The 230,686-nt window shown below is 65.8% G+C and carries 182 protein-coding genes, 5 tRNA genes, 6 rRNA genes and 2 pseudogenes (2 of these 195 cut by a window edge); 78 read left to right on the plus strand and 117 right to left on the minus strand.

Annotated elements, in window-relative coordinates:
- From AC4AMJ_RS13425 to AC4AMJ_RS13435, 3 genes are all read right to left on the minus strand, one after another.
- Positions 1-425: the beginning of a PE-PPE domain-containing protein gene (locus AC4AMJ_RS13425; protein ID WP_489894234.1), read on the minus strand. The gene continues 511 nt to the left of window position 1, outside the view; 425 of the gene's 936 nt are visible here — the first part of the coding sequence; the start codon lies at positions 423-425; its stop codon lies off the left edge, out of view.
- Positions 426-514: 89 nt separating this feature from the next.
- On the minus strand, positions 515-1,333 hold the full coding sequence (locus AC4AMJ_RS13430) for an Fpg/Nei family DNA glycosylase (protein WP_489918267.1): 819 nt from the start codon (positions 1,331-1,333) through the stop codon (positions 515-517).
- A 30-nt stretch (positions 1,334-1,363) separates the two neighbouring features.
- Entirely contained in the window at positions 1,364-1,837 is a 474-nt protein-coding gene (locus AC4AMJ_RS13435; RefSeq protein WP_489894231.1) for a ribose-5-phosphate isomerase, read from the minus strand.
- Positions 1,838-1,859: 22 nt separating this feature from the next.
- Between AC4AMJ_RS13435 and AC4AMJ_RS13440 the strand changes: the two genes are divergently transcribed.
- Entirely contained in the window at positions 1,860-2,888 is a 1,029-nt protein-coding gene (locus AC4AMJ_RS13440; RefSeq protein WP_489894230.1) for a M48 family metallopeptidase, read from the plus strand.
- A gap of 43 nt (positions 2,889-2,931) precedes the next feature.
- Here the strand turns inward: AC4AMJ_RS13440 and AC4AMJ_RS13445 are convergent, their stop codons facing one another.
- Positions 2,932-3,567: a mycothiol-dependent nitroreductase Rv2466c family protein gene (locus tag AC4AMJ_RS13445; RefSeq protein WP_489894228.1), complete on the minus strand. Its 636-nt coding sequence runs from the start codon at positions 3,565-3,567 to the stop codon at positions 2,932-2,934.
- Between the two features lie 133 nt (positions 3,568-3,700).
- On the opposite strand from AC4AMJ_RS13445, the gene pepN reads away from it, so the two are divergent.
- Positions 3,701-6,286, plus strand: a complete 2,586-nt coding sequence (pepN, locus tag AC4AMJ_RS13450) for an aminopeptidase N (RefSeq protein ID WP_489918268.1) — start codon at positions 3,701-3,703, stop codon at positions 6,284-6,286.
- Between the two features lie 16 nt (positions 6,287-6,302).
- Here the strand turns inward: pepN and AC4AMJ_RS13455 are convergent, their stop codons facing one another.
- Complete coding sequence (locus AC4AMJ_RS13455) at positions 6,303-6,998, minus strand: response regulator (protein ID WP_489918269.1); 696 nt, start codon at positions 6,996-6,998, stop codon at positions 6,303-6,305.
- Positions 6,995-8,635: a sensor histidine kinase gene (locus AC4AMJ_RS13460; protein WP_489894225.1), complete on the minus strand. Its 1,641-nt coding sequence runs from the start codon at positions 8,633-8,635 to the stop codon at positions 6,995-6,997. Before AC4AMJ_RS13460 ends, AC4AMJ_RS13455 begins: the two co-directional genes overlap by 4 nt.
- A 131-nt stretch (positions 8,636-8,766) precedes the next feature.
- Between AC4AMJ_RS13460 and AC4AMJ_RS13465 the strand changes: the two genes are divergently transcribed.
- The gene (locus tag AC4AMJ_RS13465) at positions 8,767-10,182 is read left to right on the plus strand and encodes a cation:dicarboxylate symporter family transporter (RefSeq protein WP_489918270.1); all 1,416 of its coding nucleotides are present in this window, start codon (positions 8,767-8,769) and stop codon (positions 10,180-10,182) included.
- A 72-nt stretch (positions 10,183-10,254) separates the two neighbouring features.
- Here AC4AMJ_RS13465 and AC4AMJ_RS13470 read toward each other — a convergent pair whose 3' ends face one another.
- From AC4AMJ_RS13470 to AC4AMJ_RS13480, 3 genes are all read right to left on the minus strand, one after another.
- On the minus strand, positions 10,255-10,752 hold the full coding sequence (locus tag AC4AMJ_RS13470; RefSeq protein ID WP_489894223.1) for a DUF5130 family protein: 498 nt from the start codon (positions 10,750-10,752) through the stop codon (positions 10,255-10,257).
- Positions 10,739-10,987, minus strand: a complete 249-nt coding sequence (gene ctaJ / locus AC4AMJ_RS13475; protein ID WP_489894222.1) for an aa3-type cytochrome oxidase subunit CtaJ — start codon at positions 10,985-10,987, stop codon at positions 10,739-10,741. Before ctaJ ends, AC4AMJ_RS13470 begins: the two co-directional genes overlap by 14 nt.
- A gap of 136 nt (positions 10,988-11,123) precedes the next feature.
- Positions 11,124-11,783: an HNH endonuclease gene (locus tag AC4AMJ_RS13480; RefSeq protein ID WP_489894221.1), complete on the minus strand. Its 660-nt coding sequence runs from the start codon at positions 11,781-11,783 to the stop codon at positions 11,124-11,126.
- Positions 11,784-11,950: 167 nt separating this feature from the next.
- Between AC4AMJ_RS13480 and AC4AMJ_RS13485 the strand changes: the two genes are divergently transcribed.
- Positions 11,951-12,382: a globin gene (locus AC4AMJ_RS13485; protein WP_489894220.1), complete on the plus strand. Its 432-nt coding sequence runs from the start codon at positions 11,951-11,953 to the stop codon at positions 12,380-12,382.
- Positions 12,383-13,235: 853 nt separating this feature from the next.
- Positions 13,236-14,855: a glycoside hydrolase family 13 protein gene (locus AC4AMJ_RS13490; protein ID WP_489918426.1), complete on the plus strand. Its 1,620-nt coding sequence runs from the start codon at positions 13,236-13,238 to the stop codon at positions 14,853-14,855.
- 207 nt (positions 14,856-15,062) lie between these two features.
- On the opposite strand, the gene AC4AMJ_RS13495 is transcribed toward AC4AMJ_RS13490, so the two are convergent.
- The 11 genes from AC4AMJ_RS13495 to ettA all read right to left on the minus strand — a co-directional run bounded on the left by AC4AMJ_RS13495 (position 15,063) and on the right by ettA (position 31,481).
- On the minus strand, positions 15,063-15,710 hold the full coding sequence (locus AC4AMJ_RS13495) for a SipW-dependent-type signal peptide-containing protein (protein ID WP_489894219.1): 648 nt from the start codon (positions 15,708-15,710) through the stop codon (positions 15,063-15,065).
- 283 nt (positions 15,711-15,993) lie between these two features.
- Entirely contained in the window at positions 15,994-17,583 is a 1,590-nt protein-coding gene (locus AC4AMJ_RS13500) for a hypothetical protein (protein ID WP_489918271.1), read from the minus strand.
- Positions 17,584-17,670: 87 nt separating this feature from the next.
- A complete protein-coding gene (locus AC4AMJ_RS13505; RefSeq protein ID WP_489918272.1) occupies positions 17,671-18,228 on the minus strand; it encodes a signal peptidase I in 558 nt (185 codons plus the stop codon).
- Positions 18,229-18,443: 215 nt separating this feature from the next.
- Complete coding sequence (locus AC4AMJ_RS13510) at positions 18,444-19,319, minus strand: hypothetical protein (RefSeq protein ID WP_489918273.1); 876 nt, start codon at positions 19,317-19,319, stop codon at positions 18,444-18,446.
- On the minus strand, positions 19,301-20,185 hold the full coding sequence (locus tag AC4AMJ_RS13515) for a cutinase family protein (RefSeq protein ID WP_489918274.1): 885 nt from the start codon (positions 20,183-20,185) through the stop codon (positions 19,301-19,303). Before AC4AMJ_RS13515 ends, AC4AMJ_RS13510 begins: the two co-directional genes overlap by 19 nt.
- 160 nt (positions 20,186-20,345) lie before the next feature.
- Positions 20,346-20,981, minus strand: a complete 636-nt coding sequence (locus AC4AMJ_RS13520; protein WP_489918275.1) for a SipW-dependent-type signal peptide-containing protein — start codon at positions 20,979-20,981, stop codon at positions 20,346-20,348.
- 293 nt (positions 20,982-21,274) lie between these two features.
- Positions 21,275-21,970 (minus strand): DUF8010 domain-containing protein, encoded by a 696-nt coding sequence (locus AC4AMJ_RS13525; RefSeq protein ID WP_489918276.1) that lies wholly within the window; start codon positions 21,968-21,970, stop codon positions 21,275-21,277.
- Positions 21,967-22,428, minus strand: coding sequence for an acyl-CoA thioesterase (locus AC4AMJ_RS13530; protein WP_489918277.1), 462 nt, complete (start codon positions 22,426-22,428; stop codon positions 21,967-21,969). The genes AC4AMJ_RS13525 and AC4AMJ_RS13530 overlap by 4 nt, the downstream gene beginning before the upstream one ends.
- A gap of 89 nt (positions 22,429-22,517) precedes the next feature.
- Entirely contained in the window at positions 22,518-24,746 is a 2,229-nt protein-coding gene (locus tag AC4AMJ_RS13535; protein ID WP_489900664.1) for a molybdopterin-dependent oxidoreductase, read from the minus strand.
- A gap of 81 nt (positions 24,747-24,827) precedes the next feature.
- Entirely contained in the window at positions 24,828-29,657 is a 4,830-nt protein-coding gene (locus AC4AMJ_RS13540; RefSeq protein ID WP_489918278.1) for an NAD-glutamate dehydrogenase, read from the minus strand.
- A gap of 150 nt (positions 29,658-29,807) precedes the next feature.
- Positions 29,808-31,481, minus strand: a complete 1,674-nt coding sequence (gene ettA, locus AC4AMJ_RS13545; RefSeq protein WP_489918279.1) for an energy-dependent translational throttle protein EttA — start codon at positions 31,479-31,481, stop codon at positions 29,808-29,810.
- A 295-nt stretch (positions 31,482-31,776) separates the two neighbouring features.
- Here ettA and AC4AMJ_RS13550 point away from each other — a divergent pair, with 295 nt between their 5' ends.
- Positions 31,777-32,274 (plus strand): three-helix bundle dimerization domain-containing protein, encoded by a 498-nt coding sequence (locus AC4AMJ_RS13550; protein ID WP_489918280.1) that lies wholly within the window; start codon positions 31,777-31,779, stop codon positions 32,272-32,274.
- A 46-nt stretch (positions 32,275-32,320) separates the two neighbouring features.
- Here AC4AMJ_RS13550 and AC4AMJ_RS13555 read toward each other — a convergent pair whose 3' ends face one another.
- Both AC4AMJ_RS13555 and AC4AMJ_RS13560 read right to left on the minus strand, forming a co-directional pair.
- A complete protein-coding gene (locus AC4AMJ_RS13555) occupies positions 32,321-32,749 on the minus strand; it encodes a single-stranded DNA-binding protein (RefSeq protein ID WP_489900660.1) in 429 nt (142 codons plus the stop codon).
- A 122-nt stretch (positions 32,750-32,871) separates the two neighbouring features.
- Entirely contained in the window at positions 32,872-34,899 is a 2,028-nt protein-coding gene (locus tag AC4AMJ_RS13560) for a bifunctional copper resistance protein CopD/cytochrome c oxidase assembly protein (protein WP_489918281.1), read from the minus strand.
- A 160-nt stretch (positions 34,900-35,059) separates the two neighbouring features.
- Here AC4AMJ_RS13560 and AC4AMJ_RS13565 point away from each other — a divergent pair.
- Positions 35,060-35,132, plus strand: a tRNA-Arg gene (locus AC4AMJ_RS13565).
- Positions 35,133-35,600: 468 nt separating this feature from the next.
- Here AC4AMJ_RS13565 and AC4AMJ_RS13570 read toward each other — a convergent pair.
- The 3 genes from AC4AMJ_RS13570 to AC4AMJ_RS13580 form a co-directional block, all read right to left on the minus strand.
- A complete protein-coding gene (locus AC4AMJ_RS13570) occupies positions 35,601-36,758 on the minus strand; it encodes a type I restriction enzyme HsdR N-terminal domain-containing protein (RefSeq protein ID WP_489900658.1) in 1,158 nt (385 codons plus the stop codon).
- Positions 36,759-37,489: 731 nt separating this feature from the next.
- Positions 37,490-38,200, minus strand: coding sequence for an Ltp family lipoprotein (locus AC4AMJ_RS13575; protein WP_489918282.1), 711 nt, complete (start codon positions 38,198-38,200; stop codon positions 37,490-37,492).
- A 424-nt stretch (positions 38,201-38,624) separates the two neighbouring features.
- Positions 38,625-39,260, minus strand: a complete 636-nt coding sequence (locus AC4AMJ_RS13580) for a PadR family transcriptional regulator (RefSeq protein WP_489918283.1) — start codon at positions 39,258-39,260, stop codon at positions 38,625-38,627.
- Positions 39,261-39,349: 89 nt separating this feature from the next.
- Here AC4AMJ_RS13580 and AC4AMJ_RS13585 point away from each other — a divergent pair, with 89 nt between their 5' ends.
- The 3 genes from AC4AMJ_RS13585 to AC4AMJ_RS13595 are packed head-to-tail and all read left to right on the plus strand — an operon-like array spanning position 39,350 to position 41,167.
- Positions 39,350-40,141: an alpha/beta fold hydrolase gene (locus AC4AMJ_RS13585; RefSeq protein ID WP_489918284.1), complete on the plus strand. Its 792-nt coding sequence runs from the start codon at positions 39,350-39,352 to the stop codon at positions 40,139-40,141.
- Positions 40,126-40,917, plus strand: a complete 792-nt coding sequence (locus tag AC4AMJ_RS13590; RefSeq protein WP_489918285.1) for a PIG-L deacetylase family protein — start codon at positions 40,126-40,128, stop codon at positions 40,915-40,917. Before AC4AMJ_RS13585 ends, AC4AMJ_RS13590 begins: the two co-directional genes overlap by 16 nt.
- A 37-nt stretch (positions 40,918-40,954) precedes the next feature.
- Positions 40,955-41,167, plus strand: coding sequence for a hypothetical protein (locus tag AC4AMJ_RS13595; protein WP_489918286.1), 213 nt, complete (start codon positions 40,955-40,957; stop codon positions 41,165-41,167).
- Positions 41,168-41,397: 230 nt separating this feature from the next.
- Here AC4AMJ_RS13595 and AC4AMJ_RS13600 read toward each other — a convergent pair whose 3' ends face one another.
- A complete protein-coding gene (locus AC4AMJ_RS13600) occupies positions 41,398-42,702 on the minus strand; it encodes a uracil-xanthine permease family protein (RefSeq protein ID WP_489918287.1) in 1,305 nt (434 codons plus the stop codon).
- A 149-nt stretch (positions 42,703-42,851) separates the two neighbouring features.
- Between AC4AMJ_RS13600 and AC4AMJ_RS13605 the strand changes: the two genes are divergently transcribed.
- The 4 genes from AC4AMJ_RS13605 (at position 42,852) to AC4AMJ_RS13620 (ending at position 46,812) form a co-directional block, all read left to right on the plus strand.
- Positions 42,852-43,376: an RrF2 family transcriptional regulator gene (locus AC4AMJ_RS13605; RefSeq protein ID WP_489918288.1), complete on the plus strand. Its 525-nt coding sequence runs from the start codon at positions 42,852-42,854 to the stop codon at positions 43,374-43,376.
- A 28-nt stretch (positions 43,377-43,404) separates the two neighbouring features.
- Positions 43,405-44,589: a globin domain-containing protein gene (locus AC4AMJ_RS13610; protein WP_489900650.1), complete on the plus strand. Its 1,185-nt coding sequence runs from the start codon at positions 43,405-43,407 to the stop codon at positions 44,587-44,589.
- Between the two features lie 321 nt (positions 44,590-44,910).
- Complete coding sequence (locus tag AC4AMJ_RS13615; protein ID WP_489900648.1) at positions 44,911-45,042, plus strand: hypothetical protein; 132 nt, start codon at positions 44,911-44,913, stop codon at positions 45,040-45,042.
- Between the two features lie 96 nt (positions 45,043-45,138).
- Entirely contained in the window at positions 45,139-46,812 is a 1,674-nt protein-coding gene (locus AC4AMJ_RS13620; protein WP_489918289.1) for an ABC transporter ATP-binding protein, read from the plus strand.
- Positions 46,813-47,106: 294 nt separating this feature from the next.
- Here the strand turns inward: AC4AMJ_RS13620 and ltrA are convergent, their stop codons facing one another.
- Entirely contained in the window at positions 47,107-48,345 is a 1,239-nt protein-coding gene (ltrA, locus tag AC4AMJ_RS13625; protein ID WP_489918290.1) for a group II intron reverse transcriptase/maturase, read from the minus strand.
- A gap of 846 nt (positions 48,346-49,191) precedes the next feature.
- Between ltrA and AC4AMJ_RS13630 the strand changes: the two genes are divergently transcribed.
- From AC4AMJ_RS13630 to cmrA, 3 genes are read left to right on the plus strand one after another with little or no spacing between them, the layout of a single operon-like run.
- A complete protein-coding gene (locus AC4AMJ_RS13630) occupies positions 49,192-49,737 on the plus strand; it encodes a PadR family transcriptional regulator (protein WP_489900646.1) in 546 nt (181 codons plus the stop codon).
- Positions 49,738-49,777: 40 nt separating this feature from the next.
- Positions 49,778-51,841, plus strand: coding sequence for an FAD-dependent oxidoreductase (locus AC4AMJ_RS13635; protein ID WP_489918291.1), 2,064 nt, complete (start codon positions 49,778-49,780; stop codon positions 51,839-51,841).
- Between the two features lie 59 nt (positions 51,842-51,900).
- Complete coding sequence (gene cmrA / locus AC4AMJ_RS13640; protein WP_489900644.1) at positions 51,901-52,722, plus strand: mycolate reductase; 822 nt, start codon at positions 51,901-51,903, stop codon at positions 52,720-52,722.
- 54 nt (positions 52,723-52,776) lie between these two features.
- Here the strand turns inward: cmrA and AC4AMJ_RS13645 are convergent, their stop codons facing one another.
- Positions 52,777-54,330, minus strand: coding sequence for a helicase HerA-like domain-containing protein (locus AC4AMJ_RS13645; protein WP_489918292.1), 1,554 nt, complete (start codon positions 54,328-54,330; stop codon positions 52,777-52,779).
- A 97-nt stretch (positions 54,331-54,427) separates the two neighbouring features.
- On the opposite strand from AC4AMJ_RS13645, the gene orn reads away from it, so the two are divergent.
- The 10 genes from orn to AC4AMJ_RS13695 all read left to right on the plus strand — a co-directional run bounded on the left by orn (position 54,428) and on the right by AC4AMJ_RS13695 (position 63,086).
- Positions 54,428-55,027, plus strand: coding sequence for an oligoribonuclease (gene orn, locus AC4AMJ_RS13650; protein ID WP_489900642.1), 600 nt, complete (start codon positions 54,428-54,430; stop codon positions 55,025-55,027).
- A gap of 103 nt (positions 55,028-55,130) precedes the next feature.
- A tRNA-His gene (locus AC4AMJ_RS13655) sits at positions 55,131-55,203 on the plus strand.
- A gap of 125 nt (positions 55,204-55,328) precedes the next feature.
- Entirely contained in the window at positions 55,329-55,886 is a 558-nt protein-coding gene (locus tag AC4AMJ_RS13660; RefSeq protein WP_489900641.1) for a TetR/AcrR family transcriptional regulator, read from the plus strand.
- Positions 55,883-56,599: an ABC transporter ATP-binding protein gene (locus AC4AMJ_RS13665; RefSeq protein WP_489900640.1), complete on the plus strand. Its 717-nt coding sequence runs from the start codon at positions 55,883-55,885 to the stop codon at positions 56,597-56,599. The genes AC4AMJ_RS13660 and AC4AMJ_RS13665 overlap by 4 nt, the downstream gene beginning before the upstream one ends.
- Positions 56,596-57,348: an ABC transporter permease gene (locus tag AC4AMJ_RS13670; protein ID WP_489918293.1), complete on the plus strand. Its 753-nt coding sequence runs from the start codon at positions 56,596-56,598 to the stop codon at positions 57,346-57,348. Before AC4AMJ_RS13665 ends, AC4AMJ_RS13670 begins: the two co-directional genes overlap by 4 nt.
- 160 nt (positions 57,349-57,508) lie before the next feature.
- On the plus strand, positions 57,509-57,760 hold the full coding sequence (locus AC4AMJ_RS13675) for a hypothetical protein (protein WP_489900638.1): 252 nt from the start codon (positions 57,509-57,511) through the stop codon (positions 57,758-57,760).
- A gap of 199 nt (positions 57,761-57,959) precedes the next feature.
- Positions 57,960-59,435 carry a flavin monoamine oxidase family protein gene (locus tag AC4AMJ_RS13680; RefSeq protein WP_489900637.1) on the plus strand — a complete coding sequence of 492 codons (1,476 nt, stop codon included), beginning with the start codon at positions 57,960-57,962 and terminating at the stop codon, positions 59,433-59,435.
- A 45-nt stretch (positions 59,436-59,480) separates the two neighbouring features.
- The gene (locus AC4AMJ_RS13685) at positions 59,481-60,095 is read left to right on the plus strand and encodes a TetR/AcrR family transcriptional regulator (RefSeq protein ID WP_489900636.1); all 615 of its coding nucleotides are present in this window, start codon (positions 59,481-59,483) and stop codon (positions 60,093-60,095) included.
- A 51-nt stretch (positions 60,096-60,146) separates the two neighbouring features.
- A complete protein-coding gene (locus AC4AMJ_RS13690; protein ID WP_489918294.1) occupies positions 60,147-62,204 on the plus strand; it encodes a neutral/alkaline ceramidase in 2,058 nt (685 codons plus the stop codon).
- Positions 62,205-62,474: 270 nt separating this feature from the next.
- Positions 62,475-63,086 carry a DUF8020 domain-containing protein gene (locus AC4AMJ_RS13695; protein ID WP_489918295.1) on the plus strand — a complete coding sequence of 204 codons (612 nt, stop codon included), beginning with the start codon at positions 62,475-62,477 and terminating at the stop codon, positions 63,084-63,086.
- 27 nt (positions 63,087-63,113) lie between these two features.
- On the opposite strand, the gene AC4AMJ_RS13700 is transcribed toward AC4AMJ_RS13695, so the two are convergent.
- The 6 genes from AC4AMJ_RS13700 to AC4AMJ_RS13725 all read right to left on the minus strand — a co-directional run bounded on the left by AC4AMJ_RS13700 (position 63,114) and on the right by AC4AMJ_RS13725 (position 68,977).
- Complete coding sequence (locus tag AC4AMJ_RS13700) at positions 63,114-64,568, minus strand: glycoside hydrolase family 183 protein (protein ID WP_489900829.1); 1,455 nt, start codon at positions 64,566-64,568, stop codon at positions 63,114-63,116.
- Positions 64,569-64,746: 178 nt separating this feature from the next.
- Positions 64,747-65,889 carry an acyl-CoA dehydrogenase family protein gene (locus AC4AMJ_RS13705; RefSeq protein WP_489900632.1) on the minus strand — a complete coding sequence of 381 codons (1,143 nt, stop codon included), beginning with the start codon at positions 65,887-65,889 and terminating at the stop codon, positions 64,747-64,749.
- A 76-nt stretch (positions 65,890-65,965) separates the two neighbouring features.
- Entirely contained in the window at positions 65,966-67,186 is a 1,221-nt protein-coding gene (locus AC4AMJ_RS13710) for a L,D-transpeptidase (RefSeq protein WP_489900631.1), read from the minus strand.
- Between the two features lie 196 nt (positions 67,187-67,382).
- Positions 67,383-67,458: transfer RNA gene (locus tag AC4AMJ_RS13715), tRNA-Lys, on the minus strand.
- 83 nt (positions 67,459-67,541) lie between these two features.
- The gene (locus AC4AMJ_RS13720) at positions 67,542-68,660 is read right to left on the minus strand and encodes a L,D-transpeptidase (RefSeq protein ID WP_489918427.1); all 1,119 of its coding nucleotides are present in this window, start codon (positions 68,658-68,660) and stop codon (positions 67,542-67,544) included.
- A 95-nt stretch (positions 68,661-68,755) separates the two neighbouring features.
- Positions 68,756-68,977, minus strand: coding sequence for a DUF3618 domain-containing protein (locus tag AC4AMJ_RS13725; RefSeq protein ID WP_489900828.1), 222 nt, complete (start codon positions 68,975-68,977; stop codon positions 68,756-68,758).
- A gap of 233 nt (positions 68,978-69,210) precedes the next feature.
- Between AC4AMJ_RS13725 and bcp the strand changes: the two genes are divergently transcribed.
- Together bcp and AC4AMJ_RS13735 are read left to right on the plus strand one after the other, a co-directional pair.
- A complete protein-coding gene (gene bcp / locus AC4AMJ_RS13730; RefSeq protein WP_489918296.1) occupies positions 69,211-69,684 on the plus strand; it encodes a thioredoxin-dependent thiol peroxidase in 474 nt (157 codons plus the stop codon).
- A gap of 24 nt (positions 69,685-69,708) precedes the next feature.
- Positions 69,709-70,344: a TetR/AcrR family transcriptional regulator gene (locus tag AC4AMJ_RS13735; RefSeq protein ID WP_489918297.1), complete on the plus strand. Its 636-nt coding sequence runs from the start codon at positions 69,709-69,711 to the stop codon at positions 70,342-70,344.
- Positions 70,345-70,443: 99 nt separating this feature from the next.
- Here AC4AMJ_RS13735 and acpS read toward each other — a convergent pair whose 3' ends face one another.
- Entirely contained in the window at positions 70,444-70,836 is a 393-nt protein-coding gene (acpS, locus tag AC4AMJ_RS13740) for a holo-ACP synthase AcpS (protein WP_489900627.1), read from the minus strand.
- Between the two features lie 17 nt (positions 70,837-70,853).
- The gene (locus tag AC4AMJ_RS13745; protein ID WP_489918298.1) at positions 70,854-80,087 is read right to left on the minus strand and encodes a fatty acid synthase subunit beta domain-containing protein; all 9,234 of its coding nucleotides are present in this window, start codon (positions 80,085-80,087) and stop codon (positions 70,854-70,856) included.
- Between the two features lie 516 nt (positions 80,088-80,603).
- Here AC4AMJ_RS13745 and AC4AMJ_RS13750 point away from each other — a divergent pair.
- Both AC4AMJ_RS13750 and AC4AMJ_RS13755 read left to right on the plus strand, forming a co-directional pair.
- Positions 80,604-81,032: an HIT family protein gene (locus AC4AMJ_RS13750; RefSeq protein ID WP_489900625.1), complete on the plus strand. Its 429-nt coding sequence runs from the start codon at positions 80,604-80,606 to the stop codon at positions 81,030-81,032.
- Entirely contained in the window at positions 81,029-81,814 is a 786-nt protein-coding gene (locus AC4AMJ_RS13755) for an SIR2 family NAD-dependent protein deacylase (RefSeq protein WP_489900624.1), read from the plus strand. The genes AC4AMJ_RS13750 and AC4AMJ_RS13755 overlap by 4 nt, the downstream gene beginning before the upstream one ends.
- 17 nt (positions 81,815-81,831) lie before the next feature.
- On the opposite strand, the pseudogene AC4AMJ_RS13760 reads toward AC4AMJ_RS13755, so the two are convergent.
- The 3 genes and pseudogenes from AC4AMJ_RS13760 to AC4AMJ_RS13770 form a co-directional block, all read right to left on the minus strand.
- Positions 81,832-85,999: pseudogene (locus AC4AMJ_RS13760) on the minus strand (AAA domain-containing protein).
- 107 nt (positions 86,000-86,106) lie between these two features.
- Entirely contained in the window at positions 86,107-86,439 is a 333-nt protein-coding gene (locus AC4AMJ_RS13765; RefSeq protein ID WP_489900621.1) for a rhodanese-like domain-containing protein, read from the minus strand.
- A 205-nt stretch (positions 86,440-86,644) separates the two neighbouring features.
- Positions 86,645-88,426 carry a DEAD/DEAH box helicase gene (locus AC4AMJ_RS13770; RefSeq protein WP_489918299.1) on the minus strand — a complete coding sequence of 594 codons (1,782 nt, stop codon included), beginning with the start codon at positions 88,424-88,426 and terminating at the stop codon, positions 86,645-86,647.
- Positions 88,427-88,659: 233 nt separating this feature from the next.
- On the opposite strand from AC4AMJ_RS13770, the gene AC4AMJ_RS13775 reads away from it, so the two are divergent.
- Together AC4AMJ_RS13775 and opgC are read left to right on the plus strand one after the other, a co-directional pair.
- The gene (locus AC4AMJ_RS13775; RefSeq protein ID WP_489900619.1) at positions 88,660-90,444 is read left to right on the plus strand and encodes an AMP-dependent synthetase/ligase; all 1,785 of its coding nucleotides are present in this window, start codon (positions 88,660-88,662) and stop codon (positions 90,442-90,444) included.
- A 137-nt stretch (positions 90,445-90,581) separates the two neighbouring features.
- Positions 90,582-91,775, plus strand: coding sequence for an OpgC domain-containing protein (gene opgC, locus AC4AMJ_RS13780; protein WP_489918300.1), 1,194 nt, complete (start codon positions 90,582-90,584; stop codon positions 91,773-91,775).
- Here opgC and AC4AMJ_RS13785 read toward each other — a convergent pair.
- Together AC4AMJ_RS13785 and AC4AMJ_RS13790 are read right to left on the minus strand one after the other, a co-directional pair.
- Positions 91,760-93,274 (minus strand): DUF7782 domain-containing protein, encoded by a 1,515-nt coding sequence (locus AC4AMJ_RS13785; protein WP_489918301.1) that lies wholly within the window; start codon positions 93,272-93,274, stop codon positions 91,760-91,762. The two genes, opgC and AC4AMJ_RS13785, sit on opposite strands and share 16 nt — an antisense overlap.
- A complete protein-coding gene (locus AC4AMJ_RS13790; RefSeq protein WP_489900615.1) occupies positions 93,271-93,474 on the minus strand; it encodes a hypothetical protein in 204 nt (67 codons plus the stop codon). Before AC4AMJ_RS13790 ends, AC4AMJ_RS13785 begins: the two co-directional genes overlap by 4 nt.
- Before the next feature lie 105 nt (positions 93,475-93,579).
- Between AC4AMJ_RS13790 and AC4AMJ_RS13795 the strand changes: the two genes are divergently transcribed.
- The 3 genes from AC4AMJ_RS13795 to AC4AMJ_RS13805 are packed head-to-tail and all read left to right on the plus strand — an operon-like array spanning position 93,580 to position 94,931.
- Entirely contained in the window at positions 93,580-94,080 is a 501-nt protein-coding gene (locus AC4AMJ_RS13795; protein ID WP_489900614.1) for a MarR family winged helix-turn-helix transcriptional regulator, read from the plus strand.
- Positions 94,077-94,499: an organic hydroperoxide resistance protein gene (locus AC4AMJ_RS13800; RefSeq protein WP_489918302.1), complete on the plus strand. Its 423-nt coding sequence runs from the start codon at positions 94,077-94,079 to the stop codon at positions 94,497-94,499. The genes AC4AMJ_RS13795 and AC4AMJ_RS13800 overlap by 4 nt, the downstream gene beginning before the upstream one ends.
- 21 nt (positions 94,500-94,520) lie before the next feature.
- Positions 94,521-94,931: a DoxX family protein gene (locus AC4AMJ_RS13805; RefSeq protein WP_489900612.1), complete on the plus strand. Its 411-nt coding sequence runs from the start codon at positions 94,521-94,523 to the stop codon at positions 94,929-94,931.
- Between the two features lie 33 nt (positions 94,932-94,964).
- Here the strand turns inward: AC4AMJ_RS13805 and AC4AMJ_RS13810 are convergent, their stop codons facing one another.
- Positions 94,965-96,020, minus strand: coding sequence for a LacI family DNA-binding transcriptional regulator (locus AC4AMJ_RS13810; protein ID WP_489918303.1), 1,056 nt, complete (start codon positions 96,018-96,020; stop codon positions 94,965-94,967).
- 124 nt (positions 96,021-96,144) lie between these two features.
- Here AC4AMJ_RS13810 and AC4AMJ_RS13815 point away from each other — a divergent pair, with 124 nt between their 5' ends.
- From AC4AMJ_RS13815 to AC4AMJ_RS13830, 4 genes are all read left to right on the plus strand, one after another.
- Positions 96,145-97,158, plus strand: coding sequence for a Gfo/Idh/MocA family protein (locus AC4AMJ_RS13815; RefSeq protein WP_489918304.1), 1,014 nt, complete (start codon positions 96,145-96,147; stop codon positions 97,156-97,158).
- Positions 97,159-97,177: 19 nt separating this feature from the next.
- Entirely contained in the window at positions 97,178-98,083 is a 906-nt protein-coding gene (locus AC4AMJ_RS13820; RefSeq protein ID WP_489918305.1) for a sugar phosphate isomerase/epimerase family protein, read from the plus strand.
- 353 nt (positions 98,084-98,436) lie between these two features.
- The gene (locus AC4AMJ_RS13825) at positions 98,437-99,312 is read left to right on the plus strand and encodes a sugar phosphate isomerase/epimerase family protein (RefSeq protein WP_489918306.1); all 876 of its coding nucleotides are present in this window, start codon (positions 98,437-98,439) and stop codon (positions 99,310-99,312) included.
- 1 nt (position 99,313) lies between these two features.
- A complete protein-coding gene (locus AC4AMJ_RS13830; RefSeq protein WP_489900608.1) occupies positions 99,314-100,339 on the plus strand; it encodes a Gfo/Idh/MocA family protein in 1,026 nt (341 codons plus the stop codon).
- Between the two features lie 956 nt (positions 100,340-101,295).
- Here the strand turns inward: AC4AMJ_RS13830 and AC4AMJ_RS13835 are convergent.
- Positions 101,296-102,291: a LacI family DNA-binding transcriptional regulator gene (locus tag AC4AMJ_RS13835; RefSeq protein ID WP_489900826.1), complete on the minus strand. Its 996-nt coding sequence runs from the start codon at positions 102,289-102,291 to the stop codon at positions 101,296-101,298.
- A 173-nt stretch (positions 102,292-102,464) separates the two neighbouring features.
- Between AC4AMJ_RS13835 and AC4AMJ_RS13840 the strand changes: the two genes are divergently transcribed.
- The 10 genes from AC4AMJ_RS13840 to AC4AMJ_RS13885 all read left to right on the plus strand — a co-directional run bounded on the left by AC4AMJ_RS13840 (position 102,465) and on the right by AC4AMJ_RS13885 (position 113,907).
- Positions 102,465-103,880, plus strand: a complete 1,416-nt coding sequence (locus AC4AMJ_RS13840; protein WP_489918307.1) for a sugar porter family MFS transporter — start codon at positions 102,465-102,467, stop codon at positions 103,878-103,880.
- A 105-nt stretch (positions 103,881-103,985) separates the two neighbouring features.
- Positions 103,986-104,813, plus strand: coding sequence for a FadR/GntR family transcriptional regulator (locus AC4AMJ_RS13845; RefSeq protein WP_489918308.1), 828 nt, complete (start codon positions 103,986-103,988; stop codon positions 104,811-104,813).
- A 151-nt stretch (positions 104,814-104,964) separates the two neighbouring features.
- Positions 104,965-105,483 carry a flavin reductase family protein gene (locus AC4AMJ_RS13850; protein ID WP_489918309.1) on the plus strand — a complete coding sequence of 173 codons (519 nt, stop codon included), beginning with the start codon at positions 104,965-104,967 and terminating at the stop codon, positions 105,481-105,483.
- 66 nt (positions 105,484-105,549) lie between these two features.
- Positions 105,550-106,755 (plus strand): acyl-CoA dehydrogenase family protein, encoded by a 1,206-nt coding sequence (locus AC4AMJ_RS13855; protein WP_489918310.1) that lies wholly within the window; start codon positions 105,550-105,552, stop codon positions 106,753-106,755.
- Positions 106,756-106,788: 33 nt separating this feature from the next.
- Complete coding sequence (locus AC4AMJ_RS13860; protein WP_489900602.1) at positions 106,789-107,670, plus strand: fumarylacetoacetate hydrolase family protein; 882 nt, start codon at positions 106,789-106,791, stop codon at positions 107,668-107,670.
- On the plus strand, positions 107,667-108,590 hold the full coding sequence (locus tag AC4AMJ_RS13865) for a VOC family protein (protein ID WP_489900601.1): 924 nt from the start codon (positions 107,667-107,669) through the stop codon (positions 108,588-108,590). Before AC4AMJ_RS13860 ends, AC4AMJ_RS13865 begins: the two co-directional genes overlap by 4 nt.
- A gap of 306 nt (positions 108,591-108,896) precedes the next feature.
- Positions 108,897-110,894: an acetoacetate--CoA ligase gene (locus tag AC4AMJ_RS13870; RefSeq protein WP_489918311.1), complete on the plus strand. Its 1,998-nt coding sequence runs from the start codon at positions 108,897-108,899 to the stop codon at positions 110,892-110,894.
- A complete protein-coding gene (locus tag AC4AMJ_RS13875) occupies positions 110,887-111,843 on the plus strand; it encodes an amidohydrolase family protein (protein ID WP_489900599.1) in 957 nt (318 codons plus the stop codon). Before AC4AMJ_RS13870 ends, AC4AMJ_RS13875 begins: the two co-directional genes overlap by 8 nt.
- Positions 111,840-113,303 carry an amidohydrolase family protein gene (locus tag AC4AMJ_RS13880; protein WP_489918312.1) on the plus strand — a complete coding sequence of 488 codons (1,464 nt, stop codon included), beginning with the start codon at positions 111,840-111,842 and terminating at the stop codon, positions 113,301-113,303. The genes AC4AMJ_RS13875 and AC4AMJ_RS13880 overlap by 4 nt, the downstream gene beginning before the upstream one ends.
- A 25-nt stretch (positions 113,304-113,328) precedes the next feature.
- Positions 113,329-113,907, plus strand: coding sequence for a nuclear transport factor 2 family protein (locus tag AC4AMJ_RS13885; protein WP_489918313.1), 579 nt, complete (start codon positions 113,329-113,331; stop codon positions 113,905-113,907).
- On the opposite strand, the gene AC4AMJ_RS13890 is transcribed toward AC4AMJ_RS13885, so the two are convergent.
- Both AC4AMJ_RS13890 and AC4AMJ_RS13895 read right to left on the minus strand, forming a co-directional pair.
- A complete protein-coding gene (locus AC4AMJ_RS13890) occupies positions 113,904-114,593 on the minus strand; it encodes a helix-turn-helix domain-containing protein (protein ID WP_489918314.1) in 690 nt (229 codons plus the stop codon). The genes AC4AMJ_RS13885 and AC4AMJ_RS13890 overlap by 4 nt on opposite strands.
- The gene (locus tag AC4AMJ_RS13895) at positions 114,590-116,086 is read right to left on the minus strand and encodes an APC family permease (RefSeq protein WP_489918315.1); all 1,497 of its coding nucleotides are present in this window, start codon (positions 116,084-116,086) and stop codon (positions 114,590-114,592) included. The genes AC4AMJ_RS13890 and AC4AMJ_RS13895 overlap by 4 nt, the downstream gene beginning before the upstream one ends.
- Positions 116,087-116,302: 216 nt before the next feature.
- Here AC4AMJ_RS13895 and AC4AMJ_RS13900 point away from each other — a divergent pair, with 216 nt between their 5' ends.
- The 4 genes from AC4AMJ_RS13900 to AC4AMJ_RS13915 all read left to right on the plus strand — a co-directional run bounded on the left by AC4AMJ_RS13900 (position 116,303) and on the right by AC4AMJ_RS13915 (position 120,876).
- Positions 116,303-117,769, plus strand: coding sequence for an APC family permease (locus AC4AMJ_RS13900; protein WP_489900594.1), 1,467 nt, complete (start codon positions 116,303-116,305; stop codon positions 117,767-117,769).
- Positions 117,770-117,806: 37 nt separating this feature from the next.
- Entirely contained in the window at positions 117,807-119,741 is a 1,935-nt protein-coding gene (locus tag AC4AMJ_RS13905) for a primary-amine oxidase (protein ID WP_489918316.1), read from the plus strand.
- On the plus strand, positions 119,731-120,210 hold the full coding sequence (locus tag AC4AMJ_RS13910) for a hypothetical protein (protein WP_489900592.1): 480 nt from the start codon (positions 119,731-119,733) through the stop codon (positions 120,208-120,210). The genes AC4AMJ_RS13905 and AC4AMJ_RS13910 overlap by 11 nt, the downstream gene beginning before the upstream one ends.
- A gap of 66 nt (positions 120,211-120,276) precedes the next feature.
- Positions 120,277-120,876: a thymidine kinase gene (locus AC4AMJ_RS13915; RefSeq protein ID WP_489918317.1), complete on the plus strand. Its 600-nt coding sequence runs from the start codon at positions 120,277-120,279 to the stop codon at positions 120,874-120,876.
- A gap of 23 nt (positions 120,877-120,899) precedes the next feature.
- Here AC4AMJ_RS13915 and AC4AMJ_RS13920 read toward each other — a convergent pair.
- Positions 120,900-120,984 (minus strand) — tRNA-Leu (locus AC4AMJ_RS13920).
- A gap of 78 nt (positions 120,985-121,062) precedes the next feature.
- On the opposite strand from AC4AMJ_RS13920, the gene AC4AMJ_RS13925 reads away from it, so the two are divergent.
- The 3 genes from AC4AMJ_RS13925 (at position 121,063) to AC4AMJ_RS13935 (ending at position 123,326) form a co-directional block, all read left to right on the plus strand.
- Positions 121,063-121,500, plus strand: coding sequence for a transcriptional regulator (locus AC4AMJ_RS13925; RefSeq protein WP_489918318.1), 438 nt, complete (start codon positions 121,063-121,065; stop codon positions 121,498-121,500).
- Entirely contained in the window at positions 121,497-121,841 is a 345-nt protein-coding gene (locus tag AC4AMJ_RS13930; protein ID WP_489900589.1) for a DUF3817 domain-containing protein, read from the plus strand. Before AC4AMJ_RS13925 ends, AC4AMJ_RS13930 begins: the two co-directional genes overlap by 4 nt.
- 339 nt (positions 121,842-122,180) lie before the next feature.
- Positions 122,181-123,326, plus strand: coding sequence for a glycosyltransferase (locus AC4AMJ_RS13935; RefSeq protein WP_489918319.1), 1,146 nt, complete (start codon positions 122,181-122,183; stop codon positions 123,324-123,326).
- On the opposite strand, the gene rdgB is transcribed toward AC4AMJ_RS13935, so the two are convergent.
- From rdgB to clpS, 11 genes are all read right to left on the minus strand, one after another.
- Entirely contained in the window at positions 123,303-123,920 is a 618-nt protein-coding gene (gene rdgB, locus AC4AMJ_RS13940; protein WP_489918320.1) for an RdgB/HAM1 family non-canonical purine NTP pyrophosphatase, read from the minus strand. The genes AC4AMJ_RS13935 and rdgB overlap by 24 nt on opposite strands.
- The gene (gene rph / locus AC4AMJ_RS13945; RefSeq protein ID WP_489900586.1) at positions 123,920-124,675 is read right to left on the minus strand and encodes a ribonuclease PH; all 756 of its coding nucleotides are present in this window, start codon (positions 124,673-124,675) and stop codon (positions 123,920-123,922) included. The genes rdgB and rph overlap by 1 nt, the downstream gene beginning before the upstream one ends.
- 366 nt (positions 124,676-125,041) lie before the next feature.
- Positions 125,042-125,809: a cyclic nucleotide-degrading phosphodiesterase gene (locus AC4AMJ_RS13950; RefSeq protein WP_489900585.1), complete on the minus strand. Its 768-nt coding sequence runs from the start codon at positions 125,807-125,809 to the stop codon at positions 125,042-125,044.
- Between the two features lie 89 nt (positions 125,810-125,898).
- Positions 125,899-126,699, minus strand: a complete 801-nt coding sequence (gene murI, locus AC4AMJ_RS13955; protein WP_489918428.1) for a glutamate racemase — start codon at positions 126,697-126,699, stop codon at positions 125,899-125,901.
- On the minus strand, positions 126,696-127,337 hold the full coding sequence (locus AC4AMJ_RS13960; RefSeq protein ID WP_489900584.1) for a rhomboid family intramembrane serine protease: 642 nt from the start codon (positions 127,335-127,337) through the stop codon (positions 126,696-126,698). Before AC4AMJ_RS13960 ends, murI begins: the two co-directional genes overlap by 4 nt.
- A 135-nt stretch (positions 127,338-127,472) precedes the next feature.
- The gene (locus tag AC4AMJ_RS13965) at positions 127,473-128,459 is read right to left on the minus strand and encodes a PLP-dependent cysteine synthase family protein (protein ID WP_489900583.1); all 987 of its coding nucleotides are present in this window, start codon (positions 128,457-128,459) and stop codon (positions 127,473-127,475) included.
- 6 nt (positions 128,460-128,465) lie between these two features.
- Positions 128,466-128,738 carry a MoaD/ThiS family protein gene (locus AC4AMJ_RS13970; RefSeq protein ID WP_489900582.1) on the minus strand — a complete coding sequence of 91 codons (273 nt, stop codon included), beginning with the start codon at positions 128,736-128,738 and terminating at the stop codon, positions 128,466-128,468.
- Between the two features lie 3 nt (positions 128,739-128,741).
- Positions 128,742-129,149, minus strand: coding sequence for a M67 family metallopeptidase (locus AC4AMJ_RS13975; RefSeq protein ID WP_489900581.1), 408 nt, complete (start codon positions 129,147-129,149; stop codon positions 128,742-128,744).
- A 51-nt stretch (positions 129,150-129,200) separates the two neighbouring features.
- A complete protein-coding gene (locus AC4AMJ_RS13980; RefSeq protein ID WP_489900580.1) occupies positions 129,201-130,361 on the minus strand; it encodes a P1 family peptidase in 1,161 nt (386 codons plus the stop codon).
- Entirely contained in the window at positions 130,358-130,933 is a 576-nt protein-coding gene (gene aosR / locus AC4AMJ_RS13985) for an oxidative stress transcriptional regulator AosR (protein ID WP_489900579.1), read from the minus strand. Before aosR ends, AC4AMJ_RS13980 begins: the two co-directional genes overlap by 4 nt.
- Before the next feature lie 19 nt (positions 130,934-130,952).
- Positions 130,953-131,285, minus strand: a complete 333-nt coding sequence (clpS, locus tag AC4AMJ_RS13990) for an ATP-dependent Clp protease adapter ClpS (RefSeq protein WP_489900578.1) — start codon at positions 131,283-131,285, stop codon at positions 130,953-130,955.
- Between the two features lie 20 nt (positions 131,286-131,305).
- Here clpS and AC4AMJ_RS13995 point away from each other — a divergent pair, with 20 nt between their 5' ends.
- The 5 genes from AC4AMJ_RS13995 to glgB all read left to right on the plus strand — a co-directional run bounded on the left by AC4AMJ_RS13995 (position 131,306) and on the right by glgB (position 139,704).
- Positions 131,306-132,610 (plus strand): nicotinate phosphoribosyltransferase, encoded by a 1,305-nt coding sequence (locus tag AC4AMJ_RS13995; protein ID WP_489918321.1) that lies wholly within the window; start codon positions 131,306-131,308, stop codon positions 132,608-132,610.
- 19 nt (positions 132,611-132,629) lie between these two features.
- Positions 132,630-133,229: an isochorismatase family protein gene (locus AC4AMJ_RS14000; protein ID WP_489900576.1), complete on the plus strand. Its 600-nt coding sequence runs from the start codon at positions 132,630-132,632 to the stop codon at positions 133,227-133,229.
- A gap of 40 nt (positions 133,230-133,269) precedes the next feature.
- Positions 133,270-135,396, plus strand: a complete 2,127-nt coding sequence (locus tag AC4AMJ_RS14005) for an ATP-dependent DNA helicase (RefSeq protein ID WP_489918322.1) — start codon at positions 133,270-133,272, stop codon at positions 135,394-135,396.
- Positions 135,397-135,473: 77 nt separating this feature from the next.
- Positions 135,474-137,474: a maltotransferase domain-containing protein gene (locus AC4AMJ_RS14010; protein ID WP_489918323.1), complete on the plus strand. Its 2,001-nt coding sequence runs from the start codon at positions 135,474-135,476 to the stop codon at positions 137,472-137,474.
- Entirely contained in the window at positions 137,434-139,704 is a 2,271-nt protein-coding gene (glgB, locus tag AC4AMJ_RS14015; protein ID WP_489900824.1) for a 1,4-alpha-glucan branching protein GlgB, read from the plus strand. The genes AC4AMJ_RS14010 and glgB overlap by 41 nt, the downstream gene beginning before the upstream one ends.
- A gap of 434 nt (positions 139,705-140,138) precedes the next feature.
- Here the strand turns inward: glgB and AC4AMJ_RS14020 are convergent, their stop codons facing one another.
- The 5 genes from AC4AMJ_RS14020 to AC4AMJ_RS14040 all read right to left on the minus strand — a co-directional run bounded on the left by AC4AMJ_RS14020 (position 140,139) and on the right by AC4AMJ_RS14040 (position 144,360).
- The gene (locus AC4AMJ_RS14020; RefSeq protein ID WP_489918324.1) at positions 140,139-141,122 is read right to left on the minus strand and encodes a tetratricopeptide repeat protein; all 984 of its coding nucleotides are present in this window, start codon (positions 141,120-141,122) and stop codon (positions 140,139-140,141) included.
- Positions 141,123-141,163: 41 nt separating this feature from the next.
- On the minus strand, positions 141,164-142,273 hold the full coding sequence (locus AC4AMJ_RS14025; RefSeq protein WP_489918429.1) for an MFS transporter: 1,110 nt from the start codon (positions 142,271-142,273) through the stop codon (positions 141,164-141,166).
- A gap of 104 nt (positions 142,274-142,377) precedes the next feature.
- Positions 142,378-142,683 (minus strand): thiamine-binding protein, encoded by a 306-nt coding sequence (locus AC4AMJ_RS14030; protein WP_489900572.1) that lies wholly within the window; start codon positions 142,681-142,683, stop codon positions 142,378-142,380.
- A gap of 13 nt (positions 142,684-142,696) precedes the next feature.
- A complete protein-coding gene (locus AC4AMJ_RS14035) occupies positions 142,697-143,056 on the minus strand; it encodes a DUF3817 domain-containing protein (RefSeq protein WP_489900571.1) in 360 nt (119 codons plus the stop codon).
- Between the two features lie 71 nt (positions 143,057-143,127).
- Entirely contained in the window at positions 143,128-144,360 is a 1,233-nt protein-coding gene (locus AC4AMJ_RS14040) for an acetyl-CoA C-acetyltransferase (RefSeq protein WP_489918325.1), read from the minus strand.
- 80 nt (positions 144,361-144,440) lie between these two features.
- Here AC4AMJ_RS14040 and mce point away from each other — a divergent pair, with 80 nt between their 5' ends.
- The 3 genes from mce to AC4AMJ_RS14055 all read left to right on the plus strand — a co-directional run bounded on the left by mce (position 144,441) and on the right by AC4AMJ_RS14055 (position 146,486).
- Positions 144,441-144,938: a methylmalonyl-CoA epimerase gene (mce, locus tag AC4AMJ_RS14045; protein ID WP_489918326.1), complete on the plus strand. Its 498-nt coding sequence runs from the start codon at positions 144,441-144,443 to the stop codon at positions 144,936-144,938.
- Between the two features lie 28 nt (positions 144,939-144,966).
- Positions 144,967-145,998 carry a hypothetical protein gene (locus AC4AMJ_RS14050; RefSeq protein ID WP_489918327.1) on the plus strand — a complete coding sequence of 344 codons (1,032 nt, stop codon included), beginning with the start codon at positions 144,967-144,969 and terminating at the stop codon, positions 145,996-145,998.
- 68 nt (positions 145,999-146,066) lie between these two features.
- Positions 146,067-146,486 (plus strand): nitroreductase/quinone reductase family protein, encoded by a 420-nt coding sequence (locus tag AC4AMJ_RS14055; RefSeq protein WP_489900567.1) that lies wholly within the window; start codon positions 146,067-146,069, stop codon positions 146,484-146,486.
- A gap of 19 nt (positions 146,487-146,505) precedes the next feature.
- Here AC4AMJ_RS14055 and nucS read toward each other — a convergent pair whose 3' ends face one another.
- Genes nucS through AC4AMJ_RS14070 form a run of 3 tightly spaced genes read right to left on the minus strand, consistent with a single transcriptional unit; the run spans position 146,506 to position 149,952 of the window.
- Positions 146,506-147,189 (minus strand): endonuclease NucS, encoded by a 684-nt coding sequence (nucS, locus tag AC4AMJ_RS14060; RefSeq protein WP_489918328.1) that lies wholly within the window; start codon positions 147,187-147,189, stop codon positions 146,506-146,508.
- Positions 147,190-147,237: 48 nt separating this feature from the next.
- On the minus strand, positions 147,238-148,692 hold the full coding sequence (gene glsA / locus AC4AMJ_RS14065; protein ID WP_489918329.1) for a glutaminase A: 1,455 nt from the start codon (positions 148,690-148,692) through the stop codon (positions 147,238-147,240).
- Between the two features lie 9 nt (positions 148,693-148,701).
- On the minus strand, positions 148,702-149,952 hold the full coding sequence (locus AC4AMJ_RS14070; RefSeq protein ID WP_489918330.1) for a helix-turn-helix domain-containing protein: 1,251 nt from the start codon (positions 149,950-149,952) through the stop codon (positions 148,702-148,704).
- 190 nt (positions 149,953-150,142) lie between these two features.
- Here AC4AMJ_RS14070 and AC4AMJ_RS14075 point away from each other — a divergent pair, with 190 nt between their 5' ends.
- On the plus strand, positions 150,143-151,990 hold the full coding sequence (locus AC4AMJ_RS14075; RefSeq protein WP_489900563.1) for an NAD(P)/FAD-dependent oxidoreductase: 1,848 nt from the start codon (positions 150,143-150,145) through the stop codon (positions 151,988-151,990).
- 78 nt (positions 151,991-152,068) lie between these two features.
- On the opposite strand, the gene AC4AMJ_RS14080 is transcribed toward AC4AMJ_RS14075, so the two are convergent.
- On the minus strand, positions 152,069-153,106 hold the full coding sequence (locus tag AC4AMJ_RS14080; protein ID WP_489900562.1) for an aliphatic amidase: 1,038 nt from the start codon (positions 153,104-153,106) through the stop codon (positions 152,069-152,071).
- A gap of 181 nt (positions 153,107-153,287) precedes the next feature.
- On the opposite strand from AC4AMJ_RS14080, the gene AC4AMJ_RS14085 reads away from it, so the two are divergent.
- On the plus strand, positions 153,288-154,361 hold the full coding sequence (locus tag AC4AMJ_RS14085; RefSeq protein WP_489900561.1) for an AAA family ATPase: 1,074 nt from the start codon (positions 153,288-153,290) through the stop codon (positions 154,359-154,361).
- Entirely contained in the window at positions 154,354-154,776 is a 423-nt protein-coding gene (locus tag AC4AMJ_RS14090; RefSeq protein WP_489900560.1) for a MarR family winged helix-turn-helix transcriptional regulator, read from the plus strand. Before AC4AMJ_RS14085 ends, AC4AMJ_RS14090 begins: the two co-directional genes overlap by 8 nt.
- Positions 154,777-155,338: 562 nt before the next feature.
- Here AC4AMJ_RS14090 and AC4AMJ_RS14095 read toward each other — a convergent pair.
- Positions 155,339-155,809: pseudogene (locus tag AC4AMJ_RS14095) on the minus strand (hypothetical protein); the annotation flags it as partial.
- A 195-nt stretch (positions 155,810-156,004) separates the two neighbouring features.
- On the opposite strand from AC4AMJ_RS14095, the gene AC4AMJ_RS14100 reads away from it, so the two are divergent.
- The 3 genes from AC4AMJ_RS14100 to AC4AMJ_RS14110 all read left to right on the plus strand — a co-directional run bounded on the left by AC4AMJ_RS14100 (position 156,005) and on the right by AC4AMJ_RS14110 (position 158,999).
- Positions 156,005-156,865, plus strand: a complete 861-nt coding sequence (locus tag AC4AMJ_RS14100; protein WP_489918331.1) for an alpha/beta fold hydrolase — start codon at positions 156,005-156,007, stop codon at positions 156,863-156,865.
- 24 nt (positions 156,866-156,889) lie between these two features.
- A complete protein-coding gene (locus AC4AMJ_RS14105) occupies positions 156,890-157,987 on the plus strand; it encodes a substrate-binding domain-containing protein (protein WP_489918332.1) in 1,098 nt (365 codons plus the stop codon).
- Between the two features lie 148 nt (positions 157,988-158,135).
- A complete protein-coding gene (locus tag AC4AMJ_RS14110) occupies positions 158,136-158,999 on the plus strand; it encodes a universal stress protein (protein WP_489918333.1) in 864 nt (287 codons plus the stop codon).
- Between the two features lie 32 nt (positions 159,000-159,031).
- Here the strand turns inward: AC4AMJ_RS14110 and mdlC are convergent, their stop codons facing one another.
- The 7 genes from mdlC to AC4AMJ_RS14145 form a co-directional block, all read right to left on the minus strand.
- Positions 159,032-160,651 carry a benzoylformate decarboxylase gene (gene mdlC, locus AC4AMJ_RS14115; RefSeq protein WP_489918334.1) on the minus strand — a complete coding sequence of 540 codons (1,620 nt, stop codon included), beginning with the start codon at positions 160,649-160,651 and terminating at the stop codon, positions 159,032-159,034.
- A gap of 260 nt (positions 160,652-160,911) precedes the next feature.
- Positions 160,912-161,028 (minus strand): 5S ribosomal RNA (gene rrf, locus AC4AMJ_RS14120).
- Between the two features lie 168 nt (positions 161,029-161,196).
- Positions 161,197-164,331: ribosomal RNA gene (locus AC4AMJ_RS14125) — 23S ribosomal RNA — on the minus strand.
- A gap of 453 nt (positions 164,332-164,784) precedes the next feature.
- Positions 164,785-166,305, minus strand: a 16S ribosomal RNA gene (locus AC4AMJ_RS14130).
- Together the 16S, 23S and 5S rRNA genes form the textbook arrangement of a ribosomal RNA operon.
- Positions 166,306-170,437: 4,132 nt before the next feature.
- A 5S ribosomal RNA gene (rrf, locus tag AC4AMJ_RS14135) occupies positions 170,438-170,554 on the minus strand.
- A 168-nt stretch (positions 170,555-170,722) separates the two neighbouring features.
- Positions 170,723-173,857 (minus strand): 23S ribosomal RNA (locus tag AC4AMJ_RS14140).
- A gap of 455 nt (positions 173,858-174,312) precedes the next feature.
- A 16S ribosomal RNA gene (locus AC4AMJ_RS14145) occupies positions 174,313-175,833 on the minus strand.
- 720 nt (positions 175,834-176,553) lie between these two features.
- Here AC4AMJ_RS14145 and mftM point away from each other — a divergent pair.
- Positions 176,554-177,381, plus strand: coding sequence for a mycofactocin oligosaccharide methyltransferase MftM (mftM, locus tag AC4AMJ_RS14150; protein ID WP_489900553.1), 828 nt, complete (start codon positions 176,554-176,556; stop codon positions 177,379-177,381).
- Positions 177,382-177,448: 67 nt separating this feature from the next.
- Here mftM and AC4AMJ_RS14155 read toward each other — a convergent pair whose 3' ends face one another.
- The 35 genes from AC4AMJ_RS14155 to argS form a co-directional block, all read right to left on the minus strand.
- On the minus strand, positions 177,449-178,102 hold the full coding sequence (locus AC4AMJ_RS14155; protein ID WP_489918335.1) for a MadR family response regulator transcription factor: 654 nt from the start codon (positions 178,100-178,102) through the stop codon (positions 177,449-177,451).
- On the minus strand, positions 178,099-179,550 hold the full coding sequence (locus tag AC4AMJ_RS14160; RefSeq protein WP_489900551.1) for a MadS family sensor histidine kinase: 1,452 nt from the start codon (positions 179,548-179,550) through the stop codon (positions 178,099-178,101). The genes AC4AMJ_RS14155 and AC4AMJ_RS14160 overlap by 4 nt, the downstream gene beginning before the upstream one ends.
- Positions 179,550-180,710, minus strand: coding sequence for an iron-containing alcohol dehydrogenase (locus AC4AMJ_RS14165; RefSeq protein WP_489900821.1), 1,161 nt, complete (start codon positions 180,708-180,710; stop codon positions 179,550-179,552). Before AC4AMJ_RS14165 ends, AC4AMJ_RS14160 begins: the two co-directional genes overlap by 1 nt.
- A gap of 121 nt (positions 180,711-180,831) precedes the next feature.
- Positions 180,832-182,355: a VWA domain-containing protein gene (locus AC4AMJ_RS14170; RefSeq protein WP_489918430.1), complete on the minus strand. Its 1,524-nt coding sequence runs from the start codon at positions 182,353-182,355 to the stop codon at positions 180,832-180,834.
- A gap of 10 nt (positions 182,356-182,365) precedes the next feature.
- Positions 182,366-183,625 carry an AAA family ATPase gene (locus tag AC4AMJ_RS14175; protein ID WP_489918336.1) on the minus strand — a complete coding sequence of 420 codons (1,260 nt, stop codon included), beginning with the start codon at positions 183,623-183,625 and terminating at the stop codon, positions 182,366-182,368.
- A 124-nt stretch (positions 183,626-183,749) separates the two neighbouring features.
- On the minus strand, positions 183,750-185,042 hold the full coding sequence (gene mdo / locus AC4AMJ_RS14180; RefSeq protein ID WP_489900548.1) for an NDMA-dependent methanol dehydrogenase: 1,293 nt from the start codon (positions 185,040-185,042) through the stop codon (positions 183,750-183,752).
- A 124-nt stretch (positions 185,043-185,166) separates the two neighbouring features.
- On the minus strand, positions 185,167-185,961 hold the full coding sequence (locus AC4AMJ_RS14185; protein ID WP_489900547.1) for an energy-coupling factor ABC transporter ATP-binding protein: 795 nt from the start codon (positions 185,959-185,961) through the stop codon (positions 185,167-185,169).
- Positions 185,962-185,984: 23 nt separating this feature from the next.
- Positions 185,985-186,761 (minus strand): cobalt ECF transporter T component CbiQ, encoded by a 777-nt coding sequence (gene cbiQ / locus AC4AMJ_RS14190; RefSeq protein ID WP_489918337.1) that lies wholly within the window; start codon positions 186,759-186,761, stop codon positions 185,985-185,987.
- Positions 186,762-186,763: 2 nt separating this feature from the next.
- Positions 186,764-187,159 (minus strand): PDGLE domain-containing protein, encoded by a 396-nt coding sequence (locus AC4AMJ_RS14195; protein WP_489900545.1) that lies wholly within the window; start codon positions 187,157-187,159, stop codon positions 186,764-186,766.
- The gene (locus AC4AMJ_RS14200) at positions 187,156-187,881 is read right to left on the minus strand and encodes an energy-coupling factor ABC transporter permease (RefSeq protein ID WP_489900544.1); all 726 of its coding nucleotides are present in this window, start codon (positions 187,879-187,881) and stop codon (positions 187,156-187,158) included. Before AC4AMJ_RS14200 ends, AC4AMJ_RS14195 begins: the two co-directional genes overlap by 4 nt.
- 91 nt (positions 187,882-187,972) lie before the next feature.
- Entirely contained in the window at positions 187,973-188,311 is a 339-nt protein-coding gene (locus AC4AMJ_RS14205; protein ID WP_489918338.1) for an ArsR/SmtB family transcription factor, read from the minus strand.
- Positions 188,312-188,315: 4 nt separating this feature from the next.
- Positions 188,316-189,572, minus strand: a complete 1,257-nt coding sequence (gene murA / locus AC4AMJ_RS14210; RefSeq protein WP_489918339.1) for a UDP-N-acetylglucosamine 1-carboxyvinyltransferase — start codon at positions 189,570-189,572, stop codon at positions 188,316-188,318.
- 9 nt (positions 189,573-189,581) lie between these two features.
- Positions 189,582-190,229, minus strand: a complete 648-nt coding sequence (locus tag AC4AMJ_RS14215; protein ID WP_489918340.1) for a cob(I)yrinic acid a,c-diamide adenosyltransferase — start codon at positions 190,227-190,229, stop codon at positions 189,582-189,584.
- Positions 190,230-190,279: 50 nt separating this feature from the next.
- The gene (locus tag AC4AMJ_RS14220; protein ID WP_489918431.1) at positions 190,280-190,696 is read right to left on the minus strand and encodes a DUF2550 domain-containing protein; all 417 of its coding nucleotides are present in this window, start codon (positions 190,694-190,696) and stop codon (positions 190,280-190,282) included.
- A 278-nt stretch (positions 190,697-190,974) separates the two neighbouring features.
- Complete coding sequence (locus AC4AMJ_RS14225) at positions 190,975-191,355, minus strand: F0F1 ATP synthase subunit epsilon (RefSeq protein ID WP_489900540.1); 381 nt, start codon at positions 191,353-191,355, stop codon at positions 190,975-190,977.
- Between the two features lie 9 nt (positions 191,356-191,364).
- Positions 191,365-192,813 carry a F0F1 ATP synthase subunit beta gene (atpD, locus tag AC4AMJ_RS14230; RefSeq protein WP_489900538.1) on the minus strand — a complete coding sequence of 483 codons (1,449 nt, stop codon included), beginning with the start codon at positions 192,811-192,813 and terminating at the stop codon, positions 191,365-191,367.
- A gap of 48 nt (positions 192,814-192,861) precedes the next feature.
- Positions 192,862-193,794 (minus strand): F0F1 ATP synthase subunit gamma, encoded by a 933-nt coding sequence (locus tag AC4AMJ_RS14235; RefSeq protein ID WP_489900537.1) that lies wholly within the window; start codon positions 193,792-193,794, stop codon positions 192,862-192,864.
- Between the two features lie 42 nt (positions 193,795-193,836).
- Positions 193,837-195,468, minus strand: coding sequence for a F0F1 ATP synthase subunit alpha (gene atpA, locus AC4AMJ_RS14240; protein ID WP_489900536.1), 1,632 nt, complete (start codon positions 195,466-195,468; stop codon positions 193,837-193,839).
- Between the two features lie 70 nt (positions 195,469-195,538).
- On the minus strand, positions 195,539-196,885 hold the full coding sequence (locus AC4AMJ_RS14245; RefSeq protein ID WP_489918341.1) for a F0F1 ATP synthase subunit B/delta: 1,347 nt from the start codon (positions 196,883-196,885) through the stop codon (positions 195,539-195,541).
- A gap of 4 nt (positions 196,886-196,889) precedes the next feature.
- Positions 196,890-197,375, minus strand: a complete 486-nt coding sequence (locus tag AC4AMJ_RS14250; RefSeq protein WP_489918342.1) for a F0F1 ATP synthase subunit B — start codon at positions 197,373-197,375, stop codon at positions 196,890-196,892.
- 49 nt (positions 197,376-197,424) lie between these two features.
- The gene (locus AC4AMJ_RS14255) at positions 197,425-197,682 is read right to left on the minus strand and encodes a F0F1 ATP synthase subunit C (RefSeq protein ID WP_419220807.1); all 258 of its coding nucleotides are present in this window, start codon (positions 197,680-197,682) and stop codon (positions 197,425-197,427) included.
- An 85-nt stretch (positions 197,683-197,767) separates the two neighbouring features.
- Positions 197,768-198,523, minus strand: a complete 756-nt coding sequence (gene atpB / locus AC4AMJ_RS14260) for a F0F1 ATP synthase subunit A (protein ID WP_489918343.1) — start codon at positions 198,521-198,523, stop codon at positions 197,768-197,770.
- A complete protein-coding gene (locus AC4AMJ_RS14265; RefSeq protein ID WP_489900530.1) occupies positions 198,520-198,933 on the minus strand; it encodes an ATP synthase subunit I in 414 nt (137 codons plus the stop codon). Before AC4AMJ_RS14265 ends, atpB begins: the two co-directional genes overlap by 4 nt.
- A 320-nt stretch (positions 198,934-199,253) precedes the next feature.
- On the minus strand, positions 199,254-200,495 hold the full coding sequence (locus AC4AMJ_RS14270) for a glycosyltransferase family 4 protein (RefSeq protein WP_489900819.1): 1,242 nt from the start codon (positions 200,493-200,495) through the stop codon (positions 199,254-199,256).
- A 46-nt stretch (positions 200,496-200,541) separates the two neighbouring features.
- Positions 200,542-201,759 (minus strand): serine hydroxymethyltransferase, encoded by a 1,218-nt coding sequence (glyA, locus tag AC4AMJ_RS14275; protein ID WP_489918344.1) that lies wholly within the window; start codon positions 201,757-201,759, stop codon positions 200,542-200,544.
- Between the two features lie 3 nt (positions 201,760-201,762).
- A complete protein-coding gene (locus AC4AMJ_RS14280; protein WP_489900527.1) occupies positions 201,763-202,419 on the minus strand; it encodes an L-threonylcarbamoyladenylate synthase in 657 nt (218 codons plus the stop codon).
- Positions 202,416-203,357, minus strand: a complete 942-nt coding sequence (prmC, locus tag AC4AMJ_RS14285) for a peptide chain release factor N(5)-glutamine methyltransferase (RefSeq protein WP_489918345.1) — start codon at positions 203,355-203,357, stop codon at positions 202,416-202,418. The genes AC4AMJ_RS14280 and prmC overlap by 4 nt, the downstream gene beginning before the upstream one ends.
- A 4-nt stretch (positions 203,358-203,361) precedes the next feature.
- Positions 203,362-204,438, minus strand: a complete 1,077-nt coding sequence (gene prfA / locus AC4AMJ_RS14290; protein WP_489900525.1) for a peptide chain release factor 1 — start codon at positions 204,436-204,438, stop codon at positions 203,362-203,364.
- 110 nt (positions 204,439-204,548) lie between these two features.
- The gene (gene rpmE / locus AC4AMJ_RS14295; protein WP_489900524.1) at positions 204,549-204,779 is read right to left on the minus strand and encodes a 50S ribosomal protein L31; all 231 of its coding nucleotides are present in this window, start codon (positions 204,777-204,779) and stop codon (positions 204,549-204,551) included.
- A gap of 222 nt (positions 204,780-205,001) precedes the next feature.
- Positions 205,002-207,017: a transcription termination factor Rho gene (gene rho, locus AC4AMJ_RS14300; protein ID WP_489918346.1), complete on the minus strand. Its 2,016-nt coding sequence runs from the start codon at positions 207,015-207,017 to the stop codon at positions 205,002-205,004.
- Positions 207,018-207,397: 380 nt separating this feature from the next.
- The gene (thrB, locus tag AC4AMJ_RS14305) at positions 207,398-208,432 is read right to left on the minus strand and encodes a homoserine kinase (protein ID WP_489918347.1); all 1,035 of its coding nucleotides are present in this window, start codon (positions 208,430-208,432) and stop codon (positions 207,398-207,400) included.
- On the minus strand, positions 208,413-209,492 hold the full coding sequence (thrC, locus tag AC4AMJ_RS14310) for a threonine synthase (protein WP_489900521.1): 1,080 nt from the start codon (positions 209,490-209,492) through the stop codon (positions 208,413-208,415). Before thrC ends, thrB begins: the two co-directional genes overlap by 20 nt.
- Positions 209,485-210,795, minus strand: coding sequence for a homoserine dehydrogenase (locus AC4AMJ_RS14315; protein WP_489900520.1), 1,311 nt, complete (start codon positions 210,793-210,795; stop codon positions 209,485-209,487). Before AC4AMJ_RS14315 ends, thrC begins: the two co-directional genes overlap by 8 nt.
- The gene (gene lysA / locus AC4AMJ_RS14320; protein WP_489900519.1) at positions 210,792-212,213 is read right to left on the minus strand and encodes a diaminopimelate decarboxylase; all 1,422 of its coding nucleotides are present in this window, start codon (positions 212,211-212,213) and stop codon (positions 210,792-210,794) included. The genes AC4AMJ_RS14315 and lysA overlap by 4 nt, the downstream gene beginning before the upstream one ends.
- Positions 212,210-213,862 (minus strand): arginine--tRNA ligase, encoded by a 1,653-nt coding sequence (gene argS / locus AC4AMJ_RS14325; protein WP_489900518.1) that lies wholly within the window; start codon positions 213,860-213,862, stop codon positions 212,210-212,212. Before argS ends, lysA begins: the two co-directional genes overlap by 4 nt.
- Before the next feature lie 150 nt (positions 213,863-214,012).
- On the opposite strand from argS, the gene AC4AMJ_RS14330 reads away from it, so the two are divergent.
- The 3 genes from AC4AMJ_RS14330 to AC4AMJ_RS14340 are packed head-to-tail and all read left to right on the plus strand — an operon-like array spanning position 214,013 to position 216,265.
- Positions 214,013-214,858, plus strand: a complete 846-nt coding sequence (locus AC4AMJ_RS14330) for a thioredoxin-like domain-containing protein (protein WP_489900517.1) — start codon at positions 214,013-214,015, stop codon at positions 214,856-214,858.
- Between the two features lie 11 nt (positions 214,859-214,869).
- Positions 214,870-215,817: a DUF305 domain-containing protein gene (locus AC4AMJ_RS14335; protein WP_489900516.1), complete on the plus strand. Its 948-nt coding sequence runs from the start codon at positions 214,870-214,872 to the stop codon at positions 215,815-215,817.
- Between the two features lie 37 nt (positions 215,818-215,854).
- The gene (locus AC4AMJ_RS14340) at positions 215,855-216,265 is read left to right on the plus strand and encodes a YchJ family protein (RefSeq protein ID WP_489900515.1); all 411 of its coding nucleotides are present in this window, start codon (positions 215,855-215,857) and stop codon (positions 216,263-216,265) included.
- 6 nt (positions 216,266-216,271) lie between these two features.
- Here the strand turns inward: AC4AMJ_RS14340 and AC4AMJ_RS14345 are convergent, their stop codons facing one another.
- The 8 genes from AC4AMJ_RS14345 to AC4AMJ_RS14380 form a co-directional block, all read right to left on the minus strand.
- Positions 216,272-216,895, minus strand: a complete 624-nt coding sequence (locus tag AC4AMJ_RS14345) for a DUF2461 domain-containing protein (RefSeq protein ID WP_489900514.1) — start codon at positions 216,893-216,895, stop codon at positions 216,272-216,274.
- Positions 216,896-216,952: 57 nt separating this feature from the next.
- The gene (locus AC4AMJ_RS14350) at positions 216,953-217,531 is read right to left on the minus strand and encodes a hypothetical protein (protein WP_489900818.1); all 579 of its coding nucleotides are present in this window, start codon (positions 217,529-217,531) and stop codon (positions 216,953-216,955) included.
- A gap of 163 nt (positions 217,532-217,694) precedes the next feature.
- The gene (locus AC4AMJ_RS14355) at positions 217,695-218,570 is read right to left on the minus strand and encodes a class II glutamine amidotransferase (protein ID WP_489918348.1); all 876 of its coding nucleotides are present in this window, start codon (positions 218,568-218,570) and stop codon (positions 217,695-217,697) included.
- Positions 218,571-218,816: 246 nt separating this feature from the next.
- Positions 218,817-218,889, minus strand: a tRNA-Arg gene (locus tag AC4AMJ_RS14360).
- Positions 218,890-218,966: 77 nt separating this feature from the next.
- Positions 218,967-221,576 carry an AAA family ATPase gene (locus tag AC4AMJ_RS14365; protein WP_489918349.1) on the minus strand — a complete coding sequence of 870 codons (2,610 nt, stop codon included), beginning with the start codon at positions 221,574-221,576 and terminating at the stop codon, positions 218,967-218,969.
- A gap of 11 nt (positions 221,577-221,587) precedes the next feature.
- Complete coding sequence (locus AC4AMJ_RS14370; protein WP_489912923.1) at positions 221,588-222,808, minus strand: metallophosphoesterase family protein; 1,221 nt, start codon at positions 222,806-222,808, stop codon at positions 221,588-221,590.
- A gap of 132 nt (positions 222,809-222,940) precedes the next feature.
- The gene (locus AC4AMJ_RS14375; RefSeq protein WP_489912925.1) at positions 222,941-224,464 is read right to left on the minus strand and encodes an MFS transporter; all 1,524 of its coding nucleotides are present in this window, start codon (positions 224,462-224,464) and stop codon (positions 222,941-222,943) included.
- Positions 224,461-225,099 (minus strand): PadR family transcriptional regulator, encoded by a 639-nt coding sequence (locus AC4AMJ_RS14380; RefSeq protein WP_489918432.1) that lies wholly within the window; start codon positions 225,097-225,099, stop codon positions 224,461-224,463. The genes AC4AMJ_RS14375 and AC4AMJ_RS14380 overlap by 4 nt, the downstream gene beginning before the upstream one ends.
- 102 nt (positions 225,100-225,201) lie before the next feature.
- On the opposite strand from AC4AMJ_RS14380, the gene AC4AMJ_RS14385 reads away from it, so the two are divergent.
- The 3 genes in view from AC4AMJ_RS14385 to AC4AMJ_RS14395 are tightly spaced (each overlapping or abutting the next) and all read left to right on the plus strand, a layout consistent with a single transcriptional unit that may run on beyond the window.
- Entirely contained in the window at positions 225,202-226,269 is a 1,068-nt protein-coding gene (locus AC4AMJ_RS14385) for a glutathione S-transferase family protein (protein WP_489912927.1), read from the plus strand.
- Positions 226,262-227,017 (plus strand): hypothetical protein, encoded by a 756-nt coding sequence (locus AC4AMJ_RS14390; RefSeq protein ID WP_489912929.1) that lies wholly within the window; start codon positions 226,262-226,264, stop codon positions 227,015-227,017. The genes AC4AMJ_RS14385 and AC4AMJ_RS14390 overlap by 8 nt, the downstream gene beginning before the upstream one ends.
- Positions 227,014-230,686, plus strand: the 5' portion of a protein-coding gene (locus tag AC4AMJ_RS14395; RefSeq protein ID WP_489912931.1) for an ABC transporter ATP-binding protein. Its footprint extends 176 nt past the window's final position; 3,673 of the gene's 3,849 nt are visible here — the first part of the coding sequence; it begins with the start codon at positions 227,014-227,016; its stop codon lies off the right edge, out of view. The genes AC4AMJ_RS14390 and AC4AMJ_RS14395 overlap by 4 nt, the downstream gene beginning before the upstream one ends.

Below are 230,686 nucleotides of genomic sequence, written 5' to 3' on the forward strand. Positions count from 1 at the left end.
CCCGGTACGGCCCCCGGGGGCTGATGCGGATCGGCGACGAAACCTGCCGCGAGCACTCGGTCGACCACGGGGTCGCCTACGGCGTGCAATTCATGCAACGCCGTTCGGATCACCACCGCACCTTGCGAATAGCCGATCAACGCCACCGGACCGGCCGTCTGCGACAGGGCATTCCGGACGGCGTCGACGCCGATGTCCAGACTCTCGCGGTAGCTCATCCCATCGATGCGCGGTGCCGGTCCATAGCTGGCGGGGTATCCGACCCAGCGGCAATCGAAGCGCTCGTCCAAGTGCACGGTGACGGCGCGTAGCAGCCCGGTGACCTCGGTCCGCCGGTCACCCGGGTATGACTCCCCCGTCCCGCCGACGACGACCAACGAGACGCGTGGATGGTCGACGGATCGGATCTCTGCACTCTCGGTCATGTCCCCATGGTGGTCGGACCGTGTGTGAATTGCAGGTCATCCGGCTGAGTGTTGCCTGTGATCGACCTGTGACCCCGGTCACTTCGGGGTCAATGCTGACATCCCGGACACCAGTACAGGTTTCGCCCCTCCATGTCGGCGATGTGCACAGTGGTCCCGCAGATGCGGCACGGTTCGCTCGCGCGTCGGTAGACATACGTCCGGGGACGATCCGGGGCATAGGAGGCCGCGCCGTGGTCATCTCCGGGTCGGACGACGTGGATGCGGCCCCGGCGGACGCCGACCCGCATGAGTGCGCGCAAGTCGTCCCAGATCTCCTCGACCGACTCGGAGGGCAACGACCGACCCTCCCGGTACGGATCTATTCGCGCGCGGAACAGGACCTCGGCGCGGTAGACGTTGCCGATCCCGGCGATCACCCGTTGATCCATCAGCAGTGCGCCGATGGGCCGGCGCGAACGCCTGATCGCCGCGAACGCGCGGGTGGGTTGCGCGTCCGGGCGCAGTGGGTCGGGGCCCAGCCGCGCGACGAGTTCGTCGAGGTCGGCAGGCGTGTACAACTCGCATGCCGTCGGCCCACGCAGATCGGTGCCGATGTCCGGGCCCTCGATCCGGAGCCGGACCTGCCCGACCGGCTGCTCCATGGGCGAGGGCGACTCGCTGAAGGCGCCATAGAGACCGAGGTGGACGTGGATCATCTGGCGACCGCTCCGGCCCGTGCTGTCCGGACTCCGGAAATGTTGGATCAGGTGTTTGCCCCAGGCCTCGGCCTTCGCGAACACCATGCCGTCGACCGCGGCGGCGCCGTCGGCGAACCGTCCTTGCGGACTCGTGACGTGCACCGACTGCCCCGCGAACACGCGTTGTTGCCGGCGCGCCAACCGGTGCAGGGTGTGACCTTCGGGCATGACCGACCGCGGACCCTACGTCGATCTGGGTCAGTTGTCGGGGACGGGTGGCGCCTCGCCGGTGCGCTCGTACTCGGCGAGGATGTCGATACGGCGCTGGTGGCGTGCTTCGTCCGACCACGGTGTCGAGATGAAGGCATCCACGATGGCCAGAGCCTCCTCGGGGGTGTGCATCCGTCCGCCGATACCGATGAGCTGCGCGTTGTTGTGCTGACGCGCCAACTGCGCGGTCTCGACACTCCACGCGAGTGCGCACCGGGCACCGGGCACCTTGTTGGCCGCGATCTGCTCGCCGTTTCCACTGCCACCCAAGACGATTCCCAGACTTCCGGGGTCGGCGACGGTCCGGCGGGCGGCTTCGATGCAGAAGGCGGGATAGTCGTCGAGCGCGTCATACACATGCGCACCGCAATCGACGACCTCGTGGCCCGAGGCCTTCACATGGTCAGCGATGGTGTTCTTCAATTCGAATCCGGCATGGTCGGCACCGAGGTAGACACGCATGGCGCCACTATAGATTGGTCGTGTGGACGCTCAATCGCCGATACCCAATGTTCCCGGGGTCGCCGACGCCCTGTCCGGCACCGGCGACCATCATCCGCCGCGGTCCGACGCGCCCCCGCCGGATGCGTTCTGGCTGCCGCCCGCGCAGTACGCGGTACGTCCACGTCTGCACCCGTGGGAGATCCCGATGCTCGTACTGGTCGTGGCGGTCACGCTGCTCGGGTACCTGGCGATCGTCCTCCTGGTGGTCCTGGGCGAGTTCAGCGACTACTTCCTCGCCCTGCTGGCCGCGCCGCTGATCCTGCTGTTCATCCGAGGGCTGACCTATGCGCGTCCCAGGGTGAACGGCGTGCAGATGACACCTACCCAGTTCGCCGAGGGATACCGGATGGTGGTGGAGGCCGCCGCACGGTACGGGCTCGAGTACGTCCCGGACGCCTACGTCATCCTCGGCAACGGGATGGTCAACGCTTTCGCGTCGGGGCATGGTTTTCGCCGCTATGTCGTCGTCTATTCGGACCTGTTCGAAGTCGGGGGGCGCGCCCGCGACCCCGCGGCACTGGAGTTCGTGATCGGCCACGAGGTCGGCCATATCGCGGCCGGACATGTCTCCTATTGGCGACAACTGGCCACCGTCGTCGGGATGAACATCCCGTTCATCGGCGCAGCACTCTCACGGGCGCAGGAGTACACGGCCGACAACTACGGCTACTACACCCGACCCAATGGGATCCCCGGTGTGATCGGTGTGCTGTCGGCGGGCAAGTACATGCTCTCGGCCGTCGACTTCGATCAATTCGCCGACCGCGCCACCCACGAGCACGGTTTCTTCACGTGGGCCGTCAACGCGCTCGCCTCCCATCCCGTGCTGACCTGGCGGGCGGCGGCACTGCGGGACCGCACCCGCGCCGGCGCGATGCTGTTCCGTCCTCGCACGATCGTGCGAGGGGTGGGCAGCGGCAACGTGGTCGCCGTCACCCCTCCCCCGCACCCGGCGGCAGTTGCTCCGGGGTCGCTACCGAACGGCCTGGAGATGCCGCCGAAGCTCTGAGCAGCCCGCGCCACTGCGACGCGGCCTGGACGCACGTGTCCGCTCAGTCGAACTCCGGCGCCTCATCGCGCGTGCGCTTGAGCTCGAAGAAGTGCGGGTAGGACGCGAGCGCAACCGCTCCGTCCCACACCGTGCCCGCCGTCTCACCGCGCGGAATGCGCGAGAGCACCGGCCCGAAGAAGGCGACGCCGTTGACGTGGATGGTCGGCGTGCCGACGTCGTCGCCGACCTTGTCCATGCCCTCGTGATGGCTGGCACGGATCCAGTCGTCGCGCTCCTCGGAGTTGGCGGCGTCTGCCAGCGTCGCGTCGAGTCCGAGCTCGGCCAGTGACTCGGTGATGACCTGTCCCAGGTCCGTGATGCCCTTGTTGTGAATGCGGGTCCCCATCGCGGTGTAGATGGGCGCGAGGATCTCGTCACCGTGCTCGGCGACCGCGGCCGCGATCACTCGGACCGGCCCCCATGCGTCCTTGAGCTTCTCCCGGTAGGCGTCCGGAATGTCCTTGCCCTCGTTGAGCACGGCAAGGCTCATCAGGTGGAAGTTCACGTCGATCTGACGAACCTGCTCGGCCTCGAGGATCCATCGGGAGGTGATCCAGCACCAAGGGCACAACGGGTCGTACCAGAAATCGACCCGATCCCGTTGCTGCTGATCGCCTGCCTGCGCTTCTGCTGCCATCGACCTGACCTTTCGGCTGATTGTCACGCGTTCGTTCTTCAACTACAACGAGATTCCCGCGCCGTCATTCCCGTTAAGCTGGCGAGGACGTGTCCTCAGTGACCCACGATTCGAAAGGCGGACTGAACCGACCGTGACTGCTCCCAATCTGACCCGCGACCAAGCCAAGGAACGCGCAGCAACCGTCGACGTCGGCAATTACGCGATCGAACTCGACCTCACCGACGGCCACGGGGCACCGGGCGCCGGCACGTTCCGTTCGGTGACGACGGTGAGGTTCACCGCCACTGCCGGCGCTGACACGTTCATCGATCTGGTCGCACCGACGCTGATCTCGGCGACCCTGAACGGCACCGACCTCGACGTGTCCGGTTTCGACGAATCCGTGGGTCTCCCCCTCACCGGATTGGCGGCGGAGAACACGTTGACCGTGGTCGCCGACTGCGCGTACTCGAACACCGGCGAGGGCCTGCACCGCTTCGTGGACCCCACCGACGATTCCGTCTACCTGTACTCACAGTTCGAGACCGCCGACGCCAAACGCATGTTCGCATGCTTCGACCAGCCCGATCTGAAGGCCACCTACACGCTGACCGTGACGGCGCCCGAGGATTGGAAGGTGATCTCCAATGCCGCGGTGGTGAACACGGTCGCGGCCGAGCCGGGAGTTCACCGATTCCGTGAGACGCCATTGATGAGCACCTACCTCGTGGCACTCATCGCCGGCCCGTACGCCGAGTGGACCGACCTCTACACCGACGATCACGGGAACATCCCGCTGGGCATCTACTGCCGCGCATCTCTGGCCGAGCACATGGACGCCGAGCGGTTGTTCACCGAGACCAAACAGGGATTCGAGTTCTATCACAAGAACTTCGGGGTCCCCTACGCCTTCGGGAAGTATGACCAGCTCTTCGTACCGGAGTTCAACGCGGGCGCGATGGAGAACGCCGGCGCCGTCACGTTCCTCGAGGACTACGTGTTCCGCTCCCGAGTCACCAAGGCGCTCTACGAGCGTCGCGCCGAGACCGTACTGCACGAGATGGCACACATGTGGTTCGGCGACCTGGTCACCATGCAGTGGTGGGATGACCTGTGGCTCAACGAGTCCTTCGCCACCTTCGCCTCCGTGCTGTGCCAGTCCGAGGCCACCGAGTACACCAGTGCGTGGACCACCTTCGCCAACGTCGAGAAGTCGTGGGCATACCGGCAGGACCAGCTGCCCTCGACCCACCCCGTGGCGGCCGACATCCCCGACATCGCCGCGGTCGAGGTCAACTTCGACGGCATCACCTACGCGAAGGGCGCCTCGGTACTCAAGCAACTGGTCGCCTACGTCGGCCTCGAAGACTTCCTGGCGGGCCTGCGCGACTACTTCGAAGCCCATAAGTTCGGTAACGCGTCCTTCTCCGACCTTCTCGCGGCGCTGGAGAAGTCATCGGGACGGGACCTGTCGGACTGGGGTAGCCAGTGGCTGAAGACCACCGGCATCAACGTGATGCGACCCGACTTCGAGCTCGATGCCGACGGCAAGTTCACCCGCTTCACCGTCGTCCAGGACGGCGCCGCCCCCGGCGCCGGTGAGACGCGCGTGCATCGCCTCCGCGTCGGCATCTATGACGACGACGGATCGGGAGCGTTGCAGCGCACGCACAGCGCCGAACTCGATGTCGAAGGTGAGCGGACCGAGGTTGCCGAACTGGTCGGTGTCGGGCGCGGTGCGCTGATCCTGCTCAACGACGACGATCTCACGTACGCGTCCGTGCGCCTCGATCCGGAGTCCTTGTCCACCGCCACTTCTCGAGTCGGCGACATCACCGACTCCATGCCGCGCACACTGGTGTGGTCGGCGGCGTGGGAGATGACCCGACAGGCCGAGATGGCGGCCCGCGACTTCGCCGAGCTCGTGCAGCGAGGGATCGCGAGCGAGACCGAGATCGGTGTGGTGCAGCGTGTCCTGATGCAGGCGGCGAGCGCCATCGAGGCCTATGCCGACCCGGACTGGGTGAGCTCGACAGGCCGGTCGGCCTTCAGCGCCCGACTTCTCGAGTTGGCCCGGGCATCCGAGCCCGGCTCGGATCACCAGCTCGCATTCGTGAACACCCTGCTCGCCGGCAAGCTCAACGACGACCAGGTGTCGGTGGTCCAAGGATTGCTCGACGAGGACGATCCCGCCACCCATGGACTCGCCGGTCTCGTCGTGGACACCGACATGCGCTGGAAGCTGGTGCGGGCGTTGGCATCTGCGGGAGCGATCGACACCGATCCGGCGAGCACCCCGGTGATCGACGCCGAGGCAGCCCGTGACAACACCGCGGCCGGCGCTCGTCAGGCAGCCGCCGCCAGGTCGTCGCGACCACTTCCCGAGGCGAAGGCCGAGGCGTGGCGGCAGGCCACCGAGGACGACTCGCTCTCGAACATCTACACCCGCACGATGATCGAGGGATTCTCCCGACCGGGCCAGTCGGATCTGCTGGGCGAGTATGTGGCGAAGTACTTCGCGGCAGTGCCCGACATCTGGGCTCGCCGCTCGAGCGAGGTTGCGCAAACCGTGGTCGTGGGCCTGTACCCGCATTGGGCGATCAACGACGAGGGGCTCGCGGCCGCAGACGAATTCCTCGCCGGTGATCATCCACCGGCGCTGAAGCGACTGATCTCGGAGGGCCGCGACACCGTGGCGCGGTCGTTGCGGGCACGGGAGTTCGACGCCCAGCAGTGATCGGCTCGGCCCCAGGTCAGTGGTCTCGCCAGCGATACCGGACCTGGGGCCGACCCGCCTTCCCGTATTCGGTGATCCGATCAACCGCGCCGTCATCGGCAAGTCGCTCCAGATATCGCCATGCCGTCACCCGGGAGCTGCCGATGGCGCCGGCGACCTGCGATGCCGTCAGCCCGCCGGCACTGTCGCGCACGGCGCGACCAACGGCGTCCTCGGTCTCGGGGGCAGCACCCTTCTTGGCGGTCCGTCGCGAATCTGCAGTGCGGAGCTCGGCGAGTGCGTGATCCACCTCGCGCTGGCTCACGGCATCCTCGCCGGCCGTCAACGCGTCCCGATAGCTGACGTACTGGCGGATCTTCTCGGCGAAGGCGGCAAAGGTGAAGGGCTTCAACAGGTACAGCAGAACCCCGTGTGACATGGCATTACGCACCGTTCCCAGGTCGCGGCGTGCGGTGATCGCGATGATGTCGGGGATCGGCCGCAATCCACCGAGTGCCGACGCGAGGTCGACACCGTCGGCGTCGGGGAGCCCGAGGTCGAGCAGGACCAGATCGACCGGCGTTCCCGACCCGGCGGCGGTCCTGGCGCTGCGAAGCGCTTCCTGCGCCGTCGACACTGCCGCGATGATGTCGAATCCACCTATGCGGTGCAGGAATTCGCGGTGTGCCTCGGTGATCACCGGATCATCTTCGACAATCATCACCCGGATCATCGATCGGTCTCCTTCCCCGGCGCAGCCGTTGGGTCATGGGCCGTGACTTCCGGCCCGACATGCGGCGTGCCATCTTCGGCGATGTCTGGTTCCCCGATCGCCGCGGTCACGACCGATCCGTAGGTGTTCTCCGCTGTGAATGTGCCGTCGTGCTTGGCCATCACCTGCGCGACCAGCGCGAGACCGAGCCCCCGCCCGGCGGCGTCGCCACCGGATTTCGTGGTGTAACCACGTTCTCTCGCCCGGCGGAACTCCTCCGGATCCATGCCGGGTCCGCTGTCCGCGACGACGATCCGGACCGCGGTCGCCGAGCCCGCAACAGTCACCTCGACCCACGGGTCCTCCGGATCGCAGGCGTCGAGTGCGTTGTCGATCAAATTGCCCGCCACCGTGAGCAATTCACCCACCGGCAGTAGCCGGGTGACCTCGTCCTCGGCCAGATGCGAGTCCTCGGTGAGGGTGAAGGAGATCCCGCGCTCCGACGCCTGAGCCGACTTTCCGAGCAGCAGGGCGGACAGCGCCGGTTCGTGCACGGACTCGGTCATCTGGTCGATGAGCTGTTGGGACAGTTGAAGTTCGGTCGTCGCCAGCCGCGCCGCCTCGTCGCTGCGGCCCATCTCGATCATCGACACGATGGTGTGCAGACGGTTCGCCGACTCGTGGGCCTGTGAGCGCAACGCCTCGGCGAACCGTCTGGTCGAATCCAACTCACCGACGGCCTCCGACAACTCGGTCCGGTCACGAATCGTCACCACCGCGGAGGACCGATCCCCCTCGACCGGCGATCGACTCACCATCAGGATGCGACCACCTTGGGCGTAGGCCACGTCGACCAATGGTTCCTCACCCGAGGTGAGGAACGCCGGCAGGTCGACGGTATCCACGGCGTCGGCCGCATCGACGAGCAGGCGCCGCGCCTCGTCGTTGACCAGCACCGCCTGGCCCTTCTCGGTGACGACCAGACCCTCGCGGACTGCGTGCAGCACCGCGTCGTGGTGTTCGTACATCAGTCGGAGATCCTCGGGTGCCAGGCCTCCGGTCTGCCGCAGCAGACGGCGTCTGATGAACCACAAGCCCACCCCCGCGGTGATCAGCGCGGCGAGTGCGATCCCGATGATCAGCGGGAGCTGTTCCACCCAACTCTGGGTCAGTGTGTCAAGGGTGATGCCTGCCGCGACGAGTCCGACGATCCGTCCGTCGGGTGCACGTACCGGTGCGATGGTGCGGATGGAGGGACCGAGCGTGCCGGTGTAGGTCTCCGTGTACACCGAGCCGCTGCGGGCCTGTCGGACTGATCCGATGTAGTCCCTGCCGATGAGCGCCGGATTTGTGTGGGTGTAACGGGTGCGGTCGGGAGCCATGATCGTGATGAACGCGACTCCCGCGGCCCGACGCACCTGTTCGGTCATCGGCTGCAGCACCGATGTCGGGTTGTCGGACATCAACGCCGCCGCTGTCGAGGGCGCATCGGCCACAGTCACCGCGACCGCCGTGACCTGCCGTCGAGCGGTGCGCTCGGCGTCCAGCCGTGCGTCCACCACGGCGAGCACGCTTCCAGACATGACGATCACCACGACCAGGACCAGCAGCCACGCGACAGCCTCGCCGGCCAGGGTTCGAGGCCTCACGCTGGGCATCTGACCCTCACTTCTCGACTAGTGGTGAACGAAACGAACTCAAACGTGATCCGCATCACCGGTTCGTCCCACAATCCTTACACCGACCGGTGTCCACTGGTCCAAGCGACTCGATGAGGAGAGGGCTTTTCATGAACATGAGACCACGCAGGGCACAGCCTGCCGACCCGGCGGTGCCCACCGGCGACGTTGCGGCCACCCCGAAGAAGCGCGACCGCACCCATTGGCTCTACATCGCCGTCATCGTCGCCGTCGTCGCCGGAGTCGTGGTCGGCCTGGTCGCACCCGGGATCGGCAAGGACCTGGGCGTGCTCGGCACCATGTTCGTCAGCTTGATCAAGATGATGATCGCGCCGGTCATCTTCTGCACGATCGTGCTGGGCATCGGATCCGTTCGCAAAGCGGCCACGGTCGGCAAGGTCGGCGGGCTCGCCTTCGTGTACTTCCTCGCGATGTCGACCATCGCTCTCGCGATCGGCCTCGTGGTCGGCAACGTGATCAAGCCCGGCGAAGGCCTGAACATCGATGCGACGCTCGGCAAGGGTGCGGAACTCGCCGAGAAGGCCCATGAATCCGGTGGAACGATGGCATTCGTCGAGGGCATCATCCCGACCTCGATGTTGTCGGCGCTCACCGAGGGCAACGTCCTGCAGGCCCTGTTCGTGGCGCTCCTGGTGGGCTTCGCCATCCAGGCCATGGGCCGCACCGGAGAGCCGGTCCTCACAGCGGTCTCGTATTTCCAGAAACTCGTCTTCAAGGTGCTGTCGATGATCCTGTGGGTGGCACCCATCGGCGCATTCGGCGCGATCGCGAACGTCGTCGGCCAAACCGGATGGGCCGCCGTCCAGCAGCTCCTGATCCTGATGCTGGCGTTCTATCTGACCTGCGTGGTGTTCGTGTTCGGGGTGCTGGGCACACTGCTGCGCGCGGTGGCCGGGGTGTCGATCTTCCGTCTCGTCCGCTACCTCGCTCGCGAGTACCTGCTGATCTTCGCGACATCGTCGTCGGAGTCGGCGCTGCCACGACTGATCGCGAAGATGGAGCATCTCGGCGTCGAGAAGACGACCGTCGGCGTGGTCGTCCCGACCGGATACTCCTTCAACCTCGACGGCACCGCTATCTACCTGACGATGGCGTCGATCTTCATCGCCGACGCGATGGGTGACCCGCTGTCGATCGGTGAGCAGATCGGCCTGCTCGCATTCATGATCATCGCGTCCAAGGGAGCTGCCGGTGTCAGCGGTGCAGGTCTGGCCACGCTGGCCGGTGGTTTGCAGGCTCACCGCCCGGAGATGCTCGACGGCGTCGGTCTGATCGTCGGGATCGACAGGTTCATGTCCGAGGCCCGCGCGGTCACCAACTTCTCCGGAAACGCGGTGGCCACCCTGCTCGTCGGCTCGTGGACCGGCACCGTGGACCGCGACCGCGTCGACAACGTACTCGCCGGCCGGGCCCCGTTCAACGAATCGGACATGGTGGACGACGATCCTGTCGGTCGTCTGCCCGGCGAGACCCGCCGAGAGGAACCGGTGCTCGCCGCACAATGAGTCGGCCATCGAAAAGACGACGCCGGCTGCTACCCACGGGTAGCAGCCGGCGTCGGACGTATGACTGGTCGGTCAGGAAGCAGCGGCCGCAGTCGACATGACCCGCAGCGCGGCGATGAGACCATCGATGAGATCGCCCTGACGGAAGCTGGTCACCGCGGCCGTCACACCGAGTTGTGCCACCCGGTCGTTCACCCGGTCGGCGACCTTGACGCCCGACACCACGACAACGTCGTGTGTGTTCGGGGACACCGCGATCAGAGCGCCGTGAGCCGGCTCCGGTGCGCGCAACAGGATCGCGCGGGCGTCGGCCATCGCGTCCGACCCGAGTTCGCCGATGTACACCGAGAAGCGCACATACGCTTTCTCGCTCGCGTCCTTCAGTGCGTTGTCGAGGCCGATGAGTTCCTCGCGAGTGAAGGGCGGGGTCGTCGGCGCCTGCCCCGGGAACCGGGTCGCCGAGACTCGTCCGCTGTTGGTGACAACCGTCCCGACCGGGAGCGCACTCGATGCCGCCGACGTGACGGCGACGTCGCCGTGCTGCCCTGGAACCACCTCACCACTTGCCACTTGCCGAGCCTCCATCCACGTCGGTCGCTTCCGCATGATGCGCCAACGCCATCGGTTCGATGTCGGTGGCACTGAACAGCAGCGGCTTGTGCTCCCACTGCTGATCGAGGGTGTAGTTCTGCACCTTCGGATACTTGAGTCCGAACGAGAACGCCATTGCGACGACGCATGCCACGACGGCGATGATGCAGATGATCGTGACAGGCACTCCGATGGGGACGATCAGGTCTTCCATGTCACCCTTTCGATCGGTCGGTGCTGGGCCCGCCCGCGGTCGCGGTGCAGGTCGTGTGATCAATCTAGCCCACGATTGCGGACCGGGAGCAGCGACCCCTACGGTGCGTCGTAGACCGGTCGGGCAACCGAATTCCTCAGGCCGCACCCTCGCCGATGTACTGCGACCACACCGGATCGATCTCCTTGACGGTGGCCAGTAGTCGCCAGTGGCGCCCCTTCGGCGGCGTCGGGTTGATGCGCAGGGTCCAGCCCAATTCGCTGAGCAGATGGTCGGCCTTGCGGTGGTTGCAGCTCGCACAGCATGCGACGCAGTTCTCCCATGTGTGCGACCCTCCGCGGCTCCGTGGCACCACATGGTCGATCGTCGTCGCCTTGCCCGCGCAATACCCGCAGCGGAAACGGTCCCGGTGCATCAGGGCGGCGCGCGTCATCGGGATCACGGCGCGGTAGGGAACCTTCACGAAGTTTCGCAACCGGATCACCGACGGAATCGGCACGGAGAGGTCGGCGGAATGAACGGCCAGGCCGGTGTCGTCGGCATGGACCACATCGGCCCGCTCGCGCAGCACGAGCACGATCGCACGCCGCAACGAGACCGCGGTCAGTGGTTCGTATGTGGCGTTGAGCAGGAGCACCCGTCTGCGTCCCCAGAGCGATCCCGAGTGGGCCGGACCCAGCGTGCTCACGGTGTCCGAGTGGGGGCCCGCGCGGCCCCCAGGAACGGTGGTCAGCGCGTGGACACGCTGACGGGCACCGTCGGCCGATGCCGCCTTCCCTGCGCCCCTACTCGTCATACGCGTCTCCCGCCTGCAACCGACGAGGTCAAGTTGACCATGGAACACCAACGATTGCACGACAATTCTGCGTGTCAACGCAGGTCGGCAACGTGAACACCCGATGACGGTCGTGTCACCGGCGCCACGGTGTTGAGGACCACCGCGCTCGTCAGGACAATGGGGGCGTGAGCACAGACATCCCCGGCGGCATCTCATCAAGCGTTCCCGCGACGCAGCGCACCTTCTACGACGAGGTCGGCGGGGCGGATACGTTTCACAAGCTCACCGCCCGGTTCTACGAAGAGGTCGCCGCCGACGAGGTCCTCCGCCCCCTCTACCCGGAGGAAGATCTCGGCCCGGCCGAGCGACGACTCCGGATGTTCCTCGAACAGTATTGGGGCGGCCCCCGCACCTATTCGGACGAGCGAGGTCATCCGCGGCTCCGCATGCGGCACCACCCGTTCCGCATCGGCCCCATCGAGCGCGATGCCTGGCTGCGGTGTATGCACACCGCGATCGCGTCGATCGACGCGCAGACCCTCGACGACCCACACCGTCGGGCACTTGTCGACTACATGGAGATGGCCGCGAACTCGATGATGAACTCGCCCATCTGACACGCCACCCGCGTCGCCGCGACGCGCCGACCCGACCTGTAGTTCTCACCGAAAACACAGGTAAGGCACAATGACGACGGTGAGCGACGAGACATCGAACGTTGTCCCCGCCGAGCCGGATCCCGACGGCGCCCACGAGGCATCGGCCGCCGATGCCGGCGACAACGAGAGCATTCCGTCGTCCGAGGGCGAGACCACGGACAACGGTGCGAGCGAGGCCGGTGAGACCTCTGAGGTGTCAGGCGCTGCTGAGACGACCGATTCTGCTGAGACGACTGATTCTGCTGATACTCCTGACACAGACGAGGCGCCGGCCGATGAGATCGGCGACGAAGAAGTCGGGGACGAAGAAGTCGGGGACGAAGAAGTCGGGGCAGATGACCGCGCTTCGGGTACGGACGGCGATGTCGAGGATGTCGACAGTTCTGACGATCTCGATGACGGCGACACCGTGGATGTCAGCGACTCCGCCGCCGAAGAACATGACACCGCTGACGACGATGCAGCAGGTTCGCCGACCGGTACCGAGGGCGATGGCGACAGCGCGCTCGCGGCGACCGACGAGTCGGCAGACGGTGGCGACGAGGACGGCGACCGCGATGAAGCCCCAGTCGAGGAAGCCCCGGCCGACGAAGCCCCAGTCGACGAAGCAGTAGCCGACGAAGCAGTCGAAGAGGCAACAGACGAAGAGGCAACAGACGAGCAGGCAGGCGAGGCAGACGAGTCATCGGCCGACGAGGTTGTAGCCGACGAGCATGTAGCCGACGGGGCCGAGTCTGACGAGGAGGCCGAGTCCGACCAGGCCGAGTCCGACGGGGCCGAGGAGACTGCCGACAATTCCGTCGGAGCGCCTGTGCCTGCATCCACGGCCACCCAGCTCGATCCCAACGACACCAGTTGGTGGAAATCGGCGATCTTCTATCAGATCTACCCGCGATCGTTCTCCGACCTGAACGGCGACGGCATCGGCGACCTCGCCGGGGTCATCGACAAGCTCGGGTATCTCGAACTCCTCGGTGTGGATGCCATCTGGTTGAGCCCGATCATGCGCTCCCCCATGGCCGATCACGGCTACGACGTCTCTGATCCACGGGACATCGATCCGATCTTCGGCGACATCGAACTGTTCGACCAACTGATCGCCGACGCGCACGACCGCGACATCCGGGTCACGATGGACCTGGTCCCCAACCACACCAGCGACCAGCACGCCTGGTTCGTCGAGGCACTGGCCGCCGAGCCCGGCAGCCCGGAGCGTGCCCGCTACATCTTCCGCGACGGCCTCGGGGAGAACGGCGACGCGCCGCCCAACAATTGGCAGAGCGTGTTCGGCGGGCCCGCGTGGACGCGGGTCCCGACCGCGGACGGGACTCCGGGCCAGTGGTACCTGCACATCTTCGCTGCCGAGCAGCCCGATCTGAACTGGGAGAACCCCGAGGTCTTCGAAGATCTCGAGAAGACTCTCCGATTCTGGCTCGACCGCGGCGTGGACGGGTTCCGGATCGACGTCGCCCACGGGATGGCCAAGCCCACGGATCTGCCCGACATGGACCTCGAGACGGTCGGCCTGCTGGAGAACAAGGACGATGACCCGCGGTTCAACAACTACGCGGTGCACGACATCCATCGCAAGATCCGCAAGGTCCTCGACGAATATCCCGGCGCCGCGAACGTCGGCGAGATCTGGGTCGACGACAACGAGCGATTCGCCGAGTACCTGCGGCCCGACGAGTTGCACCTCGGCTTCAACTTCCGGTTGGCGAAGGCGTCGTTCGACCCTGAGTCGATCCGCGGCGCCATCGAGAACTCACTGGAAGCCGTCCTGTCTGTGAACGGCACACCCACATGGACATTGTCGAACCATGATGTCGACCGCGAGGTCACCCGATACGGGCAATTGTCCGAAGACGTTGTCGACGTCGATCTGGGGATCTTGCGGGCGCGGGCAATGCTCCTCGTCGAACTTGCGCTGCCGGGCACGGTCTTCATCTACAACGGCGCGGAATTGGGGTTGCCGAACGCCGACCTGCCCGACGAGGCGCTGCAGGACCCGGTCTGGGAGCGGTCCGGCCACGCCGAGCGCGGACGCGACGCATGCCGGGTTCCCTTGCCGTGGGAGGGATTCGAGCCGCCATTCGGGTTCAGCACCGCCCCGGACACCTGGCTGCCGATTCCCGATTCCTGGACGCGGTTCACCGTGGAGGCACAGCTCGAGGACGTCGGTTCGACCTTGTCGCTGTACCGTCAGGCGCTCGAGATGCGATACGAGCGTGAAGAATTCGCGGGCGACACGGTCGAATGGTATGGCGCTCCGGAGGGCTGCCTGGCGTTTCGGCGGTCCGAGGGACACCTCACCTGCGCCCTGAACACCAGTGATGTGCCGGTCCCGCTGCCGCCCGGCGAGGTCCTGCTGAGCAGCTATCCGCTCATCGACGGGCAGCTGGCGCCGAATTCGGCCGCCTGGCTGGTCTGACCCGCTTTTCGGCAGGAGCCATCGCGCCCGCCGGCTTTCCTCCGTCGGTTCCCTATTCGTTCGCGCGCTATTTCGCACGGACGAACACGAAACCGACGGAAGAATACCGGCGCCGATCTTCTCAGTGCTTCCAGGGTCAGGTGTGCAGTCGGGGCGCGCACCGTCTTCGCGGTGCGCGCCCCGAGTGATGTCGCGGTCCAGAGCCGATTACGGAGTCTGGTTGTCGACGCTGAGGGCATCGATCTCCCAGGATGCGTTGACCTCCTTGGCCAGCTTCGAGGGCTGAGTGCCGTCGGGCAACTCCACGGTGAACTTCAAGTACTTCGTGGTGCCCGCGGGAAGCGTGACGGTATTGGAATGATTGCCGGATGACAACGCGGAGTCGAGCAGGATGATGGTTCCGGCGCCACCCTTCTGGCTGCCCAGATCCTCGATCTCGACAAACAGGTTGTCGGCCAGAGTGTTCGGCAGCGGGCTGACCACGGGAGCCTTCACGGTGATCTCGGAATCCATGTTGCCATCGGTCTCCTTCAGACCGACCACAGCGGACACCTTGTCACCGGGCATCAGGTTTCCGGGATCGACCTGATCGAGATTGAACTGCATGGAGCCGGCGTCGCCCTGCTCGACGAAGTCGTCCCAGGTGGTGCCCCCGTCGAACGAGGCCTCCACGTTCCACGAGTTGTCGCCGGTGCCGAACATCGAATTGCCCCACACCGAGTCGTTCCACGCCGCCAGAGTGATCACGGCACCGACACCGAGCACCGCGCCCGACGCGAGGAGTGCCTTGCGCCGGCGCCGCTTGGTGGCGCGCTGGGCCGCGGCAGTGGTGGTCGGATCGTTGTTCGTGCTCATTTCAACTTTCTCTTTCTCGTGGATTGGTCAGTATTTCATCTTCTTACTCATTAATCGTGCATCTCCCCGCAGAGAATAGTTAGGGACCAAAGACCCAACTACGATTTACGTTCATTGTGTTCAGAGCAGGATTCCTTCTCGCGCGATTTCAGGGAAAAATCCCGGCGATTTCGGACTGCAGAAATGAACCCGAATGAATGAATCAAAACGGAGTCGTTTTCGGAGTTGAACAAGAGGGCGGCGAGCAGGTGTGCTCGCCGCCCCTCCGGTTGTGATCGGGCTGCTATGACGTCGACGGTTTCGTATCGGTCTCCGTTTCGGTTTCTGTGTCCGCCTCCGGCTCCTCGACGTCCGGCTCGTCGGGTTCCGGGTCGGGAGTGCCGGGGTCCGGGCCGTCCGGGTCGCCCGGCTGATCGGGCACCTGTGGCGTCTCCGGGTTGGTCACCGGCGGCGGATTGGGTGTTGTCGGGGCGGGCAGCGCGAAGGTGAACCCCGAGGTGCCCGCGGGCTGCCAAGCGGCAGAGCCCGTATCGGGCTGGGTGGTGAACGTGACCCAGCCGGTACTCGAGGTCCCGGGTTGCACGCTGGCCGGCAGGACAGGCCCGCGGGTGGTCGCCACCGTTTGGACCGGACTCGGAGTCCCGCCGACGAGTTGACGGAAGCTGTCGGCGGCCAGAGTCGACAACCGGCTCTCGCCATCATGGTCGGTGGTGTCCACCGTCATCCGCACAGCCACGGTAACCGGATCACCCGGTGCCGGCGTGCTCGCATCGACCTCGTGAATGGTCGCTCTGCCGAGTTTGGTTCCGTCGGTGGCGATCACGTCGAACGGCACGTTCAGTGCGACGTCGACAGGCGCCTGCGGACCCGGCGCCTTCGCTTCCGCTTCGGCTGCCTGAGCGTCTGAGAGTTTCTCATCCGCGATGTCGGGTTCGACGACGGCTCCCTCGGAGTCAGCTGCTTCGGGATCGGTTTCCCGGGTATCGGCCTCCTCGACGTCACCTTCCGAAGAGTCCTCGTCATCGAGTGCCTCGATCGTGAACTCGTCGGGCTCCTCGGCGTCCGGCTCGTCACTCAGACTCGACGGAGCGGAGGTGACCGCGGAGCCGAAGGCGGGCATGGGCACGTCGATACCGCATTCGGCGCGGACGAGTTCGATGTCCATCGTCCACTTCTCGAAACCGAGAATGTCTGTTTCGGTGGCGACCAGGCGTAGTGCGGAGCCGGCCGATTGCGATGTGGTGGTCACCGTGGTGATCAGTTCGCCGCGCACGCGGCGCTGCCCGAGCATCGGGTCGAGGAAGTTCAGGTCGATCGGCGTCGACGAGTTCGCGGACGGGATCGCGATGGTGTGGTCCGCGACCTCCACGGTGCCACCGCGAGCCGCGATGGCCAACGGACGGCTCCCGTCGAGCGGGCACCATGCACTTGTCATCAGCGTACCGGTGGTTTTCACCCGTGGACCCAACGACAGGTTGGTCAGTTTCAGAGCAAGATCTTTGATCTCCGCCTTGGCGATCGTGTTATCCGCAGATCCTGTCGGGTCGTGACTGGCGGTCACGTTGCCGGATACCTTCAGGCTGTTGATGCCGATGACCGCGGTTGTCGAGTCGTCTTGCCAGCCGGTGATGGTGCTGCCCGGGTTCTCGTGGGTGTGCTCGGCGTAAGCCGCAGAGACGGCACGGCCGTTGATGGATCCGTGCGCGGCGACCGCTCGGGTGTAGCCCTCGGTGTACTCGCCGCGTCCGAATTGTGTACCGCCCCAGACTGCTGATTGCCATGCGGCGAGCACGCCACCGGCCTGGGAGGCGAACAGCGCGGCAGCGAGCGCGGCCAGCGCACCGATGAGAACGGTCAACTTACGGTGGGTCATGACGGGCCTCCCGGCAGGGAGTATCTCGATTCGTTTGAGAAGGAACAGGATTGGAACAGCAGTAGAAATACGGGTCGAACGCGATGCTCAGTTGAGTCGTCGTGGCCAGAATGACCACAGCACCAACAGTGCTGCTGCCAGGGTGATCCCGCCGAGCACAAACGGATTCGACAACCACACGATCTGGCGCGCCAGCCCCGGCACACTCCAGATCACCTTGCGCACACTGGTCACGCGATACATGCCGGGATCGGGAATCGGGTTGTCATCACCCTTCATCGCGATCAACACTTCCTGACCGGTCTGCGGATGTACCTCGATCACGCGGTGGGTCACCGGCTTCTCACCCGGCCGATCGACCGTGACCACATCGCCCACCTTGATGTCGGGGGCAGCGATCTCGTGCACTATCGCGATAGATCCCTGCGGAATCGTGGGCGACATCGACCCCGTCTTGAACATGATGATCGAATAACTCCCGACGAACGCCATGATCGTCAAACCGATGCACAGCACACCGAACACCGCCAGCACGTTCAACACCACGCTCTCGATCACCGACCCCACCGTGCGCCGCGGCCGCGCCGGCACCGCATCGTCGGGTCGGGTATTCGTGTTCGGGAGAAGGGGTTCGGTGGTGGTCATTTCCTTGGCTTTTCTCTGAGTATTCGAATCATTATCGTCGTGAACCAAAAAGCGTTCTTACCAGCTAGTAAGTTACTCTCCATGAACGGCGAACTGAAGGCATTTCGCAGCCAAACACGGTTTCGTTCATAATGTTCACCGGATCATCTGAATTGCATCTCGTAGGGCATTCGAAAACATCGCTCACCCCTTCTCGCCGGCCCCCGAGAAGAGAGCTACCGGCGCGCCGAGAGGGGCGAGCTCGCGGAATCACGGAGGTCCTGCGTCGGCCTCGTCGATGCTGCTGGACAGCCACGCTCCCAGCCAGTCACGGCGTCGTGCCCCTGGTCGTCGACGACGAGTGAGTCATAGCTCGCGTGGCTCTGGTCGGTGTAGAAGGTTGCGGCGCTGATGGCATCTCGGATCAGGGTGGCCGGATCGGAGATTGCGCAGTCCGTGACAATACGGGTCAATTCCGCCGCCATACCGGCGAGGTCGCTACCGATGCTCGTCACTGCGCCATCGGGTACATGGGTACCGCTCACGAATTCGGAGGCCAGGATGGCCGCTTCGCTGCCGATCTCGGCAAGGCGGGCCAACAGGTCCGCATGTGCCGCCGGACCGACGGCGGCCGGAGGGCTTGCTGGTGGCGGAACAGCAGGTGTTGGTCGGGGCTCAGAATCGGAGGAATCCGATCTCCTGGCCTGACGAGCCGTCTGTGCATTCTGGGTCGCCGCGGCCGTTGCCCCTGGGCTCTGCGCCGGCTCGCCGGGTGCCGATGGCGACGGGTCGCCGGGTGCGCCATCGGCGGGTATCGAGTCGGTGGACGTGGCGGTCTGCGAAGTCGCTGCCGGGTCCGCGGGGTTGATCAGTGTCCAGGCCAGCTCCTGGACGTCACCGGCGAGGGTCGCGGCCCGGACGATGTCGAGGCGGGCCAGCATGGCGGTGAGCAGTGAGGCGACCTTGGTGAAGCCTGTCTCGTCCGGGATCAGAGCCAGCACCTTGGAGACCGTCGCGTAGTCGACGCGCGCGGCGAGCTCGACCAAGGGATGCAGCCGATTGTTGAGGTCGCCGGCGATGACGTGTGCCGCGGTCAGATCGCCGACGGCCACCGTCTCCGTGGTAGGCGGTTGAGCGCATCGATGATCGCGGGGAGGTCGACCGGCGTCAGCACACTCACGGCGTCCTCCGCTTCGGCCACAGCCACCGCCGCCTCCTCATCGGACGAACCCAACAGCGTGCCGATCTTGCCGATGAGAGGGTTGCGGGCCTTGTCGACCGAGCAATACAGGTCCTCGGGGTCGCAGATCGTGTCGACGCGGCCGGACAGCGCGCCCATGCCCTCGGGACGGGGATCTGCGATACCGGTGCCCGCACGGCGCGGCCCCACGACCGTTTCACCAGCAGTGCCGGCCCGCGGGTCGGCGAGCAACCCGACCGCGAGGACCTTGTCGGCCGGGATCGGGCCCTCCCCGTTGCCGATGGCCGAGGCCAGATCGCCTGCGGCATCCGCACCCTGGCTGTAGCCGCTGATGGTGAAGTCGGCGTCGGGATGGGCAGCGGCGTAGTCACGCAACACCGCCGACGCACTGGCAACGGCGGACGCCTTGCTCGCGGCATAGCTCTGCCCGTTGTAGAAGGCGCGTGCCACGTACGGCAGGAACTCGATCACAGCGGAATCGCCGTGGTCACGCTTGATGCGTTGTGCGACCGGCGCCAGCATCCCGGTGGCCATGTGCGGATCAGCCGACTGATCGGTCTCCCACGTACCAGGGATGAACAGGTTGAACGTTGTTGCCGGCGCAGGGGCAACCGGTTGCGCGCCGGCCTTGCCGGGCACCTGCAGGGCCACGAGTGTGGCGCTCAGTGATGCGGCGAGGATCGCGGCTGCCGCGGCGCGCCGACGGCGGCTGCGCCGGGTGGCTCGGTTGGCGGTGGTGGACGGTGTGATGTCAGGTGGTGGATAGATGCATGTCATCGGGAACTGCCCGGTCAGAGGTGGGTGGGTACGGGTGGGCTCGGGGTTGAGATACCCGGTCGTCGAAGCCGTTTGTGCACGGCGCGTCATGGCCGTGGGCACGGACCGGGCCGCGCATCCCCCGCGATGCGCGGCCCGGTCCGTCCGCCATGGAAATCGACTACTTGTCCAGGCTCTCGGCCGTGATCTGCCATGCTGCGTCGACGGTCTTGGCCAACTTCGACGGCTGCGTCCCGTTCGGCAGCGTCACGGTGAACCTCAGGAACGTCTCGCCCCCCTTGGGCAGGGTGATCTCGGCGGAATCCTGACCGCCCGCGAGTGAGGTCTCGGCGAGTATGGGTCTCCCGTTACCGCTCTGCAGCACGCCCAGATCCTCGATCTTGACCGTCAATGCCTGGGCGAGCGTGTTGGCATTGACCTTCGGGGCCCTGACGATGATCTTGGAGTCCATGTTGCGCTCGGTCTCTCGCAGACCCACGATCTCGGTGACCGAGTCGCCAGGCATCAACGCAGCCGGGTCAGCCTGCGAATCCAGGTTGAACTGCATGGTGCCGGAATCGTCTTCTGTGACGAACTCGGCCCAGGTACCGCCGCGGTCGAAGGAGGCCTCGACGTTCCACGAGTTCTCGCCGGTGCCGAACATCGCGTTGCCCCACACCGAGTCGTTCCACGCCGCCAGAGTGATCACGGCACCGACGCCGAGCACCGCCCCTGACGCAAGTAACGCCTTGCGGCGACGCCGCTTGGTGGCGCGCTCGGCCGCAGCAGTGGTGGTCGGATCGTCGTTCGTGGTCATTTCTTCTTTCCGCTTCGTTGAGGAATTGATGAGTTGTTCTTTCTTGCTCACTCATCGTGCATCGCTCAGCGCAGAATGATTAGGGACCAAAGACCTATTTTACGAATTACGTTCATTGTGTTCAGAAATACGTGGGAATGCTGAACACAAAGAACAAAAGCCACCCGCAATTCATCCGTCGCATCTTAGCTCGTCCTCACATTTTCTCGCGCGGACGAACGCAGAACCGACGGACGAACGGGCTGGGCCGCCGACGTGTCGCCGGGTGGGCGTGGACGCGAGGACGCCGTGCGTCAGAGGGGAGTCATCGCGAGGCGTTCGCGACGCTGGAACACCGAGCCGAAGCGGGCGTCGATCCGAATCCACGCTCCGGACAGACGGATTCGAACCGGCTCGGATGCATCGATGAGCTCGATCGACGATGTCTCGGTCACCTCACGACCGTCTGCATCGCGGATGAAGCCCATCGCGGTCAGGGCAAAGAGGGACCGCATCGACACCGCCGCACGCTGTTTCCCGTCCGCCGACGTCACGTCGAGCACGTCCTGATCGAGCAATCCGGTGGCGGGTCCGTGCGCGCTGCCCTCATCCCGGGCGAGTTGAGCTCCGCCCCTGGACAACTCGACGACGCTGCGCGCCGGGACATCGTCCAGCTGGGTGAATCCGGTCGTTGCCGGCAGGGCCCCGCGCCACGCACTGTCGAGACCGAACCCCGGATCCACCGCGGAGCCGGCCGTGGCCGACGATAGCGACATCCGCAATGTGGCTGCGTCACAGACGATGTCGGACGGCCGCATCTGTCCGAAGACCGATCGGCTCGCGAGCACGTCGAACCCGGTGTTGACCCACAGGCCGATCAGACCGTCCGGCCGCGCGGAGACACGGACCACCGCGGTGTCGTCGAGTCGCAGCGCCCGGCCCAGAAACGCCATCGTATCGGTCCGGTCACCCGGCCCGGCGAGCGTGATGTGGCGTTCGGGCGCGGTCACCGGCCCACCGTGGGGTCGCGCCGGAAGGAGGCGAGATAGTCCCTCTCCTCGGTGGTCAACCGGCGCAGACGCTGTGCATCGACGTCGAAGGCGACCAGCTGGGTGGTCGCGGTCACCGCAGGCTTTCCGGCCGGGTCGTCGCCGTCCCGGCGCACCTCGTATCCGACGGTGAAGTCCACCGCGCGCAGCTGCTCCACGTACATGGTCACCACGATCGGACCTTCGTCGTGACGCACCTGCTCCCGATACTTCACGTGCAGGTCGGCCACCACGCAGCCGACTCGCAACGCCGCGGTCGGACGCTCGTCGTAGAACAGCCACGGAATACGCGCCTCTTCGATCAGGGTCACCATCCGCGCATGGTTGATGTGCGCGAACACGTCCATGTCGGACCATCGGACGGGAACCTTGACGACGTAGCCGGCCTCGGTTCTCGTTCCCTCGTCCTCGTAGAGCACGCGTGCTCCTTCCCTGTCGTCCATGCGGCCACGACACGATGCCGCGGGTCCAACCCTACGCAAGGGCGCCGCACGGATCGTGATGCCGATCAGCCGGGAACGACCTCCACCGGTAGCCCGTTGAGGACCACGGTTCCCGACAGCGGGTCCATTCGCGAGCCGTCGTTGAGCTGGTTGACATTTGCTCCTGGCTCGGTCGCTGCGACACTCAGCCGGGTGCCCTCGAGGTCGTGCCCCCACCCGTGCGGCAATGAGGCCACGCCCGGACGGATGTCGGTGCTGATCTCGACCGGCACCTTCAGTTCCCCGCCTGGTCCCCGGACGATCGCGATGTCGTCGAGCCCGAGCCGAGCGGCGTCATCCGGATGCACATGGAGCGTGCATCTGTTGTTGCCGCCGGTCAGCCCGGGGAGATTGTGCATCCAACTGTTGTTCGACCGCAGGTTGCGCCGACCGATGAGGACCAACCCGTCGACCGTCCGGTCGAGATCGGCGCGCAGCCTGGCCACATCGCCCACAAGGTCGTCGGCAGCGAGTTCGATCTTCCCGGATTCGGTGCGCAGCACGCCGGGGAGTCGGGGCCGCATGGGCCCGAGGTCCACACCGTGTGGCGATTCCTTCACCGTGGCGAGAGTGAGCCCGTCGGGACGTTCTCCGAACGCATCTCCGTAGGCCCCGAGTCGCAGCATCATGTCCAGGCGCCGTTCGTAACCCGGGGCGTCGGGCAGCATCGCGACCATCGAGTCGATGTCGCGACCGGCGACCGGCGAGTGCGGATCGGACGCCTCTTTCGACAGGGTCATGCCGATGACCTGCTCGTCCACCAATGCAGGGTCGGCGTCGATGCCGAACCCGCCGAGACCGAGCACGAGCCGGCAGAGAATCTCCGATTCGTCCGGGCGGCCATCGGTGGCCGGCGACACCGGGGGCGAATAGCGTGCGGTGGCCCTGATCGCCAGATTGTTGAGCACGAAGTCGAAGTGTGGGGCCTGTGACGGCGGCGGCGGCGGCAGGATCACGTCCGCGTGACGGGTGGTCTCGTTCAGGTACGGGTCGATGCACAGCACGAAGTCCGCACCCTCGAGGGCACGCGAGAGACGCTCACCGTCCGGCGCGGACAGCACGGGGTTACCGCCGATGGTGACCAGCGCGCGCAGTCGCCCTTCCCCGGGCGTGTCGAGTTCTTCGGCCAGCGCCGCCGCGGGCAACTCGCCCGCCACCTCCGGGTGTCCGGACACCCGGGTGCGCCAGCGGCCGGTCCGGAACTTCCTGCCCGGTCGCGGCGGACGCGGCGCGGGCGCGGTCGGTGGCGTCGGGAACATCACACCGCCGGGCTTGTCGAGGTTGCCGGTGAGCACGTTGATTGCGTCGATGAGCCAGCTGGTGACCGTGCCGAAATCCACTGTGGTGGTACCCATCCGGCCATACACGGCCGCTGCCGACGACGACGCGATGGAACGGGCGAGATCGCGGATGACGGCTGCGGGCACATCGCAGTGGGCACTCACCTGTTCGGGTGCGAAGTGCTCGGCCTCCCGACGCAGCGTGTCGACCCCGGTGACATGCTGCGCGATGCCACCCAGATCGTCGGCGATCAGGTCCTCGTCGAACAGCGTGTACACCACCGCGAACAACAGCGCGGCGTCGGAGCCCGGACGCGGGGCGATATGGGTGTCGGCCAGTTTCGCCGTCCGCGTGCGGGCCGGGTCGATGACCGTCAGCCGTCCGCCCCGCTTGCGCAGCGCGGTCAGCTTTCCCGGAAAGTCGGCAGCGGTGGTGACGCTTCCGTTGGACACGACGGGATTGGCACCGATGATCACCAGATGTTCGGTCCGGTCCAGATCCGGCACAGCGAAGGCGAACGGGTTGCCGTACAGGTAGCCGAGCGCCACCTGTTTGGGCATCTGGTCGAGTGTGCTGGCACTGAACACATTCTTGGTGCCGATCGTTCTCGCGAACACCGGCGCATGCAGGGCGCCCGCCACGGTGTGCGCGTTCGGATTGCCGAGGTACACGCCGACCGCCGAGCCACCGTGGTCGGCGATGATCTTTCCGAGCCGGTCGACGACCACGCCCAGCGCGTCGTCCCAGTCGGTTTCCACCAACCGGCCGTCGCGTCGTACGAGCGGTCGATCGAGACGGTCGGGGTCGTTGTCGAGTTGCGGAAGGCTCGCGCCCTTCGGGCAGATGAACCCGTGACTGAAGACGTCGTCCGCGTCGCCGCGCGCGGTCACCATCTTCTCGTTGTCGTCGACGGTCAGGGTGAGACCGCAGGTCGCCTCACACAATGGACAGATTCGTAGCGCGGTCCGGGTCATGCCCAACGATAAACCGAGTGGCTCGCAGCAGTCACCGGTTCGCCCAGACCCCCATGCACGGCCGGTGTGACGGCCGGCAGGTCACCGGATCACGCTGCGCAACTGTCGCGCCGCCACCGACAGGGTCGCGAGGTCTGGCATCTGGAGTTCGTTGATGTCGGCCAGCATCGTCCGCATGCGGGACAGACGCGCCGACTGGGAGAACTCCCACTCCTCGATCTTCTCCTCGGCGGACTCGTCGGGCTCGCCGACCTCCAGGATCTTCAGCGTGATCGCACGCAATGCCCCGTGCATGTCATCGCGAAGAGCCAAGCGCGCCAGCGCATGCCAGCGGTCTCCGTACTCGAGGTCGGAGACCGCGGTCAACAACTCCTCGATGCCGAAATGCTCCATCACGGCGAAGTAGACCTCCCCCACCTCGACCGGATCGCGATCGGCGATCTCTGCTGCGTCGATGATGTCGAGCAGGCAGAAGCGGTGCAGGCTCACCGCGACATCGTGCGCCAGATCCTGCGGCACGCCCGCGTCCTGATAATGCTTCACACGCTGGTCGACGTCGAGTTCCGAACTCGGCCCCAGCCAGCTGTCGAGGAGTGCCGACAACTCCGTGACCCGCTCCCCGTATCGGGTGATCTCCGCGGCCATCGCGAGCGGCTGTGGGCGAAATGCGAGCAGCCAGCGCGACGCCCGGAACACCAGGCGCCGAGCGTAGAACATCATCTCGTTGACCACGTTCACCGGCGCCGGCGCGTGCAGGATGCGGTCGAACAACTCATCCATACCGAAGACCGCACTGGACACCACGTAGGAGCGAACACCCTCGTCGGTGGACGCCGCGGCCCCTTCGCGGAGGCGGAACAGGTGGGTGGTTCCGGCCTTGTCGATCACGTCGTTGACCAGCACGGTCGTCACGATCTCGCGCCGCAGCCGGTGCGATCGGATCCCGGTCGCCAGGCGCTCGCGTACCGGCACCGGGAAGTACCCGGCCAGACGTCCCTCGAAGACGTCGTTGTCCGGCAGGTCGGTCACCAGCAGATCCGATTTGGTTGCCAGCTTCACATGCGCCAGCAGCGTCGCGAGTTCCGGCGACGTGAGTCCCCGATGGGACTCGCCATCGAATCGTTTCTCCAACTGAGTCGGCTCGGGCAACGCCTCCAGGCGCAGGTCGACGTCGTAGTTGCGGGCGAGGTCGGCGAGCATGCGGACGTGCACGTCGACGCGGTCGAGTGATACCGCCCGACAGAATCCGAGTTCCGAGTTCTGCGAGATGTTGTCCGCGAGAACCAGATCACCGACCTCGGCGGTCATCGACTCGAGCATCTGGTTGCGGTCGCCGGCCGCGATGTCTCCCGACGAGACGGCACCGTCGAGCAAGATCTTGATGTTGACCTCGTGATCGGAGCAGTCGACACCGGCCGAATTGTCCATCGCGTCGGTGTTGACCCGACCGCCCGCGAGATCGAACTCGATCCGGCCCCGTTCGGTCGCCCCGAGGTTTCCACCTTCGCCGATGACCTTGGCCCGCAGCTGGCCCCCGTCCACCCGGATGGCATCGTTGGCCTTGTCGCCCACGTCTGCATCGGACTCCGTGGACGCCTTGATGTAGGTACCGATCCCGCCGTTCCACAGCAGGTCGACCGGCGCCAACAGCACTGATCTGATGAGCTCGGGAGGCGCGAGGTCGGTCACGTCGTCCGGGAGACCGAGCGCCGCCCTGATCTCGGAGCTGATCGGGATCGATTTCTGATCGCGCGGCCACACGCCGCCGCCCGGACTGATCAACGAGGTGTCGTAGTCGGCCCACGACGAGCGAGGCAGGGCGAACAACTTGCTTCGTTCCCGAAACGATGTGTCCGCGTCTGGATTCGGGTCGATGAAGACATGCCGATGGTCGAAAGCGGCGACGAGCCTGATGTGCTCGGACAACAGCATGCCGTTACCGAAGACGTCTCCACTCATGTCGCCGATGCCGACCACGGTGAAGTCCTGGGTTTGGGTGTCGACACCCATCTCACGGAAGTGCCGCTTCACCGATTCCCAGGCACCGCGCGCGGTGATGCCCATCTCCTTGTGGTCGTAGCCGGCCGAACCGCCCGACGCGAACGCGTCGCCCAACCAGAATCGGTACTGCGCGGCAACGTCGTTGGCGATGTCGGAGAACGACGCCGTGCCCTTGTCCGCGGCCACCACGAGATAGGGATCGTCGCCGTCGCGGCGCACCACCGATCGCGCCGGGAGCACCTCCCCGCTCTGCCGATCGATGTTGTCGGTGACATCGAGCAGGCCGGCGATGAACGCCCGATAACACTCGATGCCCTCGGCACGATGGGCGTCACGATCGGCCGTGGCCTCACCGGTCGGCGCCGGTGGCCGTTTCACGACGAAGCCGCCCTTGGCACCCACCGGGACGATGACCGCATTCTTCACCGCCTGTGCCTTGACCAGACCGAGGATCTCGGTGCGGAAGTCCTCGCGCCGATCCGACCAGCGGAGTCCACCGCGTGCGACCATGCCGAACCGAAGGTGCAGACCTTCGACCCGTGGCGAGTACACGAAGATCTCGTGCATCGGCCTGGGTTGAGGGGTTTGCGAGATCTCGCGGGGACGGAGCTTGAACGACATCACCGGTCGGTGCCCGTCGTCGTCGGTGACGTAGAAATTGGTCCGGGACGTCGCCGTCACCACCGCCGCGAACGCCGACAGGATGCGGTCGGCGTCCAGGCTGATCACGGTGCCGATACCCTCCCGCAGCCGTTCGAGCGCGACACGGCGCCGCTCGTCGTCGGCGGTTTCCGGGTCGAAGGTGGCCGTGAACAGCTCGACGAGACCCCGTGTCACCGATCCGTGTTCGCCCAGCACTGCCGCGACATGGCTTGTGGTGTAAGAGAATCCGCACTGCCTCAGGTAACGGCCGTAGGCGCGTATCATGGCCGCCGATCGCCAGTCCAGTCCGCATCGGATGATGAGTTCGTTGAGGTCATCGACCTCGGCATTGCGACGCCAGATCTGCCGGAATGCGTTGGTGAAGCGATGCTCGAGGGTATCGAGGGAGTCGACTTCGACCGACATGCCCTCTGCCAGCTTCACTCCGAACTCATATGCCCAGCAGGATGTTTCGTCGGACCGGATGAGATGGTACGGATGCTCGTCCAGCACGTCGAGCCCCATGCTGTGCAGGACCGGAAGGACGTCGGTCAGCGTCGCCGTCTCCTCACACAGATACAGCGTGAAGCGCCAGCGCTCATAGCGCAGTACGCGCTTGTCCCCACCTTCGGCGATCGTGCCGGACGCGATGTCGCCGTCGTCGTCGGCGCCGACGATGGGCCGACCGAGGGTCACCGTCAGGTCACCGGGTTCGAGCTGGGCGACGTGGATGAGGTCGGCGAGTGCGGCCCGCGGCGTGCGTTGTTCCTTGTACTCATCAGGCAGCGAGGGCAGGATGCGCAACACCGCATCGACGCCCCCCTCCGGCCACTGTCGTGAACGGTCTTGCGTCGCCACCGCGGCGCCGAGCTCGCGGACCCGCTCATCCCAACTGCGGATCGAGTCGGCCAACTGTGCCTGCATCTCCTGGTGGCGCTGACTACCGGTGTCCAGGGGGCCCAGCGAGCGAGCGACGTCCGGGTCGACGCGGACGAGCACCTGCAGCAGCGCCAGGGGCATCTCGCTGACCCGGGCCGTGTACTCGATGGCGGTGCCGCCGAGCGCTCGGAGCAGCCCCGCCTGCAACGTCAGTCGCGACTGGGTGTTGTAGCGGTCACGCGGCAGGTAGACCAGCGCCGACGCCATCCGACCGCCGGGATTCGTGCGGACGAACAGCCGCAACGACCGGGTCGCGACCGCGTCGAGCATCGCCTCGACGCGGCGGCCGAGTTCCTCGTCGGTGGCGGCGAACATCTCGACGAGCGGATAGTTCTGCAGCAACTCGAGCATCGCCTGCCCGGCGAACGAATCCTCATCGACGTTGGCCCGACTGAGCACTCCGTGCACCTTGGCGCGCAGCACTGGGACGTCGAGCACCATCTGGTGCAGACCTGAGGAGGTGAAGGTACCCAGGAACCGACATTCGCCGACATGCTCGCCGTCTGGTCCGAACGCCGGGATCTGCAGCAGCGTCGGGAAGTTCGAACGCTGAATCCCGGTCTCGAGATACACGCGTGACACCTGCGGTAGCAGCGGGGCCGCCGACACCATCGGAAAGCTCGACGACACGGTCTCGGTGCGCCAGATGCCGAGTTTGTCCCCCACATCGGCGCCGTCGACGTCGACGCGGGAGAAGCCGAGTGGAAGAAAGTGGTTTCCTGCGAACCACTCCAGCAACCGTGCGTACTCGCCACGGTCGCTCACCAGAAGGCCACTGGACGTCGACATCGGCGCCGCGGCGCATTCGGTGGCCAGATCCGTCAGGCGTGTACGCATCTCCGACACGTCGCGGTCGACATCGGCGACACGGCCGATGACCTCCGCGACATCCCGTTTCAATGCCGCGACGTCGAAGTCGGGTTGGCGCGACAGAGCGACGACAAAGATCCAGGATTCGACCGCGGTCGATCCGGCCGCGTCACCGAAATCCGACAGTGCACCGCCGTCGGTGCGGATCACCGGGATCACGGGATGGTCGATGCGGCTGACCACGAGGTCGTGCGCTTCGACGGTGGCCAGCACCGCCTCGACGAGCAGAGGCATGTCGTCGTTGACGACGACGACCTCGACCCCGCCGGACTCGGTGGAGACGACATCGACGATCCGCTCACCGGGGTCGCGCCGTTCGGCGACCTCGAGGTGGCGTTGTACCCGAGCGACGTCGTCAGCGTTGATCTCTGCGGGGTCGGCCAGTTGACCGGTGTCCGGGAAGGCCGACGACGACGTACTGAAGTATCGCGCAATCGCTTGTGGTAGAAGCGATGTCATATTCGGCAACGGTACTCACCCCATCGCGGGAGAGACAGTGACCCGGAATCTCCGGATGTAGCCCTCTCTCTGCGATGGTAGTGACCACCGCGGCGCCGTGGTCGGCCTTCGGGAGGTGTGTCCGCCCCTACCAACCGACCACGGTCGTCGTCAGTCGCGGGTGAGCTTGCGGTGGGTCACCCGGTGTGGCCGGGCGGCGTCGGCACCGAGCCGGTCGATCTTGTTGGCCTCATACGCCTCGAAGTTCCCCTCGAACCAGAACCACTGACCTTCGGCGACGTTGCCCTCCCACGCAAGGATGTGGGTACAGGTGCGGTCGAGGAACCACCGGTCGTGCGAGATCACCACGGCGCAGCCGGGGAACTTCTCCAAGGCATTCTCGAGCGAACCGAGGGTCTCGACGTCGAGGTCGTTGGTCGGCTCGTCCAGCAGGATCAGGTTGCCACCCTCTTTGAGCGTCAGCGCGAGGTTCAGCCGGTTACGCTCACCGCCCGACAGCACCTCAGCACGTTTTTGCTGGTCCGGGCCCTTGAATCCGAAGGCGCTCACATACGCGCGCGACGGCATCTCGTTCTGCCCGACCTCGATGAAGTCGAGACCGTCGGAGACGACCTCCCAGACGTTCTTCTTGGGATCGATGTTGGCGCGGTTCTGGTCGACATAACTCAGCTTGACCGTCTCGCCCACCTTCACGGTGCCCGAATCCGGCTCCTCGAGTCCGACGATGGTCTTGAACAGAGTCGTCTTGCCGACGCCGTTGGGACCGATCACACCGACGATGCCGTTACGCGGCAGCGTGAAGGACAGATCCTTGATCAGCACGCGACCGTCGAAGCCCTTGTCGAGGTTGTTGACCTCGACCACCACATCACCGAGACGGGGCGGAGTCGGGATCTGGATCTCTTCGAAGTCGAGCTTGCGCGTCTTCTCCGCCTCGGTGGCCATCTCTTCGTAGCGCGCCAGACGCGCCTTGTTCTTGGTCTGACGGGCCTTGGCGCCCGACCGCACCCAGGCGAGCTCTTCCTTGAGCCGGCGCTGGAGCTTCTGATCCTTCTTGCCCTGCACCTCGAGGCGTTCGGCCTTCTTCTCCAGGTAGGTCGAGTAGTTGCCCTCGTAGGGGATCAGCTTGCCGCGGTCGACCTCACAGATCCAGCCGGCCACATGGTCGAGGAAGTAGCGATCGTGGGTCACGGCGAGCACGGCGCCCGGGTAGGAGGCGAGGAACTGCTCGAGCCACAGCACACTCTCGGCATCGAGATGGTTGGTCGGCTCGTCGAGGAGCAGGAGGTCGGGCTTCTGCAGCAAGAGCTTGCACAGCGCGACGCGGCGGCGCTCACCACCGGACAGGTGGGTGACCGGAGAGTCACCGGGCGGGCAGCGCAGGGCATCCATCGCCTGCTCGAGCTGCGAGTCGAGGTCCCAGGCGTCGTTGTTGTCCAGGTCTTCCTGGAGCTTGCCCATCTCCTCCATCAGCTCGTCGGAGTAGTCGGTGGCGAGCTGCTCGGCGATCTCGTTGAAGCGGTCGAGCTTGACCTTGATCTCGCCCATCCCCTCCTCGACGTTCTCCTTGACCGTCTTCTCCTCGTTGAGAGGTGGCTCCTGCAGCAGGATGCCGACGGTGGCGTCAGGGTCGAGGAAGGCCTCACCGTTGGATGGCTGGTCTAGGCCGGCCATGATCTTCAGGATCGAAGACTTACCTGCGCCGTTGGGTCCCACGACGCCGATCTTGGCGCCCGGGTAGAAGGACATGGTGACGTCATCGAGGATGACCTTGTCACCGTGAGCCTTCCGTACCTTCTTCATGGTGTAGATGAACTCAGCCACTTACGAAATCTCCTTCAGACCCTGCGTGTCGGTTGTCGCGGTCCCTCTGCCGACGGTCTCGTTGCCGGCATCGAGCTCCTGCGCGAATCTCTTCGGCCAACTCGGGGCATCCGGTCAGATGCCACAACTCGTTCCAGCCTAGTGTGTTGCGTCCGGACGCCGCTGCGGACACCCCGCGGTGTCCCGTCACCCGGTATCGGGCCTCACACGCACGGCATCAGCGTCACCGAAATCACCCCCTGATCAGGACTTTCTACCCAATGGCACAAATGGACTGGAAAGTACCATTGGATTCGTGATCGAGTACGACGAAGAACAACAGCTCCATGACGTCAGAGACCGGATCCGCACCGCATTCCCAGATCGTGCACCAGACGAGGTCGAACGGATCGTCGGCGAGATCCTGGGTGACTACGCCGACGCACACGTCCGAGATTTCGTCCCACTCCTGGTCGAGCGCCGTGTCCGCGCAGCCCTCGAGGCCACCGATTCATCTCGCGCGGCCGGACCGACGCAGACGGTGTCCGCGAACGTGGTGCGCACGGCTGATGGGAGCACCGAGTCCGGGCCCGGCCCCTCGTTCCGTCACAGGATTGGCCACCTCGTCGGCGAACCCGTCGCCGTCATCTGCGCATGTGATCGGACCCCATGCCGACACGAAGGGATGTTCGGCAAGATCGCGGGTCAGATCGGCGATGACCTCTACACCGTCGAGGTCACCCAGGCCACCCGTCAGGCCGACCTCGGCGAGCGCCTGATTTTCGGCGGCGAAGAACTCCGCGCCCGCCACTGACGATGTCCTGTCGAGGCCGACGCCCCTGATCAGCGTTCGCACAGCGTCAGGCCGCACGCTGCTCATCGGCGGTGCGCGCATGCACCGCCGACGGCTCTGAACAGTCAGCGGTGCCCGGCGTTCCCTGGTAGCTCACCACACACCGGCTCAGATCCAGCCCGACCGCGGTGGCGGTCATCTCCAGGTCGGCGCGCTTCTCCCCGTCCGCTGTGACGTACTCGTTGGTCTTGATCTGTCCGTGCGCGATGATCGGGCGACCCTTGGCGATGGCGAGTCCGACCCCGGCCAACAGCTTCCGCCAACAACTCACCGTCAGGTACAACGTCGGCCCATCGACCCACTCCTGGGTTCGCTTGTCGATCCGGCGCGAGTTGCAGGCGACACGGAAGGAGATCACCTCCTCGCCGGTCGTGGTGTGACGACGGCGTGGTTCGGATACCGCTGTCCCGATCACGGTGGTGTAGGTCTCGTACATGCTCGACTCCTCCGATTCGTCCTGGCCACGGTCGTCCGTGACTGGAGCCAGCATGGACCAGGAAAGAGAGCCGAAACGCTCCGCGAGCACATCTGTGGACAACGCGGAGGTGATCGCCGGGATCAGCCGCCCTTGTTGAGTTCCTTGAGCATCTCGTTGTAGCCCTCGAGGTCGGCATCGTGGTCCCGATCCGCCCGGCGGTCGTAGCGACGGGCCTGCCGGTCGTCCTGGCGGCGCCACTGCACCAAGAGTGCGAGCATGATCACCACCAGAGGGATCTCACCTGCAGCCCAAGCGATCCCACCGCCGACGCGCTGATCGTCGAACAGGTCGTAGGTCCACGGGAGGTTGAGGCTGCGGTAATAGGTCTCGGCGATGATTCCGCTGGTCATCATCAACGCGATCCCGAAGAACGCGTGGAACGGCAACGACCCCATGACGATGCCGAGTTTCGCCACCGGCGCGACCTGACGCGGGGCTGGGTCGATCCCGATGACCAGCCAGTAGAAGAGGTAGCCGCTCACCAGGAAATGGACGTTCATCAGCAGATGGGCCGCGTGGTACGGCACGATCGTCGCGAACAGCCCGCTGAGGTAGAGCGCATAGAAGCTGCCGACGAAGAGGATCGCGGCGATCGCCGGATTGGTGACGAACCGTGACACCGGGCTGTGCACGGCCGACTGGATCCACTCGCGTGGTCCCGGCGGATTGCCGCGCCCGGCCGGCGCCAGCGCGCGCAGCGCCAGGGTGACCGGGCCACCGAGAACCAGCAGCACCGGGATCATCATCGACAGCAGCATGTGCGAGATCATGTGGATGCTGAACATCGCCGGCGCATATCTCCCGAGGCCCGACGACGTCGTGAACAGCAACAGAACACAACCGAGTGTCCATGCCACGGTGCGCCCGACCGGCCAGTGATCACCGCGCCGACGCAACCGGACCACACCGCGCAGATAGACGATGGCCAAGACGATCGCCAGAGTGCCGAAGACCAGATCGAATCGCCAGTCGAGCGCTATGCGGGCAACCGTCGGCGGGCCGTCGATACGGTAGCCGATCTGGCTCTCGACGGCCGTGATGTCCGCGCTGTCCCCCGCCGGCGGCGGCGTTCTCGACAACCCGACCGCCAGGCCGAACGTGGCCGCGAACACCAGGCTCTCCACGATCCCGAACCGCACGAACAACGACCGTCCGGGGCCATCGCTCTCGATCTGCGAGATCGTCACCCGCCGATGCCACGCCCCGAGCGCGCCCAGAACCAGCAGGGCCGCGACCTTGGCCAGCACCAGACGACCGTAGATATCGGTGAACATGTCGCCGAGTGGAACCCGGACCAGCGCGTTGATCACACCGCTGATCCCGACGACGACGATGCACCAGAACGCCACCCGCGAGAACCGCCCGACCGCGAGCGCGCGCCATCGTCCGTCGGCGAGCGCGTAGGTGACCACCGCCACCAGGCCGCCCATCCATACCGTCGCGCCGACAATGTGCAAGATCAGGCTGTTGGTGGCGAGGTCGTGGTTTCCGCCGGTCGACGAGTGGCCTGCCAGGGCTACCGGCATCAGACTCAGCACGGCGAGAACGATCACCGCGACGGTCCATCCCCACCGCAGGATCGCGCGGGCCAGGGCCGCGGCGGCGACCGCGAAGATCGCGGTCCACAACCAGGTGCGGGCGTCGGCCACCTGTGGATAGGCGCTGATGAGGTTCGCGGGTTTGACGGTCTCGGAAAGCGGTTGACCACTGACGTTGGAGATCGACAGCGGGATCATCAGGACGGCGCACACACTCCACGTGAGCGATGCGGTCGCAGCGATCCGTATCGCCCGATAGCCGCCGACGTCGAGCACATCATCGGCCTGCGGCGGCACGAAGAAAGCGGCGAACACCGCCGCGCCGACCGCGATCGCCGCACTGACCTCACCGATTGCCGTCACCGTGGGGAGTCCGTACGTGGTGAGCCAGCCCGGATCGGGCACGCCGGCGAGTTCGACGGCCGATGCCGCCGAGAGCGCGGTGACCACGATCGCCACCACCCCGGCCAGCCACCCGAGCGCCCACGACAGGGCGGCGACCACACCGCGCTGCTCGGTCATCGCGTCCCGGCCTGGACCGGCCGGGGCGGTGGGAGCAGCGCTTGTCATGTAACAACTCTAAGACGGGATATACTCGCCCTCGCTGCCGCCCCGCGGCAGGTCAGCCTCCGTAGCTCAGGTGGATAGAGCAAGGGCCGTCTAATCCCTTGAGATGCCAGCCTGAACTGCGGAGAACGAAAAACGTGTTGCAGATTGCGCAGCACCACACGCCTCCGTAGCTCAGGGGATAGAGCAGCTGCCTTCTAATCAGCTGGTCGCAGGTTCGAATCCTGCCGGGGGCACTCAGAAACCTGTTCGAGATATGAAAATGCCTCGTGAACAGGAGTTTCCCACTGCGCCACTTCTTCTTGGCAAAAATTCACCGCGGCCTCTTTGTACGTGATGCCCCGTCGCCGCATGCGCACTCGATGTACATCTCGCCTGGTATGCCGCATGAGTACCGCTGATCCGCCACCCATAGGATTTGCACGACCAGGACCCGACGGATGCGACAACCGCCACATTTCCACATTTCGCTATGCGGGGAGCCGTCCATGCAGCCGAACGGGTCACCTTTTCCGGGGCGTTGGCGGCGAACGAAGAGGCTCAGAGCGGCCGTGCAAACCCAATTTGTCGTGGCTGACAGCAGACCCTAACGATAGCGATCACTGAAGCGGGAACCTGACAACCGACGCCCAGGGCACTCATCCCAGCGACCCCCGACGCTGATCCCGGCCCAACGTCAAGAACGGTGGCCAGGTGTTGATCTGTCAGTCAAGATTAGCGGGTGAGGTCGCCACAACGGCACCCTCGTACTGGCGCAGTACGGACCGAATGTGATCGGCATGCCGGTAGATGTCCACAACAGATTCGATGTCGCGGCGCGTCCCATCCTTACCCGTCTCGAAGGTCATCATGTACTTGACACTTTTCCCGTTCAGGTACAGCCGGGCAATAGGTTTGCGGTTATTGTCGTCGAGCAGGACTGCAAAGTACGTTTTCGCATCCCGGTAGACAATGCGTTCAGGCGCCACCTCAGCCACCGCGATGGCACGGATGATGTTGAAACCGTCCAGCTCTTCATCGGTAGTCACAATGTCAGGATCAGTCACCGAAATCGCCGTCTCGGCACCAGCCACAGGTTCGGCAGAAGCAGCCGCAGATGCCGTCAGTGTCGCACTACGCGTCACAATCTCGGCCTCCTGGTCGGCATCGTCGCCAAGAGCAGTCTTGAGTCGATCATTAACCTGGCCGTTGATGTACTGCGCCGCAGCCATCACCACGAGCGGCCGGAACTGCTCGATTACGCGCTGCGTGGCCTTGCCGTCGTAGACCTTGCCAACGAAGTACCGCACCCAATCGTCCGAAGGCTCCTTGATCTCGTTGGCGATCACACGACGGATACCACCTATGTACTTCAACTCTTGCGCAGCACTGACCACCGAATCCAGGTCAAACGAGCCTTTGGACAACTTCTCGATCTCCGGTAGCAGAGTGCGATCCAAGTCGAGCAGGTCAAACATCAGGAACGGTTTCTCGTCCATCTTGTTCGGCATATCGCCATCGGTATAGACGTGATACTGCTGACCATTCGTCAACACAGCGATCCGTGCCGACGTGACCGAAAAATAGCGGAACAGCTGAGACGCATACCGCAAGTCGAGACTATCACCGATCTTCTTGCACTCCATCAGAATTTGCACCTGACCACCCATAAGGATGGCGTAATCGACTTTCTCTCCCTTCTTGACACCAACATCGGCGGTGAACTCTGGAACAACCTCTGACGGGTCAAACACGTCGTAGCCCAGCACGTTCGAGATGAACGGCATAATGAATGCGTTCTTGGTTGCTTCCTCAGTTTCGATGCTTGCCCGCTTGTCGCGGATCTTTGCAGCAAGTGTTTTGATTTCGTCCGCTACGGCCATCGCCAACAATCCCTTCAACGGAAACCATTTTGACGACCATAGACCAGACGTCGGACAGTATGCCGAGCACTCACCAAAACGACCTATAATTCGATCGCGGAGACTACAGTCGGAAATTGGTCGCATACGCCCCGGCTCCACAACTCATTCCGGCATCTGCATCGAGCCAACCGCCACCACGGCACCCACGCCACGAGGCCACGACGGCAACAGAGTCTTATTACCAACCACGCTCAGGGCGGCGCGCGTGTGGGAGGACACCGGGTCGGACCGGCTCGGACCATAGATCCAACGGCCGTGGTCACGACCATGCGACCGGACGTCGTGATCGCTCGCCTGCCGTATCAAGGCATGCGGTCTGGGGCAACGGCGCTGACACGCTGGGCCATCCCCCACAGCCACCATCACTCGCAAACACAATGCAGAATCCAATTGGCGCGACACCTACACGCAGCGTGATTCGCACTCGATGGCACCCGATACCGTATGTGCTGCACTCGCAACTGCCGCCGCGGACTAGCACACGAGCCGAAATGTCAACCGCCTCCACGCCGGAAATGGACGATCGGCCTGGCACAACATCTGCACCACCCAGACCTTTTCTCTACGTTCGAAACTCGGAAAGTCCTCGCCGCCAGAATGGACGTAAGATTTTCGTCAGCCATAGGACAGCGTCAGCCCGCTCGCCGAGTTGAAAGGTGGCCAGAGGGGTTTAGAAGTGACCTCCGGGATTAGACGCCTGCCCCGGTTGCTCCCGCTTCTGCTTGGGCTGGTGTAAAGCCCTCGTACGTCAATTGTTCTACTAATCCGGAATGACTGAACGGTTGCATCTGGAGGTACTGTCTGCCCTTGCGTACAGCTTGTTCAGTCCAGTCGGCTTCCACGTGGTCTGCCCCGTAAGTGGCGTCGGCCGTCGAAAAGCCTTCGTACTCGAGTTGTTCAACCAGGCCGCTGTGGCTGAACGCCTGCATCTTCAAGTACTGCTTGCCCTTGGCGAGAGCATTAGCTTGGCCAGGGGTTACTTCAGGGGTAAACGGTGCGGGTGAGGGCGCGGCTTGGGTGGAGTCGACGGTCGCGGGTGCTTCTGCTTCGGTGGCTACCACCTGGGTAGTGGTCGCTTGTTCCACGGTTGTCGTGGCGCTGGAGGCTGCTGCAGCATTGCTGGCATCGTCCTCGCCACCACCTGTGATTGCCCCGATGACACCTATCACAACGACAGCGCCGAAAAGCCCTCCAATGACCTTGACAGGCTTGTTCATCGCTTTGGTCTCCTTAAACTCAATAATTGCGCCGAAACGCAACGTAAGCAGAACCGTACTTACCAAAATTCCGGTCGAACATTGCACAGCGTAATATGCCACACTCCACTTAGCTGGCTTATTAGATAATTCCCACGCGCGGTCCACATACCCAGCGATATGTTGGATGACTTCGTTAGCCATTTCGAACTACAATCAGTTCGGCTGATTTCGGAACGACCGCCGTAGGCGCAAATCTCGCCCCAATGCAGCCGGCGGCGCTCCGCGGTGACGGGTTCGGGTCGGCCTTCGATGGGTTCTTTGATTCTCGGCGTCAGGATGCCGCGCGCGTGTCAGCAGCATCCCCGATGTAGCTGCTCCCACGGTCAATCTACCGCGATGGGATTCGCCCAATGCGGCCTCAAGCCAAACCGTCTATGCCCGGCACAAACGGTCGCCATCGCGGTGAGTGTCAATGACGCACGCCCTGGTCAGGGGCTCTCCGATCATTGGTGTCATCCGAACGGCCATCTCATCCCGGAGGTCGGAGGTTCGAGTCCTCCCGGGGCGCACTGCGACACCGCGATCTGGCGCGATCGATACCGGAACCCGGAAACTCAGGCCCGCGCTAACCGTCGGACTCCCCGACACGCACACCTGATCGCGAATCGGCCAGTCGTTCGAGGACTCCCGCGTAGTCCCACTCCCCCGGATCGTCAGCGGCGGACCATGCCGCGGCCTGACGCCGCGCCCATCTCGCCCAGCGACGCACCGCATCCTCCTGTTCGAACTGCAGTGCCAGACCCACGGCACTGAGGTGTCCGCGCCGCGGAAAGGGCAACGGCCGCGTGGCGGCGAACTCCGCGATGGCTTCGAGTCGCACCGACGCCTCACTTTCGATCCGGTCGAGCGTGGCGACGAGTTGTGCCAGCGTGCCGGCGTCGGCGAAGAACACCTTGACCATCCCCTCGAACTCCACCGAGCGCGGCGCCGGAGGCTCGCCGAGCCAGTCGCGCAACGCGTCCCGGCCGGCCGGGGTGATCTCATACACGGTTCTCGGCCGTTTGCCCTGTCCTTCGTCCGCGGCGGTGGCCAGACCCTGCTCGACAAGCCGCTTCGGCTCGTCGTAGAGCTTGCGCTCGGCCCGCGGCCAGAACCAGTTGAGGCTGCGGCGCACCTGCTTGGCCAGCTCGTAGGTCGACCACGACCTCACCGACAACAGCCCCAGCACGGCATACGACGTCGTCGTCCTTTTCGTCACCATGAGTCGACCTTGACATACTGCCCAGGGCAGTGTCTAGTGATTTCAGAATACTGCAAAGGGCAGTATTCTGGAGACCCCGGAGGTGCGCCATGACCGCAGCGAGCGTGACGAATATCGGATACGACGACGTCGGGACCGGCGAGCCGGCCATTCTGTGCCTGCCCGGCTGGTGCGGGGACCGAACGGTTTTCGACCCGCTTCTTCCTCATCTGGTGCGGCACCGGCGTGCACTGTCGGCGGACCTGCCCGATCACGGCACGTCGAGCCCGCCCCGCGATCAGGTCGACTCGACGTCGATCGTCGACGACCTCGTCACCCTGATCACCGACGCGGATGTCAAGCAGGTTGTCCCGCTGTCCCTTTCTCACGCGGGCTGGTTTGCGATCGAGCTTCGACGCCGGCTCGGACCCGACCGGGTTCCCGCTCTCGTGCTGCTCGATTGGATGCCGTTGGGCCCACCGCCCGGCTTCATCGATGCGCTCCACGGTCTGCAGGACGAGGACTCATGGCGTCAGGTTCGGGCCGGGCTGTTCGACATGTGGACGACGGACGTCGACGTCCCGGCGGTGCACGGGTACGTTGCCGGTATGGCACGTTACGGCTTCCGGCACTGGCGTCGGGCCGGTCGCGAGATCGCCGCATCCTTCACCGCCGAGAACAGCCCGGCCACCGCACTTGAGGCACTCCATACCCCCTGTCCGACACTGCATGTGTACGCGCAGCCCGCAGACCAAGCGGTGCTCACCGCGCAGCAGCAGTTTGCCTCCGAGCATCCGTGGTTTCACGTGCAGCGTCTCGACGCACGCAGCCATTTCCCCACCTTTGAGGTCGCCGACGAAATCGCCGGCCACGTCGAGGAGTTCTTGTGCCCGCCCAGATGAGCGGCACGGCACCCCGACTCATGCTGGTCGTCGCGCACCCCGACGACGAGACCTTCGGATGCGGCTCGTTGCTCTTGCACGCCGCGGCCACCGGCGCGGTGACCGCGGTGGTATGCGCCACTCGCGGCGAGGCCGGCCAACCCACTCGGGAGAGCGGAATCCGACCCGGAGACCTGGCGACGGTTCGCGAACGGGAGCTGCGCGACGCCGCCCGGCTCCTCGGCGTTTCCCGAATCGACCTGCTCGGTTACACCGACTCCGGCATGTCGGGGAGAGCCTCTCCCGATACGCTCGTCGGCGCCGCCTTCGACGATGTGAGCACACAGGTCCGCCGGCGCGTCGAAGAGTTCCGCCCGGGCGTGGTGATCACACTCGACGCCGGCGACGGCCATCGCGACCACATCCGCATCCGGGACGCGACGCTCGCGGCGGTCCGAACAGCGGCGTGGCCGGTTCCCCGGGTGTATCTGCACTGCCTTCCACAGGATCTTATGCGACGCTGGCTGAACCATGTCGCACAACACAATCCGTCGTCGGAACATCTGACAGCGGAAGTGCCGGGGACCCCGGAGGAATTGATCACCACGGTCATCGACACCGCACGTCATCGTCGCGCGCGCGAGCAGGCGATGGCCACCCATGCCTCCCAGACCTCGCCGTACGAGGGACTCCCCGACGATCTACGCGACGACTTCCTACGGGCCGAACGCTTGCAGCGGGTCGTGCCGCCCTGGTCGGGCGGCGACCGGGAAACGGACGTGTTTGCCACGGGGTGATGGCGAACGTATCTGCCCTGAGCACGCCATCTCACGCATGCTCGACCGCCGCCTGCTCCACGTAGCGGCCGAGGTCCCACCCGCGCTCGACCGCATCGCGCATACTCTGCCAACCCTCGCCGTGGCGGTCGAGGTGTCGATGTGTCAGAACGACTTCGGTGCGTTCGGCGCGATCGCACCGAACGCGACCTCGATCCCACTCGTCTTGTCGGGGTCGGCCTCAGACTGCCATCGCGTGTTGATGGCCTAGCTGAAGCACACACATTGCGAGCGGCAACCTCATCGACGTCGACACCGACGGCAGTGACCGGTCACGCCCGGAGTTCGTGGAGGTCCGCGTCGAAACCCGACATCAACCCCGCAACCCTCGTAGCATCCTCTTCATGGATTACATGTGGGTGATGCCGGCAGTCGCATTCGTCTCGTGCGTGATCATCGGGATCGGTTTCGTACTCGGCCTGCCGGGCAACAAGGACTGAATCACCGCTGCGGCCCCAGGGCCTCGGTCGACGGCCCCTCGGTCACCGTTCCGCGCCAGCGGCCGATCAACGCCATCGAGTGGTAGATCAGTAGTGCGGCGGCAGCGCCCAGCGCGATGCCGCCGAAGTTGAGATCGCCGATCACCCATGTGAAATCGGCGATGCCGATCACCAGGGGGATGGCTGCGGTGAACTGGTTGATGGCGCGGCCGAAGTCGACCCGGTTGGTCACCCAGATGTTCACGCCCAGAATTCCCACGAGGCCGTAGAGCGCTGTCGTGACACCGCCGAGCACGCCCGGCGGGACCGCCGCTATCACCGCACCGACCTTCGGTGAGAGTCCGAGCAGAATGGCGACGACGCCGGCTATCCAGTACGCGGCGGTCGAGTAGACCTTGGTCGCCGCCATGACGCCGATGTTCTCGGCGTAGGTGGTGGTGGCCGATCCGCCGCCGCTGCCGGCGAGCACCGTGGCCAGGCCGTCGGCGGCGAGCGCGCGTCCGATCCGCCGGTCGTAGTTGTTCCCGGTCATCGTCGCCACCGACTTCACATGTCCGATGTTCTCCACCAGCAGCACCAGCACGACCGGCAGAAACATCGGGATCACCGACATATGGAAGGTCGGCGTCTGGAAGTCGGGAAAGCCGACCCACGCCGCGTCCGCGATGCCGCTGGTATCGACCTTGTCGAAGATCAGCGAGATCAGGTAGCCGATGATCACGCTGAGGAAGATCGCGAGCCGGCCGAGCAAACCACGGAACAGCACCACCGACGCCACCAGGAGCACCAGGACGATCGTCGCGATAACCGGGTCCTGCTCGTAGTTCGTCTTCGCCGTCGGCGCCAGATTGAGCCCGATGAGTGCGACGATCGTGCCGGTCACCACCGGCGGCATCAGCACTTCGATCCACCCGATGCCCGCAAAGTGTGCGATGACGCCGATCACCATCAGCAGCGCGCCGACCACCACGATGCCGCCCAGGGCGGCGGATTGACCGTTTGAAGCCGTGGCCGCCATCACCGGCGCGATGATCGCAAAGCTCGAACCGAGGTAGCTCGGCAGGCGATTGCGCGTGATCAGCAGGAACAGCAGCGTGCCGATACCCGAGAACAGCAATGTCGTCGCCGGCGGAAAGCCCGTGAGCACCGGCACCAAGAATGTGGCACCGAACATGGCCACCACATGTTGCAGTCCGATCCCCACCGTCTGCGGCCAACTCAGGCGTTCGTCGGGCGCGATCACCCGATCGCCGTCGACCCGCCGCCAGGACAAGAAACGATCAGTTCGCGATCCCGTTGTCGCCATGGCAATCAGTGTGCGACAAACCGCGCGAGCCCGCGTCCCAACACGACGACCCGACGACACGAGGGACCGACGGACCCCGCACAGGAAGGTGACAGGCATCACGCATTTTAAATAGGCATCTCAGATGCAGATTATGCTTGACTGATCTCATGCAGCTGACCCGGTTCACCGATATCGGTTTGCGCGTCGTCATGCGCCTGGCAGTCGTGGATGAGAACTCCTCCGGGACAATGCCGATGACGGCGGTGACCCCGATGACCACGAAGGATCTGTCTGCCGAACTCGCGGTGCCGTACACCCACGTGGCCAAGGTCGTGGGCAGGCTCTCCGAGATGGGCGTCGTCCATGCACGACGCGGCCGGACCGGCGGCTTGGCGATCACCGACCTGGGTCGCGAGGCGCGCATCGGCTGGTTGGCGCGCAGCCTCGAAGGGGAGGGCGAGGTTGTCGATTGCGATGGGCCGCAGCCCTGCCCGCTGCGCAACGCCTGTCGTCTCCGAGGTGCACTGGCCCGCGCGCGTGCCGCGTTCTTCACGAGTCTCGATGACCAGACCGTCGGCGACCTCGTCGCCGAGCCCACGGCCGCGGTGCTGCTGTCGCTGGCACCCCCCGTCACTCCCACCGCTGCCGCGCACAACTCTGCGACCGGATCGCCAACCGGCCATACCGCCTGAGATCACCAACCGACCGATCGGAGTCACCATGTTGTCCGAAACACAACGCAGAATTCTCACCGCGACGGTTCCCGCCGTGGAGGGCGCACTGCCGGCCATCACCAAGAGTTTCTACAGCCGGTTGTTCGCAGCGCACCCGCAATTACGCAACGACCTGTTCAACCGCACCCACCAGGAGTCCGGCGAACAGCCGCAGGCGCTGGCCGGTTCGATCGCTGCGTTCGCCCGGCTTCAGCTCGAACCGGATCTGAATCGGCAGCGATTCATCCTCGGGCGGATTGCACACAAGCACGCTTCACTCGGCGTCACGCGGGAACAGTATGGCGTGGTACACGAGCACCTGTTCGCGGCCATCGTCGAGGTCCTCGACGCCGCCGTCACGCCGGAGGTCGCCGACGCGTGGGACCAGCTGTATTGGGACATGGCCGACCTCCTGATCGCATCGGAGGAACAGCTCTACGACCGTGCCGGTGTCACGCCGGGCGACGTGTGGCGCCACGCACGGATCGTCGAACGCGCACAGGTCTCCCCCGACACCGTCTCGCTGACCCTCGCATCCGCCGATGGCGGCAGACTACCGAGTTTCTCACCTGGACAATATATTTCCGTCCAAGTTCCGCTCGCCGACGGATCGAACCAGATCAGGCAGTACAGCCTGACGGGTGCGCCGACAGTGCCCGAGTGGAAGTTCAGCGTCAAGCTCGCCGGTGAGGTGTCCGCATTCCTCCACGAAGAAGTGTTCGAGGGCGACCTGCTGCGCGTGAGTACCCCGTTCGGCGATCTGACGCTGCCCGACGACGATGTCCCGCTCGTGCTCGCGTCCGCAGGTATCGGGTGTACACCGGTGATCGGTCTGCTGACCGCCATGGCCGAGCATCAGGACGAGCGTCCCGTGACAGTGCTGCACGCCGACCGTTCCCGCGACCGCCAACCCCATCGCGGGCAGCTCGCGGCACTCGTCGAATCCCTGCCGCAGGGTCGGCTGTTCCAGTGGTACGAGAACGCGTCCGGGCACATCCTGTCGGATGCGATTCGGCTCGGCCAGATGTCGTTGCGGGACATCGAGTTCGCACGCGAGTCACACGTGATGCTCTGCGGCCCGAACGGTTTCCTGTCCGCGATGCGTGACGATCTCGTCGGTCGCGGGGTCGGTGACAGCCAGATCCACTATGAGACCTTCGGGCCCGAGTTGCTCCGGTCGGCAGCGCGGTGATCACGCCCGCCCAGTCACCGAGGTCGTCGCGCCTGTCTGGTTGAGGGTGGTGCCACCCAGCTGATCGACGTCCGACCGTGGTCGGCCCGCCCCATCCGACGCTGCGCCGGCCGGCGACGCCTGTCCTCGCAGGCGCGCACATCTCGTCGAAGTTGCGTGCTCGACGCCGAAGGTGATCGCCGTCGTCGCATCGGTTGTGGCGGCTGTCGGGGGTGGTGCAGGCTGACAGCGTTCTCCCAGCTGTGGACAAGCCGAGGCGCAGGAACCGGCCATAGCTTTCATCGAGTCGGCAACGCGGCCGGCCGGACACAAGGAGAACGAATGCCTCAGCCAGCACCGAAGCCCGGAAACCAGAACCGTCCCGGGCAGCAGCATCCCGCTCCGCCGCGCAAGCGCCGGCGTCGCCGGGTGTGGAATCGGCGTCTGCACCGCTGGGACTGGGTGTGGTTCTGACCGCCGTTTCGATCCAGCGCTGACCCAACCTCCTGCAGCTCGGGGCCGGACACCGTAGTCCGGCCCCGAACTGCGCTGTACCAGATCGGATCTCCGATGACCGCCCGTGACGCCTTTCGCCGCTTCTCCCCCGCCCTTGCGGGCGAAGGACCTCGATTCGCTCTCGCCGCGACGCTTCTGCTTGTCGCCACGGCGTGCGAGATCGTTGCGATCTTCGTGCTGTCCGATGTGATCGACGGTGCACTGTCCGCCGACAGTGCGTTTCAGTTCGTGAAGTTGTCTGCCTTGTGGCTCTTGATCACCGCGATCTCCACCGGCGCCGACTACTACGGTCAGATCACGTCCATCGGCATCTCCGAGCGGGTGGTTCTGCGGCTGAGGGATTCACTGTTTGCGCACGTCCAGCGGCTCAGTCCGATCACTCATCGGCGATTCGGCATCGGTGACCTCGTGACCCGACATTCGAGTGACCTCGAGGCCGTCGAATACCTGGTGGGCTCGGGACTGATGCAGTTTGTGATTGCCGCGGTCAACACCGCAGGGTTGGTGATCGCCGCATTCATCATGAGCTGGCAGGTCGCACTGGTTGCGATCGCTGCGGTTCCCGCCCTGTGGGCCATCTCGGCGTTCTACGGTCGCCGACAGACCATCGTCACGCGTGATGAACGGGTCGCCAACGCCGACATCGTGATCGCGGTCCAGACCGCGCTGGGCGGGCACGAAACCGCAGTAGCGTACAACCAGCAGGATCGCGAACATGCCCGGCTCCATCGCCACGGCGTCACGTGGCTCGGCGCGCGTATGGCCCAGACCCGGATCGAGGCTGGTTTCGGCGCCGTGATGGGCTTCGGTCAGGTGGTCGTCACCCTCGCCATCGCCGTCGCCGGCGTCTGGCAGGTGCGTAACGGCGGGCTCAGCGTCGGACAGCTCCTCGCCCTGACCGGCTATCTGGGCATGCTGTACCCGAAGATGCAAGAACTCGCCGAAGTCCGCCTCTGCCTCGCGTCGGCCGCGGTCAGTGCCGAACGCATCGCCGAACTGCTCGACCTCCCTGCCAGCGACGCCGATCTCGATGACGCGGTGCCCCACGACGGCCACGACCACGAGGTGTCGGTCCGAGATGTCACTCTGCGGCGCGGCGACTTGGACGTCCTCGATGGCGTCTCACTCGACCTTCGGCCCGGCGAGATCACCGCACTCGTCGGCGGCAGCGGGGCAGGCAAGACCACGTTGGCTTCGCTGCTCTGCCGATTCGAGCGACCCGACAGCGGCCGTATAACACTCGGGGACAGAGATTTCAGCGAGATCACCGGGCGATCCATCCGAGAACACATCACACTGCTCCCCCAGCAGCCGGTCATCAAGGCCGCCTCCATCGCCGACAACATCGCCTACGGACGTCCTGAGGCGAGCCGGACGGAAGTTGTCAACGCCGCGATCGCTGCCGATGCGGACACGTTCATCTCCGACCTGCCCGACGGCTACGACACCATGCTCGGCGAGGACGGACTCACGCTCTCCGGCGGCCAGCGCCAACGGATCGCCATGGCGCGCGCCTTCCTGCGCGATAGCCCCGTACTGATCCTCGACGAACCCACATCAGGCCTCGATGATGCAACCGCACAACGGATTCTCGAGCCGTTGCGCCGACTCGCGGCCGGTCGTTCGACGCTACTCATCACGCATGACGCTCGGGCGACCCGGATCGCCGACCACGTCCTCGAGCTCCGCGACGGCCGCCTCCACAGCCGGCAGGATGCCTTCGCCTGACACAGCCCAGATTTTTCGATTCGTATCTTCGCGGTCAGCGAGGCAATCTCACGGCGAGCTCTTCAGGGACCGGGTGATGACGCATCCTCGCAAGCTCGGAGGCTCCTCAGGGAGCGGGTGGTCACGCATCCTCGCAAGCTCGCGCGTCAGGATCTTCCCGATCCCTGAGGAGGTCCGGAGCGCTAGCGGAGGGCCGTCACGAAGGGGCGCCCTTATCGAGTAGGAGGGCCGGGTTTCCCGGCCCTCCTCTCACACCACCGTACGTGCGGGTCTCGCATACGGCGGTTCGCTGGGTCAGTGAAATCGGGTCCAGGCCTGGTGAAAGGTGAGCAACCCCTGGCGTTGCCAGTAGCTGTTGGGTAGTGCCAGGTTGAGGAAGGTGTCGGCCACATGCCAATACCCGAGACTGCTGTGGCCCCAGCGCTGAGCCTCGCGAGCCGCGATACCCAGAGCCTGCAACTGCGCGGCCCGGGTATGGCCACCCTTCCATTCCACCCAACGGATCTGCCGTAACCGTCGCCTCAGCCGGCCATCGAGTCCGCGAAACTTTCCCGGTGTCGTGGCGAGGCGAAAATACCCCATCCACCCTCGGATGTACTGGTTGAGCCGCATGATCCGGAAACCCATCGACACACTCCACGTCCGCGACGTCAACGCGCGGACCCGCGCCAACATCCGGGCCCACGCCGTAGGCGCCACCCGAATCTCGAACGCCCCGTCACGCAGAAAGAACGCGAACCCCAACAACGTTGCTGCCAACGCCGGATGGATCGAGGACTTACTGCGGTTCACCCTCAACTTCAACCGCTTCTCCAGCAACACCGTGCTCGATACGAGCACCCGTTCGGCAGCCCGCTCGGATTTCACAAAGATCCGGATATCGTCGGCGTAGCGGACAAACCGATGCCCCCGCGCCCACATCTCCTGATCGAAATCATCGAGCATGATATTCGACAACAACGGCGACAACGGCGACCCCTGCGGGGTGCCCTGCGCCGACGGATGCCGCACACCGTCTACCATGATCCCCGCCTGCACATAGGCACGGATCAGCCTGAGTAGCCGCTTATCCTGGACTTTCCGCGCAACCCGCGACATCAGCATGTCGTGATTGACCCGATCAAAAAACGCATCGAGATCCACCTCGACCACCCACACATAACCCTGCTCGATGAGCAGACGAGCGACTTTCACCGCATCATGAGCGCTTCTGCCCGGCCGAAACCCATACGAGACCTCGGCGAACCCCGGATCAAACACCGGGACCAACACTTGCGCGACAGCCTGCTGGATCAACCGATCCAACACCGTCGGTACCCCCAACTTCCGCTGCCCACCATCAGGTTTGGGAATCATCACCTGACGCACCGGCGACGGCCGATAGGTACCCGCATCCAACGCCGCACGAACCTCACCCCAATGCTCAGCGCACCAGCCACGTAACTGATCCGTGCTGATCCCGTCGACACCAGGCGCGCCCTTGTTACGTTCGACACGTCTCACCGCGGCAGCCAGATTCTGCGAGTCAAACACCTGCCCCCACAAATCATCGCTGCCCCTGAGGTCCTCCCCAGCATCCGCCGGACGGTCACTACGCACAGACGACGGCTCTCGCGGATTCACCGCTCAACCCCTTTCGTCTGCCCCACCACGGGGTTGGCTGCGATCACCGCACCCTCCGAGAAACACTGCTTCACACCATCAATTCCCAACGTTCAGCCCTTCCCAGCACACCCGATTCCCACTGGTACTACGACCTCTGCTGACTTCTGCCCCGTCACCGACCGCCCTCCCGGACAGCCGTGCTCCGACAACCCTCGCCGACGCACCAAGACAGACCTCCCCAGATAAGAACATCCACTGTCCTCCTACAACCGCCGCATATACACACCAGCCGTTTCGGTGGAACGGGCTTCATCACACACGGCTGACTCACCCCAACCGGCATGCCTCACATGCGATTCGTATACCTCGGTGCAGGATTTCGTCTCCGGCTTCCTTCCCACCCCACCTCACGATGACGCAGTTGCCCTCGACTAGGAGTTAAACCACCTTCCCCTCCGGAGGACTTCCACCTCCAAGCGAATGCCCATGCTGGGCGTACCGTGACGCATCCTCGCAGGCTCGGAGGCTCCTCAGGGAGCGGGTGATGACGCATCCTCGCAGGCTCGGAGGCACCTCAAGAGCGAGTGGTGACGCCCGCAGGCTCGGAGGCACCTCAGGGAGCGGATGTTGACGCCTCGCAGGCACCTCAGGGAGCGGGGGTGACACCCGCTCCCTAGGCGACGCCCCAGCGACCGGGGTGAGCCGCAGAGTTTCGGCCGCTGGGTCATATGAACCTCGTTGCATAGTGCATAGGTGCAGTGCTACGGTCGATCCATGGCGCTCGAGCATGCGATTCTCGTGTCGCTGGCCGAACGACCCGGTACGGGATATGAGATCGGCCAGCAGTTCGATCGATCCATCGGCTACTTCTGGTCGGCGACGCATCAGCAGATCTATCGCACGCTCAAGAAGCTCCACACCGATGGCCTGGTCAGCTTCGAGTCCGTCAGCCAGGACGGCCGCCCAGACAAGAAGGTCTACACGATCTCCGAAGATGGCCGAAAAGTGCTGTCGGAGTGGGCGATCAGTCCGACGCCGGTTCAGCCCCTGCGTAGTGACATCGGCGTGAAGCTGCGCGCCGCCGAGTTCGGCGATCTCGCCGCCGTCATCGGGGAATTGAAGATGCATCGCGACGAGCACCTGGCACAACTCAAGCTCTACAACGGATTCCAAGATAGCTACTACCCCGAACCCGAGACGCTGACCGGCCGCAAGCTGCATCAATATCTGGTGCTGCGCGGCGGTATCCGTCAAGAAGAAGGCTACATCGAATGGTGCGACGAGGTCATCGTCGCGCTCGAACGAGAGCTGTCCACCTGACCGGAAGCCCGGTCCACCACCACGATCCGAAAGGTCCGCCATGTCAGCCCACACGGCCGCCCCGAATCCGCATTACCCTCGCCTGTTCGAACCGATGGAGCTCGGCGGCATCACTGTGAAGAACCGGCTCATCATGGGATCGATGCACACCGGTCTCGAAGATCGGCTCTGGGACACCGACAAGCTGGCCGCCTACTACGCCGAACGCGCCCGTGGCGATGTGGGCCTCATCATCACCGGCGGCTTCGGCACCTCGCGCACCGGCCTGTTGCTGCCGTTCGCCGGCAAGATGACCAACCTCGCCGATGTCAAACGGCACCAGCGCATCACCCGTGCAGTGCATCGCGAGAACGGCAAGATCGCGATGCAGCTGATCCACGCCGGCCGATACGGCTACACACCGCTCAAGGTCGCCCCGGGTTCGGAGCCCTCACCCATCCACCCGTTCAAGCACCTCACGATGACCGAGCCGATCATCAAGCACGTGATCAAGTCATTCGGACGGTCCGCCAAACTGGCACGCAAGGCCGGCTATGACGCCGTCGAGATCATGGGTGGCGAAGGCTATCTGATCAACCAGTTCCTCTGCCCGCACACCAACGACCGGACCGACAAGTGGGGCGGTTCCACTGAGAACCGCCAGCGGTTCCTGGTCGAGATCATCAAGGAGATCCGCCGACAGGTGCCCCGCGACTTCCCCGTCATCCTGCGCCAGTCCATCGCCGACTTCGTGCGCAAGGGCCAGACCTGGGACGAGATCGCACTGATGGCACGCAAGGCCGAGGAGTTCGGCGTCGACGCGATCAACACCGACATCGGCTGGCATGAGGCCGGTGTGCCGACGATCGTGACGTCTGTGCCCCGGGCCGCCTTCGTCAAGTTCACCGAGCGCCTGCGCGACGAGGTCTCCATCCCGCTGATCGCCAGCAACCGCATCAACACCCCCGAGATCGCCGAAGAAATCCTCGAGCGCGGCAAGGTCGACGCGATCTCCATGGCACGACCGCTGCTGTCGGATCCCGATTTCGCCGCCAAGGCGCAGACCGGTCGGGCCGACGAGATCAACACCTGCATCGGCTGCAACCAGGCCTGCCTCGACCATGCGTTCGTCGGGAAGAAGGTCTCCTGCCTGCTCAACCCGCGTGCCGGCCGCGAGACCACGCTGACGCTCGGCGCCACCCGACGCGCCCGGAAGGTGGCCGTGGTGGGTGCCGGCCCGGCCGGATTGTCGGCTGCGGTGTCGGCCGCACAGCGCGGCCACAAGGTGGAACTCTTCGAGGCCGGCGAACAGATCGGTGGCCAGTTCTCCATCGCCGCACGCATTCCCGGCAAGGAGGAGTTCAACGAGACGCTGCGCTACTACACCCGCCAGCTCGAGATCACCAACGTCACGGTGCACCTGAACACCCGGATCACTGCCGAGGAGATCATCGCGGCCGAGTTCGACGAGGTGATCATCGCGACCGGCGTCACCCCACGCATTCCCGAGATCCCCGGTATCGACAATCCCATGGTGATGTCGTACGCCGATGCGGTGCTCGGGCAGCGTGAGATCGGCAAGCGTGTCGCCGTCATGGGCGCCGGCGGCATCGGCTTCGACGTCACCGAGTTCCTCACCGTCGACGAGTCCCCGACTCTCGATCTCAAAGAGTGGGAACAGGAATGGGGCGTCAGCGAAGACCTGTCCAAGCCGGGCTTCGTGACCAAGCCACGCCCACTCCCCGCAGTGCGTGAGGTCTTTTTGGTACAGCGCAAGTCGGGCCGTCAGGGCAAGTCTCTCGGCAAGACCACCGGCTGGGTGCACCGTGCGACCGTGAAGATGAAAGGCGTCGAACAGATCTCGGGCGCCACATACGACAAGATCGACGACCGGGGGCTGCACCTGAGCTTCCGCGACGAGGACGGGACCGTGAAGGAGACCCGCGTCCTCGAAGTCGACAACATCGTCGTCTGCGCGGGCCAGGAGTCGGTCCGTGAGCTCGTCGACCCGCTGACGGTGGCCGGGGTGACCACCCACGTCATCGGCGGTGCCGATCTGGCCGCCGAACTGGACGCGAAGCGAGCCATCCGTCAGGGCACCGAGGTCGCTGCGGGTATCTCCTGATCGACCACACAATCTGATCGGGCGCCGGTATCCATCCGGCGCCCGATTAGGATCAAGCCATGGGTATTCCAGTGCCGTCCCCAGCCGCCCGCGCCGTCGTCACCGGCGCTTCGTCGGGCATCGGCACGGCCCTTGCATGGGCTCTTGCCGACCGAGGCCATTCACTCATCCTTGTCGCCCGCCGTGACGACATCTTGGAGGATCTCGCCGCGCAGTTGCGGGAACGGCACCACGTGGCGGCCGAGGTGAGACCGGTGGATTTGTCCGACCCCTGCGCCGTGGAGGTCCTCAGCGCCGAGCTGGCCGACCGGGAGATCTCGATCCTGTGCAACAACGCCGGCATCGCCACCTTCGGTCCCGTCAGTGAACTCGACCCCGACTACGAGCGCGCCCAGGTACGTCTCAACGTGAATGCCGTCCACGACCTGACCCTCGCGGTCCTGCCGCAGATGGTGCGGCGCGGGGCCGGCGGCATTCTCATGGTGGGATCTGCGGCCGGGAACATGCCGATCCCCAACAACGCGACCTATGCGGCGACGAAGGCGTTCGTGAACACCTTCAGCGAGTCTCTGCGCGGCGAGGTCGGGAGCAAAGGAGTGCACGTCACACTGCTCGCACCCGGTCCGGTGCGAACCGAGACACCGTCGCCCGAAGATGCCTCGATCGTGGATCGGATGGTGCCCGATTTTCTCTGGCACTCCAGCGACAAGGTCGCTGAGATGAGCCTGGACGCGCTGGAGCACAACAAGATGCGCGTCGTTCCGGGAACTCTGTCCAAGGCGATGTCGGTGGCCGGTGGTTACACCCCTCGCGCCATCGTCGCTCCGATCGTCGGCACCTTCTACCGCAAACTCGGCGACGACACATCCGCGAATCCGTGACACCACGCCGCAGACAACGACTCACCCGGTTCCGGGGCCGAGATCATCGGCCGCTCAGCGGCGTCGTCGGCGACGACCCGTACCGAAGATCGCGCGACTGAACTCACGGCCGGCGCTGGACGCCGCCGACCGGAGGAAGCTCTGCATCGGCTTGCTGGTCAGAACGTCGGTGAGCATGTCCGGGATCTGAGGTTCGGATACATGCGGTTGAGGAGCCGGCGCCGGCGGCGCCGGGGCGTCGACCGGTTCGTCCGGGGCGAGGGTCTTGGCTGCGAGCTTCTCGTACGCCGATTCACGATCGATCGCCTGCCCGTAGTGTGCGAACAGCGGACTGGCCGTTGCCGCTGCCGTGATCGCGGCAGCGCCGACGGCTGCCATAGAGGAGCGCGGTGCGCGTATCACGGTCCAGGCGACCGGGGTCGGCGCCCCACGCTCGGACAGCACGGTGACGATCGCCTCCCCCGTTCCCAGCGAGGTCAAGGCGTGTTCGAGCTCGTACACATCGGATACCGGATACGTCTTGACCGTCTTGCGCAATGCTTCCTGATCGTCGGGGGTGAAGGCCCGCAACGCATGCTGGATTCGCGCACCCAACTGCGACAGCACCGCGTTTGGGATGTCGGTCGGCAGTTGCGAGCAGAAGAACACGCCGACTCCTTTGGAACGGATGAGCTTCACAGTCTGCTCGACCTGGTCCAGGAACGCCTTGGAGGCGCCGTCGAACAAGAGGTGTGCCTCATCGAAGATGAGGACCAGCTTCGGTTTCTCGGCATCGCCGATCTCGGGCAGATACTCGAACAGATCGGCCAGAATCCACATGAGGAAGGTGGAGAACATTTTCGGGCGCGCCGACTGTGCCCCGAGCTCGAACAGTGTGATGACACCCCGGCCATCCGGAGCGAGGCGGATCAGGTCGTCTGGTTCGATCTCGGGCTCACCGAAGAAGGTGTCCCCGCCGTCCGCCTCCAGAGTGGACACGGCCCGCAGGATCACACCCGCCGTCTGCGGCGAGACACCACCGATGCTCGTCAACTCCGCCTTGCCCTCGGCGCCGGTGAGATGGGTGATCACCGCCCGCAGATCCTTGAGATCCAGCAGCGGCAGCCCCCGCTGGTCGGCCCAGTGGAAGATGAGCCGCAGCGAGCTTTCCTGGGTCTCGTTGAGCCCCAACACCTTACTGAGCAATATCGGTCCGAACGATGTGATCGTGGCGCGTACCGGCACGCCGATCCCGTCGGAACCGAGTGATACGAACTCGACGGGAAACGCGACCGGTCGCCAGTCGTCACCCGTCTGGGCCGACCGTTCGACGATCTTCTCGTTCGAGGTTCCCGCATTCATCAGTCCGGACAGGTCACCCTTGATGTCGGCCATGACCACCGGAACGCCGTTGGTGGAGAGCTGTTCTGCGACGAGCTGCAGCGACTTGGTCTTGCCCGTGCCGGTGGCGCCCGCCACCAGCCCGTGACGATTCATCATCGACAACGGGATTCGCACCTGCGCGGACGGATCGATGGTGCCGTCCACCGAGACCGTGCCGAGTTCGATCGACGCGGTTCCGAACTCATATCCGGCGGCGATCGCCGCGGCGGCACCGGGATCGGTCACTGGGAAGGTTCCTCTCATGCGAGCGTTGCACCTCGTCCACCCAGACAATAGCGGTCACCGCACGGGCGGCAGTGCCACGACGACTAGGGTTGACCGGGTGCAGGACAAACTGGTGTGGATCGATTGCGAGATGACCGGCCTGCGACTCGAGTCGGACAAACTGATCGAGATCGCCGCGCTCGTCACCGACAGTGAACTCAACATCCTCGGCGAGGGCGTGGACATCGTCATCCACGCGAGCGACGACGACCTGGCAGCCATGCCCGACGTGGTGACGAAGATGCATGCAGCGTCGGGTCTCACCGACGAGGTGCGCGCCTCGCGCGTCACCGTCGCCGAAGCCGAGAAGCTGGTGCTCGACTATGTACGCACCCAGGTGAAGACTGCCGGCGCGGTCCCCCTCGCGGGCAACTCCATCGCCACCGATCGAGGCTTCATCGCGCGTGACATGCCCGAACTCGATGCATATCTGCACTACCGGATGGTCGATGTGAGTTCGATCAAGGAACTGTGCCGTCGCTGGTACCCGAAGATCTACTTCGGGCAGCCCGAGAAGGGGCTGTCCCATCGGGCGCTCGCAGACATCCGCGAGTCGATCCGAGAGTTGAAGTACTACCGCTCCGCGGCGTTCGTTCCGGCGCCCGGTCCTGATGTCGACGATCTCGCCACGATCGTGAAGGACCTCGGACCAGCCTGAACACGCCCGAACGGTACCGATTGGAGTTCGGGCACCCCCACCCGCTAGAGTAGGTTCCTGGCTCTGGGACCCGGTGAAAAATCCTGGGTGACGGACGCCGATGGTGGATGTAGTTCAGTTGGTAGAGCACCAGGTTGTGATCCTGGCTGTCGCGGGTTCGAGTCCCGTCATCCACCCCGAACGATCGCCCCGTCTGCACCAGCAGGCGGGGCGATCGCCGTTTGTACCCCCCAACAGGTCGTTTTCGATCACACGTCGGCCGCTCTTGCCTGGCAAAATGTTAGAGTCTAACATTTTATTCATGCCCCGAACCGGCAAAGCCCAGCGCACCCGCGAGCGGTTGGTCCGCACCGCGCTCGAACTGTTCGCGGCCGAAGGATTCGACAACACGAGCGTCGCCCAGATCGCACGTGCGGCCGGGGTGACCGAGATGACCTTCTACCGCAATTTCCCCACCAAGGACAGCGTGGTCCTCGACGACCCGTTCGACCCGATCATCGCCGACGCGGTGGCCTCGCAACCCGCAGCGTCACCCGCACTGACTGCGGTCGCCGCCGGAATCCGCGAGGTCTGGTCGTCGGTGCCCACGACCGCTTCCGACAGCATCCGCGGTCGGCTCCAGGTGATCGGCTCCTCGCCTCGCCTGCGTGCCGGCATGGCGCAGAGCACCACGGCGACCCAGGAGGCGATCGCAGACGGCCTGCGCTCGCGCGGCACCGATACCACCGACGCCGACATCGCCGCCGCCGCGGCCATCGGCGCGCTCAACGCGGCGTTGATGTCGTGGGCGCCCCGCGAGCACGAATCCCTCGATCTCGCGATCGAGCGGGCGCTGGCGATCCTGGAGGCGAACCGGTGAGCACCCCACGCATGGCGATGCGCCACATCACCCGCGAGTTCGGCGATCAGACCGGGATTCGCGACGTGTCCATGGAGATCGACGCCGGCGAGATCGTCGCCCTGGTCGGACTCAACGGCGCAGGCAAGACCACTCTCATGCGACTCCTCCTGGGCATGTTGTCGCCATCGCAGGGCGTCGTCGAGCTCGACGGAATACCGCTGCGCCGGGTCCCGAAATCGACGTGGGCGTCGGTGGGTCATCTCGTCGAATACCCATTGACCTACGGCGAACTCACCGCCCGCCAGAATCTGGCACTCTCGGCCAGACTGCACCGCGCTCCCGACGATGTCGTCGAGAGCGCCATGTCCGCGTTCAACCTGACGCAATACGCGAACAAGCGTGCGCGACGACTCTCGCTGGGCAATCGGCAGCGGCTGGGGCTCGCGGCGGCGATGCAGCATGGTCCGACACTTGTCGTGCTCGACGAACCGACCAATTCCCTGGATCCGGCCGGAGTGATCCTGTTGCGAGACGCGTTGCGTCGCAGCTCCGGAGAGGGGGCCGCCGTGCTGGTGAGCAGCCATCACCTCGACGAGGTCGCCCGCATCGCCGACCGCATCGAGGTGCTCAACGCCGGTCGGCTCATCGGCCGGCTCGACCCGGCCGAGCGCGAGCTCGAGCGCGTCTTCTTCGAGGCGGTCCTCGCCGACGACGAGAGGGAGCACCCATGAGAGAAGCGGCGTATGCCGAGACGATCAAGTTCGGCCATTCGACCGTGGGTCGGGCGGGGTCGGGCCTACTGGGGGTGGGCATCCCGCTGCTGAGCTGCGCGATGCCGGTGGCGGCCCAGAGCGGCGACCCACAGATGTTGGGCAAGCTCGGCGCCGCCGGCGAACGCAGCTGGGACGGACTCTTATCCGGCGCCGCCCAGATCACCGGCGCCGGCGGCTTGCTCGGCTTCGGGGTGGTGCTGGCCTGGCTGTTCGGGCGCGAGTTCATCGACGGCACCATCACCGGGCTGTTCGCACTCCCGGTCTCGCGTGCCGAGATCGCCGGTGCCAAGGTGATCGTCTATCTCATCTGGGCGATTCTCATCAGCGCGGTGATCTCCGGCGTCCTCGTGATCGGCGGCCTGGCCCTCGGGCTCGGTTTTCCGCCTGCGGACTTCGGGATCGGCCTGAGCCGCCAATTCGCCCTCGGCGCCATGACCGCGATCTGCGCGCTGCCGGTGGCCTGGATCGCGACGGTCGGCCGGTCAGTGCTGGTGGGAGTCGTCGGTGCGATCGGAATGGTGATCGCGGCCCAGGTCGCGACGATCGGCGGCGCGGGCGGATGGTTCACGATCGCCGCTCCCGCGCTGTGGGCGATCTCGGGCGGCGAAGACGCGTCCCTCCTACAGCTGGCCCTACTCGCCCCGCTGCTGGCGATTGCCGCCGGCGTCACGATGTTGACCTGGCGGCGACTGCAGCTCAACCGTTGACCCGATGACCCGATCACCGGAAACCCGCTCACTCCTGACGAGCGCGGAATCCTGATCTCGCCGTCGGCCCCAGCACCTCAAAACCATGCCAACCGCCAAAGGCCGTCGTTCCCATCTGGCAAAGAGGTCGACCTGATGATCGAAAATCTTTTTGACACAGATGGATTCGAAATCCGACGACTGCCACTCCTGGACGTCCGTCCAATACTTGCGGCGAGCGTCGTTCAACTTCATCCCGTACGATCCGCCCATGCTCGAGGATCTCAACAAGGCCGCCAAGAAGGTCGGGCTTCACGTCGCCGCCGCGAAGAGAGATGGTCTCTACTCCATCCGCACGAACACGAGTGCCGCCCTGATCGCCAAGAACGTCGATGCCGACGAGGCGGCGAAGATCATCCGACAACACAGCTGACCGTCCACACCGGTTCCGAACTGCCCACCCCGTCTGCGGGGTGAATTGCCACCGACGCTCCCCCATCGGGAGACGTACGGCACATCAGCCTGTTACCATGCCGTAACTTCAGGTCAAATGACCTAAACATTGGACGGCTACTTTTGCGTCCAACCACTGACGGACTCGGCGAGTCCACGGCACGAGATCGGGAACCCACATGAGCCAAGACATCTCACGTCGTCTCTTCCTCGGCGGCTCGATCGCGGCGGCAGGTGCGATGGCCGGGGTGAGCGCGTTCGGTGGTGCGCGCGCGTCGGCGGACCCGTCGATGACGGTAGACGCGATCGTCGTCGGCGGCGGACTCTCCGGCCTGTCGGCCGCGAAGACCCTCGTCGAATCCGGCGCCTCGGTGGTGGTACTCGAAGCGCGCAACCGCGCCGGCGGGCGAGTGCACAACATCACCACGCCGAAACTCGGCGCGACGCTCGACGCCGGCGCCGAGTTCATCGGGCCGACGCAGAATCACATCGCCGCGCTGGCGCGCGAGTACGACGTCCGTTCGATCCCGACCTACAACGAGGGCGACAGCCTGTTCTGGAACGGTGGGACGGGGTCGCGGATGTCCGCGGCGCTGCCACTACCCGTGCAGGCGGAGACTCTCGAGGCGGGCGCCGGTCTCGCCCGGGCCCAGGTCGACGCGCTGGCCGGTTTTCCGGTGGGCGAACCCTGGAAACACCCGAACGCCCGCTATCTCGACTCCATCACCTGGGAGCAGTACAGCAATCAGGTCGCCACCTCCCCCACCGCACGGGCCATGATGAGCGTCGCCATGTCCGCTGCGCTGTCGGTTCGCCCGGACCAGGTGTCGGCACTCTACTTCCTCAACTACATCGCGGCGTCCGGCGATGAGAACAACCCCGGCACCCTGATTCGCCTGCTCGGCACGGACGGCGGCGCGCAGGAGCGTCTGTTCGAGGGAGGCGCCGCTCTGATCCCCTTGCGCATGGCACGCGCCCTCGGCAAGCGGATCGTCTACAACGCCCCGGTCCGATCCATCGACGTCTCCGGCGGCGTCGTGCGCGTCGACAGCGCCGCCGGCGCGTACCACGGCCGGAAGGTGATCGTCGCGATGTCGCCGGCGATCAGCGACCAGATCCGCTACCGCCCCGGTCTCCCGGCGTCCCGGGTCGGTCTGTCGAAGGGCTATCACATGGGGGCGATCAGCAAGTTCGCCGCGTTGTACCGTCGTCCGTTCTGGCGCGAGCAGGGCATGTCCGGGCAGGTGTATGGGAACGGGCGGCCGATCGACGTCACGTTCGAGAGCTACGCCGAGGATCGCCATATCCTGATGGGGTTCATCTCGGCCGACGCCATGCGCCGACTCGACCGGGCCCCGGAGTCGCAGATCGTGCGGGAGTGCATCGGTAACTTTGTCGACTACTTCGGTCCCGAGGCTCGAGACTTCATCGACCACGGCATCTACAAGTGGGACCTGGACCCGTGGGCGCAGGGCGGCCCGGTCGCGGTCAGCTCACCGGGCACCCTGGTCACCCACGGTCCAGCCCTGCGGGAGCCGGTCGGCCCGATCCACTGGGCCGGCACCGAAACCGCGGACTACTGGACCGGGTACATGGATGGGGCGGTGCGATCGGGGCACCGCGCCGCGCGGGAAGTCCTCGCCACCGTTCGCTGACGCCGACCCATCGTCACCGACGAGAGGACACCGACAATGGCCAGGATGCCAGTGGAGAGACGCCGCGCGCTCCTCCTCGAAGCCGCGTTCCGGGTGATCGCGCGAGACGGCGTGGACGGTGCCACAACCCGCGCGATCAGCGCCGAGGCCGGCATGACCCTGTCGACGTTCCACTATGTGTTCGACTCGCGCGAGGACCTCCTCACCGCGTTGGTCCACCGGGGAACAGACGAGGAACTCCAGGTCATCTCCGAGGCGCTCTCGGCCGCCGCCGACGACCTGGTCCAGGGTTATGACGGCGTCCGGATCATGTTGCGGGAAAGCCTGTTCGGCTACGTGGACGGAGTTGTGGCAGATCCGGATCGCGAGCAGGCGATGATCTCGCTGAACCAGTACGCGCGGCAGACCACCGGACTCGCCGAGCTCGGCGGCGAGATGTACCGCCGCTACTATGCCGCGATCGCCGCAGGCCTGGAGGTGGCCGCCACGCAGGCCGGTGTCGGATGGGATAAGCCGGCCGACGAATTGGCCCCGCTGGTGGTCGCGGCGACCGACGGGATCACACTCGCCTACCTGAACACCCGGGACCGGTCGATCTGCGATCGGATCGCGGAGGCCACCGTCACCTTGCTGCTCGGTCACGTGAAGCGACACGGCTGAGGGGGCCACGACTTCCGCGACGACAACGTTGCGGCCAAGGGGGGAAATGACATGGACGTGACGCGCAGAAGGCTTCTCGCCGGAGCCGCCGCAACCGCCGTCGGGGGCGGCGCCGTTTTCGTTGCCGGACGGCCGGCCGCGAATGCGACGCCGAACGGGGTGGGACCGGCGGCTTCGGGGGGCAGCTCGGGATACCTCGTCGGGTGCGGTATCGCCGACATGACCGGCGCGATCGCCGGGCAGGGCATGATGGGCTATTCCGAGGCCGATCAGGTGGCGTCAGGCCTGTTGCAACGCTGTTGGGCGCGCGCATACATCGTGGTGGACCAGGCCACACGCGAACGCGTCGTCTTCGTCACCAGCGACATCGCCTGCCTGTTCCAGTCTCATCAAATGGGTCTGATGGCCAAGCTGCGCAACCGCTTCGGCCCGCTGTACACCGAACGCAACGTCAATCTCAATGCCACCCACACGCACGCGTCGTGCGGCGGCACGGCATGGGACTTCGCGTACTCCCTCGCCGCCTACGGATTCAAGAAGAACTCGTACGACGCCGAACTCGACGGCATCTTCCGCGCCATCGTGCGCGCGCACCAGAACCTGGCTCCCGGGACGATCACGATCGGCCACGGCGAGCTGCACGACGCCAGCCGGAATCGATCCAGGGTGGCCTTCGACCTCAACCCGTCATCGGACCGCAAACTCTTCCCGGGTGCGATCGATCCCAAGGTCACCGTTCTGCGATTCCGGCAGGGCGGCAAGGACGTCGGCGCGATCACCTGGTTTCCGACCCACGGCACCTCACTGACCGACAAGAACCGACTGATCGCCGGCGACAACAAGGGTTATGCCAGCTACCGCTGGGAGAGCACCGAGCCCGGTTTCGTCGCGGCGTTCCCGCAGACCAACGCCGGCGACATGACGCCGAACCTCGACCTGGTCACGATGCATCCGAGCGGCCCCACCTCGAACAACAAGCGTAACTGCGAACTCATCGGCGAACGCCAGTTTCTTGCCGGCCGAAGGGCATTCGATGATGCCCGACCGATGACCCGGGGTGGTGTCGACTCCATCGTGCGCTACGTCGACATGTCGTCGGTGACGATCGACGCCGCCTTCACCCCGGAGGGCCGGCCTGCCGCGACGACACCGGCGATGATGGGTGCCGGGGCCGTCGCGACGAGCACCGAGGACAACTACTACTCCCAGCTGTCCTTCATCAAGGAGGGTACGACCAATCCCCTTGTCACCGCGTTCGGTGGCGATCGACATCCGCCGGTGTCCCCCTGGATGCGCGACATGCAGGCGCCCAAACTGATCATGTTCCCACTCGGGATCATGCCGCCATCCCCGTGGATTCCGCAGGTGGTACCGCTGCAGATCATGCGTATCGGCGAGCTCGTGCTGATCGCCGTGCCGGCCGAGGTCACGATCGTCGGCGGGCTGCGACTGCGCAGAACCGTCGCGGACGAACTCCGGATCGACATGGACAACGTTCTCGTGCAGGGCTATTCGAATGCGTACACCCAGTACGTGACCACCCCCGAGGAATACGACTCCCAACAGTATGAGGGCGGTGAAACCCAGTTCGGCCGCTGGACACTATCGGCGTACATGCAGGAGTTCCATGCCCTCGCGGCGGCAATGGCGACGGGGCACAGCCTGTCTCGCGGCCCGGCACCCCTCGACAAATCCGGTTTCCAGCCGGACCTGCTGCCACCCGTACCCCCTGATCGCCCGATGTCGGGCCGTGACTACGGTGACGTCCTGATCCAGCCGGACCGTCGCCATCGGCCGGGGGATGTTGTGGCCGTGGAGTTCGTCGGCGCACACCCGAACAACAACTTCCACACGGACGGCACCTATCTGGAAGTGCAGCGCCGAACCACCTCCGGCTGGACAACCGCCGCTACCGACAACGACTGGGAGACCGAGTTGCACTGGCGGCGGCCGCCGGGACAGGCCACCGCCTCGGTGATCCGCATCGAATGGACCATTCCGCCCGGCACCGCCGGCCGCTTCCGGATCCGCTACCTCGGCGACAGCCGTACGGCAAGCGGGATCACGCACGCGTTCACGGGCACCTCGAACACCTTCACCGTCGGCTGATCGGCTCTAGTGTCCCGCGCCGGAAATTCGTTTCATGAGTTCGGCGGTCCAGGTGGATGCATCGCGAGGCGGCGGAGGAGCAGGTACTGGATGTACCTGCGACGACGCCAACGAAGCGAGGCGCCGCCTGGACGTCGAAATCATCAACGAATTTCCGGTGCGGGACAGTAGGTCCGAACGACGTATTCCGTGACCCGGCTGTCGGGCGATAGGCTGCAAGTGGTGTGTCCGTATCGTCCGGATGGCCGCAATCTCGGATCGGAGTCCGTTATGAAACTCTTCAGGTTCGTCTTCCTCACCGTGGTGGCTCTCGCGGCGGCCGCAACCCTCGCGGTGGCGACCGCCACGGCGCACGGCGCCCCGGTGTCGAGCGCACCCACTCACCTGACCACCGCGTCCGCCGACGGCGCCACGATCACGTCGATCCTGCGGAACGCCACATTCGTCGCCGCGGACCACAACTCGCTCGCCGTCGTGGACCGGCACGGCACCACGATCGATCGTGTCGCACTGTCCATCCCACTCAACGGTGTCGTCGTACCGATGCGCGCGCAGGTGAGTGCGGATCGGACCGCCGCCACCCTGACCCCGGTCCTCACGCCACAGACCCGCGCGGCGATCGCTTCGGGCATGCACCCCGCATCGACCATGAAAGACCGCGCCTACCAGAAGATGATCTGGCACATCAACAATGGCTGGAATCGCGGCGGGGGCGTGGCCACCGCCGTCGGCGCCATCGTCGGACTGATCGTCGGATGTCTGGTGCTGGTCGGTTGCATCTGGGGTGCAGGTGTCGGTGCCGCCATCGGCGCCGCGGTCGGCATCAACAACGGTGATCCGCAGGCAGGTCAGGCGATTCTGAACTGGATCAACACGCCCTGAGACGTGCCTGACGGTCGCTGATGCACCTCAGCCCAGGGAGGCATGCATCAGCGACACGTTGTACTGCGTCCAGGTCGACATGGTGAAATACAGATCCTTGCCCGTCGACCACGGGTGCAGAAAGCCGCCGTACAACTGGGCGTATTGCCCGGAGTGAACGAGCTCGGTCGGATCCGACCACACCCCTTGCGGGGTACGCGCCGTCCGCAGCACGATCGATCCGCGCAATGCGTCGAGGTAGCTCAGCTGCCACCGTTGTGACGCCTCGTCGTACCGAGCCGACAGCTCACCGGCCGGCGCGAAGAAGATCGGCGACGCCACGTTGCCGTCGTGCGCCGGTACCCACTGGCCGTCGCGCCAGTACTGATACGCGGTCTTGTTGAGCACGTCCTCTTGTCGGACCCGGGCCAGACCCACCGTGCCCACGCGTGAGTTGGGCGTGCCGAACATGTACACGAAGTCACCTTGCGGGACCATCGACGACACCTGGAACCGGCTGGTTCCGAAGATGTTGTCCCAGCGCACGTACGGGTCCTTGGTCCACGTCGACCCGCCGTCGTCCGAGTAGGCCAGACCGCCGTAGTTGGTCAACCACACGCCGGGAATCGGACCCCATGTGCGCACCGACATGTAGCTCATGTACTGCCGATCACCGATCGCGAACCCCGACGTCGGGATCGTCGTCATCTCGTACCGGTCGATGTGGCGTGCGCTCAGGACCTGCACAGCGTGGCATCGGCTGTCCTGCACCATCGTGTCGATCGACATGCCGTCGGCGAGGTGCCGGTCGGAGCTGAAGCCGAGAACGTTGCTGCGCCAGTCCCGCCCGTTCGCCCCCGGGGGCTTGAAACCCTTGCCGAAGGTGTCCCCGAACGCGACGGCGACCTGGCCCGGCTTCGACTCCCACATGATGCCGAGGTCGGTCCCGTTGATCTGCCAACGCTTGTCGGTGCGACTCGTCGACCCCTTCCCGGTCAGCGTGGAGACGTAGTCGACCTTGCCGACGCGCGGCGGCGACGGCTTCATCGTCACGGGTGCGGCGGCGAAACCCGGATGAACCGCGGCCGGTGGCGGCGGCTTGGGTGCGGGGTTCGGGTTGGGCACGGGGACCGGGATGTCCTTCGGCGCCGGGTCCAGGGTGATCTTCGGGAATTCGATGCTCAGTGCCGGGTTGCCGGATTTCTTCGGCTTCGGCGGGTCGGTGATGTCGGGGCACGGGTCGGTGCACGGATTCTTCGGGGGACGCTCGGACGGGATGCGGATCGGCGGTTCCTCGGCCGACTCCGGTTCGGGGACCGGCACGATCCGGGGGTACGGGAGCGGGATACCGATCCGATCCGGCAGTCGCGGGATCAGGTCACGAGGATCGAAGGGTTTCGCGGACGGCTTCGGCGGCAGGTCCGACTCGCAGCCGGAGCTCGGGAGCCAGGTCGGCTCCGCCGTCGACGTCCCCGAGTTCGCCGTCAGCAACCCCGCGGTCAGCGCGGTACAGATCACGAGCAGGCCCACGGTACGTGCAGTCACGTGGCCTCCCTCCCGGCATGGATCAGGTGGCAATCTATCACCCCGGGGCACCGAAAACGCGGCCGACGACCGCGTGTGGGTCAATCGGCCGCTCGGCGATCGGCGCCGACTTCACGTGGCGCCGTGCGGGACATGCCTACAGCGACCGGGCGATGATCTCCTTCATGATCTCGTTGGTGCCGGCATAGATCTTCTGGACGCGGTTGTCGGCCCACATGCGCGCGATCGGGTACTCGTTCATGTACCCGTAGCCGCCGAACAGCTGCAGACACTCGTCGGCGACCACCATGGCTCGATCGCTGGTCCACCATTTCGCCATCGCCACGGTCGGGATGTCGAGCTCGCCGACGAGATGTTTCGCGATGCAGTCGTCGACGAAGACCCGCGCGATCCGCGTCTCCGTGGCAGCCTCGGCCAGCTTGAACTTCGTGTTCTGGAAACCGAAGATGGGCCGGCCGAAGGCGGTGCGGTCCTTGGTGTATTCGATCGTCTGAGCAACCGCGCTCTCCATGCCGGCCACCGACGCGACCGCGATGATCAGTCGTTCCTGCGGAAGCTGCTGCATCAGCTGGATGAAGCCCTGCCCCTCGTGCTCTCCGAGCAGATTCGCCACGGGCACCCGAACACCGTCGAAGAACAGTTCGGAGGTGTCCTGACCGCGCTGACCCACCTTGTCCAGCACGCGGCCACGGCGGAAGCCCTCGCGATCCGCCTCGACCAGGATGAGCGAGATGCCCTTGGCACCCTCGCCGACGTCGGTTTTGGCGACGACGATGACCAGGTCGGCCTGGCCCCCGTTCGTGATGAACGTTTTCGACCCGTCGATGACGTACTCGTCGCCGTCGCGGATGGCCTTGGTCTTGACGTTCTGCAGATCCGATCCGGTGCCCGGCTCGGTCATCGCGATCGCCCCGACCACTTCCCCACTCGCCATCCTCGGCAACCAGGCCTTCTTCTGTTCCTCCGACCCGTAGGCGAGGAGGTAGTGGGCGACGATGCCGTTGTGCAGGCTCGCCCCCCACGACGAATCCGCGACCCGGGCCTGCTCCTCGATCAGGATCGCCTCGTGCGCGAAGGTCCCACCGCCGCCGCCGTATTCCTCCGGGATCGACATACAGAGAAGACCGAGGTCACCTGCCTTGTTCCAGAGCTCGCGATCCACATGGTGCTGGTCGATGAACTTCTCGATGTTCGGCTTGATCTCCTTCTCGCAGAAGCTGCGAGCGAGGTCACGCAGAGCAGTGAGATCGTCGGTTTCCCAGGAGGAGCGGTCGGCCATGGCGTGCACCTAACGGTCGGCGTTATTGTCATCGCCGATCGTAACAGTGATCAATGGCAGAGTTTGTCTCCGACCGTCAGACGTCGGCGTTGCCCTTGGACCACTGGCTCCACGGGACGTTCCAGTCGCCGAGTCCGTCGACACCCGAGAGGGTTCCGCCCGCAGTGTTCTTCACGATGACCGGATCACCGCGCAGCGTGGTGTTCATGACCCAGAGCGCGTCGTCGGGGCTCAGGTTGAGGCACCCATGGCTGGTGTTGGTGTTGCCCTGCGCCCACACCGACCAGGGCGCGGAGTGGAAGAAGATGCCGCTGTAGGACATCCGGGTCGCGTAATCGACCGGCGTGCGATAGCCCTCGGCGGCGTTGATCGGAACACCGTAGGTCGACGAGTCCATGATGATGTGCTCATGCTTGTCGGCCACCAGATAGACGCCGTTGTCGGTCTCGTGGCCGGGCTTGCCCATCGAGGTGGGCATCGTGCGGATGACCTTGCCGTCACGCACGAACGACACCTGCTTGGTGTTGTCGTCTGAGGTGATGATCATCGATCGACCGATCGTGAAGTTGGTCTTCACGTTCTCCTGGCCGAACAATCCGTCACCGAGATCGATGCCGTAGGTGTTGACCGCGACGTCGACCTTGGTGCCCGACTTCCACCAATGTTCGGGACGCCATCGCACCTCGGAATCGCTGATCCAGTAAAAGGCGCCCTGGACCGGCGGATCGGTCGTGATCCGGATGGCATCCTGGGCCGCTTGGCGATTCGGGATCGGCTCGTCGAATTTCACCGCTACCGGTTGGCCGACACCCACCGTTTCTCCCGGCGACGGCGTCAGATAGGCCTGCGTCAGGTTGTTCGGCGCACGCGTGGTGAACGACACCCGTTTCGTGGTCTTGCCCCCGATGCCGACGGCGTCGGCCTGCAGGGTGTACGTGCGGTTGTATCCGAAAGGCTCGGCACTGGTCCACGTGGTGCCGTCCTCCGAGAGCACCCCATCGATCGGGGAGCCGTCGGACTTGTCGATCCGGACACCGGTGATCGCTCCTTCGCGGGCCGACACCGTGATCGGTGCGCCCGGCTGGATTCCGACGGCCTTGTCGGCGAGCGGGCGATCGGCCATCTCGGTGACGGTGACCCCCGGCTTGAGCATGTCGTCGAAGAGGTTCGAACTCTGCACATCCGACGAGTAGGTGGGATCCTCCGAGCACGCGGACACCACAGCGATGACCGTGACGAGAATGCCGATGAGTGCGAGCGGTGAACGAGACCCGACCCGGGTACGACCGATCCCCATGATCCTCCAACCTAGAAACCAGTGACGAGCAGACCACGCGACGTCGACGACGACAACGGAATCCTCCCGGACGCGCGGTTTGCCCCAATTGTACGAGACAAACCCCGACCGCTTTGTCCGAGTCGGTCGGTCGACGGAACACCGACGCGACCCGACACAAAAGACGCCCCGCATGCCGCGGGGCGTCTTGTGCGTGTGGTGCGCCATCAGGGACTCGAACCCCGAACCCGCTGATTAAGAGTCAGCTGCTCTGCCAATTGAGCTAATGGCGCTTGCCGGTGCGAAAAGGAACCTTACATGTCGCGGCGACAGAAGTGAAATCGCCTGTTCAGGAGGCCTATCGCACCGAGCGGGATCAGGCGTTGCCCTTCTTCCAGACCGACCACGGGACGTTCCAGTCGCCGAGCCCGTCGTCGCCCGGAAGGGGCGGACCGACAGTGTTTTTCGCGATGACGATGTCGCCACGCAACGCATGGTTGAGGAACCATTCCGCGTTGGCGGGACTCACGTTCAGACACCCGTTGCTCACGTCGTCGACGCCCTGATCGCCGAGAGACCATGGCGCGGAGTGGACATAGATGCCGCTGAACGAGATTCGGGTCGCGTCGTACACCGTCTCCTTGTAACCCTCCGGCGAGTTGACCGGCACCCCATACGTCGAGGAGTCCATGATCACACTGGGCTCGCGTTCGGCGACGATGTAGACCCCGTTGTTGGTCGGTGTCGAGTCCTTGCCCATCGACGTCGGCATGGTCTTCACGACGTTGCCGTTGACCTTCACGGTGATCTGCTTGGTGTTGTCGTCGGCGACCGCGACGAAGCTGCGCCCCACCGAGAAGTTCGATGTGAGGTTGTTGTCGCCGTACACGCCGTCACCGAGGTCGATGCCCTTGGTCTTGACCGCGACATGCACCTTGGTCCCCGGCTTCCAGAAATGCTCTGGACGCCACCGCACCATGCTGTCGTTGAGCCAGTAGAACGCGCCCTCGACCGGCGGATCCGTGGTCACCGTGATCGCGTTCTGCGCGTTGCGCTTGTTCGCGATCGGCGTGTCGAAGTTGATCGCCACGGGCTGACCGATGCCCACCGTCTCGCCGTCGGCGGTGACCGTCGAGGCGTCCGCGAGCGAGTCGGCGGATGCGGTGGTGAACGCGATCTTGCGCGCACCGACACCATCGACGCCCTTGGCCGCGGCGGTCAGCGTGTAGTCCGCACCGAAGTCGAGAGGGTCCGAGGCCACCCACGTCGACCCATCCGGCGATGTCTTGCCCGCGACGGCCCCGTCCGGGCCGGAGACGACCACCGAGGACAGGTTGCCGTCATGCGCGGTCACCGTGATCGGGGCGCCGGGCATCACGCCCACCGCCTTGTCGTTCATCGGGGCGTTGCGCCATCCCGCCACCGAGATGGTGGGCTGCGCCAGGGAATCGATGCTCTGGGCGTCGGTGACCGTGTCCGGATAGCTCGCCGGCATCGAGCACCCGGCGAGGGTCAGGACGGTGAGGCCGATCAGCGCCGCGAATCCGGCACCACCGCGTACGCGCCGCGGCGATGCGCCGCGAGCGCCCGTCACTGCATGATCTTTCGGACCACCAAGACCACCACGAGACCACCGACGCCGACCAGTGCGAACTTCACCGCCGGCTTGTTCAGCGTTGCGATCGCCTTGCTCTTGGCGTCTGCCGCGAGCCGCTGCGGGCTCGTGCGTTCGGCCAGCGAATCTAGGGTCTTGGCCAGGTCTTCACGCGCCTGCGCGATGTCCTGCTCGATACGTTCGGTATCCCCGGCCACGTGGCTCCTCCAGAATTGTTCGACGTCGGTCTCGGGTCGCGGCGGCTCCACCAGGGCTTCGTTCGCCCAGGTGCGTGCCCGCACTCGACCTTTCGAGGGTACGGCATCGGGGGCGTTCGACACGCTACGCAGCACGTTCGCGTTCGATATCGGCGTTCGGCGAGCACCGAGAATTGCGACATTCCGCACACGGGCGAATCCGCGCCGCTCCACGGATCGACTAGCCTGGCGGTATGCCAGCAACCACGCGGTTGTCCGCCGGGGACCCCGCACCCGCGTTCACGCTTCCCGACGCGCAGGACAAGCACGTTTCCCTGTCCGATTACGCCGGTCGCAAGGTCGTCGTCTACTTCTACCCGGCCGCGTCGACGCCGGGCTGCACCAAGCAGGCGTGTGATTTTCGCGACAATCTCGCCGACCTCGCAGATGCGGGCATCGACGTGGTCGGGATATCTCCGGACAAGCCGGCCAAACTGGCGAAATTCATCGAGAACGAGGGCCTGACATTCCCACTGCTGTCCGACCCGGACAAGAAGGTACTCACCGAGTGGGGCGCCTTCGGCGAGAAGAAGATGTACGGAAAGACCGTCACGGGGGTGATCCGGTCCACATTCCTCGTCGACGAGGAGGGCAGGATCGAGGTGGCGCAGTACAACGTGCGTGCCACCGGACATGTCGCGAAGCTGCGGCGCGATCTCTCGGTGTGAGCGCTGTCGCCGGCACCCACGACGATGTCCGCACCGATCACCCAGCCACTCCTGCCACGTAAGCGGCCGACGCAGGAACGTAGCAAGAAGAAGTTCTCTGCGATGCTGTCGGCCGCGCGAGACCTACTGATCGACGTCGGCTTCGAATCCCTCACGTGCGAGGAGATCGCCTCGCGCGCCGATGTCCCGATCGGCACGCTGTACCAGTACTTCGCCAACAAGTATGTGATCGTCTGCGAGCTGGATCGGCAGGACACCGTCGGCGTACGCGAGGAGTTGGCCGGGTTCTCGACCGAGATCCCCTCGCTGGAGTGGCCGCACCTGCTGGAGAAATTCCTCGATCACCTGGCCGCCCTGTGGCGGGATGACCCGTCACGGCGGGCGGTCTGGCTGGCCGTGCAGTCCACGCCCGCGACCCGGGCGACGGCATCGGAGAACGAACGCGTGCTCGCCGAACTGGTCTCGCGCATCATCGCACCGCTCACCCCCACCCAACGGACCCGGCGGGAGATGATGTCGCAGGTGCTGGTGCACACCGCCTACTCACTGCTCAGCTTCTCGGTGCAGGACGGTCACGATCACGAGCAGACCGTCTCCGAGCTCAAGCGGATGCTGGCCGGCTACCTACTCCTCGAGGAGACCACCGGCGAGGACGCCTGACGCGTATCGCGTCCAAACGAGAGTTCCTCCGCCACTTTCCCTTTCGTCCGCGCATAACAATCAGCGGACGAGTGGGAAAGCAGCGGAGGAACTTCGGTATCAGACGCCTTCGAGGATCGCGACCGCGGCGGCGGTGTCGCCGTCGTGCGTCAGCGAGATGTGCAGACGCGTGGCGGCGAGCAACTCCCCGATCTCTCCGGCGAGCCGGATCGCGGGGCGGCCCCAGTTGTCGGTGACGACCTCGATGTCGCTGTGTCGGATGAGCGGCAGCAACGGCGATCGCGAGAATCGGCTCACCGACCACGCTTTCACCACCGCCTCCTTGGCGGCCCACCGGGCCGCGAGGTGACGGGCCTCGTCTCCCGTCCCCGCCGCGGCGTCCCGACGTTCGCGAACCGTGAATCGGTCGGCGAACGTCGTGCCCGGTTGGCGCAACTGCTCGGCGAACTCAGGGATCGACACGATGTCGATGCCCACGCCCAGAACGCTCATCGCCACAGCCGACTCGGTCACACCGCCTCGCCCGCGTAGCCGTAGCTGCCCTCGGCAGCCAGACGGACAGACGGATCGAGGAGCAGGCCCGCTTCGGCATCATGCTCGTCGACGGCCGCGTCGAAGCGACGGTTCGGCGGACGCTGGTAGGCCGGCTCCACCCCGCACATCGCCTCGAGCAGGCGGTGATTGCCCTTGCGTGCACGCTCCGCCGACTGCTGACGGTAGGTCTGTGCCTGCTCCGGGTCCAGGGTGGCCACGAAGGCCTCCGGATGGACCACGGCGATCAGGCCGGACACGTGACCGAATCCGAGGCTGGTCAGCAGACCTGCCTTGAGCGGGAAACGCTCACCGAGGTGCAGGGTCTCGCGCGCCCAGACCAGATGCGGATAATCGCGCATCTGCTCGTCGACACAGTCGAGGCTGCGGTTCGGCGGGATCACCCCGTCGCGAAGCAGCTGGCACAGGCCGATCAGCTGGAAGGCGGCCGCACCGCCCTTGGCGTGACCGGTCAGCGACTTCTGGCTCACCACGAATAGTGGCGCTCCGTCACCGCGGCCGATCGCCGAGGCCAGCCGCTCGTGCAGCTCGGACTCATTGGGATCGTTGGCCCGCGTGGAGGTGTCGTGCTTGGAGATCACCGCGACGTCGTCGGCGGAGACACCCAGCGCGTTGAGCGCATTGGCCAGCGGCGAGGACTGCGCACCGCGGGCGGCGCCCAGCGCACCCAACCCCGGGGCCGGGATCGAGGTGTGCACGCCGTCGCCGAAGCTCTGTGCCCAGGCGACGACACCGAGTACCGGCAGACCCATCTGCGCGGCCACGTCACCGCGGGCCAGCAGAATCGTTCCGCCACCGGCGGATTCGACGAACCCACCACGTCGACGGTCGTTGGCCCGGGAGAACCGGCGCTCGTCGATTCCGCGCGCCGACATCTTGGCCGACTCCGCGGTCGCGGACATGTCACCGAATCCGACGATCCCTTCGATACCGAGGTCGTCGAAGCCGCCGGCCACCGCGAACAGTGCCTTGCCGACCCGGATCTTGTCGACGCCCTCCTCGACCGAGACCGCGGCCGTGGCGCAGGCCGCCACCGGGTGGATCATCGCGCCGTAGCTGCCCACATAGGACTGGACGACGTGTGCGGCAACGATGTTCGGCAGGGCCTCCTGGAGGATGTCGTTGGCCTTGGACTCACCCAGCAGCGTGTTGATGTACAGCTCACGCATCGAGGTCATGCCGCCCATGCCGGTGCCCTGGGTGTTGGCCACCAGGCCGGGGTGCACCCAACGCATCAGTTCCGACGGCGTGAAGCCCGACGACAGGAACGCATCGACGGTCGCCACCAGGTTCCACAGCGCGACCCGGTCGATCGACTCGGCCATGTCGGGGGTGACACCCCAGCGGGTCGGGTCGAAACCGGTCGGGATCTGACCACCGACGGTGCGCGACAGCGAGAACTGCCGTGGCACCCGGATCTCGGTACCCGCGAGGCGGGTGACCTGCCAGTCGCCGGTCTCCGCGTTCTCCACGATCCGGGTCTTCTCCGGAGCCGCCGAGGCGAACGCCCGGGCCTCGGCCTCGGAACTCACCGTGAAGGTGAGGTCCTCGTCGAGGAACACCGAGGTGAGCAGCGGCGAGGTGTTGTCGACCATCGCCCCCTCGTCGGCGTAGCGGCGGATACCGCACCGCGACACGACCTCGTCGTGATAACGCTCGGCGATCTCACTCTCCGGGACCGGATCGCCCGACTCGGTGTCGTACCAACCGGGCTTCGGAGCGGTGTCCCAGTGGATCAGGCCCGTGTTCCAGGCCAGTTCCACAACGCCTGCGGCCGACAGCTTCTCGTCGACCTCCATCTCCAGGCGAGTGCGCGATGAACCGTACGGCCCGAGCTCTCCGGCACCGACGATGACCACCAGGTCCTCCGGGCGAGCATCGATCGACGGCCATTGCGGGCTCATGCCCTGCGGTGCGCGGGCGGGCGCCGGGAGCGCCGCCACGGTCGGGGTGGCCTCCGCCGACTCCTCGGACTCGTCGGTTGCGGCCTCGGCCGCGGCAGAGGCCATCGCCTTGAGATCCAGCGACGGGTCGAGACCGCCGGTGAAGTCGGCGACGATCGCCTCGGTCCGGGCCTGGGCCCGTTGTTCCGGAGCGCACAGCCCCAGGAGGTTGGCGGCCATCTCGTCGGTGCTCCAGGTGCGAACACCGGCAGCCTCGACAGCGTCGACCATGCCGTCGTTGTGACCCATCAGGCCCGTGCCCCGGACCCAGCCGATCAGCGCATGCGCGATGGTCGTCTTCTGGTTCCAGGAATCCTCCACGGCCCAGCGCGTGACCAGCGCATCGAGCGCCGCCTTGCTCTCGCCATAGGCGCCGTCCCCACCGAACATGCCGCGGTTCGGGGAACCGGGCAGCACCACGTGGACACGGGCAGCGATGTCGTGATCTGCGTGGATCTCGGCGAGTCCGGCGATCATCCGCTCGACCGACCAGAGCAGAACCTTCATCTCCAGTTCCGCCCGGCTGCCGGCGTCGGTGAGATCACCGGCGACCCGCGGTGCCGCGAACGGGAAGAGCAGGGTCGGCTTCATCGCCGGCTTGATCACCGACGTCGTGCCACCGAGGTTCTCGGTCTGCTCGGCGCCGATCCACTCCACCAGATCGTCGACGTCGGTGTAGGACGCCATGTTGGCCGGGGCCACCCACAACGCCGCATCGAACCGTGCGTTCTCGCGGTAGAGCTTCTTGTAGAACGCCAGCTTGTCGCTGTCCAGGCGGGAGGTCGTCGCGATCACGGTCGCACCACCGGCGAGCAGTCCGCCGATGACGCCCGACGCGATGGATCCCTTGCCGGCACCGGTGACAACCGCGATCTCGCTCGCCCACTGTCCTGTTCCGGGCTCTTCGGCCGCCTGCGCGATGGCCTCGAAGGTCCGAGCGTGCACGGGGTTTCCGGAGGCCAGCGACTTACCCTGCCACCAGGTCGCGTGCTGCGCCACGGTGTGACCCGCGCCGGCGAACCGGTTGACCACACCATCGAAGTCACTGTCGAGCTCGTGCTCGTCGGTCAGCCAGATACGGACCAGGTCCTCACGGCTGGTGGCCCAGCGGTCATCCACCAGCACCACCTTGGCGGTGTCGAAGGCCGGCGCGACCGTGCGGGCCCAATCGGAGCCCAGCTCGGCGCTGACCCGCTCGGCGACAAGCGCATTCGGGTCCTCGACGATCTCGCCCGCATCGGCGACGTCGGCGAGGCCGAGCTTCTCCAGCACGGTGTAGGCCGCCGAGGCCAGTGCCCCGGAACGCCCGGTGATCTGCTCGGTGAACTCGCCCAACGCTGCGGCGTCGACCGTTGCACCGCCGCCACCTTCGGCAGCCGGCTTGGCGACCGAGACCCCGCGGGCCGCGCCCACCGAGGTCACCGCGCGGTCGATGAGTGCATCGAGCGCATCGGCGTTGGCCAGCGCACCGTCGAGCAGGTTGCCGAGGTCCTCGCCGCGGACGCTGGCGCCCTCGCGGGTGCCCAGTGCGAGCGCAACGGTGGTGTGCAGACCCCAGCCGGGACCCAGCTGCCAGACGTTGGTGACGCGATCGGTGATGTAGGACTGACGCTTCCCGACCGGACCGAGCACCTTGCGGACCTGATCACCGACGGCGTCGGTGAGCACCGGACCGAGCGGGCGGTAGCCGCGGGCCAGGGTCTGCACCGTCGAGGACAGCGCATTCATGTCGGCCTCGGCTGCACCGTCGATCGCACCGAGTCCCAGCTCGCCACCGATGTCGAGCAGCAGCTGGTTGCGACGCGACGACACGCCGTCGCACAGCGCCTCGATCGTGTCGGCCGAGCCGATCTGATCCGTGCGCATCTTCGTCCACAGCGCGATCACGGACTTCACGGCATCCGCCGGACCGAAGGAGATGTCGTCGGGACGCGGTCCCGCCGCGGCCGGAGCCGGAGCCGGAGCGGCCGCAGGCGCAGCAGCTGCCGACGCCTGCTCGGGTGCCGCAGCCTCGGCTGCGGGCGCCTCGCCGGCCTCGTCCTCGGGCTCCGGTCCGGAGTCCTTGGCGAGGATGACATCGGAGTCGCGCTCCACGTTGACGACCTCCGTGGTCGCCGACGCATAGTCGTCGAGCTTCAGCGTGTTCGAGGCCAGACCGGCGAGCGTCGGAGCGCCCTTGAGTCCGATCTCGACGAACCGCTGCGTGCCCAGACCGTCACGCTCGGCACCGGCGAACAGCAGTTCCTGGGTCTCGATCCAGCGGACCGGGCTGGCGAACTGCCACGCGAGCAGTTCGATCAGCACGACGCGGACGAGCGCTCCGGGCTTGGCAGCCCACGAATCCCAGTCGGCCAGTACGGCGTCGAGCGGATCCGAGGGGACCAACGCGGCGATCTCCTCGATGAACGACCGGTCCAGGGTGAACAGGCGCGGGACCAGGTTCGGGATGTAATGCCCGACCAGGATCGCCGGATCGATGTGCTCGGGCAGCAGACCCTCGAGCTTCGACCGGAACTCCGGCACCCCTTCACGCAGCACGGTCGAGTGGAACGGGACGTCGATACCGGGCACCAGGATGAAGGACTTCTTGCCGCCGAACTCCAGGCGACGGCGCTCGATCTCGTCCTCGAGGTGCTCGAGTCCGCGGACCGTGCCGGCGATCGCGTACTGCGATCCGAGCAGGTTGAGGTTCACGACCTCCAGGAACTCGTTGCACGCGGCACCGACCTCGGCGACGAAGCCGGTGACGTCGGCGTCGGCCAGACCGAACTGACTCGGCCGGATGGCAGCCATCCGATAGTCGCTGCGGCCCAGCTCATCTCGCGGAACGAGATGGTGCATGGCCTCACCGCGCTGGAAGACGACCTCGAGCACTGCCTCCAGCGGGAGGACGCCGGCGCATGCGGCCAGCGCGTTGTACTCGCCGACCGAGTGCCCGCAGGTGATGGCACCTTCGACGAAGCCGCCCGACTCCTTGAGCTCAGCGATCTGCGCAACACCGAGGGTCGCCATGGCGACCTGGGTGAACTGAGTCAGATAGAGGACACCATCCGGATGGTTGTAGGTGGTGCCGTTGGCGACCAGAGTGGTCGGGTTGTCGCGGACGACGGCCAGGATGGAGAAGCCCAGCGCGGCCCGGGTGTGCTTGTCGGCACGGTCCCAGATGGCGCGGGCAGCCTTGGACCGCGACCGTGCGTCAAGCCCCATGCCCTTGCTCTGGATGCCCTGACCCGGGAACGCATAGACGGTGCGCGGTGCGGCCAGCAGACCGGTCGCACTCATGACGAGGTTGTCGCCGACCTTGGCACTGACCTCGACGACCTCCCGGCCGGCATCCAGGCCGACGCGGTCGACCCGGATCGTGATGGCGTCACTCAGGCGAACCATACCCAGATACCGGGCGGTCCAACCCAGCAGCGGGCGGGGCGACGGGATCGGATGCTTGCTGTCCGTCGCGGTCACGACCTGCTGTGCCGCGGCGGAGAGCCACATACCGTGCACGATCGGGTCGCCGAGTCCGGCGAGCCGGGCAGCGGAGGCGTCGGTGTGGATCGGGTTGCGATCGCCCGAGACGGCGGCGAAGCCGGTCATCCGGCTCGGTGCGGTGATGGTGGCCTGCCGCAGCAGTTTGCGGGTTGCCGACTGCTCACCATCGGCGGCGCCACCGGCGCGCGCCGGGTCGGTGAGTTCGGCCGAGCCGAGACGCCCACGGATGGCGAACCGCTCCTGCAGGGTCGCGATCGGACCGGCGGTGCCGGAGACCTCGACGCTCACCTCGACGACGCGACCGACCTCGGTGTCGTGGACCGCGCCGCTGCGGGCGGTGACGGTCAGTTCCGCCGCGGTGGCGGGGATGTCGCCGACCAGCTCCACCGCGTGGTCGAGGTGGACGAGGTCGAGCAGACCTTCCACGACCGGCAGGCCGGCCTCGGTGCGTGCCGCACCGATCACGCTGAACACGCTCGGCCAGCAGGCGCCGACCAGGGTGTCGGGCACCGCGAAGCCGAACGGCTCGGTCGGCGTGGTCGGACGCAGGTTGGCGGGCATCGTGTAGCCCGTGACCGCGGCGTGGTCGGCGACGTCGTCGGGATTCCACGCGACGGTGGTGACGGCGACTCCGTCGGTGACCCCGGCGAGGGTGCCGCCGGCGGCCACGGTGAGGATCTCGGTCATCGCCGCGGACGCCTCGTCGATGCCGACACGCGGGTTACCGCCGTCGAGCAGAGTGTTGTCCACGTGCAACGGGATACGCACCGATGCCCCGGAGATCGGGGTGGTCAGGTCGTAGCGATCCTGCGCGACCCGCTCGAGGACCGAGCCGGTGGGCTCGTGCTCGGCGCGATCGGGATCGACCAGTTCCCAGCGGTCGACGTCGCCGAGCAACGCGATCGGGCTGGGGACCATCCGGCCGACCCAGTCCACGTCGTCGGCCTCCAGGACGGCGACGATGGTTCCGTCACCGTCGACCAGTCCCGCACGCTTGCGGGTGTCGACGGTCAGCGCCTCGCTGCCGGCGCCCTCGAGATCGGTGACGACCTGCGCCTCGAAACGGTCGAGGAGGTCGCCGACGGGCTCGTCGACCTCGGTGATGCCGGAAACGGCGACCGGCCCCGGGATGACGCATACCGCGTCGGCGGGATAGCGGGCGTCGTGGGCCTGCCAGAGGGAGTCACTGCGCCACCAGCGCCGGACGTCCTTGTCGATGACCGGGACGAAGTTGACCGGCTTGCCGGGCGTGCGGCAGAGCTCCATGAAGAACGCGACATCCGCGGGGTGCAGGATGTCGGTCTCGATCTGCGGGTAGACGCTGCCGATGGCATCGATCGCGGCATGCGGATCGTCGGTCGAGCCGAGTTGGCCGAACATGGTGGGGATCTCACCCGAATCGACCGGGCTCATGCGTGCCTCGGTGCGCTGCAGCATGTCGACGAATCGCTGCTGCCAGGTGATGTCGGCCCACGGGAGCTGGTCGTGATCGCCATCGCCGACCGCGAGGGTGGCGTAGCGGTCCAGCCACGCGCGGTAGGTCATGTCGGCGACGTCACCGAAGTACGGCTTGGCGGTGCCCGCCATCGCGGCGATGATCTCGTCACGGCGCTCGGCGACGGCATCGCCGTCACCGGCGACCTCGTCGAGCAGGCGACCACACTGTGACGCGGTGTTGTCGATCTCGTGGATGTCGGCACCCAGCTGGCTGCGGCCGGAGGCCATGCCTGCGGTGGCGTATCCCGCACCGATCCAGTCGTCGCAGCCGACGGTGTCGACCAGGAGCTGCTTGACCTCGGGTGCGGTGGTGGCCTCTTTGGTGGCCATCGCGGCGGTGCCGACGAGGATGCCGTCCAGCGGCATCGACGGGTATCCGTACGCCGACGACCATGCGCCGGTGAGGTATTCGCTGGCGCGCTGCGGCGTTCCGATGCCGCCGCCGACGCAGATCACGACATTGTCGCGGGCGCGCAGCTCACCGTAGGTGGCCAGCAACAGGTCGTCGAGGTCCTCCCACGAATGGTGGCCACCCGCGCGGCCGCCCTCGATCTGCACGATGACCGGGTGATGCGGGACCTCCGCGGCGATGCGCACCACCGCGCGGATCTGCTCGACGGTGCCCGGTTTGAAGGCGACGAAACGCAGACCTGCCTCGACGAACTCGTCGACGAGGGCGACCGCGTCCTCGAGTTCGGGGATGCCCGCCGACACGACGACACCGTCGATCGGCGCGCCCTGTGCGCGCGCCTTCTGTACGAGCCGCTTGCCGCCCAGCTGCAGCTTCCACAGGTAGGGATCGAGGAACAACGCATTGAACTGGGCCTGACGACCGTCATCGAGCAGCTCGGTGAGCTTTGCGACGTTGTCGGCGAAGATCTGCTCGGTGACCTGACCACCACCGGCGAGCTCGGCCCAGTGGCCGGCGTTGGCGGCGGCCGCGACGATCGCCGGATCGACCGTGGTCGGCGTCATGCCGGCCAGCAGCATCGGGGAACGCCCGGTGAGACGGGTGAAGGCGGTGTCGATGGCCTTGCGTCCGCCCGGCAGCTCGATGAGCTGCGGTGCGAACTGTGTCCACGGCCGGGCGACCTCCGGGATCCCGCCGGGACTGAAGAGGTTCCGCTGGCCGACACGCAGTGCCGCCGGGACCAGTCCGACACCCTGACCGCGCACGAGCGGCGAGGTCAGACGGGTGGCCAGGTCACCGGGGCCGAAGTCGAGAATCCACTTGGCGCCGGCCTCCACGACCTCGTCGACGGTGTTCACCCAGTCGACCTGGTCGACCAGCAGTGCGTTGGCATGGTGGACGGCGGTCTCACGATCGATGCCGCACAGGTCCGCCCACTCGCCGACGAGGTCGACGGCCTCGGCCATCGTCGGGTGGTGGAAGGCGACGCTGACGTTGAGGTAGTCGAACTTCGGCGCGAACGGTGCGCCACCGGTGACCTTGCGCTTGCGCTCATCGGCCTCCGACTCGGCGATGCGCTCGCAGAGGGCGGCGAAGGCGGCGAGGTGACGCGGCGCGCCGGAGAGCGCCACCGATCGGCGGCCGTTCTGGATGGCCACGACGGGTGCGGTGGCGAGTTCGGCATCGCTCAGGCCGGCCCGGTACTCGACCAGGATGTCGTTGATCCGCTCGGTGGACACTCCGCTGACGGCGAGCATCGGGCTGCCGTCGGTGCTGGTGGTCAGGCCACGCCGGCGGGCGATCAGCGTGCCCGCGGCACCGATCAGCTGGGCGATCGCCAGCAGGGACCCCTGCCCCGTCTCCGCGGCGTGTCCGTCGACACCGATCGCGTGGGTCGCGATCGAACCCTGGGAGTGTCCGATGACCGCGGTCGGCGCGATGGCGGTCGTGTCGAGGCCCTGCTTCTTCAGCGCCTCGATCGCCGCGAGCTGGGTCAGCAGCACGCCCGGGCCGGACAGGGTGAAGTCGGCAAGTTCGGTGTCACCGGGCACCGGCTCCTCGGCGTCGAGTGCCCGCACCCAGGTGAGGGGGTGGAAGCCGTCGGCGACCGCGATGGTCAGCTGGTCGACGACGGGATCGATGATGCGCTCTGCGGCCGCGACGATGTTGGCGATCCGGTGCTCGAGATCTGCGTCGACGACCAGCTCGGCCAGGGTGGGCAGCCACGGTGAACCCTGACCACCGAAGCTGATGGCGTACGGTTCGCCGTCGGCGAGACGGTCGATCAGTGTCGTGGTGGGGCGGTTCGCATGTGCGGCGCCCTGTGCTCCTGAGCGGAATTGGTCGACGGTCACGGGTTCTCCTCTGGTCTCGACACCGGGGGGCGGGGGCGGTGTCGCGGGTAGGCGGTTCTTGTCATCGGCGGCAGCAGTGCGGGCAGGTCGATGCCGCTGGATTGTGGTCGTTGAGGGTCCTGGACTCCTCCAGTGCGACGCGCGATGGCACACTGGATGAACACACCTGCCGCACAGTGGTTTTGGCGGCACGCGAGACTCGACTATGAGTCACCGTCGGCGTGAACGTGTCCCAATGATGACACACGAAAATGAGGGTTTCCTCATGTTCAAACCGTACCCGCGGGTATACCGACGGGTAACCCCGTGAGTAGTACAGGTGTTCACCGAGCGGGCTCGACGAGTGCCTGCCGTCGGTCCTGCTAGGGGCCGGTGTCCGAGCGCTCGATCGGGGGATCCGACCGTCCGAAACCGCCGTTACCAAATCGTTATGTGACCTGTTCCACTCCAGGTGACACGGCATGGCGACCCCCGCCGGCGCCCCTCGAAGGTGCGCGAAAAGTACCCTCTGTGGTCATGTCATCCTGCGTCTTCTGCGACATCGTGAATCAGACGTCGCCGTCCCGGACTGTTTACGCCGACGACGAGGTTGTCGCGTTCCTCGACATCCGCCCGGTGACCCGCGGCCACACCCTCGTGGTGCCGCGCGAGCACTCATCGGGTCTCGCCGACCTCGCACCCGACCTCGGCGGCCGCCTGTTCGCCGCCGGCCAACGCATCGCGGCGGCGATGAAGTCGAGCGCATTGCACGCCGACGGGGTCAACCTGGTCGTCAATGACGGCCGGGCGGCATTCCAGAGCGTGTTCCACACGCATCTGCATGTGGTGCCCCGCCACGACGGCGACAAACTCAGCTTCGCCAAGGGACTGGTCGTCCGAAGGGACCCGAACCCCGACGAGACGGCCGAGATCCTGCGTGCAGCGCTGCGGGCCGACCGCCGATGACCGGCCCCGACGAGCGCGGACCGATCGCGCTGCCCGCAGACGCGGTCGACGCGGTGCGGCGCGCCGACGTCGTGACGGTCTTCACCGGTGCCGGGATGTCGGCGGAGAGCGGCATCGCGACCTTTCGAGACGCCGAGAGCGGCCTGTGGGCCCGGTTCGATCCGGCCGAACTGGCAACCCCGGCCGCCTGGGCCGCGGACCCGGCTCTGGTCTGGGGTTGGTATCAATGGCGGGCCCGCACCGTCCGGCAGGCCGAGCCCAATCCGGGTCATCGGGCGTTGGCGGACCTCGACGGCGAGCGCGGGGTGATGGTGGTGACCCAGAACGTCGACGATCTGCACGAGCGAGCCGGCAGCACGGTCGTCAGCCACCTGCACGGCAGCCTGTTCGCACCGCGCTGCAGCTACTGTGAGCGCCCGTACGAGGGCATCGACGCCGACCCCGACGTTGCGGTTCATGAACTCCGGGTCGAGCCGCCTGCGTGCCCGTTCTGCCTGTCGCCGGTGCGTCCGGGTGTCGTCTGGTTCGGCGAAGGCCTGCGCGCCGATGCCTGGTCGAACGCCGAGAACGCCTTCGCGCTCGGCGACGTGATCATCGTCGTGGGCACCAGCGGGGTGGTCTACCCCGCCGCCTCCCTGCCCGAACGAGCACTCGAGCGGGGCATCGAGGTCATCGAGTTCAATCCGGAGCCGTCGGCTCTGAGCCACCAGGCCACCCACAGCATCCGAACCTCGGCCGCCGTCGGACTACCGGCACTGGTGGACGCCGTCCGGGCCGGCTGAGCGCCCGACGCCGGACGTCACTCCCCCGCGGTGAGATCGATCGGCGTCCATCCGGGCGCGGGCGCCGACTCCGATGTCGGGCCGCTCACCGAACCCCGGCTTCACGCCGCGACGGTCGAGCGCCTCCCAGAGGCCCTCGAGCGCGCGGTCCGGGTCGAGTTCGAACTCCGACTCCCGCACCCGCCAGAACTCCCACCCACACCGGCGCAGTTCGCGTTCCCGCTCCATGTCCGAGCGGGCCTGTTCGCCGGTGGTGCGGAAGGCGTCGCCATCGCACTCGACGGCCATCCGCGCATCCGATCCGGTCACGACGAGGTCGATGACCCGGTTGTTGACGGTCATCGCCGGCACCACGTAGTAGCCCCGATCAACCAGACGATTGAACACTTGCTGCTCGAAGAGACTCGAGAACGGTTGTTGCCGTTCGGTGTTCGACACCTCGGCGGGCATCGGAGGCATCGTCGGCCCCTGGTTGGACTCCACGAACCCCAGCAGCGACCGACGCAGGTCGGTGACCTTGAGTTGATCGAGCCCGATCGAGTGCACCAACCACATCTGATCCATCGCCCTCGACGCCGCGACATTGATCCGGCGCTGCGATTCGGCACGAGTCAATGGGGCGATGGCGGACGGATCGGACACAACCATGGACAAGAACACGACATGGCGTTCGTCGCCCTGGAAATCCGGGGGTGTCCCGACCCGGATTCGCCGCTCCCGCCAGTCCTCGTCGCTGAGGACCGCACGCAATTGCCGGGTGATCTCGTCGACCTGCCTGGTGCCCTGCAGGGCGATCACACCGAAGTCCAGACCGTCATAGGCCGGATCGGCCAGGCAGCCGGTCAGTGCCTGCGTGACAGCGGCCGCCTCCGCCTCGTTCACCAGGGACGCACCCTGGCCCGATGCGTCACCGTCGGGCACCCACAGCGACCGCACCGGGGGTAACCGGTCGGCACCGAACTGGCGCACCGGGATCAAGGGTGCCCCCGAGTAGAACTGGCGAGATGAGAACTCGATGATCTCGGGCATCGACCGGAAGTGCTCGCGCAGCCTGATCAGGTGCCCGAACCGACTGCGCAACAACGAGAACAGGCTCGATCGCGGGGTCAGACTGTCGCGCAGGTAATTCGGCAGATCCGGGAGATGGCTGTCCAGTTTGGCGAACGCATCGTCGAGGGTGGTTCCCGACAGGTTGTTGGGTGCGCACTGACGGTCGTCACCCACCACGATGACCCGCGGGGCCAACCAGAGCAGGTAGGAACTCGTGATGTCGGCCTGACTCGCCTCGTCGACGATCACCACGTCGAAGGCATCGCGGCGCGGGTTCACCGTCTCGGCAACCTGATTGATCGACATGATCCACGCCGGCACCGCACCCTGAGCCTGCTCCATCGCGGCCCGCGCCGCGGTTCGGAAACGATTGGCGTGCTTGCCCGAGCCCTTGCCCAGGTTGATCATGTGATCCCGATACGACTGCAGCGCCTGGACCTCGGCGACGGTCATCCGCTGCAGGCAGGCCTGCCAGGCGTGGGCCGCCGTGAGTCGGACCGTGAGCTGGGCGATGTCGGCCTCGTGCTCGTCGAGTTCGGCGGCCAGACGCGATTCCAGCGTGGGATCGCTGCGGTCCTGCACCCATGCCTGGGCGCGCCGCCAGGACCACGCCGCCGTCACCTCCGGCAGCCGCACGTGCCATACCGGATCGTCGGCGGTGGAGCTCAACAACGCGAAGAACTCCGGCGCCTTGCTGCGCAACCGCAATGTCAGCAGGTCGAGCGCTGTCTGGGCCTGCAGCTCATCGCGCGCCGCATTCCAGCCGCGACGGGCCGATCTGATCGCTGCGGCGTCGGCACTGGCCAGTGCGGAGAGAAGGTCATCGCCCTCCGGAGACGGCCCCTGATCGATCTCCGCGGACAGACGATAGGCACACTCGGCGAGTTCGTGTTCGGCCAGCACCGCATCATTGGTCGCGGCGATGGCGCCCGCCTGCAGGGCGACGTCGGCGACAGCCGCCACACTGCGTGGTCGTGGCCCACCCGGACTGATCGCCTCGAGTTCGTGGACCAGCTGATCACGACCGGTCATCAGTTCGGATATCCAGGCGAGCTGATTGTCCAGCCGGACCAATGAGTTCAGCTGCGCGGACCGCGAACCCGAATTGTCGATCGGCACATGAAGATCCGCCAGCACGCGTTGGACCTTGGCGACGGCGTCGAGAACCGCGAGGTGATCGGCCACCAGCCGCAGGGATTGTTCGTCGGTCGGTTCACGTCCGTCGACACTCGCGCGGACCCCGGACTCCTCAACCGCACGTTGTTGCGGTGAACGCAGAACTCGGCCTCGCCATCGGCCGCCCTGCGCCAGATGGTCGGCCGCGGCGGCGAACATCGCATCGTCGCCGGGGCGGGCCCCCTCGACGACGACGACGTGGGCGCCGATGGCCCGATCCCGATCGGCCGCGTCGGCGATGACCCTCGACAGGCCGATCACCCGGGACCACAGGTGCGCGGCCTGCCCGTCGAGCAGACGGTCGGCCATGTCCACCTGCATGGGTGGGAAGCTCGCGACCTCGGCGGAGGCGATCGCGAGGCGTTCGCACACCTCCTTGATCCGCACCAGGCGCGGGCTGTCCACGCCGGACAGGATCGACAGCATCGATCCGCTGCCGATCATGGGTTCGCTGGGTCGTTGCGCGATGCGGGCGCAGATGCGGTCGAGGTCCGCGGGAGCCGGAAGGTAGCCGGCGAGTTCCGGAAGTCGTTGACCCAGTCGGGATTCCGCACCGACTGGCGCGTTCAGCAGCCCGACCAACCGATCGAATTCCTGGCCGTCCAGCGGTGGGGTGGCGCCGTCGAGGGGCCCGGGCAGCCACCCATATCGCGCCTCGTCGGCCTTGACCTGGCGCACCACCTCTGCGGCGGTGCCGCGGTAGTCCCCCGCCACCCACTCATGGACCTCGGTCTCCGACTCCCGTGCGGTCCACAGTTCGCGCAGCACGCGTTCGCGTTTACGCACCGCCTGCTCGCGTTTGTCGAGCAAATCGGTGATCTCGGCGGCCACGACACGCGGCTGGTGGCGCGACTTCCGTTCCGCGATCGCCTCGACACTGGACACGGTCGCGCCGAAATCGTCCTGGCCCACGTCCGCGATCGACACGGTCAGGTCCCGCAGTTCCGCGGGCAACATGTCGCGCAGGACATGCAACGCCTGGGCCTTCTCACTGGTCACCAGCACACGCTGCCCCTTGGCCAGCAACGCCGCGGTGAGGTTGGCGATCGTGTGCGTCTTGCCGGTACCGGGTGGGCCCTCCACCACCACACCGCTGTCCACGCCCAGTTGGGCGAGCACGTCGCGCTGTTCCACGTTGGCCGGTAGCGGATAGAGCGCGTCGTGGACCAACTCGTCCGGCGGCAGAGCACCCGTTGCGGCGAGCGCGGCCACGCGCTCGGGCGCCTCGATAGGCGAGACCAGCTGGGCCAGACCGATGGGCACCTGTCCGGGCGACTCGCGCAACCCGGCCAGGATCGCGTCGTAGAAGTCGAGCGCCGCGGTGACCCCGCGTCGGCGCAACACCAGCGCCGGCCGCATCTCCAGCCACACGGAGACCACGTCGGCGTCGACGGTCACCTGTTCCAGCCATGCATCGATGAGGTCCCCGACGCGGCCGGCGACCGGGCTGGCGAGTTCGGTGAGTTTGCCACGCGCCTTCAGCGCACCGGAGACGTCGATTCCCTCGATGGCCGCCAGGAGGAACGCGTCGTGCACCATCGGCGTGGCACCGGCACTCAGGTCGATCCTGATCGATCCGGTCGCATCGTCGCGATCGGCTACCACCTGCTGGGTGATGAGGTGATCGCGCACCCGGATGTCGGCGTCGTCCTCGGCATCGGCGACGGTGACCAGGGCGTTGGCCAGCACCAGTTCGAGGGACTCCGGATTGTCGCGCAGCTCATCGAGCATCCGTGCGACCGCCGGCCGGGCCTCGGCGTCGGCGGCGATCTCGATCACCGTCTGGCCGGCCACCGCCGACGCACGGAATGGCATCGACGTCGCCTTGCCGACCCACTCGACGCCCGGATGCTGCTCGACATCGCTGACAGTCTCCGAGCGCGACCGTACGAGTTCTCGGAGAAAACCGAGCAGCCGGACGACCTGATCGTCCAGCTGGGTGTCGGTCTCCTCGGCCATCGCTGTTCGATCCCTCCTCGTACGCCCATCCCGGCGTCGTCGGCTGGATTCACTGGCGTGGATATGTGCAGAACGCTACCAACCCGGGCCGCTCCGCGAGACTCGACTTACCGTCGGTACTCGGTGTTGATGGCTCGATATCCGCCGTCGACGTAACGCACATTCGTGTAGCCGAGACCGGCGATCTCCTCGGCGATGACGGGAGCCTGCGAGCTCACCGACACAACTGCGATCTCGGTGTCGGGATCGCGCACGACCGGGAACGTTCCCGACGGCGTGGGCATGAACCGATCGCGTACGTCCGTCGGGTCCACCACGAAGGCGCCGGGAATGCTTCCCTGATGGCGCATCACCTGCGGGCGGGCATCGACGAGGACTGCGTGTTCCTGCTCGCAGTGGGCTCGTGCATCGGCTGCTGTAATCCTATTCACCACTGACACTGGTGACTCACCGTTCCTGTTGTCATCGCGTTGTCGAATCCGAGGTCTGACGTCGACGTTTTGTCGAACGCCGGAGGGGCGGACCCACGGGCCCGCGAACCGATCGTCAGGTTGATCCCCCACCACAAAAGGTTACGGAATTATCTCGATCCGGCAAGTTTCGTACCACGGGTTTCGCAAGTCTCATCGAACTCCGAGGAAGTACTCAGCTTCTGCCTCGGCCGGCGACGCGTTGGGTGCCGCGCTTGCCCCAACCGTCCGAGCGCTTGCCATGCCCATCGCGGCCGGTGGACCCGCCGCGCTGGCCTTGCCCGCGCTTGGCGCCACCCCGTGTGCGCGGCGGCCCGTAGTCGCGTTTGATGTCGATCGGGGTCCGCCCGATCTTGGTGTTCCGAAGCGACGACAGGGTCTCGTTGTCCAGGTTCTCCGGTAGTTCGACCAGCGAGAAGTCATCACGGATGCTGATGTTGCCGAAGTCTCCCCGAGTCAGCCCGCCCTCATTGGCGATGGCGCCGACGATCGCACCCGGCGAGACCTTGTGTTTGCGACCCACGGCGATCCGATAGGTCGCGAATTGGCCGCCACCCGACCGCCGCGGTGCGCGCTCCCGACGTTCGGCCCGCTCTCCCTCCGGTGGGTCCGGGGCCATGAGGAAGCCCCCGTCCCGGGTTTCGAGGGCAAGCGCGGCGGCGATGTCGGCCATTGCGACGTCCTTGTCGCGGGCGTAGTTCTCGACCAGTTGGCGGAACATGTCCAGGTGATCGGAGCCGAGGTTCGCCGTGATGGAATCGGCGAACTTCGCGACGCGCTGCGCGTTGACGTCCTCGGCGCTGGGCAGCCCGATCTCGGTCAGCGTCGTCCGGTTCGCACGTTCGATGGACCGCAAAAGGTGCCGTTCGCGTGGAGAGACGAACAGCAGCGCGTTGCCCGACCGCCCGGCCCGCCCGGTCCTGCCGATGCGATGGACATAGGACTCCGTGTCGTGCGGGATGTCGAAGTTGACGACATGCGAGATGCGGTCGACGTCGAGACCACGGGCGGCCACATCGGTGGCCACGAGGATGTCGATGCCGCCGCTCTTGAGCTGGTTGATGGTGCGCTCGCGCTGCGCCTGCGCCATGTCGCCGTTGATGGCCACCGCGGAGAATCCACGGGAACGGAGTCGTTCGGCGAGTTCCTCGGTACCGGATTTGGTACGCACGAACACGATCATGGCGTCGAACGTCTCGACCTCGAGGAATCGGGTCAACGCGTCGAGTTTGCGCTGGTGGGACACCTGGATATAGCGCTGGGTGATGTTCTGTGCGGTCGCGGTCTTCGATTTGACCGTGATCTCCTGCGGATCGTGCAGATACCGCTGGGCCAGGCGGCGGATGGCGCTGGGCATGGTGGCCGAGAACAAGGCGACCTGCTTGCTCTCGGGCGTCTCGGCGAGAATCCGTTCGACGTCCTCGGCGAATCCCATGGTGAGCATCTCGTCCGCCTCATCCAGGACGAGATGGTCGAGCTTGGAAATGTCGAGGGTGCCCTTGTCCAGGTGATCGATCACCCGCCCGGGCGTGCCGACGATGACATGGGCGCCGCGCCGGAGTCCGGCGAGCTGCACGCCATAACTCTGGCCGCCGTAGATCGGTAGGACCCGGATGCCGGGCAGATGGGAAGAATAGCGACCGAACGCCTCGGCGACCTGTAAGGCCAGCTCACGGGTCGGCGCGAGGACCAACGCCTGCGGGTGGCGCGCGCAGGCATCGAGGCGCGAGAGGATCGGGACCGCGAACGCAGCCGTCTTGCCGGTGCCGGTCTGCGCCAGCCCCACAACGTCTCGACCCGCCATGAGCGGAGGAATCGTCGCGGCCTGAATCGGAGACGGGGTTTCGTAACCGACATCGGAAATGGCTTGCCGGACCTCTGGCGCGATGTCGAGGTCGTCAAAAGTGATGTCGTGGCCGTCCTGTCGGTCGCCGGACTCGTCTCCCGCGTCACTCATGTGCGATCTGTCCTGTTCACCCGGCCAACTCTAATCGTCCGAGTCGTCCGGCGAGGAATCGTCGACAGACCCATACGTCGCCTGTGACCGGCGCTACGCACCATGGACACCGTTCTGTGATCACGAACACGGATACTGGTACCGTCAGTTTCACTCAACAGACAGCTGACCGCGTCGATCCGGGCACATCCGTGTCCGTTATGACCGATTATGTGCGCGTAGGGGAGCCCGCCATGCAGCAGTATTCCACGCCATCGAACCTCGCCATCGAGGACAAGGCGACCACCGTCGACAGCATTCTCCGCTACCGGGCCGAGCGCCCGACCATGCCGTTGCTGAAAAAGCGCTCCGGCAACCAGTGGATCAACGTGACCGCGAAACACTTCGCCGACGAGGTCGATGCGGTGGCCAAAGGGCTCATCGCCTCGAACATCAAGCCGGGTGACCGGGTCGCGATCCTGTCATCGACCCGCTTCGAGTGGACCGTTCTGGACTACGCGATCTGGCGCGCGGGCGCCACGACCGTCGCGATCTACGAGACCTCCGCACCCGACCAGGTGAAGTGGATTCTCGAGGATTCCGGCACGAAGATGCTGTTCGTCGAGTCACACGCCCACTACACCCGCCACATCGGGGTCATCGAGGAGGCCCCGGAGCTCCGGGAAACTCTGATCATCGAGGACCATGCGCTGCCGTCGGTCACCAAGCGGGGCGCGAAGGTCGGCGCCGACGAGCTCGATACGCGCCATGCCAACGCGTTGTCGTCCGATGCCGCCACTCTGATCTACACCTCGGGCACCACGGGCAGGCCGAAGGGGGTCGTGCTCACCCACGCCAACTTCCTCGCCGAGTGTGCGGCCACCCGCGACGCCGTCGGCGCCGGCATGGTCGAGGGCAAGTCGACGCTGCTGTTCCTCCCGCTCGCGCACGTGTTTGCGCGTGTGGTCGCGGTCGGCTGCATCGAGAACGGCGTCATCCTGGGCCACACCAATGACATCCCGAATCTCGTCGAGGACCTCGGCCACTTCAAGCCGAATTACGTCTTGTCGGTTCCGCGTGTCTTCGAGAAGGTCTACAACTCGGCAAAGCAGAAGGCCTACGACGGCGGCAAGGGCGCCATCTTCGATCGCGCGGCCGACACGGCGATCGAGTACAGCACCGCGCTCGAGAACGGCGGTCCGGGCCTCGGCCTCAAGCTGAAGCACGCCCTGTTCGACCGGCTCGTCTATGGGAAGCTGCGTGCCGCTCTCGGCGGGCAGTGCGAGGGCGCGATCTCCGGAGGCGCCCCGCTCGGCGCCCGACTCGGTCACTTCTTCCGGGGGGCCGGCATCCCGGTTTATGAGGGCTACGGCCTGTCAGAGACGACCGCAGCGGTGACCGCCAACAACGAAGATCATCAGCGCGTGGGATCGGTCGGGCGACCGATCCCGGGCGTGACCGTCGCGATCGCCGACGATGGGGAGGTGCTTCTGCAAGGTCCGGTCGTCTTCGGCGGCTACTGGAAGAACGCGGCGGCATCGAGCGAGGCCATCGTCGATGGCTGGTTCCACACCGGCGACATCGGCCACCTCGATGACGGCTACCTGTTCATCACCGGACGCAAGAAGGAGCTCATCGTCACCGCCGGCGGCAAGAACGTGTCACCGGCCGCCCTGGAGGACACCATCCGGGCGCACCCGATGGTCAGTCAGTGCCTGGTGGTCGGAGACAACAAGCCGTTCATCGCCGCGCTCATCACTCTCGATGCCGAAGCAGTCCCCGGCTGGCTCGAGCGCCACCATCTGCGGGCCGACACCCCGATCGCCGACCTGACGCAGAACGAGACTCTGCTGGCCGAGATCGATGCCGCGGTCAAGGAAGCGAACACGAAGGTGTCCAATGCGGAGGCGATCAAGAAGTTCGCCATTCTGGAGGACGACTTCACCATCGAGTCCGGAGAGTTGACGCCGACGTTGAAGCTCAAGCGCAATGTGATCCACGACGCACAGAAGAAGGCCATCGCCGACCTCTACACCTGATCCCCCAGCGCATTTCAGCGCGACCCGACCGGATCACCGCCACGCTCGGTCTCCCATCCCGGGAGGCCGAGCGTTGTCGTTGCGCGGGAGGCTGCTCCGAATAGGGCGAAACGGGCGTCCTCGGTATGGTGGCTGCGATGAATCGAGATCTCGCCATCGACGCGACGCGGGGGCTCGCGATCTGGAGCATGATCTCGCTGCATTTCGCCGCCGGCACCCACATCGCCGCGCCGACGCACGCATTCCCCTATGTCGACGGGATGTCGGCGTTCGTGCTGCTCTCCGGACTGGTGCTCGGTCTGGTCTATCGGCGTTGGATCGAACGGGTCTCGCTGAGATACGGCTACTGGCGCCTGACGAAGCGACTCGCCGTCCTCTACCTGTGCCAGGTGACGATCTCTGTCGTCGCGGTCGGCGCGGCACTGGCGGGTCATCGCTGGCTGACCCTGCTCCCGACGGTCGATGGCTGGACCGACGGTCTGCGCCTGGCACTGGGTCTGCGCTACCTGCCGAGCGGCGGGAACATCCTGCTGCTCTACATGGCGATGATGGCGTCGGCCTACCTGCTCTTCCCCCTGCTGTCACGTGGGTTCTGGCGGTATGTGCTCGTCGGTTCGGTTGTGCTGTACGTGGTCTCCTTGGCCGTGTCGCCCGACTGGTTCTACCTCACCTCGTCGGCCGGCGGCGCACGAATTCAGAACTGGGCCGGCTGGCAGGTCATGTTCATCCCGGCTGTCGTCGTCGGCTGGAGGTGGCGGGAGTGGGATGTCCCCGGCTTCATCGACCGCCGACTCCCCGCGATCGTCGCCGTCGCGCTTGCTGCCGCCCTGATCCTGCACTTCGGGGTCGACACCGGTCCGTGGGTTCGCTTCGAACCGACGCTCGCCGACAAAGTGGATTTCCGTCCCGCGCGGGCGATCGGCGCGTGGCTGGTGGTGCCGGCCGCCTATGGGGTCTTCCGACTGTTGCTACGAATGTGGCACCGCGACTGGTTGCGCCCACTCGTCATGACCGGCACCCGCAGTCTGGATTCGTATGTGCTGCAGGCGCTCGCGCTGGTCATCCTGCCCATCCACATCGCGCACCGACCGTGGAGCATGACGACCACCTTCTGCGTCGTCGTGCTCGTGTTCGGGCTCTGCTGGGCCTGGTCGGAGTTCCGCCAGGCATGCCACATCGACAAGTTGCATCGCATGCCGGCGATTCTCGCGAGCCGTCTCTCAGGGCGGCGTCGGGTCGCGGTGCCCGACACCGGGGCCCCGGGCGGCGGCGGTGGCACCGATCGCGAGGGCACCGCGCTGAGCGCCTCCTCCGCTCAGGTCGCCTCGTAGAGAATGCCGCGCCCGATAGCCTCTCGGACCACCGGCATCGCCGCCTCTGCCAGGGCGGCGTCGTCCACCTCATGGAATCCGGCAAGCAGTTCGATCAGCGCGCCGAGCGGCACCTCGCCCCGGCACCCTGCCAACAGTGCCCGCGACACCTCGTCCACCCCCAGCGTCGCGCCGGGTCCACCCGGTCGCCGCACCGTGGCCGACACCTGGTGCCAGCCTTCGGCTCCCGGCAAGGACTGTTCCTCGAGAAACACCGGCGCCGTGGACAGACGGGTCGCGAGCAGTTGCTCGTCGGACGTTGTGCGCAGATAGTGACGCCGGGCCAGAAACGCCTCGACCTCCGTACCGGTGAGCTCCTCCCCCGCACCGGTGATCTCCTCGATGACCTGGTCGGGTTCCCCCGGATCTCCCTCCGCCCTGCGCCGCAGTGTGATCGAACCCATGCCGATGCCGGCGATACCGTTCTCGTCGAACCACTCGAGCCACGTCGCGCCGCGGGCCGCCCCGGTGTCCGCGGACTCCCCCGCATCCGACAGCCAGAGCGAGATGTAGCTGACCGGGTCGGCGAGTTCACGCTGGACCACCCAGGCGTCGAGTCCCGTGCCGGCCAACCAGCCACGAACGCGGTCACGCCAGTCTGCTTCGATCGGCACGATCCAGTTGGCCAGGATCTGCGCTGTGCCACCGGGATTGAGATGTTCGGGGATCTGCCTGATCAGCTCGGCGCAGAGGGCGTCGGCCACCATACCCGAATCCCGGTAGATGTAGTCCTGCCCACCGGTCCCGACGACGAACGGCGGGTTGGAGACGATCAGATCGAATCGCTCCCCGGCCACCGGCTCGAACAGGCTGCCCGCCCGCAGATCCCACCGCATGCCGTTGAGCCTCGCGGTGGCCCGGGCGAGGGCCAACGCCCGGTCGTTGGTGTCGGTGGCGACGATCTCGTCACAATGTGCGTCCAGATGCAGCGCCTGGATTCCACATCCCGTGCCGATGTCGAGTGCCCGACGCGCGGGTGATCGGATCACCGCTCGCGCCAGCGACACCGAGGCCCCGCCGATACCCAGGACGTGATCACGTTCCACCGGTCCACTCCGCATCATCGCGTCCTGATCCGAGACGACGAGGTAGTCCGTGCGGTCATCCGCGTGCGGACGGATGTCCAGGACCGCGTGCACCTTCGAGTAGCCGCACCGGGTGATCACCCCGTTGTCGATCAGGGCGTCTGTCCCGGTCACAGGAAATGCCTGTGCCACCACGGATTCAGGTTCCTCGGAACCGAGCAGGAACAACCGGGTCATCGTCGCGAGCGAGGAAGCTGCATGCGGCACCCGACGGGTTGCCTGGAGCGCGGGCCACCAGATCCCCCGCCCGAGTGCATCGTTTGCCGACTCCCCCAACAAATCCGCGACGCCATCGGCGGAGTAGCGCGCCGACCGCAGATCAGCGCCGAGCGCATCGATGACCGCATCGTCGTGCAACGGATGACGGGTGCTCACCCGACCTTCCGATACTTTTTGTGCATAGCCTGTTTGGACACACCCAACAGCAGGCCGATCTCGGCCCACGAAAGTCCGGCATGCCGGGCGCGACGCACCGCCACCTCCTCGGCGCGCGCGATGTCGCGGCGCCGAGCGGCGATGCGGGTCAACTCCTCGATCGGCGTCTCGCCGTCGTCGTTGTCGATTCCGGTTCTCATGACCCCAGGATGCCCCGACGGCAACCGAACGTCAACCTTGGTTGACGAGAGTTAAATGTCCCACAACTATGTTGTGCACTACTTAAATAGGCTATGGTCGTAGACGTGACCTCGGTTCGACTCGATGACCAGCTCTGCTTCGCGCTCTACTCCGCTTCTCGCGCAGTGATCGCGGCGCAGCGGCCCGGTCTGCGCGAACTCGGGCTCACATATCCGCAATACCTCGCCATGCTCGTGTTGTGGGAGGAAGACGAGATCACGGTCAGTCGGCTCTGCCGGCGACTCCAATTGGATTCGGGCACGGTGTCGCCGCTACTGCGGCGACTCGAAGCGCTGGGCTATCTCACTCGCAACCGTTCACATGACGATGAGAGGTCGGTCACCGTCGCACTCACCCCGGAAGGCGTCGCGTTGGGCGCCAGAGCTGATTGCGTCTACGACTCGCTCGTCTCAGCGATAGCCGAGGCGGCCGAAGAGGATTCCGACACAGACGCTCCGTTCGATCCCGAGGCGCTGATCAACCTCCGCACCACCCTGCACGAACTCACCGACGAGTTGCGCCGACATCTCGACGCAGCCGGCCCCACGAAAGGAAGCACTGCATGAAAGCGCTGTACACCGCCGAGGCCCTGGCCACCGGAGACGGACGCAACGGACATGCCCGCACCTCCGACGGCAAGATCGACCTCGATCTCGACATGCCCAAGGAACTCGGCGGATCGGGCGTGGGCACCAACCCCGAACAGCTTTTCGCCGCCGGTTACGCCGCATGCTTCCACAGCGCCCTGCGTCTCGTCGCCGGTCAGGCCGGCGCCGACGTGACCGATTCGGCCGTCGGCGCCCGGGTTTCACTCGGCACCAACGACTCCGGCGGTTTCGGGCTCGCTGTGGAACTCGAGGTGACGCTGCCGTCGGTCGATGAGGCCACCGCGAAGTCACTGGTCGACAAGGCGCACGAGGTCTGCCCGTACTCGAACGCCACGCGTGGCAACATCGATGTCAATCTCACGCTGGCAGAGGACTGATCTCGCTCCCGAGAGGACACCATGAACTCCCCTTTGTCGACAAAGGTGGCGTCGTCGCAATCGCGCTCTCGCCGTATCGCCCGCCTGGCACTCGGTGGCATCCTGACCACCGCGGGTATCGGTCACATGACCTTTCAGCGCAAGGAGTTCCAGGCGCAGGTGCCTGACTTCGTGCCACTCGACCCCGATCTGACCGTGCTGGCATCGGGTGTGGCCGAGGTCGGCCTGGGTCTCGGACTGATCGGACTGCCGAGGCAACGTCGGGCGGTCGGCGCGATCGTCGCGGCCTTCTTCGTCGCCGTCTTTCCCGGCAATATCCATCAGTACCGCAACCGGGTCGATGCTTTCGGCCTCGACACCGATCGCAAACGGTTCATCCGACTGTTCGGCCAGCCCGCACTGGTGGCGGCAGCCTGGTACGCCCGCGGCTGAAGGCCCGATCCGATTGCGGCGCCCCGCTGGACCTCAGCGGGGCGCCGCAGTCGTCCGCCGGACCACCAGGCCGGGGGTATGCCGATAGATACGCTGTGGCGCAGTCAGTCGGTCCATCCGCTGGATCAGGAACTTTGCCGCCTGCGCGCCCACGGTGAAGTTCCCGTTGTCGATCGATGTCAGTGAGATGTGGCGCAAGCCGGCCAGTTGCGTGTCGTCGTAACCGATGAGGGCCAGGTCCCCCGGAACCGCCAGACCTCGGTCGTCGGCCGCCGACATCGCCCCCAGACATGTCATGTCGTTGAATCCGAAGATCGCGGTGGGCGGCGTGGCGGAGTCGAGAAGCCGTGCCGCGGCCGCGTAGCCGCCGTCCTCGGTCATCCCGCCGTACTCGACCCCGACGACGTCGACATCCACACCCGACTCGGCCACGGTCTGCTCGAAACCCTGTCGGCGCAGGGTCCCCACGAGCCCGGGCCCCTGGATGTGTCCCAGCCTGCGGTGCCCGAGTGTCAGCAGGTGCTCGGTCGCCATGCGCGCACCAGCCAGATCGTCATCGACCGAGATGTCCACCGTCGGGAGGTCCGGTTCCAGGGTGCCGGCCAACACCACCGGCACCGACTGCGCCGCCCGATCGACCGCCACCCGCGCGTCGGTCGTCCCCACCACGACGAGTCCGTCAACCTGCCGCGACAGTAGTGTTTCGACGGTGTCTCGACCCACCCGATGATCGAGACGGCTGTCCACCAGAATCGGGGCGATGTCGACCGCATCGAACGAAGTGGCCAATCCCTCGAGAAGGCTGACGTACCAGGGGTTTCGCAAGTCGTTGATCACGACACCGACGGTCCCGCTGCGTGCCTCCGACAGCCCACGCGCGATCGTGTTCGGCCGATAGCCCAACTCGTCCATCGCCTGTCGCACCCGGGTGCGACGCTCCTCACTCACGTTCGGCTCGTCGCGCAACACCCGGGAAACCACCGACTTGGACACCCCCGCGTGAGCGGCCACGTCCCGGATCGTCGCCGGCCGGCGCGCGAACACAGATGTCGGCACCGCATCCGTCTCCGCATTGCTCTCACTCATCATGGGCCATCCTATTGCTCTCGTGATCTACACCACGTAGTGTAGCTGGGACCGGTCCCAGATTGTCCCACATTTAGTCGACCCCCTCGCACAACGTGAGGTCACCCAACAGAAGGAGCGCATCCGGATGGTCCGCATGGCGTTGATCGGCGCAGGCTTCATCGGCTCGGTACACGCCGAGAACCTCACTGCCCACCCTGACGTCGAGTTCGTCGGTATCTATGACGTCGACCGCACACGGTCGGCAGACCTGGCCGGCCGTCAGTCCACTCGGGCAATCGATCTCGACACCGCCTTCGACACGTCTGTGGTGGACGCGGTGTTGATCGCGTCCTCCACCGACACCCATTCCGAGCACCTTCGACGGGCCTCGACCGCAGGCCTCGCCGTGCTGTGCGAGAAGCCGATCGATCTCGACCTCGACCACGCGACCGACGTCGTGACCGAGGTCGGGACCTCCGGCCGTCCGATGATGGTTGACTTCAACCGGCGCTTCGACCGCGACTACGCCGAGATCCATCGCGCGGCCCACTCCGGCGAGATCGGCACCGTCGAACTGGTGCAGATGACCACCCGAGGACCTGCGCTCCCCCCGCTGGAATACGTCGCCGTCTCCGGCGGTCAGATGCGTGACCAGACCGTTCACTTCTTCGATCTCGCCCGTTGGATCACCGGGGAGGACCCGGAATCGGTCTTTGCCGCCGGCTCGGTCTTCACCGATCCCCGGATGACCGAACTCGGCGACGTCGACACATCTGTGGTGACACTGCGGATGCCCAGTGGCGCACTGGTGCAGATCGACAGCGCCCGCCGAATCGGCTACGGCTACGACGAGCGCATCGAGGTCCTCGGCTCCGACGGTCTCGTCGAGGCAGGTCGACAGCGCGTCGGATCGGTCACGCGCTACCAGTCGGGCCGTGTCGTTCTCGACGGCATGCACGCCGGTTGGTTCGAGCGGGTCGCCCCCACTTATCGCAGCGCGCTGAACCACTTCGTCGCCGCCGTCGACTCCGGTGCACCCATCGGACCCACTCTGCCCGAGGCGCTCAAAGCGCAGGCCATCGCCGAGGCGGCCACCCGATCACTGAGATCCGGCGAACTCGAACCCATCACCTACCCGGCGCTTTCCGCCGTCAGCTGAATCACGAAGGGACACATCAATGAGCAACATCATCGTCGGATCCGCACCCGACTCGTGGGGAGTCTGGTTCTCCGAAGACCCCCAGCAGACCCCGTACACCCGCTTCCTCGACGAGGTCGCCGCATCCGGCTACGAGTGGATCGAGTTGGGCCCCTACGGCTATCTGCCCACCGACCCGAAGCAGCTCCTCGACGAACTCGGCGAGCGTGGCCTGAAGTTGTCCGCGGGCACCGTCTTCGAGCACCTCCACCAGGAGAACTCGTGGGATGCCGTGTGGACGCAGATCGAGGACGTCGCCAAACTCACGGCCGCGGCCGGCGGCAAACACGTCGTCGTCATCCCGGAGATGTGGCGCGACCCCGCCACCGGTGACGTACTCGAGGACCGCGACCTCACTGTCGACCAGTGGCTGGCCAAAACCCGCGGCATGAACGAGCTCGGCAGGGCCATGTTCGAGAAGTACGGTGTGCGTGCGCAATACCATCCGCATGCCGACAGCCACGTGGACACCGAAGAGAACATCTACCGGTTCCTGGAGAACACCGACGGCGAGTTCGTGAACCTCTGCCTGGACACCGGCCACGTCAGCTATTGCGGCGGAGACAATCTCGCGATCATCACCAAGCACCCGGAGCGCATCGGCTATCTGCACCTCAAGCAGGTCGATGAGGCCGTGCGCGCCAAGGTCGCCGCCGACGACCTGCCGTTCGGCGAGGCAGTACGTCTGGGCGCGATGACAGAGCCGCCACGCGGCATCCCGGAGATGCCGCCGCTGCTCGACGCCGTCGCCGACCTCGGGATCGACATCTTCGCCATCGTCGAGCAGGACATGTACCCGTGCTCCCCCGACGCACCCCTGCCCATCGCTCAGCGCACCCAGCAGTACCTGGGTTCGTGCGGCGTGTCGGCGGTCCGCTTCCGCTGATCGGCACACCCCGACCCCTGAGTCACGAAGCGCCGCATCACCCCCCGGTCCGTGGGGAACGAAGCGCCTCACCACCCCCGGTCCCTGAGGAACGAGGCGCTAGCCGAGTGTCACGAAGGGCCCACCACCAACCGCCCCCCTTGAGTCACGAAGCGCCACACCACCCCCGGTCCGTGGGGACAAGGCGCCGCATCACCCCCGGTCCCTGAGGAACGAGGCGCTAGCCGAGTGTCACGAAGGGCCCACCACCAACCGCCCCCCTTGAGTCACGAAGCGCCACACCACCCCCGGCCCCTGAAGAACGAGGCGCCCGCCGAGTGTCACGAAGGGCCGTCTCACCGAGGAGAACCACCATGAAGGTCGCCCTGGACCCCACACCGTTTCATCACAGTCACTCGCTGCTCGAATTGCCCGGTGTCGTAGCCGATCTCGGGTACGAGTACCTACAATTGACGCCTCACGCGGACATGATCCCGTTCTTCAATCATCCCAAGGCCGACGACGCTCTGGTGGCGAAGTTCCGGAAAGCGTGCGATGCCGCGGGTGTCGGGATCGCATCCGTACTGCCAGTGCTGCGGTGGTCCGGCCCCGACGAGGACGCCCGCGAAGCCGCGATCCGCTACTGGAAGCGCGCCATCCAGATCACCGTCGATCTCGGCGTGAACGTGATGAACACCGAGTTCTCGGGACGGCCGGAGAAGCCGGAGGAATCCGAGCGCGCCTTCTACCGGTCGATGGAGGAGCTCGTCCCGATCATCGAGCGCGAGGGCATCGATGTGCGGATCGATCCCCACCCCGACGACTTCGTCGAGGACGGCCTCGCCGCAATCCGGATCATCCGCGGTATCAACTCGAAGAACTTCGGGCTCGTCTACGTCGCCTGCCACAGCTTCCACATGGGTGGCAACATGCGCGAGATCATGACAACCGCAGGAGACATGCTCCGGCTGGTGCACGTTGCCGACACCATGGATCACCATGCCTCGCATGGTCTTCGCTACATCACCAACCCGCCCGGCAATGCCGTCCGCGTGCACCAACACCTCAAGATCGGCGACGGCGACGTCAACTGGGACGAGTTCTTCAGCACTCTCGGCGAGATCGGTTTCTACGACCGCGACGACTCGGTCATGGTGTCCAGCGTGTTCGCGGAGAACGAGAACGCACACGAGGTCTCCCGGTACCAATTGGCGACGATGACCGACTATGTCAACAAGTACCGGGGCTGACTTGATCAGGCATCTACCCTCACCACGCACCCTCGATCCGACGACCGCACCTGTGCTGCGTTGGGGCATCATGGGCCCGGGGTGGATCGCCGAGCGCTTCGTCGGCGCACTGCACAAGCACACCTACCAGCAGGTGACGGCGGTCGGGTCGCGTTCCACAGAGCGCGCCGAGACGTTTGCCCGGCGTATGACAGTCCCCATTGCGCACGGCAGTTACGAGTCACTTCTCGCCGATCCGGATGTGGACATCGTCTACGTCGCCACCCCGCATCCGCAGCATCATCGGTGTGCACTCAATGCGATCGCCGCAGGCAAGCACGTCCTCGTCGAGAAGCCTGCGGGCATCAACGCGATGCAGGCGCGAGACGTGTTCACTGCGGCACGAGCCTCCGGGGTCTTCGCCGGCGAAGCGATGTGGACCCGGTTCCTGCCCAAGTTCGACGTGCTCCGACAGATCCTCGACGACGGTGTGCTGGGCACCCTGCACACCGTCGCCGCAGATCACGGGGAACACTTCACCACCGATCACCGGATCTACGATCCGGCCCTGGCCGGCGGGCCTATGCTCGATCTCGGGACCTACCCTGTGGCGTTCGCGCGATGGGCTCTCGGTGAGGTCGGGTCTGTCTCGGCGATCGGTCGCCCCGCCAATGACGATCTCAACGGTCAGATCTCGGCGACGCTGCAGCATCTGAACGGCGGTCAGTCCCTCGTGAACACGACGATCCTGGCCAACACGCCGACGACCGCGTTCATCGCGGGTGAAGACGCCTATCTGGATCTTCCGGGGCCGTTCTACCAACCGGGACCGTTCCGGCTCGTCGGCCGAGACGGTACACAGCTCGTGCACGAAGAAGAGACCGCCGCACACGAGGACGGCCTGCACTTCTCCGCCGCGGATGCAGCGCGGCGCATTGCTGACGGAGCGGTGGATTCCGAGATCCACCCGTCCGCCGATGTGATTGCCACGCTCGAGATCATGGACCGGATTCGGGCGGAGATCGGAATCGTGTTCGACGGGGAGTGATCCGCGCGAATAGTCCCGAGACGCGAGTGAGATTGCGATACCCGTTGCAGCCGAGTGTGTTCTCCATCGGTTTCGCAACCGAGATACGGAGCGCTGGCGGAGTCAACCCCTGATGCCGGAGGCGGTCCGGAACGCCGGCGGAGGACCGTCACGAAGGCCCGCCCTTCGTGACGCATCGCTCGTTCCTCGCGAGGCTCCTCAGGGACCGGTGGGTGACGCATCGCTCGTTCCTCGCGAGAGTTCTCAAGGACCGGTGGGCCGACACGCCATCGGAGCGAGAAGAAACTTCTACCAACCGATCCCGGAGGAGGTCCCGAACACTAGCGGAGCCAACCACCGGTGCCTGAGGAGGTCCGGAGCGCCAGCGGAGGACCGTCACGAAGGCCCGCCCTTCGTGACGCATCGCTCGTTCCTCGCGAGGCTCCTCAGGGACCGGTGGGTGACGCATCGCTCGTTCCTCGCGAGGCTCCTCAGGGACCGGTGGGCGACGCATCGCTCGTTCCTCGCGAGGCTCCTCAGGGACCGGTGGGTGACGCATCGCTCGTTCCTCGCGAGAGTTCTCAAGGACCGGTGGGCCGACACGCCATCGGAGCGAGAAGAACCTTATACCAACCGATCCCGGAGGAGGTCCCGAACACTAGCGGAGCCAACCACCGATGCCTGAGGAGGTCCGGAGCGCCAGCGGAGGACCGTCACGAAGGCCCGCCCTTCGTGACGCATCGCTCGTTCCTCGCGAGGCTCCTCAGGGACCGGTCGGCGACGCATCGCACGTTCCTCGCGACGCTCCTCAGGGACCGGTCGGCGACGCATCGCTCGTTCCTCGCGAGGCTCCTCAGGGACCGGTCGGCGACGCATCGCACGTTCCTCGCGACGATCCTCAGGGATCTGTGGTGGTCACGCACCGCCGACGCCTCGCGAGACTCGCCCGGGGCCGGTGGCGACACTCCGCCGGCGGTTCAGGCTCCACGTGGTGGCGCCGTTGTGCCGCGAACCTTGAGAGTCGGTTCGAGCACGACATCGTTGCCCAGTGTGTGCGCCCCGGTCAACAGTTCGACGGCGAGCTCGACGGATCGCTGCGCCAGCCCCTGCGCATCCTGGTGGATCGTCGTCAGGTCGATGCGCGGATTGTCGGAGAGTCGGCTGTCGTCGTAGCCCATCAGGGAGATGTCGTTGGGGATGTCGACTCCCGCGCGGGTGAACACGTCGAGCAGACCCAGAGCACACCGGTCGTTGCCCGCCAATATCGCTGTGGGCAAACGGTCCTCGTCGAGGAGAACGTGCGCGGCGTCGGCTCCCGCCGCCTCGTTGTGGGCACCCCGAACGACGCGTACATGATCACCCAATCCGTGCGCGCGCATCGCGGATCGGTACGCCGTCCGACGGTCGGCCGCGGCCGGGTCATGCCCTCCGTCGACATGCAGGATGTCCCGGTGGCCCAGCTCGACCAGATAGTCGACCGCCAGCCGCATGCCCCTCGTGTCGTTGGTACGCACTGTCGCCAGCCGATCGCCCAGCGCGACGGCCGAGAGTCGTCGGCCGACGACCACCAGCGGGGCACGTTCCGCCAACCCGACGAGTTCCTCCGCCGTCGCCAGCGGACCGAGCAGAATGACTGCGCCGCAACGATGATCGAGCAGCGCCTCGATCGCCGAGGCCTCGGCCCGATCGGGAAGATTGGCGGTCAACAAGACGTCGTAACCCAGCTTTTCCGCAGCCGGGTAGATGTTGGTGACCAGTTCGGCCTCGAACAGCTGCGAGACGTCCATCAACACCCCCAACGTCCGACTCCTACCCAGCGCCAGTAGGCGTGCCGCCGCATCGGGTCGATAGCCCAGTTCGTCGGCGACTCTCAGCACCCGCCGGCGCGTCTCCTCGCTGGCGCCGGGCTTGCCGTCCAACACGAAGGACACCAACGTCCGGGATACGCCGGCGTGCGCGGCGACATCTGCCATGGTCGGACGGCGTTTTGCTCGGTCTCCGCCGGTTGTCGCTGGCACTCGACCCCTCCTCAGAACATCGTGACCCTTGACACAGTGATCCAGATCTCTCATTATAGACCTTACGCGCGTTACTAACGCGCGTTATACGCCCTCAAATCTTGTTCTCCGATCGAACTGAGGTACCCATGTCCACCACGGCAGAGACGGCGTCCAACAGGCGCTTCTTGACCAAACTGACCGTCATCGCGACCCTCGGGGGCTTGCTGTTCGGTTACGACACCGGCGTCATCTCCGGCGCGCTGTTGTACATGAAGGACGACCTGGCGCTGAACTCCTTCACCGAGGCACTCGTCGTCAGTTCGTTGCTCTTCCCCGGCGCAGCCTTCGGAGCGCTGTTCGGCGGACGCATCGCCGACCGACTGGGACGCAAGCGCACTCTCCTGCTCTGCGGCGCGATCTTCCTGGTCGGAGCCCTCGGCTGTGCGCTCGCGCCGGCCGTAGGAGCCATGGTGGTGGCGCGCATCATCCTCGGCTTCGGCGTCGGCGCGGCGGCAGTCACCTGCCCGCTGTACCTGGCCGAGATGGCACCTGCCGATCGTCGCGGACGGATGGTCACGATCAACGAACTCATGATCGTCACCGGCCAGATGCTCGCGTTCGCGATCAACGCGGCTCTCGATCACGTGATCAAGGATCCGCACGTCTGGCGCATCATGCTCGCCGTCGCAGCCATACCCGCGGTCACCCTGCTGGTCGGCATGCTCGCACTCCCCGACTCGCCGCGTTGGTACGCCTTCAAGGGCCGGATGACCGAAGCACGCACGGTACTGGGCATGAGCCGCACCCCGGCGGAGGCCGACGCCGAATACGAGATCATCGTCGAGCACACCCACCACATGCTGACGTCAAAGCGCAGCCCGCTGGCCATGATCCGGGACGTGCCCTGGATTCGCCGGGTCGTGTTGATCGGCTGCGGCCTGGCCATCGTCCAGCAGGCCACCGGCATCAACACCGTCAACTACTACGCGCCCACGATTCTCGAGCAGAGCGGCCTGGGTGTCAGTGCGGCACTGGTCGCAACCATCGCTGTCGGCGTCACCTCGGTCGTGACCACGATCATCGGCATCGTCCTGCTCGGCTACATCGGACGGCGCGCCATGCTACTCACGGGGTTCGCCGGAGTCGCGGCGTCGCAGGCGGCACTGGCGATGGCGTTCCTGCTACCGGAGTCCACTCTGCGCAGCTACGTCATCCTCGGCTGCATGGTGGCGTTCGTCGCCTTCGTCCAGATGTTCATCGGCACGTGCGTCTGGCTCCTGCTGTCGGAGATCTTCCCGTTGAGTGTGCGTGGATTCGCCATGGGCATCGCGGTTTTCGTTCTCTGGTGCACCAATGCGGTGATCTCGTTCGTCTTCCCGCTGCTGAACTCCGCCCTCGGATCGACCGGCACCTTCGGGCTGTTCGTGCTGGTGAATGTCGCCTCGTGGATCTTCGTCTTCCGTACCGTGCCAGAGACGAAGGGCACGACGCTGGAGGAACTCGAGGAACGGCTCGAGTCCGATCACACCGACCGGTTCGCCGCGGTCCCCGTCGCGGCATGAGCGGAGCCACATCCCAGAATCGATCATGATCATTGGGTAGCATCGGGGTGTCCGTCTTCATCGCGAGGACGGGCACCCAGATTCTTTTCCGTGCCAAGGACCCCGATGACAGAGACGACCGACCGCGAGCAGGGCGGCCCGCACGATTCGGGGCCGCCCGACATTCCCGCGTATACGCCCGAGATGTGGCGGCGGTCAATCGATCTCCCGGGTACCGTACCCGTTGGCCAGTCTCGCGCGGAAGTCGCCGCCAATCAGATCGCCCGCCTGGCGGCAGGTTTCGGCGCCGGCGAGCGACTCGGCAGCAAGGACCACATCCGCAACATCTGCGGCGTCTCGGTCGGCACCGTGAACGAGGCGATCAAACTCGCGCAGGAGCGCGGCGTGATCACCTCCCGACCCGGGCCCGGCGGCGGCATCTTCGCTTCTGATCCGTCTCCGTTGTCGCGGATGAACGGATGGTTCCGCGATGCGGCGGGTAACCAATCCGCACTGGAGGAGTCCATCGCAATCCGAGATGCGCTCGCACCACTGCTGGTCGCCGAGGTCCTCGCCACGATCACCGACGCCGACCAGCGAACACTCGAGACCCGACTCGCCGAGGTGCACCGGACCCGCGAGGCACATGACGTCTCAGCGTTCGTCTGGGCAGCATGGAATGTCCACGAATACTTCGCCCAACTCGGCCGAAGCCAACTCCTCGACAGCCTCTACCTGAGCATCATGGATGTCGGCACGTCGCATCTGCGCGCGCGCCTGGAATCGGCCGGCGACGAGGCCGATGTGGGCGGTAACGGGATTCCGGTACATCTCGATGCACTGGCCGAAGTCGTCGACGATCTCGTCCGCGCACTCGGCGAACACGACGCCGAGGCGGCCGTAGACGCCCTCCGGCGCACCGACCCGACCATCATTCTGCGCCCACCTGCCTGACCGCAACGCCGCGACCTGCGTCGATTCCGCGCGACACCCCCTCTCGAAATAAACATGATTAATTTCGCGGATCCTCTTGACAAGTGACCCGAGTCACCCGCAAGCTGTGATCCAAGCAATTAATCATGTTTATTTCGAGAGGCGGCCGACGATGCTCGACCAACAATTCCGCGACCTGATGGCGGGGGTGTGCGCACCGGTCACCGTGGTCACGACCACCGACACCGACGGCCCGCACGGCGCCACGGTCAGCTCACTGGCGTCGGTGTCGCTACGCCCGGCGCTGCTCTCGATCGCTCTCGACCGCCGATCGCTGCTGTTGGCCCGCATCCTCGGGTCCGGCAGATTCAGCGTCAACGTCCTCAGCTCAGCGCAGGATGACATCGCGACCGCGTTCGCGACGCGCGGTGCGGATCGCTTCGGTGCGACGCCATGGTCCATGGCCGACGGACTCCCCCGGCTTGATGATCTCGCCGGCTGGGCGGCGTGTGACCTCTGGCAGACGGTTGAGGCGGGAGATCACATTCTGCTCATCGGTTCCGTGACCCGCGCGGCCTCGGCGCCCCGTCCGCCACTCGTCTACGGCCATCGCACCTTCGGAACGCACTCGAAATTCGCGACGCGACCCCGGCCCGCCATCGTCGATCAAATCAGCGCCTGCGCCAGCTGACCCGACCGTCCCCCGAACGCCTTCCACACCAACCCATCACCTCATCGGAACAACCAGGAGTAGAGCATGACCACGATCGCATCCGCCCCCGAGACAACCATCCCGACCGACGCCGAACTCGTCGCACGTGCCCGCGAACTCCGGCCGCTCCTGGCCGGCAACGCCGCCCAGGGCGAGAAGGATCGGCGCGTCGTCGAGGAGAGCATCCAGGCACTCACCGAGGCCGGGCTCTTCAAGATCTCGGTGCCCAAGCGCTACGGCGGCTACGAGACCTCCATGCGGACGATGCTGGACGTCTCGGCCGCCGTCGCCGAGGCCGACGGCGGGACCTCGTGGGTCCTCACCCTCACCAACGTATGCAACTGGCTGGTCGGTCTGATGCCGGAGAAGGCCCAGGACGAGGTCTTCGGCGCCGACCCGGACGCCAAGGTTTCCGGCGTGCTCGCCCCCACCGCGGAGACCCGCAAGGTCGACGGCGGCTACCGCGTCACCGGCAAGTGGTACTACAACTCCGGATCGCACCATTGCACGTGGGCCGTCATGGGTATCCCGATCACCGACGCCGACGGCAATGTCGTCGACCAGGGATGCGCTCTGATCCCCCGCTCCGACATGGGTTTCGAGGACACCTGGTTCGTTGCCGGCATGCGTTCGTCGGGCAGCAACTGCCTGATCGCCGAGGATGTGTTCGTGCCCGATCATAGGGTGCTCAGCGTCCCGCCCGCGATCGGTGGCCACTATCAGACCGAGCACACCGACGAGGTCCTCTACCGGTCGGCACTGGTCCCGGTGCTGGCACTGGTCCTGGTCGGCCCCCAGCTGGGTATGGGCCGCGCCGCACTCGATTTCGTGATCGGGAAGGCTCCGAAGAAGCCCATCTCCTACACCTTCTTGACCTCGCAGAAGGAGTCGACGGGATTCCAGCTACAGATCGCCGAGGCCGCTCGGCTGATCGACACCGCGCAGCTACACGCCTACCGGGCCGCCGCGGACATCGACGAGGCGGCCGCGCGCGGTGAGTACCCCGATTTCGCAACCCGCGCTCGCGTCCGGTCGGACACCGGCTACATCGCGGACTGCGTGACACGCGCCATCGACATTCTGCTGTCCGCGCACGGCGCCGGTTCGTTCGCGGAGGTCAGCCCACTGCAACGAATCTGGCGGGACTCGGCAACCGCGGCCCGGCACGCGATCGTCGCGCCCCAGGTGAGCTATGAGATCTACGGCAAGGCGCTGCTCGGTGTCGAAGAGCCGATCACGCCGATGGTCTGAGCCCGACACACCGACTGAAAGGAACTCTCGAAGATGCGCATCGCCAATCTCGACAACCGCGCGGTCCTGGTGACCGGCGAGCCCGGTGCCGAACGGACCATCGACATCGCCGCGGCAACGGACGGCCGATTCGGCCCCGATCTCACCTCGATCTACGACCGCTGGGCTGACATCGTCGCGTGGGCCGGCACCCTCGACACCGCCGCAACGAGCAGCCCTCTGATCGACCGCAGCCGCCTGGGCGCGCCCTCACCACAACCGCGCCAGGTGTTCGCCATCGGTCTGAACTACGACGAACACGCCGCGGAGTCCGGTTTTGAATCCCCGGAGAATCTGCCACCGGTTTTCACCAAATACGTGTCCAGCTTCTCCGGACCTGACACCACCGTCACCATCCCCGACGGCGGCGCGGTCGACTGGGAGGTCGAGCTCGTCGCGGTGATCGGGCGCGAGGCCACCGACGTCGCCGAGGACGAGGCCTGGGAGTATGTCGCCGGCCTCACCGTCGGGCAGGACATCTCCGAGCGCATAACCCAGACCCGCGGTCCGGCTCCGCAATTCGGCTTGGGCAAGTCGTTTCCCGGATTCTCACCCCAGGGACCGTGGTTGGTGACCGCTGACGAGCTGCCCGATCCCGACGACCTCGAACTCGGCTGTGCCATCGACGGCGAGGGGATGCAGAAGGGTCGCACCAGCGACCTGATCTTCCCGGTCGCGAAGCTCGTCGCCGAACTGTCACGCAACGTCACCCTCTACCCGGGCGATGTGATCTTCACCGGAACTCCCGCGGGGATCGGCGCCGGTCGCGACCCGAAACGCTTCCTCACGCCCGGTGAACAGCTCGACAGTTGGATCACCGGAATCGGCGAACTCCACCAGACCTTTGTCGCCCCAACCCAAGGACATGAATCATGAGTCTGCATCGTCTTGCGTCCGTCACCATCGGCGTGCCCAATGTTGCGGAAACTGCCTCCTATTACACCGATTTCGGCCTGACGCCAGAGTCCGACGGCTGGTTCTCCACTGTCGACGGTGGCCGGCAACTCCGCATCGTCGACGCACCGACCCGCCGGCTCGTCGCACTCGTCGTCGGAGCCGACGACGCCGACGACATCGACCGGGTCGCGCACAACCTGTCCGGTCTGGCAATCCCATTTCAGCAGTTCGCCGACCGGATTGTCTCGGTCGAAGAAGCGACCGGACTGCAGGCCACTGTCGAAATCCAGCCACGTGTCGTCCAGCCGCGGGTCGAGGCTACCCTGTACAACGGACCGGGTCGCCTGGATCGAGCGACAGGTCGGGCCCCGGGAGTGGTCCGCGACGGTGCGGTCCGACCCCGCAAGCTCGGCCATGCCGTGATCGGCAGCACCGATCACGCTGTGACGCAGCGGTTCTTCACCCATGGCCTGGGATTCAAGATCAGCGACGAGGTCCCCGGACTCGCGGCGTTCCTGCGCTGTTCCACCGACCATCACAACGTTCTGGTGCAGCAGGCCCCGGTCAGCTTCCTGCATCACACGTCGTGGCAGGTCGACGATGTCGACGAGGTCGGCCGCGGCGCGATGCGGATGCTCGAGGCCGATCCGGAGCGGCACGTGTGGGGCCTGGGGCGACACTACGCCGGCTCGAACTTCTTCTGGTATCTCAAGGACCCGGCCGGCAACTTCAGCGAGTACTACTCCGACATGGATTCGATCGTCGACGACCAGCTGTGGACTCCGGAGGTGGTGGAAGGCGCCAGGGGCCTGTTCAGTTGGGGTCCGCCGCCGCCACCGTCGTTCCTCATGCCCGAAGATCTGGCGGGACTGATGACCGGCGCCCACAGCGCGGGATAGCGTTGTCGGAGAGTTGATCTCGATACGCCTCCTCGCTACGCTCGTCGGCTACTCGATCAGCGAAAAGGACCTTTCCGCTGGTCGAGTAGCCGCCAGACGAGCAACATATCGAGACCCACCCCCACACTCCACCGGAGCAGCCCCCCAACCGCTGGTCGCGTAGCCGCGAGCCGCCAGGCGAGCAACATATCGAGACCCACCCCCACACTCCACCGGAGCAGCCCCCCAACCGCTGGTCGAGTAGCCGCGAGCCGCCAGGCGAGCAGCGTATCGAGACCCCTGTACGAGTACGCCCCAGGAGAACACATGACCGTCGACCAGTCGTCGGCGCCGGACACCCTCGCCCCGATCTGGGAGCCCGACCCGAGCCGCATCCCGGGCACCCAACTCACCGAGTTCACCGAACTCGTCGCGACCCGCACCGGCGACCGATACCCGACCTACCGGGATCTGTGGGCCTATTCGGTCGCGGATCTCGCCGGCTTCTGGTCCAGCGTCGCCGAGTATTTCGGTGTCGTCATCGACAACGTCCCCGACGACGTCCTGCCGAGCTCCGAGATGCCGGGCGCTCAATGGTTCCCCGGCGCGCGCATCAACTATGCGGAACACGCTCTGCGGCATCGTGGCTCAGGCACGGCGATCATCAGCGAGAGCGAAGACGGTACCCGGCTCGAGGTCTCCTGGGATGAGTTGCGCGGCATGGTCGGCGCCGTACAACGATGGCTGCGCGACAACGGTGTCGAACGCGGCGACCGGGTCGTGGGCTACCTGCCGAACACGGTGCACGCCGTTGTCGGACTGCTCGCCGCAGCGGGCTTGGGTGCAATCTGGTCGTCGTGCGGTCAGGACTACGGCGCCGACGGTGCCGCCGCACGCCTCGGCCAGCTCGACCCGACAGTGCTCATCGCCGCCGACGGATACTCCTGGAACGGCACCGTGCACGATCGTCGCGACGAGGTCGGCCGACTTCGCGACCGGTTGCCGACAGTTCGTGCCCTTCTGCGCGTACCTCACGTCGGTCGGTGGGAGGCCGCCGAACCGTCGGCGGCCGAGACGAATTGGGATGACGTCGTCGCGACGACCGCCGCGCCGGTGATCGAACGCGTCGAGTTCGGCGACCCGCTGTGGGTGCTGTTCTCGTCGGGTACCACCGGAACGCCCAAGGGGATCGTGCATTCGCACGGTGGCGTGGTGCTCGATCACCTGAAGTTGTTGGGACTGCACAACGATCTTCGCCTCGGGGATCGATTCTTCTGGTACACCACCACCAATTGGATGATGTGGAACATGGTGGTGTCAGGCCTGCTGTTGGGAACGACAATTGTGCTCTACGACGGCAGTCCCGCCCATCCGGGTCCGCACCGCCTGTGGCAGATGGCCGCCGACCACCGCGTGTCGGTGCTCGGAGTGAGTCCCGGCTACCTCGCCGCAAGTGCGAAGGCGGAACTTCGGCCCGCGGCCGAGTACGACCTGTCGCACCTGCGGGTAATCGGTTCGACCGGCGCTCCCCTGCCGGCGCAGAGCTATCACTGGGTGCATGACGAGGTCGGCGTACACATCCAACTGGCATCCACCAGCGGTGGCACCGACGTCGTCAGCGGGTTCGCCGGCAGTGCGCCGACGACACCGGTGTGGCCGGGCGAGATCTCGGCTCCGCTGCTCGGCGTCGACCTGCAATCGTGGAATGCCGACGGCCAGACCATGATCGGCGAGGTCGGTGAACTGGTGATCGCCTCCCCCATGCCGTCGATGCCGATCGCATTCTGGAACGACCCCGATGGACAGCGCTACCACGACGCCTATTTCGACACCTTTCCGGGCATCTGGCGGCATGGGGACTGGATCACGATCACCGAACGCGGCGGCGTGGTCATCTCCGGACGTTCCGACGCCACGCTGAACCGACAGGGTGTCCGGTTGGGCAGCGCCGACATCTATGACGCCGTCGAGCCTCTGCCACCGGTCCGCGAGGCCCTCGTCATCGGCGCAGAACTCGACGGCGACCGCTATTGGATGGCACTGTTCGTGGTACTCGCCGAGGGCCACGAGCTCGACGACCGATTGCGACAGCGCATCGCCGACGCGATCCGTGCCCAAGCGTCACCGCGGCACGTCCCGGACGACATCATCGCGGTACCGGCCATCCCGCACACCAGGACCGGGAAGAAGCTGGAAGTGCCGGTGAAGCGGCTGATCCAGGGCCGCCCGCTGGGTAAGGTGACGGGCGTCGACACCGTCGACGATCCGGACGCATTGCACTACTTCACCCGATTCGCCCATCACACAGGGAGTTCCGATGCCTGACGGCGGCCTCGTCGATGTCCATGCCCACGTCCTGCCCGACTGGTATGTCGACGCCGCGAAGGCCGCCGGGCACACCACCCCCGACGCCATGCCCGGGTGGCCGGCCTGGTCGGTGGGCGATCACCTCGCGATGATGGACCGCGTCGGGATCGCACGGTCAGTCCTCTCGATCTCCTCGCCCGGGGTGCATTTCGGAGACGACGCGGCCGGCGCGTCACTGGCCGTGGAGGTCAACGACTTCATGGGTGCGCTGGCAGCGGAGCATCCCACCAGATTCGGGTTCTTCGCAGCACTGCCGTTGCCGGATATCGACGCGGCCATCGCCGAGGCACAACGCTCCGCGGCCGCACCCGGCCGGGCCGGAGTCGGCATCGAGTCGAACGCTCATGGCGTCTATCTGGGCGCATCGGATCTGGAACCGTTGTGGCGGGAGCTGGCCGCGCAACACGCGGTAGTGTTCGTCCACCCTACCGCGCCACCGCACTTCGATTCCGGTGCAACGGGTTTCCCGGCACCATTGCTCGAGTACCTGTTCGACACCACACGCACCATCGTGCATCTGGCCACGGCCGGAGTCCTCTCGCGTCATCCCGACATCCGGTTCGTGGTGCCGCATTGTGGCGCGATGCTGCCCGCAGTGATCAGTCGTGTCGACCTGTTCCGCCTCGGCGGCCTCATCCCGGCCGGCGACGCCGACCTCGGTTGGGACCGGCTGTGGTTCGATCTCGCCGGCGCCCCGGTCCCCGATCAGCTCGGTGCGTTCACACGGCGGTTCGGCACCGATCATCTGCTGTACGGCAGTGACCACTGCTTCACCCCCGCCGCAGCCGTCGAGCTGCTTGCTGCGGCGCTCGACGAGCAGTGGCCCGTCGACGAGCACGGCCCGTGGCGGCAAATCGTCGCCGACAACGCGGTGGCGCTGTTCGACACGACGGTGTCCGCTCGATGACCCGGACTGTATCAACCCGGCAACGAAACTACGTGAAGCAGGCCTCGATACGTGGCGCGTTCGTGCTGCGAGACGTGACAATCGTCGACGTCGCCGACGGAACGTTGCAGCCACATCGCGACATCCGCATCGACGGCGACACGATCGCGGACATCACGCCGACGGGAGCAACCCTCGATGGCATCGAGATCATCGACGGCCGTGGCAGATTCGTCGTTCCCGGATTCGTGGACGCGCATGTCCATGTGCTGAACACCCCGAACGATGTCGAGGCGTCCTATGCCCTGATGCTCGTCAACGGGATCGTCGGGTTTCGGCAGATGTCGGGCAGCCCCGGTCTGTTGGCCGATCGTGCCGCGGGCCGTCTGCCTGCACCGTTGGGAGCGCCGGCTCTGTTGGCCACCCCGGGTTCGCTGCTGACCCCACTGAACGCCGCGACGGTCGAATCCGTCGTCGCCGAGGTCCGTGCACAGCACGCGCAGGGCGCCGACTTCATCAAGGCCGGCATGACCGGTCACGACGCGTTCCTGGCCGGTCTGGCCGAGGCCCGCCGGCTCGATCTGCCGTTCGCCGGGCATCTGCCGGGCGATGTCGATCCGCGCGATGCCGCCCGCGAACAGATGCGGTGCATCGAGCATCTCGGCCCGGGCGCCACCGTCTACACCGCCGCTTCCGGCCGCGAGGATGAATTGCGCGCGGTCCCGCAACGTCAGATCCGATTACCGAGGGTGAAACTGCCCGGGATGGAGCGGATTGTCGGCAAGCTGCTGGCACGCCTGGTGGTCAATCCGGCGACGCTCACCTCGCCCGCGGCCGCCGAACAGTTGCGTACCGCCGATGTCACGTATGACGAGGAGAAGGCCCGCGAACTGGCGGCGCTGTTCACCGAACAGCAGACGTGGCAGTGTCCGACGCTGATCCGACTGCACACGCAGCAGTTCCCGGACAGTCCCGAACATCGGCACGATCCCCGCCTGCGGTTCATAGCGCCCGACGAGGTCAGGCGGTGGGAGAAGGCCACCCGACGGTTCGAGAAGTTGCCCGACCGGACCCGAAAGACGTTGCGCGACCATTGGGATGCGCAGCTCCGGATGACCAGGCTGTTCGCCGACGCCGGCGTACCGATGATCGCCGGCACCGACGCCAACGGCGCCGGCTGGGTGATCCCCGGTTTCGCACTGCACGACGAATTCGATCTGCTCGCGTCCGCGGGTCTGTCACCGTTACAGATCTTGCGGATGGTGACCGTCGCGCCTGCTCGGTTCTTCGGCGTCGACGACTCCCGGGGCCAGGTCGCCGCGGGACATCGCGCCGATCTGGTGCTTCTCCGGCGCGATCCGCTGGCCGATGACACCGCGTTGCACGAGATCGACGGCGTCGTGCGGACCGGCGACTGGTTCTCGCGCGCCGACCTCGACGCGATCCTGGGTCGACTCGAGGCCGCGCCGTCGGCGCGTTGATGCGATGCACCCGATGGGACACCACATGGACGATGTCACTCAACTGACCCAACTCGTGCTCCGCGAACGCCAGGCCCGCGACCGTGGCTGGTGGGACCAGATGCGCCGGTGCATTCACCCCGACGCACGTATCCGGCTCAGCTGGTTTCGTGGTTCGGGCGCAGAGTTCGTCACGGCGTCCGAGCAGATGAGCGCAGCGGGCGGGCGATCGACCCATCGGCTGTCTCCGCCGGTCGTGTTCTCACACGAGCACCGAGCTGTCGTCGAGGTCGAGGCGGCGATCGAGGTCCGGGCACGCATCGCCGAGGTGGACGTGGACGTCACCTCGTTCACCCGCATCCTCTACCGTGCCGAGAGCCAGGACGGCGCATGGGTCATCACCGCGCTCGACCCGATCTATGAGCGGGACACTGTGACACCGGTGGTGCCCGGCGAGGTCCCGCCGATCGATCGCACCCGGCTCGCCGGTCTACGCCCGTCGTATGGATTCCTGAGCTATCTGTTGGCCGACCGTGGGTATGAGATCGACGACGACCTCGTCGGCGACGACCGCCCCGACGGGGTCGACGCTCTCTATCGCGACGCCTTCGACTGGCTGGGTTAGGTGCTTGGGGCGTCGAGCACCTTCGCCACTGCCCGGGCGGGCTCGGCGAGGACGCGTAGCAACGCATCGGGATGTTCTATGTGCTTGGCCGGGGCCGCGACGGCCAGTGCCCCGATCAGTTCGTCGGCGTCGCTCCAGACCGGTACCGCGATACAACCGAAGTTGGGGGCGAACGAACCGACCTGTGTCGCGAACTCCGGCGCCGCCGCCGGATGGCCCGAGCCGACCGCGTCCATCAGCCGGCCGACCGCCGACGCCGAATGATCGTGTAACAGGCGGGCCGGGTCCGAGAGCGGATAATCGGGGTCGATGTCGAGCAACGTCAGACGTGCCCGCATCGTGCCCGGATTCTGGATGCCGAAGAGATGCAATCCGAAACGCAGTCTGGACCGGACCTCGTCGACCAGCTCGCGCAGTTTGTCCGGCACGGACTCGTCGGTCGCCATCCCGATCAGGGCATCGATCTTTGCGCCGAGCGCGAATCCGCCCAGATCGGGTGTGCGCACGAGGTATTCCTCGGCGGCCAACAGGTTGACCAGTCGATAGGTCGCCGACTTGGACAGCCCGAGGTTGCGCGACAGCTCCGCGGCGGTGACACCGGGACCCAGACCCGCGACCTCTTCGATCAGGCGAAGCGCGTTGATCACCGACCGCGATGACGAGTCGCCACCGAATGCCGGACTCATGTCGGGTCGAGTGGCCGCGGACCGGCCGCAACCGGTGACCGATGGCCGCTCCACACCTCACCGCGAGTCGGTGTCTCGTGGATGCCGATGCCCCGCGCCGCCTGTGGTCGGCACCGCGCGAGAATCAGCGCGCCGACACCTGCCAACACGAACCAGCCGAGCGCGGCGACGACGCCGCATGCCCGGTCGGTGCCGAAACTCACGACGACGAAGACGATCAGCACCGCACTGAACGCGACAGCAGCGGTCAGGGCGACCACCAGCGTGGTGCGGCGTAGCTCGCCGGTCCGGCGGAGGAACATCGGGGCGGCGACGGCGACGATCACATACGCGGCGATGAAGCCGATGGACGGTGCGCTGGCCATCGAGCTCCGGACGGCCTCGGCCGACATCCCCGCCGCGGACGGTACGGCGGCAGCCACCACCATCACCAGCACCGCCACCGTTATGCCGAAAGCCGGAGTGCGCGTCTGTGGATGCGTCTGGCCGAAGCGCTCCGGGATCAGCCCTTCCCGTGCCAGCGACATCAGTGTTCGGGTCAGCGATGTGGTGGACGCCAGCGTGCACGCCAGGAACGACGCGACGATGCCGACGTTGGTGATCGGGGCGACCCATCCGACGCCCACGGCGTCGGCCATCACATCGAAGTCACCGTCGGCCAACGCAGACACCGCGGTGAGCGCCGATACATTCGCCGCCTGCGCGACGGTGGCGATCAGCACCACCAGCGACCCGATCAGCAGGGAGACCGAGATCGCCGACGGCACGGTGCGCAGCGGTCGTTGCGCTTCCACGGAGACCGTCGCCGCGCTCTCGAATCCGATCAGACCGCAGGTCGCCAACGCGACACCGACGCAGAACGATGCGACACCGGTCGGTGGGGACACGATCGCGCCTGGGTCGAGGGCGCTCGAGTGCCGCAGCAGCAGCACGCCGATGACGGCGAGAACGATGGTCACCGCGACGGCTTCGATGATCAGACCCGCCCGCGCCGAGACCCGGATCCCGCGGATCAAGGTCGCCGCCACGCACACACCGATCGCGGCGACCACAACCGCGACCTGAGCAGTCGACGGGTGATGGACACCGACGAGTCGCAGCCCGAAATACGCCGACTGACTCAACGCGAACATGCCGAGCGCGCCGTAGCCCAGTGTCATCGCCGCGGCAGCGGCCAGACCTCCCGCCGGCCCGAGACCCTTGGCCGCGAAGGTGTAGAGCCCACCGGACGCGGTCATGCGCGACGTGAACTCCCGGAGCACAATCGCCACCAGCGCAGCCAGTGCGATGGCGGCGAGCACACTCCAGACCAGGGCCGAACCCGATTCCATCACCAGCAACGGAATCGTGGCACCGGCCGCGCACGGTGCCATCACGGCAACCGAGTGCGCGATGACGTCGATCGGGCCGAGAGATCGTCGATCCAGTCCGGCGAGACGACTGCGCGCACCCAGGACGAGGCGAGGGTGCGAGGGTGGCGTCGATCCGGGCATAGGGGCGGACGGTAAACACGCGCTGTTTCGCGCACGTTTCCGAGCGGTGTTCGACGCGTGACATCGAACGGGTCTGCGCACGGGGAGCTGTCCCACCGGAAAGTCGGGTTCCGTTACGGATCGGCAAAACGACCGCGACCGAGGTCACCAAGGCTGATGTCCGGCAGGCAATGCGGCCCGCCATCCGTCACCCCGCTCCCCATTCTGGAGAATCCCATGGCCTCACTCGATGCCGCCGGCATCGCCCCACCAACGACCGCCGATGCCCGTCCCCGTTCCCTCACCGGCTCGCTCGGCGTCGGCGCGATCGTGTTCATGGTCGTCGCCGCCGCAGCCCCGCTCACGGTGGTCGGCGGCGGCGTCCCGGTTGCGTTCTTACTCGGCAACGGTCCCGGCGTGCCGACGATGTTCGTCGTCGCGGCCGTGGTCCTGTTGTTCTTCGCCGTCGGACTGAGCACCATGGCACGTCATCTGCCGCGGCCCGGGGCATTCTTCACCTATGTGGGCCACGGGCTCGGGCGCCCCCTGGGGCTGGGTACCGCACATCTCGCGCTGCTCACCTACACGATGGTGCAGGCCGCCGTGTACGGCCTGATCGGCACGCTGCTGGCCAAGGCGGTCACCGATCTCGGCGGTCCGTCGATTCCGTGGTGGGTGCTGAGCCTGGCGGTCGCCGCTGTGACGGGCCTGCTCGGTTACCGGCACATCGACCTGAGCTCCAAGGTCCTCGGCGTATTGTTGATCGCCGAGATCGGCATCGTGCTGATCCTCGACGTCGCGATCATGGTGCAGGGCGGCAACGATGGGCTTTCGCTGGTGTCATTCACGCCTGACGCCGTGTTCTCCGGCGCACCCGGGATCGGCCTGATGTTCGCCGTCGCCGGATTCATCGGCTTCGAGGCGACCGCGATCTTCCGCAACGAGGCACGCGACCCCGACCGCACGATCCCGCGGGCCACCTACGTCGCGGTACTGCTCATCGGCGCGTTCTACGCCTTCTCGTCGTGGGCGCTGGTGATGGCGTGGGGCCCGGACAACGTCGTCGAGGCGGCCGCGCAGGACCCGTCCGGGATGATCATGGCCACCGCAGAGACCTACCTCGGCGGCTGGGCGTCGACCACGATCAACATTCTCCTCATCACCTCCCTCTTCGCCTGCATTCTCAGCTTCCACAACGTGCTGTCGCGCTATCAGCACGCGATGGCGGACGCAACCGCGATGCCGTCGCGGCTGGGGTCGGTGCATGCCACCCATCTCTCGCCGCATGTCTCCTCGCTCGTACAGTCGATCACCGCCGGCGTGCTGATCGCGGTGTTCGCAGCGTGCGGGCTCGACCCCGAACTGCAGGTGTTCGCCTGGTTCTCCGGGCTCGCCACCCTCGGCATCGTCGTGCTGATGGCGTTGACCTGCCTGGCGGTGCTCGTCTACTTCCGGCGTGTGGCTCAATCGGCCGGGCGATGGCAGACGCTCGTGGCACCGGCGATCGGTCTGGTCGGTCTCATCGGAATCCTCATCACCGTCGTCGCGAACTTCCCCACCCTGATCGGTGGATCGACTGTTCTGGCATACGTCTTCATGGCCTTGGTCGTCGGGGCCGTGCTCCTCGGTGTCGGGCAGGCTCTCGTCATCCGACGTCGCGACGCGCAGGCCTATTCGGCACTGACCGAGGCGATCTCGGTCTGACCTCCACCACCACTCTTCTTCCGAGAAAGGACCTTTCATGACCACCCTCGACAACGCACCCGCCCCCCGCGCGGTGGCCCATCCCCTGGGTAGCCTCACCGCGGACGAGATCATCTCCGCGCGAGCGCTTCTGACCGATGCCGGCCACGTGTCCACGACCACGCGATTCGTCTACGTCGGTCTCGACGAGCCCGACAAAGCCGAGGTGCTGGCCTTCGAGGCCGGCGACGGTCCCGCCCCCGACCGACGGGTCCGGGCGATGATGCTCGACATGGCCACCGGCCATGCCGTCGACGCCGTCGTATCCCTGACCGGCGCGACCGTACTCGCCGCGGACGAAGTGGATTCCGCGGTCGGCCAGCTCCCCATCCTCGACGCGGAGTTCGAGATCGTCGCCGAGTTCCTCGCGACCGAGCCCCGCTGGATCGAGGCGCTTGCCAAGCGTGGCGTCGATCCGACGAAAACCGTTGCGGTGCCGCTGTCGGCGGGCACCTATGACAACCCGAACGAGGCGGGCAAACGCATCATCCGGTCGTTCGCCTTCGTCCAGGACCACGAGAAGGATCTGCCGTGGGCCCACCCGGTCGACGGACTGTGCGCCTACGTCGACATCATCAACCGCGAGTTGATCGATCTGGTCGACTATCGGGTCTTCGATGTGCCTGCCGAATCCGGGAACTTCGACACCCCCGAGGTCGCCGGCCCGCCGCTTGAAGGGCTCAAACCCATCGAGATCACCCAGCCCGAAGGGCCGAGCTTCACCGTCGACGGGGAGCACATCGAATGGACCAACTGGAGTCTCGACATCTCCTATGACCAGCGTGAGGGCCTCATCCTGCGCAAGCTGAAATATCAGGGTCGCGACGTCATGTATCGGGCCTCGATCAACGAGATGGTCGTGCCCTACGGGGATCCGTCACCGAACCGCTACTGGCAGAACTACTTCGACACCGGCGAGTATGTGTTCGGACGTTACGCCAACGAGCTGACCCTGGGCTGCGACTGCCTCGGCGAGATCCACTACTTCGACGCCACCCTGCCCGACGAGCAGGGCAGCCCCCGCACCGTCAAGAACGCGGTGTGCATGCACGAGGAGGATTACGGGACGCTCTGGAAGCACACCGACATCTTCACCGGGATGAGCGAGGTGCGTCGTCAACGCCGGCTGGTGATCAGCTTCTTCACCACCGTCGGCAACTATGACTACGGCTTCTACTGGCACCTGTACCTCGACGGCACCATCGAACTCGAGGCCAAGCTGACCGGCATGGCGTTCACCGCCGCCTACCCCGAAGAGGGCTCGGACTACCAGAGCCTCGTCGCGCCGGGCCTCGGATTGCCCTATCACCAGCACCTTTTCAGCGCCCGTCTGGACATGACGGTCGACGGCACGGCGAATGCCGTCGAGGAGGTCGACGCGGTGCGGGTGCCGATGGGCGAGGGTAATCCGTGGGGCAATGCGTTCACGGTGGCCAAGACCCGTATCGAGACGGAGTCCGACGCCGCGCGCGTCGCCGACGCCTCGTGCGGACGCACCTGGCACATCGTCAACACGGAGAAGACCGGGCGGATGGGCCACCACCCGGCCTACGCTCTGCACGCCGAACAGACACCGACGCTGCTGGCGGACCCGGCGTCGTCGGTGGCCGGTCGCGCCGCGTTCACCACCAAACAGCTCTGGGTGACCCGCTACGATCGCAACGAACGTTATGCGGCAGGTGATTTCGTCAACCAGAGCGCACTGGGCAATGGCCTGCCCGCGTATCAGGCGGCAGATCGTTCGGTCGACGGCGAGGACATCGTGGTGTGGCACACCTTCGGGCTCACACACTTCCCGCGCACCGAGGACTGGCCAATCATGCCGACCGACTACGCCGGATTCACGTTGAAGCCGTACAACTTCTGCGATGCCAGCCCGGTGATGAACGTCCCGCCCACCGCGGCCAAGCACTGCCACGGCCATGGCGGCTGACCTGTACGCCGCCCGCGGGTTCGCGCCGTCGATCCGGATACCATGTGGTGCCCGGATCGCCGGGGCCGCAGCCCTCGGGTTGGCCCTCGTCTCCGCTGCAGCGCACCTGCGGGCACTCGGCCATCTGGGCCTGTTCGCCGACATCGTCTCGCTGATCATGGCCGCCGGCTGCGTGGCATGCGGCGTCCACCTCGTTCGCCATCCGTCGGCGAGGGCGTGGGCGATCACGGCGACGATGGCGGCGGCGATGCTCGCGGTACATCTGACCGCGATGAGCGGCTCGATGTCGATGTCAGGGTCGATGGCGGGCCATCACCGTCACATGCCATCGACAATGGGAGCCGGAGCGATGTCGGGCCCTGCGATGCCGATCGATCCGACGATGACTGTGATCATGATCGCGACGAGTGGCGAGTTGGTGTTCGCGCTGGCGGCGCTCTGGCTGACCACTCGACGACGCGCGAGCTGAGCCTGGACCGGATGTGGGTGCGCGATCATCGGGCGCACCCCCATCCGGTGCGGCACAATCGTGCCGATGAACTCCGGGGCGCAACTGATCTTCTACTACGGGCCGATGGGTGTCGGGAAGTCGACGTTCGCGCTGCAGACGCACTTCAATCAGGGCGCGCAGGGACGATCAGGGATGCTGATCACGCAATGTGACCGCTCCGGAGAGCCCATGGTGACGAGTCGTATCGGTCTGCGCGCCCCGGCGGTAATCGTGAGTGAGGATGACGACATCTACGACGTCGTCATCACCCGCCATACCGGCGAGCCCCTCGATTTCGTCGTCTGCGACGAGGCGCAGTTCTTGTCCCCCGCCCAGGTGGAGCAGCTCGCGCGCGTCGTCGACGACCTCGGCCTCGACGTCTTCGCCTTCGGTCTGCTCAGCGATTTCAAGTCGACGTTGTTCGCCGGGTCCGCTCGCCTCATCGAACTCGCCGATGCGGCTCATCGGATGCAGGCAACCGTCCTGTGCTGGTGCGGCCGGCCGGGGTACCTGAACGCTCGGATCGTCGACGGACGGGTCGCGCGGACCGGAGAACTGGTCGCCGTCGGCGACACCCTGGAAGGGCCGGTCGTGTATCAGCCGCTGTGTCGTCGGCACTACTTCGACGGGCAACTGGGGACCTGAATCACGGATCGTCGTAATCCTCATGGTGCGCGAGGCGGGACTTGAACCCGCACGTCCTTAGACACTGGAACCTAAATCCAGCGCGTCTGCCAATTCCGCCACTCGCGCGTGTCGCCGGCCACACCGGCGCCTGCGTCAGCCTACCGCCCGCGAGTCGATCACCGCTGGCCAGGTACCGTCGAGGGTATGGAATCGTCGTCGCCCGCCCCTCGGCGACGCCACCGTCCGGCGCTCATCGCCCTGGTGGTCGTCGCCGCCCTGGCCTGTCTCGTGTTGGCCTGGTGGCAGTGGGATCGGTATGAGTCGGCGTCGGGCACCGCACAGAACCTCGGCTACGCGCTGCAGTGGCCCGCATTCGCCGCCGCGGTGATCTATGCCTACCGGCGGTTCGTGGTTCTGGAGAGCGATCCGGACGAGCAACGCAAAATCGCCCCCGACGCCAAGGGCGCCACGGAGATCCCCTCCGGCATCTTGCCGGAGCGTCCGACCACCCCGAGTGCGTCCTCGCTCACGTCGGCTCCCACAGCGGATGACGACTCCACATTGGCCGACTACAACTCCTATCTGGCCGATCTCGATCGCGCCGAATCATCCCAACGCAGCAGTGAGGAACAACGCAGTTGACCGAAACCACCAACTCGACGACCGGAACTCCTGTGGCGAAGGTGCGCGGCGCATTGTTGAGGTACCGCATCCTGGCCTGGATCACCGGTCTGTGGTTGCTCCTGCTGGTCACCGAATTGATCCTGAAGTACGGGTTCGACGTCGATGCGCTGGATTTCGTACCGATCGTGCACGGCTGGGTCTACTTCGTCTATCTGATCTTCACGATCGATCTCGCCATCAAGGTCCGGTGGCCACTCGCGAAGATCATTGTCACCGCGATCGCGGGCACGATCCCGTTCCTCTCCTTCTGGTTCGAGCACATCCGCACCAAGGAAGTGAAGGCCCAGTACAACCTCTGACGAGGTCGGTGCCCGGTTCTGTTGCCGGGGTTTCGGGTTCTGTCGGCGCGATTCCGGGTTCTCTCGGCGCGGTTTCGGGTTCCGTTGGCGGGGTTTCGGGTTCTCTCGGCGCGATTCCGGGTTCCGTCGGCGCGGTTTTGGGTTCTGTCGGCGGGGTTTCGGGTTCTCTCGGCGCGATTCCGGGTTCCGTCGGCGCGGTTTTGGGTTCCGTCGGCGCGGTTTCGGGTTCTCTCGGCGGGGCTTTGGGTTCCGTCGGCGCGGCCACAGTTCATGCACTGATCGGGAAACCATGACGCTGTGGTCGATGCCGGTTCATCCGGATCCGACCACATTGTGCAGGTGCGCATCGTGCAGCTCGCCAATTTCTACGGCGCCCGATCAGGTGGCCTGAAGACCGCCGTCGATCGGTGGGGCGCCGGGTACGTCGGCGCTGGTCACGAGGTGATCCTGGTCGTTCCGGGTGCCGCCGACCACGCCGAGACCCTGCCCAACGGGGTGCACCGGATCGCAGTACATGCCCCGCGACTGCCCTTCTCGGGCGGCTACCGCGTGGCACCGGCCCGACGGGTGGCCGACATCCTTCGTCATCTCCGCCCCGACTCACTCGAGGTGTCGGATCGGCTGACGCTACGCGGGTTCGGTCGGTGGGCCCACGATCATGACATCGCGGCGACGATGGTGTCGCACGAACGGCTCGACCGACTACTCGGGATGGCCATGCCCGGGCCGGGGGCCCGAGCCCTCGCCGACGAGGCCAACCGCCGCACCGCACTGTCCTTCGACACCGTGGTGTGCACCACGGGTTTCGCCGCCGCCGAGTTCCATCGCATCGGCGCGACCAATGTCGCCCACGTGCCGCTCGGTGTCGATCTCGATGTCTTCGATCCTCGCCATGCCGATCCCGCCGTCGGCGCCCGGTTCGTCGACGACACCACCACCCTCATCACCCATTGCGGTCGGCTCTCCCCGGAGAAACGCGCCGACCGCAGTATCGACGCGATCGCCCGACTGCACGGCTCGCGTCGCCGAGTGCATCTCGTGGTGGCCGGCGACGGCCCTCGACGACCGTCCCTCGAGCGGGCGGCCCGTGGCCTCCCCGTCACCTTTCTCGGACACGTCGCCGACCGCGCTCAGGTCGCCGCGCTGCTGGCAACCACCGAGATCTCTCTGGCGCCGGGACCGCACGAGACGTTCTGCCTGTCCGCGCTCGAGTCGCTGGCCTCCGGGACACCTGTGGTTGCCTCCAGGTCATCGGCGGTGGCGGGCATGGTCGACGCCACCTGCGGGGCGTTGGCCGACAACTCGGGTACGGCATTCGCCGACGCGATCGAGCAGGTCCTCGAACTCCCCCGCATCGAACGTGAATCGGCCGCGCGCCGACGAGCCGCCAGATATCGATGGCCGGACTCCATCACCCGGATGCTCGCCGTCCATCGTGGTCTCGCCACGTACCAGCGGCCGTCAGGAGCGGGCGAGTTCGGCTAACGCGGGCACCAGCTGGGCCAGCGCCTTACCCCGGTGGCTCAGCGCATCCTTCTCGGACGCCGAGAGTTCGGCCGACGAACGCCCCTGTGCCGCGGCGTCGTCGGGCACGAACAGCGGATCGTACCCGAACCCGTTGTCGCCGCGCGGGGCTCGCAGTATCGTCCCCCGCCACTCGCCACGCACCACGTTCTGCTCCCCCGTCGGGAGAACCAGAGCGCATGCGGACACGAACGCCGCGCCGCGCCGATCGTCGGGCACATCGCCGATCTGCGCGAGCAACAGGTCGTTGTTTCCCCGGTCGTCGCCGTGACGTCCCGACCAGCGCGCTGACAACACCCCGGGCATGCCGTTGAGGGCATCCACTGCCAGGCCCGAATCATCGGCGAGACAGGCCAACCCGGTCGCACGTGCACCGGAGACGGCCTTGATGATCGCGTTCTCCTCGAACGTCGCGCCGGTCTCGGGCTCTTCCGGATAGTCGTCGACGGCATCGAGACCGACGACATCGATACCGGTGATCCCTGCGGCGTCGAGCACTCGCTGCAGTTCTGCCAGCTTCTTCGCGTTGCGGCTGGCGACGAGGACGGTCGCCATCAGGACTTGGACGGGAGCCGGCCGGGATACGGTGCGGCGAGCACCTCACGCTGCGCCTCGAACAACTTGTCGGTCCCCACCATCGCCATGTCGAGCAGCTTGTCGAGGGTCGCCCGGGGGAAGGTCGCGCCCTCACCGGTGCCCTGCACCTCGACGAGAGTGCCGGCGTCGGTGGCCACCACGTTCATGTCCACCTCGGCGCGCGAGTCCTCTTCGTACGGAAGATCAAGTCGGACACGGCCGTCGACGACCCCGACGCTGACCGCCGCGATCATGCACGACAGCGGCTGCGGGTCGCTCAGCCTGCCGGCCGCTTTGAGCCAGGTCACTGCGTCGGACAGCGCCACGTACGCACCGGTGATCGCCGCGGTGCGGGTACCGCCGTCGGCCTGCAGCACATCGCAATCGATCGCCACGGTGTTCTCACCGAGGGCCCCGAGGTCGATGCACGCACGCAGCGATCTCCCCACGAGTCGGCTGATCTCGTGGGTGCGGCCGCCGATCTTGCCCTGCGTCGATTCGCGCCGGGACCGCTCGTGTGTCGACGACGGCAGCATCGCGTACTCCGCGGTCAGCCAGCCCAGACCTGATCCGCGCCGCCACGGCGGCACCCCTTCGGTCACGCTCGCGGTGCACATCACCCGCGTGTCACCGAACTCCACGAGCACAGAGCCCGCCGGATGACTGGTGAATCCGCGGGTGAACGTGATCGGTCGGAGTTCGTCGTCGGTCCTGCCGTCAGCTCGTTTCGTCACGGCCCCAACTCTAACGATGCGGGGTCCGTGGCGATCGAGGCGGGAGTGGGCGGGGGCGCGGGAGCGGCCCTTCGTGACAGTCCTTCGCTAGCGCTCCGGACTTCCTCAGGGACCGAGGGTTGACCCGAGTGGCCGACGAACCAAGAGACGCGGCGTCCACCGCCGATCGAGTGCCGACCAACCAAGTGAGGAGCGTCCACCGCCGATCGAGTGCCGACCAACCAAGTGAGGAGCGTCCACCGCCGATCGAGTGCCGACCAACCAAGTGAGGAGCGTCCACCGCCGATCGAGTAGCCGACCAACCAAGTGAGGAGCGTCCATCGCTGATCGAGTAGCCGACGAACGTAGTGAGGAGGCGTATCGAGATCACGGCACCAGGTCGAAGACCTGACCGGGCCGGACCAGGTCGACGGGGCCGGCGAAGGTGGAGCGCGCCTCCGCAAGGATCTCCTCCGGGTCGAACCAGGGAGCCAGATGGGTCAGAGCCAGCGCCCGAACCCCGGCCTTGGTCGCGATCTGACCTGCCTCGTAGCCGGACAGATGCAGGTTCGGCGGCCGGTCATCGGGCGCGTGGGTCCAGGTGGCCTCGCAGAGGAAGATGTCGGCGCCCTGCGCCACATCGACGACCTCGTCGCACATCGCGGTGTCGCCGCTGTAGGCGATCACCTGCCCCTCCGGACCGGTGAAGCGTAGGCCGAACGTCTCCGGCGGATGGTTCACCTTGACCGGTTTCACCTCGAGTCCGTGCAGCGACACCTCGGTACCCTCCTCCCATTCGATGGTGTCGAAGGTGTCGGAGATGTCGTCGACCTCGCCGGGTAGCTCCGAGGACGCCGCACCGACGCGCTGCGCGGTACCAACCGGCCCGTACAGGGTGGCTCGGCCCGGCGCGGGACGAGGGGCGTAACGCCGCCACACCAACATCGCCGGCAGGTCCAGGCAGTGGTCGGCGTGCAGGTGGCTCAGCACGACATCGACGTCGACCGGATCGACATACCGTTGCAGTTCGGTGAGGACGCCCGGGCCACAGTCCATCAGCACCGGCCGCTGTCCTTCGACGGACAACAGGTAGCCCGAGCAGGCGGAACCGGGTCCACCGACACTGCCGGAACACCCGAGGACCGTGAGACGCATACGCCCTACTGTGCCACGCGGCCCCGGGCATGCGAACGCATACGGGTCACAAGTCTCCAACGATGAGCCGGGCGGCCCCAGAGGCGTGTCTAGAGATGCTGCACCTGCCCGATGGCGGGCCCGAGAAACCGTGTCGAGAGTCGGGCGAAGAACTCCGGGTCCCCGGTCGCCCGGAACTCACGCACCGCGTCCCGGTCGGTGTGCGGATGGAGCAAGTCGAGCTCGGTCAACACCCGGAAGAGGTCCTTCGCGGTCTCCTCGGCGCTAGACACCAGGGTGACCTGGTCGCCCATGGCGAGCTGGATGACCCCGGAGAGCAGCGGATAGTGCGTGCAGCCCAGGACCACGGTGTCCACGTCGGCCTCTTGCAAGGGCTCGAGATATCCCTGGGCGAGGCCGAGGATCTGGCGACCGCTGGTGATCCCCCGTTCGACGAAGTCGACGAACCGCGGACACGCGACCGCGGTGATCTCGACGTCACGGGCGGCGGCGAACGAATCCTGGTAAGCACGTGAGGAGATGGTCGCCTGGGTGCCGATGACCCCGATCCGGCCGGTCTTCGTGGCCACCACGGCGCGGCGCACGGCGGGCAGGATCACCTCGATCACCGGGATCGGGGCATAGCGTTCGCGGGCATCCCGCAGACAGGCGGCCGACGCCGTATTGCAGGCGATGACAAGAGCTTTCACACCCCGTTCGGCCAAGTCATCGCCGATTGCGAGGGCATGTCGCCGGATGTCCGGGATGGCCAGCGGACCGTAGGGACCGTTGGCGGTGTCACCGATGTAGATGACGTCCTCGTCCGGGAGCAGGTCGATGATGGCGCGCGCCACCGTCAAACCGCCCACACCGGAGTCGAAGATCCCGATGGGAGCATCTTGGGCCGTTATGACCGCACCCCCAGGGTCTGTTGCGGCGGCCCGGTGGGCCTGCGCCGATCGCGGGACGCGAGATACCAGGCGGCCAACACCCCGCCGAGAGCACCGAACAGATGTCCCTGCCAGGAAACGCCGGGAGTGGTCGGCAACACCCCCCAGAGCACCGATCCGTAGATCAGGAACAGGACCACCCCGCCGAGGATCTGCCAGATGTCGCGGTTGAACAGACCTCGGATGAGCAGATAGGTCAGCCACCCGAAGATGACCCCGGATGCGCCGACGGTGACGGTGTACGGCGGCGCGAACAACCACACCCCCAGGCCGGACACCACCCACACGATGGCGGTGACGATCAGGAAACGTCGAGCCATGAGCAACAGGAATCCGAGCACCAGTCCCGGGATCAGATTGGCGATCAGGTGTTGCCAGTCCGCGTGCAGAAGCGGTGCCCACAGGATGCCGTCAAGACCGTCGACCTGCCGCGGCTCGATGCCGGCCTCGTCGAGGTCGTAATGAGTGGCAGCGTCGATCGCTTCGATGATGAACAACAGCGCGGTGATCGCGGCCATGATCGCAACCGAGCGCAGCCACAACGGGCGTGGCTTGTTACGCGCGGTGCCCGAACCCGAGGGCGCGGGGTTGGTGGTCATGGCTCTTCCTGTCGGTGTCGGTTCGGCGCGGCGTGCGGGGGGGGTTTCGATACGCGACGGGCTCGCACGCTCGCTCGCCGCTACTCAACCAGCAGTAGCTCGACGGGCTCGCTTGCCTGGTCGACGATCAATCACTCACGCCCAGAGCTGTCCTTCGAGTGCCTGCTCTGCCTGCTCCAGGCTACCTTCGTACGCGCCGGTGCTCAGATATTTCCATCCGGCATCGGGGATGACCAGGCCGATGTCGGCCCGTTCACCCTTCTTGAGCGCGCTGCGTCCGATACCCCGGGCGGCCTGCAGGATCGCGCCGGTGGAGATGCCGGCGAAGATCCCCTCGGTGTCGATGAGTTCGCGCACACGGGCTACGGCGTCTACTCCCTGGACCGAGAACCGCCGGGTCAGCACAGAATCGTCGTAGAGCTCCGGGACGAAGCCCTCGTCGATGTTGCGCAGTCCGTAGACCTCGTCCCCGTAGCGGGGTTCGGCGGCGACGATCTGGATCTCGGGATTCTGTTCTCGCAGGTAGCGGCCCACCCCCATCAGGGTTCCGGTGGTGCCCAGGCCTGCCACGAAGTGGGTGATCTCGGGCAGGTCCGCGTACAGCTCCGGTCCGGTGCCCTCATAGTGCGAGAGCATGTTGGCCTCGTTCCCGTACTGGTAGAGCATCACCCAGTCGGGATGGTCGGCAGCGAGTTCCTTGGCCATCGCCACCGCGGTGTTCGATCCGCCCGCGGCTGGTGACGAGATCACCTGGGCGCCGAACATCGTCAGCAGCGAGCGGCGCTCCTCCGACGTGTTCTCGGGCATCACGCAGATCAGCTGATAGCCCTTGAGCTTGGCGGCCATCGCCAGCGAGATGCCGGTGTTACCGCTGGTCGGCTCGAGGATCGTGGAGCCCGGCGCCAGCAATCCGTCCCGCTCGGCCTGCTCGATCATCCGCAGCGCGGGGCGATCCTTGATCGACCCGGTGGGGTTGCGGTCCTCGAGCTTCGCCCACAGCCGTACGTGCGGGCCTCCATCGGGATCCCCGGGGTCGGAATCCTCCCACCGCGGTGAGAGACGCTGCAGCCCGATGAGCGGGGTGTGACCGACCGACTCGATCAGTGAGGTGTAGCGAGCCACCGACGACTATCCCCCCGCGACCGCGGGCAGGATCGTCACATCGTCGCCGTCGTCGACGCTGGTGTCGAGGCCGCCGGAGAACCGCACGTCCTCGTCGTTGACATAGATGTTGACGAAACGGTGGAGCTTGCCGTCGGCGACGAGCCGATCCTTGAGCCCCGGGTTGGCCGTCTCGAGGTTGTCGATGACCTCCGACAACGTCGACCCGGTGGCCTCGACGCGCTTCTCACCTCCCGTGTGGGTGCGCAAGATGGTCGGGATGGACACGGTTACCGCCATTGGTCAGCTCCTGATCTCGATCGACTCTTCGGTCACCACACCATCGACGATGCGATAGCTGCGGATCTCTGCGTTCTCGGCGTCCCGGGTGGACACCAGCACGTAATGGGCGTTGGGTTCACTGGCGTAGGAGATGTCGGTCCGGCTCGGGTAGGCCTCGGTGGCCGTGTGGGAGTGATAGATCACCACCGGCTCCTCGTCGAGGCGATCCATCTCCCGCCAGACCTTCAGTTGTTCGCCGGAGTCGAAGCGATAGAACGTCGGCGAGCGCTCCGCGTTGGTCATCGCGACGAAGCGTTCGGGACGATCCGACCCCTCAGGTCCGGCGATGATGCCGCACGCCTCGTCCGGGTGGTCGGCGCGTGCGTGCGCCACCATCGCATCGACCAACTCCTGACCGATCGTCAGCACGTTCAACTCCTCCTCAGGCATCAGGTCTGGGCAACGCCCCGGCGACCGGGGCTATTCCGCCGACCCACGGTAGCCACCCGCCGCGGACGGCAGGACGTCGGCGTAGGCAGGTATGCCTGCCACGGGCCGGGCGGCGACGACCGCTGCGACGATCGCGCGCTGGACGACGACGGCGGCCACCCGACAGACCTCGGCAAGCAGCGCGACGTCGGGATTCATCCCGTCGGGGACCGGTGGCTGTTCCGGACGGTGCGCGCGGGTCGCGACCGCGAAGAGGGTGTCGCCGTCCAGTGGCGAGTGCGCGGGCACGATTGCGCGCGCCAGGCCGTCGTGACCGGCCATCGCCACCCGTCTCGTCGCGGCGGCGTCGAGCACGGCGTCGGTGGCGATCACACCGATCGTCGTGTTCAGCACCGTCTGTTTGGCCGCCAGTTCCGCGTACCGGGCGATCTCCTCGCGCACCGGCCGGCGGAGCCGGAGCTGATCGAGGTCGGTATCGGTTGCCGCCCAGGGCAACCCGGACGCGGGATCGACGACGGACCCGACCGGATTCGCCACCACCAACGCGCCGACCGTGACACCCTCGGCCGGTCCGTCACCGATGGTCATCGACGCCGTTCCGACCCCGCCCTTCACCGCACCGGCACGTGCGCCGGCCCCCGCTCCCACGCTGCCGACCTCGAAGTCACTCGCCACCGCCGCCAAGGCGCGACGGCCGAAGTCGGCGTCCGGCCGGCATTCCCAGGCACCGACCGGCAGATCGAAGATCACCGCGGCGGGCACGATCGGGACGACGTGGCCCCGGTCGTCCATGGGTAGGCCCACCCCACTCGCCTCCAGCCCGGCCATCACGCCGTCGGCCGCGGCCAGTCCGAACGCGCTACCGCCGGTCAGCACGATCGCGTGTGCCGTCTGCACCGTGTTGGCGGGATCGAGCAGATCGGTCTCCCGCGTGCCCGGTCCCCCACCGCGTACATCGACCGCGCACACCGCGTCGGGTGCATCGATCCGCACGACCGTGGTGCCGGTCGCCCACCCCCGCCCCTCGGTCCCGCCGCCGTCGTCGAGATCACCCTTCTCGGTGTCGTCGGTTGAGCCGGCAGCCGCAGGCTCGGCCACGCGCGCATCGCCGTCGATCCGGTGGTGGTGGCCGACCGAGATGCCGGCCACGTCGGTGATCCGGTCGCCCTGCGGCGCGATCACCGGGGTCACATCAACGACTCGACGAGAAGTTCCTGCATGACCGTGAGCCAGTGATAGACGTCGAGGTGCGCGGCATGCGGATGGTCGGGCGGCAGCTGATCGGGGGTGTCCTCCGATATCCCCAGCATCGCGCCGAGCGCCAACCGGACGTCGTTGAGCGCGGTCAGCCACTGCATTGCCTGTTCCTCGGTGAGCGCGAGGTCACCGCCGCCCCGCGGCAGCGTGTCCAACACGACGTCGGCGGCCGTCATCTTCGCCGCGATGATGTGTGGTTCGTGCAGACTGCGCAGTGCGCTGTTGACGTCGCCGTTCACCATGTCAGCGGTGAGCTCTCGCTCTTGGTCGGGGCGGTGGAAGTCGGGTAGCAGACGGCCCAGCGTCACGTCGGTCGGCGCGTCCTTGTGCCCGGTCGGGATCCCGGTCAGGTCGGACAGCTCGTCACGGGGTGCGGTGGATTCTCGCTCGGCGAGCAGCTCGTGCATCGATGTCACCATCGACGCCAGCAGTTCGACCTCATGCGGGTCGAGCTGCGAACAGATGCGCATCGCCGAGCCCCGACCCTTGCGTTTCCAGGTACGCACGTGGTGTGCCGATCCCCGCTCAGGTGTCCCGCTGCATGGTGGCCCAGAGGCCCGCCGCGTGCAGCTTGCGGACATCGCCCTCCACCTTGTCGCGCTCACCGGCGGAGACGACGGCCTTGCCCTCGTTGTGGACCTGCATCATCAGTTCGTTGGCCCGCGCCTCGGAGTATCCGAAGATCTTCTGGAACACGAAGGTGACGTAGCGCATGAGGTTGACGGGGTCGTCCCATACGATCGTCACCCACGGACGATCCAGCGACGTCGCACCTTCGGCCACGCCGGGATCCGCCACCGCGGTGCCTCCCGGAGATCCCGGGGTAGCCTCGTGCGCACGAGTTACGTCAGGCGCCATACGACCAAGGGTAAGCGATTGTGAGCATCGACAACACCGCCCTGCTGACCGATCAGTACGAACTGACCATGGTCTCTGCCGCATTGCGTCATCCGATGGCGCAGCGGCCATGCGTGTTCGAGGTGTTCGCCCGTCGCCTGCCCGACGGCCGGCGATACGGGGTGGTGGCCGGTACCGGACGCGTGCTGGAGGAGTTGGCCGACTTCCGGTTCGGTGACGACGAACTGGCGGTGGTGCGTCGGTTCCTGGACGACGACACCGTCGAGTGGCTGCGGAACTACCGGTTCACCGGCGACATCGACGGATACCGCGAGGGCGAACTGTACTTTCCCGGCTCCCCGATCCTGACCGTCCGCGCGAGCTTCGCCGAAGGCGTTCTGCTCGAGACACTCATCCTGTCGATCCTCAACCACGACAGTGCGATCGCGTCGGCAGCGGCACGCATGGTCAGTGCCGCCGGTTCGCGGCCGATCATCGAGATGGGTTCGCGACGCACCCACGAACGTGCCGCGGTGTCCAGCGCGCGTGCCGCGTATCTCGCGGGGGTGGCGGCCACGTCGAATCTCGAGGCCGCCCGAACCTATGGGGTACCCAGCGCCGGCACCGCGGCCCACGCGTTCACCCTCGGCTTCACCGGACCCGACGGCCCGGACGAGAAGGCGGCGTTCGCCGCGCAGATCGATGCCCTGGGCATCGGCACCACTCTGCTCGTCGACACCTACGACATCACCAGGGGTGTACGCAACGCCATCGAGGTCGCCGGGCCCGAGCTCGGGGGCGTCCGGATCGATTCCGGCGACCTCGGCGTACTGGCCCGGCAGGTGCGCGACCAATTGGATTCCCTCGGCGCCCACCGCACCAAGATCGTCGTCTCCGGCGACCTCGACGAATATGCGATCGCGTCGCTGCGCGCCGAACCGGTCGACACCTACGGCGTCGGCACGTCGCTGGTGACCGGCAGCGGCGCACCGACCGCGGGCATGATCTACAAGCTCGTCGAGGTCGACGGACTGCCGGTGGCCAAGCGGGCGAGCCACAAGGAATCCAAGGGCGGCGCCAAGACCGCGGTGCGTTCGGCCCGCTCGTCGGGCACCATCGTCGAGGAGATCCTCTATCGCGCGACCGAACCGGCGCCCGCAGCCGATGGATTCACGTTGCGCCCGTTGCAGATCCCTCTCGTCCGCGGGGGCGATCCGGTCGACGGGCTGCCGACGCTCGGCGAGGGCCGAGAGTATCTCGCCGACGCGTTGGTGAGCCTGCCGTGGGAAGGGCTCGGCCTGTCCCACGGAGATCCCGCCGTCCCCACCCGTTTCATCCTCGGCTAGGAAGGTCGGTCAAGCAGTCATGGGAGAACATGCTCCGAAACACCATGCGCTGGTCGTCGTCGACGTCCAGAACGATTTCTGCGAAGGCGGCGCGCTGGGCGTGAACGGCGGCGCGGCGGTCGCCTCGGCGATCAACTCGATCGTCGGCGACTACCGCACCGTGGTCGCCACCCGCGACTACCACATCGATCCGGGAGATCACTTCTCCGACCACCCGGACTTCGTCGACTCCTGGCCGCCGCACTGCAAGGTGGGCACCGACGGAGTCGCCTTCCATCCGACGTTCGACGCGTCGGTCGTCGAGGAGACGTTCTCCAAGGGTGAGTACAGCGCCGCCTATTCAGGGTTCGAAGGATCCACCGAAGACGGCGTATCACTTGCCGATTGGCTTCGCGAACACGGGATCACGCATGTCGACATCGCCGGGATCGCCACCGATCACTGTGTCCGCGCCACCGCTCTCGACTCGGTGAGAGAGGGGTTCGCGACCCGCGTGCTGCTGAACTTCACCGCCGCGGTCTCGGCGGAGACGTCGGCACAAGCGCTGACGGCGATGCGGGAAGCCGGTGTGGAACTCGAGGGTGACCTGCTCTACGACGGGTCGACCCACATCAGATGACCACATCCCCGACGACCTCCCACCGAATGACCACGACCGGATGACCCAAATCCCCTCGGTGACCGCACTGCTCGACACCGCGGTCACCGCCCTCGGCGGCAACCGCCGCGACGGCCAGGTACGGATGGCTAGTGCGGTCGCGCACGCCATCGACACCGGCGAGCATCTCGCCGTGCAGGCCGGCACCGGCACCGGCAAGTCGCTCGCCTACCTCGTGCCGGCGATCCGTCATGCAGTCGAATCCGGCCGCACCGTGGTCGTGTCCACCGCGACCATCGCGCTGCAACGTCAGCTGATCGAGCGCGACCTGCCCCGACTCGCGCCGGCATTGAAGGGCCCGCTGGAGCGCGAACCCACCTTCGCGATCCTCAAGGGGCGCGGTAATTATTTGTGCCTCAACAAGATTCACAGTGGCACCGCGGAGGAACCCGCAACGGAGCTGTTCGATGCATTCGAGTTGTCGCGAACCGGCCGCGAGGTGACACGGCTTCGTGAATGGAGTTCGGACACCGAGACGGGCGACCGTGACGATCTCACTCCCGGCGTGTCGGACCGGTCATGGCGACAGGTGAGCGTGACGGCGCGCGAGTGCCTCGGCGCCACGAATTGCAGCTACGCGGAGGACTGCTTCGCCGAACGATCACGACGGGCCGCGGGGAAGGTCGACGTCGTGGTCACCAACCATGCCTTGCTCGCCATCGATGCGATGAGTCCGGCGAGCATCCTGCCCGAACACGACGTCGTCGTCATCGACGAGGCCCATGAACTCGTCGACCGGATCACCTCCGTCGCCACTGCCGAACTGTCCGGCGCCGGCATCACGCTGGTGGCCCGGCGCTGCGGCAAGCTACTCGACGACGAGACCACCGACGCTCTGCTGGGCGCAGGCGAGAACCTCGATGCGGTCCTGGAGGAATCACCGGCACGCGAATGGACCAGACTGCCCTCGGGCATGGCCGAGGCGCTCGCCGGCCTGCGCGATCGTCTGCGGCTGGCCCGGAACGAGATCGGTCCTGTCCGGATGCCCGGAGCAGGCAGCGGCGGCGCATCGGACGAGTCGGCGGCCGCCCGCTCGGCCGCGCTCACCTCGCTGGAGGACACCCACGACACGGTGGTGCGCCTTCTGGGCGCTTTCGACTCGCCGGACGAGGCCAAACGCCACGACGTCGTGTGGGTGGCGCACGAGAAGGTCGGCGGCGACACGCGCGCGATTCTGCGGATCGCCCCGCTCTCGGTCGGCGGTCTGCTGCGGGCGTCGCTGTTCGCCAACGCGACGGTGATCCTGACCTCGGCAACGCTGACCATCGGCGGGAACTTCGACGCGCTGGCCGCCACCTGGGGGCTACCCGCCGCCGGCCGACGTGATGCCGGGAGCGAACCGAGCGGGCCACGAGATTTCGACGGCGCCGATCCCGCGGCGGAGCGACTCGCGGCGCCGGAGATCGGCGCGATGGCCATCGGCAAGAGTGCGCCGTCGGACACCGCACCGCCCCGCTGGTCCGGTCTGGATGCCGGGTCACCGTTCGATTACCCGAGGGCGGCGATCCTCTACGTGGCCCGCCACCTGCCCCGCCCGGGTCGCGACGCGATCGCCGACGTCACCCTCGACGAACTCGCCGGCCTGGTCGACGCCGCCGACGGACGGACGCTGGGCCTGTTCTCGTCCATGCGTGCCGCGCGGGAGGCCGCCGACGCGATCCGGGAACGTTGCGATCATCCCGTGCTCTGCCAGGGCGACGACACCACCTCCACGCTCGTGCGCCGCTTCGCCGAAGACCCGAGGACCTGTCTGTTCGGCACGCTGTCGTTGTGGCAGGGCGTCGATGTGCCCGGGCCTTCGTGCAGCCTCGTGGTGATCGACCGTATCCCCTTTCCCCGCCCGGACGACCCGCTGCTCACCGCTCGTCAACGGGCCGTCGAGGCACGGGGAGGTAACGGTTTCCTCACGGTCGCCGCAAATCACGCGGCATTGCTGCTCGCCCAGGGTGCGGGGAGGCTACTCCGTTCCACCGACGACCGCGGCGTGGTCGCCGTTCTGGACTCCCGGTTGGCCACCGCCGGATACGGTGGATATCTGCTCGCGTCGCTACCACCGTTCTGGCGGACGACCGATGGTGATCTGGTCCGTTCAGCGTTGGGCAGACTGGCCGCCATCCCCTACGGTTAGGGACGGCAGCGATGCCGGCGTCGCCACACCGGGAGCGCGCGTCAGTGAGGTCGCAGGTCTACGAGAGGAGGCCCCTGGTGATCGGGCGGATGGGGATCGACGATATCCAACCCCTGGTGTCGGCCGGACAGAACTCGGCGAAAGCCGTTGTCGGCGAGCTGGTCCCGATCAGCGCGACCGCATGGCGGGAGGGGCACGACGCCCTCGGGGTGACACTGCATGTGGACGGGCCCAATCGGAGCTCCGCCGACGTCCGGATGGAGCCCGCCGGCGAACCCGACGTGTTCAACGCTTCGTTCGTCCCGGACGCGGTCGGCTATTGGGTGTTCCGTATCGAGGCCTGGAGTGACCCGTACACCACCTGGCGATCGGCCGTCCTGAAGAAGATCGACGCCGGTCAGGGCGCCGCCGACCTCGCCAACGACCTCGAGATCGGTGCCCGGCTGCTGACCGAGGCGCGTGAGGTGGTTCCCGAGGACGCCCGGGAGACGCTCGATGACGCGGTCGCGCAGTTGCGCGCCCGCCGACGACGTGTCGAGAACCGGGTCAATCTCGCGGTCTCCGACGAGGTGGCCGACTTGCTCACCCACCACCCGGTCCGCGAGTTCGTGACGAAGTCACGGTCCTATCGCGTGTGGGTGGATCGACGGCGTGCGCTCGTGGGCTCCTGGTACGAGTTCTTCCCGCGGTCCACGGGCGGCTGGGACAACGAAGGTCAACCGGTGCACGGCACCTTCCTCACCGCCGTCGACGACCTGCCCCGGATCGCCGGGATGGGGTTCGACGTGATCTATCTGCCCCCGATCCATCCCGTGGGTGAGGTCAACCGCAAGGGCCGTAACAATTCGCTGGTCGCGGGGCCGGATGATGTCGGCTCACCGTGGGCGATCGGGTCGGCAGCGGGTGGCCACGACACGATCCACCCGGACCTCGGCTCCACCGAGGACTTCGCATATTTCCTCTCCAGGGCCGGCGAACTCGGTCTCGAGGTGGCCATCGACCTCGCCCTGCAGTGTGCACCCGATCATCCTTGGGCGCGTGAGCATCCCGAATGGTTCACCACCCTTCCCGACGGGACCATCGCCTATGCGGAGAATCCACCGAAGAAGTACCAGGACATCTACCCACTGAACTTCGACAATGACCGCAACGGGCTCTACCGTGCCGTGCTGAAGATGGTGCTCGGCTGGGTCGGGTTGGGTGTCAAGATCTTTCGGGTCGACAATCCGCACACCAAGCCTCCGAACTTCTGGGAATGGCTCATCAATGAGGTGAAGAAGCGCGACCCGGACGTGCTGTTCCTCGCCGAGGCGTTCACCCGTCCGGCGCGGCTGTACGGACTGGCCCGTCTCGGTTTCACCCAGTCCTACACCTATTTCACGTGGAAGACGCTGAAGTGGGAGCTCGAACAGTTCGGCAAGGAGATCTCCGAGCACGCCGACGAGGCGCGCCCCAATCTCTTTGTCAACACGCCGGATATCCTGCACGCCAGCCTGCAGCACGGCGGCCCGGGCATGTTCGCTCTGCGCGCCGCGCTCGCCGCGACGCTGGCGCCGACGTGGGGCGTGTACAGCGGTTATGAGCTCTTCGAGCACGTCGCGGTCGCCGAGGGCAGCGAGGAGTACCTGCACTCGGAGAAATACGAATTACGGCCGCGGGACTACAAGGCGGCAACCAGCCGCGGCGAGTCGCTCGAGCCGTGGATCACCACGCTCAACGAGATCCGGCGCCGCCATCCCGCACTGCAACAGTTGCGCCACATCACGTTCCACCATCTCGACAATCCCGCACTGATCGCCTATTCGAAGTTCGATCCGGTGTCCGGGGACCGGGTCATCGTCGTCATCAATCTCAATCCATTCGGTACCGAGGTCTCGACCGTGTGGCTCGACATGCCTGCACTCGGCTTTGACTGGCAGGACCGGTTCCTGGTGCGTGACGAGGTGTCCGGTCAGGAGTTCCATTGGGGGCAAGCGAATTACATTCAACTCGAGCCGTGGCATGCGGTCGCGCACATCCTGGCGCTCCCGCCGCTCGATGCCACCGCCGCCCGACGACTCGCCTACCGGATTCAGTGAGGTTGACGTGACCGACACGACCAAGAGCCAAGGCCCCGAACCGTCGGCGTCCGACCATGATCTGCGGCGGCTGTTCAGTCTGACCCATCCCGACCCCCACGCGTTCCTCGGTGCGCACGACGCGACCACCGGCTGGACCATTCTGCGAACCCTCCGCCCGGACGCCACGTCGGTTGTCGCGGTCATCGGTGGCGTCGACCATCCGATGTATCGACAGAGCGATGACCTGTGGGTGGTGGCGGTACCGTTCGAGGACCTGATGGACTATCGCTATCGGGTGACCTACCCCAACGCCGACGGCGGTTCCGACGACTACGTCGTGGCCGACGGCTACCGTTTCCTGCCGAGTCTGGGTGAACTCGACGTCCACCTGTTCTCCGAGGGCCGGCACGAGTCCCTCTGGGACATCCTCGGCGCGCGCATCGTGTCCTACACCACGCCTGACGGCGAGGTCGGGGGCACAGCGTTCTCGGTGTGGGCACCCAATGCCCACGGTGTCGCGGTCGTCGGCGATTTCGACAACTGGTCCGGCCGGCAGGCGCCGATGCGCATGATCGGCAGCTCCGGTGTCTGGGAGGTGTTCATCCCCGATGTCGGCGACGGCATGCGGTACAAGTTCCGTGTTCATGGTGCCGACGGAGTTGTCCGGGACAAGGCCGACCCGATGGCCCAGCGCACCCTCCCACCGCCGTCGACGGTGTCGGTCGTCACCGAATCCAGTTATGTGTGGTCGGACGAGGAGTGGATCACCAAGCGCACCACGGCAAGCCCGGTCGAGGAGCCGATGAGCGTCTACGAGGTGCACGTCGCCTCGTGGCGAATGCACCTGTCCTACCGCGAACTCGCCGTCGAACTCGCCGATTACCTCGTGGAGAAGGGTTTCACGCACGTCGAATTCCTCCCCGTCGCCGAACATCCATTCGGCGGCTCGTGGGGCTACCAGGTCACCTCGTACTTCGCGCCGACGTCACGCTTCGGTTCCCCGGACGACCTGCGATACCTCATCGACCATCTGCACTCCCGGGACATCGGGGTGATCATCGACTGGGTTCCCGCGCACTTCCCCAAAGATGACTGGGCACTTGCCCGATTCGACGGCACGCCGCTCTACGAGGACGGCGATCCGATGCGCGGCGAGCAACTCGACTGGGGCACTTACGTCTTCAACTTCGGGCGCCGGGAGGTCCGCAACTTCCTCGTGGCCAATGCGCTCTATTGGTTCGACGAGTTCCACGTGGACGGCCTACGTGTGGATGCGGTGGCGTCGATGCTGTATCTGGATTACTCCCGCCCCGACGGGCAGTGGCGTCCGAACATCTACGGTGGCCGGGAGAACCTGGAGGCGGTGCAGTTCATCCAGGAGACGAATGCCACTGTGCACAAACACTTCCCGGGTGCGGTGACCATCGCCGAGGAGTCCACTGCGTGGCCCGGCGTGACGCAGATGACCAATCTCGGTGGCCTTGGTTTCACATTCAAGTGGAACATGGGCTGGATGCACGACACGCTCGGATATCTGGGCCGCGATCAGGTGCACCGCAGCTTCCACCATCACGAGATCACGTTCTCGCTGATGTACGCGTGGAGTGAGAACTTCGTGCTGCCGATCTCTCACGACGAGGTCGTCCACGGCAAGGGAACGCTGTGGAGCCGGATGCCCGGCGACTCCTTCACGAAAGCATGCGGTGTCCGTGTCCTGCTCGCGTACATGTGGGCACACCCCGGCAAGCAGCTGCTGTTCATGGGCCAGGAATTCGGACAGACCGGCGAATGGGCCGACAACCGCAGCCTGGATTGGTTCCAGCAGCAGGGTTGGGAAGGCGAACTGCATTCGGGTATCTCGGCTTTGGTCACCGACCTCAATCGGGTCTACCGGAGCAGTCCCGCGCTCTACAGCCAGGACGCGACGCCGGACGGCTACGAGTGGATCGACGCCAACGACACCGCGAACAACGTGATCAGCTTCCTGCGTCACGGGAGCGACGGATCGGTGATGGCCTGCCTGTTCAACTTCTCCGGCTCCGACCGCGTCAACTATCGCGTCGGTCTCCCCCGGACGGGAGCGTGGTCGGAGGTGGTCAACACAGATTCGACCGCATACAGCGGAGGCGGAAAGGGCAACCTCGGCAGCGTGACCGCGGACGGCCCGGGCTGGCACGGCCGCGCGACCTCCGCCGAGGTGATGCTGCCGGCCAACTCGGCGATCTTCCTGGCCCCTGCGACGGACTGACCCTCCGATCCCTGACGAGCCTCCGAACTCGCGACGGACCCCCACCGATCCCTGACGAGCCTCCGAACTCGCGAGGGACCCCCACCGATCCCTGACGAGCCTCCTCGCGGGCAACCCCACCGAAACCTGACGAGCCTCCGCGCGGGCAACCCCCCTCCGATCCCTGAGGAGCCTCCGAGCTTGCGAGGATGCGTCACGAAGGGCGCCCTTCGTGACGCTCGGCTGGCGCCTCGCTCCTCAGGGACCGGGATGACCGCTCGGTCCTCACGACGCTCCTCAGGGACCGGGATGACCGCTCGGTCCTCACGACGCTCCTCAAGGACCGGGATGACCGCTCGGTCCTCACGACGCTCCTCAAGGACCGGGATGACCGCTCGGCCGGCGGCTCGCTCCCCATGGACCGGCGTTCGGCACGGGTTCTATCGGCGTCGCTCTCAGTACAGGGCCGTCGCGAGCTTGCGACGAGCGGAGATGACGAACGGTTCGGCCGGGTCGAAGAGCTCGAACAACTCGAGCAGGCGTGTGCGGGCCCTGGTCCGGTCGTCGCCTGCGGTCAGCTTCACGACGTTGATGATCCGGTCGAAGGCGTCCTCGGGTCGCTGCGACATCAGCAACACATCCGCGGCGGCCAGCTGTGCGTCCACGTCGGTCGGGGCCGCAGCGTCCACGATCGCCGGATCGTGCGCCTGGGCGCGCAGGACGAACTCGAGATTGCGCGCCGCCGAGGCAGCCTCGATGTTCTCCGGTTCGGCCTCGACGATCGCCCGGTACTCGGCGAGCGCTCCGTCGAAGTCGCCGGCGTTGAGCTTGTCCTCAGCGGCGACCATCCGGGGGTCTTCCGGTTCGGGTCCGGCGTCGGGCAGCCCACCGGGCAGCCCGTCCCCGAGCTGCGACAGGATCTCGCCGACCCATTGTGAGATCTCTGCTTCCGAACGCACGCCGTTGAAGGCGGCGACCGGCTGGCCCTGCGCGATGGCGACGACCATCGGGATCGACTGGACCCGGAAGGCCTGTGCGATCCGTGGGCTGGCGTCGACGTCGATCTTGGCGAGCACCCAAGCGCCCTGCGCCCGTGCCGCCAGCGACTCGAGGACCGGGGAGAGCTGCTTGCAGGGGCCGCACCATTCCGCCCACAGATCGACGAGGACCAGCTGCTGCTGCGAGCGGGCGAGCACCTCGGTCTCGAAGGTCTCGTCGGTCACGTCGATGACGGCGTCCTCGGAGCCCGTCGGGGGCGCGGAATCGGGCGGCGGTCCGGCGGACTGAGGCGCTGCGGTCGGGCGCTGCCCCTGTTGCCGCTGCGCGTCGGCGCGTTCCTTGAGGGCCGACAGGTCGACCGCACCCGACATGGCTACCGCTGCGGCAGCTTGTTGCCGAGCGGCCGCGGCCGCCTGCTGCCGATTCGTTGGTCGTGTCACTCCTCTAGTGTGTCATGCCGCCGGCAGGCGGATCATCGCTGTCACCGGGCCGGGGCACGCACGACACCGGCGGCCGCCGCGGCGAACACGAGCGCTCCGACAGCCACCACCAGCCCGATCCCCAAGCTGCTTCGCTGACTGATGAATCCGACCACCGCCGGTCCCGCGAGCATGCCCAGATACCCGCACCCGACGACGAGCGAGATCGTGCGTCCACTCGAGTCGTCGGTGAGGTTGCCCGCCGCGGTGAAGATCTGGGGAATCAGTCCGGCCAGGCCTACACCGAAAACCGTCCAGCCGACGATCGCGAGCCACGCCGACGGTGCCGACACGGCCAGTGTCATGCCGACGATGCCGATCACGGCGCCGTAGCGCACCACGGCCATCGGCCCCAGTACCGCCGCCACCGGATCGATGCCGAACCGCGCCAGGGTCATCGCCCCGCTGAACGCACCGAAAGCGATGGCTCCGACCGACTCGCTGGTGCCGAAACTCTCGACGACATGTAGTGCACTCCAGTCGTAGGCGGTCCCCTCGGCCAGCATGAGAGCGAAGGCGACCGCGGCGAGGAGGAACAACCGTCGTCGATCGATCGCGTCCCACCAACGACCGGGTCGCTCTCCCGCGGCCGTCGTGCCGCCGACCTCCGACGCCCGAGGACCCGGGTCGCGCCTGAGCAGACCGCTCGCGACGCAACCGGTCACCACCAGGCCGACGAGACCCGAGACAGCCACCGTCGCCATGACCGGGACATCGAGCCACAGCATGAGAGCCACGATGCCGGAGCCGAGCAGTCCACCCACCGAGAAGAACCCGTGAAACGACGACATGATCGGCCGGCCGTAGCGGCGTTCCACCGCGACTGCCTGCGCGTTCATCGAGACGTCGAGCGCGCCATTGGCGAACCCGAAGGCCGCCAGCGCCGCCGCAAGGGACCACGCGGTGGTGGCGCCGACCGGTCCGAGGACCACCAGCGACAGCAGGATCGCCGCGACGATCGTGGTCGGACGCGATCCCCACCGGTCGATGACGGGCCCGCAGACCTGCATTCCGACGAACGCGAAACCACCGAGCAGCAAGAGCAGCCCCCCGAGTGCGTCGTGGGAGACCCCCGTGCGCTCGGTGATCACGGGGATGTGAGCAACCCACATCGCGGCGAGAAAGCCGTTCAGCGCGAACACGGTCGTCGCGGAGGCACGTGCGCGCCGATCGGTCGCCGTGACCGACGGCCGCCCGGCCTCGCGCACGTCACCCGTCACGTGAGATGCCGGTCGATCCGTTCGACCTTTCCGGTCATCTCCCCGGTGTGACCCGGTCGGATGTCGGCCTTCAGCACGAGTCCGACGCGGGGCGCATGCTCGGCCACGGCCTCGGTGGCCTGCCGGACCACGGCCATGACCTCGTCCCACTCGCCTTCGAGATAAGTGAACATCGACGTCGTCTGGTGCGGCAGACCAGAGGCGCGGACGACCCGCACCGCCGCGGCGACGGCCGCGCTCATCCCACCGTCAGCGTCGACCGCATCGCCGCCGGAGGGCGTCAGGCTGAAGGCGACGATCACGGCCTCACCACCGTCAGGCCGCCAGACGCTGCGGCGCCTGCTCGGCGGACAGCTCGGCCAGATGACCGTTGCGCTGGGCCCACCATTCGAACACCAGAGTGCCGAACGGCGGGATGCTCGAGAGCAGTGCCAGGCCGGTCACAGTGGCGTTCCAGCGCAGTTGGACCGCTGTCACCACAGAGATCACCACGAAGATCACGAAGACGATGCCGTGGACCATGCCCGGGACGGCCACCGCCTCGGTGTGTCCGAGGACCCACTTGAAGAACATGGCGATCAGCAGTGCCAGCCACGTGATGGCCTCCACCACCGCGATGAACCGGAAGCGCTTGGCCGGGGTACTGAGATCGAAGAATTGCGACATGGCTTCCATTGTGCCGAATCAGATGGCGTTATACGACAAGGTGTAGTAGAGGTCTCCCCCTACTACACCTCGAGCCCAGGTCAGCTCTTGGGCACCCGAACGATGAGCGCGTCACCCTGACCGCCGGCACCGCACAGTGCTGCTGCTCCGACGCCGCCACCGCGACGCTGCAGTTCGAGCGCCAGGTGCAGGGTGATCCGCGCACCCGACGTGCCGATCGGATGACCGACGGCGATGGCACCGCCGTTGACGTTGACGATCTCCGGATTGATGCCGAGCTTCTTGGTCGAGGCGAGTCCGACGGCCGCGAACGCCTCGTTGATCTCGATCAGATCCAGATCGGACGGCTTGATGCCGGCCCTCGCGCATGCCTTCTCGATGGCGTTGGCGGGCTGCGCCTGCAGCGACGAATCCGGTCCGGCGACGACGCCGTGCGGTCCGATCTCGGCCAGCCAGGTCAGGCCCAGCTCTTCGGCCTTCGCCTTGCTCATCACGACCACAGCGGCGGCGCCGTCGGAGATCTGCGACGAGTTGCCCGCGGTGATCGTGCCGTCCTTGCGGAAGGCGGGTCGCAGGCCCGAGAGGGAGTCGGCGGTGGTGTCCGCGCGAACGCCCTCGTCCTCGGCAAAGGAGACCGGATCGCCCTTGCGCTGCGGGATGCTCACCGGCACGACTTCGTCGGCGAAAACGCCGTTTTTCCAGGCGATCGCCGCGCGCTGATGGCTTAGCGCCGCGAACTCGTCCTGCTCGGCACGGGTGAAACCGCGGGTCATATCGTCGGCGGCCTCCGCAGCGACGTCATTGCCCTGCTCGGTCAGCGCACCCATCGGCTGATCGGTGAACGCGTCCCACAGCCCGTCGTAGGCCATGTGGTCGACGAGTTCGGTGTTGCCGTACTTGAACCCGCTCCGGCTGCCCGGCAGCAGATGCGGCGCCTGGGTCATCGACTCCTGGCCACCGGCGACGACGCACTCGAACTCGCCCGCACGGATCAGCTGATCGGCGAGCGCGATCGAGTCGATTCCCGACAGGCACATCTTGTTGATGGTCAGGGTCGGTACATCCCACCCGATACCGGCCTTGACCGCGGTCTGACGGGCCGGCATCTGACCGGCACCGGCCGTGAGGACCTGGCCCATGATCACGTAATCGACCGCCGAGGCCGGGACCCCGGAGCGCTCGAGTGCGCCCTTGATCGCGATGGCTCCCAGATCGACCGCGCTGAAGTCCTTCAGCGACCCCTGCAGACGCCCGAACGGGGTCCGCGCGCCCGCGACGATGACAGTCGACGATTGTTCGGTGTTCGTGGACATGGGAGACCTCCAACATGGGATAAACCGGCAGACCGAGCGCCCGCTCTGTGAGCTTTTCCCTTCAACGCTACCGTTAGGACATGACGACCTCAGCAACAGACCCCGCAGCATCAGTCTCCGCCACCGAGCTCATCTCCGACCTCGTCGTCGCGATCGATCATGTCGGCATCGCCGTGCCGGACCTCGAGGTGGCCAAGCAGTGGTATCGCGACCACCTCGGGTTCGAGACGCTGCACGAGGAGACGAACACCGATCAGGGCGTCGTGGAGGCGATGGTCGGGCCCCGCAGCGCGGGTGAGTCCGGCGGAGCGGTGATCCAATTGCTGGCGCCCCTGACCGAAGAGTCGACCATCGCCAAGTTCCTGGATCGCAACGGACCCGGCCTGCAGCAGCTCGCCGTGCGAGTCACCGATGTGGAAGCGGTCAGCACCCGGCTCACGGACGCGGGCGTGCGCGTGCTGTACCCGGAACCCCGGCGCGGCACCGCAGACTCTCGCATCAACTTCGTGCACCCGAAGGATGCCGGCGGCGTGCTGCTCGAGCTGGTCGAACCCGCGTCCGGTTCCACAGGTCACTGATATTCGCCACTGAGATAAACTGTGCCGCATGTCAGCTCCCGCACCGCGGCACCTACCCTTCGCCGTCGTCATGCGCGGCTTCGATCGCGATCAGGTCGCCGAGCACCTGCAGCGCATGGATGCAGAGCTGCGTGTGCTCGCGGCCGATCGGGATGCCGCCACCGCCAACGCACATGAGCTCGCCGCCCACCTCGAGGAGGCTCGCGACGAGATCGAGGAGTTGCGTCGCGAGGTCGACAAACTGTCGGTGCCCCCGACAACCGCGCAGGGAATGAGTGAGCGGCTCGGCCGCATGCTGCAACTCGCATCGGACGAGGCCTCGGAGATCCGAGCGGATGCCGCGGCCGAGGCCGCCGAGGTGACCTCCATCGCGCGTCAGGAGGCCGCGATGATGCGTGATGACGCCGAGGCCGATGCCAAGCGCATGCGCGACGAAGGCGCGAAGACCGCCGAGAAGACCATCGCCGACGCCGAGCAGCGGGCCCGGCAGGTCCGCGAGAAGGCTGACGAGCTAGCCGCCCATGCTGCCGAGGAAGCCGAGGAAGCGGCCAGGCTCATCGCCGAACGCACGGCGGCCATGGAGGCCGAACACAAGGAGACGATGGACGCCGCCAAGGACGAGGCGCGCCGGATCGTCACCAAGGCCAAGGGCGAGGCCGCCGAGCTCGAGTTGCAGAGCACCCGAGCGCGGCAGGCCGAACGCGAACGGCACGACGCCGAGCTCGCCGCGCAACGCGATCGTGCCCGGCACGAGGCGGCGCGGATGAAGGAGACCGCCCAGGAGATCGCGACCGAGCGGCTGGCCCGCTCCCGCGAGCTGGCCACCCAGGCCGACCTGGCTCGCAAGCAGGTCGTCGAGCAGCTGAATCAGGTGCGCGATCAGGTCTCCAAGCTCCCGGCGCAGCTGGCCGAACGCCATCAGGACCTGGCCGACCTCACCGACAACGACGACGTCGAGCTGCTCAACCGGGCCCTGTCGGCACAATCGCAGGTCAAGCGGTCGCCGAGCAACGGCAACACGGTCAACAGTTCGGCGGCACAGGCGGCGACCCGGCCCTGAGCCGAGACACCGACTTCGGCGCCTCGCGAATGTCGGCGACAGGGGCCCGATACCGCTACGATCCCGTCATGAAACGGCGGGCATTCGTGACCCTCAACCGCGCGGTCAACGCAGTGATCTCCTGGCGCAAGCCACGCCGATTCCGAGGCGCCGACCTTCTGCTTCTCACCACCACCGGACGCAAGAGTGGCAAACAGCGCACGACACCGCTCATATTCACGACTGACGGCGACCGATGGATCGTCGCCGCGTCGAACGGCGGGGCCGATTGGCAGCCGGGTTGGTGGTTGAACCTGAAAGCCGGCACCCCCGCAACGGTCGAGCTCGCAGGCGCGGTGACACCGGTGATCGGGACCGAGCTCACCGGCGCCGACCGCGAAGCGATGTGGACGACCCTCAACGACGACGTCTTCGACTACCAGGGCTATCAGGACAAGGTGCGACGAACGATCGCCGTGGTGGCGCTGACACCGGCGAAAGTCACCTGACCGCCGGGATCACCACCGCTCAGAACAACCGGAACTCAGTGCTCTCCGCGCCCCGCAGCGCGTCGTAGTCGAGGACCAGACAACGGATCCCGCGGTCCTCGGCAAGCGTGCGGGCCTGCGGCTTGATCTGCTGCGCGGCGAAGACGCCCGTCACCGGCGCGAGGGTCGGGTCACGGTTGAGCAATTCGAGATACCGCGTGAGCTGTTCCACCCCGTCGATCTCGCCCCGGCGCTTTATCTCGACGGCGACCGTCGCTCCAGCCGGGTCTCGGCAGAGCAGATCGACCGGCCCGATCGCCGTCATGTACTCGCGCCGGACCAGGGTGTGTCCGGTGCCGAGGGTGTCGACGTGCTCGGCCAGGAGTTCCTGCAGATGAGCTTCGACACCGTCCTTCACCAGCCCTGGATCGACGCCGAGCTGATGCTCTGAATCGTGCTCGATCGACGCGATCGTGATGCGCAGTTCCTCGCCGGCCTTGTTGGTCACCACCCAGTAGGCGTGCGCCTCGACACCGTCGGGAACCGGGGCCTCATCCATCCAGCACGGCGGACTCATCCAGTTCAACGGTTTGTAGGCCCGGTCGTCGGCGTGCACACTCACCGATCCGTCCGACTTGATCAGCAACAGCCGCTTGGCCATCGGCAGGTGTGCGGTCAACCGCCCGACATAATCCACTTGGCATTCCGCGATAACCAGACGCACGTTGGTCAGCTTAACGGTGGGCCGTCAGCGTGCCCGGACACCCCTGGCTCAGGAACCGGCGAACATCTCCCCTCGGCCGTATCGTTGCTTCAGCTGGAACGCCTCGGCATCGGTCACCGCCTCCTCCATCGTGGTGTGCACATGCGGAAGAGTGGGATCGAAGCCGCGAAGCGCCTCGGGCGCAACGATATCCGGAACAATCTGATCGTTTCGATGACGTTCCACGCTGGCCCGCATGACACCGTCCGGGTCGACGACCATGCCGCGCTGCCCCCGCTCGTCCAAGGTGTGTTTGTAGCTCAAGACCATGGTCCGGGCCACCGGGTCGACCACCCCGATGCGCGAGATGTCGACGATCGCCACGTCGAAGTCGTCGAGGTCGTTCTCGAGCCGGCGCATCGCCGACTCGGCTCCCGAGAATGTCAGGTCACCTTGCAGCTCGTAGACCCGCACCCGGTCTCGACAGGTCGTCAGGAACCCGCGTTCACGGGTGGACCACTCGTCACCGACGTCGAACTCGCCGATGTCGTAGACCGCTCGAATCGTCACCCGGCTCTCGCGTGTCAGGTTGAACATGTGCAGGCCGAGGTCGGTCGACAGGTGACGGCACGTCGCGGTACCGCGCACGCTGTTGCCGTGCCGATCGAGTCGTGGCGAATAGATCCCGATCCCCAACTGCGCGGGCAGCACCGCGAGGATTCCACCCCCGACACCGCTCTTCGCCGGCAGACCGACCGACGACACCCAGTCGCCGGCCCCGTCGTACATGCCGCAGGTGGTCATCACCGACAGCACGCGCTGCGCCACCTCCTGCGTCATGACCTGGCGTCCGGTGCGAGGGTTGAGGCCGCCGTTGGCGAGGGTGCAACCGATGACGGCCAGGTCGTCGGTGGTCACCCGAAGCGAGCACTGGCGGTAGTACAGATCGAGGGCTGCCTCCGGATCGGTGTCGACGATTCCGAAGCTGTCCAGCATGTAGGCGATCGCACGGTTGCGGGCGCCGGTCTTCGACTCGGACCGATAGACCTCGTCATCGAGCGCCAGTCGCCGGCCCGCACAGGCGGCATAGAAGTCGGTCAGCTCGTTGAACGTGGCGTCGACGATGCCCTCGCCGATGTCGCGAACCGGCGGCAGCAGGAGCGCGGACGCCATGATGGCGCCGGCATTGATCATCGGGTTCTTGGGTCTACCGCGGTCGTCGACGCTGATCTTGTTGAACGCGTCGCCGGACGGCTCGACGCCGATCTTGTCATCGACCTCGGCGTGGCCGAGCCGGGTGAGCACCATCGCATAGGTCAGTGCCTTGGAGACAGACTGGATCGTGAACTCCACCGCGCTGTCGCCCTGGGAGTAGACGTGGCCGTCGTGCAGACAGAGTGAGAGCCCGTAGCCGTCGGGATCGACCCGCGCCAGTTCGGGTATGTAGTCGGCGACCTTGCCGGAGCGATCATCTGCACAGATGGCCATGATGTGACGGAGGTATCCGTCGACGTGGGTGGTCACAGATCAAATCTACGGATATCCGCCCATCGACGAACCCGGACCGTGCACAGTGACGACGACTCCGTCCGCAAATCGGTACGGGTGCGCGGCCAGCACGCCGCCGAGATGTTTGCGCAGCCTGGAGATCTCCGCACGTACGGTGACAGTTCGATCGCCATCGCCGAACAGGTGACCGGACAGTTCCGCCGCGGTCTGCCCCTCCGGGTGACGGGCGAGGAGCGCGAGAATGTCCGCGTGCCGTGGCGAGGGCTGCATCACCCAGCTGCCGACAGCTCCCGAGACAGACAATCGCGGGTGCCGATCATCGGTGAGGTCGAGGTCGACGGTGGTGGCCGACGCGTCGCTGTTCGCCGTGACCCGGACCAGCCATCCGCCGGGCAGCGGCTCGAGGTCGCACTCACCCAAGTCGTTCAACCACATCCGGCCGGGCACGGCCTGACGCGGCAGGAGGACACGAGCCCGCGGGGTGACGGCCTCCAATGCTGCCACCCAGCCGTGTTCGTCGATCGCCAACGCCGGGACCCCGAGTCGGGCGAGCATCGGCGCCGCCACCGAACGCACCTTGTCGAGCTGTCGGCGGTGATGGTCACGCAATTGCGATTCCGCGAGTCTGGCGACGACATCGACCAGGGCCACGGTCGTCGGGTGGATGGTCGCCGCCGGACCACTGACGTCGACGACTCCGAGCACGGCGCCGGTACGCGGGTCCCGGATCGGCGCACCTGCGCAGGTCCAGGCGTGATGGCTGCGCACGAAGTGTTCCGCCGAGAAGATCTGCACGGCGCGTCCCGCCGTCAATGCCGTCCCGATCGCGTTGGTGCCCACCGATCCCTCGGCCCAGCTCGCCCCCTCGACGAAGCCGAGCCGGTCCGCGCGCTGCAGGACGCGCGGTGTGCCGCTGCGCCACAGCACCCGCCCGTCCGCGTCGGCGATGACGAGGATGCTCTCGGAATCGGTGATCAGCGAGTCCAGCCCACGGGTCAGATCGTCGAGGACCGCCAACAACCCCGAGTCGCGTCGACGAAGTTCGAGGTCACTCCCATCGAGCCCGTCGTCGGGCACGTCCGACTCGGGATCAACTCCCGCGAGCAGGACACGATCCCAGGACTCGCGAATCACCGGACGCGGCGTGGCCGGCATCTTCTCCCCTGCCATCGCCGCGTCGTAGACGGCCGACAACAGCTGGGCATAGTGACGCGGATTCTCACCCGCGGAGACTGCGGGCTCGGGACCGACGTCGACATCACCGCGCACTGACACGACTCGATTGTGCTCTCGATCACAGCGCCGGCGCAAAGCCGAGGAACCCGTTGCAGGGGGTTGCACGACGTCACCGCCGGCCCGCAACCCGCTGCAACCCTTGCCGGGGCCGGGCACCGAGGCGTGTGCTGTGGATCACAGCAATCACACGTCCTGATCACGTCCGTATGGACCCGACGAGGAGAGATCCATGACCCAGACAATCGAGCCACCCACCGCGCTGGATTCCCGCCCGGTCGACCCGCAGATGCGCGTCGACGCCTGGCTCGCCGATTTCGAGGCCGCGCTGGCCGCCCGGGACATCTCCCGGGCGACGGCGCTGTTCGCCACCGACAGCTTCTGGCGCGACCTCGTGTCGTTCACCTGGAACCTCAAAACCGTCGAGGGCCGCGAGCGGATCGCGGACATGTTGTCCGACCGTCTGGCCGACACCGACCCACACGCGTTCCGGACCAGCGAGACGCCCACCGAAGATGGTGAGGTCGTCTCGGCGTTCATCGAGTTCGAGACCGCGACCGGTCGCGGGGGTGGGCACCTGCGTCTGAGGCCCGACACCGAGAGCGGCGACGATCAGGCCTGGACGTTGCTGACGACCCTGCAGGAACTCAAGGGTCACGAGGAACCCCAGGGGGCATCCCGGGTTCTCGGTGCCGTGCACGGGTCGGACCCGGACCGGCGCTCGTGGGCCGAGAAGCGCGCGGACGAGGAGGCGTCGCTCGGGCGGACCCAGCAGCCGTACGTGCTGGTGATCGGCGGCGGCCAGGGCGGTATCGCCCTCGGTGCGCGGCTGCGTCAGCTCGGCGTGCCGTCGATCGTCGTCGACCGCCACGACCGGCCCGGCGACCAGTGGCGCAAGCGATACAAGTCCTTGTGCCTGCACGATCCGGTCTGGTACGACCATCTGCCCTATCTGCCCTTCCCGGCGAACTGGCCGGTGTTCGCACCCAAGGACAAGATCGGCGATTGGCTGGAGTTCTACACGAAGGTGATGGAGGTGCCGTACTGGAGCAAGACCACGTGCCTGTCCGCCACCTACGACGAAGCCCGCGGACAGTGGACGGTCGAGCTGGACCGCGACGGAGAGAAGATGACCCTGCATCCGACGCAACTCGTGCTGGCCACCGGCATGTCGGGCAAGGCCAACGTGCCGACGATCACCGGGCAGGACGTTTTCACCGGCGAGCAGCACCATTCGAGTCAGCACCCCGGACCCGACGGATACGTGGGCAAGAAGGTCGTCGTGATCGGGTCCAACAACTCGGCACACGACATCTGTAAAGCTCTGGTTGAGAATGGGATCGACACCACCATGGTGCAACGATCGTCCACCCACATCGTCCGCTCGGACTCACTGATGGAGATCGGCCTCGGCGCGCTGTACAGCGAGCAGGCCGTCGCGGACGGGATGTCGACCAAGAAGGCCGATCTCACCTTTGCCTCGCTGCCGTATCGGATCATGCACGAGTTCCAGATCCCGCTCTATGACCAGATCCGCGAGCGCGACAAGGACTTCTACGATCGGCTCGAGGCGGCCGGCTTCGAGCTCGACTTCGGCGACGACGACTCGGGGCTGTTCATGAAGTACCTGCGACGGGGTTCCGGGTACTACATCGACGTCGGCGCCTGTGACCTGGTGGCCGACGGGACCATCAAACTCGAGCACGGCCAGATCGACCATCTGACCGAGAACAGCGTGGTCCTCGCCGACGGCACCGAGCTGCCCGCCGACGTCGTGGTCTATGCGACCGGGTACGGATCGATGAACGGCTGGGCCGCCGACCTGATGGGTCAGGATGTCGCCGACCGGGTCGGCAAGGTGTGGGGCCTGGGGTCGGACACAACCAAGGATCCCGGGCCGTGGGAGGGCGAGCAACGCAACATGTGGAAGCCGACGCAACAGCCCGGACTGTGGTTCCACGGCGGGAATCTCCATCAGTCGCGACACTATTCGCTCTACCTCGCGCTGCAGCTCAAGGCCCGCTACGAGGGCCTCGACACCCCCGTGTACGGGCTGCAGGAGGTGCACCACCTCAGCTGATCGGAACGCCGATCTGACCGAACTCGCCCCGGTCGCCCATCGACAAGCTCTGGGCGACCGGGGCGTTCACGTCAGTGCTCAGGCCTCCATGACCTTCTCACTCGGCAGGTCATAGACCGGACACTCGGCCACACCGATCGTCTCGCGGGTGATGGCCTCCACCTGCTTCTGGGTCGCCTCGGCATCGTTGACCCAGTTGCGGTAGAAATCGAACGGGCATTCGGCCACGCCCTTGTCCCCATCGCCGCCGGCGAGCACCCCGGTGTAGCCGCGATGCAGCAATTTGAACAGGTGGTTCTGCGACTGGTCGAACCGGCGGGCGTCACGGATCGTCGACAACGACAACTGCGCGTACTGCACGCCGTACTCCTCCTCACCACACTCACCGAGTGTCCGCCCGTCGAAACCGATGATCGCGCTGTGCCCGAAGTAGGAGTACACACCGTCCCACCCGGTGGCGTTCGCGACGGCGACGTAGCAGTTGTTGGCCCACGCCATCGCCTTCGCCATCAGCACCTGCTGATCCTTTGCCGGATACATGTACCCCTGCGGGCGGACGATGAGTTCGGCACCTTTCATCGCGCAGTCGCGCCAGATCTCCGGATAGTTTCCGTCGTCACAGATGATGAGCGAGATCTTGAGCCCCTTCGGGCCATCGGTCACGTAGGTCTGCCCGCCGGGATACCAGCCCTCGATCGGCGTCCAGGGCAGGATCTTGCGGTACTTCTGCACGATCTCGCCCTCGTCGTTGATGAGCACGAGCGTGTTGTACGGCGGCTTGTTCGGATGGTCCTCGTGACGCTCCCCGGTGATGGAGAAGACGCCCCAAGTCTTCGCCTCGCGGCAGGCCGCCGAAAAGATGTCGGTCTCGTCCCCCGGGACGGTCGCGGCCGTCGCGAACATCTCCTCGTTGTCGTACATGATCCCCTGCGTCGAGTATTCCGGGAACACGACGAGATCCATGCCCGGAAGCCCACTCTTCATCCCCACCACCATCTCCGCGATCGCCTTGGCGTTGTCGATCACCTGTTCGCGGGTGTGCAGTCGGGGCATCTTGTAGTTGACCACCGCGACGCCCACGGTGTCCGGACTGGATGCGATGTCGCCATGACGCATAGCGATTCCTTCTGTCGTCGGTTCGAGAGGGTTTACTTCCAAACGGAAGGTTATCCGGTTTGACACTAGACCGCGATCAGTTGCGACGACGTTTCTCGCACGTAGAAACCGTGTGAATACCCCTCGTGACACATCCGCCGCGGCCGTGATCTACTTTCAATCGGAAGCGAAGGAGGTGGCCATGTCGGGGTACATGTCGGTGAAGTTCAACGATCTCGACACGACGCAGGGATTCCGACTGGGCGATCTCCGCTCCCCCGAGCAGCTGGCCGAGACCCTCCGCGCGTCGATCATCGGGCAGGACAGCGCCATCGAAGCGGTCGTGCGCGCGCTGACCATCGCCGCCGTCGGGATCCGGAATCCCCACCGCCCCATGGCTTCCCTGCTACTGGTCGGGCCAACAGGTGTGGGGAAGACCGAGCTGGCGAGGCAGGTCGCCCGCAACGTCCGGGGCGACGCCGACAACCTCTGCCGGATAGACATGAACTCGCTCGCCCAGGAGCACTACGCCGCGTCGCTTTCTGGTGCCCCGCCCGGCTACGCCGGTTCCAAGGAACAGTTCACCCTCTTCGAGCGCGACAAGATCGAGGGCAGCGTCTCGCGACCCGGGGTGGTCCTGTTCGACGAGGTCGAGAAGGCTCACCCGACCGTCCTGCGTTCCCTGCTGCAGATCCTCGACACCGGGACCCTGCGCCTGGCGTCCGGGACCACATCGATCGACTTCCGCAACGCCATCGTTCTGTTGACGTCGAATCTGGGCACGCGTGAGGTGCACGACATGCGCCGCCCGCTTCGCGATCGATCGGCCCGCCAGATCGCGAGGGCCGTGTTGGACCGCTTCGCCAGACGCGGTGACGACGAGGCCGCGGTGGTGATGAACTCGGTGCGCGAATTCTTCGACCCCGAGTTGTTCAACCGTTTCGATGAGATCGTCACGTTCGCGTCGATCGATCCGGTGGTCGCGGACAGCATTGTCGACCTCGAGGTCGACCGGCTCGTCACGGCCCTCGCCGCGAGGGACGTGATCTGCGATGTCACGCCGGCGGCGCGATCGCGGCTGGCCCAGATCGGTTTCGACGCCCGGTACGGAGCGCGCCAACTGCACCGGGTTTTGCGCCGAGAGCTCCACGCACCGATCGCCACACTGATGGTGACCCGCGGACACCGGTCGGGATCACCCCTCACCATCACCGTCACGTGTGACGGCTCCGACCTTGAGATCGTCGCCCACACCGAGGAGGGCACCGTTGCCTGATGACTCCGCGCCACCCCTGCTCCTGCAGATGCATCGCGCGCTGGCCCTCGTCGAGGACCGGATGACTCCGGTGTTCGACGAACTCGGCGTGACCGCCGAACAGTGGCGGATCCTGGTCGTGCTCGCCGAGGGTGAGGGTGGCGGCTGCACGATGACCGAACTCTCCCGTCTGGCGGTACTGCCTGCGGCCACCACGACGCGGACGATCGACAAACTGATCTCCCGGGCGCTGGTCTATCGACGAGTCGACCCGCTGGACCGACGGCGGGTGATGGTGTTCCTCAGTCCGCACGGCTCGCGGGCGTTGGAGTCGGTCGACAGGCGCCGACAGCAGATCGAGCACGAACTCGCCTCGGTCGTCGGGTCCCGCCGGTTCCTCGCGCTCGGGGACGGTCTCGACCACCTGATCCCCTGACGGTTCCGGGAACACTGACGCCACAACGTCTCACCTCGGCCACGTTCGGTGCTCACCGCTTTGGCATGTCAGCACCGATCTCGGCCGCGAACGCGCGGAACTCCGGGTGTCCGGGGAGTTTTCGCACACATCCCGCCACGAGCTCGCGAGCCGTCGCGGTGTCCCCGCCCCGGTGGGCCAGCCGGGCCGCGAAGAAGTCCTGCTCGGCCCCGGCCAGGTAGTCGTGCTTCGCGATGTCTCCGAGTACTCCGCCTGGGCTGTCGTCCAGGTTGTCCAGCAGAAGGTCATGCCAGGCCACCAGGTCGTCGCCCGGGTTCCCGGCGAACCTGGGCCGCCCGGCATCATCCAGTGCCAGTACGTAGTGCCGCCCGAATCGGTCCCATACTTCGCCGCCGTGCAGCATCTGGGCGAGTACCGCTGCCAACGTGGTCTCCTTGTCGGCGACCCGACCGAAACCGGAGCGTGTCCACCCACACCGCGCTTCCCACCGAATGAGTTGCGGAGCGGCCTGGGCGGCGAACGCCTCGAAACCTTGACGCTCCAGCGTCGACTTCCACAGCACGGCGACTGCGTCAGATACCACGAATCCGGCGGCTTCCACAGGGTCGTGAGAGCGGAAGAGGTCGGAATCGGCAGTCTCGCAAGCAAGGTCGATCAGCGATTCCAGGGCCATGGATGCAGGCTCGGGCTGGTCGGTGCTCAATGCCTCCTGGGTTGCCGACACCAGTCGCTTGAACGTGAACCTCCAACGCGTGCGCTCCTTCGGGGACACTCGGCGATCCCCTCCCAGATATGCGCCTGACCGCGCCAACGCGACGAACTCAGCCACCTCTCGGCCGAGCGCGGTGGCATCAACGGTAGGTTTCGGCGCACGGGTGGCGCGCCCGATCCCGGCGCCGGTGATCTCACCCTCGATCCGCTCACGCAGATCCGCGGAGCCACGCCAATAGATGTTCCACAACGCCTTTCGGAGCCGCTCATCATCGAGTTGGGCGGCGACGCGAAAGAATTCTTCCCGGTTCATGCGGTTCATGTCTCTGTCACTCTTGTTTGACTGGCTTCCTGGGGCATCTGCGATTGAACACGAGACATTGCACCCGACGAAACCGACCAGGCGGAGCCGCGCGGCGGCCAGTGCACTCAACAACCTGGACCGTGCGCCGGCCGAGGTGACCACCCGTCTGCCCTGAGCGTGCGAATCCGCCTCCGGAACTGCAACACTGGGACGGTGATCCCACCTCTGCACAGGACAGTCGAATGGGCCGGGCGGACGGTGGCGTGGGAGCGGTTCGGTACGGGTCCCCCGATCGTCTTTCTGCACGGGACGCCGTGGTCGTCGGCCCTGTGGCGCCCTTTTGCACTTGCCCTCGCCGACGATTTCACGGTTTACCTGTGGGACATGCCCGGCTATGGACAGTCGTCGAAACACCCCGGGCATCGGGTCGACCTCGGCGTCCAGGGCGAGCTGTTCGCGTATCTGCTCGACCGATGGTCGCTGCAGCGGCCGCACGTGATCGCTCACGACTTCGGCGGTGCGGTGGCGCTGCGGGCGCGACTGCTGCACGGCGCGCAATACGCGTCGCTGTGTCTGGTGGACGTGGTTGCACTCAGTCCGTGGGGCTCACCGTTCTTCACCCTCGTCAATCAGCACCCGGAGGTCTTCGAGCAGCTACCGGCCCCGGTCCACCGCGGAGCCGTCGAGGCGTACATCCGCACGGCCGCGCATACCCGACCACGTGACGAGGATCTGGACATGCTGGTCGAGCCGTGGCTGGGCCCGGTCGGACAGGCCGCGTTCTATCGGCAGATCGCGCAGGCCGACGAGCGATTCACCGACGAGGTCGAGGGACGGTACGCGTCGATCGAGGAACCGACGCACATCGTCTGGGGATCGGACGACACCTGGATTCCGCCCGAACGTGCCCGGCGCCTGCACGCTCTGCTCCCGAACTCGTCGCTGACCGAGGTTCCCGACGCCGGCCATCTGATCCACCTGGACGCTCCCGTACGGCTCTCTGCCGAACTCACACGGTGGACGCGTGAGCAACGATTGCCGCGGTCGGCTGATGCTGCGGAAACCCCTCGGTAACGAACCGGGCGCACACTGGGACCGATGGCGCGAACGCACGGCAACGCACTCATGCATCTGGGACTCGTGATCCCACAGAGCGGCCCGTCGGGCATCTTCGGACCGTCCTGTGCAGCGAGCGCACAGCTGGCGGTCGAGGAGATCAACCGGCGAGGCGGCATCCTTGGTCGCGAAGTCGCCGTGACGACGATCGACGGAGGAGCCAGCGTCGACGCAGTCGCCACGGAGGTCGCCGCGCACCTCGATACCGATGGTCGCGGCACAGGAGGTTTCGACGCGGTCATCGGGTGGCACACGTCAGCCGTCCGGCGCGGTCTGGTGCAGGTGCTGCGTGGCCGGATTCCCTACGTGTACACCGCCGTGTACGAGGGCGGCGAGTCCGCCCCCGGAACGTTCATGACCGGCGAGGTGCCGGAGTTCGCCCTCCTCCCCGCACTGGACTGGATGTCCGAGGAGATCGGCGCCCGCCGGTGGATCATCATCGGCAGCGACTACGTGTGGCCGCGGATCACCGCGGCGAGGGTCACCGCGCAATTGAACGGCAGGGGCTCGGTGGGGACGATCGTGTCGTCGATCTTCAAGCCGTTGGGTACTTCCGAGTTCGGAGATGTCCTCGACCAGATCGAGCGCTCCGACGCAACCGGCGTCCTCGTCCTGCTGCTCGGCGAGGACGCCGTGCAATTCAACCGTGCGTTCGGAGCCCGAGGCCTGCACGACCGCTGTGTGCGACTGAGCCCGCTGATGGACGAGAACATGCTGTTGGGTTCCGGACCTCTCGGCGCGCGGGGCCTCTATTCGGTGTCCGGGTATTTCGAGTCGCTCGCGACACCGTTCAGTCTCGACTTCGAACGACGGTACGTGAAACGCTTCGGCCTCTGCGCCCCACCGCTGACGTCCCCCGGCGAATCCTGCTACGAAGGCCTTGCACTGCTCGAGGAACTCGTCCGTCGGGCGGGCACAGTGGCTACTGCGGCGATCGAGCATGCTGCCGGTGAGTCCCCGATCTACACGAGTCCGCGCGGCGAAGTGCAGTTCTCCGCTCGGCACTTACGGCAGGATGTGTTTGTGGCCCAGGCGGACGGTCTCGAGTTCGACGTGCTCGCGCAGGTGAGCAGCGCGTGACCCCTGCTCGGCGCCCTTGCCGCTGAGCCACTCCACGATGTCCAACGGACCGAGGCACCGCTGTCCACCGCGGCGAATGCGCCGAGTGCTGCTGCGGCGCACAGTGTTCTCACCGTAGGATTTCACGGGTCCACGATCGGAGTGCACGATGAAGTTGCTCGTTGCCTACCTGGCGACCCCCGGCGGGGAAGACGCCGTCGCGTTCGGCGCGTGCCTCGCGCGGACATTCGGCGCATCGCTGGACATATCGTTGGTCATCCCACCGGACCGGCCCGGCGCCTCGCCGAGCGAAGCGGACTTCGCGGAAGTCCTCGATGAAGCGGCCAAGCAGTGGATTGCCGATGCCGCCCAGCTTGTGCCCGCAGACGTGACCGCGGAGACCCACGTCGTCGTCGATGAGAACATCGCGAACGGCCTCATTCGCGAGATCGAACGGGTCGAGGCCACGTTGCTCGTGGTAGGCGGATCCGGTGGCGGCATCACCGGCCGGCATTCGCTCGGCACGGTGGTCAACGACATCCTGCATTCGTCTCCCGTCCCGGTTGCGCTCGCGCCGCGAGGGTTCAGCCACACCGGTCCGTCACGGATCAGCGAGATCACGACGGCGATCGGTAACAGACCGGGAGCCGAGATCCTGCTCGACACGGCTCTCGAGCTCAGTGCGCGTGGGGACCTGCCCCTCCGGCTGCTCTCCCTGGTGTCTCACGACGACATTCCCAAGAGCACCACCGACGAGGAGGCAGTTGCCCGCGCCGTGGAACTCGCCCGGCGATCGCTGGATACCGCCCACGCGCGGCTCCCCGACAAGACACAGATCAGTTCCACTGTCGCCGAGGGCCGCAACGTCGAAGACGCCGTGCGAACCGTCGAATGGAACGACGGCGACATCATCCTGGTCGGGTCCAGCAGACTCGCCGCCCCGGGCAGGCTGTTCCTCGGAACGACCGCTGCCAAGATGCTGCGTGTACTGGCGGTGCCCCTGATTGTGGTGCCGGCACCCAATCGCACCTGAAGCAGTCCTCTGATGACGACTGCCGAGCGAACTCAAAGCAACAGTGGCACAGCCGCGGTGATCGGCACCTCGATGAGTGTCGGGCCGGGCCGATCGCCGGCCGTCGCCACCTCGGCAGCGAGGGCATCGGGGGTCGCCGCCCGCACGCCGTGACACCCGTATGCCGTGGCCAGTGCTACGAAATCGATACCGGGAATGTCGAGACCGGGAACGCCAGGGGTCTGTTCCAAGGCCGCGAATGACTTGAGGATCGCATACTCGCCGTTTCGCGGAACAACGAACAAGATCGGCAGTTGGTGTTGTGCGGCAGTCCAGATCGATTGCACCGAGTACTGGAACGAACCATCGCCGATCACGGCCACCACCCGCCGGTGCCGCCCCGTATCCGCCTCGGCGAGAGCAATTCCCACACTCGCAGGCAGGTTCCAGCCCAATCCGCCGCTGGCGAATGTGTAGAACGAGTCCGGTTCGGTGATCGGCCACGCGGTATGCAACTCGGGTAAGTTCGACGGCGATTCCTCGACCAAGACAGTTGGTCCGTTGCACGCCTCGCGCAACGCCGCGAACAACTGCCCGGCGGTCATCACCTCCGCCGGCTCCCTGTGCTCTGCCGGCGGGTGAGGCGCCATCCGGTGAGCAAGCGGCCTGATCTCGGCGGGTTCACGTGGTGCCCTGCGCAATTGCGCTGTCAGCAGTTCGATGGCCAGTCCTGCGCTCGAGATCAGACTGTCACCGACCGGAGCACGTGCCGCCTCGGCCGGGTCGTCTGTGACGTGCAGCAGACGCAGACCATCCGGCAGGTAAGCGCCCGGAACGTATGGGTAGTACCGGAAGACGGGCGCACCGATCACCATTGCCAGGTCGTGGCCTCGCAGGAGATCCGCCAAGGGGCCCGTCGCAAACGGTAGGCCTCCCATGTAGAGGGAATGATCCTCAGGGAAGGGTGCCCGCTCGGACGCCGGAGCAGCCCATACCGGGCAACCGATTCTCTCGGCGAGCGTCACCGCGGCATCCCAGGCCATGTCGCGGGCCACCCCCGCGCCGAAAATCAACGCAGGTGATTGCGCCCGATCGATCGCTGCGGCGAAATCGCGCAGCCGCGACGGGTCCGGCGCCACCCGCCTGGCCACGTCACGCACGGTCGCCGGTCCTTTTGCCTCCTTCTCCCAGTCGTCGAGCGGCAACGACAGGAACACCGGTCCGGCAGGCGGTTGCACGGCGGTTGAGTACGCACGCATGAAGGCTGCGGGAACATCCTCGGCACGGACCGGCTGATACGACCACTTCACCCACGGCTTGGGAAGCAGCTCGGGCTCGACGTTCGTCAGCCACGGCTCGAGAAGCAACATCTCGCGCGTCTGCTGACCGGCAGTCACGATCAGAGGAGTGCGGTTCATCGATGCGGTGATCATGTTGCCCATCGCATTTCCCAAGCCGGCCGCGGTGTGCACATTCACCAAGGCCGGTTGACGGGTCCCCTGGGCGTAGCCGTCCGCGATCGCAATCGCCGATGCCTCCTGCAGTGCGAGCACAAACCGAAAATCGGACGGAAAGTCTTTCAGGAAGGTCTCTTCGGTGGAGCCGGGATTGCCGAATATCGTTGTCAGGCCGAGTTCTCGTAAAAGCTGATGGGTGGCAGTTCGCACGTTCATCAGGGCCTACCTCGTCTCGACGACCGATCGGTTTGGACTCCTCCTGACAATCCACGCTAGGCCATCGTGATCGACCTCTGGCCCGCAATGACGAGAACTGCGGCCGCGTAATCACACTCGACGGTGACCAAGCCTGCGAGCGAATGCCGAACGGGATTCTCGGTCGTGGTGTTCGAGTGGTCGCGGTGGTGTTGGTTGCGGTGGGTGGTGGGAATGCGCTGAGGCCCTTCGCGTGTGCGAAGGGCCTCAGGCTAGGTTGTGTTCGGCGGTGTCCTACTCTCCCACACTGGTTAGGGTGCAGTACCATTGGCGCTGGAGGGCTTAGCTTCCGGGTTCGGAATGGGACCGGGCGTTTCCCCTCCGCTATGGCCGCCGAAACATTGTGAAACACACGCAGTGTTTGTTTATCTTGTGTGAACCACCCTCAACCAATGGTTACCACTGGTTGAGGGGTTCACGAGGGGCGGAGCCCCCGTGCGTGTTGTTTCAGAAGTGTCATAGTGGATGCGAGCAGAGCTCTATCAGTACTTATCGGTGATAAGTGTTGTTGTAAGTCCTCGGCCGATTAGTACCAGTCACCTACACACATTGCTGTGCTTCCAGTTCTGGCCTATCAACCCCATGGTCTGTGGGGGGCCTTACCCCCTCGAGGGGGTGAGAAACCTCATCTTGGAACAGGCTTCCCGCTTAGATGCTTTCAGCGGTTATCCCTTCCGAACGTAGCTAACCAGCGATGCCCCTGGCGGGACAACTGGCACACCAGAGGTTCGTCCGTCCCGGTCCTCTCGTACTAGGGACAGGTTTCCTCAAGTTTCTGACGCGCGCGGCGGATAGAGACCGAACTGTCTCACGACGTTCTAAACCCAGCTCGCGTGCCGCTTTAATGGGCGAACAGCCCAACCCTTGGGACCTACTCCAGCCCCAGGATGCGACGAGCCGACATCGAGGTGCCAAACCATCCCGTCGATATGGACTCTTGGGGAAGATCAGCCTGTTATCCCCGGGGTACCTTTTATCCGTTGAGCGACACCACTTCCACACGTTGGTGCCGGATCACTAGTCCCGACTTTCGTCCCTGCTCGACATGTACGTCTCACAGTCAAGCTCCCTTGTGCACTTACACTCAACACCTGATTGCCAACCAGGCTGAGGGAACCTTTGGGCGCCTCCGTTACATTTTGGGAGGCAACCGCCCCAGTTAAACTACCCACCAGGCACTGTCCCTGAACCCGATCAGGGTCCGAGGTTAGAAGTCCAATACGATCAGAGTGGTATTTCAACAACGACTCCACAACCACTGGCGTGGCCGCTTCACAGTCTCCCACCTATCCTACACAAACCGAACCGAACACCAATACCAAGCTATAGTGAAGGTCCCGGGGTCTTTTCGTCCTGCCGCGCGTAACGAGCATCTTTACTCGTACTGCAATTTCGCCGAGTCTGTGGTTGAGACAGCAGAGAAGTCGTTACGCCATTCGTGCAGGTCGGAACTTACCCGACAAGGAATTTCGCTACCTTAGGATGGTTATAGTTACCACCGCCGTTTACTGGGGCTTAAATTCTCAGCTTCACACCCCGAAGGGCATTAACCGGTCCTCTTAACCTTCCAGCACCGGGCAGGCGTCAGTCCGTATACATCGTCTTACGACTTCGCACGGACCTGTGTTTTTAGTAAACAGTCGCTTCTCTCTGGTCTCTGCGACCCACACCAGCTCACGCCGCAAGGACGGTCACCGGGATGGGTCCCCCTTCTCCCGAAGTTACGGGGGCATTTTGCCGAGTTCCTTAACCACAGTTCTCTCGATCGCCTTAGTATTCTCTACCTGACCACCTGTGTTGGTTTGGGGTACGGGCCGTGTACCAACTCGCTAGAGGCTTTTCTCGGCAGCATAGGATCATGGATTTCGCCGCAACGGCTACGCATCACCTCTCAGGATATATGTGTGACGGATTTACCTACCACACTCCCTACAGGCTTACACCAGTATTACCACTGACTGGCCCCACTACCTTCCTGCGTCACCCCATCGCTTGCCTACTACCAGCCGAGGTCCCATGCAGCCCCATCCGGTCACCCGAAGGTGATCCATCTGGTTTTGGATGGTTAGTACAACTGATTCAGCATGGACGCCTGTACACGGGTACGGGAATATCAACCCGTTGTCCATCGACTACGCCTGTCGGCCTCGCCTTAGGTCCCGACTCACCCTGGGCGGATTAGCCTGGCCCAGGAACCCTTGGTCATCCGGCGGCAGAGTTTCTCACTCTGCTTTCGCTACTCATGCCTGCATTCTCACTCCCACACCCTCCACCACTAGCTCACGCTGTGGCTTCCAGGGATGCAGGACGCTCCCCTACCCACCCACACCACTGCTCCCCACCCCGCAAGGCGAAGAGAATGACTTGTGTGAGTGCCGCGGCTTCGGCGGTGTACTTGAGCCCCGCTACATTGTCGGCGCAGGATCACTTGACCAGTGAGCTATTACGCACTCTTTCAAGGGTGGCTGCTTCTAAGCCAACCTCCTGGTTGTCTTCGCGACCCCACATCCTTTTCCACTTAGTACACGCTTAGGGGCCTTAGCCGGCGATCTGGGCTGTTTCCCTCTCGACTACGAACCTTATCGCCCGCAGTCTCACTGCCACACTCTCACTTACCGGCATTCGGAGTTTGGCTGACGTCAGTAACCTAGTAGGGCCCATCGGCCATCCAGTAGCTCTACCTCCAGTAAGAAACATGTGACGCTGCACCTAAATGCATTTCGGGGAGAACCAGCTATCACGGAGTTTGATTGGCCTTTCACCCCTACCCACAACTCATCCCCTCCATTTTCAACTGAAGTGGGTTCGGGCCTCCACGACGTCTTACCGACGCTTCACCCTGGCCATGGGTAGATCACTCCGCTTCGGGTCTAGACCCGGCGACTCCACGCCCTATTCAGACTCGCTTTCGCTACGGCTACCCCACACGGGTTAACCTCGCCACCGAGCACTAACTCGCAGGCTCATTCTTCAAAAGGCACGCCATCACCCACAGCCGACCAAACGACTCGCAGGCTTTGACGGATTGTAAGCGTCCGGTTTCAGGTACTATTTCACTCCCCTCCCGGGGTACTTTTCACCTTTCCCTCACGGTACTAGTCCGCTATCGGTCACCAGGAAGTATTCAGGCTTACCGGGTGGTCCCGGCAGATTCACAGCAGATTCCACGAGCCCGCTGCTACTTGGGAGAACATCACGCAAGACCACAGGTTTTCAGCTACCGGACTCTCACCGACTACGGCAGACCATTCCAGGCCACTTCACCTAACCCACAGCTTTATCACTCACGCCCAGACAGGTAGATCTGAGAAGATGAACCCCACAACACCACACACACAACCCCTACCCGGTATCACATGCGCATGGTTTAGCCTCCTCCGCTTTCGCTCGCCACTACTCACGGAATCACAATTGTTTTCTCTTCCTATGGGTACTGAGATGTTTCACTTCCCCACGTTCCCCCCACACAGCCTATACATTCAGCTGGTGGTAACACGACATCACTCGTGCTGGGTTTCCCCATTCGGACACCCTCGGATCACAGCTCGTTTGACAACTCCCCGAGGACTATCGCGGCCTACCACGTCCTTCATCGGCTCCTGGTACCAAGGCATCCACCGAACGCCCTTAAACACTTACAACAACACCTACACCCACAGGGGCTCCGCCCCCCATGCACCCCCAACAGGAGACACACAAGGAACAACACCCCCCACGAATGTAGACATCACACAACAAACTCGAACAAAACACACAAACCAAAAACTATTGATTCAATATGCATTGCAAAATAAAGATGCTCGCATCCACTATGCACTTCTCAAACAACACACACCCACCACCCACACACCTCTGTATGCCCCACCACAGGACACCTCACCAAGGCTGCGCAATGACAGGCCCAGAAGAAACGTGTGTTCCCTCAGAACCCCGATAGTGTGCTGACAACGCCACCCACCTCACAGTGAACAGCCACCCACCCCACCAACCCAGACAGGCCGGCAGAACAGATCTGTTTGATGTTTCACCCTCGAACACACACCCACCGCACGGACACATGCCGGCAGAAATGGGTGATGTTGTGTGCTCCTTAGAAAGGAGGTGATCCAGCCGCACCTTCCGGTACGGCTACCTTGTTACGACTTCGTCCCAATCGCCGATCCCACCTTCGACGGCTCCCTCCACAAGGGTTAGGCCACCGGCTTCGGGTGTTACCGACTTTCATGACGTGACGGGCGGTGTGTACAAGGCCCGGGAACGTATTCACCGCAGCGTTGCTGATCTGCGATTACTAGCGACTCCGACTTCACGGGGTCGAGTTGCAGACCCCGATCCGAACTGAGACCGGCTTTAAGGGATTCGCTCCACCTCACGGTATCGCAGCCCTCTGTACCGGCCATTGTAGCATGTGTGAAGCCCTGGACATAAGGGGCATGATGACTTGACGTCATCCCCACCTTCCTCCGAGTTGACCCCGGCAGTCTCCTGCAAGTCCCCACCATCACGTGCTGGCAATACAGAACAAGGGTTGCGCTCGTTGCGGGACTTAACCCAACATCTCACGACACGAGCTGACGACAGCCATGCACCACCTGTACACCAACCACAAGGGAACAACCATCTCTGGCTGCGTCTGGTGTATGTCAAACCCAGGTAAGGTTCTTCGCGTTGCATCGAATTAATCCACATGCTCCGCCGCTTGTGCGGGCCCCCGTCAATTCCTTTGAGTTTTAGCCTTGCGGCCGTACTCCCCAGGCGGGGTACTTAATGCGTTAGCTACGGCACGGATCCCGTGAAAAGGAACCCACACCTAGTACCCACCGTTTACGGCGTGGACTACCAGGGTATCTAATCCTGTTCGCTACCCACGCTTTCGCTCCTCAGCGTCAGTTACTACCCAGAGACCCGCCTTCGCCACCGGTGTTCCTCCTGATATCTGCGCATTTCACCGCTACACCAGGAATTCCAGTCTCCCCTGTAGTACTCAAGTCTGCCCGTATCGCCTGCACGCCTGCAATTGAGTTGCAGAATTTCACAGACGACGCGACAAACCGCCTACGAGCTCTTTACGCCCAGTAATTCCGGACAACGCTCGCACCCTACGTATTACCGCGGCTGCTGGCACGTAGTTGGCCGGTGCTTCTTCTCCAGGTACCGTCACTCACGCTTCGTCCCTGGTGAAAGAGGTTTACAACCCGAAGGCCGTCATCCCTCACGCGGCGTCGCTGCATCAGGCTTGCGCCCATTGTGCAATATTCCCCACTGCTGCCTCCCGTAGGAGTCTGGGCCGTGTCTCAGTCCCAGTGTGGCCGATCACCCTCTCAGGTCGGCTACCCGTCGTCGCCTTGGTAGGCCATTACCCCACCAACAAGCTGATAGGCCGCGGGCCCATCCCACACCGCAAAAGCTTTCCACCACAGAACATGCATCCCATGGTCATATCCGGTATTAGACCCAGTTTCCCAGGCTTATCCCAGAGTGCAGGGCAGATCACCCACGTGTTACTCACCCGTTCGCCACTCGAGTACCCTGCAAGCAGGGCCTTTCCGTTCGACTTGCATGTGTTAAGCACGCCGCCAGCGTTCGTCCTGAGCCAGGATCAAACTCTCCATGAAAACCTATCGAAAAAGCCGGCGAACCAGCACTTTTCAACACAATCTCAGCCAGAGAGACAAAAACCTGACCAAACAAAAACTAGCAACACCCACCCACACGGGCAGGTGCCACAAAAAAATACATCTCATATCCAAAAAACTTGGACACACGATGCCAAACATGGCATCAAACAATCCATCAACACACTATCGAGTTCTCAAAGAACACACACCCACCAGCACCACCCTGTAACAGGGCGCTCACCAGCAAGCTTCACGTTCTGCTTCGAATCGCTGCCCGTCTCCGGCGCAACTCTTCCATCCTACCGAACACCCTGCGCGGCCGCAACTCTCAGCTACCAACCGAACAAGAACATCCAGACAACCCAAGACACCATCCACAGCACAAACAACAACCATGAACAACAACTCGGGACGGCCAACACGAAAACCCGGTCTCCACTCCCAGAACCAGCCTCTCGGCCTCCCAGGCGGCGCCGTGGCGCGCTGACTCGAAGAAAGTTACGCACCCCCACCGTCAAAAGCAAATCGCCTGGTCAAGGCCATATGTTCGCGCGTTTGTCTCGCACCTGCCGGCGGGATTCGAGACACAGGCAGTCCTGACGTGTCGCCCCTCCCGCAAATAGAGGGCGCCCGGTCCCCGCTGAGGTAACAGTCGGCGTAACGGGGCGCGCCGACTCCGCTGGCGGGTAGGTCACGAGGCGGTCCAGACAGCTCCGGAACACCCACGCGCTCAGGAAAATCGGCAGGTATTCCCGTGGTGCCCCGGGGTCCCGTGACCCGCGGCGTCGGCCGGCCCACAGAGAAGGGTTTCCCCCGTGCACTGACCACCCGCTCGAGGTGTCCCCCTCTCACTCCGTCATGGCCTCACCGATGAAGTCGGCAGCGTCCCATACAACGACAGCTCGTGAGCGCATGATCTCGGTCCACGTGCCCGATGGTGAGATCCATGCCCGGTCGGGTGTCCCCGACCAGTCCTGCCGACATCCCGCGAACGTCGTTCCGGCTCAACACTCTTCGCCCCGTTCGACGTCATGTTGAGGGTTGCAGCGGTCATGCGTCTGGCGGTCATGCCTTGCGGCGGCGCGGTCGCCCGTGAGTCTCCACAGCCAGGGAGCGCGGTCGCCACGTCCCAGCCCAACTGGATATCGCACCGGCGCGCGATGACACGGATCCTGCGACAGGACCGGGTCGCACGCGGTGGTGCAGCTTCTCGGACGCGCACGGCCCGTCGTTGTCCACGGCCGTCGTTGTCCACGGCCGTCGTTGTCCACGGCCGTCGTTGTCACAGTCCTCGCACCGACCCGTCGTGCCCTTACTGCCCGCACCGACCGTCGGCCGATATCGGCCATCGCACCGTCACATTGCACAGCTGAACGGTCGCCTGCGTGGAGTTCTCGCCTCGGGTCGGGGCAGCACGCCGTCACGACGAAGTCTGCTGCGCCGGTCAACGCGATCCAGGTCCACCACGATTCCGCGCGTCACCACCCGGTCGTGCTGACCGCGATCCATCGTTCGCGGCGGCGTCGACGGCGTCGACGATCCCCGATATGACAGATGCGCGGTTGACCATCCGCTCGAGACCGTTGGCCGCCGCGAGCTTGCGGGGAACGACTCGCCGTCCACGTTTGAGACCGTCACAAGTGGGGCCGGCCGACTTCCACACCCGCGCATCTCACCCACACGCCGGCCCGCCCGCACGTCACAGGCAGCCCTGCGCACAGCCTGTTCACCGCTCGGGCGACCCGGAAGAGGAGACGTCTGGCAGGTCTCGCTCCGGGCGCGTCCGCATGTGAGTCCGAGGCCCGTGTGCCGGTCATCATGGACCCCGCGTCGTCGGTGCCAGGTCGACAAATGGATGGGTACAGACGTTCGTGTCGGTGGAGTCCGTTTGTGTCGGTGGAGTCGTCCGTGCCGCCGGCACTCGCCGCACCCCACGCGAGCCGTGCGGACCGAGAACGATTGCTACCAGCCGGCCCGGCGCCCACACAGTTCCGTCCGCCGGTGTCGCAGGCCGGACCGCTTACGCAGGCAGTCCAGTACGGCCTCGGCGCCCAATCACAGGCGTCAACCGGCGACCTCGGCGGGTGAACTTCGGCAGGTGAACTTCGACAGGCTGACATACAGACAATCCGACTCGTGCCGACATCTGCGCCCTGCCACTGCCGCGATACCGCTACGGGGCACCTGCGGAGATTCGCTCTCCGCTGGCTACCCGTCGGCATCAGACATGAGTTGGACCTCCCGACGTCTATTCGTCGGCGTGGTGCTCGTCGGCGCTGTCGGGGGTGACGTCCTCGAACTCCAGGTAGTGGGTCGCTTCGGATTCAGTCGCTTGGTGAGTGTCCTTGGTGAGCCCATATGTCCGGAAGGAGACAGCCGTACCAAGAGCGACAGCGGTCCCGATCGCCGAGACTGTGCAGCGCTACCGGTGGATCGTCCAACATGTCGGGTCCGCTCCCACTGAAGGTGAGTCGACGGCGTTCATCGCGGTTGCCAACGGCAAGACCGACGCCGGCCACAACACCTGGACCGAGGATCTATTGGTGCAGAGATGGTCCGAGCCGACGGCGACGCGGTCGTCGCCCGCTGTTTCGAGCGAACTGGTGTGGACCACACTCACCGCACCAGCGGCGGTGGGGACTCGAGATCCTTGGCGTTGACACCTTCAGCTGAGTCGGTGTGCGTACGGCCGGTCGAGCGACCAGCACACTCGACACCCCCAGGGCGCTCGACGACACCGGTATCAGTGCACCGCACTTCTCGGGGTATCGAACGGGCGTTGGCCTCGATGCGAGTACCGCGACCACCAAGGCCAGCTGTCTCGCGCTTGCCACGATCACGTCAGCGCCGACCGGCCGGGCGCGGCACTGGTGCCCTACGACCTGACGACGTGGTTTCGAACCCGCGGAGGAACACCGGCTGCGTCAGGTCGGGATGAGTAAAGGACGTCGAGTCGACCCTCAGATCCCCCTCGGCTGTTGTTGGCGCGCAACAGCTTCCCACTCGACGTACAGGTCTTCGAGGGAAGCCGGGCGGAGACGAGGACTCTGATCCTGTCATCACGTGCTTCGCCGAGCGCCACGAGAGACGGCGGGTTTCAGTTGACCCGATCGCTGGGAACCGGCGCCCACCGGCGGGTGATGTGCACTACACATGGGCTCAGGGCCAATACGACAACCGCAACGTTGAGATCGAACGCGCCCGCCGCCGGTCCAACCACGCACAGAACCCCTGGCTTGAACAAGATTTTGTGAAGGTCGCCGGCCAGTCGGTCGAGCTCGACGACGAATCGATCGAACGCGCTCGTGCAGCGGCCGGATACAAGGGCTGCGCCACCACTGCTCACTCGGTGATGGACGGACACGCCAGTGTCGCGGCCCACCACGACGTGTGGAAGGTCGAACGCGCTCGACGAGGTCCGATCTGCAGCTCGCCCCGACCTTCACCGCACCTGCGATGCGATCGAAGCGCACCTGAGCATCGAGTTCGCCGCCGTCACCATCGCTCGCGACCTGCAGAACGTCACCAGCACGTTGAACAAGAAAGTGTAGACCTGCGCCTGATATCACCGTCATCGTTCGAACGTCGACTGCCCCACTCACCGCCCGCACCCCGCTGGAATACACCGACACGATCATCGCCACGCACTGAACAGATCCAACTCAGGCCAGGCTCGCCGAGACGCCGTCGGCTGGGGTCTGGAACCCATGGTCGCGCTCGAAACGTCTGCAGTGCTGGCTCCAGTAGTGAGTTGTGGTAAGAAATCGCGCCACATTGCCTACGGCCCATGGGATTTCGGCGTCAGCGACCTGAGCGGCCGGTACTCGACAGCAATCTGTCCCGCGGTAGCAAATCACACTCACTGACGAACACACCGTTGTGCCGGTAGACCGATCAGATGCCCGCTCGGGCAGACACCAACCGAGAACACATCCCCGTTCGGCCAGTCTCACCAACCGCGCAGTGGCCGCTTCCATGAATGACGCGTGCGGCCAACTCCGCGAGCCAGGACATAAGCAACGCTGCCCTCGCCGATTGTTTGGGTCGAGGCTGGTGTTTGTTGGTTGCGGTGGGTGGTGGGAATGCGCTGAGGCCCTTCGCGTGTGCGAAGGGCCTCAGGCTAGGTTGTGTTCGGCGGTGTCCTACTCTCCCACACTGGTTAGGGTGCAGTACCATTGGCGCTGGAGGGCTTAGCTTCCGGGTTCGGAATGGGACCGGGCGTTTCCCCTCCGCTATGGCCGCCGAAACATTGTGAAACACACGCAGTGTTTGTTTATCTTGTGTGAACCACCCTCAACCAATGGTTACCACTGGTTGAGGGGTTCACGAGGGGCGGAGCCCCCGTGCGTGTTGTTTCAGAAGTGTCATAGTGGATGCGAGCAGAGCTCTATCAGTACTTATCGGTGATAAGTGTTGTTGTAAGTCCTCGGCCGATTAGTACCAGTCACCTACACACATTGCTGTGCTTCCAGTTCTGGCCTATCAACCCCATGGTCTGTGGGGGGCCTTACCCCCTCGAGGGGGTGAGAAACCTCATCTTGGAACAGGCTTCCCGCTTAGATGCTTTCAGCGGTTATCCCTTCCGAACGTAGCTAACCAGCGATGCCCCTGGCGGGACAACTGGCACACCAGAGGTTCGTCCGTCCCGGTCCTCTCGTACTAGGGACAGGTTTCCTCAAGTTTCTGACGCGCGCGGCGGATAGAGACCGAACTGTCTCACGACGTTCTAAACCCAGCTCGCGTGCCGCTTTAATGGGCGAACAGCCCAACCCTTGGGACCTACTCCAGCCCCAGGATGCGACGAGCCGACATCGAGGTGCCAAACCATCCCGTCGATATGGACTCTTGGGGAAGATCAGCCTGTTATCCCCGGGGTACCTTTTATCCGTTGAGCGACACCACTTCCACACGTTGGTGCCGGATCACTAGTCCCGACTTTCGTCCCTGCTCGACATGTACGTCTCACAGTCAAGCTCCCTTGTGCACTTACACTCAACACCTGATTGCCAACCAGGCTGAGGGAACCTTTGGGCGCCTCCGTTACATTTTGGGAGGCAACCGCCCCAGTTAAACTACCCACCAGGCACTGTCCCTGAACCCGATCAGGGTCCGAGGTTAGAAGTCCAATACGATCAGAGTGGTATTTCAACAACGACTCCACAACCACTGGCGTGGCCGCTTCACAGTCTCCCACCTATCCTACACAAACCGAACCGAACACCAATACCAAGCTATAGTGAAGGTCCCGGGGTCTTTTCGTCCTGCCGCGCGTAACGAGCATCTTTACTCGTACTGCAATTTCGCCGAGTCTGTGGTTGAGACAGCAGAGAAGTCGTTACGCCATTCGTGCAGGTCGGAACTTACCCGACAAGGAATTTCGCTACCTTAGGATGGTTATAGTTACCACCGCCGTTTACTGGGGCTTAAATTCTCAGCTTCACACCCCGAAGGGCATTAACCGGTCCTCTTAACCTTCCAGCACCGGGCAGGCGTCAGTCCGTATACATCGTCTTACGACTTCGCACGGACCTGTGTTTTTAGTAAACAGTCGCTTCTCTCTGGTCTCTGCGACCCACACCAGCTCACGCCGCAAGGACGGTCACCGGGATGGGTCCCCCTTCTCCCGAAGTTACGGGGGCATTTTGCCGAGTTCCTTAACCACAGTTCTCTCGATCGCCTTAGTATTCTCTACCTGACCACCTGTGTTGGTTTGGGGTACGGGCCGTGTACCAACTCGCTAGAGGCTTTTCTCGGCAGCATAGGATCATGGATTTCGCCGCAACGGCTACGCATCACCTCTCAGGATATATGTGTGACGGATTTACCTACCACACTCCCTACAGGCTTACACCAGTATTACCACTGACTGGCCCCACTACCTTCCTGCGTCACCCCATCGCTTGCCTACTACCAGCCGAGGTCCCATGCAGCCCCATCCGGTCACCCGAAGGTGATCCATCTGGTTTTGGATGGTTAGTACAACTGATTCAGCATGGACGCCTGTACACGGGTACGGGAATATCAACCCGTTGTCCATCGACTACGCCTGTCGGCCTCGCCTTAGGTCCCGACTCACCCTGGGCGGATTAGCCTGGCCCAGGAACCCTTGGTCATCCGGCGGCAGAGTTTCTCACTCTGCTTTCGCTACTCATGCCTGCATTCTCACTCCCACACCCTCCACCACTAGCTCACGCTGTGGCTTCCAGGGATGCAGGACGCTCCCCTACCCACCCACACCACTGCTCCCCACCCCGCAAGGCGAAGAGAATGACTTGTGTGAGTGCCGCGGCTTCGGCGGTGTACTTGAGCCCCGCTACATTGTCGGCGCAGGATCACTTGACCAGTGAGCTATTACGCACTCTTTCAAGGGTGGCTGCTTCTAAGCCAACCTCCTGGTTGTCTTCGCGACCCCACATCCTTTTCCACTTAGTACACGCTTAGGGGCCTTAGCCGGCGATCTGGGCTGTTTCCCTCTCGACTACGAACCTTATCGCCCGCAGTCTCACTGCCACACTCTCACTTACCGGCATTCGGAGTTTGGCTGACGTCAGTAACCTAGTAGGGCCCATCGGCCATCCAGTAGCTCTACCTCCAGTAAGAAACATGTGACGCTGCACCTAAATGCATTTCGGGGAGAACCAGCTATCACGGAGTTTGATTGGCCTTTCACCCCTACCCACAACTCATCCCCTCCATTTTCAACTGAAGTGGGTTCGGGCCTCCACGACGTCTTACCGACGCTTCACCCTGGCCATGGGTAGATCACTCCGCTTCGGGTCTAGACCCGGCGACTCCACGCCCTATTCAGACTCGCTTTCGCTACGGCTACCCCACACGGGTTAACCTCGCCACCGAGCACTAACTCGCAGGCTCATTCTTCAAAAGGCACGCCATCACCCACAGCCGACCAAACGACTCGCAGGCTTTGACGGATTGTAAGCGTCCGGTTTCAGGTACTATTTCACTCCCCTCCCGGGGTACTTTTCACCTTTCCCTCACGGTACTAGTCCGCTATCGGTCACCAGGAAGTATTCAGGCTTACCGGGTGGTCCCGGCAGATTCACAGCAGATTCCACGAGCCCGCTGCTACTTGGGAGAACATCACGCAAGACCACAGGTTTTCAGCTACCGGACTCTCACCGACTACGGCAGACCATTCCAGGCCACTTCACCTAACCCACAGCTTTATCACTCACGCCCAGACAGGTAGATCTGAGAAGATGAACCCCACAACACCACACACACAACCCCTACCCGGTATCACATGCGCATGGTTTAGCCTCCTCCGCTTTCGCTCGCCACTACTCACGGAATCACAATTGTTTTCTCTTCCTATGGGTACTGAGATGTTTCACTTCCCCACGTTCCCCCCACACAGCCTATACATTCAGCTGGTGGTAACACGACATCACTCGTGCTGGGTTTCCCCATTCGGACACCCTCGGATCACAGCTCGTTTGACAACTCCCCGAGGACTATCGCGGCCTACCACGTCCTTCATCGGCTCCTGGTACCAAGGCATCCACCGAACGCCCTTAAACACTTACAACAACACCTACACCCACAGGGGCTCCGCCCCCCATGCACCCCCAACAGGAGACACACAAGGAAACAACACCCCCCACGAATGTAGAAAAACACACAACAAACTCGAACAAAACACACAAACCAAAAACTATTGATTCAATATGCATTGCAAAATAAAGATGCTCGCATCCACTATGCACTTCTCAAACAACACACACCCACCACCCACACACCTCTGTATGCCCCACCACAGGACACCTCACCAAGGCTGCGCAATGACAGGCCCAGAAGAAACGTGTGTTCCCTCAGAACCCCGATAGTGTGCTGACAACGCCACCCACCTCACAGTGAACAGCCACCCACCCCACCAACCCAGACAGGCCGGCAGAACAGATCTGTTTGATGTTTCACCCTCGAACACACACCCACCGCACGGACACATGCCGGCAGAAATGGGTGATGTTGTGTGCTCCTTAGAAAGGAGGTGATCCAGCCGCACCTTCCGGTACGGCTACCTTGTTACGACTTCGTCCCAATCGCCGATCCCACCTTCGACGGCTCCCTCCACAAGGGTTAGGCCACCGGCTTCGGGTGTTACCGACTTTCATGACGTGACGGGCGGTGTGTACAAGGCCCGGGAACGTATTCACCGCAGCGTTGCTGATCTGCGATTACTAGCGACTCCGACTTCACGGGGTCGAGTTGCAGACCCCGATCCGAACTGAGACCGGCTTTAAGGGATTCGCTCCACCTCACGGTATCGCAGCCCTCTGTACCGGCCATTGTAGCATGTGTGAAGCCCTGGACATAAGGGGCATGATGACTTGACGTCATCCCCACCTTCCTCCGAGTTGACCCCGGCAGTCTCCTGCAAGTCCCCACCATCACGTGCTGGCAATACAGAACAAGGGTTGCGCTCGTTGCGGGACTTAACCCAACATCTCACGACACGAGCTGACGACAGCCATGCACCACCTGTACACCAACCACAAGGGAACAACCATCTCTGGCTGCGTCTGGTGTATGTCAAACCCAGGTAAGGTTCTTCGCGTTGCATCGAATTAATCCACATGCTCCGCCGCTTGTGCGGGCCCCCGTCAATTCCTTTGAGTTTTAGCCTTGCGGCCGTACTCCCCAGGCGGGGTACTTAATGCGTTAGCTACGGCACGGATCCCGTGAAAAGGAACCCACACCTAGTACCCACCGTTTACGGCGTGGACTACCAGGGTATCTAATCCTGTTCGCTACCCACGCTTTCGCTCCTCAGCGTCAGTTACTACCCAGAGACCCGCCTTCGCCACCGGTGTTCCTCCTGATATCTGCGCATTTCACCGCTACACCAGGAATTCCAGTCTCCCCTGTAGTACTCAAGTCTGCCCGTATCGCCTGCACGCCTGCAATTGAGTTGCAGAATTTCACAGACGACGCGACAAACCGCCTACGAGCTCTTTACGCCCAGTAATTCCGGACAACGCTCGCACCCTACGTATTACCGCGGCTGCTGGCACGTAGTTGGCCGGTGCTTCTTCTCCAGGTACCGTCACTCACGCTTCGTCCCTGGTGAAAGAGGTTTACAACCCGAAGGCCGTCATCCCTCACGCGGCGTCGCTGCATCAGGCTTGCGCCCATTGTGCAATATTCCCCACTGCTGCCTCCCGTAGGAGTCTGGGCCGTGTCTCAGTCCCAGTGTGGCCGATCACCCTCTCAGGTCGGCTACCCGTCGTCGCCTTGGTAGGCCATTACCCCACCAACAAGCTGATAGGCCGCGGGCCCATCCCACACCGCAAAAGCTTTCCACCACAGAACATGCATCCCATGGTCATATCCGGTATTAGACCCAGTTTCCCAGGCTTATCCCAGAGTGCAGGGCAGATCACCCACGTGTTACTCACCCGTTCGCCACTCGAGTACCCTGCAAGCAGGGCCTTTCCGTTCGACTTGCATGTGTTAAGCACGCCGCCAGCGTTCGTCCTGAGCCAGGATCAAACTCTCCATGAAAACCTATCGAAAAAGCCGGCGAACCAGCACTTTTCAACACAATCTCAGCCAGAGAGACAAAAACCTGACCAAACAAAAACTAGCAACACCCACCCACACGGGCAGGTGCCACAAAAAAATACATCTCATATCCAAAAACTTGGACACACGATGCCAAACATGGCATCAAACAATCCATCAACACACTATCGAGTTCTCAAAGAACACACACCCACCAGCACCACCCACAAAAAGGCGCTCACCAGCAAGCTTCACGTTCTGCTTCGAATCGCTGCCCGTCTCCGGCGCAACTCTTCCATCCTACCGAACACCCTGCGCGGCCGCAACTCTCAGCTACCAACCGAACAAGAACATCCAGACAACCCAAGACACCATCCACAGCACAAACAACAACCATGAACAACAACTCGGGACGGCCAACACGAAAACCCGGTCTCCACTCCCAGAACCAGCCTCTCGGCCTCCCAGGCGGCGCCGTGGCGCGCTGACTCGAAGAAAGTTACGCAGTTCTCTCGCCAGGGTCAAATCGCCTGCTCAGCGAATGCCGGCTCCGAGTTCTCGCAGCTCACAGGCCTGACACGGGTCGGCAGGCTGCGTGAAACGCGGATATGGGACGCCCGTACCCAAGTGTGATCTGCGCCATGCGACCCGTCCTTTTGGCCAGTTGATGCACCCCGTTGGGCAGTTACCGCAGGCCACGACGATTTCTAGCGTGGAGGTGTGAGCGTCCTCGATTCTCCCGCACCGCCGCGCCGTCGCACGGTCGTGCGCAAGACAAGCAGCGTCCCCTCCGGTTTCCGCACGTCACGGGGTTTTTCGTGGCGCAACCGGGACAACTGCATCGAGATCGCCCACCGACTCGACGTGTCGACCATCTGTGACTCGGCAATGATCTCGGGGCTTTTGCCACTCATCCACGAGGGCGTACTCACGGGACAGGACGATTTCGAGGAAGCCGCCGTCGGGGTCATCCGCACCTCGGCCGGTACCGAGGCGAGAGGCTGGGCCGCGTTCTACGACAACTCCATCGCCGAACTGCGCGCCGGACGCTCCCCCTTCAGTCCTATACATCGTCGGGCCAGGTCGCTGATCAGCGGTACGAGTGTGCTGGAAGTCGGTTCGTGCTTCGGCTTTCTGGCCCTACAGTGCGCGGACGACGGCTACCGAGTGCATGCCTGTGACATCTCGCCAGGTGCTGTCGCACTTGTCCGCGCCCATGCGCAACGACGCCATGCTGCGGTCGACGCCCGGGTCGGCGATGCGACCGCGTTGGCGTATGACACGTCCTCGGTCGACACGGTCACGCTGATCCATCTGCTCGAGCATCTGAACGAGCAGGCCGCGACGACTGCGTTGTCCGAAGCCCTCCGCGTCGCGCGGCAACGAGTCATCGTGGCAGTTCCCTACGAGGAGCATCCGAGTGAGCATTTCGGCCACCTTGTCCAGCTCACCGAGGCACATCTACGACGTTGGGCCGAGCTGGTCGAACACGCCGGCGCCGAGATCTTCCAAGATCACGGCGGTTGGCTCGTCCTGACCCCACGCTGATCAGACCCCTCTCACGTCGAGTGAACCTTGGGCATCGGAGTCGAACCTGTGCCACTGTGCGCACCGGTCAGATGAGTCCTCGCTTGCTGGCGATGTAGACGGCATCGGTGCGCTTGGTGACGCCCAGCTTCCGGATGATGTTGCGGATGTGGAACTTCACGGTCGACTCGGAGATGTACAGCGTTTGCCCAATCCTCTTGTTGGACAGCCCGTCTGCGAGAAGGCGCAGCACCTCGCGCTCGCGGTCGGTCAATGCCTCGGGACCGTCGCCTTCCCCGGAAACGGTGCGGAGCACTATCGCGGCGCTGCGCGGGTCGAAGGCACTGCCACCCCCGGACACGGCCTGGATTGCTCGAACGAGCTCGGTGGTGTCGACGTCCTTGACCACGTACCCGCGAGCTCCGGCCTTGACCGCGCGCACCACGAGGTCGTCGTCGAGGAAGGTGGTGAGGACCAGTGAGGCGACCGATGGATGACGCGACGCGATCTCCCTGATCAGGTGCAGTCCCTCGTATTCGGTGCCCGCGGTGAGTTTGAGGTCCACCACCAGCACGTCGGGTCGGCACCTGGTCACCTCGGCGAGGGCGGCCTCATAGGAATCGGCCTCACCGACCACTGCGATCGACGCCTCCCGATCGAGCAATGACCGCAGCCCCTCGCGCAGCAGCGCGTGGTCATCGACCAGCATCGTGCGTACCGCCGTCGTCTCGGGTGCACTCATGTCGTGATCTCCCGTCTCCGGTTGTCGACCGGCCGGTCACCGCCCACGGGAATCTCGACCCCGAGACGAACACCCCCGAGCCTCGATCGTCGGATGCGGAGGCATCCGCCCAGCTCCTCGGCTCGGGCAGCCATGTTCGCCAGACCGCGGTGCCGGCCGGCGAGGTCACCGAGCTCGGCCGCCCGCAACACTCGTCGCATGTGCCGGGGGTCGCCGTTGCCGTTGTCGTCGACGTTGAGCTGTACGGTGTCGTCTCCGTAAGACAGGGTCAGCCGCGCCGTGGACGCCTCGGCGTGCACGGCGATGTTGAACAGCGCTTCGCCTGCTATGCGCAGGATGGCGTGCTGGACGTCGTCGGGCAGGTCCCGAGGCCGTCCGATCACCCGGACCTCGGTCGCCAGATCGGCGGGCATGTGCATCGAACAGAGACCGTCGAGTACCTCGCCGAGACTCAGTTCACTCACCGACGGTGACTGGTTGAGGGCGTAGATGACCGACCGCAGCTGTTCGACGGCGTCACGGGTCAACCGGCCGGCCACCTCGAGACGCTCGGCGGTCTGTGGGTCGGAGTCGATCCGGCACACCTCGATCTGCATCCCTGCCGAGAGCACCGACTGGGTCACCGAATCATGCAGCTCCCGCGCGATACGTTCGCGCTCCTCGGTCACCAGACGCTGCCGCATGACCGCCGACAACTCTCGCTGGGTGCGTTCGAGTTCCAGATTCCGCGCCGCCAGGTCGCTGGCCTGTTCGGAGGCTTTCGCATACGCTTGCTCCGCCCTGGCCAGCTGATGTCGGGACTCCTCCAGCAGCGCTGCGTTCAGCAGTGCGACCACCGCCTGACGGGCCAGGATGCGCATCACCACCAGATCCGCTGAGTCCACCAACTTCTCGTCGGCGGTCCACGCCGACAGTCCGCCGACCACACGCCCATCCAGGTGCAGTGGTACGTGGACGTGATGATCGTCGACGACGGGTCGCATCAGCTGACCCATCTGGTTGCGCAGGATGTCGTTGAGCCGGTTGAGGACCTCGTCGGGCAGGTGGCCCGGCGTTCGTGCCTTCTGCGCGCCCTCGAAGGCGAGGATCGTTCCGTCGCGGGTCATCATGAGGTGCCGCGGGCCGGTGCGATCGAGTTCGCCGTCGCAGAGTGCGAACACCACCCATTCCGCATCAAGATGTTCATGAACCGCGCGGACCACCGACAGAACCAGGTTCTCCGGCCCTTCGGCGGTTTGCACGAGTGCACGGGAGATTCGGTCCAACGCACCCACGACGCGGGACAGACGCTGCTCGACCCCACGGAACTGGGCGTAATGCGATCCCTTCACCGAGTGCAGGCCCACCAGCGAGTCGAGCTGGTCGCCGGCGGGCAGTTCGTCGCGGACCGACGGATCCGGTCGCAGTTGGGTCAGGCCCTCGTCGGCCCGACCGCTCGCGCCCGACATCAGAGTGCCTCGCGGTAGATGCGCTCGACCTCGGCGGCCGTCGGCTGTCGCGGATTGGTGGTCATGCACGCATCGGCCATGGCATTGGCGGTGAGGATGTCGATGTGTTCCGGACGGACACCCAGCGGCGCCAAGCACGCCGGAAGCCCGACCCGGGCCGCGAGATCCGCGATCCTCTCGGCGAACAGATCGGCGGTGGCGTAGGCCGACGACGAGGCGGCGATGCCCACTGCTTTCGCGAGGTCGACGTATGGCTGCGGGTCCTGCTCCGCATTGAACCGGATCACGTGTGGGAGCAGTACCGCATTGATCGCACCGTGCGGGGCGTCGCACAACCCACCCACCGGGTGACTCATCGCGTGGGTGGCGCCGAGGATGGCGTTCGTGAAGGCCATTCCCGCCTCCAACGCCGCATACGCCATGTCCAGTCCCGCATCCGGGTCCGCGGGATCGTCGACGAGCCGTTCGATGCTCCGCCACGCGGTGGCGATCGCGGACAGCGCAGCGGTATCGGTCAGTCTGGTGTGGGCCACCGATGCGAATGCCTCGATGCAATGTGTGATGGCGTCGAGCCCTGATTGCGCGACCACCGCGGGAGGCAGCGTCGACAGCGTGCGTGGGTCGATCACCGAGACATCGGGCACCAATCCCCGCCCGATGATGGTGACCTTGGTGCGTCGGTCGACATCGTTGATGATGCAGAACTGCGAGACGTCGGATCCGCTGCCTGCGGTCGTGGGCGCCGCGACCACAGGAGGCAGGGGCCGTCGCGCGCGGTCGATCCCCTCGTACTCGAGGATGTGTCCGCCGTTGGCGGCCAGGATCGCCACCCCTTTGGCTGCGTCGATCACCGATCCGCCGCCCAGCGCGACAATGCCCTCGCACCGCGATTCGTCATAGTGTTCGAGCGCGGCGGACACCTCGGACGCCCGCGGGTTCGGCGAAACCCCGGTGAACGAATAGACCTGCAGCCCAGCAGTTCTCAGGCGGTCGGCAAGTTCCGGGTACCACGGCGTGGACATGATCGGACGATCCGAGACGATCATCAGCCGGCGTATCCCCAGTCCCTCCGCCGCCCGCGGCACCTCGGCCAGCGACCCGTGACCGATGATGATCTCCGGGGTGTGGAACTTGGCGATGCGTACGGCGGCCCGCGTCATGGTGCCGCCCGACTCGGTTCGCACATCACCTCACCTGACCCGCCGTTCCAGACGCACGCACGCTCACCACTCAGGAAGCGCGCACGCCCTATGGACGCGATCCTACGCGGCAGCGGCCTCCTCACACGCCACTCATGTCGACGGAGACCTGTTCGAGCGCGGACAGATCGTGGACCACGTGAACCCGATCGCACAGTGTCGCGTAGGCGGGCAGATCGCACGAGCCAAGGCCCCACGAATAGCTCGGTTCCGGGGTGATCCAGATGGTCTCGCGGGCTCGCCGGGTGATCTCCTCGAACGCGCCGAGGTTCGGATCGCGGCCGTTTGTTCGCCCGTCCCCGAGAACGATGACCGTGGTGCGCCGGTTGACGGCCCCGCCGAACTCCTCCAGGAAAGTGCCCAACGCATTGCCGTAGTCGGAGTCCGCGTCGACATCGAGGACGCCGCCGGCCGGTAGACCCGACAACACCAGCGACAGCGCCTCTTCCGGCGGGTGCTCGGCGAAGAGGTCGGTGATCTCCACCAGGTCGGAGACGAAGGCGAACGATCGGACATGAGCGACCATGCTCTGCAGCCCGTGCACGAGTTGCAGCGTGAACCTGGCCGCCGAGCGCACCGACAGCGAGACATCGGTGAGCACCAGCAGGCTCGGCCGGTCGGTCACCTTCGCCACGGTGATGGGACGGAACGGCACACCGTCGTAGCGGAGGTTCGCGCGCATCGTGCGCGCGGCATCGACCGTGCCACGAGCAGCGAGCTTGCGACGGGCACGCGGCGCGCCGTGCAGGCTCCGGATCAGCCGACGGATGGAGTCCTCGAAGCTCGCCCGCTCGGACTCATGGATCACGTCGCGCACCGAGGCCTTCACCTCACGGCTCTCGAGTTCGTGGTCGGTCGCCATCAGCTGTTCGAGGTGGTCGCGGAGTTTCTCCGGCAAACCGTCGAGGAGGCCGGCCAGCGCGCTGCGCAGGGCCGCGAGTTCCTCGACGTCCGGCTGCGGCGCTGACGGGTCGTCGTTGTCGAGCCACTCCAGCAGCGCCATCTCCTGTGCCACCGAGAGTTCCGCGTCGAGCTGAGTGGGGTTGCCGGACACCAGCTCGCCGGGCCGACCCGGATTCTGCAGCCGCGACACCGTGAGCTGGACCCGCGCGGCGGCCTCGGAGTTCGGCACATCGTCGGACGAGAGGACGATCTCGTCGGTGAGCGAGGCCATGTCGAGCTTGTTGGCCTCCTGATGGAGGTTGTACTGCTCGGCGAGGTCCTCCGGGTCGAAGTACTGTCGGATGTTCGACGGCGGACCATGGCTGTGGCCCTGTTGCGGCGTCTGGCCGACCTCGTCGGACAGCGTGTACTCCTCGAGTTCGCCGGTGTCACTGAGATCGTCGTGGCTGTGCGAATGTCCGTGGCCGTCATCGGCGTCCACCACGGCCCGTAGACCGAAGAATCGGTCGAAGACCTGATTGAACGTCGCCTCATCCCGGCGGTCCTTGATCAGACAGACCTCGAGCGCTGAGCGCATCAGCTCCCGGTCGCCGAGGATCTCCGACGTGCCGGTGGCGCGCATCGCGTCCATCGCCTCGGACACCCCGATACGTATCCCGTGCAGCCGGAGCAGCCGGACGAAGCGATGAATGGCCCCTTCCATCTCGGCCCGCCTAGAACGGACGCTTGCGCGCGTCGCCACGCGCCTTGAAGGACCGACTGCCCTGTCCCGGGCTCACCCCACCACGGGTACCCGCGTCGTTGTGGCTGCCCGGTGACCCGTAGTAGTCGTCGGCGTGCCGGCCGGGCTGATCCTTGGCGGCACGCTTGGCCGGCCCCGAATGCTCCCCGTGGTCGTGGTCGTGGTCGTGGCCATGCCCGTGTGAGTGTCCATGGCCGTGGGAGTGGCCGTGCAGATGCTCGGGCACTTCGGCGTTCGGATCGACGAGCCTCGGCATGGCGTCGATGGCCCGCGTCAGATCGCGGTCGTATTTGACCACCACGTTGGCGGTATCGGAGAGGATCTCGGCTGTGAGGTCGTCGGCACCGAGAACGGCCAGGGTGCGGGCCCAGTCGATCGCCTCGGAGATGCTCGGCGCCTTGCGGAGATCGAGTCCCCGGAGGCCTCGGACGATCTCCACGAGCTTGGCCGCCAGCGTCTCGGACAGGCCGGTGTTCTTCGACTTGATGATCTCGAGTTCGCGCGCCGCCTCCGGGTAGTCCAGGGACAGGTGCAGGCAGCGCCGCTTGAGCGCCGCCGAGAGATCCCGGGTGTTGTTCGAGGTCAGCACGATCATCGGCTGGTGGGTCGCCAGGAACGTCCCGATCTCGGGCACCGAGACCTGGTACTCGGCCAGCAACTCCAGCAGCACCGCCTCCAGCGCCTCGTCGGCGCGGTCCACCTCGTCGATCAGCAACACCACAGGCCGCTCGGACCGGACCGCCTGCAGCAGCGGGCGCGGGGACAGGAAGCGCTCGGAGAAGAAGACGCTCTCCTCGGCCCCGATCCGATCCACGGCCTCGGCCAGGGTGGATGCGTCGGCGACCACCTGGCTGATCTTCTCCCGGAGCACCTGGGTGTACAGCAACTGCTTGCCGTAGTCCCACTCGTAGAGCGCGGTGGTCTCGTCCTGCCCCTCGTAGCACTGCAGTCGGAGCAGTTCGCGCCCGGTCACTTCTGCGAGGGTTTTCGCCAACTGCGTCTTGCCGACGCCCGCCGGACCCTCGAGCAGTATCGGTTTGCCCAACCGGCTCTGCAGGAACACGGTCGTGGCGAGCCGCTGATCGGCGAGATAGCCGGCGGCGGAGAACCGGTCGACCACGTCGGCGACGTCGGTGAACTCGAGGCCCTTCGTGACGCTCGCAGGCTCGCTCCTCAGGGAGCCACCAGACGGGGTGACATCGGCGGTGTCGTCGGCGAACTGCACGGACATGGGTGTCTCCGGTTCTCTGGGTTGCTGGTTCATCGGCTGACTCTTTGGTGGTATGGAAGCGGATGGCGGACCCGGGTCGGGGGCAGTGGGTCCGCCATCCGCCGTCTACGTAGAGGGTTTACCTCTACGAGATCAGCTCGTCCAGGTCACCGTTGAAGGCATGGTCCACAACGGGTCGGACGGTCTCGAAGGTGCACTCCTTGGGGTTGCCCGGCGTGCAGGCGTCGCCGAGGACGTGATTGGTGATCGCGTCGATGGAGTCCGGCGCACCCGAGATCTCCTTGCGGTTCTCATAGAACTTGGTCGGCCCCTGGCCGAGGCGGTTCTTGATGTGCGAGTCCTGCGTGACATCGGTGAACTTCTCCGGGATGCCCACGTCGCGCAGCAGTCGGATCGCCGCGTTCAGCGCCTGGTCGGCGGCCTGCACCTTGGTCATTCCGTGGGTGTCGACACCCATCGCCTCGGCGAGATCGGCGAATCGGTCGTAGAGAACCGGCATGTTGAACGCCCACACTCGAGGTAGCGCGATCGCGTTGTTGAGACCGTGATGGGTGTCGTAGAACGCCGACACGGCATGGCTGATGGAGTGGATGATGCCGAGTCCGCCCGAGTTGAAGGCCTGTGCCGCAATGTATTGCGCGTACATCATGCCTTCGCGACCCTCGAGCTCGGTCGGGTTCCAGGTTGCCTCGCGGAGATGACGGGCGGTGAGGCGCACGGCATGCAGCGCATTGCCCATCGACGGCGGGAAGTTCAGTCGCGAGACGTACGGCTCGGAGGCATGCGCGAGAACGTCGAAGCCGCACTGTGCGGTGAAGGCGACCGGGCAATCGTAGTAGAGCACCGGGTCGTCGATGGCCAGCGTCGTGACCGACGCATCGTCGAAGGCGACGTACTTGTGCGGCTTGTCCGGATCGGTGGTGGTGTCGGTGATGACGTAGGCCCAGGAGGTCTCCGAACCGGTGCCCGCGGTGGTGGACACGGCGATGTGCGGAGGGTTCTTCGGGTTCTCGCTCTTGTTGAAGCCCTCGAACTCGTTGATGTTACGACCGTCGTGGGCCACCGAGATCCGGGCGCCCTTACACGCGTCGTGCGCCGAACCGCCGCCGATGGAGATGAACGAATCGCACTGCTCCGAGTTGTACAGCGCCACGGCATCCATGACGTTGTAGTCCTTCGGATTCGACTCGACCTTGTCGAACAGGACCACCTCGAGTCCGTGGTACTTGCACGATTCGACGATCTTGTGAACGGTGTCGCTGCCGCGCAGGCCGGTCGTCATCACCAGCGTCCGCTTGAAACCCAGTTTCAGCGCCTCCGGACCGATCATCTCGTGAGCGCCCGGGCCCATCATCGCCCGCGGGAACGGATGGAATTCTTTGATGGGGAATGGTTTCAGTAATTCGTCGACCTGCATGATGACCTGACCTCCTGCGCGGTGCGCATCTTCAACGTCGGTTGTGGAACACCGGCGACGTTACGCGCGTCACACTGGCGGACAACAGATCTCGACCAGAGAACCGTCCGTTACGACCCCAGGGCTACCCGGTCGGCAAGCGGGGCCCTGTCCGATCGGACAGGTCGGCCATCGTGGCGACGTCGAATCCCCAGGGCAGCTCGAGCCGATGGCGGCGCAGGGTCTCGGCGTCGGCGAGGATCTCGTGGATCGAGCCGTCGGCGACGATCCTCCCCTCGTCGACCACCACGGCACGATCGCACAGCTGTGCCGCGTACGGCAGATCGTGCGTCACAACCAGCATCGTCGTGTTCAACCGGAGCAGCGTCTCGGCGAGCTCGCGGCGAGCCACCGGATCGAGGTTGGCCGACGGCTCATCGAGCACCAGGATGTCCGGGCGACATGCGAGCACCGTCGCCAGCGCGCCACGTCGCCGCTGACCACCCGACAGATGGTGAGGACTTCGCTGCGCATGCTCGGTCATTCCGACCTCGGCGAGGGCGGTCTCCACCCGATCGACCAGATCTTGGCCCGTGACGCCGAAGTTCGCCGGCCCGAACGCGACATCCTCGGCCAGTGTCGGCATGAACAACTGATCGTCCGGATCCTGGAACACGAGCCCCACCTCGCGCCGAACGTCCCGCAGTGTCTTCCGCTCGACCGGCCTGCCGTTGATGCGGATCTGTCCCCCGGTCGGCAACAGAACCCCGTTGAGGTGCAACATCAGCGTGGTCTTGCCCGCACCATTGGGTCCGAGCAGCGCCACCCGCTCACCCGGCCGGACCGTGAGATCGATCCCGTCCAGGGCCACCCGGCCATCCGGATAGGCGAAGCGGATACTGTCCGCCTCGATCGCGAAGCAGTCGTCGGCCCGAGTCATATGCGCATCCAATCGAAGTCGGATCATCTTGTCCCCCAAGAGATGACGGCGGTGGCGACGGCCAGGAGGGCGGGCAACGCGAACACCACCCATTGTGTCGACGTCGCCCGGGCCGCTCCGGTAACGCCGGGCATCTCCGGCACCACACCCGTGTATCCACGCGACACCATCGCGAGATGGACCCGCTCGCCGCGTTCATATGACCGGAGGAACACCGCTCCGACCCCTTTCGCGATCGCGCCCGCCTGATGAAGCATCCGCGGCGAGTCTCCGCGGGCCAGGCGCGCGATGTGCATCCGACGGATTTCCTCGGACAGCAGGTCGGTGTAGCGCAGCATCATCACGATCACCGGGGTCAGCGTCGACGGCATACCGAGTCGGGACAGCGCCAGCGGCAATTGCCGGGCCGGCGTCGTCGCGGCGAACGTGAGCGACGCCGCGATGCCGATCGTGCCCTTGATGACGATTCCCCATGCGGCATACAGCCCGGAGACCGACAGGGATAGACCCCAGATGTCGATGCGTTCACCACCTTCGGCGAACGGCAACAGCACGGCCAGAACGACGAAGGGCGCTTCGATCAGCATCCGGGGCAGAATCCAGCGCATCGGAACGTCGCCGATCCGCCAGACCACGGCCAGGATGACCGCAAACACCGCGTACGGCCAGAACAACTCGCGGGGGGTGGCCACCACGGCGAAGACGAAGACGACCAGGCAGGCCAGCTTCACCTCCGCAGGCGCTCGGTGGACCGTCGAGTCACCTGCCCGATACACGGAATGTGCATGTCCGGCCCCCACGGTCAGTGCCCGTCGTCGCCGGCTGACCGGCCGGAACGCGCCGAACGCCTGGAGGCTATCAGCCAGAACAGACCTCCGGCGACAACCAGGGTGACCAGCACCCCGATGACCCCGGCGATCCCGTTGGTATGTCCGATCCCGCGCACCGAGTAACCGGCCAGCGGCGAGGATGCCATGGCATGGTCGGTCGCGTGCTGGGCGATGCAACTGCCCGCCAGTCGCTCACGACCGTCGACCGTCACCGTCTGACACCCGCGCAACGTCGCCGAGTCGAGTCCGTCGGGCGATGAACTCGCGGCGTAGGACACGATGCCGGCGATCAACACGGCTGCGACCGCGAACAGCGCCAGAAACGTTGTGCGCGTGATGCGCCCAGATGCGACCGGATGGCTGGTCATGCCGGTACCCGCATCGCCTCGACGCGCTGATCTCGCGTCCGCAACAGGTAGACCAGATCCGGCCGGGCGCGGGCAACCGCGATCACCGTCACCGCCGTGATCAGCCCCTCCCCTGAGCCGATCAAGGCGTGTGTGCCCCACATGTAGGCCGCCACGGTCCCCAACGACTCGGTGGCCGCTCCACCGAGCGCATACTCGACGATGAATCCCGTTGCCGCTGCGACTGTTCCGCACAGCGCCGCGACAAAGGCGACCACACCGAGTCGTCTCACCGAAGCGCCGTGCCGCCCGATCAGCCGATACGCGACGACCGCCACGAGGTAGCCGACGCCGGTCGAGATCAAAGCCATGTTGATGATGTTCGGCCCGAGTGCCGTGACGCCGCCGTCGGCGAACAGGAGAGCCTGGACGACCAGCACGATGGCGATGCACAGCGCCCCGGTGTACGGGCCGACGAGGATGGCCGCCAACGCTCCACCGAGCAGGTGACCGCTGACTCCGGGCAGGATCGGGAAGTTGATCATCTGCACAGCGAAGATGAACGCGGCAACCAGGCCCGCCATCGGGACCGTCTTCTCGTCGAGGTCGGTACGGGCACGCCATACACAGAACGCGAGGCCCGCGAGGGCGATCACCCCGAAGAGAGCCGAGAACGGCGCATTGATGATGCCGTCGCTCATGTGCATCGCGACGACGGTCGATGTAGGTGTCGGCGTGGACATGGACTGAAGGTAAGTCCGCCACAGACATCTGTCTACTTATTCAGATGTTTAAGTGAACAGACTGGCCGATTGGTCAGGTACCGGACTCGACCTACGAGTGTCCGGCACCCATCCAGTGCAGGAGTCGGTGGACCGTGTCGTCGTCGAGCCGATAACTGACCGACCGTCCCACCCGCGTCGAGCTGACCCACCCCTGGTGCCGGAGAACCCGAAGCGCCTGCGAGACCGCGGTCTCGGTGCGACCCACCGCCGCTGCCAGATCCCCGACGATGATCCCCGGCCGCCGGTGCAAAACGATCAGGATCTCGAGGCGATGCGGGTCGGAGAGCAGATCGAATCGTTTGGACCACTCGGCGATGTCCACTTCCACCGGCGACGGGTCGCCGGGTGTGTCCCCCGGCGCCTCGGAATGGATGTGCTCGCGAGCCATCCGGTCAGCCGCCGACCCGCTCGATCTCGCCGCCGAGGCGACGAAGATTCTCCACGAACCTGGGGTAGCCGCGATCGATGTGCTCGACGTCGTGCACCTCGGTGACGCCGTCGGCCACGAGTCCGGCGAGCACGAGTCCCGCGCCCGCACGGATGTCCGAACACCACACCGGCGCACTGGAGAGCCGCTCGATGCCCCGCAGCACCGCGTGATGACCGTCGGTCCGGGCGTCGGCGCCAAGGCGAACCATCTCCTCGACGAAACGGAACCGGGCCTCGAAGACGTTCTCGGTGATCACCGACATCCCATCGGCGATCGATGCCATCCCGATGGCCATCGGCTGCAGGTCCGTCGGGAATCCGGGAAACGGAAGTGTCGATACGTTCACCGCAGTCGGCCGGCGTTCCTGTCGGACCCGGAAACCGTCGGAGAAACGGTCGACCTGCGCACCGGCGTCGCCGAACTTGTTGAGAACCAGTTGCAGATGTTCGGGCGCAACCCCCCGCACGGTCACATCCCCGCGAGTCATGACCGCAGCGATCCCCCACGTCGCGCCGACGATCCGGTCGCCGACCACGCGATGAGTCGTCGGGTGGAGCCGGTCGACCCCGGTCACCTCGAGCGTCGACGTCCCGGCTCCCTCGATCAGCGCGCCCATCTGCTGCAGCATCACACAGAGATCGACGATCTCGGGCTCACGCGCCGCGTTGTCGATGGTGGTCACGCCGTCGGCGAGCACTGCCGCCATCAGGATGTTCTCGGTCGCGCCCACCGACGGGAACTCAAGGGCGACCGGCGCTCCGACCAGCGCATCGGCTTCCGCGACGACACATCCGTGCTCGATGGAGCTGTGGGCACCCAACGCGCGCAGTCCCGCCTGATGCATGTCGAGCGGGCGCGATCCGATCGCGTCCCCGCCGGGCAGCGCCACCACCGCACGATGACAACGCGCCATCAGTGGTCCGAGCACACACACCGACGCCCGGAACTGCTTCACCGCGTCGAAGTCCGCATGAAACTTCGGTTCGGCCGGCGCCTCGATCATCACGGTGTCACCGTCGATCGTGACGACCGCGCCGAGTCCACGCAGGACATCGGCCATCAGCGGTACGTCGGCGATCTCCGGTGAGTTCGTCAATGTGGTCGTGCCCTCGGCGAGCAGAGATGCCGCCATCAGCTTGAGCACACTGTTCTTGGCGCCACCCACAGACACCTCGCCCGACAGACGGGCTCCCCCGGACACCAGAAAGCGATCACTCACGGTGCCACCTTAGCCGTCACCATCGGCGCCTCCACGGGCGCCGCGGCCGCGCTCGCGCGCGGGCGGTCGTCGGCGATCGCCACCGGGAACCCATTTCACGTCGCCGGTGCCGTGCGGCGGACGATTGGCCACGCGAGACAGGATGAACAAGAGATCCGACAGCCGGTTCAGGTACCGGGCCGGCAACACGTTCGTCGTGGCCGGGTCCGCCTCCACGGCCGCCCACGCCGATCGCTCCGCCCGGCGACTCACCGTGCGCGCATGGTGCAGCAGAGCGCTCAACCGGCTCCCGCCCGGCAGGATGAACGAATCCAGCGCGGGCAGGTCGTCACCGAACTGATCACACCAGACCTCGAGAGCATCGATGTAGTCCTGCTCGATACGCAACGGCGGATACTCGGGATCCGGCACCACCGGCGTGGCGAGGTCGGCACCGGCGTCGAACAGGTCGTTCTGGATGGTCGTCAGCACCTCGGCGATCTCCGCGGGCACGTCATCGCCCAGAGCCAGCGCCATGCTGATCACGGCGTTCGCCTCGTCGCAGTCTGCGTAGGCGGCGACCCGGACGTCGGTCTTGGCAACCCGGGAGAAGTCGCTGAGGCCGGTGGTGCCGTCGTCACCGGTCCTTGTGTAGATGCGCGTCAGATGTACTGCCATGAACCCGAATCTACTGCCCCGGCCCCGCGCCGGACCCATCGCTGTCCCGGTCAGGCGCTCCGGCGTCGTTGCGAACGCCGGGACTGCCGCGATTCCAGCCAGGATTGGAATGCGGTGACCGCTCCCGGTGCCATCGCCAGCTCGTAGGCCCGACCCTCCGCGTCCGCGCCCGGTGCCAGCTCGATGATGATCATGCCTTCCAGGATGTCGGCCTCCGTCCCGAACGGCCGACGTCGTCCGGTGATCTCGATGGATTGGCGCGCCAAGGTGCGGGTCGGTCCGGGGCGCAGAGCGGTCAGACGGAAATAGCGCAGCGCATCATCGCTGTAATGGACTGTGCCATGGCGCCATCCGTGGTCGTCGGCGGCAGGGATGTCCCGCAACAGCACCGGTGTGCCCATCCGGCGGAGCTGGCTCAGCCGATACGCGAGCAGCGCACAGCCCACCAGCGCGACGACCAGCAACATTCCGAGCAAGATCGCGACCAACGACACCAGGCGTACCTCCGGGAACCGGCCACGGGTGGGCTGAAGTGCGGTGCGGCGGGGCTGTCGGGCACCGATGCTGGAGTCAAGCGACTCCGGTCGCAGCCGTTCCTGACACCAGCATGCCAGATAGGCGGGCCCGGACCTCCATCCGGTGACCAACGCGACGTCGCGAGAACCCGACACAGCACGACGGCCGGTCATCGCCTCGTGTGAGGTGATGACCGGCCGTCGTTGCGATCTTCGGCGTGCCGACTGGCCTACTTGCCCGCGTGCTCGGCAGCGGCCAGGCGGGAGTGGGCGCGGTTGTACTCGTCGCTGCCGGGTTCCGCGGCGTCCATCGCGGCACGTTCCGCCGCCGGATCGATGCCGTCGGCCCACTGAGCTGACTCGGCGAGAACCGTCACCGCCTCTCCGGTCACCGACAGGAAACCACCCTGTACGGCCAGAGAGCGACGATTGCCACCTTCCTCGACGATCACGACGAAGCCGCCGGCGACCAGTTGCCCCAACAGCGGCTCGTGGTGCGCGAGCACGCCCAGCTCACCAGAGGTGGTCTGCGCGATGACGAAGGTGCACTCGCCCGAGTACATCCGGTCATCGGCCGCGACGACCTCGACGTGAAAGGACTTCTCAGCCATGATGATTCGCTACTTTCCGGTGATCTTGGCGGCCGCGGCCTCCACGTCGTCGAGTCCACCGCAACTGTTGAAGGCCTGTTCCGGCAGATGATCGAACTCACCCTTTGCGACCCGGTCGAACGCTTCGATGGTGTCCGCGAGCGGCACGACCGAACCCTTCTGGCCGGTGAACTTCTCGGCGACGAGGAAGTTCTGGCCGAGGAACTTCTGGATGCGACGCGCACGCTGCACCGTCACCTTGTCCTCTTCGGACAGCTCGTCCATACCGAGGATGGCGATGATGTCCTGGAGTTCCTTGTACTTCTGCAGGATTCGCTTGACCTCATTGGCGACGCGGAAGTGCTCGTCACCCACGATCGACGCCTCCAGGATTCGCGAGGTCGACGTCAGCGGGTCCACGGCCGGGTAGATACCCAGCTGCGAGATCGGACGAGAGAGCTCGGTGGTCGCGTCGAGGTGGGCGAAGGTGGTGGCCGGCGCCGGGTCGGTGTAGTCGTCGGCGGGGACGTAGATCGCCTGCAGCGAGGTGATCGAGCGACCCTTGGTCGAGGTGATCCGCTCCTGCAGCTCACCCATCTCGTCGGCCAGGGTCGGCTGGTAGCCCACCGCGGACGGCATACGGCCGAGGAGGGTCGACACCTCCGAACCGGCCTGGGTGAACCGGAAGATGTTGTCGATGAAGAGCAGCACGTCCTGGTGCTTCACATCGCGGAAGTACTCCGCCATGGTCAGCGCCGAGAGGGCCACACGCATACGCGTGCCCGGCGGCTCATCCATCTGACCGAACACCAGCGCGGTGTCCTGCAGAACGCCCATCTCCTCCATCTCGAGGTGGAGGTCGGTGCCCTCACGCGTACGCTCACCGACGCCGGCGAATACCGACGTACCGGAGAACTCGCGCGCGATACGGGTGATCATCTCCTGGATGAGCACGGTCTTGCCCACGCCGGCACCGCCGAACAGGCCGATCTTGCCGCCCTTCACATACGGGGTCAGCAGGTCGATGACCTTGATGCCCGTCTCCAGGATCTCGGTCTTGCCCTCGAGCTCGTCGAAGGGCGGCGGCTTGCGGTGGATGCTCCACTGCTCACCGTCACGACCGAGCCCCGGGCTGTCGAGGCAGTCGCCGAGCGCGTTGAACACGTGGCCCTTGACGACGTCACCGACGGGCACGACGATCGACTTGCCGGTGTCGGAGACGGTTGCGCCGCGCACCAGGCCATCGGTGGGCTGCATGGAGATCGTGCGCACCAGGTTGTCACCGAGGTGCTGCGCGACCTCGAGGGTCAGGGTCTTTGCCACTGCTTCGAGGGCCACCTCGGCGTGCAGGGCGTTGAACAGGTCTGGGATCGAGCCCCGCGGGAACTCGACGTCGACGACGGGGCCGATGATGCGGACGACCCGGCCGTCGGCCGAACCCGTCGAAGCATCCGAGGGTGTGGATACTGCTGCAGTCATTGTGGTTGGGTCACTTCCTCTTTGGGTCTAAAGGTCGCCGGGGTGTGGTCAGGTCGCCAGGGCGCTGGAGCCGCCGACGATCTCGCTGATCTCCTGCGTGATCTGCGCCTGGCGGAGCTGGTTGGCCTCACGGGACAGCGTGGTGGCCAGTTCCTCGGCGTTGTCGGTCGCCGCCTTCATCGCGGTCCGACGTGCCGCGGACTCCGACGCAGCCGAATCCAGCAAGGCTGCATACACGCGAGTGGCCACGTACTTCGGCAGCAGCGCGTCCAGCAGTTGCTCGGGACCCGGCTCGAAAGCGTAGTTTCGCGACGGTTTGTGGATCTCTGCTTCCATCTCGTCGTCCTCCTCGGAGACGACGAGCGGAGCGATCCGACGCACCTCAGGCGACTGCGTCAACATGGACACGAACTTGGTGAAGACGAGATGGAGTTCGTCGATCCCCTCCAGAGTGCCGTCCCCACCCGGGCGATCCACCTGTTCACCGGAACCGGCGAGGAACAGATCGACCAGGAAATTCGTGGCGGTGCTGGCGTCGGAGTAATCCGGCGCCTGGGAGAAACCGGTCCACGAGTCCGCGACCCCGGTACCACGGAAACTGAAGAAGCCGACGCCCTTCTGCCCCATGACGAACAGCACCGGCTCTTTGCCCTCGTCCCGCAGGAGGGCGATGAGCTCGCGGGTGGCCCGCAGCACGTTCGAGTTGTAGCCACCGCACATTCCGCGATCGCTGGTGACCACCAGGATCCCGGCACGACGAGGATTCTCCCGCTGCACCAGCAGCGGATGGTCGAGCGAACCGGCGTTGCTCGCGAGTTCGGACAACACCTCGGTCATCTCGTGTGCATACGGCTGGGCCGCCTTCACACGGGCCTGCGCCTTGGTGATGCGCGAGGTCGCGATCAGTTCCTGGGCCTTGGTGATCTTCTTGGTGGAATTCACCGACCGGATGCGTGAGCGCAGCTCACGAATGCTGGCCATGAGCCCTCACCCCTTCCTTCGGACGACTGGCGGACGGCGCGGTCACGACTTGCGAACCGTGATCTGCTCGTGCTCGACGTCGCCGGAGTCCATCGCCTTGGCCTCGGCCTCGTTCACCACACGCTGGCCGTCGTGGGTCAGGTAGCTGTTCTTGAACTTGTTGGTCTCGGCGACCAACGCCTCGGCGTGATCGTCGCTGAGTGCCTTGCCCCCGGCGATCGCGTCGTAAACGCCCTTGGCCTCGTGGTGCAGGTGGGACAGCAGCTGGGTCTCGAAGTTGCGGATGTCGTTGACCGGCACCGAATCGTAGTGGCCCTCACCGCACAGGTAGATCGAGACGATCTCGTCCTCGACCGAGAACGGGGTGTACTGGTCCTGCTTGAGCATTTCGACCCACCGGGCACCGCGCTCGAGCTGCGCCTTCGATGCGTCGTCCAGGTCCGAGGCGAACGCCGAGAACGCCTCGAGCTCACGGAACTGGGCCAGCTCCAGACGCAGCGAACCGGACACCTTCTTGAGGCCCTTGGTCTGTGCGGCACCACCGACGCGGGACACCGAGGTACCGACGTTGATGGCCGGACGGACGCCCTTGTTGAAGAGGTCGGACTCGAGGAACACCTGACCGTCGGTGATGGAGATGACGTTGGTCGGGATGAAGGCGGAGACGTCGTTGGCCTTGGTCTCGATGATCGGCAGACCGGTCATCGAGCCGCCACCCATCTCGTCGGAGAGCTTCGCGCAACGCTCCAGCAGACGAGAGTGCAAGTAGAAGACGTCACCGGGGTATGCCTCGCGGCCCGGCGGGCGACGCAGCAGCAGCGAGATCGCGCGGTAGGCCTCGGCCTGCTTGGTCAGGTCGTCGAACACGATCAGGACGTGCTTGCCCTGGTACATCCAGTGCTGGCCGATGGCCGAACCGGTGTAGGGCGCCAGCCACTTGAAGCCCGCCGAATCCGAGGCGGGAGCCGCGACGATGGTGGTGTACTCCATCGCGCCGGCCTCCTCGAGGGCGGTCTTGACGCCCGCGATGGTCGAACCCTTCTGGCCGATGGCGACGTAGATGCAGCGCACCTGCTTCGCGGGGTCGCCCGAGTCCCAGTTGGCCTTCTGGTTCAGGATCGCGTCGATGCAGACGGCGGTCTTGCCGGTCTTGCGGTCACCGATGACCAGCTGACGCTGGCCGCGGCCGATCGCGGTCATCGCGTCGATGGCCTTGATACCCGTGGCGAGTGACTCCTCGACCGGCTGACGCTCGAGCACGGATGCGGCCTGCAGCTCGAGGACGCGCTGCTCTTCGGCCTCGATGTCACCCAGACCGTCGATGGGTGCACCCAGCGGGTCGACGACGCGACCGAGGAACTTGTCGCCGACGGGCACCGACAGCACCTCGCCGGTACGGCTGACCTGCTGGCCTTCTTCGAGCGACTCGTAGTCACCGAGGATGACGGCGCCGATCTCGTCCTCGTCGAGGTTCAGAGCCACACCGAGGACGCCGCCCTCGAACTGCAGCAGCTCGTTGGCCATTGCCCCCGGCAGTCCGCTGACGTGCGCGATGCCGTCCGCGGTGTCGGTGACGATGCCCACCTCGTCTCGGGAGGCATCGGCTTCGAACGACGAGACATACTGCTCGATCGCTCCCTTGATTTCGTCTGGTGAGATCGTCAACTCCGCCATGGGTTCTTGTCTTTCTGGGTCAGTCCGGCTGGTGGGTTCTTGGTTCGAAAGGATGTGGATGGTCGGTGGATCAGCGCGGGAGGCTCTCGGCCGCCTTGGCGAGCCGCGTGGCGACGTCCGCCTCGATGAGCTCGTCACCGACACCGATGCGCAGACCGCCGATCAGCGCGGGGTCCACTTCCGTCTGGATCGAGATCGTGCGTCCGTACACGTTGCCGAGCACGACCGCGAGGCGCGCGCTCTGCGCATTGCTGAGGGGGGACGCGGAGACCACGTGGGCCACCGACTCGCCACGTCGAGCGGCCGCGAGTTCGGCGAGGTGCCCGACCGCGACCTCGGCCGGCTGACCGTGCAGCAACGAGATCGTGTGGGACAGCAGGTACCAGGTGTGATCGCTCACCTGATCACCGATCAGCGACCGCAGAAGCTCGTTGCGCTTGCCCGCATCCCGTGTGTGATCCGAGAGCAACGAGGCGAGTTGCGGATTCGCGTCCAGCAGACGACCGACCCGGAACAGCTCGTCCTCGACCTGCTCGATGGACCCGTCACGCTCGGCGGCGGTGAGCACGATGAGGGCGGCCTGCCGACGAAGACCGCTCACGAAGTCCGAGGTCGATGCCCAGCGGCCGGTACCCGCCGAGATGAGCACGGTCAGCACCACCGGCGAGACCTTGTTCTCGAAGAGCCCGCGGACCAGCGATTCCTTCGCCCCGGGGTGCTCGGTCAGCTCCGACAGCTTCTTACGCAGCACCGGCTGCTTGTTGAGGAAGGCCAGAACGCCGACCAACTCGTCGGCGGCCGCGGTGAGCTGCGCACCGTCGAGGTCGCCAGCGGCCTCGTCGAAGGCCTTGGCCATCGCTCGAGCCGATTCCCGGCTACCGGCCCGCATCGAGTGCAGGCCGATCAGTTCGACGCTGGCCGGGATCGTCTCCGGGGTGCTGACCGACATCGACTCGAGTTCGTCGATGACGCTGTCGATGCTCTTCGACTGCGCATCGGCGTCGGCGAGGTGTGACCGCACCAGTTGCCCGGCACCGTCGACCGCGCTGAGTCCGAGCTCGGCTCGCAGTTGCCGGACCAGGTTCGCCCGGACCAACTCGCTCTGGGACTTGCCGTGCTCGGTGATCCGCTTGACCTCGGCGTCGGCCTGGGCGCGGATGTCCTCCTGAATCCCCTTGGCGTCCTGGAGTGCGCCGCGGTGGAGTTCCTCGGCTTCCTTCTTCGCCTCGGCGATCGCCCGGTCGTGCGCTGCCTTCGCATCGGCCACGCGTGCCGACGCGGTCTCGCTGTCGGTGATCTGCTGGCCAATCGCTTCCTGCTGGTTCACGACCGCACGCCGCAGCGGCGGAAGGACGAACTTCCAGAACAGAAACGCGATGACCGCAAAGCCGATCAGCTGTCCGATGAAGATATCCACTGTCTTAGTTCACCGTCTCCGTCTGCTCGGCCTTGTCGGCCTTGGTGACTTCATAACCCAACACTCGGCCGGCCAGCTCCTCCGACAGACGATCGACATCCCGGCGTGCGGTTGTCATGGCGTCGTCGGCATCGACCTTGAGCGCCTTGCTGTTCTCCTCGAGGCGGGCGTCCGCCTCTTCGGTAGCGCGTCGCTTGGCGTCCGACAGCTCGTCATTGGCCTTGGCCCGTGCCTCGTCCCGAATACCGGTCGCATCGCCTCGGGCGTCCTTCATCGCGGCCCGGTACTCGGTCTCGGCGTCCTCATAGCTCGCCGCAGCCGCCCGGTTGTCCTCGGCCGTCTTCGCGACCCGCGCGTCACGCTCGTCGAGCACCTTCACGATCGGCGGAACGACCATGGTCCGGATGACGACGAGCACGATGGCGAAGATCAGCAAGCACGCGAAAAACGTGCCGTTGGGGATGAGGAAGTTCTCTGCGGCGAGATTCATGGTGCGTGTGTTCCCTTGTGATCCTTACGAATCCGGTTGTCAGCCGCGATCAGGACTGACCGGAGATCGGGGTGGCGAACACGAACAGGGCCATGAACGCCAGGTTGATGAAGTACGCCGCCTCGACCAGGCCGACGGTGATGAAGAACGGGGTGAAGAGGCGTCCCTGTGCCTCGGGCTGCCGAGCGATACCAGCGATCAGCTGAGAACCGGCGATACCGTCACCGATACCGGCACCGATCGCGCCACCGCCCATGATGAGGCCGCCGCCGATCAACGCGCCCAGACCAATCAGATTGGGATCCATTGAGAACTTTCCTTTCGGGTGAAACTGACAATCTGGTTGCCAGGTCTCTTTGCGGTCCCGGCCGGCGGCGCCGACCAGGGTCGAACTAGTGGTGGTCTTCTTCCAGCTCCATCGCCTGACTGAAGTAGAGGATCGTCAGGAGCGCGAAGATGAATGCCTGGATCAAGCCGACGAACAGGTCGAAGGACTTCCAGATCGCGTTCGGCGCCCACAGGATGTACGCCGGGAACAGCGCGATCAGGGCGACCATGATGCCGCCGGCGAACATGTTGCCGAAAAGTCGGAGAGACAGCGAGACCGGCTTGGCGATCTCCTCGATGATGTTGATCGGCGCGAGCGCGACGACATGTCCCTTGACGAGCTGCTTCAGATGGCGGAACGGACCGCGGCGACGCATGCCGGCCGCGTGGTACCAGACGAAGACGAACAGCGCCAACGCGTAGACGAAGTTGACGTCCGAGGCCGCAACCTTCAGCGCCTCACTCGAGACGCCCTCTTCATTGGCGTACTGGACCGGAAGGACCGAGAACCAGTTGGCGATGAGGATGTAGGTGAACAGTGTGACGGCCAGCGGCAGGACGAATCCGGCGATCTTCATGCCGATCGCCCCCTCGATCTGACTGCGCATCTGGACCGTCAGGACCTCGAAGTACAACTGCACCGAGTTGGGCTTGCGATTGGTGATCTTGTACCGCACGAAGAACGCCAGGGCGATCACGATCACGGCGGCGAGTGCACTGGCGACAATGGTGTCGATGTTCCAGGTCATGCCGAGCCAGTGGACCTCTTGATGGTGGCCGACCTCGATCTGTGCCTCGGCCAGATAAGACGTTGCGGTCATAGCTGCTTACGAAGTCCTTTCATAACCGGAATCACCGTGTTGAGGACCAGGATCACCTGTCCGATGGCGAGTCCGAACATCGCGCCCAGCCCGTCGGGCCGGACCAGGATCGCCGCCAACAATGCCAGCACGGTGATGGCCCCGAGCCGGAATGCCGAGTTGACGGCGAGAGCTTGCTTTCGAGGATGTTCTTGGGAGGCGACGACCTCGACCGCCCGCCTGACCAGGATCGTGTTGATGAAGATCGCCACGGTCCCGGCGATGAAGAAGACCGCGAACCAGATGTGCCCGACCGCGATGCACAGCCCCAGGACGATGGCTGCGACCACTGCGGCAAAGATGCCTGGACGACGCAATCCGGTCGGTGCGGCCGGATAATAGGACGTCGAGTCAGGGGCAGCTGTGCTCATTCGCCTCTCCTCAACTCCAAACCCCGTGCCCTTGGGCACAGGTCAGCGCGCGTGCGATCGGCGACTGGCGTCACCGGACGTAAGCTCGCGGTTTTCTGTGACACTACCAACACTCACCCGCGCGCCCCCCATGGGGTATGCGCGCCGCAGAGCAGGTAGAGCGTCGATGCGGTGCGAGACATGCCGCCGCTTTTGCCGGACCGCTTGCGCTCGCACCGACGTCGACCTACTACAAGCGATAGTACATGGCTTTTACCAAGGCGTTACCCAGGGGTACCTTTGCGCCCCGATCGCCGAGTTCTACAGCGATCCGCCCCGGATCAGGTCCGGCCGGCCACCGAATCGGTCGGGTCCGCACGCTCGGCACGTCCCCGGGTCCGGAACTCGGCGAACCGCCGCTGCAACCGGGGCGCCATGGTGACCAGCAGCGCAATGATGAGTCCCCCACCGAACATCGGCGCGACGACCGATACAGGGAACAGGGTACTTGCCGCCGCGGAAAAGGCCAGCACACCCACCCAGAGGTAGATGATGAGGGCCACCCGGCGTTGCGAATGCCCGAGTTCGACGAGCCGATGATGCAGGTGCATCTTGTCCGGTGTGTAGAACCCGACTCCCGCCCGGGTCCGGCGCACGACGGCCATCAGCATGTCGAGCATGGGCACGAACACGACCGCGGCGACCAGGATCAGCGGCGACAGCAGCGTGAAGACGTCGGCGGGACCGTAGGCGTTCATCGCGATGCGACCGGACGCACTCGTCGATGCAGCGGCGAGCATCAGTCCGATGAGCATCGCACCGGAATCACCCATGAAGATGCGCGCCGGCGAGAAGTTGTGCGGGAGGAAGCCGAGGCAGGCGCCGGCCAGCACCGTCGATATCAGGGCCGGCGGGTAATAGCTGACATCACCGCCCTGGTCATGCAGCAGCCCCAGCGAGAACATGCAGATGGCCGAAGCCGAGATCAGGCCGAGGCCGGCGGCGAGTCCGTCGAGGCCGTCGATGAAGTTGACCGCGTTGATGGTGGCCACCGTGATCGCCACGGTCAGCAGGCCCGCTTGCAGCGGATCGAGGACCACGGTCCCGATGTCGGCGAACGGGACGTAGAGCAGATACCAACTGACGCCCATGATGACCAGGACACCGGCCGCGGTGAGCTGGCCGACGAACTTGGTGAGTGCGTCGAGTCCCCATCGGTCGTCGATGATCCCGACCACCACGATCACGGTCCCGGACACGATCACCGCACTCATGTCGCTGGTGTAGGCGAACCCGCGGGTCAGCGCCGGCAGATTGGCGGCCAGTGCGATGGCGGCCACGACCCCGGCGAACATCCCGAGACCACCGAGCCGCGGAGTGGGGATCACGTGCACGTCACGGACCCGGGGTACCGCCACGGCACCGACGCGGATGGCGAACACCCGAACCAGGGAGGTCAGCAAGTAGGTCACCGCCGCAGCGGTCAACCCGACAAGTGCGAGCTCACGCAGTGGGACACCCGCACCGCCGGTGTCGACGACCGACAGCGCCGTCAACTGGACCCCGGGACCTCCGGCGGCCAGTGGCTGGCCGGCGAGACCGGCGACGGTATCGAACACCGGCACCAGGCTACCCGCCGAGCCTGGTTCGGATTTCCCGACGGATCCCGGCGTGTTGGCTGCTTCCGGCTTCGCCACCCAGAGCGCGGACCATCCAGTCGGCGACCACCGGCATGTCCGCGACGTCGAGCCCGCCGAGCACCGCGCAGGGCATCCCGATCCGGATCGCCGATCCGGCCGTGACGGGTTGGGGATCGAACGGCAACACCGTGCGGTCGACGACGATGCCGGCCGAGTCCAACCGGCGCTGGGCTTCGACGCCGGTGAGCTCTCGGGCCGAGACGTCCACCACGGCGAGATGCATGTCGGTGCCACCGCTGACGATGCGCAGGCCCCGCGACGAGAGCTCGTCTCCGAGCCGCTGGGCGGTCGCGACCGTCGCCGTCGCGTAGCGGGCGAACTCGGCGCCGCCGGCCTCGCGCATGCACACCGCCTTGGCAGCGACCGAGTTCATGGCGGGCCCGCCCTGGACGAAGGGATGAACCGCCTTCTGCAAGGCGCTGCGATGCGCCTCCCGGGCCAGGATCATCCCACCGCGCGGGCCCTGCAGGACCTTGTGCGTCGACAATGTCACCACGTCTGCGTAGGGCACCGGAGAGGGCACCACTCCCCCGGCCACCAGGCCGGCCAGGTGAGCAGCGTCGATCCACAGGATCGCCTCCGCCTCGTCCGCGATGCTCCGCAGCGCGGCGAAATCGATGAGTCGGGAGTAGGCGGAACTGCCCGCGACGATGATGCTCGGCCGGTGCACCAGGGCGAGGTCCCGGAGTTCGTCATAGTCGATCAGCTCGTCCGAGCGCCGCACCTCGTAGTGGATCGGCGCAAACCATCGGCCCGAGAAATTCGCACGGGACCCATGGGTCTGATGTCCGCCGTGGGCGAGCCGCAGGGCCAGGACCGGATCGCCCGGTTGTGCAAAAGCCGCATAGACGGCGAGATTGGCGACGCTGCCGGAGAGAGGCTGGACGTTGGCGTAGTCGGCGCCGAACAAGTCGGTGGCGCGGTCGATCGCGAGCTGTTCGACTTCGTCGGCGACCTCGCAGCCGCCGTGGAACCGCGCTCCGGGATAGCCCTCGGCGTACTTCGCACCCAGATCGGAGGCCAGTACCGAACGGACCTCGGGACTGGCCGGTGTCTCACTGGCCAGCAACTGCAAGGTGGTCGAGCGACGACGTGACTCACGTTCGATCAGCTCGGCGACAACCGGATCCGTGAGCGGATTGGCCATGGATCAGCGAGGGGTCAGCACATCGACGTCGAGGTCGAGGACCTCGGCGATGGCCTCGCGCGACACCGCGCCCTCACGCAGAATTCGGGGTGTGACGCCCGTGAGGTCGACGATCGTGGATGCCTGCGCCGCTGCGGCCGGTCCACCGTCGAGATAGATGGAGACCGACTCCCCGAGTTGCTCACGCGCCTCGTCGACCGTCGTCGCCGGAGGTCGACCGGAGACGTTGGCGCTCGACACCGCCATCGGCCCGACCTCACGCAGCAGTTCGATCGCGACCGGGTGAAGTGGCATGCGCAGCATCACCGTGCCGTCCGTGTCGCCGAGGTCCCACGCCAGGGACGGCGCCTGCTGTACCACCAGACTCAGGCCGCCCGGCCAGAAGGCCTCCACCAGATCCCGTGCGGCGGTCGACACCGAGAGGACGAGTCCGTCGATCGTGTGCCAGGAGCCGACCAGGACCGGCACCGGCATGTCACGACCACGCCCCTTGGCCGCCAGCAACGAGGCAACGGCCTCGGAGTCGAACGCCTCACACCCGATGCCGTACAACGTGTCCGTCGGGAGGACGACCAACCGGCCGGCCTTGGCCGCTCCGACGGCCGCGCGGATCCCGGCCGCGCGCGTGTCCGGTTCACCACAGTCGAATACCGTGCTCACCCGGCCATCCTCCCATGGTCACCGACGCCGGTATCGCATCGCCCCGACAGCGCCGACGAGTTTCGGCGCGCGGTGACGAACCGCGGGCGCCCGGCGAGGTCCCGGTGCGCGCGGACCTCGACGAACAAACCGGTCGACTCCACCGCCGACACGACGAGGTCAGACGTCGACTCGTCGTGCTCGATCCCGACGACGCCGTCCGGCCGCAAAAGGTCTGCGACGACCGGGAGCATCGGCCGGATCACCGACATCCCGTCCGGCCCGGCGAAGACCGCCTCCGCCGGATCATGGGCGACCTCCGGCGAGACCTCGACGAGTTCCGGCACGTAGGGCGGGTTGGTTACCACGACATCCACTGTGCCCGGATAGATCTCGTCTCGCATCACAGACCGGTCGGTGACGTCGGCGGCCAGCACCGAGATTCGCCGGCGGACGTCGGCAGGCGCCGACTCGACGTTGCGCCGCAACCATTTCAGCGCCTCGGCCGACTTCTCGACGGCTCGTACATGCGCGGTCGGCGCCATGGTCGCCACGGCGATCGCCACCGCACCACTACCGCTGCACAGGTCGACGACCGACGCGGCGTCGCCCCCTGCTGCGCCGAGGCATCGGACGGCCCATTCGACGAGGAACTCTGTCTCCGGCCGTGGCGTGAACACCCCGGGACCAACCGCGAGTTCGGTGGGCCCGAACGCCGTCGTCCCGATGATGTGCTGCAACGGGATTCGGCCTGCACGTCGCGCCACCGCCGCCCGGAAACGATCGCGTTGATCGGATTCGAGCGCATCCACGGTCACCAGCCGCCCCCGGTCGATCCGGAGGATCGCGACCATCAACCACTCGGCGTCGGCGCGGGGACTGTCGACGCCCGCATCACCCAGACACTTCTGGGCCCAAGCCAATTCGACGTCGGCGCGGTGCGCGCTCGGTTTGGTCAACGCCTCACTGGGCTTCGAGCCGGGTCTGACGATCCGCCGTCACCAGCGCGTCGAGCAGCGCGTCCATGTCGCCGTTGAGTACCGCATCGAGGTTGTTGGCCTTGTACCCGATCCGATGGTCGGTGATGCGGTTCTCGGGAAAGTTGTAGGTCCGGATCCGTTCGGAACGGTCGACCGTACGAATCTGGGCGGCACGGCCCTCGGCCGCGGCCGCATCGGCTTCTTCTTCGGCAGCCAGCTGCAGGCGCGCGGCGAGAACCTGCATCGCCCTCGCCTTGTTCTGCAATTGCGACCGCTCGTTCTGGCAGGTCACCACGATACCCGTGGGGAGGTGGGTCAGGCGGACCGCCGAATCGGTGGTGTTGACGCCCTGTCCGCCTTTACCCGACGACCGATAGACGTCGATGCGGAGGTCGGACTCGTCGATCTCGACCTGCTCGACCTCTTCGGGCTCGGGATAGATCAGCACGCCGGCGGCCGACGTGTGGATGCGACCCTGCGACTCGGTCACCGGTACACGCTGTACGCGATGCACACCGCCCTCGAACTTCAGGCGCGACCAGACACCGTCACGCAGCTGCTCTTTGGCCTTGATCGAGATGGTGGCCTCTTTGTAGCCGCCGAGATCACTCTCGGTGACGCCGAGAACCTGGGCCCGATAGCCGCGTCGCTCACAGTATTTGAGGTACATCCGCGCGAGGTCGGCGGCGAAGAGCGCCGATTCCTCACCACCGGCTCCGGACTTGATCTCGAGAACCACGTCGTCGGCGTCGTGCGGGTCGCGCGGCGCCAGCAGGTCGGTCAGTGTCGCATCGAGTTCGGCCACGGCCTCTTCCAGCGCCGGGATCTCGTCGGCGAAGGCCGGATCGTCGGCCGCCAGCTCGCGAGCAGCGGCGAGGTCGCCACGGGCGGCCTCCAGCCGACGGTGGGTGGCCATGATCGGCGCGAGCTCGGCGAAGCGCTTGCCGACGCGCCGAGCGGTCGCGGGATCGTCGTGCAACGACGGATCGGCCAGCTGCGACTCGAGGCCCGCATGCTCGGCGAGGATGTCATCGATCGCCGACGGACTCTGCGTGGTCACCTGGACTCACCTCTCACTGCTGGCTTCGCGCGTCCCGGGGACGGCGGGAAGAAACGAAAACGACGCCCACCCGACGTGCTGTGCACGCGCGGTGGGCGTCGTCGATCAAGCTACTTGTCGGCGTCGGCCTTCTTGGTCCGCTTGCCGTAGCGCTTCTCGAACCGGGCAACGCGACCGCCGGTGTCGAGGATCTTCTGCTTACCGGTGTAGAACGGGTGGCACTGCGAGCAGACCTCGACGTTGATCCGTCCGTTCGCCGCGGTGCTGTGGGTCTCGAAGGTGTTCCCGCAACCGCAGACGACGGTGGTCGCCGCGTACTCGGGGTGAATTCCCTGCTTCATCTGGTTGTCCCTTTCTGTGGTCGCCGGGTCACCATCGGGGATCGACGGTGTGAACCGGAACCGGACTCGACCGCTCAGTATGCCACGCAGGTGTCCTCACCTGGAAATCCATCTGACGGTCCGCCCCTTCAACGCCACCACAGCCCGCGGCATTCCCGGCCCGACCCCCTTCACGGAGGTCGACCGGGGACGCACGCTCGGCTCGGACGTCGAGAAGCGCGACTAGTCGTCGTTCATCGCTCCCGGAGCGGTCTTCTGGACCTGCATGAGGAACTCGATGTTGGTCTTGGTCTTCTTGAGCTGACTGATCAGCAGGTCGATGGCCTGTTGGGAATCCAGCCCGGACAGCACACGCCGCAGCTTGTGCACGATCTGGAATTCCTCTGGCGACAAGAGCAACTCGTCCTTACGCGTACTGGACAGGTTGACATCGACGGCCGGGAACACGCGCCGTTCGGAGATCTTCCGATCGAGCTTGAGCTCGGCGTTGCCGGTCCCCTTGAACTCCTCGAAGATCACCGTGTCACCGGTGGAACCCGTCTCGACCAGCGCCGAGGCGATGATCGTCAACGAACCTCCGTGCTCGATGTTGCGCGCGGCACCGAGGAATCGCTTCGGCGGGTACAGCGCGGTGGAATCGACACCGCCGGACAGGATTCGACCCGACGCCGGCGACGCGTTGTTGTACGCACGACCCAGACGTGTGATCGAGTCCAGCAGCACGACCACGTCCCGGCCGTTCTCCACGAGGCGCTTGGCGCGCTCGATCGCCAGCTCGGATACCGAGGTGTGATCTGACGGTGGACGGTCGAAGGTCGACGCGATGACCTCACCCTTGACCGATCGCTGCATGTCGGTGACCTCTTCGGGACGCTCGTCGACGAGCACCACCATGAGGTGACATTCCGGATTGTTGGTCGTGATCGCGTTGGCGATGTCCTGAAGAATGGTCGTCTTACCCGCCTTCGGCGGCGACACGATCAGTGCACGTTGCCCCTTGCCGATCGGCATGATCAGGTCGATGACGCGCGTGTCGAGTCGTTCCGGCGTCGTCTCCAGCCGCAGACGCTGATTCGGGTACAGCGGCGTCAGCTTGTTGAACTCCGGACGCTTCTTGGCGGTCTCGATGTCGGTGCCGTTGACCGTGTCGAGCCGGACCAGCGGGTTGAACTTCTGCCGCTGGTTGGGCTGCTCGCCCTCGCGGGGCAACTTGACCGCACCGGTGATCGCGTCACCGCGGCGCAGGCCGTTCTTGCGCACCATGTTCATCGACACGTAGACGTCGTTGGGCCCGGCGAGATATCCCGACGTACGCACGAACGCGTAGTTGTCGAGAACGTCGAGGATGCCCGCCACCGGCTGCAAGACGTCGTCGTCGGAGACCTGCGGTTCGCCACCACCGGACGAGTCGCGGTCACGCCCGCGACGCCGTTCGCGGAATCGCCGTCCGCGACGGCCACGACCGTCACCGTCATCGTCATTGTTGTTGCGATTGTCGTTGCGGTTGTTCTGCGGGCCGCCCTGGTTCTGGGTGTCGCGGTTCTGCCCACCATCGCGCTGGTTGTCGCGGTTCTGGCCGCCGTCGCGCTGGTTGTTGTCGCGATTCTGGCCGCGACCCTGGCCGTCACGCCCCTGGCCCTCGCGGCCCTGGCCGTCACGGTTCTGGTTGCGATTCCGATTGCGACCGCGCTGGTCACCCCCGTCGGCGGAGTCGTCCGGTGCGCCGGAGGTGTCCTTTTTGTCGGTGTCCTTCTTGTCGGCATCGGTCGAGGTCGTCGCCGGCGCTTCGCCCGTCTGGGCAGCTGCCGACGCGGTCGGCTCGCCGTCGGTCGAGGCCTCCTCCGCTGCCGGACGGGCGCGACGCCGCCCACGGGCCGGCGCAGCGGCTTCCCCGGTCTTCGCCTCGGCACTCTTGTTCTGCCCGCCCTTGGTGGCCTTGGTCTCACCGGCCTCGGCATCGGAGATGGTCATCTGCCCATCGCCGCTCTTCGGCGCCGGTGCGGCGCCCCCCTGGCGCTCCTTGATCGCGGCGATGAGGTCGCCCTTGCGCATCCCCGAGGTTCCCTTGATGCCGAGTTCGCCGGCCAGGGCGCGGAGCTCGGTGAGCACCATTGCAGAGAGCCCGGTGCGGGCCCGCGTCGAGGAGCCTCGTGTGGTCGAACTCACCGCAGACGAGGAGCCGGAGCTGTCCTCGGTGCTCGAAGCGTCTGGAGCGGTGATCAGGTCCGTATCCGTCACGGATATCCTTTCGTTCCCCCTGCAGGCCTGAGCTGCGTCGGGGTTCCCGTTGTCGTCCCACCTCATTCAGGTGGGACTTCGTCCTCGTCGGAGTTGTCTCTGGGATTCTCCTCAGAAGACGGTCAGAAGAAATGTGGTCCGCGGCGGTGTGTCCGCTGGTAGTGCTGAGCATCCCCGGACAGCAGATCGTGCATCTGGCACCGGGCCAGAAGCCGGGATCGTTGATCGGAGAGGAGCACGGCAAGACAAGCCTGCGCGGCTAGACCAGTACATGGTAACGCGTTCGGATGATACGGGCAACACGCGTCGAACACCATTCGGAGTGCCGGACCGTCGCACCGATGCGCTACGCGAGTGTCTCACCCTCCCGACCAGGCGACTCAGGCGCGCCCGTGAGTGACCTCGACCCCGCCGGCGATCGCAACCGTCGCCGGCACGAACCCCAGTGCGGTCGCCACCTCGCGCGCGTCGGGCGGTACGGGGCCGACAGACAGGACCAGGACGGTGGGACCCGCACCGGACACCGTCGCAGCGTGTCCCCGCCGGCGCAGCGCCGCCACGAGTTCCGCGGTCGCCGGCATCGCCTCCGACCGATAGTCCTGGTGGAGCCGGTCGGCGGTGGCGGCGAACAACGCCGTGGGGTCGGAGGTCAGCGCGACGACGGCGAGTGCGGCGCGACTGACGTTGAACACCGCGTCCGCGCGTGGGACGACCTCGGGCAGCAGACCGCGGGTGACCGACGTGGACGACTCGGTGTCGGGCACGAAGACCGTTGCGGTGATGTCGGGATGCACCACGAGCCTGCGGGCGTGGTGTCGATTCCCGTCCTGGCCTTCCGGTCCGCCGGCGGCCGGGTCAGTGTTCTCGATCCAGGTCACCACCGCGGACCCGAGCACACTCGCCGCGGCGTTGTCCGGGTGTCCCTCGAACTCCGACGACAGCTGGACGAGTTCGTCGGGACGCAACGCCGGCCGGACTCCCGCCTCCACCAACAGCCCCGACGCCGCTGCGAGACCCGACACCGCGGCCGCGGCCGAGGAACCGAGCCCGCGAGAGTGCGGAATGGCGTTGACGCACCGCAGCTTCAGGCCGGGCGCGGCGACACCCGACTGAGCCAGACCGCGCGCGATCGCGCGGGCGACGAGGTGTCGCTCGTCGCGCGGCACGTCGGCGGCACCCTCACCGTCGACCTCCACCTCGACGCCACCCGCCGTGGTGGTCTCGACGATCAATTCGTCGTAGATACCCAATGCGACACCGAGACAGTCGAAACCGGGACCGAGGTTCGCACTCGACGCCGGAACGCGAACTCGCACCGAGATACCCCCGGGTAGCAGCACCTTCGGGTCGGTCACGGCAGTGTCGTCGGTCATCGCGGTGGTGCCACCCATGGACTCAGCGGACACCGAGGGCATCGGCCACCGCAACCGGGTCCACCGGGATGGCCTCGACTTCGGGCATCCCGGACAACGCGGTGTCGGGGTCCTTCAGGCCGTTTCCGGTCACCGTGCACACCACGGTCGATCCGGCGGCGATCCAGCCGTCGGCGCGGGCGGCGAGCAGCCCCGCGACGCTGGCCGCAGACGCGGGCTCGACGAAGACGCCCTCACGGCCGGCGACGAGACGGTAGGCCTCGAGGAGCTTCTCGTCGGTCGCGGCCCGGAACTGTCCGCCCGACTCCTCCTTGGCCGCCACCGCCTGGTTCCAGCTCGCCGGTGACCCGATCCTGATCGCGGTCGCGATTGTCTCGGGATTCTTCACGGGTGCTCCGTTGACCAGCGGCGCAGCACCGGCGGCCTGCACGCCGAGCATCCGGGGCACCGATGAGGAGACGCCGTCACGCCGGTACTCGGTGTACCCCTTCCAGTACGCGGTGATGTTGCCCGCGTTGCCCACCGGGAGCGCATGGACGTCAGGAGCCCGGCCGAGGACATCGACGATCTCGAAGGCGGCCGTCTTCTGGCCCTCGATCCGCGACGGGTTCACCGAGTTCACCAGTTCGATCTCGGTGAACTCGGCGGTCGCCTTGCGCGCGAGTTCCAGGCAGTCGTCGAAATTGCCCTGCACCTGGATGATCTTGGCGCCGTGCATGACCGCCTGGGCCAGTTTGCCCATCGCGATCTTGCCCTCGGGGATGAGCACGGCGCAGGTGATCCCGGCGCGAGTGGCATACGCGGCAGCCGAGGCCGACGTGTTGCCGGTGGAGGCGCACAGAACGGCGGTCTTGCCGTTGTTGACCGCGGTGCTGACCGCCATCGTCATCCCGCGGTCCTTGAACGACCCTGTCGGGTTGAGGCCTTCCACCTTGAGGTACACCTCGCAGTCGGTGAGCTCCGACAGGTGCGGCGCCGCGATGAGCGGGGTCCCACCCTCGAGTAGGGTGACCACCTGCCAGTCGTCACCGACCGGCAGTCGGTCACGATAGGCCTCGATCAGGCCGGGCCAGCGCTGGTGCACCGGGGTGGCGTCAGTCATCGGTTCCTTCCAATCGCAGGACGCTCGACACCTTGAGGACGGCATCCATGTCTTCCAGTGCCGCAACGCATTCCGATTGCGCGCGGTCGGGGGCCCGGTGGGTGACCACGATCAGTCGGGCATCGTCGCCGGCACCCTCCTGCCGGACCGCGGCGATGGACACCGACCGCTTCGAGAATTCTCCCGCCACCTGGGCGAGGACACCGGCACGGTCGGCCACCTTCATCGACACGTAGTAGCGCGTCGGGACGTCGTCCATGGGGGCGATCGGCAACGAGGCGTAGGTCGACTCGAGCGGCCCACGACCGCCGTGCACCTTGTTGCGCGCCGCCATCACCATGTCTCCCAACACCGCGGACGCCGTCGGCGAACCTCCGGCTCCCTGACCGTAGAACATCAGCCGACCCGCGTTCTCCGCCTCCACGACCACGGCGTTGAATGCTCCGTTGACGGTGGCCAACGGATGGCTGAGCGGAATGAGAGCGGGATAGACACGCGCCGAGATGCGTTGGCGTCCATCGGCGTCGTGCACGCGCTCGCAGATGGACAGCAGCTTGATCGTGCAGTCGAACTTCTTGGCCGCCACGAGATCGTCCGCGGTGACCGACGAGATGCCCTCACGGTGCACGTCGGCCGCGGTGACGCGGGTGTGAAAGGCGATGGACGCCAGGATCGCCGCCTTGGAGGCGGCGTCGTAGCCCTCGACGTCGGCCGTCGGGTCGGCCTCCGCATACCCGAGGCGACCCGCCTCGGCCAGCGTGTCGGCGTAGTCCGCCCCGGTCTCGGCCATCGCCGACAGGATGAAGTTGGTTGTGCCGTTGACGATTCCGGCAACCGTCTCGACCGTGTCGCCGGCGAGCGACTGCATCAGCGGGCGCACCACCGGGATCGCGCCGGCCACGGCGGCCTCGAAATACAGGTCAACCTTGGCATCGGCCGCCGCGGTCGCCAGCTCGCCGGTGTATTCGGCCAGCAGCGCCTTGTTGGCAGTGACGACCGACTTCCCACTCTCCAGAGCAGCGCGGATCAGTGCGCGCGCCGGATCGATGCCGCCCATGAGTTCGACGACGATGTCGACGTCGTCGCGGGCGACCAGCCGCGCGGGATCATCGGTCAGCAGCTCCTGTGCCACCTTGCGGGGTTTGCCCAGGTCACGTACCGCAACACCACGCAACTCGACGGGTGCACCCACCCGCGAACGCAGATCATCGGCGTTCTCCTCGATGATGCGTACCACCTCGGCACCGACGTTGCCCATGCCGAGCACGGCCACGCCGATCGTGCGGTTTCGGTTTTCGCTCATTCGGTCACCTCCAGGGTGAGGAAGTCCTCGATCGTCTCACGACGCAGCATCAGGCGCGCCGAGGAGTCCCGCACAGCCGCCACCGCGGGACGCATCGCCATGTTGTAGCGGCTCGACATCGAATAGCAGTACGCGCCGGTGGCCGCGACGGCGACCAGGTCACCCGGCGCCAGGTCGCCCGGCAACCAGCAGTCCTTGATGACGATGTCACCGCTCTCACAATGCTTTCCGACGACCCGACTCACCACGGCCGGCGCATCCGAGACCCTCGACACCAGGCGGATGTCGTACTCGGCCTGATAGAGCACGGTCCGGATGTTGTCACTCATACCTCCGTCGACCGACACGTAACGACGGATCGCGTTCTTGCCGACGGTCACATCCTTGACGGTCCCCACGCGGTACAGCGTCACGGTCCCCGGGCCCGCGATGGCGCGTCCGGGCTCAACCGCGATGGTGGGCATCGGCAACCCCACCGCAGCCGACTCGCGGCGCACGATGTCGGCGAGAGTTCCCGCGACGTCGCCGACGGGCAGCGGGTCGTCCTCCGGGAGGTACGAGATCCCCAGTCCACCACCGAGATCCACGATCGACATCTGTGCGGTCTTGTCCACGCCGAACTCGGCGACGACGTCCTTGAGGAGCCCGAGCACGCGATGAGCGGCAAGTTCGAAGCCGTCCATGTCGAAGATCTGCGATCCGATGTGGCTGTGTAGGCCGACGAGGCGCAGGTTGTCGGTCGCGAACACTCGGCGCACCGCCTCCATGGCGACACCACCGGCAAGGGCGAACCCGAACTTCTGGTCCTCATGGGCGGTCGCTATGAATTCGTGGGTGTGTGCTTCCACCCCCACGGTCACCCGCACCAATACGTCGGCCACCAGACCGCGTTCACCGGCGAGCGCATCAAGCCGCTCGATCTCGATCATCGAGTCGAGCACGATGTGTCCGACACCGGCATCGAGCGCCATGGCCAGCTCGTCGACACTTTTGTTGTTGCCGTGCAAAGCAATTCGCTCAGGAGGGAATCCGGCGCGCAACGCGATGGCGAGCTCGCCGCCGGTGCAGACGTCGAGGGACAGCCCTTCCTGCTCCACCCACCGGGCGACCTCTGTGCTCAGAAACGCTTTGGACGCGTAGTGGACCCGGCCATAGGGTCCGAACGCGGCGACCATGTCGGCGCAGCGCGAACGGAAGTCGTCCTCGTCGACGACGAACAGCGGTGTGCCGTAGGTCTCGGCGAGTTCGCCGACGCCGACGCCGGCGATGCGGACCTCACCGGAGTCGTCACGACCCGCGTTGCGCGGCCACACATTTGCCGGGATGCGCGCCAGCTGGACCGGATCGTTCGGTCGCTCCGCGAGATGTGGCGCGGCCAGCAATTCGGCGTGCCGGGGCCCGGCGGGATGGGCGTTCACATCCGCTCCGGAGCGCTCACGCCGACCAGGTCGAGACCGTTGGCCAGCACCTGGCGCGTTGCCGCACACAGCGCGAGGCGGGCGGCGTGGATGTCGGAGGCCGGCTCGTCGCCCTGGGGCAGCACGCGGCAGCGGGCATAGAACCGGTGATAGGCACCGGCCAGTGTTTCCAGATATCGGCAGACACGGTGCGGTTCGCGGAGTTCCGCGGCCGTGGCCACCACTTCGTCGAAATCGCCGATGGTCCGGATGAGTTCCCCCTCGGCCGGATCGTCGAGCAGATCGAGGTGATCGGTCGACCGCTCGAGCCCGAGTTCGACCGCGTTCCGTGACAGCGCAGAGAGCCGTGCGTGCGCGTACTGCACGTAGTAGACCGGGTTGTCGTTGGATTGTCGGCGCAGCAGATCGAGGTCGATGTCGATGTTCACGTCCACCGACGAGCGGATCAGTGCGTAGCGGGCCGCGTCGACACCGACGGCGTCCACGAGGTCGTCGAGGGTGATGACCGTTCCGGCCCGTTTGCTCATCCGCACCGGCTTGCCGTCGCGCACGAGGTTGACCATCTGGCCGATCAGGACCTCGACCGATGCCGGATCGTCGCCGAGGGACGCCGCAGCCGCCTTCAGCCGGGTGATGTACCCGTGGTGGTCGGCGCCGAGCATGTAGATGCAGAGGTCGAAGCCGCGGTTGCGCTTGTCCCGGTAGTACGCGATGTCACCGGCGATGTAGGCCGCATTGCCGTCGCTCTTGATGACGACCCGGTCCTTGTCGTCGCCGAAGTCGGTCGTACGCAGCCACCAGGCCCCGTCGTTCTCGTACAGGTTGCCATTGGCCTTGAGTTCGGCGATGCACTCGTCCACCAGGCCCGATGTGAACATCTTGTTCTCGTGGGTGAAGACGTCGAAGTCGGTGCCGAATTCATGCAGGCTGGACTTGATGTGGTCGAACATCAGATCGACACCGATCGCGCGGAAGGTCTCCAACCGCTCGTCGTCAGGCTGGTCGAGCACTCCGGGCACCTTCGCGACGACCTGGGCGGCGATCTCCCCGATGTATGCGCCGGCGTAACCGTCGTCGGGGGTGGGTGCACCCTTCGCCGCAGCCTCGAGCGACAGGGCGAAGCGATCGATCTGCGTCCCGTGGTCGTTGAAGTAGTATTCGCGGGTCACCGCACCACCCCGTGCGGCGAGCACCCGGCCGAGAGCGTCGCCGACCGCGGCCCAGCGCGTACCCCCCAGGTGGATCGGCCCCGTCGGGTTTGCCGAGACGAACTCCAGGTTGATCGTCCGTCCGCCGAGATCGTCGCCGTGCCCGTAGTCGTTCGCGGTGTCCAGGACCGTGGAGACCACCGAGTTCTGGGCGTCGGTGGCCAGCCACACGTTGACGAAGCCGGGTCCGGCGACCTCGGCCTTCGCTATTCCGTCGGTGGCCGCGAACGCGTCGGCCAGCCATCCAGCGAGGTCGCGCGGGGCAACGCCGAGCTTCTTGCCGAGCCGTAGCGCGATATTGGTGGCATAGTCGCCGTGATCGGCATGGCGCGGACGCTCGACGACGACGTTCTCGGGCACCATGGAGTCATCGAGTCCGTGGTCACGGACTACGGTCAGAGTCACCGCACGCAGTAGCGCAGCGAGGTCGGCGGGAGTCACGGGACACCATCCTATTGGCCCATGTCCGTCGGGAGACAATCGCCTCCGCCCACCGGGCCGTGTCGCACCAAAAGTACGCCTCTCGGGCGATCAGTAGACTTGCCGTCGCTGCGGGCGATTCGTGACCGGCAGAGACGGCGAGAGAGAAAAATGGCGCGCAAACCGGGGGCGAACGTACCCAAGTCCAGCAAGCGTCCGGACGCGACGATCGGCCGGCAGATCGACTGGGCCGTCGTCGGCGCAATCGTGGTGGTGATCGCGCTGATCGGCGCACTCGTCTGGTATCTGTTGCCGAAGTTCATCGACCGGCAGGAGGCCGAGGAGCTCAAGCCCCAGACCGTCGAGGGCTACGTGCCCTCGACTGCGGATCCGGATCCGTCGACCCGCATCCAGGGTGTCACCAAGATCTACTACCGCGCCGCCCAACACGTCAGGGCAGATCAGCGGGTTGCCTATGACCAATCACCACCGTTCGGAGGCCCGCACGACGAGGTGTGGGCGACCTGCACCGGCATCGTGTACCCGAACCCGCTGCGCTCGGAGAACGCCGTGCACGCCCTCGAGCACGGTGCCGTCTGGATCACCTACAACCCGGACACGATCAGCAGCGACGACCTCGACGAGCTGAAGAAGAAGGTGATCGGCGAGCAGTTCTTGTTCCTGTCGCCGTATCCGGGCCTCGATCATCCGATCTCGTTGCAGAGCTGGGGTCATCAGCTGAAGCTGGACTCGGCGGGTGATCCACGCATCGACGAGTTCATCACCGCACTACGTCGCAACACCACGCCGGGCGTCTATCCGGAGAACCCGCAGGAGGCGGCCTTCCCGGAAACCCAGGCGGCATGCGCCGCGGTGCCGGGCGCGTTCGACCCCAATAACCCGCCGCCCGCCGATGAAGGTGCGCCGGGTCCCGACGCGGTGCCGATGGACGGCGCCGGCGCGACCGACGGGTCCGACGAGAACATGGGCGCGGGTGCGCCGACACCGGCCGGCTGAGGAGAGCACGAGTGACCGACCAGCCACACGATGGGTCCGATGTTCCGGCGTCTGCTCCCCCCTCCGCTGCCCCGGGCGCGACTTCGGCGGGCACGAACTCCCGGAGAACCCTGCTCACCGCGCTCGGCACTGTCGCCGCATTGTTGATCGGTGTCGGTCTGGGGTTGCTCATCTCGGGAATGCTGCACAGCGATGACACCGCGGCCGAGGACTCCCCCGCGCCGGATTCGGTTGCAGTCGGCTTCGCGCAGGACATGATCCGTCATCATGAGCAGGGCGTCGAGATGGCCACCATCGAACTGGAGAACGGGACCGATCCTCAGGTCCGCAGTATGGCCTTCGACATCCTGACCGCACAGAGCAACGAGATCGGCCAGATGCAGTCGTGGTTGACGCGGTGGGGTTATCCGTTGATCAACCCGAATCCACCGATGCAATGGATGGGCCACGGCATGGCGGGCGGTGAGATGGCAGGCGGCATGACGACCTCGCAGTCGCAGCCCCCGGGCGAACACGCCGACCACGACATGCCGATGCCGTCGGCCTCGGTACCGATGCCGCCCGGTGCGATGCCCTCCGGTTCGACGCCGCCGGGTTCGACGCCGCCGGGTTCGACGCCGCCGGGTTCGACGCCGCCGGGTTCGACGCCGCCCGGTTCGACGCAGGAGGCGACGGCCGATGGCCAGACCCCGCCGATGCCGGGCATGGCCACCAGCAGCGAGATGAACCGACTGCGCGCGGCGCGCGGTTCCGACGCCGACATCTACTTTCTCCAGTTGATGCTGCGCCACCACGAGGGCGGTCTGCCCATGATGGACACCGCCGCGGACCCCGCGCACGTCGCCGAGGATTACGTGCGGGAACTCGCAACCGGGATGCGGACGAACCAGGACAGAGAGATCACCGTCATAGAGCAGATGCTCGCCGAGCGGGACGCGCAACCTCTGCCGATGAACTGATGCGTCGGATGATCGTGCGTCGTCCTATTCTCGCGGCATGAGCGATTCGTCGAATGGCCCTTCCGGGGCCCAACGGTGTCGGTGTACCTCGGGTTTGACCTTCGACGAGTGTTGCGGGCCGCTCCTCGCCGGACTGCGACCAGCCGCGACCGCGGAGGCCCTCATGCGCTCCCGGTTCACCGCGTTCGCTGTGGGAGACCGCGACTACATTCTCGACAGCTGGCATCCCCGGACCCGTCCGCGCACGCTGGTCCTCGACGAGGACATGGCGTGGTATCGACTCGACGTCGAATCCACTTCCGGTGGAACACTGTTCGACGACACCGGCGAGGTGGTCTTCACCGCGCACTACCGGGTCGGCGGTAAGCGGGGTGCGCTGCACGAACGCAGCCGGTTCGAACGGCGCGACGGGCGGTGGGTATACCTCGACGGATTTGTCGCGGACTGATCATCCTCAGTGGCGGGAGATCCACTCCACCAGCGGACGTGCCTCGCGCCAATCCTCGCGAACCCGCGTCACGAGGTCGGGGCTGTGGATCACCTTGTCGAAGCCGTAGTCACGACCGATGGTGAGCGATTTGTGCCGCAACAACCCGATCCGCGGATGGTCGGCGGGCCAGCCACGCGGCGCGGTCTTGAGCGTGTCACCACCGACCTCCCATCCTCCGGCCTCCAGCTCGTCGAGGAGTCGTTCGAGTTCGCGACCGTGTAGGTCGTTGTCGATCGCTACGCGCAGCGTGGCCAGCCGCTCGGTCGACGCGTCATAGAAACCGGCACCGACCCGCACCCCGGGAGCGCCGATCTGCACGTAGTAGCCGGTTGCCGGGCCGACGCTGACGTAGGCGCCCTGGTGGGTTTTGTAGGGCGTCTTGTCCTTGGCGAAGCGGACGTCACGATAGGGCCGGAAGATCTTTGCGGGCCCGAACTCGTCGGCGAGCGCTTCGGTGAGGTCGGTCATCGGGCCGGCGACAGCGGTCCGATAGACCTCCTTGTGTGCTTCCCAGAACGTCTTGGTGTTGTCCATCTCGAGGTCGTCGTAGAAGTCGAGGGCCGCCTCGGGAAAACCCTGGAACGTCATGGTCCGACTCTATGCCAACCGACAATCTGCGCCCCGGAGAATCGATGTGCGCCCGGCTCAGGTGCGGTCCCATCGAGGCAGCATCAGCGCGGATGCCAGCAGAAAGCAGATCGCCCCGATGAAGGTGCCGGCGTCGGCGACCGTGGCGCTGAGGGTGGCGCCCGCGGAATCGACGTACGCGCCGACAGCGGAGACACCGAAGGCGATGCAGCCGAGCAGGTTGATCTGCGTCGCCCACCAGGAACGATTGCCCGGGGCCCAGAGTCGTACGGTGTGGGCGATCACGATCACGGCGAGTATGCCACTGACCAGGAACGCGACCGACCCGGCCGCATCCGGCGTCCAGACGCGCCGCCGTTCTGCGGTGACGGTAGCCGCATGCAGGGCCGCGGCGGTGCTCACGTTGAACAGCAGCGTCCCACCGAATTGGGTTGCCGCGGAGAGCCACTCAGCGCGAAAATGCGGCCTTCCCGATCCGTTGGGCACAGTGACGTCGCCGCTGAGCACGAGTTGGATGAGCGCGGCCCCGGTGAAGAACCAGGCACCGACGAAAAAACTCAGGTTCGCCACCGATGGGCCTGCCCAATCGGCGAATCCCGGCGCCGAACCCAACGCGAACAACGCCGACCCGATCATGAAGCCCCAACACTGTTTCTCCACAGTCGCCGACAGGAAGCCGAGTGGACCGGCCCCGTCCGTTACCACTACCGCATCTGAATTCACCCCTACATCCTGCGGCCTGGTCAGGAGTCGGTGCACCGATTACGGCCAACATCGCGTGTCGAGACGGCGCAAGCCCTCAGCTTCGTGCCGACGCAAAGGCGGCGATGACCGGTTCTTCTCCCGCCCGCAGTGTCACACTCGAGGATTCCGGGACCTCGACCCAGTTGGTCCGCCGGTATTCGAGTTCGAGCGGCTCGGAAACCAGGATACGGCCGTCATTCGGCAGGTCGATGTGTCCACCGTCGGCGGCACCCAGCCGCATCGGACCGTTCGAGTGGTAGAGCGTACGTGAGTTCCGGTTGCTCGAGTACCGGACCGCGTGAACCGTTTCACCGTCAGCCGCGCACATCGTTGCGACGAACGGGTCGTCGACGCCGCTGTCCGCACGCGCTTCCTCCACGCGCCCAACCGTTCTCGCCAGGGCCCCGAGCGGGTCACGGTCGAGCCCGTAGGTCAGGGCCAGGAAGAAGAACAGTTCGGTATCGGCATTGCCCTCGATGTGCGGATAGAGGGCGGGTGCCACGTCCATCGTGAGGGCCCGTTTGATCCGGGTGAATCCGCCCATCTCACCGTTGTACTGAAACAACCAGCGCCCGTGCGTGAACGGATGACAGTTGGCCCGATCGACCGTGCCGCCGATCGACGCCGCCCGCACATGGGCGAGGAACATGGGCGACCTGATCTGTTCGGCAAGGCGCTGCAGGTTGTGGTCACTCCACGCGGGCCGCTCGTCGCGATACTGCCCGGGGAAGTCTCGCTCGCCATACCAGCCGACACCGAAGCCGTCTCCGTTCGTCGGCCACGCATGATTGCGGAACATCGTCGTCATCGGTGAGCCCGGCAGATACAGTTGCCGTGCCTCGAAGCTCTGGTCGACGAGCGAATGCGATGGCCGGGTCAGCAGATCCTCGAGCAGGATCGGCGAGCCGGCGTAGGCGAGCCAGCGGCACATCGGCTCACGCTAACCCGCCGGCGGTTTCCGCACGCCCGATTCGTCGAAGCGAGTACTCAGCTGATCGCGGACAGAAGTGTTCACGGTGGCCGGCAAGGATGTCCACGGTGCGCCTGCATGAATCTGTTTCCCACACAGTAGGCGCACACCGGCCGGAGGCCGGCAAGGATGTCACGGTGCGCCTGCATGAATCTGTTTCCCACACAGTAGGCGCACACCGGCCGGAGGCCGGCAAGGATGACACGGTGCCCCCGGCAGGATTCGAACCTGCGGCCTTCTGCTCCGGAGGCAGACGCTCTATCCCCTGAGCTACGGGGGCTCAACGGGCGAGGGTTAGCGTAGCGCAGGGCGGCGGTGCACCCAAAACCGACCCGCCCGGAAACCGATCCGGGCTCCTCACACGGCCACGACGGTCGCGCCATCGACTCCCCGGTAGCGGTCGGGACTGCAGGTCAGCACGATCACCTGTGCGTCCTCACCGGCCGCGGCGAGCACGCCACCCATGGCCGTCAGCCGTTGCGGATCGCTGTAGCCGAGCGCGTCGTCGACGAGCACCGGCACTCCGTCGTCCTCGTCGACCAACGTGGCACAGGCGAGCCGGGTGAGCAGTCCCAGCTGCTCGCGGGCGCCTCCGGACAGTGCGTCTCGCTGTACGGTGATCCCGCCGAGCGTCCGGGATACGACCTCGAGGCTGTCGTCGACATCGAACCGGACGTCGTCACCGAACACGTGCGAGCCGAGCTCCTCCAGTCGGCGCGCGTACGGGTCGGCGTATCTGGTGCGCGCATCCTGACGCGCGTCGATCAGTGTCCGGTAGAGCAGCTCCGCCGCGTCCGCGCGTCGGGTCACCCGCGCCAGGGCGGCGGTGGCCGCGTCGAGTTGCGTTGCCGCGTCGTGCAGATCGTCGAGACGGGACTCCTCCCGGTAGAGCTCCACCCTGGTGCGCAACTCGGTGGCCGACCGTTCCGCATCGGCGTGCTCACGGGCGATGGCCGCGAGGTCGGCAGCCACCCGCGCACGCCTCATCTCGATCTCCGCGACGTCGAGGCGAGCCAGTTCGGTGTCGAGGCGCGCCACCCGTTCGCGGGCCTGCGCGAGTCGCTGCTCGGCAGCGTCGACGACGCGTCTCGCCTCATCGAGGCTGCACTCGTCGTCCAGTTGCTCGCGCCTGCCGCCCAGCTCGGTCAGCCGGGCGTCGATGCGTGCGTGTTCCTGACGAGCCATCGATGCGCGGGTGCCTGCGTCGGCTTCCACCGAACGCTTCTGTGCCACGGCCCGTTCGGCCGCCATGACCAGCTCGCCGACCTCGCGTTCCGTCGATGCCAGTGACTCGACGTCACGGACGACGCCGTCGTCGCCGGCGACCGGATCGGCGGACTCGATGATCCGGCGGAGTTCGGTCCTGCGCGCACTGAGCTCCGCGAGATCGCGCCCCTGGGTCAGATCGGCCAAACGCTGCCGGAGGGACGCCAGCCTGTGCGTCAGCTCGACCCGCTCCTGCGCACGACCGATGTAATCATTTAGTGATTCCAGACGGTGGCGGTCACAGAAGTCGGCGATCTCGGCCTCGATCCGGGACAGCTCGCGGATCGGTTGCTCAGTACCGGCACTGCGTCGCACCGTGACCCTAACGATTCCGTCGACTTCGATGACCGCGTCGTCCACCGCGACGTGATCTGACTCGGCGTCGATCCTGACACCGTCCACCCGTACCGGCGCCGAACCCGTCGGCTCGACGGTGAACCTGGCGGCTGCGGCCTCCACGCGTGCCCGTGCCACCGTGTGACGCCTGCCCAGCCCGGCCGCCGCCTCGACGGCGGCGCGATCGACAGTGTTGGCGTCCAACGCATTCTGCAGCGCGTCTCGCTCCGATACGATGTCGGCCAGGTGTCCGAGGCGCTCGTCGAGGTCACGGAGTTCGCGCCGAGTCCGGAGGATCCGTCGCGCGGCCTCCGACGCCGCCAGCTCGGCGCGGACCTGCGCCCATCGTTCCCGGGCACCCGACAACTCTGCGTCGAGATCGGACGCATCCTGTGCCGCACTCGCCGCCCGCGCGGCGTGGCCCTCGATGTCGTCGGCCAGACCCCGCGCCTGCTCGGTCAGGGAGGTGATCTCGGCGCCGAGGCGTTCGCGTTCGATGACGTCACGACGAGCCAATTGCGACGCGGTGAGCAGGTGTCGGACCTCGGCTTCCGCTGCGCCGAGTTCCCCCTGGAGTTTCTCGACCTTCTGCCACCTCACCGCCAGTTCGTCGCGCTCGACCTCGCGCAACTCCCGGGTGCGATCCAGTTCCTTACGGCGGGAGTCGAGTTCGCCGAGATGCTGGGCATCGGCCTCGACCGCATCGCGCGCCCGCGTCAACTGGTCGTGACGCCGAGACGCCTCCTCGGCAGCCTGGATTGCCTGCGCCAGTTCCCCGGTCGGACGTCCCTGCCCGAGGGTGCGGTAGCGCCGGTATTCGGCGGTCACGTCGTCGACGAGCGCGGCATCGCTGCCCTGCCCGTCCGACTCCTGGCCCTCCCGATCCCGCCCCTCACTGTCGGCCGCGCGGTCGAGAGCACGTGCGAGAGCGGCACTCTCGGCCACTGATGCCAGCGCCGGATCACCGGACTGCAACAGTTGCAGCGCCCGAAACAGCGCAAGATCCGCATGCGAGCCGAGAATCTCGACGACGCGCTCGTGGGCATCGCGCCCGGACAATTGCTCCGGGCGCGGCGCGGCTATGGTCAGGGTCGTCGCCACCTGACGGTTGAAGCGCTTGACATAGGTGAAATGCCAAGGGCCACAGGTCATCTCCACTTCGACCTCGGAGCCCACATCCTGCCCCGATGGCATGACGTCGCGGACCTTCGCCGACTTGCTGTCCGCCCGGGTGTCCAGCAACAGACCCAGTGCCTCGATCATGGACGACTTGCCGGCCTCGTTGGCACCTTCGACGATCGTGACGCCGCGATCGGCGAAATGCACCTCGCGGTCGGTGATGCCACGAAAGTTCCGCAGCCGCATCCGGTGAAGTCTCATCGGCGGTTCCCGGAGAGTCGGCGCAGCAGTCCCAGGGCGTCGCTCGCGACGCCGGCCTGCGTCGGGTCATCGGAAGCACTGAGCTCCAAGAGGTGTTCGGCGGCCGTGCGTGCGTACCCGACCACGCCGAGGTCGGCGATGTCGGCTTCGTCGGCGACGATCATCAGATCGTCGGTGCGATCCCAACGGGTGATCGCCGCGAACCGGTCCGCGGACTCGTCGATCAGCTCCTCCAACGCAGCCGCGTCGGTGACCGAGACGGAGCCGACGAGGCCGAGCTGGACGACCACCCGGGGCTTGTCCTCGATCGCGTCCAACTCGTCGCGCAGCGCTTCGATGTCGGCCGACGATCCGATGTCGCGAGTGATGCTGCGAAACGACCACTGGCCCACCCGGTGTTCGGTGACATCGATCCGCCGGCCACCGCCGCCCCGACTCAGCGAGACCTCGAGGACATGACCCGGGCGTTGTTCGATGTGATCGAAGTTGGTGACCTCGTGCGCGCCGGGATACCAGACGCGCCCGGTCGTACCGACCGACGTGACGGAGTGCCGATCACCCAGTGCCACATAGTCGATGGTGCCGGCGACAAGCGCGTTCTCCAGCCCGGCCATCTCGATCAGCGCGGGATCCGAACCAGGACTCAGCGCATCGGTTCCGCCGTGTCCCACCACTATTCGGATGCTGTCGCCGGTGGCGAGTCCGGCCACCTGCCGGCCGACGAGGTCTCGGCCGGGATGTTTGTGTGACCAGGGAGCGGCGATCAGCTCGACCCCCTCGCGGACCCGGTGCACACCGGTTCGCGACAGCACGGTGACGTTCGACGGACAGGCTCGTCCGAATGTCGCGGATCGATAGATCCCGGAGGGGTCGTACGGATCGTGGTTGCCGGGCAACAGAAAGACCGGCATCGCGAAGCGCGCCAGGCTGTCGAGGGTCCGTCGGATGATCTTCGACGACACCCGGTGGTCCTCGAACACATCACCACACACCACCACGAACTCCGCGCCGACCTCGCCCGCCAGCTCACCGATGCGGTCGACGGCTTCGAGTCGGGCAGCGGTATATGCGTGTGCGGCCGCCGAGTCCAGATAGTGACGCGACATCCCCAGCTGCCAGTCGGCGGTGTGCAGGAACGTGACCTCACGCGCCGGGGCGCGTTCTGCTCCGTCCACAGGTGTGTCACACCCGGGAAGGTCGAACAACGGCACGGTCATCTGTCACCTCCTGGTCTCGTGCCGCATCCTACGAGTGTCGGCCGACAGACTGTGGGAGGCGAAGCCGCCCCGCCGACGACGTCGGCGGCACCGTGTCCGGTGCCGCCGACGTCGCTGAACCGAGAACCGTGGTCAGGCGGAGGACACCTGACCGGTGGCGGCACTGTCGCCGGGCTGCGCCGAACGCGCGCTCGGGACGGCGGGTGCCCCCGGGGTCTTGGGCATGGTGAAGAACATCGCCGCCGCGACGCCGATCAGCAACACCGCCGCCGGGAGGTAGAGCGACTGGCCCATCGCCGTGGCGAACCCGTCCCGGATCGCTTCGGGTAGCTGGCCGGCCGTCCCGTGATGTTCGGTGTCGACACCCGGCAACAGCGCCGCCAGCCGCGTCTGCATGAGCGCACCGACGGCCGCGGCACCGAGCACCGACCCGATCATCCGGGTGGTGTTGTAGACACCGGCACCGGCACCCGCCTGGTGCCAGGGCAGATTCCGGGTCGCCGTGGCCGCCAGCGGCGCCCAGATGCCCGCCGACGCGATCCCCATGAGGCACATCGGGATGATCAGCTGCCACACGGGGGTGGCCGGACGCGCGATCATGCCGAGCCAGCCCACGGCGACGGCATTGAGCAGCAACGCCGACGCGATGATCATCCGAGGGTGCACGCGATCGAGGATGCGGCCGACGATCGGCGCGAGGAATCCGGTCAGCACCGCCATCGGCACCATCATCACCGCCGACCGGGTCGGCGACATCCCGCCGACGAGCTGCAGGAAGAACATGGTCGGGATCATCAGCCCCGAGATGGCGAAACCCATGCTGGCGATACCGATGTTGGACAACGAGAAGTTGCGGTCACGGAACAGTGAGAGCGGCACCAGCGGCTCGCCCTTGATGCGCGACTGCCAGTAGACGAACAGGCCCATGAAGGCGACGCCGCCGACGATCAGGGCCCAGATCCACCCGTTCCAGTTGTACTTCTCACCGTCCTGGATGCCGAACACCAACGCGAACATGCCGACCGCCGACAATGCGACCCCGATCCAGTCGAATTGATGATCGTGGGTCTCGACGTCGGGCACCAAGATGTAGGCGAGGATGAGGCCGACGACACCGACCGGCAGATTGACGAAGAAGATCCATTCCCAGCCGAGGCTGTCGGTCAGCACACCACCGAGCAGCGGGCCGACGAGTGTCGCGACGCCGGCCACGGTGCCCCAGACACCCATGGCCGCACCACGCTTCTCGGGCGGGAAGATGCGGGTGATCAACGCCATCGTCTGAGGCGTGATCAGCGCCGCGCCGACACCCTGCAGGGCGCGGGCGGCGATCAATTCGCCGATCGACCCGGAGAGCCCGCACCAGACGCTGGCGATGGTGAACACGAGCAGGCCGAGCTGATACACCCTCTTGGGCCCGAATTTGTCACCGAGCCGTCCGGTGATGAGCAGCGGGACGGCATAGGTGAGCAGATAGGCGCTGGACACCCAGACGATCCCGTTGACGTCGGTGTCGAGGGCGGTCTGGATCTGTGGCTGGGCGACGGCCACGATGGTCATGTCGACCAGGATCATGAAGAAGCCGACACACAGCGCCAGCAACGCGGCCCAGGGCCGCGACGTCACCTGCGCGGCCGGAGTCGGGGTAGTGGTCATACGTCGTTCGCTTTCTGATGAGGGATGCCCGGGACCGAGGAAACGGCCAGATAGGGAGAGTCGGGGTCGTCGAGCCATTCGATGGTGAAGTTCTGCAGACGCTCGACGAGATCGTCGAGCCAGGTGATCTGGGCGCGCAATGTAGCGATGCGACAACCGATGTCGAGGTAGAACATCTCGGCGGTCTTGTGCTCGCAGGCGTCGCGGACACCGCTGTCGAGGAGCTCGACCTCGGCGCGCATCGCGGCGAGACGTTCGCCGAGCAAGTCGATCACTCGTTGCCGCGGCAGCCCGTGCGCCTCGGACAGCGCCAGGTAGAGCTCCGGATACTCGACCGGATTCCGGGCGAGTATCCGTTCGAGGCTCTCGTCGAGGACGCGTCGGCCCTCGTCGGTGATGGCATAGACGGTTCGTTCCGGGCGGTTACCCTCTCGCTGCACCTCGTGGACCTCGATGAGGCCTTTAGCGGTCAACCGATCGACCGTGTGGTACAGCGTGCCCGGCCGGAATTTCGCCAGACGGTCTTCCCGTCGTTCGATGGTCGTCTGGAACATCTCGTACGGGTGCATCGGCCGTTCGGCCACGAGACCGAGAACCAGCACCGCCAGTGGCGGCAGCACGCCGTCACGTTGCATATCCACCGCCCCGCCATTACTCGTCGCCAAATATTCCACGTGGAATATACCAGTCAGATCAGTCTGTGCAAACCGTCCGTGGGGATCACTACTGTGGGGTTCATGAGTACCGAGAGCACGACCGCGAGGGCCGGCGGTGAGACCGCTGACGAACAGGGCGCCTACGTGACCAGCGGTCGCGAGTTCGTGCGCGACACCAAGTACATCGAGACACGCATCACCCGGGACGGCCGGGACGGATACCCGGTCGAGGCGGGCCGCTATCGTCTCGTCGTCGCGCGGGCCTGCCCCTGGGCGAACCGCACGATCATCGTGCGCCGACTCCTCGGTCTCGAGAACGCCATCTCGATGGGTATGTGCGGTCCGACCCACGACGCGGACTCGTGGACATTCGACCTCGACCCCGGCGGCCTCGACCCGGTGTTGCAGATCCCCCGGCTCAAGGATGCCTACGAGAAGCGGTTCCCCGGCTACCCCAAGGGCATCACCGTCCCGGCCGTCGTCGATGTGCCCACCGGCGCGGTGGTCACCAACGACTTCCCTCAGATCACCATCGACTTCGAGCTCGAGTGGGTCGACCACCATCGGCCGGGCGCACCGGACCTCTACCCCGAGCATCTGCGCGACGAGATCGACGAGGTGAACCGGGGCGTCTACACGGAGGTGAACAACGGCGTCTACCGATGCGGATTCGCCGGCAGTCAGGATGCCTACGAGAAGGCGTATGACCGCCTGTTCACCAAGCTCGACGAACTCGCCGATCGACTGTCCGAGCGCCGGTATCTCGTGGGCGACACCATCACCGAGGCCGATATCCGGCTGTTCACCACGCTGGCGCGCTTCGATCCCGTCTATCACGGGCATTTCAAGTGCAATCGGACCAAGCTCGCGGAGATGCCCGTGCTGTGGGCCTACGCGCGCGACCTCTTCCAGACACCCGGCTTCGGCGACACCATCGACTTCACCCAGATCAAGCGCCACTACTACGTCGTGCATCGGGACATCAACCCCACCGAAATCGTGCCGGCCGGTCCCGATCTGTCGAACTGGCTCACACCGCATCACCGCGAGGAGCTCGGTGGCCGACCGTTCGGAGACGGGTCGCCGCCCGGGCCACCGATGCCCGCCGAGGTCGTCCCCGCAACAGATTGGGTGCCCACTCATGGTTGACATCACAAGGCGCGGTACCGGATCGGCGCCCACCGCCGCCCAACAGCCCCCCGGCAAGGCCGTCGAGATGACCGGCGGACTGCTGGACCGCGCCCAGCGCCTCCAGGCTCCAGCCGTGTCCAAGTACGTCCGCGGTCTGCGCTCCGCACACCCGGACGAGTCCCCGGCGCAGATCATCACTCGGCTCGAGAAGCGCTATCTGGCCGCGGTGACCGGTTCCGGCGGTGCGGTCGGCGCCACCGCCGCCATACCCGGCGTGGGCACCATGACCGCACTCGGCGCGATGACCGGCGAAACCGCGTTCTTCCTCGAGGCGTCGGCGCTGCTGGCCCTGTCCATCGCTGAAGTCCACGGCATTCCCGTGCACGACTCCGAACGTCGCAAGACCCTCGTGCTGGCGGTGGCGCTCGGCGAAGAAGGGGTCGTCGCGCTCGGCCGACTGGTCGGCACCCGGGGCGGTGCGCTGCGACGCCTCGGCGGGGCGGCGATACCCGGCGGCGGCCTGGGGCAGCTCAACAAGAAGCTCATCAACGAGCTCTCGAAGAAGTACGCGATCAAGCGTGCCCCGCTGTTGTTCGGCAAGCTGCTGCCCGCCGGCATCGGCGCGATGATCGGTGGCGTCGGCAACCGCGCGCTGGGCAAACGTGTGATCACCAACGCGCGCGAAGCATTCGGGCCTCCCCCCTCGACCTGGACGATCGACGGCGAGATCATCGTCGATCGGAGAATCGCCGACGGGGATCGGTGACCAGCACGCTTTCGACCCGGTTCCGATCACCACGCCGTGAGAGCGGTCCGGACGCACCCGATTCCGCGCCATCGCGCGGCTGGATCCGCAGGCTGGCCACCGAATGTGGACGCCATCGCCCCCTGGTCCTCACCGCGCTGGCGGTGACGGCGATCGCGGTCGCGGTGGATCTCATCGCTCCCCTGCTCGCCAAGGCGGCCATCGACCACGCCACCGGGACCGTCGACGACGGGTTGTCGCTGCGTGAGATCGTCGCCGCCCTGCTCGTGCTGGCCGTGGTCCGCTACGCCTGTCAGTTCGGACGGCGGCTCACCGCCGGTCGGCTGTCGATCACCGTGCAGAACGGCCTGCGTCTGCAGTTGCTCGACACGCTGCTCCACCTCGACGGAAACGCCCAGAATCAGATCCGCACCGGTCAGATCGTCTCGCGATCGATCTCCGACCTGCAGATCGTGCAGGGACTGCTGGCGATGGCACCGCTGTCCCTCGGCGCCGCCGTTCAAGTCGTGATCGCGATCGGCATCATGGCCTACCTTTCGCCGTTGCTGACCTGCGTCGCGCTCCTCGTGTTCCCACTGGTCGCGGTGGTCGTGTTCCGCACCCGCCGAAAACTCTTCGCCGCCACCTGGTCGGCGCAGCAGGCCGCGGCGAATGTCGCCCAGCATGTCGAGGAGACCGTCACCGGTGTCCGTGTGGTGAAGGGCTTCGGGCAGGAGCAGCGTGCCGTCGACGAACTGACCGGTCTCGGCGCGCGGCTGTATTCACTGCGATTGCGCGCCGGGAAGATCAACGCCCGCTTCACACCGACGATGGCGGCGATCCCGCAACTCGGCATGGTCGCGGTGATCGCGGTGGGTGGCTACCTCACGATGGACGGGCACATCACCGCAGGCACCTTCCTGGCGTTCGCGACCTACGTGGCCTCCATGACGGCCCTGGCGCGGCTGCTCACCAACCTCGTCGTCAGCGCACAGCTGGCCCGAGCCGCCGTCGACCGCGTCTACGACGTCATCGACCATCCACACGACCCCGCGACTTCGAACACCGACACCCTGCCCGACGGCCCCCTCGGTCTGCGGCTGCGAGACGTCGGATTCTCGTTCGGCGACCGGGAGGTGCTCGACGGTGTCGATCTGACCGTCGCCCCGGGCGAATGTGTTGCCGTCGTCGGGCGGCCCGGCTCGGGGAAGTCGACGCTGGCCGACCTCGCCGGCCGGTTCTACCGGCCCGACTCCGGGGTGATCGAGTTGCTGGCGACCGACGGCGCCCACCCGGTCGAGGAGCTCGCACCGGATTCCCTCCACGCCGCGGTCTCGGTGGTCTTCGACGAGCCCTTCCTCTACTCCGACACCATCACGGCGAACATCGTGCTCGGCCCGGACGAACCGGACGACGGCGCACCGACTCCTCGGTTGATCTCCGCGGCGGAGCGCGCCGACGCGCTCGAGTTCATCGACGAACTGCCCGACGGTTTCGCGACCGTCGTCGGTGAGCGCGGCCTGACATTGTCCGGCGGCCAACGCCAGCGGGTGGCGCTGGCGCGCGCACTCTATGCGGATTCGCGTGTGCTCGTGCTCGATGACGCCACCTCCGCCGTCGACGCGACCACCGAGGTGCGCATTCTGAGCGGTCTCCGCGACGAGCAACGGACCATGCTCCTGCTGGCGCATCGAAGGTCGACACTGGCGCTTGCCGATCGGGTCGCGGTGCTCGATGCCGGCCGGGTCGTCGATGTCGGCACCGTCGAAGAGCTCGACGACCGATGTGCCCTGTTCCGATCTCTGATGGCATCGGCCGATCCCGACCAGGCCGGCCGCAGCGCGATCCACGAGATCCCCCGCCCGCCCGAACTCGCGCAGTTGTGGCCCGAGAACGCGCCGGCACCCGACCCGGCATCGGCGACTCCGCGCCCCGCCGTGCCGACCACCGGCCCCGGCGGTGGAGGCCGACGAGGCGGCGGAGGAATCGGCGGTGCGCTCGGGTCGATGCCCGCCACACCGGAGTTGCTGGCCGCGGTGGCCGCGTTGCCGCCTGCCGACGAGGAACCCGGGGTCGATGTCGACCATGCCCGTGCCGATGACCCACGTTTCTCGTTACGCGGTCTGCTGAGACCGGTGCGGTGGTTGCTGGCCGCGGCCATCGCCGCGATCGCCGTCGACACCCTGATCGGCCTCGCGTTCCCGTCGCTGGCACGCACCGTGATCGACGCCGCGACCCGCGCCGACGAAACGACGCTGTGGTGGGCAACCGTCGTCGGAGTGGCGCTGGTGGCCATCGGTTGGCTGGCGGCATCGACGATGACGATCACCTCTACGCGCGCAGGCGAACGAGTCCTCTTCGGTCTGCGGGTGCGCAGCTACGCGCACCTGCACCGACTCGGTCTGGACTATTACGAGCGCGAACTGTCCGGCCGCATCATGACCCGGATGACCACGGACGTCGACGCGTTGTCCACATTCCTGCAGACCGGATTGTCGTCGGCGATCGTCGCGGCGCTCACCCTCGTCGGCGTCACCGTGGCGCTCGTGATCACCGACCCGCTGCTGGGAGCCCTGATCCTGCCGGTGTTCCCGATCCTCGTGGTCGGGACGCTGATATTCCGCAAGATCTCCTCGGTCGCATATACGCGCTCGCGCGAACTCGTCAGCGTCGTCAACGCCGACTTCCAGGAGAACATCGCCGGGATCAAGACGACCCAGACCTATCGGCACATCCCCGCGGCGACGAACCGCTTCACCCGACGCACCCTCGACTGGGTGCATGCGCGGATGGTCTCGCAGAAGGCGATCTCCATCTACTTCCCGTTCATCACGTTCATGTCCGACCTGGCGACCGCGGTCGCGATCGCGGTCGGCGCGCATCAGATCACGACGGGTTCGCTCTCGGCCGGGACACTGGTCGCGTTCGTCCTCTATCTCTCCATGCTGTTCGGCCCGGTCCAACAGCTCTCACAGGTGTTCGACGGCTACCAGCAGGCCGCCGTCGGCCTGCGTCGGATCGCCGACCTGATCCGCACCCCGAGCTCACTGCGTCGCAGCGGTAGAGATGCCGCCACACCATCGGACGGTTTCGACGGACTCGCCGTTCTCGACGACGTCACCTTCCGCTATTCGGGCGCCGACCGCGACGCCCTGGCCGACGTCGACCTGACGATCCCGCCGGGAACATCGATGGCGTTGGTCGGCAAGACGGGCGCGGGAAAGTCGACCATCGTCAAGCTGCTGGCGCGGTACTACGATCCCACGTCGGGTTCGGTACGCATGGACGGAACCGACATCCGCAACTTCCCGCTCGAGGAGTACCGGGCGCGCCTCGGCGTGGTCCCGCAGGAGGCGCATCTGTTCACCGGGACCGTCGCCGACAACATCGCCTATGGTCGCCCGGACGCCGACCGGGAGGCCATCGCCGCGGCAGCGTGCGCAGTCGGCGCCGCCGCGATGATCGCCGACCTACCGGGTGGGATGAATCATCCGATCGGTGAACGCGGTCAGGGCCTGTCGTCGGGCCAGCGCCAACTGATCGCACTGGCTCGAGCCGAACTCGTCCAGCCGGACCTGTTGCTCCTCGACGAGGCGACGGCCACCCTCGACCAGGCGACCGAGGCCCTCGTGCTCGCTGCCGGTGAGGCGCTCACCCACCGCCGGACGTCGGTGATCGTGGCGCATCGGT

The sequence above is a fragment of the Gordonia sp. LMA484 genome, assembly GCF_058129505.1.

What these genes read in the sequence shown, in the direction of transcription:
- AC4AMJ_RS13430 (WP_489918267.1), bottom strand. Translation starts at nt 1,333, where the DNA reads ATGCCCGAAGGTCACACCCTGCACCGGTTGGCGCGCCGGCAACAACGC.
- AC4AMJ_RS13435 (WP_489894231.1), bottom strand. Translation starts at nt 1,837, where the DNA reads ATGCGTGTCTACCTCGGTGCCGACCATGCCGGATTCGAATTGAAGAAC.
- AC4AMJ_RS13445 (WP_489894228.1), bottom strand. Translation starts at nt 3,567, where the DNA reads ATGGCAGCAGAAGCGCAGGCAGGCGATCAGCAGCAACGGGATCGGGTC.
- AC4AMJ_RS13455 (WP_489918269.1), bottom strand. Translation starts at nt 6,998, where the DNA reads ATGATCCGGGTGATGATTGTCGAAGATGATCCGGTGATCACCGAGGCA.
- AC4AMJ_RS13460 (WP_489894225.1), bottom strand. Translation starts at nt 8,635, where the DNA reads ATGCCCAGCGTGAGGCCTCGAACCCTGGCCGGCGAGGCTGTCGCGTGG.
- AC4AMJ_RS13465 (WP_489918270.1), top strand. Translation starts at nt 8,767, where the DNA reads ATGAACATGAGACCACGCAGGGCACAGCCTGCCGACCCGGCGGTGCCC.
- ctaJ (WP_489894222.1), bottom strand. Translation starts at nt 10,987, where the DNA reads ATGGAAGACCTGATCGTCCCCATCGGAGTGCCTGTCACGATCATCTGC.
- AC4AMJ_RS13480 (WP_489894221.1), bottom strand. Translation starts at nt 11,783, where the DNA reads ATGACGAGTAGGGGCGCAGGGAAGGCGGCATCGGCCGACGGTGCCCGT.
- AC4AMJ_RS13495 (WP_489894219.1), bottom strand. Translation starts at nt 15,710, where the DNA reads ATGAGCACGAACAACGATCCGACCACCACTGCCGCGGCCCAGCGCGCC.
- AC4AMJ_RS13500 (WP_489918271.1), bottom strand. Translation starts at nt 17,583, where the DNA reads ATGACCCACCGTAAGTTGACCGTTCTCATCGGTGCGCTGGCCGCGCTC.
- AC4AMJ_RS13505 (WP_489918272.1), bottom strand. Translation starts at nt 18,228, where the DNA reads ATGACCACCACCGAACCCCTTCTCCCGAACACGAATACCCGACCCGAC.
- AC4AMJ_RS13515 (WP_489918274.1), bottom strand. Translation starts at nt 20,185, where the DNA reads ATGACATGCATCTATCCACCACCTGACATCACACCGTCCACCACCGCC.
- AC4AMJ_RS13520 (WP_489918275.1), bottom strand. Translation starts at nt 20,981, where the DNA reads ATGACCACGAACGACGATCCGACCACCACTGCTGCGGCCGAGCGCGCC.
- AC4AMJ_RS13535 (WP_489900664.1), bottom strand. Translation starts at nt 24,746, where the DNA reads ATGACCCGGACCGCGCTACGAATCTGTCCATTGTGTGAGGCGACCTGC.
- AC4AMJ_RS13540 (WP_489918278.1), bottom strand. Translation starts at nt 29,657, where the DNA reads ATGACATCGCTTCTACCACAAGCGATTGCGCGATACTTCAGTACGTCG.
- AC4AMJ_RS13555 (WP_489900660.1), bottom strand. Translation starts at nt 32,749, where the DNA reads ATGTACGAGACCTACACCACCGTGATCGGGACAGCGGTATCCGAACCA.
- AC4AMJ_RS13560 (WP_489918281.1), bottom strand. Translation starts at nt 34,899, where the DNA reads ATGACAAGCGCTGCTCCCACCGCCCCGGCCGGTCCAGGCCGGGACGCG.
- AC4AMJ_RS13570 (WP_489900658.1), bottom strand. Translation starts at nt 36,758, where the DNA reads ATGGCCGTAGCGGACGAAATCAAAACACTTGCTGCAAAGATCCGCGAC.
- AC4AMJ_RS13575 (WP_489918282.1), bottom strand. Translation starts at nt 38,200, where the DNA reads ATGGCTAACGAAGTCATCCAACATATCGCTGGGTATGTGGACCGCGCG.
- AC4AMJ_RS13580 (WP_489918283.1), bottom strand. Translation starts at nt 39,260, where the DNA reads ATGGTGACGAAAAGGACGACGACGTCGTATGCCGTGCTGGGGCTGTTG.
- AC4AMJ_RS13585 (WP_489918284.1), top strand. Translation starts at nt 39,350, where the DNA reads ATGACCGCAGCGAGCGTGACGAATATCGGATACGACGACGTCGGGACC.
- AC4AMJ_RS13595 (WP_489918286.1), top strand. Translation starts at nt 40,955, where the DNA reads ATGCTCGACCGCCGCCTGCTCCACGTAGCGGCCGAGGTCCCACCCGCG.
- AC4AMJ_RS13600 (WP_489918287.1), bottom strand. Translation starts at nt 42,702, where the DNA reads ATGGCGACAACGGGATCGCGAACTGATCGTTTCTTGTCCTGGCGGCGG.
- AC4AMJ_RS13605 (WP_489918288.1), top strand. Translation starts at nt 42,852, where the DNA reads ATGCAGCTGACCCGGTTCACCGATATCGGTTTGCGCGTCGTCATGCGC.
- AC4AMJ_RS13610 (WP_489900650.1), top strand. Translation starts at nt 43,405, where the DNA reads ATGTTGTCCGAAACACAACGCAGAATTCTCACCGCGACGGTTCCCGCC.
- AC4AMJ_RS13615 (WP_489900648.1), top strand. Translation starts at nt 44,911, where the DNA reads ATGCCTCAGCCAGCACCGAAGCCCGGAAACCAGAACCGTCCCGGGCAG.
- AC4AMJ_RS13620 (WP_489918289.1), top strand. Translation starts at nt 45,139, where the DNA reads ATGACCGCCCGTGACGCCTTTCGCCGCTTCTCCCCCGCCCTTGCGGGC.
- AC4AMJ_RS13630 (WP_489900646.1), top strand. Translation starts at nt 49,192, where the DNA reads ATGGCGCTCGAGCATGCGATTCTCGTGTCGCTGGCCGAACGACCCGGT.
- AC4AMJ_RS13635 (WP_489918291.1), top strand. Translation starts at nt 49,778, where the DNA reads ATGTCAGCCCACACGGCCGCCCCGAATCCGCATTACCCTCGCCTGTTC.
- cmrA (WP_489900644.1), top strand. Translation starts at nt 51,901, where the DNA reads ATGGGTATTCCAGTGCCGTCCCCAGCCGCCCGCGCCGTCGTCACCGGC.
- AC4AMJ_RS13660 (WP_489900641.1), top strand. Translation starts at nt 55,329, where the DNA reads ATGCCCCGAACCGGCAAAGCCCAGCGCACCCGCGAGCGGTTGGTCCGC.
- AC4AMJ_RS13670 (WP_489918293.1), top strand. Translation starts at nt 56,596, where the DNA reads ATGAGAGAAGCGGCGTATGCCGAGACGATCAAGTTCGGCCATTCGACC.
- AC4AMJ_RS13675 (WP_489900638.1), top strand. Translation starts at nt 57,509, where the DNA reads ATGGATTCGAAATCCGACGACTGCCACTCCTGGACGTCCGTCCAATAC.
- AC4AMJ_RS13680 (WP_489900637.1), top strand. Translation starts at nt 57,960, where the DNA reads ATGAGCCAAGACATCTCACGTCGTCTCTTCCTCGGCGGCTCGATCGCG.
- AC4AMJ_RS13685 (WP_489900636.1), top strand. Translation starts at nt 59,481, where the DNA reads ATGCCAGTGGAGAGACGCCGCGCGCTCCTCCTCGAAGCCGCGTTCCGG.
- AC4AMJ_RS13690 (WP_489918294.1), top strand. Translation starts at nt 60,147, where the DNA reads ATGGACGTGACGCGCAGAAGGCTTCTCGCCGGAGCCGCCGCAACCGCC.
- AC4AMJ_RS13695 (WP_489918295.1), top strand. Translation starts at nt 62,475, where the DNA reads ATGAAACTCTTCAGGTTCGTCTTCCTCACCGTGGTGGCTCTCGCGGCG.
- AC4AMJ_RS13705 (WP_489900632.1), bottom strand. Translation starts at nt 65,889, where the DNA reads ATGGCCGACCGCTCCTCCTGGGAAACCGACGATCTCACTGCTCTGCGT.
- AC4AMJ_RS13710 (WP_489900631.1), bottom strand. Translation starts at nt 67,186, where the DNA reads ATGGGGATCGGTCGTACCCGGGTCGGGTCTCGTTCACCGCTCGCACTC.
- AC4AMJ_RS13720 (WP_489918427.1), bottom strand. Translation starts at nt 68,660, where the DNA reads ATGCCGGCGAGCTATCCGGACACGGTCACCGACGCCCAGAGCATCGAT.
- bcp (WP_489918296.1), top strand. Translation starts at nt 69,211, where the DNA reads ATGCCAGCAACCACGCGGTTGTCCGCCGGGGACCCCGCACCCGCGTTC.
- AC4AMJ_RS13735 (WP_489918297.1), top strand. Translation starts at nt 69,709, where the DNA reads ATGTCCGCACCGATCACCCAGCCACTCCTGCCACGTAAGCGGCCGACG.
- acpS (WP_489900627.1), bottom strand. Translation starts at nt 70,836, where the DNA reads ATGAGCGTTCTGGGCGTGGGCATCGACATCGTGTCGATCCCTGAGTTC.
- AC4AMJ_RS13750 (WP_489900625.1), top strand. Translation starts at nt 80,604, where the DNA reads ATGTCATCCTGCGTCTTCTGCGACATCGTGAATCAGACGTCGCCGTCC.
- AC4AMJ_RS13755 (WP_489900624.1), top strand. Translation starts at nt 81,029, where the DNA reads ATGACCGGCCCCGACGAGCGCGGACCGATCGCGCTGCCCGCAGACGCG.
- AC4AMJ_RS13770 (WP_489918299.1), bottom strand. Translation starts at nt 88,426, where the DNA reads ATGAGTGACGCGGGAGACGAGTCCGGCGACCGACAGGACGGCCACGAC.
- AC4AMJ_RS13775 (WP_489900619.1), top strand. Translation starts at nt 88,660, where the DNA reads ATGCAGCAGTATTCCACGCCATCGAACCTCGCCATCGAGGACAAGGCG.
- opgC (WP_489918300.1), top strand. Translation starts at nt 90,582, where the DNA reads ATGAATCGAGATCTCGCCATCGACGCGACGCGGGGGCTCGCGATCTGG.
- AC4AMJ_RS13790 (WP_489900615.1), bottom strand. Translation starts at nt 93,474, where the DNA reads ATGAGAACCGGAATCGACAACGACGACGGCGAGACGCCGATCGAGGAG.
- AC4AMJ_RS13800 (WP_489918302.1), top strand. Translation starts at nt 94,077, where the DNA reads ATGAAAGCGCTGTACACCGCCGAGGCCCTGGCCACCGGAGACGGACGC.
- AC4AMJ_RS13805 (WP_489900612.1), top strand. Translation starts at nt 94,521, where the DNA reads ATGAACTCCCCTTTGTCGACAAAGGTGGCGTCGTCGCAATCGCGCTCT.
- AC4AMJ_RS13810 (WP_489918303.1), bottom strand. Translation starts at nt 96,020, where the DNA reads ATGATGAGTGAGAGCAATGCGGAGACGGATGCGGTGCCGACATCTGTG.
- AC4AMJ_RS13815 (WP_489918304.1), top strand. Translation starts at nt 96,145, where the DNA reads ATGGTCCGCATGGCGTTGATCGGCGCAGGCTTCATCGGCTCGGTACAC.
- AC4AMJ_RS13820 (WP_489918305.1), top strand. Translation starts at nt 97,178, where the DNA reads ATGAGCAACATCATCGTCGGATCCGCACCCGACTCGTGGGGAGTCTGG.
- AC4AMJ_RS13825 (WP_489918306.1), top strand. Translation starts at nt 98,437, where the DNA reads ATGAAGGTCGCCCTGGACCCCACACCGTTTCATCACAGTCACTCGCTG.
- AC4AMJ_RS13835 (WP_489900826.1), bottom strand. Translation starts at nt 102,291, where the DNA reads ATGGCAGATGTCGCCGCGCACGCCGGCGTATCCCGGACGTTGGTGTCC.
- AC4AMJ_RS13840 (WP_489918307.1), top strand. Translation starts at nt 102,465, where the DNA reads ATGTCCACCACGGCAGAGACGGCGTCCAACAGGCGCTTCTTGACCAAA.
- AC4AMJ_RS13845 (WP_489918308.1), top strand. Translation starts at nt 103,986, where the DNA reads ATGACAGAGACGACCGACCGCGAGCAGGGCGGCCCGCACGATTCGGGG.
- AC4AMJ_RS13850 (WP_489918309.1), top strand. Translation starts at nt 104,965, where the DNA reads ATGCTCGACCAACAATTCCGCGACCTGATGGCGGGGGTGTGCGCACCG.
- AC4AMJ_RS13855 (WP_489918310.1), top strand. Translation starts at nt 105,550, where the DNA reads ATGACCACGATCGCATCCGCCCCCGAGACAACCATCCCGACCGACGCC.
- AC4AMJ_RS13860 (WP_489900602.1), top strand. Translation starts at nt 106,789, where the DNA reads ATGCGCATCGCCAATCTCGACAACCGCGCGGTCCTGGTGACCGGCGAG.
- AC4AMJ_RS13865 (WP_489900601.1), top strand. Translation starts at nt 107,667, where the DNA reads ATGAGTCTGCATCGTCTTGCGTCCGTCACCATCGGCGTGCCCAATGTT.
- AC4AMJ_RS13870 (WP_489918311.1), top strand. Translation starts at nt 108,897, where the DNA reads ATGACCGTCGACCAGTCGTCGGCGCCGGACACCCTCGCCCCGATCTGG.
- AC4AMJ_RS13875 (WP_489900599.1), top strand. Translation starts at nt 110,887, where the DNA reads ATGCCTGACGGCGGCCTCGTCGATGTCCATGCCCACGTCCTGCCCGAC.
- AC4AMJ_RS13880 (WP_489918312.1), top strand. Translation starts at nt 111,840, where the DNA reads ATGACCCGGACTGTATCAACCCGGCAACGAAACTACGTGAAGCAGGCC.
- AC4AMJ_RS13885 (WP_489918313.1), top strand. Translation starts at nt 113,329, where the DNA reads ATGGACGATGTCACTCAACTGACCCAACTCGTGCTCCGCGAACGCCAG.
- AC4AMJ_RS13890 (WP_489918314.1), bottom strand. Translation starts at nt 114,593, where the DNA reads ATGAGTCCGGCATTCGGTGGCGACTCGTCATCGCGGTCGGTGATCAAC.
- AC4AMJ_RS13895 (WP_489918315.1), bottom strand. Translation starts at nt 116,086, where the DNA reads ATGCCCGGATCGACGCCACCCTCGCACCCTCGCCTCGTCCTGGGTGCG.
- AC4AMJ_RS13900 (WP_489900594.1), top strand. Translation starts at nt 116,303, where the DNA reads ATGGCCTCACTCGATGCCGCCGGCATCGCCCCACCAACGACCGCCGAT.
- AC4AMJ_RS13905 (WP_489918316.1), top strand. Translation starts at nt 117,807, where the DNA reads ATGACCACCCTCGACAACGCACCCGCCCCCCGCGCGGTGGCCCATCCC.
- AC4AMJ_RS13910 (WP_489900592.1), top strand. Translation starts at nt 119,731, where the DNA reads ATGGCGGCTGACCTGTACGCCGCCCGCGGGTTCGCGCCGTCGATCCGG.
- AC4AMJ_RS13915 (WP_489918317.1), top strand. Translation starts at nt 120,277, where the DNA reads ATGAACTCCGGGGCGCAACTGATCTTCTACTACGGGCCGATGGGTGTC.
- AC4AMJ_RS13925 (WP_489918318.1), top strand. Translation starts at nt 121,063, where the DNA reads ATGGAATCGTCGTCGCCCGCCCCTCGGCGACGCCACCGTCCGGCGCTC.
- rdgB (WP_489918320.1), bottom strand. Translation starts at nt 123,920, where the DNA reads ATGGCGACCGTCCTCGTCGCCAGCCGCAACGCGAAGAAGCTGGCAGAA.
- AC4AMJ_RS13950 (WP_489900585.1), bottom strand. Translation starts at nt 125,809, where the DNA reads ATGCGTCTCACGGTCCTCGGGTGTTCCGGCAGTGTCGGTGGACCCGGT.
- AC4AMJ_RS13960 (WP_489900584.1), bottom strand. Translation starts at nt 127,337, where the DNA reads ATGACCACCAACCCCGCGCCCTCGGGTTCGGGCACCGCGCGTAACAAG.
- AC4AMJ_RS13970 (WP_489900582.1), bottom strand. Translation starts at nt 128,738, where the DNA reads ATGGCGGTAACCGTGTCCATCCCGACCATCTTGCGCACCCACACGGGA.
- clpS (WP_489900578.1), bottom strand. Translation starts at nt 131,285, where the DNA reads ATGGCGCCTGACGTAACTCGTGCGCACGAGGCTACCCCGGGATCTCCG.
- AC4AMJ_RS14000 (WP_489900576.1), top strand. Translation starts at nt 132,630, where the DNA reads ATGGGAGAACATGCTCCGAAACACCATGCGCTGGTCGTCGTCGACGTC.
- AC4AMJ_RS14005 (WP_489918322.1), top strand. Translation starts at nt 133,270, where the DNA reads ATGACCCAAATCCCCTCGGTGACCGCACTGCTCGACACCGCGGTCACC.
- glgB (WP_489900824.1), top strand. Translation starts at nt 137,434, where the DNA reads ATGCCACCGCCGCCCGACGACTCGCCTACCGGATTCAGTGAGGTTGAC.
- AC4AMJ_RS14025 (WP_489918429.1), bottom strand. Translation starts at nt 142,273, where the DNA reads ATGTGGGTTGCTCACATCCCCGTGATCACCGAGCGCACGGGGGTCTCC.
- AC4AMJ_RS14035 (WP_489900571.1), bottom strand. Translation starts at nt 143,056, where the DNA reads ATGGAAGCCATGTCGCAATTCTTCGATCTCAGTACCCCGGCCAAGCGC.
- AC4AMJ_RS14040 (WP_489918325.1), bottom strand. Translation starts at nt 144,360, where the DNA reads ATGTCCACGAACACCGAACAATCGTCGACTGTCATCGTCGCGGGCGCG.
- mce (WP_489918326.1), top strand. Translation starts at nt 144,441, where the DNA reads ATGACGACCTCAGCAACAGACCCCGCAGCATCAGTCTCCGCCACCGAG.
- AC4AMJ_RS14050 (WP_489918327.1), top strand. Translation starts at nt 144,967, where the DNA reads ATGTCAGCTCCCGCACCGCGGCACCTACCCTTCGCCGTCGTCATGCGC.
- AC4AMJ_RS14055 (WP_489900567.1), top strand. Translation starts at nt 146,067, where the DNA reads ATGAAACGGCGGGCATTCGTGACCCTCAACCGCGCGGTCAACGCAGTG.
- AC4AMJ_RS14075 (WP_489900563.1), top strand. Translation starts at nt 150,143, where the DNA reads ATGACCCAGACAATCGAGCCACCCACCGCGCTGGATTCCCGCCCGGTC.
- AC4AMJ_RS14080 (WP_489900562.1), bottom strand. Translation starts at nt 153,106, where the DNA reads ATGCGTCATGGCGACATCGCATCCAGTCCGGACACCGTGGGCGTCGCG.
- AC4AMJ_RS14085 (WP_489900561.1), top strand. Translation starts at nt 153,288, where the DNA reads ATGTCGGGGTACATGTCGGTGAAGTTCAACGATCTCGACACGACGCAG.
- AC4AMJ_RS14105 (WP_489918332.1), top strand. Translation starts at nt 156,890, where the DNA reads ATGGCGCGAACGCACGGCAACGCACTCATGCATCTGGGACTCGTGATC.
- AC4AMJ_RS14110 (WP_489918333.1), top strand. Translation starts at nt 158,136, where the DNA reads ATGAAGTTGCTCGTTGCCTACCTGGCGACCCCCGGCGGGGAAGACGCC.
- mdlC (WP_489918334.1), bottom strand. Translation starts at nt 160,651, where the DNA reads ATGAACGTGCGAACTGCCACCCATCAGCTTTTACGAGAACTCGGCCTG.
- AC4AMJ_RS14155 (WP_489918335.1), bottom strand. Translation starts at nt 178,102, where the DNA reads ATGAGTGCACCCGAGACGACGGCGGTACGCACGATGCTGGTCGATGAC.
- AC4AMJ_RS14160 (WP_489900551.1), bottom strand. Translation starts at nt 179,550, where the DNA reads ATGTCGGGCGCGAGCGGTCGGGCCGACGAGGGCCTGACCCAACTGCGA.
- AC4AMJ_RS14165 (WP_489900821.1), bottom strand. Translation starts at nt 180,710, where the DNA reads ATGACGCGGGCCGCCGTACGCATCGCCAAGTTCCACACCCCGGAGATC.
- AC4AMJ_RS14170 (WP_489918430.1), bottom strand. Translation starts at nt 182,355, where the DNA reads ATGGAAGGGGCCATTCATCGCTTCGTCCGGCTGCTCCGGCTGCACGGG.
- AC4AMJ_RS14175 (WP_489918336.1), bottom strand. Translation starts at nt 183,625, where the DNA reads ATGTCCGTGCAGTTCGCCGACGACACCGCCGATGTCACCCCGTCTGGT.
- mdo (WP_489900548.1), bottom strand. Translation starts at nt 185,042, where the DNA reads ATGCAGGTCGACGAATTACTGAAACCATTCCCCATCAAAGAATTCCAT.
- AC4AMJ_RS14185 (WP_489900547.1), bottom strand. Translation starts at nt 185,961, where the DNA reads ATGACTCGGGCCGACGACTGCTTCGCGATCGAGGCGGACAGTATCCGC.
- AC4AMJ_RS14195 (WP_489900545.1), bottom strand. Translation starts at nt 187,159, where the DNA reads ATGACCAGCCATCCGGTCGCATCTGGGCGCATCACGCGCACAACGTTT.
- AC4AMJ_RS14200 (WP_489900544.1), bottom strand. Translation starts at nt 187,881, where the DNA reads ATGTCCACGCCGACACCTACATCGACCGTCGTCGCGATGCACATGAGC.
- AC4AMJ_RS14205 (WP_489918338.1), bottom strand. Translation starts at nt 188,311, where the DNA reads ATGGCTCGCGAGCACATCCATTCCGAGGCGCCGGGGGACACACCCGGC.
- AC4AMJ_RS14215 (WP_489918340.1), bottom strand. Translation starts at nt 190,229, where the DNA reads ATGGCAGTACATCTGACGCGCATCTACACAAGGACCGGTGACGACGGC.
- AC4AMJ_RS14220 (WP_489918431.1), bottom strand. Translation starts at nt 190,696, where the DNA reads ATGTTGCTGGTCGTCGCGCTGGTGGGCTGTGCGCTGCTCGCGTATCGG.
- AC4AMJ_RS14225 (WP_489900540.1), bottom strand. Translation starts at nt 191,355, where the DNA reads ATGGCTGAGAAGTCCTTTCACGTCGAGGTCGTCGCGGCCGATGACCGG.
- atpD (WP_489900538.1), bottom strand. Translation starts at nt 192,813, where the DNA reads ATGACTGCAGCAGTATCCACACCCTCGGATGCTTCGACGGGTTCGGCC.
- AC4AMJ_RS14235 (WP_489900537.1), bottom strand. Translation starts at nt 193,794, where the DNA reads ATGGCCAGCATTCGTGAGCTGCGCTCACGCATCCGGTCGGTGAATTCC.
- atpA (WP_489900536.1), bottom strand. Translation starts at nt 195,468, where the DNA reads ATGGCGGAGTTGACGATCTCACCAGACGAAATCAAGGGAGCGATCGAG.
- AC4AMJ_RS14250 (WP_489918342.1), bottom strand. Translation starts at nt 197,375, where the DNA reads ATGAATCTCGCCGCAGAGAACTTCCTCATCCCCAACGGCACGTTTTTC.
- AC4AMJ_RS14255 (WP_419220807.1), bottom strand. Translation starts at nt 197,682, where the DNA reads ATGGATCCCAATCTGATTGGTCTGGGCGCGTTGATCGGCGGCGGCCTC.
- atpB (WP_489918343.1), bottom strand. Translation starts at nt 198,523, where the DNA reads ATGACCGCAACGTCTTATCTGGCCGAGGCACAGATCGAGGTCGGCCAC.
- AC4AMJ_RS14265 (WP_489900530.1), bottom strand. Translation starts at nt 198,933, where the DNA reads ATGAGCACAGCTGCCCCTGACTCGACGTCCTATTATCCGGCCGCACCG.
- glyA (WP_489918344.1), bottom strand. Translation starts at nt 201,759, where the DNA reads ATGGCCAATCCGCTCACGGATCCGGTTGTCGCCGAGCTGATCGAACGT.
- rpmE (WP_489900524.1), bottom strand. Translation starts at nt 204,779, where the DNA reads ATGAAGCAGGGAATTCACCCCGAGTACGCGGCGACCACCGTCGTCTGC.
- thrB (WP_489918347.1), bottom strand. Translation starts at nt 208,432, where the DNA reads ATGCCCTCGGTGTCCGCTGAGTCCATGGGTGGCACCACCGCGATGACC.
- thrC (WP_489900521.1), bottom strand. Translation starts at nt 209,492, where the DNA reads ATGACTGACGCCACCCCGGTGCACCAGCGCTGGCCCGGCCTGATCGAG.
- AC4AMJ_RS14315 (WP_489900520.1), bottom strand. Translation starts at nt 210,795, where the DNA reads ATGAGCGAAAACCGAAACCGCACGATCGGCGTGGCCGTGCTCGGCATG.
- AC4AMJ_RS14330 (WP_489900517.1), top strand. Translation starts at nt 214,013, where the DNA reads ATGGCGCGCAAACCGGGGGCGAACGTACCCAAGTCCAGCAAGCGTCCG.
- AC4AMJ_RS14340 (WP_489900515.1), top strand. Translation starts at nt 215,855, where the DNA reads ATGAGCGATTCGTCGAATGGCCCTTCCGGGGCCCAACGGTGTCGGTGT.
- AC4AMJ_RS14345 (WP_489900514.1), bottom strand. Translation starts at nt 216,895, where the DNA reads ATGACGTTCCAGGGTTTTCCCGAGGCGGCCCTCGACTTCTACGACGAC.
- AC4AMJ_RS14350 (WP_489900818.1), bottom strand. Translation starts at nt 217,531, where the DNA reads ATGATCGGGTCGGCGTTGTTCGCGTTGGGTTCGGCGCCGGGATTCGCC.
- AC4AMJ_RS14355 (WP_489918348.1), bottom strand. Translation starts at nt 218,570, where the DNA reads ATGTGCCGCTGGCTCGCCTACGCCGGCTCGCCGATCCTGCTCGAGGAT.
- AC4AMJ_RS14365 (WP_489918349.1), bottom strand. Translation starts at nt 221,576, where the DNA reads ATGCGGCTGCGGAACTTTCGTGGCATCACCGACCGCGAGGTGCATTTC.
- AC4AMJ_RS14370 (WP_489912923.1), bottom strand. Translation starts at nt 222,808, where the DNA reads ATGACCGTGCCGTTGTTCGACCTTCCCGGGTGTGACACACCTGTGGAC.
- AC4AMJ_RS14375 (WP_489912925.1), bottom strand. Translation starts at nt 224,464, where the DNA reads ATGACCACTACCCCGACTCCGGCCGCGCAGGTGACGTCGCGGCCCTGG.
- AC4AMJ_RS14380 (WP_489918432.1), bottom strand. Translation starts at nt 225,099, where the DNA reads ATGCAACGTGACGGCGTGCTGCCGCCACTGGCGGTGCTGGTTCTCGGT.
- AC4AMJ_RS14385 (WP_489912927.1), top strand. Translation starts at nt 225,202, where the DNA reads ATGAGTACCGAGAGCACGACCGCGAGGGCCGGCGGTGAGACCGCTGAC.
- AC4AMJ_RS14390 (WP_489912929.1), top strand. Translation starts at nt 226,262, where the DNA reads ATGGTTGACATCACAAGGCGCGGTACCGGATCGGCGCCCACCGCCGCC.